Below are 171,672 nucleotides of genomic sequence, written 5' to 3'. Positions count from 1 at the left end.
CTGATCATGACACCTGCAACATGGCGCATTACGACGCCTGGGAGCGGGAGCCATCCACCCCATCTGCTTTGATGGTCGGCACCGCAGCATCCTGACGGAAGGTCGAAGGTCCGGAATGGGCCGAATTTCTGAACCCAGCGATACACAGTTGAGCGATCAACAATGATGCTGCGCTCGGCCAAGAGATCCACAACATCCTGGTAAGACAGCGGATAGCACAGGTACCAACGCACCGCGCAAAGGATGACGTCACGCGGGAAACGGTGATGTTTGAACGGCGATCTACGTGGCATCCGCGACCTCAAAGCGCCGAGATTGATCCGCGGAGCCTATTAATGCAACAGTCCCTCTCGAAACACCTAATGGTATTGCGCGCAGCAGATCTCGTGTCAGCGGCCCGAGAGGGTCGCCACCAATATTACCGCGTCAACGCGAAGGTTCTCGAAGAAAGTCTGGCACCGTGGCTCACCAAGTATGAGCGCTATTGGACGTCTGCCCTTGAACGGCTTCGTGATGCTTCGGAACGATCAGGCTAGCAACAAAGCCGACATTGGTGTGAAGCTAGGAAAAGACGGCTTTGGGCCGTCCTCACCAGAACGGGACGCGCCTGACCCAAGCATGCTGCGCCAGTTCTAAGGTCGGTTCCGAGCCCAAATTCACAAATGCCGCGCGACCGTCGAACGTCCGTTATCGCTGCGCCGACGATGCTTTTGCCATATCCACAAAAGCTCTTAGTCTACGAGCCATGTTGCGCTTACTGCGATAGTTCAGAGAGTAACGCGGCAATTGAGCAAGGTGATCGCTTAGCACTTCCGTTAAGCTATCTTCTCCGAGATGCGGCACGGCGATTTCTCGATAGAGGTAAGCCAACCCAAGCCCTTGTTTTGCATAGTTCACCAAAGACCGCATATCGTTTGCAACCATGCGAGGTTTCGGCTGCATCGTGTAGGCTCCGTCCGGCCCATCGAAGCACCATGGTGCGTGTTGCCCTCCCATACCGAAGGCGTAGCAAATCGCGTCATGATCCAAGATGTCCTTTGGAATTTCTGGCCTGCCGTTCTGTTCCAGATATTGCAGCGATGCCACGATGGTCATTGCCAACTCTGGCCCAACGGGTACGGCGTGGGTATCTGGCCCGAGTAGCGTATTCGACCGAATGGCCGCATCAATGCCAGACGTGAGAAGGTCCACCTTCTTGTCGTCGTAAATGAGCTCTACGTTGACGCCCGGATATTCAAGGGCATACCGCGCAACCAGATCATCCAGAAAGAACGGACCTGCACTATACGGGGCCGTCAGGCGAAGAGTGCCCGTGACCTCGTCCTTCTGTTCGTCCAAGTCGTTCATCGCCCCTTCAAGCTCGACAATGGCTGGCAGGCTTTTCGCATAGAACTGTTCGCCAATGGGCGTGAGTGCAACCGACCGGGACGATCGTTCGAGCAACCGGACGCCAAGGCGATCCTCAAACCGTTGCACAGCTTCACTCACCGATGCCGGAGCTTGTTGAAGATGTTCGGCTGCCGCGCGGAAACCTCCGCGCCGCGCGACTTCAACAAAGACGCGGATATCTCCAAAACTACCACGGGCCATTGTTCGTTTTTTCGATCAAAATGTCAGGAATAAGACGGTTTATCCTTACGGTAGCAGTATCCTAGGTTCTCAGCAAGACGCAAAACGAGGGAAGAACCAATGGCTGAGATCACCGAGATTTTCATTCTCAAGATGAAAGATGACCCAAAAGTCGATGCGATCCGCGAAGCTGCCCGCAAAGACTTTGTCACCCTCGATGGTGTGACATCATGGGAAACCTTAGTGACAACCGATCAATCTCGCCAAACGCTCTACGCAGACATTTTCACGTTTCCAGACCACGAGACCGCCAAACGGGTGACGCCAGAGTTCGCGAAGCGTCCTTCAACCCAGGCTTTCCTTGGTCAAATCGAAGAAATGGTCGTTGGCCAATTCTTCGAAGCCCATCAACCCAAAACATCGGAGTAAGACAATGACTGTACGTGACGAAATCCAAGCCGCAATTGACGAATGGAACAATGGCCTCGACAGCGGTGACATCGAGCGCATGGTGGCGTCCTGCCATCCGGATGTCATGACCATCAACGAGCGCCAGCCTGTCACGGTTGGCACGCAAGCCATTCGCGACAAGTACAACCCGCGCATTGCTGCCGCTGAAATCACTTCGGGCTACGACATCGAAGAGCTTCAGGATTATGGCGACACCGTTATCGTGTCCGGTCGCTTCTACGGCACCATGAAAATGCGCGATACCGGTGAGGTCAAAAGCCCCGAAGGTCGGTTGGTGCTTGGCTACAAGCGTGACGAGAGTGGCGCGTGGAGGATGTTCCTCGACATGGACAATAACGGGCCTGCTTAAGTCGTCTTTTGGTCGCGCCAAGGCGGCGCGGCCAAACCATCAACCAACTAACCGGAGCAGAGATGTGACACCCCTTGCAATCGTCAACAAAGAGATCGTCGATCTGCACAATTTCTTCACCGGATGGTTCAACGGCACCGTTGACCGCGATCAACTTGAACCGCGTTTCCTGTCGCGACTTCACAACGACGTACAGTTTATTCCGCCGGAAGGCTCAGTGATGACTACGGAAATCATCCGCGAAGGTTTTGGCCGTGGATATGGAACGAATTCCAACTTCCGCAGCCATATCCGGAATGTCGACCTCCGCTATTTCCGAGGGGAACTCGCGCTCGCGACATACACGGAATGGCAGACCGGTGCGACACTGTCGCCTGATGCCAACAACGCGCGTCGCACGTCGGTTCTAGTTGAAATGACCGACCCAATCACTTGGCTTCATATCCAAGAAACGTGGCTGCCCGCACACGAACGCGATGCCGGGTCTTTCGACTTCTGAACTTCCAAACTCTCACAAAACGCTCAGGAGCTTAACATGACCCAGCGTATTGCCCATCAACCCCGCGAAATCGCCGACTGCGTCAGCGCCTATCTCCAAGAGGGGGACCTTGAGGGAATTACCTCAATGTTCCACCCCGACGCTCAGATTTTCTTTCCACCGGATCAACCACCAGCAACAGGGACTGCGGGCGCGCGTGCAGCGTTCGAAGGCTTTTTGGAGCTGCGACCTCGGATCGAAAGCGAGGTGTTCAGCGAAATCATCGTTGGTGACATTGCCATGCTGCGAGCGAATTGGAGCGTCATCGCGCCTGACGGCACAGTGATGGCCGAAGGGCAATCCACCGAAGTTGCCAAAAGGCTGGAAAACGGCGGCTGGGGCTATCTGATCGACTGCCCCAACGGACCTCCAAGCCTCGCCTGATCGCACCTCCCCGGAGAGAGACACATGACCAAAGAGCATTTTCACAGAGGCGAATTGCGTCTGCAGGAACAGACCGGAATGCGGGCCAAGATCGACGTGCTGACGCAGCACATGATGCGGGACTTCATGCCGGACCAGCATCGTGAATTTTTCGAAGGTCTGGAATACATCTTTCTGGGAACGGTTGATAAAAGCGGCGCACCTCATGCGTCCATTGTCACGGGACCGGTCGGTTTCGCTTCCTCCCCCGATCCGACAAAACTCGTGATCACGACTGCCAACCGCGAGGGTATCATCGCATTTGATGCACTCGCGGTTGGCCAGCCTGCAGGCGTTGTGGGGCTGGACTTGTCCAACCGTCGCCGGAATCGGATGCACGGACGCATTTCCGCAATAGATGAAACATCGCTCACGATCACTGTCATCCAAAGTTACGGAAACTGCCCCAAATACATCAATTTGCGCGAAATCTCTGATCGCGGCGTTTCCACCGGCGCCATTGCTGTTGAGGAACGTTGGACGCTTCGGACGCGGCGGTCATTCAGGCGGCGGACACCTTTCTGATTGCATCCTATGTCAGCGATGGCTCGAACGCGCCCTACGAAGGCGTGGATGTAAACCATCGTGGCGGCCAGCCTGGCTTCGTCACCGTCGATGGACCGAACTCCATCACAATACCCGACTACAAGGGCAATTATCTTTTCAACACCCTTGGCAACCTGCTGCTCAACCCAGAAGCCGCCTTGCTGTTCTTGGATTTCGAGACCGGCGATCAGCTGCATTTGCATGGGCGCGCTACGCTGATCGAGACCCCCAAAGAAATCGCTTTGTACCCCGGTGCGCAGCGTCTCATGCGGATCGAGATCACCCGCGTCAGACGATACCCGGGCGCGACAGCCTTGCGCTGGAAATTCGTCGAAACATCACCGGTCAGCCCTGGTCTGACCCCTTTCAAGGAAAACTGACATGGCACTGAAATCTTGGCTTACGGCGCGAATGGCGCACAGATGGCGGCGGGAACGCGGGCGCTTGTGGACGCAGGACATGAAGTCCGTGCCTTCACACGCTCTGAAAGCGGGGCGCAGCGTTGGAAAGACACCGGTGTCGAGACAGTCGTTGGCGATATGTCCGACATTGACGCGCTGCGTCGGGCAAGTGAAGGGCAAGACGCCCTGTTTCTGCATGTTCCCCTGATCACAGGTGCGGATGATGACCGTAATGCCTTTGGCATGAACGCCCTTCAAGCGGCCAAGGATGCCGGGATAAACCGGATCGTCTGGAACACAGGTGGTCCGATCATGGACCCAAGCTCGCAGACCGATCCGGGCGCTATTCTTTTGCGCGCCCTACAGGACGGCGGTTTCTCTTTCCTCGGTTTGACGCCAATTACCTATATGGAAAACCTGCTGGGGCCGTGGACGACAGAGGGCTTGTCGAGGGGCCTGCTGCCTTATCCCACTCCCGCCACCTTTAAGATGCAATGGGGCGCGGCTGCCGACTTTGGACGTGTCGCGGACCGGGCCCTTCTCGGCGACCTTCCCAATGAGGTTGTCACCCTGGGTGGACCCGCAGCGCTTGACGGCGATGACCTCGCCAGGATCACCAGCGAAGTTCTTGGTCGCGCCGTGACCTTTGAAACGATGCCAGCCGCGGAATTTGAACGCCAGCTTGCGCAATTGGCGGGACCAACGGTAGCCGGGATGATTGCCGGAATGTACGGCGGCATCCAAGCCAACCCGGACCAGTTCCAGCCCGGTTTCGTGGCGGACGCTCAGCAAATCGAAGAACGCTTCGGTCTCAAGCTCACCTCCTATGCTGACTGGCTGACCCAAAACCTGCAGCACCTCACCCAGTAAGGATCACATCATGAAACTCTACGATCACCCTGTTTCCGGCCATGCCCACCGTGCAACCGCGATGCTCTCACTTTTGGGCATCGACTACGAAACCATCATTGTCGATCTCCAAAGCGGGGCGCATAAGCAGCCCGAATACATCAGGCTCAACCCGGTCGGTCAGGTGCCAACGCTTCAGGACGGGGAAGTCGTCCTACGGGATTCAACCGCCATTCTCACGTACCTTGCCCTGAAACATGACCCTGCCCGCACATGGTCGCCGACTGACCCGGCGCTCGCGGCAAAGGTTCAGGAATGGCTCGCGACAAGTGTCAAAGAGGTATTCGAAGGTCCCTGCGGCGCGCGGATCGCTAAGTTCTTCGGTGTGCCAATCGACTATGACGGAGCCGTCGAGAAGACCCATGTTTTGATGAAAACGCTCTTTGAGCCGCACTTGGCTCAGAATGATTGGCTGGTCGGAGCAGGACCAACAATCGCAGATGTCGCCAATTACGGTTACATCGCAGCCGTCGAAGAAGCCGGCGTGCCGCTGGACGCCTACCCAAATGTCCGCGCTTGGCTGGCCCGCTTGGAAGCCCTCGAAGGATTCCCAAAGATCAAACCCGTTTCGGAGATCATGGGCACTGCTTGATGCAAGCCCTAACCGGCAGAAACCTGTCAGGAGAAGAAGACATGAACAATTCGATTTCTCGCGCATGGCCCGGCACTCATCTTGAGACGATCCGCAAGGCTTTCACATTTATCGGGACGGTCGCACTGGCCTTTGCCCTTTCGCCTCAACACGCGCACGCCGACACGACGGCCACGCGGTATGGATATGAAGACGTAGAGGGCGTGAGCCTGTTTTTTCGCGAAGCGGGTGATCCATCAAACCCTGCCATTGTCATGTTACATGGCTTCCCAAGCTCTTCTCATCAGTATCGCAATCTTATCCGCGATCTGAGCGAGACCTATTATGTCTTTGCGCCAGACTATCCGGGCTTCGGGTCGAGTGCGTTTCCGTCGCCAGACAGTTTCGACTACACGTTCGATAACCTCGCGCATCACATCGACACACTGCTCGAACAGCGCGGTATTTCTGAGTATGCGTTGGTCATGCACGACTATGGCGCACCGGTTGGTTTCCGTGTGGCGCTGGAGCATCCGGAGCGCGTGACTGCCTTGCTCATCCAAAACGGCAACGCCTACTTGGAAGGTGTCAGTCCCGATGCCAGCGGTCCGCTTCAAGCGCTTTGGGAAAACAGGACGCCCGAAGTTGATGCGCAGGTTGCCGCAAGCATGTTTAACCCGCAGGCGATGCAATGGCAGTACACACATGGCACGCGTAACCCAGATGGCATTTTGCCTGACAACTGGTTGCTCGACCTGGAGCGTCTTCAACAGCCCGGTCAAACTAAGATGCACCTGGACCTGCTGACCGACTATACCAGCAACATTGCCGCGTATCCCGATTGGCAGGCATACATGCGCGAGCATCAACCGCCAGTTCTTGTGACCTGGGGCCAGAATGACGCATTCTTCACGCCTGCTGGCGCAGAAGCATTCGCAAACGACGCCAATGACGTTGAGATCCACCTTTTGGAGACCGGACACTGGCCACTTGAGGAGGAAGGTCCCTTCATCGCATCAGCGATTTCCAGCTTTCTGGCCGAACGCGGTATCAACTAAGAGGCTTGGGTCTGGGTAAAACTAGACCCAAGTCTACTCAGCAAGTGCGACAGAAGCAGCCATTCACTAGATGACCTTAGATGTCGGCTTCGTCCGCAGACTGTGGTTTCGCTTTCGCCGAGACTTTCCAGTCGTAGCGAATGGCAGGATCGACAGGCACCATCTCAGCGATGTGTACCTTGGTCAACGGTAAGCTAGAGGCGATTTCGCACTTGCTTGCTGTTGCCAGGTATTTCAGCCAGCCAACGCACTTAAACTGGCAAATAACTAAACTTAGCGACCATAATGACCAAAAACATGACCCGAGTGGTCAAACATCACGAGCCGTCACATTGCATTGAAAAATGGTGAGCCCGACAGGATTCGAACCTGTGACCAATTGATTAAAAGTCAACTGCTCTACCAACTGAGCTACGGGCCCACTCAGGGGCGCTTACCTATGGCCGTGCCCGTGCCCCGTCAAGCGAAAATCCGGACGAAGTGTTTGAACATTCAACGCCAGCGCGTATATGCGCGCTATGTCTGATCCGACCCCATACACCGGCCTGCCCTTCATGAAGATGCATGGCCTCGGCAATGATTTTGTCGTCATTGATGCGCGCGCGAGCGCCGTATCGGTCTCGGCAGATCTGGTGAGGGCCTTGGGCGACCGGCATCGCGGCGTGGGACTCGATCAGTTGGCCGTGATCGATGACGACCAACATACCGATATCGCGCTGACCTTTTGGAACTCGGATGGCAGTCAATCGGGCGCTTGCGGGAACGCCACCCGCTGTATCGCACGGCGCGAGATAACTCTGACGGGACGCGATGCGATCACGATTCGCACCGAACGCGGCATCCTGCACGCCGTCGATGCAGGCGATGGGCTGACCTCGGTGAATATGGGCAAACCCGGGCTGGATTGGGCCTCAATCCCATTAAGCGAGGCCTGCGACACACTGCACCTGCCGATTGATGGCACACCGGTTGCGACCGGCATGGGCAATCCACATTGCACCTTTTTCGTTGAGGATGCTGAGGCGGTCGATCTGCCCACGCTTGGCGCGCGTTTCGAACATCACCCGCTGTTTCCGGAACGCACCAATGTGCAATTCGCCCAAGTAGTCGGCCCCGATCACCTACGGATGCGCGTTTGGGAACGGGGCGTCGGTGTGACCCTGGCCTCGGGATCCTCCTCTTGCGCGGTTGCGGTTGCGGCGGCGCGGCGCGGGCTAACCGGGCGCAAGGTGCGCCTGACGCTGGATGGTGGCGAGATCGCAATTGATTGGCGCGAGGACGGCGTTTGGATGACCGGCCCCACAGCCCATGTGTTCGATGCGACGCTCACGGCGGAATTCCTGGAAACGCTGTTAAAATGACCAACACGCCGCCGATCTTTCACACCCATGGCTGCCGCCTCAACGCCTACGAGACTGAGGCGATGCGCGATATGACGGCGCAAGCAGGCCTGGGCGACGCGATCATTGTGAATACCTGCGCCGTCACAGCAGAGGCTGTGCGAAAAGCGCGGCAAGATATCCGCAGACTTCGTCGCGAAAACCCAAGCGCGAAGCTGATCGTGACGGGCTGTGCCGCGCAGACAGAACCCGCCACCTTCGATGCGATGGCAGAGGTGGACCTGGTCCTCGGCAACACAGAAAAAATGGACCCCAACACCTGGGCACGTCTGCCCAGGGACTTTATTGGCGACATGGAAAAAGTGCGCGTAGACGATATCATGTCTGTCCAAGAAACCGCCGCGCATCTGATCGACGGGTTTGGCACGCGGTCTCGCGCTTACGTGCAGGTTCAGAACGGCTGCGATCATCGGTGCACCTTCTGCATCATCCCCTATGGCCGCGGAAACAGCCGCTCGGTCCCGGCGGGCGTCGTCGTGGATCAGATCAAACGCCTCGTAGACCGCGAATTTAACGAGATTGTTCTGACCGGTGTCGATCTGACATCCTGGGGCGCCGACCTGCCGAACGAACCCAAGCTTGGCGATCTGGTCATGCGGATCTTAAAGCTTGTCCCTGACCTGCCGCGCCTGCGCATCAGTTCTATCGATTCGATCGAGGTCGACGACAATCTGATGCACGCAATTGCAACCGAGCCACGGTTGATGCCGCATTTGCATCTGAGCCTGCAACATGGCGACGATCTGATCCTAAAGCGCATGAAACGGCGCCATCTGCGCGACGATGCGATTGCCTTCTGCCAAGAGGCGCGCCGCCTTCGGCCCGATATGACCTTTGGGGCCGATATCATCGCAGGCTTTCCGACCGAGACCGCCGCGCATTTCGACAATTCCCTGAAGCTGGTCGAAGAATGCGATCTGACCTGGCTCCATGTGTTTCCCTATTCGCCACGGAAAGGCACACCGGCCGCTCGGATGCCGCAGGTCGACGGCCCCACAATCAAAGCCCGCGCAAAGCAATTACGTCACGCGGGAGAGGCCCAGATTTCCCGACACCTGTCGAAACAGATAGGGCAGAAACATCACATCCTGCTGGAAAACCCAAGAATGGGTCGCACCGAGCAATTCTCAGAGGTTGTGTTTGCTGACGATCAGCCAGAAGGCGAGATCATAGTTGCGCGTATTCAAGGTCATGACGGGCGGCAGCTTCACGCGTAAGCCGCTCGTACGGACCTCGCCCCGTTTTAGAGGTCAGTGATGCATCAGAACCCCGCTTTTCGCCAAGAACCCCGCTTTTCCAACATCGCTATGTGCCACAAGCGCGGCTTTGGGATGTTGTGTATGAATGGCGATCCGGTGCCGATGATCAGCCATGTGCCCTTCGCTTTGAACACGGAGGGGACGATGGCAGAATTGCATTTGATGCGTTCCAACCCGATTGCGCGGCAGGTAACCAACCCGGCCCCTGCGGTGATCGCCGTCAGCGGGCCGGATGCCTACATCTCGCCGGATTGGTATGACACCCCCGATCAAGTTCCGACATGGAACTACGTGGCTGTGCATTTGAAAGGCGTGCTCCATCGTATGAATGACGGCCAGCTGCGTGCGCATCTTGACCGTCTCTCGGCGCATTTCGAAGAACGCCTGGCGCCTAAAACACCTTGGACGACCCATAAAATGACCAAAGCCACCTTGGATCGCATGATGCGGCAGATCGTGCCGTTTCGGTTTGAGGTGCAAGATGTCGAGGCGACCTGGAAACTGAACCAGAATAAAACCGACGAAGCCCGCCAAGGAGCTGCCGATGCGGTGAAGTTCAGCCCCATCGGCCATGAGGTCGAAACCCTGGGCGCTTTGATGACCGGTGGTGTGCCGTCAATAGACAAGGGCGCCCCGCTTACCTACATCTAAAAGCAGGACATTCCTGATCTGGATGGAGGACGCGCTATGGCTATTCCCCTAACGCCTCTTGCAGGGCTCGCGTTGCGCTATGGCATGGTCGCGGCCGCTGGCTATGTCGCAGCACGGATGATCCCACGAGGTCGCCTTCCGCGCGAGGTCGAGCAACGGATGGACAGCGCCCCCCGCGGCCTTCGTCTACGCCGCGCGCGGGGCCAGGTCTCGGGCTCGGCCCGGATGGTACGGGATTGGCGTTTGGGTCAGTTAGGTCCTAAATTCCGTATCGACGGCACCGCCCTGGCACGCATCAAGATAAGGCGACTCACATGATCGAACTTCTGGGCTCTCCGGCCTCACCCTTCGTACGAAAAACGCGCGTTTTGCTGATGGAGGCTGAGATCACCGATATTCCTTTTGTCGAAGTGACCGCCTCGCCCATGGGTGGAGAAGACAAGATCAACGCTGCCAACCCACTTGGGAAGATCCCCGCATTGGTTCGCGATAGCGGGCCCACAATTTACGACAGCAATGTCGTGTGCCGGTTTCTGGATGACCGTGCCGAGGCAAACCTCTACCCGCACGCGCGCCTTTGGGAAACACTGACGCTGGAAGCTACCGGCGATGGGATCATGGAGGCCGCCGTCGGGATGATCTACGAAAAACGGTTCCGGCCCGAAGAAATACAATTCCAACCCTGGTTCGATGCGCAATGGGTCAAGATCAATCGCTCGCTTGACGTCTTGGAACGCCAATGGATGAGCCATCTGTATGGGCCTGTGGATATGGGTCAGATCAGCGTCGCCTGCGCGATGGGATATCTGGATTTCCGATTCCCGGACGTGGATTGGCGCAGCGGGCGCGAAGCTGCTGCAGCCTGGTACGCCAAGTTTGCCGAGCGTCCTTCGATGGTTGAAACGGCCCCTGCGTGAAGATTGCCTTGGCTGAAACCGACGCCTTAAAACAGGCCTGCTTTGCCATTCGACGCGCGGTGTTCATTGAAGAACAACGCATTCCTGAGCCTGAGGAATGGGACGATTACGATGCCATAGCGCTGCATTACCTGGCCGAAGATGCGTTCGGCCCCGCCGGAACGGCGCGGGTGATTTCCCGCGATGACAGCGCAAAGATCGGACGGGTTGCGGTGCTGCAGCGCCATCGCGGCACGGGCCTAGGGGCGCAAATCATGCGCGCCGTGATGGCCGACGCCAAAGCCCGCGGCTTTGCGCGCGCCGAATTGGAAAGCCAGGTCTATGCCATCCCGTTCTATGGGCGGCTCGGCTTTGTTGCGGAGGGGCCGGAATATGACGATGGGTCCGGAATCATGCACCGCCTGATGCGCGCCGATCTTTAGCTGTTCGAGACCTGAAACACCGCGGCATACTCGGCCCTCAGCGCGGCCTTCTGCACCTTGCCCATCGTGTTGCGCGGCAGGGCATCGACCACAAAGACCCGCTTGGGTTGTTTGAACTTCGCCAGCCGGTCCGACACCGCCGCTTGCACAGCCCTTTCGTCAATCGCAACGCTGCCATCGGCGACGATGACGGCCACGACACCCTCTCCGAAATCGGGGTGAGGCACGCCGATCACAGCACTTTCCAAGATGCCGGGCACGTCATCCAGCACCTCTTCCACCTCTTTCGGGTAGATATTGAACCCGCCCGAAATGATCAGATCCTTCAACCGCCCAACAATTGTGATATAGCCATCGGCATCGACCTGCCCCAGATCCCCGGTGATAAACCAGCCATCCGGGCGTAGCTCTTCGGCGGTCTTTTCGGGCATCCGCCAATACCCCGAGAACACGTTTGGTCCGCGCACCTCAATCCCACCGATACCCCCTTTTTCGACGGGGCCGCCCGGCCCCATGATCCGCAACTCCACATCCGGCAGCGGGAACCCAACCGTGCCCGCGCGCCGTTCACCCTTATACGGGTTGGATGTGTTCATATTCGTCTCAGTCATCCCGTAACGTTCCAGAATGCGATGACCCGTGCGCGCCTCCCATTGGCGATGGGTCCCGGCCAAAAGCGGGGCGGATCCGCTGACAAACAGCCGCATATTCGCCGCGCGGGCGCGATCGAGCCGGGGATCACCCAGAAGACGAGTGTAGAATGTCGGAACACCCATCAACGCCGTCGCGCGCGGCATTGCCTCTAGGATCGCATCCGTATCGAAGCCCGGCAAAAAGACCATCCGTGCGCCTGACAGCAGCGCGATGTTTGAGGCCACGAACAGCCCATGGGTGTGGAAGATCGGCAAAGCGTGGATCAGCGTGTCAGACGCGTTGAACTGCCAAAGCTCTGCCAATGTCCGGCTATTGGACAGAAGCGCGCTATGCGACAGCATCGCGCCTTTCGAGCGGCCCGTCGTACCGGATGTGTATAAGATCGCCGCCAGATCCTCGGGACCACGGGCGACGGGTTGAACGCGAGGGGCGTCTTCAACAATGCTGCCGGTACCATCCGGTCCAAGCGTTTCAACCCGACAGGCGGTGTGGCGGGCCGTCATCTCAGACGCGGCGGAAGGGTCGCAGACGATCACGCGCGGTTCCGCATTTTCAACCAAATACGCAACTTCGTCGAGCGTATAAGCTGTATTCAGTGGCAAGAACACTCCGCCGATCTGCACGGTCGCCAGATAGAGTTGTAACGCGGTGACGGATTTCGCGACCTGCACCGCAACTCGATCACCGGGAAGGACATCGCAGGCGGCCAAGCTCGCCGATAGCTGATCGACCCCGTGCCAAAAGGCCCCAAGGGTGACCCCTCCATCCATCAGAATCTCATCCAAGCGGGCTTGAGACGGGGCGCGCAGCGCGTCGATTAAATGGTTCGCCATGACTACGGAATCGCAAGCGGGCGCGCATTTGTCCATCGCCAGCATCACGAGAGGTGCCGCGATGCTTCTTGCGACAGGTGGCGACGCGACAGGTTGACGACCATCGATCGATTGACCAAAGCGACGCGCCCCATGACGGTAGGCGAAAAAAACTTTACGACATTGATGCATTTTCAATCTAGCTATCTGAGAAGGCGCGCGTGAAGAGTGGCGCGAAAGCACTTGTAAATCTGCGACAATTCAGCACCCGTGCGCGCGTTTGTCCGCTGGACGCCTATAACTTCACGCAGTAACAGCACGCCTAGCTTGGTGATGGGCGGATTCTATCGCCATCTTAGCAGTTTCCCAGGTCCAAAGACGTTTGGACCCAGAGAGAAAGGACGAGAAAGCTCGTGTCACAAGCAGAGGATCCGTCCGGCGATCGCCGGGACTTTCTGTACTACGCCACCGCCGGCACCGGCGCGGTCGTAGCAGGCGCGGCCGCATGGCCGCTTGTTAACTCCATGAACCCGTCGGCCGATACACGCGCCGCCAGTCAGATGCGCGTCGACGTATCGGGCGTCGGCGAGGGGACGCAATTGACGGTGCTATTCCTGGGTAAGCCCATCTTCATCCGGCGCCGTACGGCGGAGGAAATCGAAGCGGGCCGCGCGGTGGAGTTGAACGAACTGATCGACGATGATGCGCGGAACGCCAACAATGAAGGCGCCGAGGCAACCGACGAAAACCGCACGCTGACCACGCCAGATGGCGAAAACACCGGCGAATGGCTGGTGATGCAGGGCGTCTGTACGCACCTGGGCTGCGTTCCTATCGGCGAAGGCGCCGGTGATTTTGGTGGATGGTTCTGCCCCTGCCACGGCTCGCACTACGATACTGCAGGCCGCATTCGTCGCGGCCCTGCCCCTGAGAACCTGCCCGTTCCAGCGGCAGAGTTCCTTGACGACGCAACTATTTTACTCGGTTAAGGGAGGAACTACCGATGTCTGGAATTCCCCACGACCATTACGAGCCGAATTCACGCGGCGAAAAGTGGCTTCATCGCCGCCTGCCGATCGTCGGTTTGATGTACGACACCCTTATGATCCCCACACCCAAGAACCTGAATTGGATGTGGATCTTCGGGATTGTGTTGGTGTTTTGCCTGGTGATGCAGATCATCACCGGCGTTTTGTTGGTGATGCACTACACACCGCATGTCGACCTGGCCTTTGCCTCGGTTGAACACATCATGCGCAACGTGAACGGGGGCTGGGCGATCCGCTACATCCACCAAAACGGCGCATCGCTCTTCTTCATTGCGGTTTATCTGCACATTTTCCGCGGTCTTTACTACGGCTCCTACAAGGCGCCACGTGAAGTCACATGGATCATCGGTATGCTGATCTACGTGCTGATGATGGGAACGGCCTTCATGGGCTACGTTCTGCCTTGGGGTCAGATGTCCTTCTGGGGTGCGACCGTGATCACCGGCCTCTTTGGCGCGATCCCGTTTATCGGCGACGGCATCCAAACCTGGCTTTTGGGCGGACCTGCCGTGGACAACGCCACGCTGAACCGCTTCCTGTCGCTGCACTACCTTCTGCCCTTTATCATTCTGGGCCTGGTGATTGTCCATGTTTGGGCCTTCCACACCACGGGCAACAACAACCCGACCGGTGTTGAAGTGCGCCGCACCTCAAAGAAAGAAGCCGAGGCGGATACGCTTCCGTTCTGGCCCTATTTCGTGATCAAGGATCTGTTCGCACTGGCCGTGATCTTGGTGATCTTCTTCGCCATCGTTGGGTTCATGCCCAATTATTTGGGCCACCCCGATAACTATATCGAGGCAAACCCGCTGGCGACGCCTGCGCATATCGTGCCTGAATGGTACTTCCTGCCCTTCTACGCGATCCTGCGTGCCTTCGACACCGAGGTCTGGTTGGTGATTGCTGTCGATTTCCTCACTGGCGGCATTGTCGATGCGAAGTTCTTCGGCGTGATCGCAATGTTTGGGGCGATCTTGGTCATGGCGCTGGCGCCGTGGTTGGATACGTCCAGCGTGCGGTCGGGCCGGTATCGGCCGATGTTCAAGATGTGGTTCTGGGTCTTCGTGGTGAACTTTGTGGTTCTCACCTGGGTGGGTGCACGCCCGGCCGAAGGAATCTATCCCTACATCGCTCTCTTGGGGTCGACCTATTGGTTCGCCTACTTCCTGGTGATCCTGCCGCTGCTGGGCGTTATCGAGAAGCCCTTGCCGCAGCCTGAGACCATCGAAGAAGACTTCAACGCTCACTACGGTGGCGACCACGGCAAACCCGGTTCGGGTTCCGCCACGGCGCCAACCCCGGCAGAGTGATAGAAAGGAAACTGAGGATGCTCAGGAAACTTGCAATCAGCACCACCGCGGCGCTGGCCCTCTCTTCGGGGGCCGCGCTGGCCGCGGGTGGCTCTGGCTACGTGGAGAATTATGCATTCTCCTTCGAGGGGCCCTTCGGCACCTATGATCAGAACCAACTGCAACGCGGTCTGCAGGTCTTTACCGAGGTCTGTGCAGGCTGCCACGGGATCCAATACGTGCCCCTGCGGACCTTGGCGGACGAAGGCGGCATCGGCTGGACCGAAGATGAAGTGCGCGCCTATATCGATGCGAACTTCATCGAAGTCTACGATCCCGATCTGGAAGATTGGCGCGCTGCCACACCCAACGACAACTTCCCTGCCAACAACGGTGTCGGCGCACCGGATCTGAGCCTTATGGCTAAGGCTCGTGCTGGCTTCCACGGCCCGGAGGGCCTTGGGATCAACCAGTTGATCTACGGGATCGGCGGACCGGAATACATCGCCTCGCTTCTGACTCACTACACGGGCGAGGAAATCGAGCAATATGGCGCGGTCCTTTACGAAAACGAAACGATGGAGGGTGGTCTGATCTCGATGGCGCCACCACTTTGGGACGATGCGGTCGAATATGCCGATGGCACGCCTGCCACGGTAGATCAAATGGCCCAAGACGTCGCCGCCTTCCTGATGTGGACGGCTGAGCCGCACATGATGGCGCGCAAGCAGATGGGCTTGGTCGCCATTCTGATCCTGGGCGTCTTCTCGGTCCTGCTTTATCTGACCAACAAACAGCTTTGGGCACCGGTCAAAGCCCGGGCAAAGGGCACCGCTCCAGCGGAATAAAACGCCTTATCTGAATCATGAAACGCGCTCCGGTTTCGGGGCGCGTTTTTTTGGGCTACATCCAGGGACGTAGAGCATCGGGCGCACGGTCAATTGCATCGGCGAGCACCTCATTCAAAACGACACCGCCATCCTGCAACAGCAACAGGTGATCGCAGAGTTGCTCGGCATCGCGCAGATCGTGTGTCGCCATGATCAGGGTCAGACTGTTATCCTCGCATAGGGCGCGCATCAGCTCCAGCATCTCGCGTCGTAGCCCGGGGTCGAGCGCCGAAAATGGCTCATCCAACAAACATAGAGGCTTTCCGCGCAGCAGCATCCGCGCCAATGCTACGCGGCTGCGCTGTCCGCCTGACAGATCTGCTGGCTTGCGAGCACCGAACCCCGCCAGCCCGACACGCGTCAAAGCATCATCGACGCGTTCCTGATCTTCGGTGGAGAGCCTCAAACTGGGTGAGATCCCGAGCGCAACATTGTCAAACACAGACAAATGCGGAAACAAATTGCCGTCTTGGAACAGGATCGATAGGGGGCGCGACGCCACTTTCGCGCGGCTCACATTCTGATCATCGATCACAACCCGCCCCGCATCGGGCCAGATGAAACCAGAAATCACGTTCAGCAATGTCGATTTGCCTGAGCCCGATATGCCCATCAGTGCAACGCGTGCACCATCCGTAATCGCGAGATCGGTGTTCAAGGTGAAGGCGCCTTGCGTCACCTGTACGCCCTCAAGCTTCAGCATTCACGCGCCCTCCGCGGTCAAACAGCCAGAACAGACCCAGCGACAGCGCCATCAGTAAAACCGCTGCCCCCTGCGCATCATTGGTTCGGTAAGACCCGAACAGGCGGTACATCTCAAGCGGCAAGGTCTCTTGTCCTGGCGCACTGAACAACGCGATCACCCCCAGATCCCCCATTGAAAACGCCGCCGCCAAACCGGCGCCGAAACCCAGCGGGCGATGCAAACGCGGCAGGATCGCAAACCGAAGCCGCGCCAGCCCGGTGATCCCCAAGGCGTCAGCCAGCCGCCCCTGGGTCGCCTCCGCCTGTTCCACGGCGGGGATCAGAGCACGCAGTAGGAACGGCAGTGCCACCAGGGCGTTGACCAGCCCCGTGATAGGCAGGGACAGACTGACTGGATTGGCAATCGGGAAGACGATCAGAAACAGGCCCGTTCCGATCACAAGCGGCGACACCGCAATCGATAACAGCCCCACGCCTTCCAACCCCGCGCGAGCGGCGCGCGCCGCGATGAACAGCGCTATGGGCAAGGCCAAGGCCACTGACAAAGCGGTGGAGCCCAGCGCCACCGCAATCGAACGCACGGCCGCGACCCACGTGGAATTTGGCAGGCCCGCAATGGCGCCGACCCCCTCGGCGGTGACAGCCACAAGCGGCAAAAGCAGAAATGCCGCCGCTACGCCAAGCGCGCTTCGATCCACCAACCGGCTGCGAAATGTGTCGCCGGGCCACGCCATTGCGGGCCTGTCCAGTCCGCCACCAAACCCACCTCGCGCCGCAAAGATCCAAGCCAGCCCACCGGCGGCCAAGCAAATCGCCACTTGTACCATGCCCAGCATTGCCGCCCGCCCCAGATCGAATTCAAACCGAAACGCCTGATAAATCGCCAGTTCAATAGTCGTGGCACGCGGCCCACCGCCCAACGTCAGCGCCACCGCAAAGCTGGTCGTACAGATCAGGAAGATCACCATGAACGCGCCCGGCAGCGTGGCCGCCAGCAAGGGACGTTCAAAATGCCGGCGCATATCGGTATCGGTGAAGTTCAACGAATGGGCCAAGCGGATCCGCTCTGCCGGAAGGGAGAGCCAGGATTGCAGGATCAAACGTGTCGCCAGCGGCAAGTTCAGAAACACATGTGCCAGGACCACACCAAACAGGCCATAGATCTCAACCCCACCAAGGCCAATGGCCGCAAGACCGATATTCAACCAACCCGACCTCCCGAAGATCGCCAATAGGCCGAGAACGGCAACGATAACCGGCAGGATGAAGGGCGCGCCCATCAGCGCGACCAGCGCGCTGCGCCCCCAGAACCGACGACGCGCAAGTGCCCGCGCCACCGGAATAGCCGCTAGGCACGAGACCAGCGCAGATAGAGAAGCCTGAATGATCGTAAATTCGATCGCTGCCCAATCGGCGTCGCTTAATCGGCCGACCGTCTCGGCCCGCAGCATCACAGCGATCAGCGGGCCAAGGATGGCCAAGACGACCAGCAGGATGAACACCCCGCCGGTCGCTTGTATCAGTGTTACTGGCTGAGCGCGTCTTGCCATGTGGCCAATGCTGCATCACGGATAGCCGCCGCCTCTTCAGCCGAGAAGATCAGCGCATCCGTGGGCTGTGTCAGCGTGTCAAAGCCCTCGGGCAGATCCTCTGCAGGCATGGCCGCCGGGTACATCCAGTTCGTGGTCGGGATGACCTCCTGGAAACCCGCAGTCAGCATGAACTCCAGGAATGCGGCGGCAAGCTCCGGCTGATCGCTGCCCGCGAGAATGCCCGCGACCTCGATCTGCATGTAATGGCCTTCGTCGAAGGCGGCGGCGTCGAACCCGTCATCTTCCTCGGCAATCAGATGGTAGGCGGGCGATGTCGTATAGGACAGCACCATGTCGGCCTCCCCCTCCAAGAACAGCCCATAGGCTTCGGACCAGCCGGGGGTCACGGTGACGATATTGTCCGCCAGACCTTCCCAGATCTCCGCGGCACGCTCGCCATAGGCATTTTGTACCCACATCAGCAGGCCCAAACCGGGTGTGGAGGACCGCGGATCTTGGATCACAATCGACGTCTCCGACGCGGCGAGCGCCTCGAAATTAGTGGGCACATTCTCCAGATCGGCGCGGTGCACGAATGCGAAATAGCCCCAGTCGAAGGGCAGGAAATGTGGATCATCCCAGGTCACCGGCAACGTCAGCCCCTCGGGCGTTAGCCCGTGTTCGGCCATCAACCCGGCCTCGACGGCGGCGGCGGTCAGATTGGTGTCCAGGCCCAGAACAACATCCGCGTCGGACCGTTCGCCTTCAAGCCGCAAGCGCGACAGAACGGCGGCGCCATCGCCAGCGCCCACGAACTGCAAATCGCAATCGCACGTCGCCTCGAACGCCTCTTCAATGGCTGGTCCGGGGCCCCAATCGGCAACGAAACTGTCATAGGTATAGACCGATAAAACGGGGCTCTGCGCAAAAGCAGCCCCGGCCAAAAGGGTCAATCCCGCAGCAAGAATGGTGGGTTTCATGTCCTCACTCCTCCAATGGCTGTGGGCGAAGTGAAGTCGAGGCTCTGGCCGCTACCCTTCCCTCCGCCGGTTCTAACCGGTTCAGGTTCAACGGGTCAGCTTGCGCAATCTCAGGCCCAGATGTCGTCAGACACCAAGACCCCCCCGAGGTGCCGTAACACCTAGGATAAAGCGCGTGCCGCGGCAAGCGACTTGGCATTTCTGCCGCGCCCGGCTAACTGCAAACCCATGAGTATGAATTCCTACGGTCACCTGTTCCGCGTCACCACTTGGGGCGAAAGCCACGGGCCCGCCTTGGGCGCAACGGTCGATGGCTGCCCGCCTGGCGTACCGATTGACGCGGCCGATATCCAGCATTGGCTTGACCGTCGCAAACCCGGCCAGAACAAATACACCACCCAGCGCCGCGAACCTGATGAGGTCGAGATCCTGTCGGGCGTCTTCGAAGGGCAAAGCACCGGGACGCCGATTCAATTGATGATCCGTAACACCGATCAACGGTCCAAGGATTACGGCGACATCGCCGAGAAGTTCCGCCCGGGCCATGCCGATATCACCTATTGGCAGAAATACGGGATCCGCGACTATCGCGGCGGGGGGCGGTCGAGTGCGCGGGAAACCGCGGCACGGGTCGCCGCAGGTGGGGTAGCGCGTGCAGCCTTGGCACAGATGGCGCCTGATCTGCGGATCACCGGCTACATGGTTCAAATGGGGGCCCATGGGATCGACCGAGATCACTTTGATCTCGATCAGATCGAGAAAAATCCGTTTTGGGTGCCCGATGCCGCCGCCGCAGAAGATTGGGCAACGTATCTAGATGCCCTGCGTAAATCCGGTGACAGCGTCGGTGCGGTGATCGAATTGCGCGCCTCCGGCGTTCCCGCCGGGCTGGGTGCGCCGATTTACGGTAAACTCGATACTGATCTCGCAGCCGCGATGATGTCGATCAACGCCGTCAAAGGTGTCGAGATTGGCGATGGCATGGCCAGTGCGGCTCTGACCGGTAGCGCCAATGCGGACGAAATTCATATGGGCGAAACCGGCCCGGAATATTCCTCTAATCATGCCGGCGGTATTCTGGGCGGGATCTCGACCGGTCAAGACGTGGTGGTGCGATTTGCGGTCAAACCAACCTCCTCCATCCTGACACCGCGTGCCACAATTACCAAGTCCGGCGCGGCGACTGAGATCATCACCAAAGGACGCCATGATCCCTGCGTTGGCATCCGGGCTGTACCCGTTGGCGAGGCTATGATGGCCAGTACCCTACTGGACCATATGTTGTTGCATCGCGGCCAAATCGGCGACAACCGGGGCTATATCGGGTAATTGTATCTTAACCCCTTTCTGCGAAATATACTATTTCCGCAGCTATCCACAATTTGACGTTTACCACACGTCAATGTGGCGAATCTGCCCCTCAGATGCCCTTGTTTCGCCATAATTGGCTCCAAATAAGGCACACTTGCGTAGTTTTGGGTTTGGATTTTCTTATGGAGCAGTACGCTCAAACTCGGGGGCCTGTACGCGCCCTTATCTCGGTAGATTGGATAGTATTAGCGGTTGCCGCATTCGCATTGGCGTTGCTTATTCTGACCATGGTGCGCACCGGCGAGGGATCTATTAACTCATTGGGCGCCGGCGGATTGATCACATTGGAAGAGCGCGACACGTTGATCGCGTTCCAGGACTTTTCATTTGACACGGACGGATGGGATAGGGCGATACAGGAAAACAGCCTGCCGGGCCTCGGTCCGGTATTGGATGGATCGGTGGATACAGCTGTGGAACGGGTTTTTGCATTGCCCGAAGAAACAGCGCTTGCAACGATCCGGTTCGACATGTTTCTGAATGGGGGCTGGGGTCGTGAAGATACGATTCACATCATTCTGGGTGAAATTCAGACGCTTGCGCTCGGTTGGCCTTCCGACAATTCAGAGCTTGTCACCTTCGCGCGAGATGGATTGTCGGTCTTAGCGCAGTCGGCGCTTTTGGATCCGATACGGGACAATCACCGTGTCGCACGCTATTCGGTGGAACTTGCCGTCAGCTTTCCCGCCGATCGTCTTACGCTTCGCCTTGTGCCGGAGCTTGTCGATGGTGCCCAATCGAATTGGGCCATCGACAATGTGAGCGTCGTTGCGCGCGGACCAGAGGCTTAGAATCAAACTCTAAAGACCAGCATCTAACAGCGTGCGGTTGTCCGCTTCGCGCGTTCCGACGACGATGCGGGCGACCTCTTCTCCATTGCGAAACACCACCAACGTTGATCGATGTGGGATCCAAAGTTGCGACCTAAGATCGGATCGGCCGTACCCATCCCAATCGACGCGGTAAAACGTAATCGCTTCGCGACAGGCCAGGTTTTCGTCGAGCAAGGCGCCAATCATGCGGTATTGGCTCTGACAAGTCGAACACCAATCAGAAGCGAAATCCCAAAAAATAGACAAACGCAATGATGACACTGCCGATCCCACGCACGAAGGCTGTCATCATGATTGCACCTGCCTAGGATACCATCGCCTCGCGTAAATCGATCAAATGGTCGGCAAAGATCACGCCAAACCCTGACTTGATGAGGGCCAAGCCCATGCCGCTGGCCAGCGCTGGCGGGCCATAGTGAGGGATTGCAGTGACCCGGCCAAAACGATGGGCAGAACCGGCAAAACGCAGAGGTCAATCAGGGTCAGAAGCCTCGCATCATAGGCGAATAAAAAGTCCATAGCGCAGTGATGCCGCGTCGCCGCGGCAATGTTCATTAAACACTTTGTGAAACAGAGCTATGTAGCGATCCGCGCCCGTTGCACCGCCAAAATTCCACCCGCGATGATCGCGACGCCCACCGCATCCACCCAACTGAGTTGTTCCGACAACAGGACAAACGCGATGGCGACGCCGAAAACGGGATTGAGGAAGTGATAGGTCGCGGCACGAGTCGGTCCGATCCGACCAACCAACAAAAACCAGATCAAAGTTGCAGCCAGCCCTGGCATCAGGGTCGTATAGACGAAGGCAACCACAAACGGCATGGTCCAATCGACCTGCGGCACCTCTAGCAGCATCGCTGGCAACAACAGCGCCACCGATCCCACCAACATCTGCAGACCGACGATCATCAACAGATTTCCGCCGTCTGAAGACGCACTTCGCACGGTCAGCGTCGCAGCAGCCAAGGCGACGGCGCCGATCAAACACAACGCAATGCCCAAAGGGTCGGCCCCGCCCCCAAACCGTTGCGCCATGATTAGGGCCACACCGGCGAATCCAGCGATCAGGCCCAGCACCCCCATCGTCGGCAGCCGCTCGCGAAAGATCGTCCAATTGGCCAGCGCCACCAGCAGCGGCATAGTTGACGCGATGATTGCAGCGAGAGACGCTTCGATCCACTGCATGGCGACGAAGTTCAGCCCCAGATAAATCGCATTTTGGCAAAGGCCAAACACCACCACTGCACGCCATTGCCCACGGCTCAACCGGAAGGACTGCCCAAGCGCCAAGGCGATACCGATGCCGATCAGTCCCGAAATCGCAAAACGCGCCGACAACGAATAAAGCGGCGGGGCTGCGTCAACGATGATCCGCGCTGACGTGAAGGCCGATGACCAGATCAACGCAAAGGTCAGGCCCATGGCGACGGCGCGCAGATCCATGAAGGTCCCCGGTAGTCAGACAAAAGAAAAGGGCCGCGCCCCAACAGGCGCGACCCTTTCAGAATTCCAAGGCGTCGGCAATCAGCCGTTAACGCTGTCTTTCAGAGCCTTCGCAACGGTGACTTTCACCTGCTTGTCAGCCTCTTTCTTGATCTGCTCGCCGGTGGCAGGGTTGCGCACCATACGTTCAGGACGCTCACGGCAATAAACTTTGCCAATGCCCGGAAGGGTCACGGCACCGCCATTGGCGACTTCTTTGGTGATCACCGAGGTCACGGCGTCCAGCGCGGCGCCTGCAGTTTTCTTGTCTGCGCCCATTTCGTCGGCCAGGGCCGCAACGAGCTGCGTTTTGGTCATGGGTTTCGTTGCCATGTCATTATACTCCTGCTGTCTATCCCCCGAGCCCTTGGGCCGGTTGCAGGGAAACTAACCGAATATTGTGGCACCACACAACGGCTCGCAGGCGCTTTAATCAGAAAAATAGGGCTTTTGAGCGCTTTTCATCCTATCAAAGGAAGGCGGTTTCCTCAAATGAGCGTAATTTCCGGCTATGCAGGCGCTCCAGCGGCATATCCCGCAGCCCTTCCATCGCGCGAATACCGATCTGCAAATGCCGTGAAACCTGGGTTTTGTAGAAGTCCGAGGCCATGCCAGGCAGCTTCAATTCGCCATGGAGCGGTTTGTCAGATACGCAGAGCAACGTGCCGTAAGGCACCCTGAACCGGAACCCATTGGCCGCGATTGTGGCGCTTTCCATGTCCAGCGCAACGGCCCGCGACTGGCTTAGCCGCTGCACCGGCCCGGTTTGATCGCGCAATTCCCAATTGCGGTTGTCCAGGCTGGCGACGGTGCCGGTGCGCATGATCCGCTTCAACTCGAACCCTTCCAGTTCCGCCACATCCGCCACCGCCGTTTCCAGGGCCACTTGGATCTCGGCCAAGGCGGGCACGGGCACCCAGCCGGGCAGATCGTCATCCAGCACCTTATCTTCGCGGAGATAGGCGTGGGCGAGCACGAAATCCCCAAGACTCTGCGAATTCCGCAACCCGGCGCAATGGCCCACCATGATCCAGGCGTGGGGCCGCAACACGGCGATATGGTCCGTCGCGGTTTTTGCGTTCGAGGGCCCGACCCCGATATTGACCAGCGTAATCCCCGATCCATCCGCGCGTTTCAGATGATAGGTCGGCATTTGCGGCATCTTCGTCGGTAAGCTGATCACACCGTCCGGCGCCGTAATCTCGGCATTTCCGGTGGCAACAAAGCTGGTATAGCCGCTATCCGGATCAGCCATTTGCGCGCGGGCATAGGCCTCGAACTCATCGACATAGAATTGGTAATTGGTGAACAGAACGTGGTTCTGAAAATGCGCCGGATCGGTTGCCGTGTAGTGGCTCAGCCGAGCAAGCGAGTAGTCGATCCGCTGCGCAGTAAACGGCGCCAAAGCGTGCGCCCCGTCATCATAGGTAAAGCCCAAACCGTTCACGATATCATCGTTGGTCGTAGCCAGATCCGGCACGTCGAACACGTCGCGCAGCGTGAAATTTCCCGCGCCTTCTTGCGGCACGGTCACTCCAGCTTCGCCCGCCACGGCAAAATGCACCGGCATCGGCGTGCTGGACGGGCCGACGACGACGCCGACACCGTGGTTCTTCAGCAACAGGCCAATCTGCTGTTGGAGGTAGTTTTCGAACAGATCAGGCCGTGTGATCGTCGTGGCATAGGTGCCGGGCTCGGACACGTGGCCAAAGCTTAACCGGCTATCGACAGCGGCGAAGGTTGTCGTGGTCAGCCGCAATTCGGGATAAAACGCCCGGTACCGCGTTCCCGCGGGCACGCCATTGGTCAACGTGTCAGTGAATTTCGCGCTGAGGAATTGCGTCGCCTGCGCATAGAGCGTTTGAAGATGCTCCACCGCCTCGCCAGCATCGGTAAAGGTGGCGGTTCGCGCATTGTCTGGCGAATGGATGGCGGTGGTGGGATAGCTGTTCATTCTTCCTCGATCACAAATTCATAGGCCTCGCGAATGGCGGCAATGCCCTCATCTTCCAGCACTTCGCGCAATTCACTGGTGATTATATATGGGTTTTCGGCCGTCATTCCCGGAATGGCCCCTATCTCTGGCTCAGGCATCACCTGATCAAGCCAATGGCGGATGGGATCCTCCACCTCGTCTGGCGGGACCACGATCCCCAGATCCGAGGCTCGGGCCGGAATATGCACGCTGAATTGGCCTTCTAGGAATTCGCGGAAGGCCGTCGGCAGAGTCAGCGTATCGCCCCCAGCCTCCTCTTGCGGCGTGGCACGCGCATCGAAAAGGGCGCCGGGCTCGGGATAGCCCATCGCAAGGAATTGAAGCACTTTCAAAGGATCGTCGGTCAGGACATGGGGAGTGCCGTGGTTGAAGACCACAAACCATTGCTTGCCCGTATCATCCAGCCACAGCGACAGCGTGCCGCCATCCCCCGCGATCTGCGCGATCATGCTGATCCGCGCCATCGCCTCGGGCGGCGGGGCGTGCAATGGCGGCCCCGCTTCGAACGAAAACAGCACGTAACTACCCCCGGGTTGATCCATCTGCTCTGGCGGGTAGATCGAAAGATAGCGGGAAGAGAACGCGCCCGGGTCAGCCTGTCTGAACACACCGCCCCACCCTTGAGCCTCCAGCCAATCGAAGGTCACCGCAAACGCGTCGGGAAGATGCATCCCCTCCGGCAGATGGTCGCGAACACCTTCGGCGAAACTCATCGGATCACCTCGGTCAGCTCGAACGTCCGCACATCCACCAGCCCCAGATCCGAGATCCGCAATTCCGGGATCACCACCAGCGCCAGCAGAGAATGCTGCATATAGGCATTGTTCAAAGTGCAGCCCGCCGCCTCCATCGCAGCAACAAGACCGGTGACTTTCTCGGCCACCTCCGCCGCGGGCCGGTCGCTCATCAGACCCGCAATCGGCAACTCGACCAGCGCGCGTTCCGCGCCGTCTTGCCAAAGCGTCACGCCGCCGCCCACCTCACCCAGCCGCATCGCCGCGCGGGCCATCATCGCGCGGTCGGTGCCCACCACAATCATATGGTGGCTGTCATGGGCCACGGTCGACGCAATCGCCATGCCAGGGCCATAGCCAAAACCGCTGACAAACCCATTCGTCACGCCGCCCGTACCCCGATGCCGTTCGACCAGCGCGATTTGCGCGATCCCATCGGGTTCAACCACGCCATCGCGCACCGGCAAGGTCGCGGTCAGCGCCTTTGTTGGCGCCTGATTTTCCATCACACCGATGACATTCGCGGTGACCTCGTCCGCATCGGAACGGATCTCGAAATCCGCCGCGAGCAACACTTTCCCCAGATTGACCGAGGCCCTTGTATCTTCGGGCCAATCCAGATGCGGGCAATCCACCAGAACCTCGCCTGCCTCCGCAACCCGCTGGCCGCGCGCATAGACCGCCTCAATCGGAAGCGTCGCAAGGTCGCCCGTCACGATCATATCCGCTCGCCGCCCGGGGGCGATCTGGCCAATCTCCCGCTCCAGCCCAAAATGGCTTGCAGTGTTGATGGTCGCCATTTGCAGCGCGATCAAAGGGTCGCAGCCGCATTCAATCGCGTGACGCAAGGCGCGGTTCATATGGCCATCTTCCACCAACGTCTTGGCGAAACAATCGTCGGTGCAGATGATCATGTTGCGCGGGTCCAGGCCCCGTTCGGTGATCGCGGTGATCTGCGATTGAATGTCATACCAGGCCGAGCCCAGGCGGATCATCGACCGCATACCCTGCCGCATCCGCGCCATGGCATCACCTTCGCAGGTGCCTTCATGATCATCCGCCGGACCACCCGCCGCATAGGCATGAAACTCCGGCCCAAGATCGGGCGACGCATAATGACCACCCACGGTCTTGCCTGCCGCTTGCGTCGCAGCGATCTCGGCCAGCATCTGCTGGCTGCCATTCACGACACCGGGGAAATTCATCATCTCGCCCAACCCGATGATCCCGGGCCAAGCCATCGCCTCGGCGACATCGTCGGGGCCGATCTCATAGCCGGTCGTCTCCAGCCCCGGGGCGGAGGGCGCGCAACTTGGCATTTGCGTCCAGATATTCACCGGCTGCATCAGGGACTCGTCATGCATCAACCGCACGCCGCGCAAGCCGAACACATTCGCGATCTCGTGGGGGTCGGTGAACATGCTCGTCGTGCCATGGGGGATCACGGCGCGCGCAAATTCCGCGGGCGTCAGCATGCCGGATTCGATATGCATATGCCCATCGCAGAGGCCGGGGATCAGATACTTGCCATCAAGTTCGACCAATTCGGTCTCTGGCCCGATACAATGGTTTGCATCCGGCCCAACATAGGCGAAGCGGCCATGGCGCACGGCCACCTGCCAGCCCTCCATCACCTCGCGGGTCTGGACCAAAACCACCTTGCCACCGCGCAGCACCAAGTCGGCAGGCGCACGGCCCGCTGCACTGGCCACAAGGTCAGAGGCTACGTCTTGCCAAGCCGGAAAAATCGGGGGGGTCTGTTCCATGACACAGTTTCGCAAAGCCCGTTGGGGCCTGCAAGAGACGTTTCGATGACAAGCAACTAGACGCTGAGCCGCTTGGCATACATCGCCCGGTAAATCGGCATCGCCGTCTCGTAGATCGGCATCAGATCGTCAGGCACCTCGGGCAGCGGCCCCTCAGCAGCGGCAAAACCCGTGCTGCAATGGACCGCATCATACCAATGGCGCGCCCAGACGCCGTCGAAGGGTTTCGGACCGGCGGGCCAAGACAGCATCGCGGGATCAAACGCCAAACCGACCGTGTCACACAGTGCCCGCAGTGTTCCTTCGGGGTTCGCCCGTATATCCGCCGAGTCGATGATCGGACCCGGTAGCGCCTCAAAGATCCGCTCGACATCGGCGCAGCCGATATCCTGCATGGCGATCCTGTCGCGCTTATTGGTATAGCTGGCGATCACTCGGGCAGGATGGCGGATAAGATGAACATTTACAAAATCTTCCGCCCAATCCAACGGCATATTGTCGACCATGTGATGGCACATCATCTTAGCATAAAGATGCGGCTTTTCCGATGTTCGAAGAAGCCGTTCGACCACCGCATGTGGGACAATTGCCTGGTTCGCCAAAATCTCTTGGCGCATGGGATGATCGATGCCGGTCTGGGCCAGATACGCCGCATAGAACGGCTCGTCCACGGCCTCACAATCGGGGCGGTTTCCGAACGCATACATCAGGGCGGTCGATAGGTTCCGCGGCCCAGACCAAACTGCAATCTTCATCGGATAAAACCGATCTGTTTGCCGGATATCTGCGATATGCCTAGCATCATTTGCTTCCTTCACTGCATCTCAAACCCGCGTGAGATCACGCCGCCCGGCCTTGCATTGCAATCCCCGCTGAGGCCAGCATTGGCAGATCAATGCTGGAGGTTACCATGTCTCGCACGCCGATCCGCGAAGGGGTCAAGACCATTTTGCTATCCGCCGCAATTCTGGCGGCCCTGGCGCTGCAACACGGACAGGCCCATGCGCAAGATATCCGCACGACCATTGTCGCCGGAGGGTGTTTCTGGTGTGTCGAAAGCGATTTCGAGCGGGTCGAAGGTGTGATCGAAGTGGTCTCTGGCTTTTCGGGCGGAACAGTCGCCAATCCCAGCTATCGCGATGTGATCAGCGGCGGTACGGGGCATCTGGAGGTCGTCGAGATCACTTACGACGCTGATATTCTGCCCTATGACGGGCTTCTACGTTTGTTCCTGCGGTCGATTGATCCGCTGGATGCGGGTGGGCAATTCTGTGATCGCGGCGAAACCTATACCACCGCGATCTTTGTCGAGGATGCGCAGGAGCGCGACATCGCGCAGGTTGCCGTACGTGAGGCCGAGGGAACCCTGGGCGCGCCGCTTGCCACCACCATCCGCGACGCGGCGGCGTTTTATCCAGCCGAGGCCTATCACCAGGATTACTACCGCTCGAACGAAATCATCCTGACGCGGTTTGGTCCACGCCGGAAATCGGTGGCCTATGACCTCTACCGCGAAGCCTGCGGACGGGATCAACGGGTGTTGGATATCTGGGGCTCCGAAGCCGCATTCGCGGCAGATCACCTGAATTGATATAGGATTGATCTACCAGATCAGAGGAACAGCGCCATATTATTTCGCAGGATGATCTCTACGGCAATAACGCCAAGGAACACGACCAACGGCGCCAGATCCAGCCCACCCATATTCGGCAAGATGCGCCGGATCGGATCGTAAAGCGGCTGAAGCAGGCGATTCAGACCATCCCAGATTTGCCCCACAACGGGCTGATGCATGTTCAACACACCAAACGTTATCAACCAGCTCATGATGATATGAGCGATGATAATGAACTTCACCACGCCAATCAGCAGCATCAGAATTTCGAAAAGCGAGGTCATGGGCAGAGCATCCAGGCATCATGTCGGTTTCAGGGGACATAGGCGGGCGCCGCCGGTCCCGCAAGCAATCGGCGCGGATTTCCATGAAACGGTGAGAATTTGACGCCACGACGGGCTTTAGCTCGTCCGATGACTGGGGCATAGGCTGGCGCCATGTATCCTTTTGCACGCCTCACCGCCGTCACCTTCGCCGAACGTCGCAAACCGCGGCTCGGTCTGTTTGATACGCATCGCCTATCCATGACCTGTCTACCCTGGGATATCGACGGCTTCGTCGAGATGAACAACGGGCGCATCCTGACGCTGATGGATTTGGGGCGCTTTGCCTTGGCGATCCGTGTCGGGCTGTGGGATGTGCTGCGCCGCGAACGCTGGGGCTTGGTTGTTGCAGGGTCGACCGTTCGCTACCGGTCACGGATCACGCCGTTTCAGAGATTTCAATTGCGCACGCGCTTCGTGGGGTGGGATCACCGGTTCTTCTATCTGGAGCAAGGGATGTATCGCGGCGACACGTGCTGCAACCATGCTTTGTTGCGCACTGGTGTCACGAAAAATGGTCGTCTGGCACCTGTGGAGGATGTCGCGCGGGTCATGTCGGTTGAGGGCGATAGCCCACCCTTGCCCGCCTGGGTGCAAAATTGGGCTGAGGCCGACGGGACACGACCCTGGCCGCCGGAGATCTGACAGAGCCTTAACGATGGACAAATCCGGGCCTGGGCGAGATGTTACCGCCCATGAAAACCCTCGCCGCCAGACGCCCCTTACCGCCCTATGAGGCAACGTCGCCCGAGGGACGGCGCGCAATCTGGGGCTGGTGGGCGTTCGACTTTGCCAGTCAGCCTTATTTCACGCTTGGCCTGACATTTGTATTCGGTCCCTATTTCGCAGCGGTTGCAGCCGATTATTACCTTGCCCAGGGTCTGAGCGAGACAGCCGCTGATGCCGAGGCGCAAAGCCTTTGGTCGCTTGGGCAAACCATCTCGGGCATCTTCATCGCAATCTTGGCGCCAATCCTAGGCGCGCTTGCCGACAATGCAGGCAAGCGGATGCCGTGGATCATCGCCTTTTCGCTGTGCTACATCGCAGGCGCATTCGGCCTTTGGTGGCTGTTGCCCGATGGCGGCTTTTTGGTCGGCGCGCTGATCTGCTTTGGGATCGGCATGATCGGGGCGGAGTTCACGACCATTTTCACCAATTCTCTGCTGCCGGAATTGGGCAATCGGGATGAAATTGGGCGGATTTCCGGATCAGGCTTTGCCGTCGGATATGCCGGAGGCGTATTGGCCCTGTTCATCATGCTGCTGTTGTTTGTGGAACAAACGGACGGCCAAACCCTGATGGGCCTGGACCCTGCACTTGGCCTGGATGCGGAGGCCCGGGAAGGCACGCGCGCCGTTGGCCCCTTCATGGCGCTGTGGTTCGTCATCTTCATGATCCCCTTCGCACTCTGGGTGCGAGAGGCGCCGCGGACCGCCAAGCCCGGCGGTGTCAGCAGGGCCCTCGGCGATCTGGTGGCCCTTGTTAAGACATTGCCAGAGCGCGTCACGCTCAGCGCGTACCTCGCCTCCTCCATGTTCTACCGCGACGCCCTGAACGCGCTTTATGCGTTTGGCGGTACCTACGCCGTGTTGGTTCTTGATTGGGGTATTACCCAAGTCGGGATCTTCGGCGTAATCGCAGCCATCACCTCGGCCATTTCCACATGGGTCGGCGGGATGATCGACGAACGGAAAGGCCCCAAGCCCATCATAATTGCGACGATCCTGATGCTGATGGGCGTGTGCGTGTTTATCCTCGGCATGACACGAGAAAGCATTTGGGGCATCCAGTTAGATGAAGGGTCAACTGCGCCCGATGTGGCCTTTTTCCTCTGCGGAGCGATCATCGGTGGGGCCGGTGGCGTACTACAAGCATCCTCTCGCACATTGATGGTCCGCCATGCAGAGCCCGACAAACCGACCGAGGCCTTTGGGCTTTATGCCCTTTCGGGCAAAGCGACGGCTTTTCTCGGACCCGGTCTGATTTACTTGACGACGACGGCCCTGGGCGATGCCCGCCTGGGAATGCTGCCCCTTGTGGGGCTTTTTGGCCTCGGGTTGATCCTTTTGATATGGGTCAATCCAAACGGCACCTACGATATTAGGGATGACGCGCCATGAAACGGATTTTGCCATTTGCATTTGCTTTCCTCGCCGCCTGCAGCTCGGGCGGTCCGGTCCCACAATTGGACGCAACGCAATCCCGACAAGAGGCGCGGCAATTTTTCGGAGCGCAAACAAGCGCCAGCGTCGGAGATCCGGAATCCATCGGCTTTTATTCCAACGGATGCCTCGCAGGTGGGCAGCAACTGGCTGAAACAGGCCCGACCTGGCAGGCGATGCGGCTGTCGCGGAACCGCAATTGGGGCCATCCTGAGCTGTTGGACTACATTCAATCCCTGTCCGCCAACGTGGCCGCAAATACCTCGTGGGAGGGGCTCTATGTGGGCGATATGTCCCAGCCTCGAGGAGGCCCAATGCTGACCGGTCATGCCAGCCACCAAAGCGGTACAGATGTCGATATCTGGATGCTGCCCGCCCGAGACCTGTCATTGACCCGCGAGGAGCGTGAAAACCTCTCGTCGATCTCGGTTCGCAGCCGTGGCGGGGCCTGGATCAACGACAACTGGACGGCGGAACATGCCGAAGTCCTGCGCCTGGCCGCCAGCGACCCGCGTGTCGAACGTATCTTTGTCACAACCGGTGTGAAGGTCTGGCTCTGCCGCAACGTCGAAGGTGATCGCTCCTGGCTCAGCCATATTCGGCCCGCATCGGGACATCACTATCATTTCCACGTGCGCTTGAATTGCCCTTCGGGGGATCGAAACTGCCAGAACCAAGCCTCAACTGGCTCTGATGATGGTTGTGCGGAGGCTGAGGAACGCGCCGCACGCATCCTCGCCCCGACGCAACCCGGCCCGCCGAACCCAACACCCCCGCCGCCGCAACCGCCCCGCGGCATGCGCGTCGCATTGGGTGATGTGCCCCAACAATGCCTATCGCTGATTTCGAGCGGTTTGAATTAGGCCGCTTATTTATTGCTGTGGCTCTGCCGCAACAATAGAACTTGTATTGCATTTTCCAATCCTGCGCTCCGTCTCATTTTATATGCTAGTGCGAAGATCTTGAGGCACGTCGAGCATATAACGGAGTTCAAAATGAACCGCTATCTTTTGCCATTCATCGCGATGGCGTTCTCTAGCCCTGCAATCGCACAAGTTACAGGCCCTGCTCATTCGGATTGGGAGGGGTTTTATATCGGGGCTCAATTAGACTTCTTGCCAAGTACGGAAATCACATTTGACAATCTTCCGGGTTTGACCGGTGAGCTTGAAGGCGTTCATTTGGGCGGATTCATTGGCTACCGGCGCCAGTTCAACGCATTGGTTGTCGGTGGTGAACTGGATCTCAGCGGCGGTGATGTCGACAATACCATAACCTTTGGGGGCCTCTCGAGCGATGGGGAATCCCAGACCGCCTTAAACCGATTGGGCGTCGAAGCGGGCTATGACGCGGGACGCTTCTTACCTTACGGCACCGTGGGGCTAGCAAGCCTGACATTCCAAAACACGATCAATGGCGATAATCGGTCTTTTGGGACATTCGCTGGAATCGGACTGGACTATCAGACCGGTCAATATACGTCCGTTGGCGTCGAATTACTGCGCCACAGCTTCAGCAACTTCAGCGAATCCGATGATCTGAACGTCGACATCATAACGCTAGGCGTGAACTTCGCCGTCCGTTATTAGGCTGACCCGCCGGGGTGCGCCTGAAATGGCTTAGCGCCCCGGTATATCACCGCGCCGTCCTGACAATGTCCATGTGTCGATGACATGCAACGCATCTTCTGCAGTTTCCACAAATCGAAACAGGTTCAGATCGTCGGCTGAGATCGTGCCCGCGTGGACCAGAGCATTCCAGTTCACAACATCGCGCCAAAAGCTTTCGCCGAACAGCAGCACCGGCACCTGCTCCATCCGACCGGTCTGGATCAGCGTCAGCGCTTCGAATAGCTCATCCATCGTGCCGAACCCACCCGGGAACACCGCGATGGCTTTCGCTCGCATCAGAAAATGCATCTTACGGATGGCGAAATAGTGGAAGTTAAAGCAGAGGTCGGGCGTGACGTAGTGGTTCGGCTCTTGCTCATGCGGCAACACGATATTCAACCCGACGGAACAGCCACCCGCATCGGAAGCCCCGCGATTGCCTGCCTCCATCACGCCAGGCCCGCCACCTGTCACTACGACATTTTCGGTGCAGCCAGTTTCCACCGATCGCGCGGTGATGGCGCGAGCAAAGCTGCGCGCCTCTTCATAATATTGCGACATGTCCCTCAGCGCATCGCTGCGCGCGCCATCGCGGTCTTCGGGCCGCGGGATACGGGCGCCGCCGAACAGGACGATTGTCGAATTCACCCCGCGGGCATCCAAGCCCATTTCCGGCTTCAACAGCTCTAGCTGCAAACGCACCGGACGCAATTCCGGCGCGCACAGAAAATCAGGATCCGCGAAAGCCAACCTGTAGGAGGCGGATTGTGCCTGCGGCGTATTCGGCAGTCTTTGAACGGACTTAATGTCCTGTTGGGCATCGCGAAAAGGTTTGCGGTCGTCTTTCATCGGGGGCTCCGAGCATGTTTGCGCTGACCCTAGCCCGGCAGATGAAAAAGACCCACCCCCGCCAAGGGGATGGGTGAAAAAGAAACGCCTTTGCGTTTAACTTTGACGACGACGTAGCAACGCAAATCCACCGAGCCCAACCAGCAACAGCGGCAATCCCGCCGGCAACGGGACGGGGGCGATATCGGGATCGACCGGGTCGACGGGATCGCTGCTACCGTCATTCACGAAGAAACTGAACGCCAGGCTGTTGCGGACCGTCCCGGCCCCAAGCGATTGCGGCGAGCCAAACAGAAGCGCGTTCGTATCGGCGCCAACACCGCCAGACCTGCGGGTATCGTTCCCGGCAATGCTGATGGATTCGAGCGATTGTGTGCCGTGGCGCACGTAGAATTCTTCAGCGACAGCCGCTGTAATGCCAAAGCCCGATAAATCCCAGACGAGTTCATAAAACGTCTGATTGCGGAAATCGGCGCTGACCACTTGGCGGCCCATCAAAATCTCGGCTGTGGTGAATGTGGCTGTTGCCAAGATATCACTGGCGGACGGAAACGGTGTTGAATGACCGCCAAGAAGCTGAAGCTGCATCGTGGTGTTAAAGTCCTGAATCGGCGCGACCCAAATCCGGTAGCTATCAATTGTTCCGGCAACGTTGCTGACAACCGGATTGCTCAGAATCTGATTTGAGTTTGCGACGAACGACCAGTTGCCCGTCGCGTCCGGTGCAAAGCCGTCGGCCAAAACCGTATTTGCCTGTGCCGCCCCTGCCATCGCTAAGATGGTACAGGCAGAGGCTAAAATTCTCTTAAAGCTGTTCATAATGCGTCCTCTTGGAATGCGCTGGGGTCTTCCCAACCGCACAAATTCTGACAATTTCGCATTTTTGGGTCATACTGCATTTGCAGTACGACGCTGGATTTCTCAGGGTGCTAGTGTGATGGTGAGTGATGAAAACCCAAGTGGGCACCCTTAGATGTCCGACAAGTTAAACGCCGTTGTCGAAGCATCCGCCACCGATCCGTTCAAGTTTGAAGAGTTGGTAGATACCTGGAACCAGGTCTTCGAAAACGAAGCCATGGCCGCCGTTTCACCAGAATTGGATCGTGCTGTCGATTCTGCGTTGATCGCCATCTCCGCCGCCGATGAAAACGACGTAATCGGGCCGCGATTGCGATATCTGCTCAACGCTTTGCCGCATGCCAGCTTCGCGGTTCGCTCGGACGGCATCGTAACGGCGATGAATGAAACGGCCATCGGCCGGTTAACCATCGACCCAGGCGACCATGTGGATGCTATTGGCTATGGGCTCGATCGTGCCGAGTTGCTGTCCGATGTGATCCGGCGCAGCCTGGATCCCCGCGCGAACACGCGCGGCGAAGTGGCCCTGCACCACGCCGTCCATCTCGATACTGATCGCTCCGCGACCTTGGCCGTGATCCCGTCGCTCGACGGGGACAGCGCCGCGGGCACAGCTTTGGTCTTTGTCATCGATCCGGTCTGGCGTGCCGATGTGGCCGCCATCATGACCCGCGCTTATCAATTGACAGAAGCTGAGGGTGAGATCCTGGCTGCCTTTCTGGAGGGCCATGATCTGCGCGACATCTCGGCAATGCGCGACCGGTCTCACGCCACCGTGCGCACACAATTCCAGACCATCATGAACAAGGCAGGCGCGTCGTCCCAAGCGGAATTGATGCGCAACATGCTGGCGATTTCGCAATTCTTCAAAGATGTCGACCCAGTGGCGCAAACAGCGAGCCACCCCCATCGGAAACGGTTCGACTTGCTGGGCGCGGGTGGGCGCGGCATCGACGTGACCTTGGCCGGCGATCTGTCGGGGCGGCTGATCGTCTACATCCCGGATACCACCCAATGCCTGTTTCCAGCCTGGGTCGAGGCGCGCTTTCGCAGCGCGGGCTTATGTGTGGCCAGCCTGTGCCGCCCGGGATGTGGGCGCACCGATCCGCCACTGAAGGGTGCGGAGTATAATGCGACCTTGGCCCAAGACATCGTGACCTTGCAGGATCAGTTGGGCCGCGAGACCGCCGTATTGTGGGCGCACAATACCTCCTCCACCTTCGGCTATGCGGTTGGGACATTGATCCCCGATCGGCTCAGCCGGATTGTCCAACAATCCACATTGGTGCCAGCGCCGCTATTTGACCCAAACAAGGTGCGGTCCCCTTGGGTCGCGGCGCTGATGCGCGCCATCGTCAAATCGCCGGGCATGTATCGTCTGGTGATCCGGGCCGCGATCCGGGCTTGGAAAGCTATGGGCTCACGCAGGCTTTACGCCATGCAATTGCGGGGCCACGCACCCGATGTCGCGCTCCTGGCGCAGACAGAAACCGTGGCAGAGCTGGATCACGCCACGCGCACCGCTCTGGCCCAGAGTTTCGACTTTGCAGGCGTCGCTTTCGAATATGCCATGCGGGATTGGTCGGATTGGGTGCGCGACAGCGCCGTTCCCATCGAATTGATCCAAGGGCATCACGACGGAATATCAAACATCGATACAGCACGGCGTTTTGCGGCTGCCTTTCCCGACAAGATCAAGCTGACCGAGATCCCCGATGGGGGATTTCTGACAAGTCTGACCCATACCGATGTGTTGATCGATAGATTAAGCGCCTCCTAACCCGGTCCTCCTTGCCCGACACGACATTGCCTCACCCTTCGGCAAGCCCTATAGCCGGGCCAAATGCCAAAGAGGGGAAATCCAGATGTCCAACGCTGTACTTGAGAGTGCCATCGAAGCCGCCTGGGAAGCGCGTGATCAGATCACCCCCGCTACCACGGGCGAGACCCGCGAGGCGATCGAAGATACGCTGAATGCCTTGGATGCGGGCAGCTTGCGTGTCGCCGAGCCTCAGGAGAGCGGCGATTGGCATGTGAACCAATGGGCAAAGAAAGCCGTGCTTTTGGGCTTCCGTCTGAAAGACATGGAGATGCAGGGCGGCTCGGCCCAGGGCGGCAGCTGGTGGGACAAGGTTGATAGCAAATGGGCGACCTGGGGCGAAAACGAATGGGGCGCGGCGGGTTTCCGCGCAGTGCCCAACTGCGTTGTCCGCAAGAGCGCCTATATCGCGCCGGGCGTGGTGCTGATGCCATCCTTCGTAAATCTCGGCGCCTATGTCGATAGCGGCACAATGGTCGACACCTGGGCCACAGTTGGCAGCTGTGCCCAGATAGGCAAGAACGTGCACCTATCGGGCGGCGTCGGCATCGGCGGCGTGTTAGAGCCGATGCAGGCGGGCCCCACGATCATCGAGGATGACTGCTTCATCGGCGCCCGGTCCGAAGTCGTCGAAGGCTGCATTGTGCGCGAAGGATCGGTCCTAGGCATGGGCGTTTTCATCGGCAAATCCACCAAGATCGTGGATCGTGAAACCGGCGAGGTCATGTACGGCGAAGTGCCTGCAGGTTCGGTCGTCGTTGCGGGCTCCATGCCGTCGAAGAATGGTGTGAACCTCTATTGTGCGGTGATCGTGAAACGCGTCGACGCTCAAACCCGGTCGAAAACCTCGATCAACGAATTGCTGCGCGACTGATCCAACCACAGGTGTCAAAAGGGCGGAATGGGCGTGCGATAGCGACCAGCCGCCCTTTTCCTTAATGTGTCCGCACGCGCGCCAAACAACGAGGGCCATGGGTCTTGCACCGCCGCGCCGAATACCTCACCCTTTCGCCAATAAGCACGGAGCACGCTATGCAAGGTCTCGGGATTGTCGCCGCCATCATCGTGGGCGGGTTCGCTGGCTGGATCGCCTCAAGCATCATGAAGGCGAATACCGGCCTGATCACCAACATTATCCTGGGGATCGTCGGGGCCATCGTTGGTAACTTTACCCTGGGCCTTCTGGGCTTGGCCACATCCCCCACTTGGATCTCACAAGGTGTCGCAGGCCTGATCGGGGCCTGCATCTTGATCGCCTTGATCCGCCTGATTCGGGGCCGCTAGACGCGATGCCCAAGGACAAGTCCAGGCACGACGTCTACACGTTGCTCGTTCAGGTTGGTCGCAAGTCCGGCGACGGATTGCCCGAAAACGCCACGGGGGCGGGGATCCTCTGCTTTTCGTCTGGCGTTGACGAAGCTGAGGCGGTGCGTGAGGCTGTTGCGGTCCTGAAGCAAGCCGACCTCGCGCCGCTGGATGTCACAGGCTATGGCACCCGAACCGAACGGGAGGCACAGGGTGATACAATCGATCCGGAAGAGCGCGCCCTGATGGACCGCGCCAAAGCCGAAAACGCCGTGATTGTCGTTCAAATGACACCCTTCTTCGACCCCATAGACGAGAAGGCCAGCGAATGACACATACGCCCGTCGATCCTGTAACTTTAACGGCCGACCTGGTGCGCTGCAATTCCGTAACTCCGCGTGAAGGCGGTGCGATTCAACTTCTGGACAGACTACTGAGCGAGGCCGGGTTCGATTGCACCCGCGTGGATCGGAACGGCATTGCCAACCTCTATGCCCGTTGGGGCACGCGCGGAAATGGTAGGGCTTTCGGGTTCAACGGGCATACCGATGTCGTGCCGGTCGGCGATGAAAGCGCTTGGACTTACCCGCCCTTTGGCGCCGAGATCGATGGTGATTGGCTCTATGGTCGCGGTGCCACCGATATGAAATCCGGTGTAGCCGCGTTTGCGGCTGCCGCTGTTGATTTTGTGCGCACCACACCACCCGAGGGCGCTGTGATCCTGGCCATCACCGGTGATGAAGAAGGCGAAAGCACCGATGGAACCATCGCGTTGCTGGATTGGATGACCGAAACCGGCGAACGCATGGATGCCTGCATCGTTGGAGAGCCGACATGCCCCACAACCCTTGGCGATATGATGAAAATCGGTCGTCGAGGCGCTCTGACGGCCTTCTTCGAGATCATTGGCAAACAGGGGCATTCCGCCTACCCGCACAAGGCGCTGAACCCAATGCCGGTCGTTGCATTGCTGGGGCATCGGCTGGCAAGTCATAGGTTGGATGAGGGGACTGATCATTTTGACCCTTCGACCCTGGCCATCACGACCATCGATACTGGAAACGGCGCCAACAATGTGATCCCGGCGCGCACGCGGATGACCGTAAACCTCCGTTTTAACGATCTGCATTCCGGCGACAGCCTGACCGCGTGGCTTCGGGCAGAGGCCGACAAGGTGGCCACAGAGACCGGCACATCGATCGAGATGTCGACCAAGCTGAGTGGTGAATCGTTTCTAACCCCGCCTGGCGCCTTGTCGTCGCTTGTCGCAGGCGCCGTGTCGGCGGAAACAGGCGTGGCACCGGAAATGTCCACCACCGGCGGCACGTCCGACGCACGCTTTGTCAAAGATCATTGCGATGTGGTTGAATTCGGCCTGGTCGGCCATCGCATGCACGAGGTCGACGAACGGGTCAGCATCCGCGATATCGAGGGCTTGAAACGCATCTATACGCGGATACTGACGGACTACTTCCAAGGCTAACGCCTGTTCAAACACGCGGTCAAAAATCTGGCGCCGGACCAGATACCGCATGTCCGTCAGATCAGCGTTTGCGCTCGATTCTCATGCGTCATGAATTCCCCCATGACGGCTCGCCACCTCCGTGTTAGGCCGAACCTATGAGCAGCCTTCCGACAAAAACCCAACTTCTTGCCTGGATTGCCGACAATCCCGGCGCCCAGACCAAACGAGACATCGCAAAGGCCTTTGGGATCAAAGGCGCCGCGCGGATTGATCTGAAGCGCTTGCTGCGTGAGCTTCAAGATGACGGTCACCTCGAAAAGAAACGGCGCAATTACCGCGATCCGGACAAGCTGCCGCCGGTCACGATTCTGCGGATCGAGCCACCCAACGACGATGGGGATCTGTTCGCACGGCCCTTGGAATGGCATGGCGAGGGGCCGGAGCCGCGAGTTCTATTTGTCGCTCGCAACTCTGATCCAGCGGTTGGCGAAGGCGACCGGATCCTGGCCAAAGTGTTTGAGGTCACAGCAGAAGACTACGCCTATACCGCGAAGCTGATCCGCAAAATCGGGACCAACCCTCGCAAGATCCTTGGCATCTATCGCAAGGGCTCGAATGGTGGACGGATCGTGCCGATCTCAAAAGGATCGGATAAGGAATGGATGGTGCGCGCTTCCGATAGCCACGGTGCCCGCGATGGTGAATTGGTCGAGGGCGAGATGGCAGGCCCCAAAGCCCGAATGGGTCTGCCCCGGGCGCGCATTGTCACCCGGCTGGGTGATCCCGGCGCAGCGCAAGCCGTTTCGCTAATTGCGGTGCATGAACACGGCATCCCCGATGCCTTTCCTGATGCCGTCATCGCCGAAGCAGATGCCGCCAAACCCGCGGATCTTGGAAAGCGCGAAGACCTGCGCAAGATGCCCTTGGTAACCATCGATCCAGCCGATGCCCGTGACCATGACGATGCGTGCTATGCCCACGCCGATCAGGATGCAAGTAACAAAGGCGGTCATGTCATCTGGGTCGCCATCGCCGATGTCGCCCATTACGTGCGGCCCAGTACGGCCTTGGATCGCGAAGCACGTAAGCGCGGAAACTCCACGTATTTCCCTGACCGCGTGGTCCCGATGCTGCCCGATCGGCTATCGGGCGATCTGTGTTCGCTGCATGAAGGTGTCGACCGCCCGATCCTGGCCGTGCGCATGGTGATAGACGCCGAAGGCAACAAGATCAGCCACAGCTTTCACCGCGCATTGATGCGCTCCGCCGCGTCGTTGCATTACGAAGAGGTGCAAGCCGCGCAAGATGGCGTGTCGAATGAGCGCACCGCGCCCTTGCTGGAACCGGTTATCGCGCCCCTCTACGCGGCTTATGATGCGCTTTTGAAAGCCCGCACCCGGCGTCAGCCCTTAGAACTGGATCTTCCTGAACGCCAGATCGAGTTGAACGACGAGGGCAAGGTGACCTCGGTCGCCTTCAAGGACAGACTCGATGCGCATAAACTCATTGAGGAATTCATGGTGCTGGCGAATGTCGCAGCGGCGGAGACGCTGATCGCCAAGCGCACCCCGCTGCTGTTCCGGGTTCATGAGGAACCGGCGCCGGAAAAACTCGACGCGCTACGCGAGACCGCGCAGGCATCGGGCCTGGTGTTGGCAAAGGGGCAGGTGCTGAAAACCGCACATCTGAATGCGCTGCTGGCCAGCGCCGCGGATGGCGGACAATCGGAACTGATCTCGATCTCGACACTGCGGTCCATGCAACAGGCCTACTACAACCCCGAGAATTTCGGCCATTTCGGATTGGCATTGAAAGCCTATGCGCATTTCACTTCGCCGATCCGACGCTATGCCGATTTGATCGTCCATCGTGCCCTGATCTCGGCCCATCGCTGGGACGCCGATGGGCTGTCGCCAGACGATATCGAGCGGATAGAGGACACTGCCAAACAGATCTCCGACACCGAGCGTCGGTCCATGGTTGCAGAACGGGACACGTCGGACCGCTACCTAGCCGCCTATTTGTCAGACCGCGTGGGCGCAGAATTCACCGGACGTATTTCGGGGATTGCGCGATTTGGGGCATTCGTCAAGCTCGACGAAACCGGCGCCGATGGGTTGCTGCCGATGCGCGCCTTGGGACGTGAATACTTCGCCTATGACGGCGAAGCACAAACGCTTATGGGATCGGATACCGGCGTGATGATCGGTGTGGGTGACCGTGTTCTGGTGAAATTGGCCGAGGCTGTGCCTGTGACCGGTGGATTGACGCTGGAATTGCTGGAGCATGAGGGCCAAGCCCGCCCCAAAGGCGGTCGTCGATCCCATCGCAAAACGGCGACCCGACGCAAGCCCGGTCAAGGTAAGGCGCGAAAAGCCAAGTTGCGAAAGAAGGTGGTACGCCGTTGACACTTATCCTCGGTGAAGACCCGAGGCGACAAGATGGCGGCGTAACACCGCGCATTTGGGCGCAATCTCTGTCAATTTTGGCTGTTATCGCTATAGTGTCACGCCATCGAGCATAAGAAATACGGTGTAGCCCATGGTTGGACTGACCCGAATACTTTTTTCCGCCTTCGCCATCGTCGCGCTGCCTGCTCTGGCATCGCCACCGGACATATCACCGTTGCCAACGGTGCGGCCAAGCCCCGCCGCTGATGCGGGAACAGTCGAAACAATCGCGACACGGTCTCCGCGCGCGCCCAGTGCATTGGCTGTGGTCACTTCGATCCGTCCGCAGATGCGAGCGGATGTGCCCCCGAGCTTCGCGGCACGGGCAGCCGAGTTGCGTGCCCGTGCAGAAGAGGCAACGCGGACCCGCGACCCGGAATTCCGCGCCTGGATCGAAGATTTCAAAACCCGCGCCCTGGCAATGGGTATCCGCGAGCGGACATTGACCCGTGCCTTCGAAGGTGTGCAGCTTAACACGCGTGTTCTAGAGCGCGATGCCAACCAAGCCGAATTCTCGCGCGCTCTATGGGAGTATCTGGACAGCGCTGTGTCGGCGACGCGCGTGCGCAACGGGCGCACTCAGTTCGAAGAATACCGCGACACGCTCGCGCGGATTGAGCAGCAATATGAGGTCGAAGCCGAGGTTGTCGTTGCAATCTGGGGGCTTGAAAGCGCGTACGGTGCGTCGCGCGGCTCCACAGATATCATCGAAGCGATGGCCTCCCTTGCTTATGACGGGCGGCGGCAGGATTTCTTCGAGGAACAACTAATCGCCGCGCTCCGCATTCTGGATGCGGGTGACACGAACCCGCGCAACATGACCGGATCCTGGGCGGGCGCCATGGGACATACGCAATTCATGCCCACGAGCTATTTGCAGTACGCGCAGGATTTCAATGGCGACGGACGACGCAACATCTGGTCGGGTGACCCGACCGATGCGCTGGCCTCGACCGCGCATTATCTGGCGGAGCATGGTTGGACCTATGGACAACCCTGGGGCATGGAAGTGGAGCTTCCGAATGGGTTTGACTTTGCGCTTGCGGGCGAACAAGAGCGTCGCCCTGTCAGGTTCTGGAACGATCAGGGCGTGAGATTGGCCGAAGGGGGAGACATTCCCGACCATGGGCAAGCCTCGATCCTTCTGCCTGCTGGTGCGCAAGGGGTTGCCTTGGTGATCTTCGACAATTTCCGCGTCATCGAACGTTATAATCCGGCAGATGCCTATGTGATTGCCGTCGGGCATCTGGGAGACCGCATTGGCGGCGGCCCTGCATTTGAAGCCGACTGGCCGCGGCAGGACCGCGCGCTGACCTTCGCTGAACGCGAAGAACTGCAACGCAGATTGCAAACGGCGGGCCACTACGACGAGCGGATCGACGGAATTATCGGCCCGAACACCATCGCCGCGGTGCGCCGGTTCCAAGCTGCGATTGGCGTCACACCCGATGGATATGCGTCGCCATCCATCTTGGAGCGTCTGCGCCGGGGGTGAGGAACCTGGGGCAGGAACGCCTGACTGAGCACTCAGAAACCCTGCTTCGATCAGTGAACTTTGGCGGATATTAGAAGGGCGAAATCTCTAGACCGGTGCCACAGGATCACCCACAGAGATCTCACCGGTTTCCACAACCCTTGCACACCACCCGCCGTGACCGCGCATTGCGGTATACCCACCGTGGCCGAGCGCCTCTTCCATACGCGAGCACGGGGCGCAAATGCCGGTAACTTCGACAATCGCAGGCCCTATACGCAATTGACGGCCGCGCAGCGCATTCAGGTTCATTCCAGACACAACCAGATTGCGCCGCAAGGTTTCAGGCCCGAGATGAGGCAGGCCCACCAAGGCCGCGATGACCGGTAGATGTTCGGCTTGGATCAAAGTCAGCGCACGTTTACCTGCGCGTGAATGGTCGCCCTGAAGACCGGTTCCTGTCAAACTCGCACTGGCGACTGATTTCATGATGTGCAGCCTCAGCGGACGCAGGCCAATCCACTCAATGTGCCCAGGCTTCGCATGACGCGCGATAAGATCTGCCAATGTCTCCATAACCCGAGCATAGAGAGGCTGAGACGGAACCACTATGGCCAGACGCCGACAACAGGAGCCGCAGTTTTGATTTTTGACTATATACCGGTGCTGTATCTAGGGGCGCGCAAAGCCATGAATATGCAGACGGAGACCCGACTAGAATGCCTCCATTTAGAATCCGTGCACTGGGTGAGATCGCCATTCGCTGCGACGACCTCGGCAAAATGGCCAATTTCTATGAGGAGATCTTGGGGCTGCAACGAATGAGCGGAAGTGCCGCTGCGGGGATCGTGTTTTTCCGTATCGCAGACGGCTTCCAAGGCCACACGCAGATATTGGCTTTGTTTGACAAGGCGACGTCAGGTCGGCCCGGCTTGCATCCAACCGGGGCGGACGCACCGAAGACCGGAGCCAAATCGTCGCTTCATCATATTGCGCTAAACGTGCCTTACGATGAACAGGAGGCGGTTATGGACTGGTACGAACGGCACAATCTTCCATGCCGTGTCGAGCATTTCGGCTGGGTCGGATGGCGCGGTGTGTTTACCGAGGATCCCGAAGGCAACACTGTCGAACTGGTCGCATTCCGTGCGGATCTGAAGGACCCTACGACCTAAGAAACACCGTGCGGCTACTCACCACTGGTAGTAACCCGCCAAAGGATCATGCAGCGCGGTGAGAGGACAAACCACGATCCATGATGCGTCAGGCCTAGACCGCCGCCTTCCGCATCTCATCGAGATAGATCTCTCGCAGGCGCGCGGTGACGCTACCCGGCTGACCGGTGCCGACCGCCCGGCCATCGATTTCCACAACCGGCATGACGAAGGTTGAGGCTGAGGTGATAAACGCCTCATCCGCAGCTTTCGCTTCGTCCATGGTGAAGGGACGCTCTTCCACTTGCATCTGAGCCTCTTTCGCCATCCGCAACACGGCGGCACGGGTGATCCCGTGCAAGATCTCATTGCCCAGATGCCGCGTCACGATTGTGTTGCCCTTCACGATATAGGCGTTGTTCGAGGTTCCTTCCGTCACCACGCCATCTTCGATCATCCAGGCATCATGGGCGCCCGCAGCCTTCGCGGCCATCTTGCCCATCGACGGATACAGCAATTGAACAGTTTTGATATCGCGGCGGCCCCAACGTTGGTCTTCGATGGAGATTACTTTCATCCCCGTCTTGGCCATCGGGCTATCGGCAAGACCTGGCTTGGCCTGGGTGAACAGCACAATCGTGGGTGGGGTATCTTCGGGATAGGCAAAATCGCGATCCGCCGCACCGCGGGTGATCTGCAGGTAGATCAGGCCTTCGGTGATGTCGTTTGCGCGCACCAATTCGCGGTGGATTTCGAGCAACTGGTCTTCGGTAGTGGGATTGGCCATCTCCAACTCATCCAACGAACGCTGCAGGCGCTTCGCGTGCCCCGCGAAATCGATCAGCTTGCCGTCCAGAACACTCGTCACCTCATAGACACCGTCGGCAAACAGGAACCCGCGATCAAATATCGATACGGTCGCCTCATGCTCAGGCAGGTACTGGCCGTTGACATATACGGTGCGGGTCATTTCCGAAGCTCCTTTCACGGTCGTTCCCTTGGCTTAGAGCGCATTCTGACCTGTGGGAACTGATTTTCGGAAGACAATATGCGGAAAATGTCAGGCCAGGGCGCCGCAGCACCTGAACCGCCTATGGGCAAGGCAATGCAGCAGCCCTACAGCCGATCCAAGATCCGGTTGATCGCCCATTCGACGCGCGTGGCGGAGTAGGCATGGGTGCCGTCGAACAGGCAGAAATCCAACAGCAAGCCGTCCACATTCTCGCGCAGGAAACAGGAAAGCCCCTCGGGCATTTCGGCCAAAACCGCCTCGGGTTGCGCACCATGTTCAGCATACATCGCCAAGGCGTCATACACATTGCCTTGGCGGGTTGGCCCAATCGCACGGCCCTCCAGGGGTACAACCGTATCGGCATCGCCGTGGATATGGATCATATTGGTTGCGGGCGTCGGGCAGGTCGGCGGAATGCTGCGCCAGAACGTGCCGGAATAGGGCACGACACCAGCAAAAGTGTCGCCCATACCGCAGGCAAGCGTCCAGGTCATCATGCCACCGGCACTGAATCCGGTGGCAATCATGCGCTCACGGTCCAAATCGATCCGATCAGCGACATCTTCAATGACAGCGGTGACATAATCGTATTCGCGCGCCTCGGCCTGCTGCGGTTCGCGCGGGCGATAGGCCAGGTTCCAGTCATCGGCATCGGCATTTAAGGCGATAAGCGCCATACCCAACCGATCCGCCATGGCGCGCAGGCTTTGGTTGCGCATCGCGCCATCGGCACTGCCCCTATAGCCATGGGCGTGGAAAACCGCGCCAATTGGGCCCTCGACAGTGTCTGGCATGTAGTAGCGATAGGTGCGGTCGCCGTCCAAAACGGTGCAATCAGTGTCAGACCCACAGGCCAAAGCGGGACCAGCGACAAGTGTTAGCAGGGTAGCGATGATCAAACGCATTGAATCCTCCGGCGACATTCGACGGCAAGCTGGTTCAATTTCCGGCTCAATGCACCCCACATCAGCGTGAGGCCATTTCTAACCCCAGAGCGCCGCCTCCGGTGGATGCACGATTGATCCATCAAAGCGCAGCGGTGGCACCCGATCCTCAGCCAGCAAGAGCGGTCCATCTAGGTCGACCACTTCGGCCCCCTGTGCCAGAAGGACGGCAGGAGCCATCGCCAGAGATGAGCCGACCATGCAACCGATCATCACCGCATAACCTTCCGCCCGCGCCGCCTCGCGCAGCGCCAACGCTTCGGTCAAGCCGCCAGTCTTATCGAGCTTGATATTCACCATGTCGTACTTGCCCTTCAGCGCAGGTAAACTTGCACGGTCATGGCAGCTTTCATCGGCACAAACGGGCAGCGGCCGGTTAATCTCGGCCAGTATCTCGTCCTTATCCGCGGGCAGGGGCTGTTCCACCATCTGCACGCCGAGGCGCATCAGATGCGGTGCCAGATCGGAATAGACTTCGGCCGTCCATCCCTCATTCGCATCAACAATGATCGCCGAAGAAGGCGCACCGGCGCGCACGGCCTCTAGCCGTGCCATATCATCTGGCGTGCCCAGCTTGATCTTCAGAAGCGGTCGGGCGGCCTGCTTGGCCGCAGACGCTCGCATATTCTCGGGCGTATCGAGCGACAGCGTAAAGGCCGAGGTGACCGGCCCGGGCACAGGCAGGCCCGCCAAATCCCAGGCGCGCTTGCCCTGTTGTTTGCATTTCAGATCCCAGATCGCGCAATCCAATGCGTTTCGCGCCGCGCCTGCGGGCAAGCGCGACGGATCACCCTCGGCCCCTTCGATCTGTGCTGTCACGCTATCCAGCGTTTCACCGTAGCGGGCATAGGGCACACATTCGCCCTGTCCCCGAAGACCGTCCTCTTCGACGATAGCTGTCAGCACATGGGCTTCGGTCCGCGACCCACGGGAAATCGTAAAGACCTCTGCCAGGCGAAAACTGTCCCGCGTGACGCGGATCATATCGCCTCCAACGCGTCACAGAGTTTGCCCGCACCCTGCCGGAACGGGTCACATGTGGGCAGGCCCATGCGCTTTTCGACATCGTCCAGGTAGCTCAGCGCCTCGTCTTCGCCCATCGCCGCGGTGTTGACCGAAATGCCCACGACTTCTGCCTTGGGGTTGGCAATCCGCGCCAGCGGCAGCGCCATATCGCGCAGCGCCTCAAGCGACGGCAAATCGTAGGTCGGCAGGCCCCGCATATGCTCACGCGTCGGCTCATGGCTGAGGATCAGCGCATCGGGCTGGCCGCCATGGATCAGCGCCAATGTCACGCCGGAATAGCTGACATGGAACAGGCTGCCCTGCCCTTCGATCATGTCCCAATGATCATCGTCATTGTCGGGCGTGAGATACTCGATAGATCCGGCCATGAAATCCGCGATCACGGCGTCGAGCGGCACACCGTCCCCCGTGACCAGAATGCCGGTCTGGCCCGTCGCGCGGAAGCTGGATTTCAGGCCGCGGGCCTTCATCTCTTTATCCATCGCCAGCGAGGTGTACATTTTTCCGACCGAGCAATCGGTGCCCACAGCCAGGCACCGCTTGCCCGACCGTTTGACACCATTTGCAATCGGGTACTTCACAGACGGGATCCGCACATCGTGCAATTGACGGCCATATTCATGGGCCACCGCAACCAGATCGGCCTCGTCCCGCAGCAGGTTGTGCAAGCCGGATGCGATATCGAACCCCTCGGACAAAGCTTCGATCAGGATACGCTTCCACGCACTTGAGATAATGCCACCACGATTGGCGACACCAATCACCAGCGTCTTGGCACCCGAGGCTTTTGCCGCGTGCAGATCCATATCGGCAACCTTCACGTCGGCGCCACAGCCCTCCATGCGGAGCTGGCCGATCACATTGTCGGGGCGCCAGTCGCGGATCCCCTGTGCGACCTTAGCGGCCAGTTGATCGGGCGCATCGCCCAGAAACAGAAGATACGGAGTGTCGATCATCTTAGGCCCTTCCCCGGCTCAACTCGCGATTGATCGCCCATACTGCGGATTTTAACCCGTTGATAAGGCCACCTCTGGAAGAATTTCGCGCCAGACTTATGGCGGCCCGTCACTTGAGCAAATTGACTAAGCTTTGGACAGCAATCCGGCAACCTCTGGATGAGGACGTTCGAAATCCACCGGGGCCACACGCGCGGCGGCCGTGTTGCGTTTGAACTCATACCGCATCAGATCGCCATCCGTAGCAGCCGCAACGATCAGGGCCTGATAAAGATGGGTCGCGCCTTCGTAGATATCGATGAAACCGCGCAAGGGCGGCGTCTCAATCATGTCGACCGCGAACCCTGTGTCAGACATCTCGAGAATCGCAAAAGCGTCAGCCCCGATATGAACCGAGCGTTTAGCGCGCTTGCGCCGGGCGGCACGGTGGGCCTCGACCAATTGATCGCGGATCTCCTGCGGCAAATAATCAGACATCGGATCCTCCGACGGGTGATGGGGCCGTACGCAAGCGGTTAATGACCTAAAAACGTGTCAGGTCAATGACGTAACTCCGCCGATTAGGCGCGATTTTCCGCTGGTCTCTGGACAGCGTTGAACCTTTTCTCGATTTTCGCGTTGTGACCATGACTGTCGCCAAGAAATAATTAAACAATTGTTAACGGGACCTTATCGATGAACGACCTGTTGCGCCGCCCAGACACGCCGGTGGCCGATCATCCGTTCTTGGCCTTCGTCAACTCGGTAGCTGACGATGGTAAAACGCGTGAGTCCGACTTGTTCGACAACGGGGTCGAGCTGGTCGGGTTGCTGATCCAGGCGGGGTTGGGTCAGGCGCTGGATGTTCCGGAAAACAAAGACTTGGCGTCCTTAATCGCCTTTCGCGAGGCGGCATTCCGGGTGCTGTCCGCAGCCGCTGCCAAGCAGGCGCCCGAGAGGGATGATGTGCGCCATGTGGAGCGTGCCATGAAAACCGCGCTCAGCCGCGCCCATGTTAGTTTTGGAAGCGCGGGTCTGGCGATGCAGGCCGGTCAGGGCTGTGGCCTGCAAGACGTTTTGGCGCTGTCTTTCATGGATCTGACGACATCCCCCGAATTCCCGCGTCTGTCCGAATGCCGCCGTTGTACTCGCCTGTTCATCGACCGCGGACGCGGACGCGGGCGGCGCTGGTGCGATATGGCCCGTTGCGGGAATCGCGCGAAAGCCGAAAGTTTCCGCGCACGTCGCCGCGCTGCGAAGACCGACTAGCAACATCTCTCTGTGCAATCGTGCTGAGGTCGCCCTGCGCGGCTGGGCGTTTATGTGCATGGCCGCCGAAACTACCTCCAACACACCACACTCACGGAGGGAGTCCCATGGGCCTGCTGATTGACGGCGACTGGCATGACACTTGGTACGATACCAAATCATCCGGCGGCGCATTTAAGCGATCTGAAGCGCAATTTCGCAATTGGATCACAACGGATGGGTCAGCGGGTCCAAGCGGCACAGCTGGCTACAAAGCCGAAAGCGGTCGCTACCATCTCTATGTCAGCCATGCTTGTCCTTGGGCAAACCGGACCCTGATCTTCCGCGCTTTGAAGGGATTGGAGGATCATATCGACGTGTCCGTCGTCCATCCCGACATGATGTCGAACGGTTGGCATTTCGGCACCGATTTCGAAGGGGCGACAGGCGACAAGCTGTTCGGCTTCGATTTCGCGCATCAGATCTACACAAAGGCGCAACCGGGTGTGACCACCCGTGTCACGGTGCCGATCCTGTGGGACAAGCAGACCAATAACATCGTGTCCAACGAATCGTCTGAGATCATTCGCATGTTCAACAGCGCGTTCAACGACATCACCGGCAACTCCGAAGACTACTATCCGCAAAGACATCGCGCGCGGATCGATGAAATCAACGCGCGGATCTATTCCGATATCAACAACGGTGTCTACAAATCTGGCTTCGCCACGACCCAAACGGCTTATGACAAAGCGGTCTCCGCCCTGTTCCAATCACTCGATTGGATCGAGGATCTGCTTTCGCGAAACCGCTATCTGACCGGCGCGCAAGTGACCGAGGCCGATTGGCGCCTGTTCACGACGCTGGTGCGCTTCGATCCAGTCTATCACCTGCATTTCAAGTGCAATCGCAAGCGTCTGATCGACTATCCCAACCTCTGGGCTTACACCCGCGAATTGTATCAATGGCCTGGTGTCTCTGGGACGATAAACTTCGACCACATCGTGCGGCACTATCATTACAGCCACGAAAGCATTAACCCCCACCGGATCATTCCCATTAATCCTGAAATCGATTGGTCTGCGCCCCATGGTCGCGCGGCATTGCAGGCGGCCTGATTTTCCGCTTCAAACAAGGGCATGATAACAACAGGTCCTTTACAAAAACGCGATCACGGCGGTGGTTTGGATGCTGCAATGCAGCGCTATGGCGGTCTGCGGGAAGATTGGGTGGATCTGTCGACTGGGATCAATCCAGTCGCTTATCCATTCGGACAGGTGCCCCACACAGCTTGGACGGAATTGCCCGATACCGGAGCGATGGAGAACCTGATCGCTGCCGCACGCACCTTTTGGCAGGTGCCCGATACGACCGAAATCATTGCCGCACCCGGCGTATCGTCCTTGATCACGCGAATACCTGATCTTGTAGAAGAATATGGCGCTCATATTCCGAAGCCCACCTACAACGAACACGCCGCTGCCTTTGCAGCCCGTGGACGTTTGGGCAATGTGGCTGATCCTCATCAGCCCACCCATGTCTACGTGCATCCAAATAATCCCGATGGCCGCCTTTGGCCGCCGAGTATCGTTGGCGACCGGCAGTTGACTATCATCGATGAAAGTTTCTGCGACACATTGCAGGAATGCAGTCACATCGCCCTAACTGAACGTCCCGGTGTCATTGTATACAAAGGGATGGGTAAGTTTTGGGGTCTCGCTGGCCTACGCTTGGGATTTGCGATCGGCCAACCCGAAACGCTCGCGGGCCTGTCCGATCTACTAGGGCCCTGGCCGGTCTCGGGACCTGCATTGTGGATTGGTGCGCGCGCCTTGCGCGACTCAGATTGGGCAGAGGCAACGCGCGTACGATTGATCCGCGACACTGCCCGATTGGACGACCTTTTGCTAAGCCGCGGTGCTGAGATCGTTGGCGGTACCTCTCTGTTCCGCACCTATCATTGGCCGAAGGGATGCAAAGCGCTGCATGAGCATCTGGCGCAGCGCCATATCCTTACCCGCATCTTCCCCTATTCGCAGACCTGGATCCGGTTCGGCCTTCCAAGAAATGAGGTTGAGTGGGTCCGGCTTCGGACCGCCCTCTAATGGCAACGGCACCGCTGCTGTTGGTGGCACTGGTTCTGGACAGCGTGTTCGGCGAACCACGCTGGCTTTGGGCGAGAGTACCGCATCCCGCCGTGCTCATGGGGCGCATCATCTCAATCTGTGACAGTCGGCTCAACCGTGGCGCAAGCAGGCGGATCTCTGGCATCTTGGTGGTTCTGGGCCTGTCACTCGGCGCGCTTGGACTTGGATGGATCATATCCGAACTGCCGCTCGGCTGGCTTTGGCAGGTGCTTGGCGCTGCGATACTGCTGGCCCAGCGCAGCCTGGCCGACCATGTTGAGGCGGTTGCTGTCGCTTTGCGTCAATCGGTACCCAAGGGGCGTCAGGCGGTATCGACGATCGTCGGGCGAGATACCAGCGCACTCGATCAAGCTGCCATATCCCGCGCCGCGATCGAGAGCGCCGCAGAGAACATGTCGGACGGCGTCATCGCCCCTGCCTTCTGGTTTCTGATCGGGGGACTTCCCGGCATTCTCTTCTACAAAATCGTCAATACAGCCGATTCCATGATCGGACATCGAACTGATCGATATGAAGCATTCGGATGGGCTGCGGCACGGCTGGATGATGTGTTGAACTACGTGCCTGCGCGCCTGACGGCAGGTCTGATCGCGCTCACCCACGGATCGAAAGCGCTTACAGCCGCTATGCGGGATGGGCCGCACCATCGCTCAATCAATGCGGGCTGGCCGGAGGCCGCCATGGCAGCCGCCCTTGGTCTCGCTCTGTCGGGGCCACGCAGTTATGAAGGCCAAATGACATCCGACCCTGTATTGAATGCCGCGGGAACGCGCGAGGCCAGCGCAGGTGACATCTCGGCCAGCGTACGGGTGCTGTGGCGCGTTTGGGCAATGCTCTTTGCTGCAAGCTTCGTTCTTACGGTTGCGCACTAGCAGCGGCGCGTTAGTCTACCGGAAAACAGCCTTCAACTTGGTTTATTCATATGCGCATTCTCGCCCCGCTTCTTCTCTCTCTCACTCTCGGATCGACAGCGGTCGCGCAGCAATGCGGGGGTGATTTTAGCAGCTTTGTGCAGGGCCTCCGCGCCGAAGCCGCTGAGCGCGGTCATTCGCAAGACAACATCGACGCCTTCTTTCGCCATGCAAGCTATTCTCAGCGGGCCATTGATGCAGATCGGCGCCAGGGCATCTTCACTGTCCCGTTCACCGACTTCGCGCGCCGTCTGATCAGTCAGAACCGAATGGACAATGGCCGCCGTAATGCCGAGCGACAGAATGCAACCTTTGACGCCATCGAACAACGCTTTGGCGTTTCGCGCGGTATACTACTCTCGTTTTGGGCGTTTGAGACAGATTACGGCGCCTTCCAAGGCGACTACAACACGCTCGATGCCTTGGTGACGCTGGCCCATGATTGTCGGCGGCCCCATATCTTTCGGCCGCAGGTTTTCGCCGCACTTGAGATGTTCGAGGCGGGCGATTTCGATCCCGTAAACACGTTGGGGGCCTGGGCGGGCGAAATCGGAATGGTTCAGATGCTGCCCGAAGATATTATCGCCCACGGTGTGGACGGTGATGGTGACGGCCATGTGTATCTGCAGACCTCCGCACCGGACGCATTGATGAGCGGAGCGAATCTGCTGTCCTCTTTGGGATGGCGACCCAACGAGCCTTGGTTGGTCGAGGTCACGGTGCCGAGCGATCTGGATTGGTACCAAAGCGGCATTCATACAACACGCAGCGTGTCGGACTGGATGGCCGACGGTGTGCAAGGCCGCAGCGGCGCGCTGCCGATGCAGAATGCCCAAGCATCGCTGATCTTGCCCCAAGGCCGAAACGGACCGGCCTTTATGGCTTATCCAAATTTCAGCGTGCTGTTCGAATGGAATCAGAGCTTTACCTACGTCCTGACCGCCGCCTATTTCGCCACCCGCCTGGAAGGCGCGCCGGTCTTTGACGCGCGTAGTCCTGAGCCCGGCTTGGACGGCAACGCGATGCGCCAGCTTCAACAGGCGCTTGCGCAGCGCGGTCATAATGTTGGTGAAATCGACGGTATCTTGGGCGCCGGAACCCGTGCCGCCGTGCGCGAAGAACAGCGCCGTCTGGGCATGCCCGCCGACGCTTGGCCAACGCGCGCTTTGCTGAACGCGCTATAGTGGAAACCGCGCGAGCCGCTATATCTCAGTGGGAGCGGCCAAATTCGTGCGGTCCTCGCCTTTTGGACCATGCCCCTCTAGAAGATCGACCAACGTACGATCTTCATAGGTACAGCCCGCATTCGCCTTGTCGAAATACTCGGCGGTGCGGACGTGGTCATTCTGCTTGGAAAACGCAGAGCCCCGCGTGGCTTTGACCTTGAAGAAGAACTCGCGGCTTTGGGTGATGTAGTGGTTCAACTGAAACCGCGCATTGTCGGACACAACGTGGCGGCTTGAAACACCGGGCACCTTGTGAAGGCCGATATTGCGTCCGCCGTTCAACGCCGAGGTCCGAGCGATCCATTTGGTATCTCGATGGGATCCAAGCGATGGGCGCCGATGGGTCAATCTGCGCCTCAGACTGTCCGGATGATCATCTTGACCCGCTGCGCCGAAGTGCCGCCAGTTAAAATAGATCAGGCGCGTGCTTCCGAATTCCGTCAAGGCATCAGCAACGCGATCCCCGTTGGGGCAGAACAGAAACTCATCGAGATCCACGATCAGCAACCAGCGGTAGGTTTTTTGCAGAGCCAATTCGCGAAAGACCGATTTGTAATGTGGCACCTGCATTGATCTTTGCGATCGATGCATGATCGTAACGGGATGCCCATCCGCCGCCCAACGCTCTGCGCGTGCGACAGTGTCATCGGTCGAACCGTTGTCGATCAGCACGATCCGGTCCGCGCCTTGCCAGAGGTAGTGATCGATCCACTCGTCGATGTTCATGCCTTCATTCTTGGCAATCCCCATCACCACCAGATTTTTCGGATATAGGTCATTATTGCGGTTTCGGCGCCGTTTTCTGGCCAAGTTCCAGATCTGGAGGCGTGTCTTCAGGTCCATTGGCGTTCGTTACCTCTTTTGTCGCGCAGAGATAAACCTTGCCCATGACGCCTATGCAACCAGCGCCTCGGCCTTTTTCAGATCAACGCTGACCAACTGGCTGACACCTTGTTCGCCCATGGTTACTCCGAACAGGCGATCCATACGGGCCATGGTGACTGCGTGGTGCGTGATGGTCAGGAACCGCGTATTTGTCTGGCGTGTCATCTCGTCCAGCATGTCGCAGAACCGCGTGACATTTGCATCATCCAACGGCGCATCAACCTCGTCGAGCACACAGATCGGCGCAGGGTTGGCCAAGAACACACCGAAAATAAGTGCCAATGCGGTGAGCGTTTGTTCCCCACCTGATAACAGGCTGAGTGTGCTTAGCTTTTTGCCGGGCGGCTGGCACAGGATCTCAAGGCCCGCCTCAAGGGGATCATCGGATTCTACCAGGACCAAGCGCGCCTCCCCACCACCGAAAAGGTGCGTGAAAAGCCGAGAGAAATTAGTGTTCACCTCGTCAAACGCGGTCAACAAACGCTCGCGGCCTTCCTTGTTCAGGCTTGCGATCCCGGAACGCAGCTTGGCAATGGCGGCCTCCAAATCCTCTTTTTCCGAGGCCAGAGTATCGTGCTCCTCACGCACCTCTCTCGCATCTTCCTCGGCCCGTAGGTTCACCGCGCCAAGCGAGTCACGCTGACGGCGCAGGCGCATGACATCGGCCTCGACGCGATCCGCTGGGGGCATGGGATCCGGCAAGTCGCCAAGGCTTTCACGCAGGGCCTCGGGGGTCATCTCCTGTTCTTCGGAAATACGATCGGCGGCGGCTTGGACAGCCTCGTTGGCGGCATCGCGACGCGCCTCGGCAGCGGCACGACCCTCGCGCGCTTCAGATGCCTTGCGTTCTGCATCACGCTCCGCCGCCGTCGCGGCGCGCAGATTGGATTCGCCCACCGACAGCGCATCTGCCGAGGTCGCCTTGCGCCCTTCCGCCTCGGTGATTTTATCCGCCAGACCTAAGCGACGCTCTTCGAGCTCGCCAGGCTTCTGACGCGCATCAATCAATGAGGCTTCAGCCTCAGCGCGGCGCTTTTCCAGCTCAGCCAAGCGGCCGGCCGCGTTGTCCAAGCGACTTTGCCAACGGTCGATATCCTGGCCGATCTTCCCGATCCGCGCCACGCGGGCCTCGCCATCACGTTTGGCCTCGTCAAAGGCGGCGCGGCGGGCCAACATCGTCATGCGCGCGGCTTCGACCGTGGTTTTTATATCCGCCAGGCGCCCGCGAACCGCGTCCAGATCATCCAATTCAGCCAAGGCATCTTGGGCACGCACAAGCTCAGCGCGCGCCGTTTCGGCTTCCTCCGCGTGACGCGTGGCCGTCAGGCGCAGGGTCTCTAACTTGCCGTCCAGCACCGACTGATCGGCTTCGGCGCGCGATGCGGCACGAGAGGCCTGGCTTAGCTGTGTCTCGGCATCCCGACGCGCGGCGCGAGCGGCTTTGTCGGCATCGGTCAGTTCCACCAAGCGAGCCGCCAGTTGATCATGGGCTTCGATCGCCTGAACCGCCAAATCACGGGCAGTATCCCGCTCTTTCTCCAGTTCAATCAAACGGTTGGCTTGTTCCAACCGCCGCGCGGCGGTTGAGACCGCATCCGCAGCAGCCACGGCAAATCCATCCCATCGCCACAGATCTCCGCTGCGACTGACAAGCCGTTGTCCGGGCCACAGCAACGGCTGCAAGGCGGCGCCATCTGCGGCATCCACAATTCCGATCTGGCTAAGACGGCGAGCAAATAGATCCGGTCCGGTCGCGACATCGCTAGCGGATTGCGCGCCAGCGGGCAGAGGCTGGGCTTCAGCATAGGGGTCAAGCTCGGTCCAGCCCGTCGCACCAGCGGCTCCGGCTCGCGCCGCCTTGAGATCATCGGACAATGCCGCACCGATGGCAGCTTCGAACCCGGGATCAACCCGCAGCTCATCCAGAACCTGATCGCCGTCACCACGATCACGCTCTAGCACGCGGGTGAGCGCCGAAACCTCGGCCTCCAACGTGCCCGCGCGCCCTTCGGCCTCTGACCGAGATTGGCGGGCCTCAGCCTCGGTGGTTTGAACAGCGGCACGCGCGGCTTCCGTTTCAATCAGCGTCTCTTCCGCACGCGCCGCAAGGTCGGTGGCGGCAGTCAGTGCATCCGCGGCCGCCTCAGCTTCCCGCTTCAATGTAGCAAGCCGATCTGCGGCATCTTGGGTCGCCTTTTCAGCCGCTTCGGCTTCATGCGCATTGCGCGCCGCAGCTCTCTCTGCCTCGGAAATGCGACGCTCAATCGCTTGATGGCGCGCCGCAAGTGCCGCGGATTGCTCTGTCAGGTCAGACAATTCTGCCTCTTGCGCAGCGAGCACCTCACGTGCCTCAGTCACATCTGCCTCGGCCTTGATCAGGCGATCATCATGACCATCCTGTGCCTCGGTCAGTTCAGCGCGCTCGGCCTCTAGACGGGATACGCTCTCCCCTGCATCGGCATTCAGCGCACCTTCCCGCTCGCGATCTTTGTCAATTTGCGCGATCCGATTGGTCAGCGCTTCAACAGCTGCTTCGGCACGATCAGACTCCGCCTGCAAACTGTCACGCTCGACCAACAAACGCTGTAGAATTGCAGCAGCGACAGTGTCTTCCTCTCGCAGGGGAGGCAAAGCGGCCTCGGCGGCCTCTCGCGCTGTAACGGCATTCCGCGCAGCGCCCTCGGATGCCGCCGCGGCGCCCAATGCAGCGCGCAACGCCTCGTCCGCCGTCAATCGCGCGGCGTCCGCATCACGCCACCGCAGAAACAATAACAGCCCTTCGGCCAAGCGCAGATCCGACCCGATCTCGCGATACCGGGCGGCTTGTTTTGCCTGCCGTGCCAGAGAGTTCAGCTGTGACGACAGCTGATCCAGCACATCATCAATCCGTGCCAAATTTGTCTCGGCACCTTTGAGTTTCAACTCTGCCTCATGGCGCCGCTGATACAAGCCCGAGATCCCCGCGGCCTCTTCCAGCACACGCCGACGCGCTTTAGGACGCGCATTAATTAGCTCGGAAATCTGACCCTGGCGCACCAGAGCCGGGCTATGGGCACCGGTCGATGCGTCTGCAAACAGCATCGACACATCGCGGGCACGGACATCTTTTCCGTTTAGCTTATAGGCACTTCCGGCATCTCGCGTGATACGGCGGATGATGTCGATCTGGTCTTTTTCATTGAAACCGGCGGGCGCGAGCCGCTCGGCATTGTCGATCTGAAGCGAGACTTCGGCGAAGTTGCGGGCGGGCCGGGTTGCCGCGCCGCCGAAAATCACATCCTCCATCCCGGATCCACGCATTGCGGTAGGTCGGTTTTCGCCCATCACCCAGCGCAACGCTTCAAGAAGGTTAGATTTCCCGCACCCATTTGGCCCGACAACGCCGGTCAAACCGTCAGCGATAACCAAATCGGTGGGATCCACGAAGGACTTAAAGCCGTTGAGCCTGAGCCGCGTAAACTTCACTGATACCTGCTCGCGTTGTTGCGATTCTTCTAGGTGATCAGTTTTCCTAGCCGACCGGGCTGAGTCAACGGAAACGCGCCGCATATGGCGCTTTTGCGCGGGTTATCCCCAACATATGTGCCCAATAACGAGATCTATGTTTGTTCGAACACACGAGCACAAGCAGTCTAAGTTTCCTCCGTAGGCTCGGCCTCAAGCAGATCACCGGGTTGGCAGTCGAGCACCTCGCAGATCTTGGCGAGCGTCTCGAATCGGATGCCTTTCACCTTGCCGCTCTTCAACAGGCTGAGGTTCTGTTCCGATATCCCGATCAGGGCCGATAGCTCGCGGCTTTTCATCTTGCGGCGCGCCAACATGACATCAAGGCGGACAACGATCTGCATCAGACAAATCCGCGATTGTCTTCGGCGATGCGCGCGGCCTCCCCCATCACCCAGCCGATCACCACCATCAAACCGCCGCCTAGGAAAAAGCCCACATCGCCCTCTGAAAATGTCACGACCAGAGTTTGCGGCCCGGTTACATTGACCGTGGTCAGTAGCAGGACGATGAGAGTATTTGACAGGATGCCGAACGCTCCAATCGTCACCAAGCCTTGCCCGCAACGACGAATCCGATCCGCGCAACGCTGGCTGAGCGTCTCGCCGCCTGTGTAGAGCGCGAAAAGCTGCCGCATTTGCCACAACACATAAAGGATCAGCGCAAAGCCAAGCATCTGGATCAGGCGCACCACGATCACAGTCCAGGTGGGGATGACTTCGGGCAAAACGTAATCATCATATTCCCGCTGCAACGCCGTCTCACCGGCAAGTCCGATGAAAGCTGAATAGATCAGGAAGGCAGGCATCAGGATCATTGTCAACGTGCTGACCACATGCAGAACCCGGGCGAGGCGCGTGACTCGCCTAAGTTGATAGGCATTCATTTTTTGACTCCACAAAATGTTTTTTTAATGTTTTACATGAAAAACTTTTTCTGAAAAGAGGAATCATCTCTAATGACTAATATAGCTACCCAAGCGGCCTTTATCGGGGCCGCAATGGCCATGCTTTGTTTGCCCGCATGGGCCAATGACCCCGATCCAATCACGGCTGAGCCAGACGCCTTTGCAGCGCGCGTGGCCTTGCCGGACAGTGTGGCCTTGCCCGACGGCAGCGTCATGGCGACTCTGTCTGCTACGATGCCCGAAACGGGGCAACAGACGCACGAAACATACGTGATGACGCGCGCTGAGGAGGAGGAATACTATGTTTTGACCGAGGCGGATCGCACGCGGTTACGCCAGCAGCAAATGCTGATCCTTGGCTATCGCGAGGCAGGATTGGACGTAGATGGCACCTTTTCATTTGCCATCAATCCCTGCTTGACCGGTGAGGGAAACCTTAGAAATGCGCGCGTTTCCATTGAGTTGCGCGCCGATGAAACCGTTGGATTCTTCCCGGTCGTCGACGATATGCGCTTGCGGCGGCTGCTGGGACAACAACTGCGCACGCTGCCCCCCTGCAGCTAGGCCCAGTGTACACGGGGCCGGACCCAGGCTGGCCCCGTGACGTCACAACATCGACACGTTGAGATGCTGCGTTGGCACTGTTATATTGAAGATGCCCGGCGCCGGGGCAGTCAGGCGCGAAAACCAGGAGGACAGAGTCCTGACCGGACTGATCCATGCGGTGGCTGAGACCACCGCCGCACAGGCGCATAGCGCACCAACCCAGCCGAGCTACACGAGCGAGGAATTGTTGGAGCGCGTTCTCAAATCCCTCAGCGATGACAAAGCCGAAGACATCGTGCAAATCGATTTGCGCGGGCAATCTTCGATTGGTGACTACATGGTAATCGCTTCAGGTCGGTCGACCCGTCAGGTCGCGGCGATCTCGGAAAAGCTGGTTGAGCGGTTGAAAGTCGAGTTCGGGCTGATCTGCAAGGTTGAGGGTAAGGATGCGGGCGATTGGGTGCTGATCGACACGGCCGATATCATCGTGCATGTGTTTCGCCCCGAAGTGCGGGAATTCTACCAACTGGAGAAGATGTGGCAGCAAGCCGGGGACGCGTCGACCTGACGCGACCGGCCCATGCGTGTGCATCTTTGCGTCATCGGTCGCCTGCGGGGCGGGCCGGAAAAGACGCTGATTGACGACTACCTGACCCGTTTCGACAAAACCGGCCGCGGCCTTGGGTTGACACTTGGCCAAGTGATTGAGCTTGAGGACAAGCGCGGCGGCGGTATGGCGGCAGAAGCGGAGTTGATCCGCAAGGCGCTACCTTCGGGGGCGGTCTTATGGGTATTGGATGAACGGGGGCGTGTTGTGGCCTCACCTACCTTTGCGAGAAAGCTCGCGGATCAGCGTGATCGCGGCCAAGGCGATTTGGCCTTTGTTATTGGAGGTGCCGACGGGATTGACCCTGCGCTGCGCGACGACGCCAGTTTTGCGCTGTCTTTCGGACAGATGGTATGGCCGCATATGCTGGCACGCGTGATGCTGTCTGAACAACTCTACCGCGCTGCATCGATCCTTGCGGGCAGCCCATATCATCGGGTCTAGGTGGCAACGCTTGCCCCCTCGCTCTGGGCTGGTAGAACCGCCATCAAAGGAGCATCCTGATGACCCAGACCCCAAAGCCTGTTGTCCTTTGCATTCTCGATGGCTGGGGGATCGGCACCACGCAGGATGACAATGCGCCACTGCTCGCCAAAACGCCGGTTATCGACGAGCTAATGACGACTTGCCCAAACGCAACTCTGCTGACCCATGGACGCGATGTGGGGCTGCCGGATGGGCAAATGGGCAATTCCGAAGTGGGCCACACCAATATCGGCGCCGGTCGCGTGGTGAAGATGGATCTGGTCGAGATCAACGATGCGATTGCCGATGGGTCTTTTGCAGAGAATCGGGCTCTAACCCGCTTCGCAGAGACGCTTTTAGACACCGGCGGCACCGCGCATCTGATGGGACTTGTCAGCGATGGTGGCGTGCATTCGCAATTATCGCATCTGGAGACGGCGGTGAAGGTCCTGTGTGATGCGGGCGTGCCGGTTGCGATCCATGCGATCACCGATGGGCGCGACGTCGCTCCGAAAAGCGCTGCGGATTTCGTGGCGAGTTTGGAGCCACGACTGCCCGAGGGTGCAAAGATCGTCACGGTGCTGGGGCGATATTTTGCCATGGATCGCGACAATCGATGGGATCGGGTCGAACGCGCCTATCAGGCCATGGTCAACGGAGAAGGTGATGCCGCCAAGACGCCCGATGCGGCGATCAAAGCGGCGTACAATGCGGACACAACCGACGAGTTTATCCCGCCCAGCGTGATCGGGGGCTACGACGGGATGCGCGACGGCGACGGGATCTTCATGCTCAACTACCGCGCCGACCGTGCACGCGAAATTCTAGCGGCAATGGGTGACCCCAAATTCGAAGAGTTCGATGTTACCAACCGACCCGATTTCGCAGCCAAATTGGGCATGGTGGATTACTCAAAGGCTCACGACGCCTACATGACTACCGTCTTTCCCAAGCAAGAGATCGTGAACACGCTTGGCGCTTGGGTTGCCCGCGCGGGCCTGCGTCAGTTTCGCGTCGCCGAGACGGAAAAATATCCCCACGTGACCTTCTTCCTGAACGGCGGTGTCGAAGTGCCGGAAACGGGTGAGAATCGGAAGATGCCAAAATCGCCGTCTGTCGCGACCTACGATTTACAGCCGGAGATGAGTGCAAACGAAGTGACGGATGCATTGGTGACCGCGATCCGCGAGCGCTATGACCTGATCGTGGTGAACTACGCAAACCCGGACATGGTCGGCCATACCGGGGATCTCGCCGCCGCGATCGCCGCTTGCGAGGCGGTGGATAAAGGAGTTGGCGCGGCGTTGGAGGCGTTGCGTGAGGTCGATGGCGCTATGATCATCTGCGCTGATCACGGCAATTGCGAGACAATGATCGATCCCGCAACCGGAGGCCCCCACACGGCCCACACGACGAACCTCGTCCCGGTGATCCTGGTGAACGGGCCCAGAGATACAGGGCTGCGCGACGGACGATTGGCCGACCTGGCGCCGAGCCTTTTGGCGCTGATGGGTTTGGACCAGCCCGCCGAGATGACTGGGGAGAGCTTGCTGACATGATCCGGCTGGTCGCCGCACTTTGGCTTATCGCGGCACCTTTGGCCGCTCAGAGCACTGATCCGGTGACTGCCGCGCAAGAAGCCATCGATAGGCTCGAATCCGCCGCGCAGAGCCTGCTTGAGGCCGAGCGCGCCCGTGACCGGGTCGAAGCATTGACCGAAACGGTACGCGCCTATGAGCTGGGGCTGAATGCATTGCGCGCCGGCCTGCGCGACGCAACGACGCGCGAGCGCACGATCCTTCTGGTCTTTGAGGCCGAGCGCGACCGCCTGGGCAATCTACTGTCAGTCCTGCAACGGATCGAGGCGGCGCCTGCCCCGGCAACCCTTCTGCATCCCGAGGGCCCCTTGGGCACCGCGCGGCTGGGCATGATCGTCGCAGATCTGACACCCGCCGTCGCACGCGAGGCGCAGATCTTGCGCGGCCAGTTGCAGGAATTGTCTCTTATCCGCCAGGTTCAGGGGGTCGCGGTGACCGAGTTGGAAACTGCGCTCGACGGTGTACAAACCGCGCGAACGGCTTTGAGCCAAGCGATTGCCGACCGCGTGGAGCTGCCGCCGCGCTTCGCCCTGAACGAAGATGCGATGCGGCAAATCGCGATCAGTGCCGAAAGCCTGGGCTCACTCGCGGCGCTGCTGCAGGAAACACCCGTTAGCACCGCCAGCGATGCGCCCCGCTTCGAGACGGCGCGCGGCGTGTTGCCAATGCCGGTGCTGGGCACATTGCTGCGCCGATTTGGCGAGACCGACGCCGCTGGCGTCACCCGCCCCGGTCAGGTGCTCGCCGTGCCGCAACGCGGCCTGATCACCGCGCCTTGGGCCGCCTCGATCCGTTACGCGGGTCCTCTGACGGATTACGGAAATGTCATTATACTGGAACCGCAGGCCGATTATCTTCTCGTCATGGCAGGTGCGGGCGATATCTTTGTGACAGCCGGTGATCTGGTCCCCGCAGGGGCGCCATTGGGCCTGATGCCCGGTGGTGTGACGGAAAGTGGCACGGAATTGATCGTTTCTGGTGCGGACGGCGGTAGCGCCGGGCTGTCGGAAACGCTTTATATGGAGTTGAGACAGGGCGGGCGCCCGGTGGACCCGGCAGAGTGGTTCGCCCAACCCTAGGCAAAAGCGCCCCGCGCTATGATGCGCCGCCCTGGAACGAATTGAGGAAGGGAATGACGGATGAAAAGACTGATGGTGGCCGCCCTTGGCGGTCTAGCGGGCGGCATCCTGCTCAGCACACAGGTAGCCGGCCCATTGCTGGCACAGGAAGATGCACGCAACAGTTCGGTCTATGAACAGCTGGACCTCTTTGGCGATATCTTCGAGCGGATTCGGCAGAACTACGTGGAAGAGGTCGACGAAGCTGAATTGATCGAAGCAGCGATCAACGGGATGCTGATCTCGCTTGATCCGCATTCCAGCTACATCTCGGCACGTGACTACGAGGACATTCAGGTGCAGACCCGCGGCGAATTCGGCGGGCTTGGTATCGAGGTGACCCAGGAAGACGGCTTTGTCCGAGTGATCACGCCCATGGATGACACGCCGGCGATGGAAGCCGGTGTTGAAGCCGGTGACTATATCACCCATGTCGACGGTGAAGCGCTGCTGGGCCTGACCTTGGAAGAATCGGTGGATATGATGCGCGGTCCGGTGGGCAGCGATATCATCATCACAGTGGTGCGCGAGGGGGCTGATGAACCTTTCGATATCACCATCACACGCGATCGGATCCGTCTGACCGCCGTGCGGTCACGTCTCGAAGGCAATACCGCGATCCTGCGCGTGTCGACCTTCAGCGATCAGACCTACCCCAATCTTCGCGACGGGCTGCAAGGCCTGATTGATGAGCTGGGTGGATTGGAGAACCTCAACGGCGTGGTTCTGGATCTGCGGAATAATCCAGGCGGCTTGCTGAACCAGGCTATCCGGGTCAGTGACGCATTCCTGGATCAGGGTGAGATCGTATCGACCCGTGGACGCGAGCCGCAGGACGGTGAACGCTACAACGCCACGCCGGGCGATATGATTGAAGGGCTGCCGATGGTTGTGCTGATCAATGGCGGCTCGGCCTCGGCCTCTGAAATCGTGGCCGGTGCGTTGCAGGATCACCGCCGCGCGGTGGTGGTGGGCACCAACAGCTTCGGCAAGGGTTCGGTCCAGTCGGTGATGCCGCTGGCCGGGGATGGCGCAATGCGTTTGACCACATCGCTATATTACACGCCCTCGGGTCGGTCGATCCAAGCTTTGGGCGTAGCGCCCGACATCATCGTGGAACAGCGGCCCGTGGTAGAAGCGGAGGAAGAAGGCGAGGATGGTCGTCCCACCCGGACAGAGGCCAGCCTGCGTGGCGCGATCGAAAACTCTTCCCTGACCGAAGATGAACTCCGGCAACTGGAGGAAGAACGCGCCGCGGCCGAAGCCACCTCGAATCTGCGAAATCAGGATTATCAGCTGGCCTATGCCATCGATATCCTGACCGGCTTGAACGCGCTGGGACCGAATTAAGGCGCTGCCGGTATGACACCGGAGGCGGCTGAAATGCTACCTTATCGCCCTTGTGTGGGGGTCGTTCTGACCAACGCGCAGGGGCGTATTTTTGCGGGGCAACGGGCGGATATGGACATACCTGCCTGGCAGATGCCCCAGGGCGGCGTGGATCCAGGCGAAAGTCCATTGGACGCCGCCTACCGCGAGCTTGAAGAAGAAACCGGCGTGGGCCGGAACCATGTGCATCTCGTCGCGCAAACCGCCGATTGGTTGCGCTACGATCTGCCCATCGAGGTGATCCCCAATCGCTGGGGTGGAAAATTTCGCGGGCAAAAGCAAATGTGGGTGCAATTCAGACTGGATGCACCGGACGATGTGATCGACCTGACCTATAAAGACGTGGAGTTCAGCGATTGGGCCTGGATGAGCGCCGAACAGATCTTGGCGGCGATTGTCCCGTTCAAGCGAGATATCTATCGGGCCGTCTTCAAGGAGTTCGCGCTATGATCCGCATGATGGCTTTCACGTTTGCCTTGCTTGCAGCCGGACCCGCATCCGCCTTGTCCTGCCTGCGGCCATCGGTGACCAACACCTATGCGGCGGCTGCCGAAAGCCCGGAAGATTACGTGATTGGCACGGGCTCGCTGGCGCTGCTCGGCCCAAGCGACCCGCCCGAAGGTGCCGTCGCGCAGGATGGCGATCGCAATCAGATGGCGGGCTATACGCAACCAGCCTCTTTCAACGGTCAATTGTTCACCGGAAACGCGTTTGATCGCGATTGGATCGTGAATGTGACGATCCATGTAAACTGCGTCAGCGCATGGTGCGGGTCTGCGAATGAAATCGACAGCGGCTTGTTCTTCTTTCGACAGGTCGATGGCGCTTATGTTCTGGATGAAGGGCCCTGCCCCAGGGATGTCTTCATCGACCCAACACCCCAGATGCTGGAAGAGGTCGTCGCATGCTACAATAGTGGCACTTGCGAGATGGAATGGTAACGGGCGTTCAAAGCATCCGCATCAACCCTTCGCGCACCAATCTTCGTACCAGCACCAACTTGCCCGGATCATCCAAATCACCAGCCATCTCGGTTACCCGAAACGCTGGCGTTCTCAGGCAGTATTCCAGACTCTGACGCGCATGAGCGGGCAAGGTGATCTCGACGCCTTGCACCAACAGATGCATCTGATCAGTTTGAGCGTCGATCTCCAAGTGGTAGATCAGATCGGGCTGTGCACCGACCAAGCTCTCCGTGGACAAGTCAGCTAGCGCGGCAATCTGGGCCATCTGATCGTCGCTTCGCGGCACCCGGCTGGCCAGAAAATCCTCGCGAAATGCGCCAAGCACTTTGTCAGCGGGCGCGTGCCCAAGACGCTGAACCAGATCGCCAAAGATGTCATCATACTGCGCCAGATCCGCGCCCGGATTGGCAAAACCGGGCGGAAGGGCCCGGCGAAAGGCCAGATCGCGGCGGGCCATCATGGAAATCGCCTCAACCATGGCATCGGCCCATGATCGCACCATCAGACCTGTGGTAACATGCAATGACGGCCCAGCCCCCAAGGCGACGGCATCGTGGGCCAAGCCCCGCGGGATGTAAGCGGTGTCGCCGGGATGCAGCGTGAAGCGCGCCGTCTCGACCCCAAATTCGCCTCCCCTCTCAAACGCCTGATCGGCGAGTGGCAGTTCGATCGGCGTGCCAAATAGACGCCACTCTTTCGAACCGGCCACTTGCAACACCAACACATCATGACTGTCGTAATGCGGGTTGAACCCCTGATGGCCCGGCGGTGTCATATAGATATTCGTCTGCACCCGCGCCGACAAAACCGCCTCAAGCGCACGGCAATACCGCGCCAGCTTGGGCAGGCGATCTTGCAAACTCGACAGGATCAGCGTGGCGCCATCCGCGTAAAGCTGTGCGATACGCACAGGATCGATCCGGCCATCTTCAAAAGCGAAATCGGCCGCTTTGATCTGCGCACCAGCTTGCGTCGCGTTAACCTCAGGATGGGACAGGCCCATCGTCGAGATCACGCGATCAATCTCTGCAAAACTTAGCAGGTCAGCGAAATAGTCGGGCGCGTCGCGATTGACGACCATCGGCGCACGTTCGAAATGCTCGGCGAAAAAGCGATCCTGGGTCTTGGGTGAGATCGCCCAATCGAAACTGAAATCCTGCATCTCTATGCCCGTTTGCCCCTAAGTGGCGTCAAAGAACCACGCTGCAAGCCGCGTTGCAAAGCAGAAGATGTCCTGGCGTTGACCGTGGCGGGGCGATGCGACAGGGTCAATGCGTAGCCAAAGCGCCAAAAGGGTCGAATGATGTCTGATAATGCCAAAACCAAACCGACATTGACCGACAACGATATCGCCGTCGAGCGCGTGACAGGCCGTCGGGATGTGCTCGGCCTGATGGCAGCAGGGAGCGCGGCGGGCCTGGGGCTTGGCACGCAAGCGGCGCAAGCCCAAGCAACCGACAGTGACAATGGGGCTTGGAACGACCGCGCCGGATGCGGTCGCGGTAGTGGTGGGCAGCGCACCGGCTTGACCGACGCCGATACCGGATCGATCAGCGACAGCACCGGGTTTGGCCGCGGCGCGCCGCGCTGCTAGACCATCTTGATAACGTCTTTGTCGATCGACAAAACGTAGCCGCGCCGCGCAATGTTCTTGATCAGCAATTCTGAGACCATCTGATTGCCCAACGTATCGCGCAGGCGCTTGATACGGGTAGCCCCGGCTGCCTCATCCACATCCGTTTCCGATTTGCCTGACACCATGGATTCAATCTGTGCGCCCGTCAGAACATCGTCATCCAAACGCGCCTCGGCCAGCACGCTCAGTGTTTCCATCGCGGCCTCGGTCAATTTGAATTCCAGATTGTTGATCAACACCACACGTTCTTCGCGCGATAAGATCAGGGAGGACACCTGAATCCCCTGACGCTCAATCTCGCCAATACGGCGATTCAACGTGATGATCGTGATCAGGAACACCAGACATGCCACCAATAGGGCAGTCGCGAAAATCATCAGAACGAAAATCACCGTCCGGTAGCTGGCCAGAACCTTGGCAAAGGTGGTGCCGGATTGGGCCAATACCTCAAGCATCCGAATGGCGTCTGGGTTTCGGACATCGTTGGCCTCGAACACCTGAACCACCGCTTCGTTGAAGGCATCGGCATCCGGTAGGTTCAGAAAAAGTAAAACGGCGGACGTCACCAGAACAGCAACGACCGCCAAAATCCCGAGTTGAACGACACGCGTCGATGCAATCCGCGTATCAGAAACGGAGGTAGTATTGTCCGGCATCCGCTCTCCTTGAGGCGAGACCGGCATCGTCAAACACCGAAATCACCTGCACCAATTGCCAGCCCTGGGCGGCAAGGCGGCCAGCAACGACCGAGGAGGCAGCACCGACCGAACATGCGCTCTGGGGCAGTTCGACGACACCGTAGTGCAGACGCAAGGGGTTATCCATCCTTGCACGGTAATCCGCATAACATGCGGCGTGAAGAGGGCCTGCCAGGACCGCGAGCGCGGCGGCGGCGAGAAGAGGTTTAAAAAAGCGTTTCATCTATTTGCCTGTGTGAGTGCTGAAGGGGGAGCAGCAATTGGCAACGATATGCGCAAAGACCCGCCTGTCATTCAATGACACCAAAGTATTCTGGCCGATGTTATCGGATATCCGCCGGTATTTTCTTCGATTCGACAGGGTGTTAGCGCGGCGCTGCCATGCTTAGTGGCCGGGTGGCTAGTGGTGGAAATCCGGACCCCGTATGGCCCGAGTCATCGGGTGGGCAAAGCGCCGTTATTCGATAGCCCGGCGGCGTTATTGCGTGGCGGTCAAGCGCCGGGGAATCACTGGTCCTACAAGGCGCCGAATGAGCGCGCTGCCTCCAAGACGCACGACCTTTCAAGACCATTTCATATAGGGACCCCACCCCATGCTGACCCACCTTTCCAAGACCCTGACCGCTGGCGCGCTCGCTCTGACCCTGGCCATCACCGGTATAACTGCAACCGCTACCCCCGCAGCTGCGAACAACCATCGCAACCAAGGCGCCGAAGCGGCCGCAATCTTCGGCGGCCTGCTGTTGCTTTATGGATTGAGCCAAGCGAACCGGAATAACGGCAACCGTCACAATCCACCCGTGATCCACCAGCCGCGTCCACAGCCGCAGCCGCATTTTCAACGGATCGCACCGTCGCGCTGCTTTATCCAAGGACGCGACTATAACGGCAATTTCCGCGGGTACCGCTATCGCTGCATGCAAAACCATACCCATGCCGCCCATTTGCTGCCGCGGAATTGCCTGCGCCAGGTTTGGACTGATCGTGGTCAGCGCACGATCTATACCAGCCGCTGTTTGGCCAATAACGGCTGGAGCCGCGGATAACTCCAATTCACGCAAGTTGTCCGACGTATTTGGACACGCATCATAGATAATCGAGCAGAGAGCGGGCGGCGCGGCCTTCGGGTTGCGCCGCCCTTTTCCATGTCGCAAGACCAACTCCATGGAACCGGACTTCGAATTAGAGAGCGCCTTAGGTGGGCGTGTCGCAGGCGTTGATGAAGTGGGGCGCGGACCCTGGGCCGGGCCCGTCACGGCTTGCGCGGTGGTTTTGGACCCCGCCCATATCCCGGTCGGCCTGAACGATTCGAAGAAATTGTCGGAACCCCGCCGCCTCGCGCTGGAACCGCAGATCCTCGACACAGCCGAGGTGGCGATGGGCTGGGCAAGCGTCGAAGAGATCGACGCGCTCAACATCCGCAATGCCAGTCTGCTGGCCATGGCACGCGCTTTGGCCGGTTTGACCACACCCCCCGATCACGCGCTGATTGACGGCAATGCCCTGCCCAGGGATCTGCTTTGCCCCGCGACCGGCGTCGTGAAAGGGGACACTCGCAGCCTCAGCATCGCGGCGGCCTCAATTATGGCGAAATGCGCGCGCGACCGATTGATGAGAAAACTTGCACTGGTGCATCCCGGTTACGGTTGGGAGACGAATATGGGCTACGGCACAGCCAAACACGGGCGCGCCCTACACGATCTTGGGGTTACCCAACATCACCGGCGCAGCTTTGCTCCGATCCACAAGATATTGTGTGGATAAAAAACTAACCCACTGATTCAAAAGAAGTTTGACCATGATTCGTGGATAGGCGATTCTATCGCCATGGACCCAGAGCGCCCAAAAAGAGGCGCCCGCCAGAGGCAGAAGAATGACAACAAAAACCAAACCGCAGGCAGCGGTCCCGTTGCCGTTGAACAAAATCCTTCCCGGCGATTGCATCGATGTAATGCAAAGCCTGCCGGAGGCGTCGGTGGATCTGATTTTTGCTGATCCTCCCTACAATTTGCAGCTCAAAGGCGATCTGCATCGTCCCAACAATACCAAGGTCGACGCAGTCGATGATGCGTGGGACCAGTTCGACAGTTTCCGCGCCTATGATCAATTCACTCGCGATTGGCTGGCCGCCGCGAAGCGTCTGCTGAAACCCGGCGGGGCGATCTGGGTGATCGGCAGCTACCACAACATCTTCCGCGTCGGGGCAGAGCTTCAGACCCAGGGATTTTGGATCCTCAACGATGTGGTCTGGCGCAAATCGAACCCTATGCCGAATTTCCGCGGCAAGCGGTTCACCAACGCCCACGAAACGATGATCTGGGCCTCGAAAGAGGAAGGCGCGAAATACACCTTTAACTACGAAGCGCTGAAGGAATTGAATGAAGGCATCCAGATGCGCTCGGATTGGGTTCTACCGATTTGCAACGGCGGGGAACGGTTGAAGGATGACAACGGCGACAAAGCCCATCCGACGCAGAAGCCCGAAGCCTTGCTGCATCGCGTTTTGGTTGGCTCAACCAATCCGGGCGATGTGGTGTTGGACCCGTTCTTTGGCACCGGCACAACAGGTGCGGTCGCCAAAATGCTCGGCCGTGATTTCATCGGCATTGAACGCGAAGCAGCCTACCGCAAGGTCGCCGAAAAGCGTCTGTCAAAAGTGCGCAAATTCGACAAGTCGGCCCTTCAGGTCAGCCAAGGCAAACGGGCCGAACCCCGCGTACCATTCGGGCAATTGGTGGAACGCGGTATGTTGCGTCCAGGCGAGATGCTGCTGAATGCGCGCGGTCAACAGGCCAAAGTGCGGGCCGATGGCACGCTGATCGCCGATGACGTCAAGGGATCGATCCACAAGGTCGGTGCCGAGTTGGAAGGCGCACCTTCGTGCAACGGGTGGACCTATTGGCACTTCAAGCGCGACGGTAAGACCGTCTCGATTGATGTGCTGCGCCAACAGATCCGCGCTGAAATGACCCCATAAGAATTCCGGGGCCAGACCCCGGATACGATCCTTGCAGCCCGCTCCGGTTTCCGCCGTGGCGCGGGCCACCTTGACCCGCCGGTGCATTCCGGCGGGCTTTTTTGTGCTGAGACGCGACCTATTTATCGATGAAGGAGGGATTGCCCATGAAACTCGCCGTGATCGGAGCAAGCCGTGGAATTGGCCGAAAAACTGTGGACGAAGCGCTAGCCCGTGGCCACCAAGTCCGCGCCTTCGCGCGCTCGGCTAGCAAATTGGACATCGACGCCGAGGGATTTGAGGCATTGGATGGGGATGCGACACATCCCGTGGATGTCTTCAACGCAATCGACGGCTGCGATGCCGTGATCCTGACGCTGGGCGTTCCGCGCGATCTGCGTGTGCTGAGCGCGACGACACTGTTCTCCGACGCAACGCGCATCCTGATCGATCAAATGACCAAAGCGGGCATCAAACGATTACTGGCCGTGACCGGGTTCGGCGCGGGCGATTCAGCACCTAAGCTTTCTACGCCCGAGCGTTTGACCCAAAAGGCATTTCTGGGCCGCGCCTATGCGGACAAAGACGTGCAAGAACAGCTGATCCGTGACAGCGGCTTGGATTGGACAATCGCTCGCCCCGGCATCTTGACCGACAACCGAAAAAGCGGCGCCTATAAAATCCTGACCAACCACGACGATTGGCGCAACGGCATGATATCGCGTGCGGATGTGGCCGATTTTCTCGTAACGGCCGCCGAAGGCACCGACATGATCGGCAAAACACCTGCCCTTCAGCGTTAGTCCCTATTCTCTGTTTCAAAATATCCCGGGGAGCGCGAGGGGCTGGCCCCTCGCCCGAGCGACCGCAAAGCGGGCGCAATCCCTGAGCCGAACTAACGCGGCAGAGGGTGCAATGCCTTATTGTAGGCCTGCCAATCCGTGACCTCCGGATAGTACATCGCGCGCCATCGCCGCACCCGGGGGTTCATCACACGGCGCCAGAGGGGCGGAACCATCGCAACCGCGGTCATCACCGGATAGCCGTATGGAAATTGCGGCGCATCAGCCTCGGTATAGGTTTGCAAAAGTGGAAACCGGCGATCCGGTTTGTAGTGATGATCCGAGTGACGGGCGAGATTGATCAGCAGCCAATTCGACGCCTTCTGGGCGGAATTCCAGGAATGGCGCGGCTGCACGTGTTCGTACTTCCCGTCACCTAGATATTTCCGCGTAAGCCCATAATGCTCGATGTAGTTGGTCAACTCCAATTGCCAGATTGCCGTTGCCGCCTGGCCTAGAAACATCGCAACCCCGACCCAGCCGCCAATCAGAGCTGCCAAGCCCAAGAAGCCCGCTTGCAGCGCCCAATAGCGCCAAAAGGGATTTGACCTATCCCACCAAGGTAGGCTTTTGCGCGCCAGCATCGCCTTCTCCGCCGCAAAGGCCGACACCCAGCTGCCGCGCAACACGCGTAGAAAAAAGCGATGGAATCCTTCATTGTAGCGCGCGGTCACCGGGTCACGCGGCGTGCCGACATAGCGGTGATGGACCAACAAATGCTCGGACCGAAAATGCGAATACAGCACCATGGCCAGCAAGACATCCGCCAGCCACCGTTCCAGCTTCGGACGCTGGTGCATCAATTCGTGGGAATAGGTGATCCCAATCGTCCCGCTCATCACGCCCAACCCGAAAGCCAGGCCGGCCAGTTCCCAGCTGCCCAGATGCTCCGCCCGCGATGCATACCAGATCACACCGAACAGTGTGATGAATTGCAATGGCGGCCAGATGAGCGTGATCAGCCGGTACCAGAACAGCTGATCATCCGGTGTCGTCGGGTCGGCATTTTGGGTCTCCAACCCAGCGATCTGATCCAGAACGGAAAACAGCCACCACGTGCTGGCAGGAACCAGTAGCAGCCACCATCCCCCCAATGCGGCCGCGATCCAAACCACTGGGATCAGCATGAGGCACAGCCAAAACGGCAGCGCGCGGTGAAACTTCGCGAGCGTGTCTGCAGGGATCATGATGAGCCTCTCCTCCACTGAAATGCTCGCCCAACTCCCCGATAAGATCAATTGTGACCCAGCGTCCCACGACCCAGATCATAAGCTTTGCGCATGAGCGTCGGCAGGGCGGAGGGCTTGAATTGATCGCGCACCACGAAGACCCCCCGACTTGGCTGAACCTCGGCACCGACTTGTGCAACCCGCAACGCCAACCGCAGATGGAAATGCGTGAAGGTGTGCCGAACCTCTGCGCTTGGATCTTCCCACGCGGCCTCAAGCGGCGGCGCTTCAGTCGGGAACTCGGACCAATCGGAGGTCGGGAAGGCCAGCATGCCCCCCAGCAATCCCTTGTCGGGCCGGGTCTCCAGCAAGACCGCACCATCGGCTCGCTGCGCAAGATAGACGTAGCCCAATCGCGTAGGCTTGGCCTTTTTCGGCAGCTTCCGCGGTAAGTCCGCGGCGATCCCTTGGGCGCGAGCCGCGCAATTCCGCATCACCGGACAAATCCCACAAGCCGGGTTTTTCGGTGTGCAGATCGTGGCGCCCAGGTCCATCAAAGCCTGCGCGTGATCCCCCGGCCGTCCCTGCGGCGTGAGCCGTTCGGCGTGCGCCTTCAATACTGGCTTCGACGTCGGCAAAGGCTCTTCCACCGCAAAAAGACGCGACATGACCCGTTCAATATTGCCATCCATCACTGGGGCTGGCCGATCGAACGCAATCGAAGCGATTGCCGCAGCAGTATAGGGGCCGATCCCCGGTAGCGTGAGTAACTCTGCCTCCGTGGTAGGGAATCGCCCGCCATGCTCAGCCACCACCGCACGGGCACATTTCAGAAGGTTTCGCGCCCGCGCATAATAGCCCAGGCCCGCCCATTCGCCCATCACAGCGGCATCCTCGGCCGCCGCCAGATCCGTCACCGAAGGCCAAAGCGTCGTAAAGTGCAGAAAATACTCCTTTACCGCTGCAACAGTTGTCTGCTGAAGCATGATTTCGCTTAACCAAACGCGGTATGGATCAGGCGCGATGCCCGCCAAACGGTCACCCGGCGCGATGCGCCATGGCAAAATCCGCGCGTTCGCGTCATACCAATCCAAAATCTCAGCTCCGATTGCCTGTTCACGCACCCGTTATCATCCTCCGGCGGCTTGTTATTGGTTGACGCCTCAGGAACGCATAGAGTGCGGCGGACGAAAGGATCAAGTCATGGCGCCTAAAGGTGGCACATCGAAGGCCTATCCAACGCCCCGCCGGATGCGGGGATTTGAGCGTGCCGTGACGCTTGTCGGACGCGAGCTGCGCAGCCCGGCCGAAAAACGCGGTTTCGCAGAAACCAAGCTGCTAACCCATTGGGCCGAGATCGTCGGCCCCGAGATTGCAGAAGCCGCCGTTCCGGTGAAGGTGAAATACGGGCGCGGTATAGGCGGCACGCTGATCCTGCTGACAACCGGGGCACAAGCGCCTCTTCTTGCGATGCAGAAGGACGCGATCGTGACGCGGGTGAATGCCTGCTATGGCTATTCCGCAATCAAGGACGTGCAGGTGACACAGAGCGCTCCGACCGGTTTCGCCGACGGACAGGTCGCCTTCGCACGTGCAACACCCAAAGCCCCCGCCAAACCGGATCCAAAACGTCTGGCGAAGGCCACCGAAGGGCTGGATGGCATACAAGATCCTGCCCTGCGTGATGCTCTGGCCAAGCTGGCGGGCAACGTAATTTCAAAATCTGAGAGGTGAAGACATGACAATGCACCGCAGAGCGATGCTGATGGGAGGCGCCACAGGCATTCTCGGCGCGGGTGCCTATCTGCTGTGGGATGGGCGTCAGCCCGCCGCAACCGACACCGCGCAGTCGCAGCTGACCCCGTTTGGCGCCGCCAGCGCGCAGGAGGTGGCCGCAGAGGATTTGCCAGAAGTCGTTGAGATGACCAAAGGCAACCCCGACGCCGCCGTCACGCTCATCGAATATGCCAGCTTCACCTGCCCCCATTGCCGGACGTTCCACCAAAACGTGTTACCCCAGTTGGAAGCCGAGTTCATCGAGCCTGGTCTGATCAACTTTGTCTATCGTGAGGTCTACTTTGATCGCTATGGCCTGTGGGCCGGAATGATGGCGCGCTGCGCCGGGCCGTTGCGGTATTTCGGGATCGTTGATCTGATCTATGCGCAGCAATCGGAATGGACGCAGGGCTCTCCAGCGGACGTGGCCGAAAACCTGCGCCGGATCGGACGCACTGCCGGGTTGAGCAACGAAGAATTGGACGCGTGTATGACCGACGCTGCGATGGCTCAAGCGCTGATCGCGACTTATGAGGCGAATATCGAAGAACACGATATACCCGGCACTCCGGCTTTCGTGATCAATGGTGAACTGCACGGCAATATGAACTTTAGCGATATGAGCGCGCTTCTGACCGCCGCACTGGAAGCTGCCGGTTAAGCTCTGTCCTACCCCAAACACATGCTTGGCCAAGCGATCTTTTGGCCAAGCCTCCGCTCAGGGTCTAAGCCCGAACTTATTGCCGCTAAAGCCCGTATTTCAGGCGCTTTTCAACGACGCCTTTCATCACGCGCACAAGCTCTTGGCTGATCCCCGGTTCACTGAGCGCGTGGCCAGCGCTGCGCACCATGTGCAGGCGCCCGGCAGACCATTTTGCCGCGAGGGTACTGGCGGAAAGGGGTGGGCAGATCATATCATATCGGCCTTGCACGATGGTGCCGGGGATATGTGCAATCCGATGCACGTCGCGCAGGATCTGTCCGTCTTCCTCCAAGAAGCCCTTGTTCGCGAAGTAGTGGTTTTCCAACCGTGCAAAGGCACGCGCATAATCGGCAGGGCTTTCGCCGCCATGGCCGTCGCTTTCCATTGACGCCAGAGCATTTTCCCAAGCGGCCCATGCGCGCGCAAATCGCGTCTCTACCATAAGGTCGCCAGAAAACAGGCGGCGATTATATGCCGCGATCAGATCATCGCGTTCGTCATCCGGCACCAGGTTCACAAACCGGGCCCATTGATCGGGCCAGAACTGACCTGCGCCGCCGCCATAGAACCAATCCAGCTCGCGCTGCATCGATAGAAACACACCACGCAACGCCAGATAGGCGACCTGGTCTGGGTGCGTTTCGGCATAGATCAAGCCCAGCGTAGCGCCCCAAGACCCGCCGAAGACGGCCCAGCGGTCTATGCCCAAGGTCGCGCGGATCTTCTCGATATCCGAGACCAGATGCCAAGTCGTATTGGCCCGGGTCGAGGCATGGGGCCGCGACCGTCCGCACCCGCGCTGATCAAACAGAACGACGCGCCAAAGCTCGGGATCGAAGTAGCGCCGCATCGCAGGGCTGCACCCGCCGCCGGGACCGCCATGCAAAACCACCACAGGCGCGCCACGGGGATTGCCGCATTGCTCAACATAAATATTATGCCCGTCGCCCACATCTAACATGCGCTGATCGAACGGGTCGATCGGCGGAAACAAATGCGAAGCTGCGCGCTTTTGGCCGGAGAACTTATCCATACGCGTCCTATATAGAGCGTTGCGCCGGAAAAGGGCAGACGAACGATGGCAATAAGTTAGGGGCATGTCTATGAGCACCGCACCTCAGACCACAGTCGATGACACCGAAATCGAAAAATTCCAAGCGATGGCCGCCGAATGGTGGGATCCGAACGGCAAATTCAAGCCGTTGCATATGCTCAATCCGACACGGTTGGACTACATCACAAGCCAAATCGCCGCGGAATTTGGGCGTGATCTGAAGACCGAGGCCCCGTTTTCGGGATTGCGAATGCTGGATATCGGCTGTGGTGGCGGACTTTTGGCCGAACCGATGGCGCGATTGGGCGCAGAGGTTGTGGGCGCCGATGCCGCCGAACGCAACATTCCCGTGGCGCAAGTCCATGCAGAACAATCGGGCTTAGAGATCGACTATCGACACACCACGGCCGAAGCGATGGCCGCAGATGGTGAGCAATTCGACGTCGTGCTGAATATGGAGGTCGTGGAACACGTGGCCGATCCGTTGGCCTATCTGACCGCCTGCCAACAGCTGTTGAAATCCGGCGGGCTGATGGTGTGTTCAACGCTGAACCGAAACCCCAAAAGCTATTTGATGGCCATTATTGGTGCGGAGCACGTAATGCGGTGGCTGCCCAAAGGCACCCATGAATGGTCGAAATTCATCACGCCGGACGAGCTCTTCGATTTGCTTCGGAATGCGGGGCTCGACCCGGTCGACCGAAAGGGCTTTGTGTTCAATCCGGTTACGTGGACTTGGTGCCTGAGCGACCGGGACCTAAGCGTGAACTACGTGACGGCGTCGGTGAAACGCTAGCCTTCGCCTTCCAGCTTGCGGCGCATTTCGCGCAAAACGGGCAGGGTAGCGCGGACTTTGTCGGCGCCCACCTCACCCACCGTGTCGGACAGGATCGGCGCAATTGCAGAGATTGCAGCGTCGCGGGCGCGCCGCCCGGCCGGGCTGATCGAAATGAGCTTGCGACGCGCGTCGTCCCAGTCAGGCCGAACATGGATGTGGCCGGCCCATTCCAAACGGTTGAGCGTGTTGGTCATCGCCCCGCGCGTCAGATGAAACGCCCGCGCCAATTGCGCAGGCGTCTTTTCTTCGTTCACTCGGCTGAGATGATTCAGAACGCTGAAATGGCTCAACTCCATACCTTTCGGCAACGCCTTGGACAGGCGTGCACGGGCCAATTGATCAACCATGAAGACTTCGCTGAACAGGGCCACCGAAAGGGGATCATCAGTCTCGGACATGGGCCGCATAAAGCGCTGCGGCGCGGCATGACGCAAGGGTAAACAGGTATACGGGGTCAGTCTGCCGCGAGCATTGGGTCAAGCTTTCCGTCACGCTCCAGCCCGGCGAGATCATCGTAGCCACCCACATGACGATCACCGATGAAGATTTGCGGCACGGTATGACGTCCACCGGCACGGCCCATCATCTCCTGGCGTTTGGCCGGATCAGCCGCGACATCGATTTCTGCGTAACTCAGACCTTTTTGCTGCAACAAGCGTTTGGCCGCGTGGCAAAATCCGCAAAGCGGAGAGGTGTAGATCTCAATATTTGGCATGGTAGCGCCCCAATTATCTCACAAGCTCGCAATCTAGGTATCCATACCTACCCGCGCCAAGGCCAGAACGGACACTTTTTCGGCACCGGCCGCATAGCACGCTTCGGTCGCTGCGGCGAATGTGGCACCGGAGGTCATCACATCGTCGATCAAAATGATGCGGCGTCCCTGCAAGACGACACTGCGTTTCGGGTCTGCAGCAATGGCATCGGTGACATTGCGGTAGCGTGCGTCGCGATCGCGCCCCTCTTGGCTGGGAGTGGCCCGAATACGGCGCAACGGCATCGGATCCCAGTCGAGCCCAGCATGGCGTGCAAAGGATTGGGCGAGCAGTGCGGCCTGGTTGAACCGCCGCTTGGCCAGGCGCGACCAGTGTAGCGGGATCGGTACAAGCAATGGATCATCGTCGATCAGGTCCACAGCCGCCCGCGCCAACCAAGGTCCCGCGGCGCGGGCAATATCGGCGCGATCACCGTGTTTCATCGCCAGCACCATGGATCGGCCGATGTTGCTGTAGCCCATCACGGCGCGCCCACGATCCCAAGGGCGGGGCGTTTGCGTGCATTCGTCGCAGATCAGCACCTCGCCGGGGCGATCAGACGTCTGGCCGGGCAATCCGGTGCCGCAAATATCGCAGGCAGACCCAAGGATAAACGGCGTTTCGGCCCAACAGGCGCCGCATATCGCGAAGGCGTCTTCCACCCGGGCGCCGCATTGCAGGCACTCCGGCGGAAAGACGGCTTGAAGGACGGTTTGCAATCCCACGATCGCCTCCTAAGTTTTGTCGGGTCACGCAACTGGAACCCAGCCCCGATGCGCCTCCCGTCTGAGACCCCGCAATTAACGGACCCAACAGCGCTGAGTGCACATCGGCGTAGAGCCGATATCGGGGCCGCGCGGTTCCTCCACGATGAGGCCATGAGTGAGCTTCATGAGAGGCTCATCGACGTTAACAGAAGGTTTACGTCACCCGCGATTGTGACAGCTTTTCCGAAAATCTGGCGCGAATTCCTGCCAGATGCGCGGATTGTGGCAAGCGGAGAGGTGCTGGACCTGGAAGCTGGCGCGCATGATTTAGTGATCCACGCCATGGCGCTGCATTGGGCGGATGATCCGATCGGACAGATCGTGCAATGCCAGCGCGCCCTGCGGCCGGACGGGCTGTTTTTGGGCGTCAGCTTTGGGGGAGAGACGCTGCATGAACTGCGCGCCGCCCTTGGGCAAGCCGAAACTCAGATCATGGGCGGACTCAGCCCCCGGGTGGCGCCGATGGCTGAAATCCGAGACATGGGCGGGCTATTGCAACGCGCTGGCCTGTCTCTTCCTGTGGCGGATTCCCTCCGGAAAACAGTGACCTACCGCAATGCCATCGCTTTGATTCATGACCTGCGCGCGATGGGTGAAACCAATGCTCTGATCGCGCGACATCGCGCCATTCCGCCCCGCGCGCTGTTCTTGGAAATGGCGGCGATTTACGCCGAGGCCTACCCGGCTGAAGAAAATCGCATCCAAGCGACGTTTGAGCTCGTATTCCTTACAGGTTGGTCACCCCATGAAAGCCAGCAAAAACCGCTGCGCCCCGGCGCCGCAACAACCCGTTTGGCCGATGCGCTGAAGGTGACCGAATACATCGCGCCCACGGGCGCTTCGTTTGACGAGACTGCCAATCCGGTCCATGACCGATCCGATGACAAAGGCCAATAGCCCGATGAATATGATGCAAGCCACACCACAGCACGCCCTGGCCCATGCGCCCGCCGACCACCCGAAGGTGAAAATGGGCAAGGTGGGCATTCTGCTGGCCAATCTCGGTACGCCTGACCATTATGACTACTGGTCGATGCGGCGCTACCTGAATGAATTTCTCAGCGATCGGCGGGTGATCGATTATAGCCCATGGATTTGGCAGCCTCTGTTGCAGTTGATCATCCTGTCCAAACGGCCTTTCAGCTCAGGCGCCGCGTATAAGTCGATATGGAATGAAGAAGCGGGGGAGAGCCCGCTAATGACAATCACCAAGGATCAAACCGCAAAGATGAAGGCCATGATGGCCAAGCGGTATGGCGATGATGTGATCGTCGATTTCTGTATGCGATACGGCAACCCGTCGACGAAGTCCAAGGTGGACGAGTTGGTTGCGCAGGGCTGTACCAAAATCCTCTTCTTCCCGCTCTATCCGCAATATGCGGGCGCTACCTCAGCGACCGCCTGTGATCAGTTTTTTCGGTCACTTGAGAACATCAAGTGGCAGCCCCAGGTCCGCACGGTCGAACCGTATTACGAGCATCCGCTTTACATTGATGCGCTCGCCAAGTCAGTCGAGCGTGCCTATGGCGCATTGGAACAGAAGCCCGACGTATTGGTCGCCAGCTATCATGGCGTGCCAAAGCGCTACTTGATGGAAGGCGACCCCTACCATTGTCAGTGCCAGAAAACCTCTCGCCTGTTGAAAGAACGGCTTGGCTGGGGCGATAGCGATATTGTCACCACCTTCCAAAGCCGCTTTGGGCCTGAGGAATGGCTACAGCCTTACACGGTGGAAGAGGTCGCGCGCCTCGCGGAGCAAGGCAAAAAACGTATCGCGGTCTGTGCACCCGCCTTTTCAGCCGATTGCATTGAAACGCTCGAAGAGATCAACGAAGAGATCAAAGAGAGCTTCGAGGAGGCAGGGGGGGAGAGTTTTACCTATATCCCGTGCCTGAACGACGACGACGCGCACATGACTGCGTTGGCGACCGTCGTGGAAGAGAACCTGCGCGGCTGGCTAAGCTAGGAAACACAACCTCCAACTCTAAAAAGCCGCGCCGAGTTTACCCGGGCGCGGCCTGTCCATGAGTGTGGTCTTATTGGGATTGTTAGGCGGAGGCCGGTACGCTTACCGGACGCCCGGTAAATAACTTGTCACCCACGCGAACGGTGATGAACCCGTTTGCGAGCCGGCCCACGAAGTATCCCTGAACGGATACGCAAGTCCCAATGACTACAGTTGCCAACATGGCGAAGCCCCCCGATGTGTCTCCCTGCGAATAAGCTCGCGCGAACGCGTTAAGAAATCACTAAGAAAATTACACGCAATTGAAAAAATGTTACGGAATCATGCGTGCTGTTGGATTTATGTCATAATTAAAGCCAGTCCCGCAGGATCGGAATTAGCGGAATGTCCGCCTCTGGCATCGGATAGTCGCGTAATTGAGACGCAGCGACCCATTTTAGGGACTGTCCCTCTTTAGATTGCGGGATGCCGTCCCACTTTCGGCAAGCAAAGAGTGGCATTAGCAAATGAAATGATTCGTAGCTGTGGCTGGCAAATGTCAGCGGTGCGAGGCAGCTTGACCAGGTATCAATGCCCAGTTCTTCCTGCAGCTCGCGGATCAAAGCATGCTCGGGCGTTTCACCCGGCTCGACCTTGCCGCCGGGAAACTCCCAAAGGCCTGCCATGCTCTTGCCCTTGGGCCGTTGCGCCAACAGCACGCGATTGTCTCGGTCGATCAACGCCACCGCGGAAACCAGCACCACCTTCACGTCATTCATGATCGGTAATCGGCGTTGATATCGACATAGCCATGGGTCAAATCGCAGGTCCAAACCGTTGCGCGGCCATTGCCCAAGCCCATATCGACATCCACCAACAGCTCTTGGCCTTTCATGTAGGCGGCGGCATCGGCCTCGACATAATCAGGGCTGATCCAACCATTCTCCGCCACGATCAGATCTCCGAAGCGGATGGTCAGCCGGTCCCGATCTGCCACGGCACCGGATTTACCCACTGCCATAACGATGCGCCCCCAATTGGGATCTTCACCTGCGATGGCGGTTTTAACCAAGGGCGAATTTGCGATGGACCGCGCCACCTTATCGGCATCGCGCGCGGATTTGGCACCTGTCACGCGGACTTCGACAAACTTGGTTGCACCCTCGCCGTCACGGACGATCTGATGGGCGAGATCCATCATCACACTCTGCAAAGCCTCCATGAACGCGCGGCCTTCTGCAGCGCGGCCTGAGGCAAGCGGCACATTCCCCGCCCGGCCTGTCGCCGCCATCAGCACCGTGTCCGAAGTCGATGTGTCGCTGTCCACGGTCACCGCATTGAAGCTGGTCTTCGTCGCCGCGCTCAACATCATTTGCAGCCCGTCCGGCGTGACAGCCGCGTCGGTGAAGATATAGCCCAGCATGGTCGCCATATCTGGCGCGATCATGCCGGAACCCTTGGCAAATCCCATGATCGTCACCGGCACGTCGCCTATCTCACAGGTCGCAACAGCGCCCTTTGCAAAAGTATCTGTTGTCATGATCGCCCGAGCGGCGGCCTCGGCGCCCGCTACATTCAACGCCTCGACCATATCCGGTAGCGCATCGGTAATCTTGCTGGCATCCAACGGCTCACCAATGACCCCGGTGGCAGAGGTAAAGACCCGTTCAACCGGCAGATCCAGCGCATCTGCGGTCGCCTGGGCAATCGCTTGAACATCGGTCACACCGCGCTGACCAGTAAACGTGTTGGCATTGCCGGAATTCACCACGATCGCAAACCCGTCGCCGGGATCATCCCCCAGACGCGAAAGCTTATCCTGACAATCCAGCACATTCGCCGACCGGGTGGCAGAGGTGGTGAAGACACCCGCCAGCGATGCGCCAGGCGCAATTTCAGCCAGCATCACATCCGCACGGTTCTTGTAGCGCACACCTACGGCTTGCGAGGCAAAGCGTACGCCATCGATCATCGGAAGATCAGGGAAGCCTTCCGGCGCCAGAGGCGACACGGCATAGGATGCTCCGCCCGTGGCCACAGCCACTTTGGTCGCCTTCTTGGCCTTCGCGGCTTTTTTCGAGGCTTTGCCCGGCTTTCCGGATTTCTCAGGCTTGATGGCCTTTTCGGTCTTTGCAGACTTTTCAGCCTTCACCGCTTTGGTAGGCTTGGCGGATTTCTCCGCCTTGCCCTTTTTCTTGGCTTTGCCCGTTTTTTTCGACGTTTCTTTTTCTTTGGCCAAAGCCCCCTCCTGAGCTTACGGCGCCGATTACTCGGCGATCAGGTCCAAATTGCGGATCAGAGTAGGGTCGATGTCAACCTCGGGCCGCTCAATCTCAGCCGCTTGGGTCAATTCTTCCAAACGTGTGTCCACCCGTTCGCGGCGCAGCGCCTCTTCCAACTCGGCCCGGACGTCGTCCAGCGTTGGCGCGGGCTGTTCACGCGCATCGTTCAGCAAGATGATGTGCCACCCGAATTGCGTTTGAACAGGGGAGGAGACCTCACCGACCTCAAGTGCGAAAACGGCTTCTTCGAATTCAGGAACCATCATGCCGGCCGTAAACCAACCTAGCGCCCCACCATTCGGTCCCGACGGGCCAGTAGAATGCTCAGCGGCCAACTCGGCAAATTCGGCGCCTTCACCCAGTTCCTCGATCAGGGCCAGGGCCTCTTCCTCGGTCTCGACCAGAATGTGGGCTGCGTTCAATTCCCGCTCGGGCTCAACAGAACCATATTGTTCGTCATAAGCCGCCTGCACCTCTTCTTCGGGCAGTTCGGTCAAGGCGACCTCATCCATATACATAGCGGCCAGGAAGGCGCGACGCTCGTTTTCCAGACCCAGTTCGACTTGACGGCTGATATCGTCATCGGCGGCATCGGCCAGAACCTGCTGCTGCACCAATTGTTCCAACATGCCGTCAAACAAAACCTGATCGGGGAGCTGCTGATATTCCGCGGGCAGCATTTGCAGCATCGCGACCACATGGCCCAACGTGATGTCTTCGCCATTCACAGTCGCCAAAACCGTTTCACCGCTGGCGTGACCGTCGGCATAAACCGGCGCCGCAAGGCAGGCCGCCATCGCGACGGAGGCAAAAAGCGTCTTCATAGGGAAATTCCTTTACCTGGGGCGACATCGCCTTTGAGGGCAGGGTCGCCTTACGTTGACTATCCTCGGGCCGCCCCTTATCTCGCATACGGGTTTCACGTCGGGGCCTTGGCCGTTGGCGAAAGATGTAGACCGCCGCGAAGGGCCGAACAACCCGGATACCCACACGAATTGGTCAGAGACGGCAGGCGCAGGCGACCGCGCCCGAAATGAGGTATTACGAATGCTCGGATTGGGAAGTATTGCGAAAAAGGTCTTTGGCTCGCCCAATGACCGCAAGGTGAAAGCCGCCCGCCCAATCATCGCCAAGATCAACGCATTGGAGCCGGATTTCGAAAAGCTGAGCGACACCGAGATTGTCGCCAAGACGGCAGAGTTCCGCAACCGCGCCCAGAACGGCGAAGCGTTGGACGATTTGTTGCCAGAAGCCTTTGCCAATTGCCGCGAAGCCGCCAAGCGTGCCTTGGGTTTGCGGGCCTTTGACGTGCAGTTGATCGGCGGGATGTTTCTGCATCAGGGAAATATCGCCGAGATGAAAACGGGCGAAGGCAAAACGCTGGTCGCGACATTCCCCGCCTATTTGAATGCCCTGACCGGTGAAGGTGTGCATGTGGTGACGGTGAACGACTACCTCGCCAAACGCGACAGCGAATGGATGGGCAAGGTCTTCACCGCGCTCGGAATGACCACCGGAGTGGTATATCCTCGCCAACCGGATGACGAAAAACGGCAAGCTTATGCCTGCGACGTCACCTATGCGACGAATAACGAGCTTGGGTTCGATTACCTGCGCGACAACATGCGCGGGTCCATCGCCGAAATGGCCCAGCGCGGCCACAACTTCGCGATTGTGGATGAGGTCGACTCGATCTTGATCGATGAGGCGCGGACGCCTTTGATCATTTCCGGCCCCACGCAAGATCGGTCGGAATTGTATATCACCATCGACAAGGTGATCCCCTCTATCGAAGACCATCACTTCACGCTGGATGAAAAGACGCGGCAGGCGACCTTCACCGATGAAGGCAACGATTTCCTGGAAGAGGTGCTGCATCGCGAAGAGATTTTGCCCGAAGGCCAGTCGCTCTACGATCCGGAGAGCACCACGATTGTGCACCACGTCACAAACGCTCTGCGGGCACACAAGGTGTTCAACAAGGATAAAGAATACATCGTCCGCGATGGCGAGGTTGTGCTGGTCGATGAGTTTACCGGGCGTATGATGCCCGGGCGGCGTCTGTCCGAAGGTCTGCACCAGGCCATCGAGGCCAAGGAAGGCTGCAAGATCCAGCCCGAAAACGTGACGCTCGCCTCGGTCACCTTCCAAAACTACTTCCGGCTTTACAATAAATTGGGCGGCATGACCGGGACCGCCGCCACCGAGGCCGAGGAATTCGCGTCGATCTACGGTCTTGGCGTGGTCGAGATCCCGACCAATCGCGAAATCGCCCGGATCGATGAAGATGACGCCGTCTACCGCACCGCGCGGGAGAAATATGAAGCCATCGTCGAGGCGATTGCCGATGCACATAAGCGCGGCCAACCAGTTCTGGTCGGCACGACCTCGATCGAAAAGTCCGAGATGCTGGGTGATATGTTGAAGAAGGCCGGGCTGCCCTTCAACATCCTGAACGCCCGCCAACACGAACAAGAAGCGCAGATTGTCGCCGATGCGGGCAAGCTGGGCGCCGTGACCATCGCGACGAACATGGCCGGGCGCGGCACCGACATCAAACTTGGCGGCAACGTCGAGTTCAAGATCATGGAAGCCATCGCCGCCGATCCCGATGGGGACCCCGAGGCGATCCGCGAACGGATTGAGTCTGAACATGAGGCCGATGAACAGGCTGTTAAGGATGCAGGCGGACTCTATGTTCTGGCGACCGAACGCCACGAAAGTCGACGGATCGACAACCAGCTGCGCGGTCGCTCGGGCCGTCAGGGGGATCCCGGCAAATCCAGCTTCTTCCTCAGCCTCGAAGACGACCTGATGCGGATCTTCGGATCGGACCGGCTCGACAAGATGTTGAATACGCTGGGCATGCAGGAAGGCGAGGCCATCGTGCACCCTTGGGTGAACAAATCACTCGAACGCGCACAGGCCAAGGTCGAAGGACGCAACTTCGATATCCGTAAGCAGCTTTTGAAGTTCGACGATGTGATGAACGATCAGCGGAAGGTCGTGTTCGGACAGCGGCGTGACATCATGGGCGCCGAAGATATCGCCGAAGTGGCGCGCGATATGCGCCACCAGGTCATCGAGGATATGATCGACGCCCATATGCCGCCGAATTCCTATGCGGACCAGTGGGATGTCGAGGCGTTGAAGACAGACGCCCAAAAGATGCTGGGCATTGACCTGCCGATTGAGACATGGGCCGATGAAGACGGCGTTGACCAAGAGGTTGCGCAAGAGCGTCTGGAACGGGCGAGCGACGAATACATGGCCTCGAAAGCCGCGCAATTCGGGCCTGAGCAGATGCGCAACATTGAAAAGCAGCTTCTGCTTCAGACCATCGACCAGAAATGGCAGGAACATCTTCTGACCCTGGACCATCTGCGATCCGTCGTCGGTTTCCGCGGATATGCCCAGCGCGATCCACTGAACGAATACAAGACCGAAGCCTTCCAATTGTTCGAAGGAATGCTGGACGGGTTGCGGGCCGACGTGACGGAGAAGCTGAACCGCATCCAGCCGCTGACGCCAGAACAACAGGAACAATTGGTGCGCCAATTACAGCAACAGCAAGCTGCCGTGGCCGCGCAAGGACAACCTGCGAACCCGGCGGCTGGTGAGCCTGCGGGCGCACCGGCCGATGGATTTATCGAAGACGATCCAACGACCTGGGGCAACCCCGGCCGCAATGATTCGTGCCCATGCGGATCTGGCAAGAAGTTCAAGCATTGCCACGGGCGCTTGACCTGATCCCGGGCACTATTTTGGTACTGACGCAGCGTTAATCGGACGTTTATCCGCCAAAAGCCCCTGATTGTCTTAAATCCGGGCACATTCCCGCCCCATTTCCAGCGGAAGTTCGCCGGTATGAGATTGGGGAGTGTCTGTTATGACGCTGAATTCACTGGTGATCCGTATCATGGCATGCGGCACTGCAATTGCATCCGGGATGCTATACGCCGCCGAAGCGGGGTTGATTGAGGGCTGGGAACCCCCTGATCGACAGGCCGATATCGGTGAGGTTCGGGACCTGACCTTTTCGTCCGGATCCAGTCCCAACCCCACCAATGTTTTCGTCTTGCCGATTATCAGCGCCTCATCCGGTATAAATCTACCACGATCAATACGGCCCGTAGCCCCCGCGGCCCAAGTCGTTCCGGCAAGCTTCGAGCCCGCGCAGGGGCCGCAACCCACAACCGACGAGATTGATCGCAGCGCCTACGGGCTACCTTGCGAGGTTGCGCTGACGGCCCGCGCACAACCCGCGGCGATGGTCGCATTGGATATCATGGCACCATGCCGTGGCGACCAGAGCGTCACGATCAGCCATGCGGGTCTGCGCCTGACGGGCACAACCGATGCGCTGGGTCTGCTGACGCTGGACATGCCCGCTTTCCAGCACCCTGCATATTTCACCATTACATTCGGCGCGGACGGGCCGGAGCAAACGGCGTTGATCGATGTGCCGGATCTGGCCGAGTTTGATCGGATTGGGTTGTCTTGGCACGGCCAAGCGGGACTTGAATTACATGCGATGGAGTTTGGGGCAGCCTTTGGCGAGGTTGGACATGTCTGGCCGAGCGCGCCCTCGCAGGCCGAAATGGCTATCGCAGGCGTGGGCGGGTTTTTGTCCGTGATCGACACCGGCAGTAGCTATGCGCAGATCTATACCGTACCCCGCGCGCGTCTCATGGATGGCGACATTGTCGAAATGTTGGTCGATATTCCGATCACCGAGACGAATTGCGCTGCACCGATCCTGGCGCGCGCTCTCCGCAGCGAAGCCGCTGGTCCCGTGGACGTGACAGAATTATCGATGACGATGCCCGGTTGTGAGACGGTCGGTGACGTTCTGGTCTTGCAAAACATTCTGGCGGACCTGAGACTCGCATCCAACAACTGACGTCTCATCCTCCGGGAACGACCCATGGACTTTCGGATTGGGGCGGCCATCGGTGCCGCCCTTTTTGCATGGCAAGCAGCAGGTCCTGGATTGGCGCAGGATGTCGAATTGCGATCACTGGACGGCTCGGTCGAGTTGGAAGGCGATTTGCTGTCCTATGATGGAGCGTTTTATCGGCTTGAGACGATTTACGGCCCGCTGACGGTATCGGCTGAAAATGTCTCCTGCCTGGGGCCTGGCTGCCCCGATCTGGCGACCTTTGTGACGGAAGCACGCATTGCCGGGGCCGCGACCGTTGCAGAAGGATTGATCCCCGCGTTGCTTGCCGCCTTTGCCGATAGTCGCGGCATGACACTGGATGTCGATGGCGCGGCATATACGTTGCGCCGCCCAAACGGATCGCCCGCCGCGCGCTTTACGGTGCTGCCCGGAACAACCGACGACGGGTTGCTGGCGTTGTTGAATGATGAGGCCGATGTGGCGCTGGCCCGGCGCGAACCGACGCCGGGTGAAAGCCGCGCGGCAGAACTGCTCAGCCCGGATGATCCGCCACTCGACGATCGGGTACGTGTGCTAGCGCTCGACGCTTTGGTGCCAATTGTCTCGCCCGAAAACCCTATCGATGGGGTATCCTTGCCGGATCTGGCGCGCCTGTTTTCGGGTGAGTTGCGCAATTGGCAAGACCTTGGCGGGCCAGATGCGCCGATTGCGCTGCATCTGCTGTCACCTGGCCTCGGTCTGTCGCAAGACTTCACAGCCCGCGTTCTGCAGCCCTCCAGTGCAGTACTTAGCGACAGTGTCGCGCGCCATGACAGCGCGGCATCCCTGGCTGCAGCGGTCACCGGTGACGCCTATGCCATCGGTGTAACCACCCGCGCCGGGATCGGCGGCGCCCGGGCAGTGCCGTTGGTCGGCACATGTGGCTTTCCGCAAAGCGCCACGGCAGATGCGGTCAAGGCCGAGGATTACCCGCTGACGGCGCCAGTTCTGATGTATCTGGCCCCGCAGCGCCTTCCACTTCTGGTGCGAGAGTTCCTCGCCTTTACCGATACCGAAGAGGCCGAGCGGCAGGTTCGCTTGGCCGGTTTTGTAGATCAGACACTAACCCGCACACCCGTCGCGTTGCAGGGCGAGCGATTGGCCAATGCAATCCGTGCAGGCGGCGAAGATGTCGAGCTTGAAGATCTGCAGGACATGATTGAGGTATTGGGTCAGGCCGAGCGTTTGTCGACCACATTTCGCTTCACTGCGGGCGGCGCCGAATTGGACGTGCAATCGCGCAGTTCTGCGCTGCGACTCGCCGCGGCGGTAGAACGCGGCGCCTTTGATGGGAGACGGCTGATCTTCGCAGGTTTTTCGGACGGAATGGGCCCGTCGGCGGTGAACACACGATTGTCCTTGCGGCGGGCAGAAGCGGTGCGCGACGCAGTGTTTGCGGCGATGGACGCCGCCGCGCCCGACCGGGTGGAAATGGAAACACATGGCTTCGGGGAGGTGATGCCAATGGCTTGTGACGACACCGATTGGGGTCGCGCGGTGAACCGGCGCGTGGAAGTTTGGCTGGACTAGCCGCAAGACCAGCCCGGTGTTTCGCCCACTAACGCGGTCGACCTGGCGAGGGTGTTACCCCTCGCGCTTCCCCTTCATCATATCGCTGCAGGGTAGGGTTCAAAACTCACCGACTAGAGATAGCCCTCGGACCGAAAACTCAACTCGCGGGCTTTCCCAATGACGAGATGATCGTGGATCGTGATCCCCAGCGCCTCGGCGGCATCCCGGATCGCAAAGGTCATCTCGATATCCGATTGGCTGGGTGTCGGATCACCCGAGGGGTGGTTGTGCACCAGGATCAGCGCCGAGGCGTTCAACTCCAAAGCGCGTTTCACAACTTCGCGCGGGTAGACGGGCACATGATCAACCGTGCCATCGGCCTGCGCCTCATCGGCGATCAGCACGTTCTTTCGGTCCAGATAGAGAACCCGGAATTGCTCCAGATCCCGATGCGCCATGGCCGTCTGGCAATACTCCAGCAACGCGTCCCATGAGCTTAGAATAGGTCGCTTCATCACCTTGGCGCGGGCCATCCTATGACCGACAGCCTCCATCAACTTGAGCTGAAACACGACCTTGTCACCGACGCCTTCCACATCTTTCAAGCGCGCGGCGGGCGCGGCGAGAACATGATTTATATCTCCGAATTGCGCCAACAGCCGCTTGGCAAGGGGCTTGGTATCGCCGCGCAGGATCGCGCCATAGAGCACCATTTCCAGCAACTCATAATCGGGCACAGCATCGGCACCCCCATCGGTAAACCTTTGGCGCAGCCGGTCGCGATGTTTGTGACGATGCGCCTCCGCGCCTTTCGATGGACCGGCGGCCTTCTGAGCCGGAACGGCCCGCACGAACCGCGGAGAGACTTCTTCGAACGAAAAGGCAGGCTGGTCAGACATGGCCTGCAGCCTGCCGCGAAATGGTTAACAGACGGTTAGCCCATCAGCTCCAAGTCGGATGGAATTTGTTGCCGGGCGAAGGGGTAAAGACCTCGCACCCATCTGATGTGACACCTATCGAGTGCTCAAACTGCGCCGATAGGCTCTTGTCGCGGGTCACAGCCGTCCAATCATCCGACAGGACCTTGGTTTCAGGACGTCCTAGATTCACCATCGGTTCAATGGTGAAGAACATGCCTTCCTCCAGAACAGGACCTGTCCCAGGGCGCCCGTAATGCAGCACATTGGGCGGCGCGTGGAACACCTGCCCCAGTCCATGACCACAAAAATCGCGCACGACGCTCATCCGATGCCCTTCGACATAGGATTGGATCGCAGCCCCGATATCGCCAAACGTGTTGCCGGGCTTTACGGCCTCGATCCCTTTGAACAGGGCATCATGGGTCACCTGCACCAAACGCTCGGCTTTCCGCGACAACGTGCCGGCGGCATACATCCGCGACGTATCGCCAAACCAGCCATCCACGATGACGGTGACATCGATGTTCAGGATATCGCCGTCCTTCAGCTTTTTCTCGCCGGGGATACCGTGACAAACCACGTGATTGACCGAAATGCAGGAGGCGTGGCGATAGCCGCGGTAACCAATCGTGGCCGACGTCGCCCCGGCCTCATTCACCCAAGCCTCGATCTGCGCATCCAAGGCACCGGTGGTCGCGCCCGGGACAACCATCGGCGCAATCCGGTCCAGAATCTCAGCCGCAAGCGCCCCCGCGCTGCGCATCCCGGCGAAGTCATCTTGGCTATGAATGCGAATGCCGTCTTTGGTGAGGCGGCCCTTGAAATCGTCCACGTGGGATCTCCGCTGAAAACACGAATAATCTAGGCCTTTCGGTCCGGAATTGCCAGTGACGGCGCTGTGACACAACTAGCGGTTAGCTTGTGGGGATGGATCCACCGGCAGCGGACCGGATAGCACAATCCCCTCAGGGGTGATCTCCGTGCCGTGACACAGGATTTCGACACCTGCCGCACGCGCGATATCAAAGGCTTGCGCATAGGCTGGGTCCAGGTCGGGCGCCAATCGGAACCGCGCACAATCGGTGCGCTGCACAACATATAACATCACAGCGAGACCACCTTGCTGGGCAATGGCCGTTAGCTCCCGGAGATGTTTGGCGCCACGTTCGGTCACGCAATCGGGAAACTCCGCCCAATCCGCGTCGCGGCGCAGATGGCAATTCTTGACCTCGACATAGGCATCGGGTCGACCCGGCTCAGATAGCAGAAAGTCGATGCGGCTCTTCTCACTGCCATAGCGCTGTTCCGGCCTGATGATCCCATAACCGTCCAGCGCCTCAATCTGTTGTTCGGCCAAAGCGTCCTTCACCAACCGGTTCGGAAGGCCCGCATCGATCCCCGCGAAATGCCCGTCAGGCAACTCCACCAGCCGCCAGCCATATTTCAGTTTCTTTTTCGGGTCGTCGTTCGGCAGCAGCCAAATCCGCGCGTTTTCGTCCCTAAGCCCCATCATAGAGCCTGGATTGGGGCAATGAGCGGTGATCTCTTGCCCATCGTCCAGCACGCAATCGGCAAGGAAGCGTTTGTAGCGGCGGATCAGACGAGCGGGCACAAGGGGGGATGGAAAGCGCATGGGTGTCGACCTATACCCTTTCAAGTTGACGTCCAAGGAGCGACCTATGCCGACACCCACAGCCGCCATGCTTGTCATCGGGGATGAGATCCTGTCGGGCCGCACACGGGACAGCAACATGAACCACTTGGCCAAGGCGCTGACGGATCATGGCATTGCGCTGTGCGAGGCGCGGATGATCAGCGATGATCACGATGTAATTGTGCGGCAGGTGCGCGAGCTGTCGGGCAGCTACGATAACCTGTTCACCAGCGGCGGCATCGGCCCGACCCATGATGACATCACCGCCGAAGCCGTGGCCGAGGCGATGGGCGCCCAATGCGGCATTCGCGACGATGCGCGCACGATCCTGCAAGCCCATTATGACCGATCGGGTCAGGACTTGAACGAGGCGCGCCTGCGCATGGCGCGTATTCCCGACGGCGCAACACTGATCGACAACCCAATCTCGGCCGCGCCGGGTTTCATCTTGGGCAATGTCCATGTGATGGCCGGTGTTCCCCGCATTTTCGAGGCAATGTTAGCCAGCGTGGTACCTGCCTTGACGGGCGGCGCGCCAATGATCTCTCGTTCACTGCGCGTGGAGCGCGGCGAAGGCGATATTGCGGGGCCGTTGGGGGAGTTGGCCGCAGCGCATCCCGATGTGTCCATCGGCTCTTATCCGTTCCACCAAAACGGAATCCACGGATCAAATGTCGTGGTCCGGTCTCAGGACGGAAATGCTGTCGACACCGTCATGGGCGCACTTCAAACGCATTTCCCTGAGGCAACATGAAAATCGACGAGCTGATCCCTGTGATCGATGCGACATGGCCTGCGACCGAAACGCATGAGATCGGCGGCTTCGCCGTAAAGCGCCCCGATCCAGGCGGCAACCGGGTCAGTGCCACGCGACTGCGTGACCCCCTGGGTGAGGGATTCAAAATGTCGGATTTGGACCAAGCCGAAACGATGATGCGGCAACAGGACCGTGCCCCTCTTTTCATGGTGACCGACACCCAGACGGCGTTGAACGATGCGCTCGAGGCCCGTGGATATAACGCTCGCGATCACACAAACGCGCTTGTTATCCGATCTGCGGATATCGCAGCGGTGCCTCCGCCTGTAACCGCATTCGATATTTGGCCACCGCTCGCCATCCAGACAGAGATTTGGGAGGCTGGTGGCGTTGATCTTGCCCGGCGCACCATTATGGACCGCGCCCTATGTCCCAAGACCTCGATTTTCGGGCGGATCAATGATCAGCCCGCCGGAAGCGCCTACCTGGGCATCCACAACGACATCGCGATGCTGCACGCACTTGAGGTTGTTGCCCCGTGCCGTCGCATGGGCCTGGCCGCACATATGATGCGCAAAGCCGCCGATTGGGCGGTTCAGAGCGGCGCAACTTGGCTGTGTGTCCTGGTGACGCAACAAAATAAGGGGGCACAACGGCTTTATTCTTCCTTGGGAATGAAACCTGTGGGAACCTATCATTATCGTGAGCAACAAGAGGCGGCATAGCCTGGTGACATCCATCGGCCACAGGATCCCCTGTCGCACAGCTATCCTGTGCGTGACCTTCTATGGGCTCTTAAGCCCTGTGGTTGCGCTGGAATTGGATTTCGCCGAAGGCGCCTCTCTCGTTCTGAACACTCAGGCCACCGACAGTGCCCATCCGATTGCGACCGACCGTTTTGTGGATGGTGCCGTACCCACACGCCTGGCCGAAGGCGCGGTACGCGAGTTCGTCTGGCACACAAGCGGTGCGTCGACCAACGCCGCCAGTCTCGCCGAGAATCTGCGGCAGCAATTGATCGATCAAGGCTACGAGATTGCGTTTTCATGTAATGCGATCAATTGCGGCGGCTTTGACTTTCGCCATGCTTTGCCCGTCGGAAACGCGCCTGAAATGCATGTCGATCTTGGTAATTTCTTCTATCTGGCGGGCACGCGCGACGGCGAGGACGGCCCAGAAGACGTTGCATTGATGGTCAGTCAAGGCGGCAGCACTGGCTTTGTGCATATGGCCCTGGTGCAACCCAACACAGGGGGCGATGCTCCACCGACAATACATTCGACCCGCACGCCTGATGCCGCCCCGGACATTGAGCTGACGCTGACACCCGCTGGCGACGGGAACGTTATCAGTCGGTTGGTCGAAGATGGGGCCGCGCCCTTGGATGATTTGCAGTTTGGGACGGGCGCGTCCACGCTCAGCGGGCGGGCCTATGGCTCGCTAACGGCGCTGGCAGAATTTCTGGCCGAGGATCCCGAGCGGCGTGTGGTTTTGGTTGGCCATACCGATTTCACGGGCTCGCTAAACGCCAATATCGCCGTCTCTGAAGCGCGCGCCGCGGCAGTGCGCGACTATCTGACGGGCAGTCTCGGTGTAAATCCCGCCCAAATTCGCGCTGAAGGGATCGGCTTCTTGTCGCCACGGGCCAACAACACAACCGAAGCTGGGCGCGAGACCAATCGCCGGGTCGAAGTGGTGCTGGAAGATCCTGGTCAAAACACTCGATGAGTCAAAAAACCCCGGGGGATGGCAGCCATCTTCCCGGGGTGAGTTGAGCCTAGGTCACAATAGGACAATAGACCTAAGGCAGGGCAGACAGGTACTGCAGCGTCTCACCAATCGGTGGGACCTTTATCGCGAAAGTTTTCAACGAGATAGTCGATGAAGGCGCGCACCTTGGGCTGGATGTAGCGGCCCGGCGGATAGACCGCATAAACGCCTTGGGTTTCGACGGGCAGGTCGGGCATGGCGTCTTCCAACAGGCCAGCGCGCATCGGATCGGCGTAGAGGAAGCTGGGCAAATAGGCGATACCCAGACCGCCAATCGCTGCGTTCAACAGGCTTTGGCCATCGTTCACCGTCAGCCAACCGGCGGTGCGCACTTGTCGCTGCTCGCCCGATGGCGCGGTTAGTTTCCAGACATTGCCCGAAGACGAGTTCGAGTAGTGCAAAAGCTTATGTTCGTTCAAATCGTCGATGCGCAAAGGGCGACCGTATTCCTTGAAATAGGATGGCGCCGCAATCATCCGACGCTGCGTTTCACAAATCTTGCGCGCCATAAGTGAGCTGTCTTCCAACTCACCGACGCGAATGGCCATATCAAAGCCTTCCGAGATCAGCTCAACATACCGATTGTTCAAAACCATATTGACGGTGATGTCGGGATAACTCTTCAGAAACTCGCCCAGAATTGGTGAGACATGATTGACGCCGAAATCCGTCGCAATCGAAACGCGTAGTGTTCCGGACGGTGCCGATTGCATGGCCGTCACGAGGGCATCGGCCTCACCCGCATCGTTCAACACGCGCCGGGCACGGTCATAATAGGCCAGGCCGATCTCGGTTGGGCTAACGCGGCGCGTGGTGCGGTTTAACAACCGGGCGCCCAAACGCGCCTCGAGCGACGATACATGTTTAGACACGGCGGACTTGGAAATCCCCATCTTCTTGGCGGCATCTGTAAATCCGCCCTGGTCCACAACTGTGGCGAAGGCTTCCATTTCCGTCAGGCGATCCATGCGCACTTACCTCTTACAACGTGATGTACCTTGTCGCCGTCAATTGGGGCGCAATTGGGGGCGCGCGCGGGCCAAAGCAGGATTATTCCGCGGATCGTTCAAGGCATGGCAACTGTTGTTAATCCATTCTTAATGGTTGAGGCGAAAGCGGGGCGATTGTGCAAGGGCGATCCGGCGTGAAATCTGCTGATTCCTGGGGATATTTGGCTGTTTTGTTGCAGCGGCGCGCGCCGAAAAACGGTTACCCGGGAAAAGGAAACCGCTTACGGTCTTGGGGTGGTTTTCCAAGCTATTCCAAGCACACCTTGCCATGTGCGGGGCAAAATGTGCGGCGGATGGGTCGCGTCTGTGCTCCGATATTCCATATGGGGCTGGTGTCGCAGCCCGCAGCAGGGATACTTAACGCAGATACAGAGCAGGTTTCGCGAGATAAGGCGTGGCAAAGCGCAAGCGGAAAACACCGAAGCAAGAGCCGCGGATGCGGCGATGGGCGCGCAAGATCCGGCGATGGCTTTGGCGTGCGCTGTTCGGCGCAACGGCGTTGGTGCTGGTCTGGATCGCCGCCTATGCCGTACTGCCCGTGCCGACGACGCCCTACATCCTCAGCGAACGGGCGCGCCTGGGCTCGGTTGAACGGGATTGGGCACCGATGGATGAAATTTCGATCCACCTTGCGCGCGCGGCGGTCGCAGCGGAGGACGCAAACTTTTGCCGTCACTGGGGTTTCGATATGACCGCCATTCGCGATGCCATCGCGCAGGGTGCGGCGCGGGGCGGATCCACGATCAGCCAGCAAACCGTGAAAAACGCTTTCCTTTGGCACGGACGATCCTGGCTGCGGAAAGCGCTTGAAGCCACACTTACTCCGGTGGTTGAGCTGATCTGGCCAAAGCGCCGTGTTCTTGAAGTCTATCTGAACGTCGCCGAATTCGCGCCTGGTGTGTTCGGTGCCGAGGCTGCCGCACGCCACCACTTTGGCATCAGTGCCGCAGATCTCAATCCACGACAGGCCGCCCTGCTGGCCGCTGTCCTGCCCAACCCGCAACAACGCAATGCCAGCGCGCCGTCCAATGCGGTGTCCGCACGGGCGCGCGCGATCGCTGACGGCGCGGCAACGATTCGCGCTGATGGGCGGGATGTTTGCTTTGCGAATTGATTTTTCGTCCATCGCCTTGCAAAGACAACATGCACTGACGCGAGCCACCCAATGACCCGATTGTATCACTTCGCCCTGTCTCCATTCTGCCGGAAAGTCCGATTGGTCTTGGCCGAGAAGCGGATCGAGGTTGAGTTGGTGGATGAAACATATTGGGAACCGTCGACCGAGTTCTTGCGCCGGAACCCTGCGGGCAAGGTGCCCATCCTGAAGATCGACGGGCTGACGCTGTGCGATTCCACGGCAATTTGCGAATACTTGGAAGAGACGGTGCGCGAGCCGGCACTGATGCCCAGCGATCCTACATCGCGAGCCGAAGTTCGACGCCTGGTCGCCTGGTTCGACGATAAGTTCCACAGCGAAGTCACCGTGAACTTGGTCCATGAACGCGTACACAAAAAGCTGATGCGCGCGGGTTACCCTGATGGCCGCGCCATCAAGAACGGCGCACAAAACATCAAGTTCCACCTGCGCTACATGGATTGGCTGCTGGATCATCGCCGATGGCTGGCGGGGGATGCCATGACGATGGCCGATTTCGCTGCGGCCGCGCAGCTCAGCTGCCTCGACTATATCTCGGACGTGGATTGGAGCCTGAGCCAGCCGGTGAAGGATTGGTATGCCACGGTGAAATCCCGGCCCGCCTTCCGGTCAATCCTCGCCGACCAGGTCTTTGGCTTCCCGCAGCCGCCCCATTACGCGAATCTCGACTTTTGAGCGCCCTGCGCACCGCGCTTGAGGCTGAAGCCCGACAAGCCGGGTTTGCGAAGATCGGAATTTGCCGCCCCAATGCCGCGCCGGATTTGGCAACTCACCTAAGCGAGTTCGTGGAGGCTGGATATCACGGCCAGATGGGGTGGATGGCAGAGCGCATGCATTGGCGCGGCGATCCGCAAACCCTTTGGCCTGAGGCGCGGTCCATCATCATGCTGGCCGAACCCTACACGCCCGAAGATGACCCGCTGGACGCGCTGGCCCGCCGCAATCACGCGACGATCAGCGTGTATGCGCAAAACAAGGATTATCACGACCTGGTCAAAAAGCGGCTGAAACGGGTGGGGCGTTGGTTGCTTGATCAAGTACCGGGCGAACAGATCAAAGTCTTCGTCGACACGGCACCGGTGATGGAAAAACCCTTGGCCCAAGCCGCCGGTCTGGGGTGGCAGGGTAAGCACACCAACCTTCTGGCGCGCGATTTAGGCAATTGGTTCTTCTTGGGCGCGATCTTCACAACAATCGAATTACCGGATGACGCGCCAGAAGCAGAACATTGCGGCAGTTGCACCGCCTGTTTGGACATTTGCCCAACCGATGCCTTTCCCGCACCGTTCAAGCTGGATGCAAGACGCTGTATTTCTTACCTGACCATTGAGCATAAAGGTCCTATAGATCTTGAGTTGCGGGCCAAGATGGGCAACCGGATCTATGGCTGCGATGATTGCCTGGCGATCTGCCCCTGGAACAAATTCGCTCAAGCCTCCCGAGATATTCGCTATGCACCCAGGCTCGAATTGCAATCGCCTGCCTTGGCGGATCTGGCCAAACTGGACGATCTAGGGTTTCGGGCAATGTTCTCAGGATCTCCGATCAAACGGATCGGACGGGACCGATTTGTGCGGAACGTGCTTTACGCCATCGGGAATTCCGGGAACCCTGGGCTGATCCCAGCGGCGCAAGATCTGGTTGACGACCCAGATCCCGCCGTAGCAGATGCGGCTCGTTGGGCCGTGGAAAGGTTGCAATGAAGCTGTTGATCTTCGGCTATGGATTCTCTGCGAAGGCGCTGGTCCGCACCTTGGAGCCCAAGCAGGTAGAGTCCATTGTCGTAACGACCCGCAGTACCGAAAAGCTGCAATCTCTGGCGGGCACAGAGGTGACTCCGTGCCTGTTTCCCGGTTCGGATATGCGCGACGAGATCGCCCAAGCGACGCATGTTTTGATCTCCGCGGGGCCAGAGGATGGGCGCGACCCGGTTCTGGCGGAGTTAAGCGATACCTTCGCGGATGCAGTCCATTTGGAATGGGTCGGTTACCTCAGCACAACGGGCGTTTACGGCGACCATGGCGGCGATTGGGTGACCGAAGATACCGCCCTCACACCGTCAACCGAACGTGGACAAGCGCGCGTCGATGCCGAAACCAAATGGATGGACCTCTATCGTGACAGCGGTTTGCCGGTACATCTGTTCCGCCTGGCCGGAATCTATGGCCCCGGGCGCGGACCCTTTGCAAAGGTGCGCAAGGGGACTGCGCGGCGAATTATCAAGGAGGGCCAGGTTTTCAGCCGTATCCATGTGGATGACATCGCGCAGGTACTGCTCGCCTCGATGGATCGGCCTAATCCGGGTGCGGCCTACAATGTCTGCGATGATGATCCCGCCCCGCCGCAAGACGTCATCGCCCATGCCGCTGAACTGCTGGGTTTGCCTATCCCGCCGGGCATTCCCATCGCCGAGGCTGAGATGAGCCCGATGGCGCGCAGCTTCTATGCCGAATCGAAGCGGGTTGATAACACGCGGATCAAGTCCGAGCTGGGCGTGACGCTGCGCTACGCCAACTATCGCGAAGGTTTGGCACAGCTACTGGCGATCGAACGCAAATTGGCCGATGATGCCGCAAAACCATAAATCGAGCAGTTCACATCATGCGCTTTATCCTGATCGCCCTTCTCACCGTGTTGGCCCTGACCGGCTGTTCGCGGTTCGTCGACTACAACGGTCCTGAAGTCACACGGATTGTCGTCCACAAATCCGAACGTCAGATGGTTTTATACCATTACGATCAACTGCTTGAGACCTATGAGATCGAGTTGGGCTTCGCACCGACCGGCCACAAGAACGAAGAAGGTGACGGACGCACCCCCGAAGGCGAATACATTATTGATCGCCGTAACCCGAACAGCGAATGGTATCTGTCCATCGGCATCAACTACCCCAATGCCGAGGATATCGCCCGCGCCGAGGAGGCTGGCGTTGATCCGGGAGGTGATATTTTCATCCACGGGACCCCAAGGCCCTTCCGTCGGATTGAGGATTGGACGGTCGGATGTATCGCAGTCACCAATGCAGAAATGCGCCAGATCTACGCAATGGTCGAGATCGGGACGCCGATTTCGATTTATCCCTGATCACCTCGAAAGACCGACCGCGGCACTGATTCTATCGCTGCGGGCAACGCTATTTCGACATAAATTTGCGTGGTTTTGGTAAGGATTTAACCATCTTTCTGCCACGACCCGCGGCCGGAACAGCGAAGGTCACGAGAAGTGTTGCTTATTTGACGCCACTCGCTGTTTCCTCTGGGGTGCGCAATTTCCGAGCCATTGCAATCAGCGGACAACGCAGGTTACACAACATCACGAGGTACAGTCTTGGGTGCCCCAACCTGCGCATTGTGCGTGAAAGGGGCGTATCTTGGAGGATATTATGAAGAAACTTGCTCTCGCTGCTGCACTGTCGGTTGTCGCCACTGGCGCATTTGCCGGCGGCTACGTTGAGCCGGTCATCGAACCGGTTGTCATCGTGGAAGAAACAAGCAGCTCGGCAGGCGGCATCCTGGTGCCCGCCATCGCCGTGCTTCTGCTGGTTCTGGCACTGCATCACGATTGATCCTCGGATCAATTGACGACATTGAATTGGCGCTGCCTTCGGGTGGCGCCTTTTCTTTTGTAAGATTGGGTTGAGATCAGGCGCCTAGCTTAAGCCAGCCTCAGCCGCAATTTGCTTGCGCGATTTCCGCGCCCGCTCCGTCGCCGATTTCAACTGACCGCAGGCCGCCATGATATCTTCGCCGCGCGGGGTTCGAATGGGGGAGGCATAGCCCGCCTTATAGATGATATCGGCGAATGTCTCGATCCGGTCCCAATCCGACCGCTCGTAGGGCGCGCCGGGCCATTCGTTAAACGGGATAAGGTTAATCTTCGCCGGAATCCCCTGGATCAGCTTCACGAGACGGCACGCGTCCTCATCACTGTCATTCACATCCTTCAGCATCACATATTCAAACGTGATCCGCTCGGAATTCGATGCTTTGGGATAAGCACGCAGGGCGTCCAGCAATTCGGTAATCGGCCAGCGCTTGTTGATCGGCACCAGCTTGTCCCGCACCTCATCGGTTGTGGCATGGAACGAGACCGCGAGCATGCATCCGATCTCTTCCGCAGTTTTGGCGATCTCGGGCACCACACCACTGGTCGACAACGTGATCCGGCGGCGCGACAGGGAAATCCCCTCGCCATCCATCGCGATCTTCATCGCGTCGCGCACATTGTCGAAATTATACAGCGGCTCCCCCATGCCCATCAGCACGATATTCGACACAAGTCGGGGCTTTTCACCCATCCCTTCGCCGGAACGCACCCAATCGTCGAGATCATCGCGGGCCAGCATGACCTGGCCAATGATCTCACCGGCCGTCAAATTGCGCACCAGCTTTTGCGTGCCGGTATGGCAAAACGAACAGGTCAGCGTGCAGCCGACTTGGCTGGAAATGCAGAGCGTGCCTCGGTCGGTTTCAGGGATATAGACCACCTCAACCTCATGGCCGCCCGCGATCCGAACCAGATATTTCCGCGTGCCATCGGCGCTGACCTGTTTGCTGACCACTTCGGGCAGATCGGCCACAAACGTGGCCTTCAGCATCGCGCGATAGTCTTTCGACAGGTTCGTCATCGCATCGAAATCGCGAATGCCCTTGTGGTACAGCCATTGCCAGATCTGGCCGGTGCGCATCTTAGCCTGCTTCTCTGGTGTCCCAGCGGCGATCAAGGCGTCCCGCAAAGCAGGGCGCGTCAGACCGATCAGATTGACCGGCCCGTCGGGCAGTTTGCGTTTGATCGTGGCGACGTCTTGCGTAATCGGCGCGGAGGCGGTCATGGCGGCAATCCTAAAGGGGCTGCCGTCACATATAGGAGCATCCGCGCTGGCGCAAACCCACCTTTAGCTTCCGCACCGCGCCTCGGCATCTTCGATGGCCGCGCTGAAACCCAAAAGACTGAACGTATCGGCGGTTTGCGTGCCGCGCGAGGATTGCGCTGTCAGCAATGCCTCGGACCCGCTGCGCATCGCTCTGATGATTTGGTTGTCATCCTCCGGCGATTGCGCCCAAGCCATTTCGCCTTCGGTGAACAACTCAAATGAATCCGAGCCAATCTCGACCGATACGGTGGAGCCATCGGCAAACGGATATCCACCCGTGAAGCTGACCTCACCCAAACGTTCATCGCTTGGCCAATAGGTCACGAACATCATGATCTCGCCGCGGTTGACCTCAACCTCCTGCCCGTCCCGCGTATTCACGGTGTTGGCAGGTGTCGAGACCACCCAACATTGCGCCGGATCGGTTTCGACGAAGACCGACCAGTCGGTTTCCGATCCGACAATGTTGGTAGACACTTCCTCATCCTGCGCGAAGGCAGTGCCAGTGACCAGGATCAAGCTCAACAGCAAAGCGAGAGAGCGGGGCGCATCGCGCATCGGCGCCGTCAATTGCCGCACCGTGTCTCAGCATCCTCAACGGCTGCCGTGAACCCGAGTAAGCTGAACGTATCTTGCGTTTGCGTGCCGCGCGATGACCGCGCCGTTAGCTGTGCCTCCGCCCCGCGCTTCATCGCAGTGATGATCCTATCATCATCCTGCGGAGATGCGGCCCAAGCCATTTCACCTTCGGTGAACAATTCAAAGGTCGATGATCCGATTTCAACGGTCACGGTCGATCCGTCCGCAAACGGATATCCACCCGTAAAGCTCACCTCGCCCAGACGCTCTTGGCCGGGCCAAAACGACACAAACATCAGGATTTCGCCGCGACGTACCGACACTTCGCGCCCTTCGCGCGTGTTTACGGTTTCCGATGGCGTGGACACGACCCAGCATTGCGTCGGATCATCTTCAACGAACACCGACCAATCAGTCTCGGCGTTCACACGGTTGGTGGATTCTTCTCCGTCCTGGGCAAATGCAGCGGTCGCCAAAATGGCCAACCCGCCCGCAAGGACCCCAGCAAGATGTGTTTTCATGCGCTTCAGAGCCTCCAGACCCTTCTCTGCCTCTGGCCAGCACCCCTTTATGGGGGTAACGAAATAGGTGGAATGTCTGACCATTAATGCACGGTAACTTATCGTAATCGGTTCGCTGAAAAAAGCCCCACTGGCGGATAATCGCCGGGTTTTGAAGGCATCTGGAAGGATTTAAGTATGGTTGCAGAAGCAGAAGTGCTGGTGGAGGTTCACCGCAAGCCGGTTCTGGAAAGCCGACATCGCGGCCATGTCGCCATTTGGCACCACGATCATGGGCTGATTGCGGCTTGGGGGAACGTCGAGGCACGGTATCTTCCGCGATCCTCGGCGAAGATGATCCAGGCGCTGCCGCTGGTGGAAAGCGGGGCCGCCGACAGCTTTGGATTGCACACTGATCACCTTGCACTTGCCTGTGCATCGCATAACGGCGCGGCGATCCACACGGATCGGGTCACACGTTGGTTGGCCGATCTGGATCTGACAGAAGCAGATTTGCGATGTGGTGCGCAATGGCCCAACGATGATGCCGCCAGCGCAGCACTGATTTGCGCCGATGCGCAATCGGGGCAGCGGCACAACAATTGCTCCGGCAAGCACAGCGGGTTTTTGACGCTCAACAAGCATCTGGGCGGTGGCGCTGAATACATAGATCCGACTCATCCAGTTCAGCGCGCAGTTAAACAAGCCTGGGGCGAAGTAACGGGCGAGGACCAGCTCGACCATGCCATCGACGGCTGCTCCGCCCCGAATTTCGTCACCCGCCTGACCGGGTTGGCCAAAGCCATGGCAACGTTTGCGGCGGCATCTGAAACCGATGGCACGCGCGGCGCCGCAATGGTGAGGCTGCGCAACGCGATGATGCAGCATCCCGATCTTGTCGCTGGCGAAGGCCGCGCCTGCACGCGTTTGATGCGAGCAATGGGGCATCGCGCCACGATCAAGACCGGCGCCGAGGGCGTGTTTATCGCAATCGTTCCAGAACATCGCCTTGGCATCGCATTGAAAATAGAAGACGGCGCGACCCGTGCAGCGGAGGCGGTGGTTGCGACATTATTAGGCAATCTTGGCGTATTGAACCCGCAGCACGCTGATGCTTTGGCCTTCACGCATGGACCTATCTTGAACCGGTGCGAGAGAGAGACCGGCCATTATCGCGTTGCGGGCACGATCCAAAACTGGCGGCTATAGGGCCTACTTCGCAGTATCGAATTCCGCCTGCACCTCTGCAATCTTTTCGTGCAACAAGGCTTTTTTGAGTGGTTTGGTTACATAATCGTCGAGGCCAGCCGCCAAGATCCGCTCTTTGTCACCTTCAAGCGCATGCGCCGTCATGGCGATGATCGGGATACGGGGATGCCCGTTTTCCGCCTCGATGGACCGGATCGCGCGCGCGGCATCTAGCCCGTCCATTTCAGGCATGGAGATATCCGTCATAATCAGATCGGGCACATCGCTGCGGTAGGCGTCCACCAATTCAACGCCATTGTTGACCACCTCAAGATCGATATCCAATGCCTTCAACATGGTCTTGAAGACCAATTGGTTGGTCTTGTTGTCTTCGGCGGCCAATACACGCAACCTATCCCGGTTTGGCGCGTTTGTGGCTGGGGGCGCGTCCTGCGATGGATCTGCCAAAGCGCTCGCTACGCTGGCAGTTGATGACGTCTCAGCGTTCGGCGCGCTTTCTACAGGCGTCGATATGTCAGAGACCGGTTCCGGTATGGGCTCGGCAACCATGTTGCCAGACGGGTCCATCGACGTTGCTGGCTGGTCAACGTCTGACGCTTCGTGTTCCTCCACACGCCGAAGTTCGGATGATACCTGTAGATCGGCGGGATGGTCGACAATCGGCGCTGAGACCCCGTTGGAGACCAAAGCATCGGCCGGAACGGACCGATCAACGGCTGGATCTTCAACGATAGCGGTTTGTTCACGCTCATCGACGCTTGGCGGCGTGGACTCTGGCGTTGGCATCTGCGGCTCGCTCTTTACCGGTGATAGGTTCACATCACCACTGGAAGGTGACGCTGGCGCACCAGTTCCCAGAACAGCGGCGCGCAGATCGGCCAACCCGTTTTCCCCCGGATCGATAGCGATGAACCCGTCCACTTTCGGCCCTTTCAGATGCGTCAGACGAGCACCGGCGAAGCCGTTTTCATCAAGCGCGGCCGCGACCTCCGACACCGAGACGGTTTCGCCGCATAAGACAACGGCCTGCGTGCCTTCTAAATCGCGCGCGCAGGGCGCTCGACGAACCAGCGACGGCTCCGCATGAAGTCGGCTCAGCGCATTCAGGAACTGCTCTTCCAACGTGCTATCGCCGCCTACCAGCAAAACCCGCGCCTGATCATGGGGCAGACCTGCGACGGGGCCTGCGCCACCGTCGGGATCTTTGGCAACCGGCAGCGTGAACCCAAAGGCGGAGCCTTTGCCTTCCTCGGATTCCAGCCACATCTCACCGCCCATCATCTGTACCAAGCGGCGTGAAATCGCCAGGCCAAGGCCGGTTCCGTCATGGCGGCGGTTTCGCTCGTCTTCAACCTGATTGAATTCGCCAAACACATGGGCCTGCTTGTCTTCGGCGATACCGACACCGGTATCCTGAACCACGATCCGAAGCGTCAGACCCTTGTCTTCAGGCACATTCGGATCGGCCATGACATGGACGCTCACATGGCCCTCTGCGGTGAACTTCACGGCATTGCCGATCAGATTGGTGAGCACCTGACGGATTCGGCCGCGATCGCCAATCAGCGCCTCGGGCAGGAAAATGTCGTAGTCCAAACGCAGATCCAGGTCCTTGTCCTTCAGGACCGGCTTCATCAGGCGAAAAATCTCATGAACCATGCCATTCAGATCGAAGCTTTCGGAATGCAGTTCCATCTTTCCGGCTTCGATCTTCGAAAAGTCGAGCACATCATTGATAATGACCAGCAGCGCTTCGCCGGAATTCTTGATCGTATCGGCGTAGAGCATCTGTTCCTCGGTCAACGGCGTGTCACGCAGCAATTCCGCCATCGACACGACGCCGTTCATCGGGGTTCGGATCTCATGGCTCATATTCGCGAGGAAGTTTGACTTGGCGCGGCTGGCGGCCAAGGCGGCGTCGCGGGCAGCGCGCAATTGGCGCTCACGCCGAATATTGGGGGTGATATCCACGGCAAGCGACACGAAATCGCCCTGCGGGGTCAGTTTGTCATTCAGCCGGATATAGGCGCCGTTCCACAGCTTGACGTCTGCTTTGGGGATCGGGTTCTGATCCCAACGCGCCAACATGCGGGCGATCCAATCCTCCGGTGGAGTGCCCTGCAAATCGACGATTCCTTCTTCGACCGCAATATGGAGAATCGCCTCGTAGGAGGCGCCCTCGGCAACATCCGCCGCACCATCAAACATGTCGAAGAAGGCGGGATTCGCGGCAACCAGACGACGATCCTGATCAAAGATCACAAAGCCATCTTCAGTCGCCGTCAACGCATCCCACATCCGGCGCTGCGCCATATTCAGGCGCTGATTTGCATCCTCCAGCTTGGCTTTGGTATCGGTTGTGACATCGCGCAAAATCTCGTTTTGTTCACGTGTTTCAATGACTTGAAACGAAAGCTCATTGGCATGATCAGCGAGATTTCGGTTCGCGGCATAAAGCTCTTCGGATCGAAGTGCCAACAAACGCTCGGCTTGCAGCCGGGCGCGCCGTTCCTGTGCCAATCGATCATCGAAGCTTGTCGCGGTCATGCCCCAACCCTTTTTGGGCGTTCACAAAATGTTCCAGCAAACTGTCGATTGTTTCGTTGAACATTACGTTAATCCTCCGTTGCCTCGCAGGAATCATGGACAGCCATACAGGGCGCGTGTCACCCTGAGGATGTTTGATTTTGAAATTTAAAATTGAGATGCCCATGCGCCGCGCCCTTAGGCTTCTGGCAGTTTTTTTCTGTGTGCTCCCCAATCTTGCAACGATCAGTGCCGCTCAAAGCCCGGTTCCGGATCGGGTGAGCAGCCTAATCAGAGACGTGGATTTGCCGGGAAATGATCTGCGGCCGATTTTCGACACAACGCTATCGGCCTGTGACGCCGCTTGCCGGGCCGATCCAGATTGTATGGCCTTCACATTCAACACCGCGAACAACACCTGCTTTCCGAAGACCGCCGCGGGTGAGGCTATAACCTATTCCGGTGCGATTTCCGGCGTGATCCGCAACACGGCGGCAGAGGTTTTGACCCATGCGGAAGCGCAGCGTGGCAATCTGCAATTCCTGAATTCTGCCGATTTTGACACAGCCCAGTCACAGGCCAGTGGTCTGGACCTGGTCCATTTCGGGGGGCAATTTGATCCTGAACAATGGCGCGAGGGCGCCGCGCGCTTGGCCGATGACGGGAACCATTTGGGCGCCATGCGGATGCTGGGGGCTGCTGTCACCCTGACCCATGCGGCGTCGGATTGGACAGCCTACGCGCAATCGTTGCTTTCGATCGAAGCCGAAAACAATGCCGCTGGGCGCGAATTCGAACGGCAGGCGGTCGAGGCCGCGACCAATGCCGCTCTCCGCGCCGAGGACGGTGCTGAATTTGCCGCAGCGCTCGACCAGCTCGCCCTAGCATTGGAACGTCGCGGGCGGGGCCGCGCGGCACTAGATGCTGCGGTTTTGGCGTTTGAGCAAGATCCGACAGACATCCGAAATACGGCTCTAACGCGCTTGCGGGGTCTGTTTGGCTTTCGCGTGACGGAAACGCGTGTCGATAACGAAGCCGACTTTCCACGGATCTGTGCGACATTCTCGGAACCGTTGGCCGCTGGGGGCGTGATCTACGACGATTTTCTGCAATCGCGCCATCCCGGTCTAACCGTCGAAGCAGACGGCAGGTCGCTTTGCCTGTCCGGTGTCGAACATGGCGCGCGTTACGAGGTCACCCTGCGCGCCGGTTTGCCCGCAGCATCGGGCGAGGTACTGCATAGTCCGATCACGCTGCGCCAATATGTACGGGATCGGTCGCCCTCCGTCCGATTTGCCGGTCGTGCTTATATTCTGCCTGCCAGCGCGGGCAGTTCGATCCCCGTGGTCGGCGTGAACACGGATCTGATAGATTTGCGGCTCTTTCACGTCGCAGACCGCAATATCCTCCGCACGCTGCAGCAAGACTATTTCGGGCGTCCACTGGCAGAGTGGCAAGTGGACCAGTTTGGGGACGAAATCGGGGAAGAGGTCTGGCAAGGTGCGGTGGATGTCGCCACAGAACCAAATCGCAGCGTAACCACCCGCATCCCAATCGGAGAGGTGCTGCAAGGCCGTGCGCCGGGGCTCTACGCATTGGAGGCACGCGTTGGCGGCGCGGGTACAAGCGATGGCGGCGCGACCCAATGGTTCCTGGTCAGCGACCTGGGTCTGACCGCGATGAGCGGCGCAGATGGCGTCCATGTTCTGGTGCGGTCATTAGCGACAACCCAGGCCCATGCCGATGTTACACTTGATCTGATCTCGGATTCGAACCGCGTTTTGGGGTCGGCACAGACCAACGCCGAGGGCTATGCCCATTTCCCGACTGGTCTGACCGCAGGCCAGGATGGTGCGGCACCGGCCTTGCTGACGGCGCGGATGGGCGACACCGACCTTGCCTTCTTGTCGTTGCGCGATGCCGAGTTTGACCTGTCTGATCGTGGCGTTGACGGGCGAGAGCCCGCACAAGCCATCGATGTATTCCTGACAACAGATCGCGGTGCCTATCGCGCCGGCGAAACGATCCACGCCACCGCTCTAGCCCGCGATCCCTCGGTCGCTGCGATCACAGGGCTACCACTGACCGCGATCCTGACCCGCGCAGATGGCGTCGAATATACCCGCCAAGTGCTGACGGAAATCGGCGCTGGCGGCTATGTCTTTTCCCTGGCGCTTGATCAGGATGTGCCGCGCGGCACGTGGCGCCTTGCAATCCACGCCGATCCAGACGCGCCGCCGCTGACCCAGACACGGCTTCTGGTAGAAGATTTCCTACCAGAACGGCTCGACCTTTCGATTGATCTGCCGGAGCAGATCCGCTCAGCCGACGCACCGCCCACCGTCACGTTTGATGCGCAATATCTCTTCGGGGCATCTGCTGCGGAATTGCCGATTTCAGGCCGATTGGCTTTGCGCCCAACCTTTGAATTATTTGAGTATCCCAACTATCGCTTTGGTCGCCATGACGCAGCGCCGGATCCTGTCTTTGCGTCACTTGCACCGCAGCTAACCAATAGCGAAGGTCAATTGTCGCGCAATCTCGACCTGCCGGAATTCGAGGGCGTCACCCATCCCGGCGTTCTGACTCTGACCGCGCAGATCACCGAAGGCTCAGGTCGTCCGCTAGAACGGAGTGCAACTGCCACGATCTTGCCCGACGCGCCGATGATTGGAATACGGCCGCTATTTGACAGCACTCTGCAGCGCGACACGGACGCGGCGTTCGATGTGCTTGCCACCGGAACAGAGACATTGCCAGCTCGTTGGACGCTGAACCGCGTCGAGCGGCGCTACCAATGGTATCGCCAAGGCGGCAATTGGACCTGGGAACCAGTGACAACGCGCACACAGATCGCCAATGGCGAGATCACTTTGGGCGCCGACCCGGCGCGCATATCCGCCCCGGTCGACCGAGGAAATTACGAACTGCGGGTTGAAAGTGCTACCGGCGGGTTCGCAGTGTCTTCTGTTGGTTTCAGTGCGGGGTGGTACAATGCGCAGGATGGCTCCGACACGCCCGATACGTTGGACGTGTCCTTGGATGCCCAAACCTATGCGCCAGGCGACACCGCGACGCTCCGCATCGTCCCGCGGCAAGGTGGGCTGGCCGTGATCCAGGTTCTGTCGGATCGGGTGATTGATCGGCAATTGATAGAGATTGGTGACGATCCCGTAGATATCCCACTGCCCGTGACCGAGGATTGGGGCAGCGGCGCCTATGTCACAGCATCTCTCATCCGCCCGTTAGAGACGGTATCAGGCCCCGCTCCGACGCGCGCACTTGGACTGGCTCATGCCACGCTCGTACCCGGTGATCGTCGTTTGGAAACCCGCATCGACGCGCCTGAGACGACCCGCCCCCGCGGGCCGCTAGCAGTCACATTGCATGTGGCCGATGCAGAGCCGGGCGAGGTGGTCCACGCCACGATTGCCGCCGTAGATGTCGGCATCCTGAACCTGACAGGGTTCGAGGCACCCGATCCCGAGGGGCATTACTTCGGTCAGCGGCGCTTGGGCGTTGCGTTCCGCGATGTCTATGGGCGGCTTATCGATAGCCGCGACGGGGCCGAAGGGCGTATTCGTCAGGGCGGTGATGCCGGAGCTGGCCTGCGCGCCCAAAGCCCACCGCCTGGCGATGATCTTGTCGCGCTATTCTCCGGGCCACTGATTGTTGGCGCGGATGGCCGTGTGACAACCGAATTCGACATTCCTGCCTTCAACGGCACTCTCCGACTCATGGCGACAACCTGGTCGGACACCGGTATCGGTCAGGCCAGTGCCGAGGTGATCATCCGCGACCCGATTGTGGTCACCGCATCTGCCCCGCGGTTCCTTGCACCTGGTGATCAGGGCCGTATCCTCTTGGAATTCACCCATACTGAAGGCCCGACTGGGACTTTTCCATTGTCGATCAGCGCGTCACCGCTGATTGATCAATGGGGCGAGCTGCCAGAAAACGTGACCCTGACCGAAGGGACCACAACCCGTCTGAGCTTGCCGTTCCGTGTCGCCGACAATCGGACAGGCACGCTTTCCGCCAGCTTTGACCTAACCCTGCCCAATGACGAGCTCCTCGATCAAACCGTCTCAATCCCCGTTGTCGCCAATGATCCCAGTATCGCCGAAACCACCCGCCTGACCCTCGAGCCGGGGCAAAGCTTCACGCTGGATGCCACCGCATTTACCGGGTTTCAGCCCGGCACCGCGCGCGTCACGTTGTCGGGTGGCCCATTGGCCCAATTCGATGTCGCGGGCTTGTTGCAGCGGTTGGATCGACATCCTGGCGGCTCAACAGAGCAGATCACCAGCCACGCTTTGCCCCTGCTGTATCTGGCTCAGGTGGCGGAGTTAATGGATCTCGGCACTGCCGACGATCTAAGCGAGAGGATCGATGATGCCATCCGTGGCGTGCTAACCAACCAGGCGGCAAACGGCGGCTTTGGTCAGTGGCGTGCGCAATCCGGGGACCTGTGGCTTGATGCCTATGTCACCGATTTCCTGTCCCGCGCGCGGGCGGAGGGCCATGAGGTGCCCGCAATTCCGTTCCAATCCGCGCTCGACAACCTTGCCAACCGCGTTGCCGGACATCCGGACTTCGAAAACGCGGGCGAAGGCCTTGCCTATGCGCTGATGGTCTTGGCTCGCGAGGGGCAGGCCAGCATGGGGGATCTGCGCTACTACGCCGATGTGAAGGCGTCTGAATTTGCAACGCCGCTGGCTCTGGGGCAATTGGGGGCGGCGCTGGCGATGTATGGCGATCAGGTCCGCGCCGATGCGATGTTTACCGCTGGATTTGCGCGGCTGACCCTGATCGCCACTGATGAGGAAAACGCAAGCTGGCGCGACGATTATGGCAGTCGTGCGCGCGACGCGGTCGGTCTGGTTGCCTTGGCCGCCTTCGCTGGATCCGAAACGGCGAATGCAATCGATCTAACCGCCGATATCCTTCCGGATCTCGACACCGCCTCGACGCAAGAGGCGGTCTGGTCCTTGCTGGCAGCCCAGGCTCTGATGGAAAGCCCTGATGCTACCGGTCTCGCTTTGGATGGCGCGCCCGTGTCGGGACCTTTGGTGCAGGTTCTCGGCCCAGATCCGACCCAAACCCGCATTATCGAGAATATCGGTAACCGCGATGAGATGCTAACGCTCACCCGGTTCGGCGTGCCTGACGGACTGACCGAGGCATTCGGGAACGGCTACCGGATCACACGGCGCTACCAAGATTTCGACGGGGCGCCGGTCGATCCCAGTACTGTGCCGCAAGGCACGCGCCTGGTAGCGATCCTGTCCGTCGAACGCTTTGGCGCGCCAGACGGGCGGCTTCTGATCACTGATCCACTGCCAGCCGGGTTCGAGATCGATAATCCGAACCTGTTGCGTGCAACCGATCTTCCAAATCTGGGCCGAACCACGGCCTATACGCCGCGCATGTCGCAATTCCTGTCCGACCGGTTCCAGGCTGCGATCCATATGCGCCGCGATGACCCGATAGAACTTGCTTACACGATCCGCGCCGTCACACCGGGCGAATTTCACCAGCCCGCGGCGTCCATCGTCGATATGTACCGCCCAACCTTCCGCGCCCAAACCGCATCGGGTCAGGTCACTATCACGGTGCCCGAATGATCCGACGGATCGCGGCCACGCTCAGCGCTCTCGCTCTGACATTGTGCCTCGGCGTGGCGCTTTGGCTGAATGATTGGATCGATGAGACCGAGATCCCACCGCTTGTCCTGGAAACGGGCGTCGAGGTGCTGGATCGCGACGGCGCCTTGTTGCGTGCGTATACGGTCGAAAATGGGCGCTGGCGCCTACCTGTCAGCTATGACGCGGTGGATCCGAGTTTCATCGAGATGCTGGTTGCCTATGAAGACCGGCGGTTCTGGTCGCATCCCGGCATCGATCTGCGCGCCTTTGCGCGTGCGGTATGGCAGCGTCTGACATCGGGGCGGATTGTATCGGGCGGATCGACCCTGACCATGCAGGTCGCACGCCTGCTGGAGGATTCCGGGACAGGCGCGTGGGGTGGAAAGATCCGCCAGATCCGCCTGGCGCTCGCCTTGGAACGGCAGATGACCAAGGAAGAGATCCTTACGCTCTACTTTCACCTCGCGCCCTATGGCGGGAACATCGAAGGCATTCGCGCCGCGTCACTGACCTGGTTCGGGGTGGAACCGAGGCGACTGACCGCCGCGCAATCCGCGCTGCTGGTCGCCATCCCGCAAGCCCCGAATTCCAGGCGCCCCGACCGATTTGCCGAAGCCGCCGAGATCGCGCGCAATCGTGTGCTAAGCCGCGCCGTCACCTTCACCGATCTGACCGAGCAAGATGTGGATTGGGCGCGAAACGAACCGATCCCGACCGAGCGTCGCGACTTTCCGGCCCTCGCGGCCCATCTCTCGGACCGCGCCTTGGCGGATCGACCGACCCAAGCCACCCATTTCTTGACCATCGACGTCGTGTTGCAGGCTCGGATGGAGCATCTGGCCCGTCGCGCGACAACTGGCCTTGGCCCGCAAATCAGCGCCGCGATCATGGTCATGGATCACCAAACCGGTGAGATCCTGGCATCGGTCGGATCGCCCGACTACACCGATCACCCACGCACCGGGTTTGTCGATATGACCCAGGCGGTGCGGTCTCCAGGGTCCACGCTGAAGCCGTTGATCTACGGGTTGGCCTTCGATGCGGGCCTGATCCATCCGCAGACATTGGTGGCCGATCGCCCGATCTCGATCGCAGGCTATGCGCCCCAGAATTTCGACGAAGTCTTCCGTGGAGAAGTGACAGCCGCCGAGGCGCTGCAAGCGTCGCTAAATATCCCGGCTGTCAACTTGCTGAGCGCCTTGGGCCCACATCGGATGCTCAGCGCGATGGGACGTGCGGATATGGAGGTCAGTCTTCCCATGGACGAAGCACCCGGCCTGGCCATCGCGTTGGGCGGGCTTGGGACGCGGATGGACGATCTGATGCGGCTTTACGGTGGGCTCGCTCGGGGCGGCATAGCGCCTCCAATGCATTGGCGAGCGGGCGAGGCACCGGGTGACGGACAGCGCATCTTATCTCCCGTGGCCGCATGGTACGTCGCGGATATTCTGGGGGATGTCACGCCACCGCCAAATGCGCCGCGGATCGGTCTCGCCTTCAAAACCGGCACCAGCTACGGTCACCGCGACGCTTGGGCATTCGGGTTCGATGGGCGCCATGTCGTCGGTATTTGGATGGGTCGTGCCGATGGCGCTTCGGTACCCGGTGCGTTTGGTGCCGACCTGTCCGCACCGCTTCTGTTCGAAGCATTTTCGCGGATCGGTGATCGACCGACATTGCGTCCTGGTCCACCTCCGGGCGCCTTGACCCTGCTGAATGCGGACCTGCCAGACCCATTGCGGCGCTTCGATCCACAAGGCGGATCAAACGGACCGCCACAGCCCAGTATCACATTCCCGCCCGAAGGCGCCGTCTTGGCTTACCAACCAGACCTGCCGGTGATCGCCCGGGTCGCCGAAGGGACGCCACCCTTCACCTGGCTCTGGAACGGCGCGCCCATCGCCATCGGAGACCGGGATCGCGAGGTGATCCTGGGCGATATTGGGCTCGGTTTTGGCGAATTGACCGTGATAGATGCGACCGGGCAAGCGGGAACGCGCCAGATCGAAATTGCAGACTAAGCAGCGTATCAGGCTCTATTCGCTGTGATGTGAGAGGCTATACCCGTTCGATCGCCAACGCGATACCTTGGCCACCACCGATGCACATGGTGATCAGCGCCTTAGATCCGCCGATCCGCTCCAATTCATAGAGTGCCTTTACGGTGATGATCGCGCCCGTCGCACCGACCGGATGGCCTAGCGCGATGGCCCCACCATTTGAGTTCACCTTGGCGGCATCCAAACCTAGACCTGCATTCACTGCCAACGCTTGCGCGGCAAACGCTTCGTTGGCTTCGATCACATCGAAATCGCCGATAGTCAGGCCAGTCTTCGCCAGCAGGTTTTCCACCGCCGGCACCGGACCGATGCCCATCACCTCGGGCCGCACACCGGCATGCGCATAGCCCAAAACACGTGCGCGCGGTTTCAGGCCCGCATTTTCTGCCGCCTCCGCACGGGCCAGCACCAAGGCCGCCGCCCCATCGTTGATCCCGCTCGCATTGCCAGCCGTCACACGCCCATCTTTCTTAAAGACGGCGCGCAGACCCGCCAGCGCCTCGGGCGTGGTCTCCTTAGGGTGTTCATCCACCTCGAACGGCACAGTCTCACGGCGTTTCTTCACCTCTATTGGCACGATCTGATCCGCAAACCGGCCCTCTGAAATGGCGAGAGCTGCCCGCTCTTGCGACGCCATGGCAAACGCGTCCATCTGCTCGCGCGTCACATTGTGTTCGTCAGCGACATTCTCGGCTGTGACACCCATATGACCAGTGCCAAAGGGGCAATTCAGCGCGCCTAGCATCATGTCGAGGGTTCGCACATCGCCCATCTTCTGTCCCCAGCGGGCATCCGGGATGATGTAGGGTGAGCGGCTCATCGCTTCGGCCCCGCCCGCCAGACCAAAGTCGGCATCACCCAGCGCGAGGGACTGGATCACCGACACAATGGCCTGGGCCCCAGAACCGCAAAGACGGTTCACATTCATTGCTGGTACAGTCTCGGGAATGCCCGCCTGCATCGCAGCCACACGGCTGAGATACATGTCGCGCGGTTCGGTATTGATCACGTGGCCGAATGTGATATGGCCGATCTGTGCCCCATCGACCCCGGCCCGGTCCAAAGCAGATTTCGCCGCCGCGCTTGCCGTATCAATTGGAGCGACGCCCGCGAGGCTGCCGCCAAAGGTGCCAATCGCCGTGCGGGCCCCCGATAGAATTACGATCTCGTCCATGTTTCAAACTCCTCCCGCTGCGGCGACCCGCGCCATTACCCATTCAGGCGGCGCCATGAACCGCACCGGCGGGCCGCTATAGCCCAATCCCGCCGAGACAATCAGGCGCCGATCTCCTTCAGCATGCAGACCATGGGCGAGCCGTCCACCGTAACGTGACGGCGTGGCGGGGCGCCATCCGAACAAGTTGATCTGCCCAGCATGGGTGTGGCCGCTGACTTGCAACGCCGCGGGACAATCATGATCAAGGAAGATATCCGGCTCATGGGCCATCAGGATCACACTCGCACCGTCCGGCACATCGGCAAAGGCGCTGCCCAAATCATGTCGCGGATCTGGATCTTTGGCGCGACCGATCCCTTGCTGGGAATCGAGCCCAACCAGCCATGTAGAGCCAGTCAATGACACGCCGCGATTGGACAGAACCGGGATACCCGCCGCTTCCAAAGCGGGTTGCACGCCGTTAAACCGATAATCATTGGCGCGCGCAATCGGGCAATCGCGCCAATCATGGTTGCCCAGGCTCGCATAGACCCCCAACGGCGCCTGCAAACGAGACAGCACCTCGGCAATGGGTTCAATCGGCACAAACCGCGACGGGATCACATTCCGAGCCAGAAAGTCACCCGGCAGCAAGATCAGATCCGGCGCTTCCACCAAGATCTGATCCACGAGGTGATCCAGGGCGGATAGCGGGCTCCATGGATCACAAATGTGCAGATCCGTCAGGACGGCCAAGGTTAGGGGATCGGTCCGCCACAATGCCGTATCAACATTGTAGCGAACCGGTCTCGGGCGCCCGCCAAAGCCCCGCATTGCAGCTCAGGCCGCGTCGAATTGCAACGGCTTGACGCTTTGGAACAGGCCGGTGGCCATCAGCTTTTCCAGCACAGCCGCGGGCGGCTGCGCATCCAGATAGAGCAGCGCAATCGCCTCCCCTTTCGGGCCGGACCGACCGAGGGTGAAGTTGGCGATGTTCACGTTGTTCTCGCCCATCGTCTGACCCAGCGCACCGATAATCCCTGGCACATCTTCGTTGGTGGTGTACAGCATATGCTCCCCGATCTCGGCATCGATATTGATGCCTTTGATCTGGATGAAGCGCGGCTTGCCATCGCTGAAGACCGTACCGGCAATCGAGCGTTCGCGCGTCGGCGTTTTGACCACCAACCGAATGTAACCATCAAACACACCCGATTTGTCCTGAGTCGTCTGGCTCAGCTCAATGCCGCGTTCTTTCGCGATCACGGGGGCCGAGACCATGTTCACATCCGGATTCGTCGCCTTCATCACACCTGCAATCGCGGCGCAATCCAATGCTTTCAGGTTCATGCCTGTGACGACACCGTTATAGACCACGTCGATGCTTTCGATGGGCTCCTCGGTCAATTGCCCGACAAATGCGCCGAGGTGTTCGGCGAGCTTCACCCAAGGGCCCATCACGGCAGCTTCCTCAGCGGTGACCGAGGGCATATTCAGCGCATTCGAGACGGCCCCTGTCAGAAGGTAATCCGACATCTGCTCAGCCACCTGCAGAGCCACATTTTCCTGCGCCTCGGTCGTCGCCGCACCCAGATGCGGCGTCACAACCACATTGGGCAGATGGAATAACGGGTTTTCCGTAGCTGGTTCCTGGGCGAACACGTCAAAGGCCGCGCCTGCGACATGGCCGGATTTCAGCAGCTCGGCCAAGGCGGCCTCATCGACCAGACCACCACGCGCGCAATTGACAATCCGCACGCCCTTTTTGGTCTTGGCCAGGTTCTCAGCCGACAGAATGTTCGCCGTCTTCTCGGTGAAAGGCACATGTAGCGTAATGAAATCGGCGCGCTGCAACAACTCATCCAGCTCAACCTTCGTGCAACCAATCTCTTTAGCACGCTCCTCGCTCAGGAACGGGTCATAGGCGACCACTTTCATCTTCAGCCCCAAGGCGCGGGAAATCACAATCGACCCGATATTCCCGGCGCCGATCACACCCAGGGTCTTGCCTGTCAGCTCAACCCCCATAAAGCGCGATTTCTCCCATTTGCCGTCATGGGTGGAGGTGCTGGCCTCGGGGATCTGACGCGCAACAGCGAACATCATCGCAATCGCGTGTTCCGCCGTGGTGATCGAATTGCCGAAGGGCGTGTTCATCACGATCACACCCTTTTTGGAGGCCACCGGAATATCGACGTTGTCCACACCGATCCCGGCGCGTCCCACAACTTTAAGGTTAGTCGCTTGCGCAATGATCTTTTCGGTCACCTTCGTAGCAGACCGGATCGCAAGACCATCATATTGGCCAACCACCTCCAGCAGGCGATCTTTATCCTTACCGAGATCCGGCTCGAAGGTGACGTCGATTCCCCGGTCGCGGAAAATCTGAACGGCGGTTTCTGACAGCTTATCGGAGACGAGAACTTTGGGGGCCATCTTAGGCACTCCTAATCGAGAATTTCGTAGAATGGGGTTGGGTCAGGCGGCCTGCGCCTGAGCCTCGATTTCCGCGTGGAAGGCCCAATCAAGCCAGGGCAGCATCGCTTCGATATCCGCCGTCTCCACGGTGGCACCGCACCAGATCCGCAGACCGGCAGGCGCGTCGCGATAGGCGCCGACATCCAATGCGACACCTTCCGCCTCCAAACGTTTGGCAACGGCCTTGGCAAAGGCAGCGCCGTCCAGAATGCGCGAAGCAGTGAACTTCACACACACGCTGGTATTGGAGCGAGTGGCAGGATTCACCGCCAGGTTCTCGATCCAATCGCGGGTGTCGCAGAACTCCCAGATGGCCTGCGCATTCGCGTCTGCGCGGGCAATTAGACCCTGCAAACCGCCAACGCTTTCGGCCCAGTTCAGGGCAAAGGCATAATCTTCGACACACAGCATGGACGGCGTGTTGATCGTAGCGCCGGTAAAGATCCCATCGATCAGTTTACCGCCTTTGGTCAGGCGGAAGATCTTGGGCAAGGGCCATGCCGGTGTGTAGTTTTCCAGGCGCTCAACAGCGCGCGGGCTCAGGATCAGCATGCCATGCGCTGCTTCTCCGCCCATGACTTTCTGCCAAGAGAATGTCACCACATCGAGCTTATCCCACGGCAAATCTTGCGCGAATGCCGCGCTTGTCGCGTCACAAATCGTCAGGCCCGCACGGTCCGCCGGGATCACATCGCCATCGGGAACCCGCACGCCGCTTGTCGTGCCATTCCAGGTGAACACAACGTCGGTGTCCCAGTCCACAGCGCCCAAATCGGGCAGTTTGCCATACTCCGCGGTCGTCACCGTCGCATCCAGCTTCAGTTGCTTGACCACATCGGTCACCCAGCCCGCGCCAAAGCTTTCCCAGGCCAGCATCGTGCAAGGCCGCGCGCCGAGCATAGACCACATCGCCATCTCGACGGCGCCGGTATCCGACGCGGGAACGATACCGACCTTGTAACCTTCGGGCACGCCTAGAATGCTGGCGGTCCGGTCGATGACATCCTTCAACAGGGTCTTACCAACAGCCGCGCGGTGCGACCGGCCCAGCGGGGCCTGCGCAAGCGCATCGATTGTCCATGTGGGGGGTTTGGCACAGGGGCCAGAGGAAAAACGCGGATTATCCGGCCGCGTGGCCGGTTTTTCAATGTTCATTTCTGAATATCCTCGCAGATATGCGCCCTTCGTTGGGGAAGGGTGTCCCACCGCCGGGAATACGCATAGCGTTCACAAGGAGCAACCGGGAATATCGCCTCGAATCACGATTTCTGGACAAACCAGCGCCGCGATGTAGCCGATCGGAAACCTGCGACAAATTCGGCAGCGAACTGAAATTATCAAGCACCGCCCGAGGTGTAGGGCGACTCAACCGTCTAATTGAGTTGACAATATACTTGATATGACACCCCAAACCAGACTACCGTTTAGGTTGAGTTGAGCGTGGACATATTCCACCGGTGGCATGAGGTCCTCCATGAAAGACCAATCCAAATCCCTAACATTCGATCTGTCGGAATATTTGCCATTTCAGATGTCCGTCATTTCTTCGCGCCTGTTTCAGCACGTGATCGAAGATGCGGGATTTCAGATGCCGGAATGGCGGATCATGATGGCATTGCCATCGAACCAACCTTGTTCATCCCATGATCTGTGTATTCTGACGGCGATGGATGCCGCCCGGGTCAGCCGTGCGCAAAGGCGGCTGGAAGATCTGGATATGATCTCCGTCATCCGTGACAAATCCGACCGTCGTCGCCTGGTGGTGCGCCTGTCATCGCGGGGCACTGAGGAGGTCTCGCGGATGAAATCCGCCGCTCAAGCCGCCGAAAGCAAGATGCTGGATGCTCTGGGGCCGGAAGATCGCGCGCAGTTGAAGACCGCGATCAACAGCCTGTTCGAACGGGTCTAGTCAAACCGCCGCATCGAAAGGGGTTTTTCCCAGCCGAGAGGCTGCTACATCCCCGTGCATGATAGACAGTGACCTTCCCCTGCTGAACCTGCGCGATATCTGCAAATCCTACGGCAGCACGCCCGTTCTGAATGGCGTATCGCTGGCTTTGAACGGTGGTCAGACACTTGCCCTGACGGGTGAAAGCGGTTCGGGCAAGTCAACGCTGCTGCATCTTGCGGCGGGCCTGGATCAACCCTCTGACGGATCGGTGCATTTGGACGGCGAAGATATCGGCCGCTTAGATGATGCGGGCCGTGCTCAAATTCGACGGGATCGCATTGGTCTGATTTTCCAGCAATTCAACTTGGTCCCATCGCTGAATGTCGCGGCCAATGTTGCGCTGCAGGCACAGATGGCCAATCGGTTTGATGCCGCATTTACCGCCGAAATATCCGATCGGCTGGGCCTGTCCGATCTTGGTGCGCGCTATCCCGAACAATTATCGGGTGGACAGCAGCAACGCGTCGCGATCGCGCGCGCCTTGGCGCCTCGACCCGAGCTGATCCTGGCCGATGAACCCACCGGCAACCTTGACGAGGAGACTGGCGACATTGTCCTCACGCTTCTGCTGGAACTTGTGGCAGAGACTGGCGCAGCCCTGATGATGGTCACCCATTCCCCGCGTCTGGCGCAGCGTCTATCGCGCGAAGTGCATCTGTCACGCGGTCAATTGGCGGTCCAGTAGATGCTCTACACCGCTATCTCGACCCTATTTTCCCATTGGCACCGCAGACCGGGTCAATTGGCGATGTTGATGCTGGGTCTCGCCTTGGCCACAGCCCTATGGTCAGGGGTTCAAGCGATCAATGCCGAGGCGCGCGGCGCATATGACCGGGCCGCCGCGACCCTTGGGCAGGATCAACTTGCCCGACTGGAAACGCCCGATGGACGGCCTTTGCCATTGACTGACTATATCGCGCTGCGGCGCGCGGGTTATTTGGTTTCCCCCGTTGTTTCTGGTGAGCTGCGGGATGGGGAGGCGCGGTTGCGTCTGTTGGGCATCGACCCACTGACTGCCCCCGCGGCTGCCCAAGGCCCCGCCTTGGACGGCGATTTGGATCTGGCGCGTTTCTTCACCGCACCCGGCCTGATCTTGATGAGCGACGAAACGGCAGAGCGCCCCTTACCCGATGGCCTGCCGGACATCGCGCTGACAGACGGCGTCCCGCCGGGTGCGGCAATCACCGATATCTCCACCGCCGCACACCTATTGGGGCAGAGTGATCCCTCGTATCTGTTGATCGACCCGAACCAGCCGTTCGGACTTGCGCCTCTGGCTGAGGCGACCGATCTGGTGCTCCGCCCGCCCGAAACGGCCAATGACATCGCACGGCTGACCGACAGTTTCCACCTGAACCTCACCGCGTTCGGTTTGCTGAGCTTTGCGGTCGGTTTGTTTATCGTTCATGCCGCTATCGGCCTGGCGTTTGAGCAACGGCGCGCGACGGTGCGCACGCTCCGCGCCTTGGGTACCCCTCTGCGCAGCGTTCTGACCGCGCTATCACTGGAACTGACCGCTATCGCATTGGTATCCGGCGCCGTCGGGGTGATGCTGGGCTACGTCATCGCCGCATCGCTCATGCCGGGCGTCGCGGGGACACTGCGCGGGCTCTACGGCGCCGAGGTCGAAGGCGTGTTGCGCTTCGATCCACTCTGGGCCGCTTCGGCATTGGCCATCACTTTGCTGGGCGCAAGCATTGCGGCGATCCAAGCGTTGATCGGCACAGCGCGTATGCCACTGCTCGCCCCGGCCATGCCACGCGCCTGGGCACAGGCATCGGGCCGGATAATGCGGTTGCAGGCCCTCGCAGCCTTGGGGTTGATGTGCATTGCTGCGGGGCTTGCTCTGTTTGGCTCTGGCCTGATCGCCGCCTTTGTCTGTCTAGCCGCCTTGCTGATCGGCTCGGCCCTGGCGCTTCCTGCGCTCTTCACTGGATTTCTAGGGTTGATCCGTCCTCGAAATGCGTTCGCAGAATGGGTTGTCGCCGATACACGTCAGCAGGTCCCCGGGCTGTCGCTGGCGCTTATGGCGCTTTTGCTGGCGCTCGCGGCCAATATTGGTGTCTCCACCATGGTCGGATCCTTCCGGCACACCTTCACGGGCTGGCTCGATCAACGGATTTCATCCGAGCTTTACGTCACTGGCCGGTCGGTCGATGACACGTCCACATTAATGGCCACCCTGGAAAACGAGCCTGAAGTCGATGCAATCCTGCCCATCATTTCAGCGGAAACGCGGCTCTACGGCCTGCCAGCTGACGTCTTTGGGATTGTCGATCACCCCACCTACAGCGCCGCTTGGCCCCTGCTGAGTGCTGTCGACAACCCCTGGGCGCAAATCGCCAATGGCACCGGCGTGCTGGTGAATGAGCAGCTTTATCGGCGCGAAGGTCTTGCGTTGGGCGATATCGTCGCCATCGGTTCGGGCCTGCCAATCGTTGGCGTATATTCCGATTATGGGAACCCAAACGGCCAGGCAATTGTATCTCTAAATCGCCTGACAGACACATTCCCGAATGCCCGGCCAATCCGCTTTGCGATCCGTATCAATCCCGCCGACGTACCCGCGATGGCCACCCGCTTGCGCGAGGAATTCGGCCTGCCCCCGGATAACGTGATCAACCAGGTGGAGGTCAAACGCTTCTCGCTTCAGGTGTTCGAACAGACCTTCCTTGTGACTGGCGCGCTTAATGTGCTGACCCTCGGCGTTGCGGCCTTGGCGCTTCTGACCAGCCTGCTGACCCTGGCCAACCTACGTCTTCCGCAATTGGCGCCTGTCTGGGCCATCGGCACCTCGCGCAACAGGCTGGCCTGGGTTGAGATGGGTCGCAGCCTGGCCCTGGCCGCGCTGACTTTCGCGCTTGCGCTGCCCGTCGGATTGGCACTGGCCTGGGTTCTGCTCGCCCTGGTCAATGTCGAAGCCTTTGGATGGCGCCTGCCCATGCGCCTGTTCCCCACCGATTGGCTCATGCTATTCGCGTTGGCGCTGATTGCCGCCACTTTGGCAGCGCTTGGTCCAACGCTGCGCCTCGCGCGGATCGCCCCCGCACGCCTGGCCCAAGTCTTCGCGCAGGAAAGATAGCCGCCATGATGATGCGCCTGATTTTTGCCCTTCTCATGATGCTCTCTCAAGCAAATGCCCAAGGGTTCGCAGGGCTCGGCACGGCGGCGGACGGCTTTGCGGTGCCAGAGCGAAACCCAGCTTTTACCTTCCCTGACGACCATGGCCCTCACCCCGCCTACCGCATCGAATGGTGGTATCTGACGGCCACGCTAGAAGGCGCGGATGGGCGCGATTACGGTGTCCAATGGACCCTGTTCCGCAGCGCGCTGGCCCCTGAGACCTCGCGGGATTGGACCGCACCGCAACTTTTTATGGGCCATGCCGGGGTCACCACGCCCGATGCGCATTTCAGCGCCGAGCGTCTAGCCCGCGGCGGGATTGGTCAGGCCGGGGTCACCGCACACCCGTTTATGGCCAGGATCGACGATTGGCAGATGATCTCCACCACCACGGACGGCGATGCCTATGATGCGCTGCATCTCACCGCCCGGGGCGCGGATTTCGCCTATGATCTTGCCCTGAGCGCCGAGGGCCCGCTGATCTTTCATGGTGAGTCCGGCTATTCCGTCAAAAGCGCCGAAGGCCAGGCGAGCTACTATTATTCTCAGCCCTTCTACAGCGTTGCCGGTACACTCGACCTTCCCGAGGGGCGTGTCGCAGTAACAGGGACCGCCTGGCTGGACCGCGAATGGTCATCCCAACCGCTCAGCGCCAATCAACGCGGCTGGGATTGGTTTTCGCTGCAATTCGAAGATGGTTCCCGGATGATGGCCTTTGGCCTGCGCGATACGGCGGGTGATTGGTTCACCTCCGCCACCTGGATCGCGCCGGACGGCACCACGGAAAGCTACGGCGATGGGTATGTCACCCTGACACCCCGCACCTGGACCGAGGTTGCCGGGCGCGAGGTGCCCACCGCATGGCGGCTTAGCTTTCCCGAGCGGGGGATCGAGATCGAAACGATCCCGCTGAACCCGCAGGCTTGGATGAATACCAGTTTTGCCTATTGGGAAGGTCCGATCACCTTCACCGGCAGCCATACCGGACGCGGATATTTGGAGATGACGGGTTATGAGTGAAGAGAGCCTGTCAGGCTTCCTAGAGCGTGCTTGGAGCCATCTGTTGCGCGGCAAGGCCGACCGCCATCACCCGGCCCGTCATCCAACGCTCGCCACGATCGGACCCGACGGGCCCGAGGCTCGCACGCTTGTCCTGCGCGCTGTGTCGCAGTCAGCGTCTACTCTGGAATTCCACACTGACGGCGCGTCGCCAAAAACCGATCACATCGCAACGGATCCTCGCGTGGCAATCCATGTCTGGATCCCCAAATCACAGCTTCAGATCCGGGCCCAAGCCCGGGTTGAATTTCGGCCAGGCGATCCGGACCTCTTCGCGCAATTGCCCGCGCATGCCCAAGAAAACTATCGCGGCGCGGTTCCTGGCACACCAATCTCGACAGACATACAGAAAACAAAGCCGCGCTTTAGTCGCCTTATCTGCCATCTGACCAAGTTCGATCTTCTTCTTCTCAGCGATCCGCATCAGCGCGCCATCTACACCTCTGAAACGGATTGGTCCGGTACTTGGATCACAGCTTAAGCTGCACCGATGATTGGGATTGAAGACCGCTATATCAGCCTTCCGCCACATACATCGGGAAACTCACGCCCAGCGCCCAGCCCAGCAACAGGCCGAGTCCAAGCCCAACAGCCAGCGTCGATCCGGTGCGCCGTCCGACCCACCGCCCCATCATCCCGAAGGTCCCGTAAAACAGAAGCACAACCGGGAAGATCAGCACCAGGAAGAACAGCCGCTCGAAATCAAGAGCGACCGCAAATCCAAGCGACCCCAGAAACGCACCGCGCACCACAATTCTTTGCCACAAGCTCGCTGCTGTGGCCCTTGTCAGAACGGCGTCGCCCCACATGGCCAGAACAGCGCCCGGTACAATCGCGGCGATGATGGCGACACGTCCCATATGCGGAAAGAAAGACGCCACATACCGGTCCATCAACAGACCAAACAGACCCAAACCAAATACAGCCAGCGCAAGCCCCCAGAACCACCCGCGCAGATCGGGCCGCCAACCCGCCAAAAAGGCGCCAAACAGCACGAATCCGCCATACAAAGCCAGGTGGACGGTTAGATAGTCAGCCACCAAAACCGGAAGCGCACCGACCTCGACCTGCACGGCGATGGGCGGCACAATCAGGGCGGGGATCACACTCAGTGCCCAAAACATGCGGCGCGGCAACGGCGCCGGCGGGGCGCCTTGAGGAAGCCACGCGGCCGAGGGCCGGGCCAACATGACAGCGCCCGCCAGCATCAGCAGTATCCCAAGGCCTAGTCGCGCGACCCCAGCCTCGCTTTCGCGCATCAATGTGTCATCAACCCATGCGACCGCTTCCCGCAAGCCACCGGGCGCCCACAAGATCCCGACATGTTCGGCATAGGGCACGGCAACGGCCCGCCGCGCGAAACCATCACCAGGCGTCCCGACCGTCTCGCCCTCCACGGCGTCCAATTCTGCCATCACCCGTTGCGCCTCGGTCCGCAAAGCGCCCTCCCAGACGCCATTCACCATCAAGAGGTTTTCCGGCGCTTCCATCGTGATGGCTTGCGAAAACACGGATATCCCAACGATCGAGGCGACACGCGCGTCGGAGATGCCCGCCCGCACCACCAGATCAGATGACATGGAATGCCCCACCAAGGCCACGCGCGCATCGGCACCGGGCAGATCCACCGCCCAATCGGTCACGCGCGCAATTTCCGCCATCAAAAGGCGTGTCGTCCCATCAATCGCCGTGACATCACCGGACATCGGCTGTGGATTGCGTCCGTGACCCTCCAGATCCAGCGCCACGGCGATGTATCCAGCGCGCGCAAAGCTCTGCGACCAGGCCGACATCATCTGGCTTGACCCTGCAAAACCGTGCACGATGATAATCACAGGCCCCGTGGCGCCTGGCTGTTGCGTCACCGTCACCGGTGTCGAGCCCACGATATCCTGGCGGATCTCCAACCCGAACCGGGCGCGTTCCAAAAGCACAATGCCCGCGATCAGTGCGCTCAACGCCAGTACCGAAAAGGCCCAATTCCAAGCATACCGTCCCATCGCTGGGCATGTAGCGCAGCGCGCGCTCCGCGCCAATGCTCTGGTCCCTGATCGCGCCGCAGACTAAGCTCATCCAACAGCCAATGAAAAGCGACGGCATTCTATGTTCACTGTGACCCTAATGACCAACTCGGCCATGTTCCTCGACCGGGAGCTTGTCGCGAATCTGCGTAATGCCATGGGCGGCAGCGATGCGATATGGCTCGACCCGAACCACGCCGCCGAGTTTGACATTCCCAAAGTGCCGAAAAGCATCGAAACGGTCTATGAAAGCCTCAGTGCGGAGGGCGTGGATCTGGCTGTGCAGCCGAAGGGCGACCGCAAGCGCAAGATGCTCCTGGCCGATATGGACAGCACGATGATCCAGCAGGAATGCATCGACGAGTTGGCCGCCGAGGCCGGGGTCGGTGAACAGGTCGCCGCAATCACGGCCCGCGCGATGAATGGCGAGTTGGATTTCGAAGCCGCCCTGCTCGAACGGGTCGCGCTTCTGAAAGGCCTGCCCGAGGCGACGATCCAAACCGTGCTGACCAACCGCATCACGCTGATGCCCGGCGGCGACATCCTATTGGCGACGATGAAAGCCAACGGCGCCCATTGTGCGCTCGTTTCCGGGGGCTTCACCGCCTTCACCGGCGCCATCGCCGTAAAGCTCGGTTTCGATGAACACCACGCCAATACGCTTCTGGCCGAGGATGGAGAGCTGACCGGCGATGTCGCCCGCCCGATCCTGGGCCGCGATGCGAAAGTCGCCGCGCTCGACCGGATCACCGCCGAACAGGGTCTAACGCCCGCCGATGTCATCGCCGTGGGCGATGGCGCCAATGATCTGGGCATGCTGCAAAAGGCGGGCACCGGCGTCGCGCTACACGCCAAACCAATTGTCCAGGAACAGGCCCAGATCCGCATCAACCACGGTGACTTGCGCGCTTTGCTCTACGTGCAAGGCTATGTGAAGTCGGAATTCGTCACACCCTAGACCGGCGCCTTACCGCCCCAACGCTTGCATAGTGCGATGGGCGCGCGGACGTGGCCGAAGGCCGCCCCGCGCGCCGGGCCCAAAGTGACGGGCCATGCCAACAGGCATGACCCTAACACGGGAGAGCCTGCCTCCTACTCCGCCGGAACCGCGATCTCTTCGGTGCCGAGTGGCGCGGGCAGTTTGTCCAGCATCTCTTTCGGGCAGACCTGCAGGAAGTTTCCGCGCTCGACGTCCCAATGCTGTAGGATATCGCGGGCTTTCACGCTCCCGGTTTCCGCGGCATGCCGCTCCACCAGACCGCGCAACTGCTCTTCCCAATGATCCACCGTCACCGCACAGGTCACCAGCGTCTCCAGGTTCATATTCACCTGCGCCTCGCCCTCTGGATCATAAAGATAAGCCATGCCACCGGTCATACCAGCCCCGAAATTCGCCCCGATCCCGCCAAGGATCACCGCAACCCCGCCGGTCATGTACTCACACCCGTTCGAGCCACAGCCCTCGATCACCACCTTGGCGCCCGAGTTCCGCACGGCGAACCGCTCACCTGCCCGGCCCGCGGCAAACAGATACCCGTCCGTCGCGCCATAAAGCACCGTGTTGCCGATGATGACATTCTCCGACGCGACAAGGGGCGAGGCCATCGGCGGGCGAACCACTACTGTTCCGCCACTTAGACCCTTTCCGACGTAATCGTTGGCATCGCCCGAGACCTCCAGCTTCAGCCCCGGCGCCGCAAACGCGCCCAGCGATTGCCCGGCCGAGCCTTTCAGCTTCACGGTCAGATGGTCGTCCTGCAAATCGTTCCGCATCCCAAACCGCTGCACGATATGGCTCGACGTGCGGGTCCCGATGGTGCGCAAGGTGTTCTGCACCGCATAGGACAGTTGCATCTTCTCGCCATCCTTCAGGAACCGATCCGCATCGGCCACAATCTGCGCGTCCAGCGTGTCCGGCACGGCATTGCGGGGGCGATCACGGTTGTACTCGATCCGATCCGCACCATCGACGGTGATCAACAGCGGGTTCAAATCCAGATCGTCCAGATGTGCTGCGCCCCGGCTGACCTGGGTCAGCAGATCCGCACGCCCGATCACCTCTTCCAAGGACCGCGCGCCGATGCTGGCCAGCGTCTCGCGCACCTCTTCGGCGTAGAAGGTGATCAGATTCACGACCTTGTCCGCGTTGCCGGTGAATTTCTCGCGCAGGCTCTCATCCTGGGTGCAGACACCGACCGGGCAGGTATTCGACTGGCATTGCCGCACCATGATGCAGCCCATCGCGATTAGCGCCGCGGTGCCGATGCCGTATTCCTCGGCCCCCAGCATCGCCGCCATGACGATATCGCGCCCGGTGCGCAGTCCGCCATCGGTCCTCAGCGTCACCCGATCCCGCAGATGGTTCATGCTCAGCACCTGATGTGCCTCGGTTAGGCCCATCTCCCAGGGCAGACCGGCATATTTGATCGAGGTCGCAGGCGAGGCGCCAGTCCCACCGTTGTGACCGGAAATCAGAATCACGTCGGCCTTGGCCTTCGCCACACCGGCGGCGATAGTTCCAACGCCAGACGACGCCACCAGCTTCACCGTCACCTTACAGCGCGGGTTGATCTGTTTCAGGTCGTAGATCAGCTGCGCCAGATCCTCGATCGAGTAGATGTCGTGGTGCGGCGGGGGTGAGATCAGCGTCACACCCTTGGTCGAATGCCGCAGCCGCGCGATCAGGTCGGTGACCTTCATGCCGGGCAGTTGCCCACCCTCACCGGGCTTGGCACCCTGCGCGACCTTGATTTCAAGCTCTTCGCATTGGTTCAGATATTCGGCGGTCACGCCAAAGCGCCCGGAGGCCACCTGCTTGATCTTCGCAGACGGGTTGTCGCCGTTCGGTTCCGGCACAAAATGCGCCGGGTCTTCGCCGCCCTCACCGCTATCGCTCCGCGCGCCAATCCGATTCATCGCCACATTGAGGGTCTTGTGCGCCTCAGGGCTCAGCGCACCCAGCGACATGCCCGGCGTCACAAAGCGTTTCCGGATCGAAGTCACGCTTTCGACCTCATCAATCGATATCGGCTTGCCCAAGGGCTTCATGTCCAGCAAATCGCGCAGATGGATCGGCGGGTTGCTCCGCATCTTCTCCGAATACTGCTTCCACAACGCGTAAGAGGACCTGTCGCACGCCGCCTGCATCATATGCATGGTCGTCGCCTGCCAGGCATGGGTCTCTCCCGACCGGCGCGCCTTGTAGAACCCACCAATCGGCAGCACATCGCGGCCACCCAGGAAGCCTTTCGCGTGGACGTCCTCAACCGCCTTTTGCAGACCGCTGACACCGATGCCGCTGATCCGGCTAAGCATACCGGGGAAGTAATCAGCCACCATCGCGCGACTGAGGCCCACGGCCTCGAAGTTCAAACCACCGCGATAGCTGGAAATCACACTGATCCCCATCTTCGCCATGATTTTCAGAAGGCCCGCATCAATCGCCGCACGATACCGCGCCATCGCCTCGGTCAGGCTGACGTTCAAAAGGCCCCGTTCGATCCGGTCGGCGATGGAATCCTGCGCCAGATAGGCATTCACCGTGGTCGCACCGCAGCCCACCAGAACCGCAAAGTAATGCGGATCGATACATTCCGCCGACCGCACATTCAGCGAACAGAAGGTCCGCAGACCTTTCTGCGTCAGGCCTGAATGCACCGCCGAGGTCGCCAGGATCATCGGCATCGCCACGCGCGCCTCGCCCTGACCCTGATCGGTCAACACCAGATGCCCGGCACCTGAGCGCACGGCATCTTCGGCCTCGCCCCGGATCCGCGCCAGCCCGTCACGCAGCGCACCCGGCCCAGCGTTGGCGGCAAAGGTACAATCGATCTCAACGACAGAGCTTTGGAAATGCTCCACCATCTTGTCGAACTGCGCGTTTCCCACAAAGGGGCTGTCCAGCATCAGGATCTCGGTCTGGCTGGAATCCTCATCCAAGACGTTTTTGAGGTTCCCGAAACGGGTCTTTAGGCTCATGACGCGGAATTCGCGCAAGCTGTCGATGGGCGGGTTCGTCACCTGGCTGAAATTCTGCCGGAAATAGTGACTAAGCGGCCGGTAGACCGAACTCAGAACGGCGCTTGGCGTGTCATCACCCATGCTGGCCAGCGCTTCTTTGGCGTCCTCGGCCATAGGGGCGAGGATCTGTTCCAGCTCTTCCACCGAATAGCCTGCCGCGATCTGCCGTTTCCGCAGATCACCGCCATTGAACAGCGCCTTTTCGGTCAGGCCGTCCATCTCCTCCTCGAGGTTGGTGATCTTGCCAACCCATTCGCCGAAGGGCCGCGCACCGGCCAAAGCGTCTTTGATTTCCATGTCGTGGAACAGGGCCTGTTCCTGCATATCGACGGCAATCATCTGTCCAGGACCAAGCGCGCCTTTTTCGACAACCGTCGCCTCGTTGATCGGCACCATCCCGGTCTCGGACCCCGCTATCAGCAAGCCATCGCCCGTCACCACATAACGCATCGGGCGCAACCCATTCCGGTCGAGCCCGGCGCAAACCCAACGCCCATCGGTCATCGCCAGGGCAGCCGGGCCGTCCCAGGGCTCCATCACCGAATTGCAGTACGAATACATATCCTGCCAGGCCTGCGGCAATTCGGTCGCCTGTTTCGACCAGCTTTCGGGCACCAGCATCGTCTTGGCCATCGGCGCGCTGCGCCCGGCCCGCACCAGCACCTCGAACACCGCATCCAACGCCGCGGAATCCGACGCGCCCGATGCGATGATCGGTTTGATGTCTTCCGCCATATCCCCGAACGTGGCCGAGGCCATGCGGATCTCGTGGCTCTTCATCCAGTTCACATTGCCCTTCAGCGTGTTGATCTCGCCGTTATGGGCCAACATGCGGAAGGGCTGCGCCAACCACCATTGCGGGAACGTGTTCGTCGAATAGCGCTGATGGTAAATCGCGAACGCGCTTTCGAACCGCTCATCCATCAGGTCCGGATAGAACTCGGCCACCTGCTCGGCCAGCATCATACCCTTATAAATGATACTCCGGCAGGACAGGCTGCACAGATACAATTCGCGCACACCTGCCGTCGCAGCAGCCTTTTCGATCTTGCGGCGGATCACATACAATTCCCGCTCGAACGTCTCTTCATCGACGCCCTTCGCGTTCGAGATGATGATCTGCTCGATCTCGGGCCGGGTCGCATTCGCCTTTTCGCCCAGGCACGACACTTCGACCGGCACATGGCGCCAGCCATAGATCGAATAGCCCATCCGTAGCACTTCGGATTCCACGATGGTCCGGCAGACCTCTTGCGCGCCGAAGTCGCTGCGCGGCAGGAAGACCTGACCCACCGCCATCATCTCGTCCATCTTGGGCTCATGCCCGGTGCGCCGCACCTGGTCGTAGAAGAACTCCACGGGGATCTGCACATGGATACCCGCACCATCGCCAGTCTTGCCGTCCGCATCCACGGCGCCCCGATGCCAGATCGCCTTAAGCGCATCAATCCCGGCCTCAACGACCGAGCGGCGCGGCTGACCATCAATGGCCACAACCAAGCCAACCCCGCAGGAGGAATGCTCATGTTCCTCACGGAACAACGTGTTCTCTTCCATCCATGCGCGCTTTTCGGCCTCGGCAACGGCCCAGATCTGGTCAAATTTGGTCATGGCATATCTCCCTCGACATGGGGGTTCTTGGCTTCGTATTCGGCGCGCGTGACGCGGCGATGATCGCCCGCAAAGGACGCATAGGCAGGCGCCCGGTCGCTATAGACCTCAGAGATCAGAGGAAAATCCGCGGCCTCCGGAAACAAGGCGGGCATGAATTCGTAGGGCGCGTCTTTGGCGTCTGTATCACGCAGCCATAGGTTGCTGCCGCAGACGGGGCAGAACACGCGCTCGGCAAACGGTGCCGATGCATAGCGCGCAACATTACCGGTGATCCGCACCGCATCGGGCGAGGCCTGAAACGCCCCCCAGGCGGTACCGTTGGAACGCTGACAGTTGGAACAATGGCAGACCCCGATCGCAGCGACATAGTCGCCATCAATATGCAAGCCGACACTGCCACATAGGCACTTTCCATCAAGCTGTCCGCTTCTGCGATATGGATCAGCAATGCTCATGCGAACACCTCATCCATCTTCTGCGCTTCGGCGCTGACGCGGGTCAGCGTTACGATCAGATGCCGAAACAGCAACGCAGCACCGATCGATAGGACAGAGGATACCAGATCAAGGCTGGATCCGGTTCGGTAGTCATTTAACGTCACAGCATCCAGGTTGATCCGATTGGCGAGGATTGACACCATGTTGCCCAACAGCCAAAAACCCCACCAGGCGCGCATCCAGACCGGTACTGGTCCGTCGAGATCGGGATTGCCATGCAATCCGTTCCAGGTCTGGCGCATCGCTTTGAACGGCATCCACAAATTCGCGAAGGGCACGGCGAACCACCCCACCGCCCAACCAGGCGTGATGGCTTCGGGATTGGGTCGCACCGCCAAGGAATTGGCGCAGGCGCGATAGATCCACATCCCACCTGAAACAAAGCTTGCAACCACAGCGAAAATGAAAAACCCGCCAACAAAAATGGCAATGCCGTCGATCCGTTCGGCCTGGGCATCAATCGCCGCCTGATCGCTCGACGTCTCCACCAAATTCAAGAAACTCAACATCTGGAGTGAATTCCAAATGAATGCCACCTCCGCCGCGCAATAGACAAAAAGCATGATCGACGCGATCCGCGCAGTATGGATCAATCTATAGGGCATGGTCAGCCGTGCTCCGTCGGAAGGTGATCGCGAGGTCCGGGCAGACCAGACAGAATACCACCGCAATCATATTCCGGCGTGGTACTCAGGAAGCCAGGCTCGCCCGGTTCGGCAAATTCTACGGGGCTGTAATTGACCTCGACGGACTCGCCACTCGGCAGCGTGATTGTCTCAACACCACCGAAAAACAATCGCCAGTTGCGGCTCACAAATTGGGTCCCTTCGGTCGCGCGAGGCCCGCCCCCGGTTTCCCATTGATAGGCGAATTGCGTGACCTCCAGCGGTTCGCCATCAATGACGACCTGCTCGCCGGTCAATTGATCGAACCCGGTATAGTCGCGTTGAAACGTACCAAGACCCGATTCTTCGCGGATCGAGAACACCATCGTATCGCTGCCGGTCTCCAGCAACTCGGTCAAACTGGCCGGATCATCTTCGGGCTCAATCAAAGTGTCCTGGCTGCCGCTGCGCAAGTTGACCGAGTAGAGCCAGCGGAATTCCGCATCCGTGTAATTGAGATAGAATGCGCCATCCTGATCGAGCGTCGCCCGCCAGTGGGATCCGTCAGGCTCCCCCGCGCAGCGCCACATATGCGAGACGAGACAAGACCGGCTTTGGACCGTCAGGAAGGCGCTGCAGCCGTCAGGCACCTGGAATTCGCTACCGCCCGGCAAAATTTGCGCGTGTAGAAGGGTCGGCGCCATGCACAGCACCGCACATCCCAGAGCGGTGTTAAGAAACTGTCTACGAATGGCAGGCATCATATCAGCCCTTCTGTCCTATTAACCACGATCGCACATCGAAATTGATATAAATCACCATGTCTTCCGATCGAAATTGAGGATCGAAAACCGGCGATTGATATACCTTATTTGTCGCTTTGCCCTTATTCCGCTGCCATCACCGACCCGGTTCTCACCCGCTCCAGGATCGCTTCGGCGGCCTCGCGCCCGTCGCGGATCGCCCAGACGACCAATGACGCGCCGCGCACGATATCCCCGACGGCAAAGACGTTTTCCAAGGCGGTTTCGTGGGTCGCAAAGTTCGTCTTGATCGTGCCCCAGCGGGTCACCTCAAGCTCGGGCGTGTCCCACAAGACCGGCAGATCCTCGGGCTCGAATCCAAGAGCCTTGATCACCATATCGGCGCCTTCGACATAATCGGCGCCTTCAATCACCTCGGGGGATTGGCGGCCCGTCACATCCGGCGCTCCCAGCCGCATCTTTTGCACCATCACGCCATCGACCTTGTCACCGGTGAAGCCCTTCGGTGCGGACAGCCAGACGAAGTCTACGCCCTCTTCCTCGGCATTCTGAACCTCACGCTGCGATCCTGGCATATTCGCTTTGTCGCGACGATACAGGCATTTCACGCTGGTGGCGCCTTGCCGGGTGGCAGTGCGGACGCAATCCATGGCGGTATCGCCGCCGCCGATAACGACGACGCGCTTGCCTTCTGCATTCAACTCGCCGGAATCGAACTCTGGCACGGCGTCGCCAAAGCCCTTGCGGTTCGAGGCGGTCAGGAAGTCGATCGCGCGGACAATCCCATCGGCGCCTGCACCGGGCCCCGGCAGTTCGCGCGATTTGTAAACACCCGTGGCGACGACCACGAAGTCATGCTTTTCGCGGATCTCGGCAAAGGTGATGTCTTGGCCCACATCGCAATTCAATACGAACTCGACGCCGCCCTGTTCCAATTGTTCATTGCGACGCACGACCACGTCTTTTTCCAGCTTGAAGCCGGGAATACCGTAGACCATCAGGCCGCCCGACCGATCATAGCGGTCATAGACGGTCACCTGCAGACCTGCACGGCGCAGCATATCGGCTGCGGCCAGGCCGCCGGGCCCGGCGCCGATGATCCCGACGGATTCAGCACGCTCCACCGATGGCGCGATGGGCTGCACCCAGCCTTCCTCCCAGGCGGTATCGGTGATGTATTTTTCGACCGAACCAATGGTGACGGTGCCGTGACCCGATTGTTCAATCACGCAATTGCCTTCGCAAAGGCGATCTTGCGGGCAGATACGACCACAAATCTCGGGGAAGGTATTCGTCGCCTGACTGACCTCATACGCCTCGCGCAGCCGACCCTCGGCGGTCAATTTCAACCAATCGGGGATGTTGTTGTGCAAGGGACAATGCGACTGGCAATAGGGCACGCCGCACTGACTGCAGCGTCCTGCCTGTTCTTCCGCCTTTTCACGCGCATATTCGCCGTAGATTTCGGCAAAATCTTCTTTGCGCTGGTCCGCTTGCCGCTTTTGCGGCATTTCCTTGCCAACCGTGACAAATTTCAACATGGGTTGCTTAGCCAAAACCGATGCTCCCTCTGCTCCGGAGCGCCCGTATACTAGGTGTTCTCGGAGAGATAAAGACAGTTATGCTGACCTTTTATCCGTCATATCCCAGAAATGAGACCTGAAGTGTCGTATCCGACAAGGTTAATATGGCAGTATGTGTTACCTTTAATGAAAAATGTATTTGATAACAGAGCGCTGAAACAGTCCGAGGTCTCGTTCCCTTGACCTTCTTGCATTTGTTTTTGCTGGCTATGATCCAGGGCATCACTGAGTTTTTGCCGGTTTCATCCTCTGGTCACCTGATTCTCTTGCCCGGATTGACGGGACTTGAGGACCAAGGGCAGGTCATCGACGTCGCCGCCCATGTCGGGACATTGGGCGCTGTCGTCCTCTATTTCTGGACGGATGTTAAAACTGCTCTGATCGGGACGCCCAGAATGCTGATGGGTCGCTTGGATACGCCTGGCGCCAAATTAGCCTTCCTTTTGCTGATCTCCACCATTCCTGTCATTTTGTTCGGCATCGTTCTTGAAATGACCGGCCTGTATGAGCACCTGCGCTCGATTGCCGTTATTGGCTGGACCATGCTGATTTTCGGCGTGGTCTTGTACTGGGCGGACCAGAACGGCCCCCTGACCAAAGTCGCCGCGGATTGGAATCGGCGTGACGCCATCATCATTGGTCTGTGCCAAGCGATATCGCTTATCCCCGGCACGTCACGGTCCGGCATCACCATCACGGCAGGTCGCTATCTGGGCTACGACCGTGAAGGTGCTGCGCGAATCGCCATGCTGATGTCGATTCCAACGATCTTGGCGTCGGGTATCTTTTCAGGGGCCAAGGTGATCAGCCAAGCCGATGCTACCGCTGCTTGGGACGGCGCGATTGCTGCCGCGCTGTCATTTGTTGCAGCGCTTCTGGCGCTCATCCTGATGTTCCGCCTGCTGAAAAGCGTAAGCTTCACGCCCTATGTGATCTACCGCGTTGTATTGGGCGTGATCTTGCTGTGGATTGCCTATTCCTAACCGAAAGCCACTATTCCTGGCGCAGGTTCCGGGCGTTTTCGGTGATTTCCGCATATTGCCCAGCTGGTCGGAAGGGCCATAGGTAATCGTCCAGCACCACATCCATCGACGTCGCGGAAATGCCAAGATCCGTAAGTGTCTTTGCACCGTCTTGCACGACGTTGTCAGACCGCAAGCTGCGCACCTGATCGCGCGTCAAAATACCGTTGTGGAAGAGACCAAAGGTCAGGGTCTGTAGCAGATCAAACACCGCTCCCATAATCCCCGCGACAAAGAACGGGATGTTCAGGATCAGGCGACGACGCCGAATGACACCCAACATGCGTTGCATCAACACACGGAAGCTTTCGACATCGGGCCCGCCCAGCTCGTAGATACCGCCTTCGGCTTCACCAAGCGCGCCCAGCATCGCGGCATGGGCGACATCATCCACATAAACGGGCTGAAATTTCGTCTCCGCTCCGGCGACGGGCAAAATTGGGCCCATCCGCGTCATAGCCGCAAACCGGTTAAAGAACTGATCCTCAGGCCCGAACACGACAGAGGGGCGCAAGATCATGGCATCGGGAAAGGCCTCTCGCACGGCCTCTTCGCCCTGGCCTTTGCTGCGCGCATACAGGCTGTTGCCATCGACATCAGCCCCGATGGCCGAGATATGCACCATACGCGCCGCGCCTTCTTCAGCCGCAATGCGTGCGATCCGCGCGGCACCTTCGTTCTGAACCGCTTGAAAGTTGTTTTTGCCACCTGCATCAAACGTTCCGACACAGTTGACGACCGCATCCGCGCCGTGGATCGCAGCCCTGACCGAGGTATCGTCACGGATGTTCGCCAAGATCGGCTCGACCTGTCCGACGACACCATAGGGCTTTACGAACAGCGCCTCGTTCGGGCGACGAACCGCTACGCGGACACGCCATCCCTGTTTGGCCATGCGCCGCGCGATATAGCGGCCCACAAAGCCTGAACCGCCAAAAATGGTGACGAGTTTTGCCATGGTCAGATCCTTCGGTCGCGTCTTAGGGCGGTGATACGCAGGGGCTCACGGCGCGGCAAGGCGCAAAAGGTCTCAATTTCACGCGGCATACGGGAACCACAGGTATATCGCTGGCGTTATGCCATGGATCAAACTAATTACATCTCATGCATATTCGATACATTTTACCTATCGCGATTGCCTTTTTCCTGACTGCAGGCAGCGCTTCAGCCCAGGATGTGGATTTCCGTGTCGCGGGCGATGATGAAGATCTGAGCGATCGGCTTCGCGCCGCATCGGTCCTTCTGCAAGACACAGAAGAGCCGCGAACTGCCCAGGATTGGGTGGCCGCAGCCCGCGCGGACTATGCGCGTTTGGTGGCGGCCTTGTACGATGCAGGACATTTCGCGCCGGTGGTGCGCATCGGGATCGACGGACGCGAAGCGGCCCGCATCTCGGCCTTCGACGCACCGCGGACCGTGTCGCAAATCACCGTGCAAGTGGAACCGGGTCCGACCTTCGCGTTGGGCACCGCGGAAATCGGGCCGCTCGCCCCGGAAACCGACCTACCAGAGGATTTCCGACCCAGCGGACCTGCAACAACCGGCCTGCTGCGTGACACAACCGGTGTGGCCATCGATGCGTGGCGACAGATCGGCCACGCGACAGCGGATGTCGGCGGTCAAAACGTAACCGCCCGGAACCCTGAAGCGATCCTTGATATCTCTGTTCGGATCGAACCCGGCCCCGTCGTGCGGTTTGGTCAGTTGCGGCCAGAGGGCCACGATAGGATGCGGCAAGACCGTATTCTGGCCATCGCGGGCCTGCCCCAAGGCGATGTGTTTTCGCCCGAGACGCTCGACCGGGTCGAAGGCCGCCTTCAAGATACGGGCGTCTTCTCGGCCATTGCCTTGCAAGAAGGTGAGGTCGGGCCGGACGGCACTATGGATATTACGGCAACCTTGGTGGAAAGCCCCCCGCGCCGCTTTGGCTTCGGCGCTGAACTGTCCACAGCGGATGGCGCAACGATCAGCGCGTTCTGGCTGCACCGCAATCTGTTTGGCGGTGCTGAGCGATTACGCATCGAAGGTGAGATCAGCGGGATCGGGAGCGAGGAATTCTCGGATACCGATCTGGCCGGGGCAGATGCGTCGATCACGCTGCGCTATTCGCGCCCGGCGACATTCACGCCAGACACCACATTCTATACCGAATTGGGTGCCGAATATCTGAATGAGCCTCTGTTTAATCTGGGCACGGTCGGGATCGAGGCAGGCGTCAGCCACAATTTCAGCCGCACATTGACCGGCAGCCTTGGGGCAAGTCTGCAATATTTCGACATCGATGACGATTTCGGCGATCGCCAGATCACATTGTTCAGCCTGCCGGCCAGCCTCACCTGGGATCGGCGCGATGACCCTCTGGATGCCCGCGAACTGTTCTATATTCAGGCAGATGCCACACCCTTCGTGACCAGCGAAGGCTCCGGCGGTGGTCGCGTCTTCATCGATGGCCGGGCCTATCTTGGCTTTGGCGAAGACAATGCCAGTCGTGTGGCCGGGCGCGTGCAAGTCGGCAGCGTTGTGGGTGGTGAGATCACGGATATCCCACCAAGCTTCCTGTTTTTCTCGGGCGGGTCCGGCACGGTGCGCGGTGTCGAATATCAATCGCTCGGCGCCACGCAATTGGGTGTCGAAAGCGGTGGACGCAGCTTCTTGGGCCTGTCCGGCGAATTCCGGCAGGATATCGGCGATACGAATTTCGGCCTCGTGGCCTTTGCGGATGCCGGTTACGTTGGCGCAGATGCCTCGGGCAGCGACGGGGATTGGCATGCAGGCGCCGGGCTTGGCGTGCGCTACGCGACCCCATTCGGCCCGATCCGTGTAGACCTTGCGACACCGGTCGAAGGCCCGGACGTCGGCGAAAGCTTGTTTATCTATATCGGAATTGGACACGCGTTTTGATGCGTTGGATTTGGATCGTCATCGGGCTGTTGCTGCTTCCGTCACTTGCACTCGCGCAGGAGGAAGACGGCGGCACAATTCTCAGCCGCCTGCTGGAAGATCAATTGTCGGACGGCGCAGCGCGGCAGGTCTCGATCCAAGGATTTGAAGGCGCGCTATCATCCCAGGCCACGTTGGATCGGCTGACGATTTCCGATGTCGATGGCGCCTGGTTGATCCTTGAAGGGGCCACCTTGGATTGGAACCGCAGCGCATTGCTGCGTGGCGCGTTGCAAGTCAACGCCCTGACGGCAGAGCGACTTGAGGTCATACGGCCACCACTGACCGAAGACAGCGTCGATGTGCCCAGCGCCGAGGCGCAGCCATTTTCACTGCCGAACCTGCCGGTGAGTGTCGAAATCGGCGAATTTGCGATCAACGAGGTTGTGTTGGGTGAGGCGCTGTTCGGCATTGCCGCACAGCTTTCAATCGATGGGACGGCCTCGCTGTTGGGCGGGTCTGGTGCCGCAGATATCCACCTGAATCGGCTTGATGGCCCCCGCGGCCAGTTCGACCTGAACGCCGCATTCGAAAACGACACTCGCGAATTGAGCCTATCGCTCATCCTGGACGAGGAACCCGGCGGTTTGGCGGCAGAGCTTCTGGGCCTGCCCGGTCGTCCGGACCTGAACCTGAGCGTACAGGGAAACGGTCCGCTTGACGCATTTACCGCCGATATCGCCCTGGCCACCGATGGCCAAGACCGCATCACGGGGCAAGTGATCTCGACCGAAAGCGACGATGGGACACAAACGCTGACTGCGGATATCGGTGGTGACATAACGCCTCTGCTTCTGCCGGAATATCAGGAGTTTTTCGGCGATGACACGCGCCTTCGGGCCGAAGTTGCACAAAGCGAAAGCGGTGGAACAACGCTGGATGAGCTGTCGCTGCAATCCGCCGCCTTGGATCTACAAGGTGATCTGGCACTTGGACCGAATGGGTTGCCGACACGCCTCAACCTGACGGGTGCCATTACGCCACCCGATGGCGATACGGTACGGCTGCCATCGACGGGGGCCGATGTGCGACTGCGTGCAGCAACGCTTGCGCTGACCTATGATCGCGAGGCTGGGGAAAACTACGCGCTGACCGCAGATATCGACGGGCTCACCGCCGATGATTTTGCGCTGGAAACCACAGCCCTACGGCTCGAAGGGATCGCGGCGATCACCGATACCGGGGTTGAGGCCGCAACCGCCGTATTACAAGCGCAACTCGATGGCGCAACCCACACCGATCCAGCTCTGGCCGAAGCCATCGGTGAAGCATTGAGCGTCGCAGCCGATCTTTCCTGGGTTAACGGCGCCCCCGTGATCCTGTCCGATCTGACGGTCGCTTCGGGTGACATGCAACTTGCCGGGAATGCGACCGCGATGTCGGGCGAAGGGGTTGTAGACGTTGCCCTGGATCTTGCTGCTGAGATCGGAGCCCTGGATCGCTTCGCCGCCATTGCAGGTCAACCCCTGACCGGCAGCGTGACAACCAACATATCGGGCCAAGTCGAGGCACTGTCAGGCGCGTTCGACCTGTCCCTGTCCGGCACCGGGCAAGACCTGGTATTTGTCGACAATGTGCCGCCTGAACTATTCGCCGGGCAGACCGATTTGAACTTGCGCGCGATCCGCGATGGTTCGGGTACGCGGATCGAGGATTTGACGCTCGAAAACGCTGAATTGGCTCTGACAGGCGATGTCAGCGTGTCGTCCGGCGATACCAGCCTGCAGGCCGATTTCGATCTGGCCGATGTGGGTCTGTTCACCGATATGTTGTCTGGTCCCGCTTCGATCCGCGCCGATATCGCGCGCAGCGGCACCGAGCCGTTCAATGTCGATGTGTCTTTGCGCGGGCCCAGCGATATTCTGGCCGATATCACCGGTGCTCTGGATGCCGAAACGCAGGACTTTAGCCTGGTGCTTGTTGCCAGCGCGCAGGATCTGAGCCTGGGCGATGCCGTGCCGCCTGAGCTGTTGTCCGGGCGCACCGATCTGACAGCGCAACTGATCAAGGCCGGGGAAACCTTCAGCCTCAGCAACTTCGAACTGGAAAATACCGCAATCCAGGCCTCGGGTGATGCGCGCTTGGGTCCAAGCGACAGTGACGTAAGCCTTGAGGCGCGTTTGGCTGATATCGGTGTTTTCACCGACATGATGTCAGGCCCTGTCACTATCAATGGTGACGTCGCGCGGACGGGTACCGATCCATTCAATGTCAATCTCGCGCTGCGCGGGTCAAGCGAGATTGCAGCGGATGTCACCGGCGCATTCGATGCCGAAACACAGGATTTTAATCTGGCCCTCGTCGCCAGCGCGCAAGATCTGAGCCTGGGCAACGCTGTCCCACGTGGATTGCTGGCGGGGCGCACGGATCTGTCGGTGACGGCCGTTCGCGCCGATGAGGTTCTGACGCTAAGTGATCTGTCTTTGCAGGGCAACGCGCTTCGGGCCAGTGGCGCGGCACGCATCGGGCCCGAAGATAGCGAAATCGACATCACCGCCCGGCTGGCAAATGTCGGACTTTTCACCGATGCGCTTTCGGGCGCAGCGACCGCCGATGCCACGATCACCCGCACAGGCACAGAGCCCTGGCGCGTGGTCGCGGATCTGGGCGGACCTGGCGGCATGAACGCAAATGTTGCGGGGCAGGTCGGGCTACCCGATGGCTCCGTCGATCTGACCGCAAATGGCACTGCGCCGCTTGCGCTTGCCAATCAATTCATTCGACCACGCTCCATTACCGGAACGCTCGCCTTCGACCTCGCCATGCGCGGGCAACCCGGGCTGGGTGCATTATCGGGGACATTGCGCACAAGCGACGCCCGGCTTTCGGCACCGACGCTGTCCTTTGCGGTCCAGAACATCGACCTGACCGGGCAGCTATCGTCGGGCCAATTGAACCTGTCTGGCAACGGCGCGATTTCTACCGGTGGACAAGTGACCATCGGCGGGGGGCTGAACCTCGGATCACCGGGTCTGGACGGGCAGGTCGATCTGTCACTTTCCAACGCGCGCCTGATCGATCCAACGCTCTACAATGCGCTGATCGAGCGGGCCGAGCTCAGCATTTCTGGGCGCTTGGCCGTCGCACCGCAGATCAGCGGAGATGTCACGCTTGGCGAATCCGAAATCCGGGTGCCCGAAGCCAGTTTGGCGGGCAGCGCGGCGATCCCCGATATCCGCCATGTCGGTGAGACGCGGGAACAGCGTTTGACCCGCAATTTTGCAGGCCTTTTGGCACAACAAGGGGCAGGCAATGGCGGTGGCAGCGGCGGAAGCAACGCCACAGGTTTGGACATCAACATCAACGCGCCAAGCCGCATTTTCGTGCGCGGGCGTGGCCTGGATGCGGAATTTGGCGGCTCAATCCGGATTTTCGGAACAACGGCCAACGTGATCCCGACCGGACGTTTTGATCTGATCCGGGGGCGTCTGTCGGTTCTGGGCACGCGCCTGGACCTGACCGAGGGGCAAGCGACCCTGCAAGGCAGTTTCGACCCGTTTTTGCGCATCGCGGCGACCAGCCGCGCCAACGGCTACCAAATTACCATCAGCATGGAAGGCCCGGTATCGGATCCGGATATCACCTTCGCCTCCGACCCCTCCCTGCCCGAAGACGAGGTTCTGGCGCGGTTGCTGTTTGGGCGCTCCGTTTCGGGTCTGTCACCGCTGCAATTGCTCCAATTGGCCGACGCCGCTACGTCACTGGCGGGCGGGTCAACCAATGCCGGATTTGTCGCTGGATTGCGAGATGGGCTGGGTCTGGACGATCTGGACCTGTCCACAGACGAAGAAGGCAACGCAGCCGTCACTGCCGGGCGCTATCTATCGGACAATATTTACACCGACGTAACGGTGAATGCCGACGGAGAGGCCGATCTATCCCTCAACATTGATCTGACCCCCAATATCACCGCGCGCGGGTCGGTTGGATCGGATGGTGGGTCAAGCCTGGGCATCTTCTTTGAGCAGGACTATTGACGCGCCCTTGGGGTGGATATATCAGCCGCTCTCACGACACCTGCCCAGGTGGCGGAATTGGTAGACGCGCCAGCTTCAGGTGCTGGTGTCTGTATGGACGTGGAGGTTCGAGTCCTCTCCTGGGCACCAAGTCGTTCCGGCGATGTGCAGCAGCACTTCCTTAACCGGAACAGCGCATCATTTCCGCACGGACCATACGACCAATTCCCGACGGAAGGGACAGCGCAATATGACGATCCATCTTTACCAAAATGATTTGCCAGATGACCTAGAACTGGGCCCGGTCGTCGCCATTGATTGCGAGACCATGGGCTTACACCCGCACCGGGATCGTCTGTGTGTGGTGCAATTGTCCGATGGTGATGGGAACGCGCATTTGGTGCAGGTCGCCAAGGGGCAGACCGACGCACCCAATCTTGCCCGTCTGTTGGAAGATCCCGATACGCTCAAACTGTTCCATTTCGGGCGCTTTGACATCGCAGCAATGTATCACGCCTTCGGTGCGCTGACGGCGCCGGTCTATTGCACCAAAATCGCCTCCAAGCTGGTGCGCACCTATACTGACCGGCATGGGCTGAAAAACCTGCTGCAGGAATTGCTGGACGTCGACATTTCCAAACAACAGCAAAGCTCCGATTGGGGCGCCGAGACGTTGAGCGATGCGCAACAAGCCTATGCGGCCTCTGACGTTCTCTATCTGCATCGGCTGCGCGATGCGCTGAACGACATGTTGGTACGCGAAGGGCGGATGGATATCGCACAGGCGTGTTTTGAGTTTCTGCCGATGCGTGCGAAACTGGATCTCGCCGGTTGGCCGGAGATTGATATCTTCGCCCATTGATCCGCCCCGGCGAAAGGGCCCGCCATGGCACGCAACAATCTGTACTCTTCAATCGTGGTTTGGGTGAAAATCACCTTGCCGCTCATGGCGCTTGCCCTGATGTCGACCTTGTTTCTGTTCGCCTCCAATCCCGATCCCGATGCTGCCCTGCCCTATGCCGAAGTCGACATCGATCAGATCGTGCGTGAACAACGCGTCGCGCAGCCGCGATTTGCCGGTGTTTTGGACCAAGGACGCGAATTGATCATGATCGCGGATGTCGCGACAATCGATGGGACGGAAACCGACCGCATCCGGGCCCAAAACATCGAAGGGCAGATGGACCTGTCGGGCGATGCCTATCTGACGCTTGATTCGGTTTTTGGCGATTTCGATATGGCCGCGCAGCAGGCCAGTCTGACCGACGGCGTGATCGTCACCTCATCGCTTGGCTACCAATTGGAAAGTGAGCGCTTGAACCTCGCCCTGGATGCCGTTGACGTGCATGCGCCGACGCCTGTGCATGTAACCGGTCCAGGCCTCGACTTGACGGCGGACACAATGGATCTCAGCGGCCCCGATGGCGCCACAATCCTGCGTTTCAACGGCTCCGTCCGGGTGCTATATGAGCCTCAGAATTAACGAAGGTCTTTCATCCATGCACCGCCTCCTTGCCCTTTGCCTTGCCCTGACGCTGCTGCCCGGTCTGGCCATGGCGCAGGTTGATATCGGCTTTGGGGGCGTTGTTTATGACAATAGCCAACCGGTTGAGATCACATCAGATACGCTGACTGTGGATCAAACCTCGGGCGAAGCCATTTTTACCGGCAATGTCATTGTCATACAGGGCGATCTGCGCATGGCTGCGGCCCGTGTGCGCGTCATCGACGAGCCCGGCGGCACCTCGGCCAATGATGTCCGCGAAGTAATCGCGACAGGCGGCGTCTTGATCACCCGCGGCACGGATGCGGCCGAAGGCGCCCGAGCCGTTTATAGCGTCGCCTCATCCTTGCTGACCCTGACTGGAAACGTCTTGGTGACCCAAGGCACGACGGCAATCGCAGGCGACAGCATGGTGGTGAACATGGAAACCGGCAATGGATCGGTCGATGGCCGCGTGCGCACCGTTTTGGGCGGTGAGTAATGGCATTGGACGTCACCGAAGGCTCCGCCGGTCTGCGCGTTGAAAAGCTGCGCAAAAGCTATCGCCGCCGCCCCGTTATCCGCGACGTCACGTTGGAACTGAATCGCGGCGAAGTGGTGGCTCTGCTCGGCCCCAACGGCTCAGGAAAGACAACCTCATTTTACTGCATCGCAGGGCTCATCACCCCTGATGGCGGCCGCGTCTCCATCGATGGGCAGGATGTGACGCTGTTCCCGATGTATCGTCGCGCCCGCGCCGGCGTGGGCTATCTGCCCCAGGAAATGTCGATTTTTCGCGGTCTCAGCGTCGAAGACAACATCATGTCGATCCTGGAGATCGTCGAAAAGAACCGCAAACGACGGCGCGACCGGCTGGAGGAATTGCTGAGCGAGTTTAGCATCGAACATCTGCGTCGCGCGCCGGCCTTGTCGTTGTCGGGGGGCGAACGCCGCCGGGCCGAGATTGCACGATGCCTTGCCTCTGATCCGCGATATGTGCTGCTGGATGAACCCTTTGCGGGTGTCGATCCCATCGCTGTCGGCGACATCCGCGCTCTGGTTGGGGAGCTGAAGACCCGCGGCATCGGCGTTCTGATTACCGACCATAACGTCCAGGAAACATTGGCAATTGTCGATCGGGCCTACATCTTGCATGACGGCGCCATCATCATGTCAGGCACAGCGGAAGAGGTGGTTCGCGATGAAAATGTGCGGCGTGTCTATCTGGGCCAATCGTTCCGCATCACGTGACTTCCTATCACGCTTTGCGTTGACAGCACGGGGCGACTCGTCGCCAAATACGTGGGATGGTTGCGTTCGCTTCATCCCCGACCGGCTTGCCCCATGTCCGACATTTTGGACCTCCCCGGCAAACGGTCACCCACATCCAAACCCAATTCCTTAACCACCGGAAACGGGTTTGGTGTCACTTCAAATAATATCGGAGGCTTCATGCGGTATCAGATCAGCGGAAAACAGATCGAAATCGGACAGGCCCTGCAAACCCATGTGCAGGACAGTCTCAGCACCATTGCCGAAAAATATGCTGGGCGGCCAACCGACGCGACGGTGATTTTCTCTAAATCCGGCTCTGAATTTGTTTGTGAAACCGCTGTGCATCTCTCCACCGGGCTGACCGCCTCGGCCAAGGGGCACGCCCATGAGATCTATGCCTCGTTCGAGGCAACAGCCGATAAGCTGGAAAAGCAGTTGCGCCGCTACAAGCGCCGCCTAAAGGATCACCACCGCGAACGGACCACACCCATTGATGTCTTTGGCGCAGCCTCGTATATCCTGGCGTCATCTGAAGCGACCAACGACGACCCCGAACCCGACAGCCTACAGCCCATCATCGTGGCTGAGATGGAAACACGTATTCCATCCTTGTCGGTCGGAGAAGCCGTAATGCAGATGGAGATTGCAGGAGCGCCTTTGCTGGTGTTCCGAAATGAGGGACAGGATCGGGTGAATGTGGTCTACCGCCGCGACGATGGGAACGTCGGGTGGATTGATCCGCGCACCGATTAACCGAACGGCTGCACCGGGGGACGGTCAGCGTGCTGGCCGTTCAAAAGGGATAAGGCACGGACATGGATCTACCTACTTTGCTTGCACCGCAGGCCATTAAAGTCGTTAGCGATGTCACCAGCAAAAAGCGCCTGATGCAGGCGCTGTCTGACACGGCTGAACAGCTGACAGGCGTTGACGCTCAACGGATCTTCGAAGCGCTGCAAGAGCGTGAGGGGCTTGGTCCGACGGGTGTGGGACATGGCGTGGCCCTGCCCCATGCGCGGCTGGATGAGTTGACCGAGGTGCGCGGTGTCTTTTTCCGGCTGGAGCGTGGCATCGATTTCGATGCCGCCGACCGTCAACCGGTCGATCTGGTTTTCACGCTCCTGGCGCCCTCGGCGTCGGGGGTGGAGCATCTAAAGGCGCTGGCCCTGGTCTCTCGCACGCTCCGCAATTCGGCACTGTGCGCCAAACTGCGGGCCAATAGCGATCCCGCGGCGCTCTATGCGCTGTTGACCGACGCGCAATCCCACCGCGCGGCCTAGCCCGCCTGCGCCCATCGTTGGAAGCCGAACATATGATAGTCGCGCCGATAGGCGGCGATGATGGTTCGTTCGATTTTGCCATCATAGATTGCAGATAGGTCGAACGGACCCGTGGGCTGTTCCATCTCGACCGCTGGGATGTCGGCAACACCGACATCCTGCGCCAATAGCGGCAATGCACTCGGCAGATGCGCCTCATGCAATACGGATTGCGGGACAACAACCTTGCAAAACCCTTGCAAAATCGCTGCTTGGCTGGCCCAGGCCTGATCCACCCGCAGATTTGTCTGCCCGGCAAGATTGCCTTTCATCACCTCGGCAAAGGCGGCGAAGGCAGCCCCGTGATCCGTAAGCGACCAATCCGGTCCGGGCGTGCCATCGTGGATCGGAACGTTGTAGCGCTTCCGCAGCATCCGACGTGGACCAGCATAAGCGGGGTCCGTATCGGGCAGGATAAACTGGTTGAACACCGTGAACAGACGTTCGACCGGATGTCGCAAAACGCTAAAGCTGCGAAACCCCGGATGGGCCTTCATCCAAACACGCAGATCCTTTTGGGTCATCTGCGTCAGCAATGCATCATGTCCGACCTCGCCGATCTGCGCCAACCAATCGGTGACGTTGTCCGTGGCCGCACCTTTGATGGGGCAAAACAGCAGGCCATATAACGGATGCGCCACAAATTGGCGGACCTGGGCGGTACGCTCGGGTTCAAAATCGGGAGCACGATCTAGGCCGAAGCGATCCAGGTCTGCCAAGCTGGCGACCATCTCATCGTAGTTCTCGACCTTGTCGCGCAAGGGGATCGGGTTCTGCCGTTTCAGCCTCGATGACGCGGAATCGATCCGTTCGGTTGATCCAAGGAACCCAGCAAGACCGTTCAACACATCGACGTCGTTGATATCATCATACGCAATCTGAAACGCGCTTTGCCCGGTGACTTGCAATGCGCGCTTCAAACGGGCTTGGAACCCGTTCAGATCATCTAGAAGAGTTGAAAACTCACGGGCGACGAACCGGACTTTTGCGGTTTTTGCGTGCTTCACATCCGTTAATCGCCATTGGTCGGTGGCTACAGCAATCTTGCGGCTGACATAGCTATCAAGCGGGTTCCGGGTCAGGATGATCTTTGCAATCCGCGGGTCCGGCAAGACGCGTTCGATAATCCGCGGATCGTGATCGTGGAACAGACGAAATCCTGACAACGGACCGTTCTGCGCCAAAATCTTATCCAGCAATCCAATCGGGTCAGCCTCGCGCCGATCCATGTCATAGCCGAGCAAGTCATGGCAATCGTGATGACCCATGAAAACGGGATTGAAGACCTCACCCAAGCAGTTCAGATCGGCGAAGGCATTCAAGCTTTCTTCGAGAGAGTTTGAACCGGTCCGCATCTCGGCGAATAGGACAAATCCGTCGAACCGCCGCCCCATGATCTAGCGCACCAAATAAGGTCGGTTTTCCGATGTCGGCCGGAGCGGTCTGACCCCTTCGGAGGGAAAGTCACCCACTGAAAACGGATCCATGCCCTGGTTCTTCAGATTCTGAAGAAATTTGGGGAATCCATCGAAGTTTGTCATGCGCGGCGCCTCGGTCAGACGGCTGGCATGGGCGCCTTCCATCGAATCCAGGATACGTTGCAGGTTTTCCATCGGTTCTTCTATAAATTCCGCCAACGACCAGATGCGGATTTCGGCGCGGGCGCGCACATCGCGCAGGGCATTCACAAAATCGATTTCAGTCTTTTGAAGGCGGGCCGCTTCGGCGCGAATATCAGTGAAGTCGCGGTTGGCGGTGAACAAACGCACCGCCCAGGCGCCGGTGATGATCGACAATTGCGCGTTGGAATCGGATGCCATGAAGGCCCCGTGGCGTTGGTTGTCATCCGGGCCGAACATGAACACCTGACGCTCGCCCCTGGTGTTCCAGATCAGGTTGGTCAGAAACCGTTCCGGGTTGTAGTCGCGCAACTTGGCATTGTCCGACAAGCAGCCTGCATAGGTGTCGGCCCCGCCCGCAAACTGCGCACGGGACGGCGCGAACAGGTTGCCATGCACATTGGTGCCCAAGCGGCGCGACAGCCAAGGCTCAAAATCCAAAAACAGCTCGTTGAAGCCATGAAACACGGAATAGGGTGCCGCGGATTTTCCGTTTTCCCAATCGGGGTTCGGAAAACGGCTTTGCATATACAGACCCGGACGGCCGCGAACGCGACGCTCCAACGCTTTTGCAAAGACGCGGTCGATCTTGCCGGGCGTCGGCTCCGCCATCCTTCTGTCGTCATCTGCCTGGGTCAGAAACGTGCGATACAATCGGTCTGCCTTGGGCCAGATCTTACGCGCCACAAAACAATCCGACCGGCGCAAGAGATGCAGATGATCATCGTAGAAGACATGCGGCTTGCCCTGAAAATCGAACTTCGACAGGGTCAGTGACCGGCTTTCGATGTCACGGGAATAGTTACGGACCAGGGTCTGATAATAGCTTTCGTCGGGGATCCAAACGAGTTTGAAGTAACCGTCATATTGGCGCCGCTTCGGGTCCTGCAAAATTGCGCTTAGCGTTTGGCGCGACAGACACCACCATTGACTACCCAGATGCGGCAGCAAACCCTCGGGCGTTTTGCGGCGCAGGCCCAAGCGCCGCTGAAGCTCCACAAATCGATCAAAGAGCCACCGTTGACGTTTCCATGAAAACGGAAACCGCAGTTGAAACCGTTCCGTGTTCAACCCGTCAATTGTCCAATCCACATCCCGCAATGTCACGCTTTCGATAAAATCCGTCGTCGGCCGCGCGGCCAGATAAGCGCGCAGCTCATCGATCGAGCGCAGCGGCAAACACGACCCCGAGGCAAGGTAGACATGCCGCACACCCGGGAAGTCCGACAACATCATCTCGGATGCGTCCTGAGTGGCCGAGACCAAGCTCCAGGTGCCCCATTCACACCGACGCCGCTTGCAGAACTTCACATTGTCCAGATCGGCGAGCATTTGGCGAAATCTGTCGAACTCCGCCCGCGCCACGCGACGATCCAAATGGATCACAACCGGGCAATCGCGTTCCGCCCAATGGCGCGCAACCTGCGCCGCACGGTCCAGCGCCGTGTGGCAGATCATGATGAAGCCCAGCGTACTCATCTTACGCCCAATTTCCTTTTGACATCAGCCCCAGGATCTCAAGCTGGCGCCAATTGATGTATTTCTCGGACCATTTCGTCCAAAAATCGGTGTTCTCCTCAAGACCTGCGACGTAGGCCTTGTATTCAGCCGAAGCCCCATAATGCTGTTTGCGAACCAGCTCTTCGCGGGCCTTTTTGTTGAACGTATCCAAAAGCTTGGCATGTAGCAGAACGCCAGAGGCCTTTTCGCCGCCCCATTCGTCATAAACCAGGTTCAACCCCCGCGGGAGCAGCATATGCGTCGATGAGGCATAGGCGTAATGCCGTTTCCAACGCACCAGAGGGATCTTGTTCAGCGCAGGCGCCCGTTCAGGACCGTCGGTAAAGAACATCCGGGCTCGGGGGCCGCCCTGGATCCAGAGGTTCCCATAACTCCAATTGCGCTCAATCGTGTAGTTGCCGGGATCGAACCAGCAAGCAATGTCGATTGGGTTCTGACCCTCTTGATAGGGCTGCGCGCTCAGCGGGCCCTTGGGATACATATCCAGCAGCATCGCGCCAAAGGACTTGATGGAGGACGCTTCCAGCCAGTCGGTCAGCGCCGGGATCGGTCGCGTATCGGAGAACGGATAGACCAGAAATTCATCAAGATCGACGGTCAGACACCAATGATCATGCCCGTAAAGGCGCAGAAGACGGTTCAACCAATCCATCCCAAACCGGGCGCGCTTATAGCTTTCATCGGTCCACCAGGTGGAACAATCCGGTTGCTCGGCCAGAAACTCTCGGCTCCCATCGGTGCTGTCATTGTCGACGAACACGAAATGCGCAACGCCACGATCACGGTAGTAATCCAGGAAGTATTTCAGGCGGACCCGCTCGTTGCGCAGCGTGCAGAAACACAGGATATCGCCCTCGCGAATGGCATCGGTGCGATCGGCAACCTCTTCCAGGCCACGCGATTTGCGCCAGGCACGCGCAAGGAAACGCTTGCGTTCAAGGCGCAATCCGTATCGCTGGATCGCCTGCATTGGCGGCCTCTCCCCTTCGGCGGTCAAGTTCTGCGACCACCGCTCCAAAGTGTTCGTCCCAAGTCGGGACGGATAGCCGCCCCAGATCAGGTTTCACCTGTATACAGCGAATTTGTTGCTTAATCGTTTCTTTCCATGAAGTAGCGTCATCGGCTGTCACGTAAATGACGCAATCGCTTAAGGTTTCGCGGAACACCGGCAGATCCGAACAGATTGGCATGGCTCCGGCCAGTGCTGCTTCCAACGGGGGATACCCGTATCCTTCGGCCAAGGACGGGAACAGCAACGCGTTTGCGCGGGCCAGATGGTTCTGCACCTGATCGTCGGATAGCCCGCCTTCCAGGTGGATCATATGCCCAAGCTGCGGGTGAGCCTGAAGTCGCGCCTTCAGCGCATCCGATTTCCAGCCCCAGCTTCCGATAATGTGTAGCTGCGGCATCTCGGCGGCAGACAGCTCTTTGGCCAACATCTCCCACACATCGATCATCAGCGCGTGGTTCTTGCGCGGTTCAATCGTGCCCAACATGATGAAATGGCGCGGATCGCGGTCCAGGTCGTCCAACAGCGGCGCCCGACGCACCCCCAGAGGAACCGAAATGGAAGGCGGCGCCTGGGAAGTTTGCGCCCAAACCCCCTCCAAATCAGACAATGTCGCACGGGAATTGCAGATCACAAGATCCGCATGGCGTCGCACAGCATCGACGCGTCCGGCAAATGCCTCAGCCATGCCATCAGCTACAAGATCGGGATGAAGTATCGGGATTAGATCATGGATCAAAACGGTGACAAACGTGCCGGGGCGGTCATGAAACGCTCCCAATGTCGCTTGGGACAGGTTCGAATGCCCAACATTCAGATAGGTCATCCCCTCTGCGCCGTGCCGATCGATCAGATGCGACAGCCTGTGGGGCAGACATCGGTCCATGGCATGAGGGCGTAGGGTGGCCTCCACCCGGTGACGCATCTCATCTGATTTCAGCAACAGTGCGGACAGGGCATCCGCCGACACGGGCGCGCGGGTTTGCTCGGCCAATTCGGCCAAAACAGTGGCGCCGCGATCATCCAATAGCAGATATCCACGTGTGGTCCGGCATAAGAACCGCGCATTCGCCCCAAGTGCCGCACGCAGATATGCCAGTTCGACCCGGTCAATCCCCGTCAACGGAAAACGGCTCGCGCGGGACGCGAGCCGTGTGACATCTAGCCAAAGCCCAGATATCGCCCGCAGCCCAGTCGCGCGGACCATGGGGCGTTATTGCGCCGCGCTGCGGACGGGCATCATGTCCGACAGGTAATTCTGGAATTCTTCCCGCAGATCATCGCGGGCCAGACCAAAGGCGACCGTCGCCTGCAAGAATCCGGCCTTCGATCCACAATCGAAGCGCTGACCCTTGAACCGGTAGCCATAAACATTCTCGCTGCGGTTGATTTCGGCAGCGATGGCGTCAGTCAGTTGGATCTCTCCGCCCGCACCGGTCTTCATCTGATCCAGATGCGACATGGTTTCGGGCGTCAGGATATAACGGCCAATGACCGCCAGGTTCGACGGCGCTTGATCCAGAGGGGGCTTTTCGACCATGCCTTTGACCGACACAACCGATCCCATATCGTCTTTGATATCCAACACACCATAAGAAGACACTTTGTCGTCGGGTACTTCCATCGCAGCCACCATATTGCCGCCGGTCTCGGCATGGGCTTCGACCATCTGCTGCAAGCACGGCGTATCGGATGCAATCACGTCATCCGGCAACATCACCGCAAAGGGCTCATCAGACGCCAACAGACGCCGCGCGCACCAAACGGCGTGGCCAAGGCCAAGCGCCTTGTGCTGCCGCACATAGGCGATCGCGCCGGAATCCATGTTGGTGTCCAGCAATTTACCCAAAAGCTCATCTTTGCCCTTTTGGCGTAAGGTGTCTTCAAGCTGCGGCGAATGGTCGAAATAATCTTCCAATGCGCCTTTGCCGCGGCTGGTCACGAAGATGAATTCGGTGATGCCGGCGGCCCGCGCCTCGTCGATGGCATATTGGATCAACGGGCGATCCACCAAGGTCATGATCTCTTTCGGGATCGATTTCGTCGCTGGCAGGAACCGTGTGCCCAAACCTGCAACGGGAAAAATCGCCGTCGTTACTTTTTTTCTCATACCTAGCCTCGTCTTCGCGCGTCCAGTTATGTGGTCTTTCGTCTGTGCATATTTCTATCACGAAACACGCCTTGCCACATGGGGAAGCTAAATCACCTGCTCCCCACGATGGCTAGAGACCGCGTATGTCAGAAATACGGCGGATTTCTTCGCATCGACGGCTTTTGAATGTCGAAAACCGCAATCGCGGGCCATCGCGATTCGCGGCGCCATACAGCCCGCCCATCTGTTCCCACCAACCGGTGTCGGTATAGAAAACCTTATGCTTTCGGGGTGTTAGATCGAAGAGCAGCAAAGTCACACCGAACCCATCCGCAACCAAGTCTGCGGCCCGTTTTCGTAGTCCAGAGGCTTTTATCGACCACCCGGACAGGACCCGATGACCGGGCGGATCACCGCTTACAAGGCGCAAAAACCCGCACAGTGCTTCTTTGACAGGCGGCGTAAAATTTTCGGATGCTGCACCTGCAGCAAGACCGTCTCGCAGCGACTCCATCAAACCACGCATCGCCGAATCATTCAGCTTGCGGGTCCGCGCCAATTGCAGAAGCCGTGTGCTCTGCGCCGCCTCCAGGTCGCGAATGACGCGCGCATGATCCTCAACCGGCGCATGTTTTCGCAGAAACAAAGCGGTCGAGGCGCCAATATCCTCAAGGCTCAATGGCACGCGCTGTCCGGTTCTGCGGGCGCTTGCAGCAAAGCTGTGATGCACGACGGCATTCGGCACCCACATGCTCTGCAAACCTGCGCGGCCAAGGCGCAGCGCGATATCCGTGTCGTCCAGATAGAAGGCAAAGCCTTCGTCAAACCCACCAAGATCCTCGAATACTGCCCGACGGAACGCCATGTTTGTGCCCTGCAGCTTGCGGACATAACCATCGGGAACCCGTCCATCGGCCTCCATCGGGGTATCTTGGGCACATGCGTTCACCGCAAGCGGCCCCCATTGCAGAGAAGTCCCGTTTCGGCCCAAAACGGGTCCGGTAAGTGCGGCAATGCCGGGATTGTCAAATGCGGCGCAGATGGCCGCGACCCATGTCGGCTCAGCGATGGCATCATCATCGATGAAGGCCACCACCTGACCCGCGGCCTGCGAAAGCCCAGCATTCCGCGCGCGCGAAACATTGGGGCCGTCCTGGTCAACCAGCTTCAAACGATCCGCAAAGGGCAGCGACCGCGCCGACGCCAAACCCGCCGGATCCGCAACGACAATGACCTCACATCCGGACCGGCATTGTTGCGATAGGCTCAGAAGACAGCGCCGCAATGCATCGGGGCGACCCCAGCTCACGACGATGACGCTCAGTTCGTCCGGCGCCATTACGGCGCGCCCATCTCGCGCAGCATTGCCTCGATCCGCGGGATGTCTTCGGGGTTGTTCAATTCCCAGAACTTGGCGCCCCGCGCCTCGACCTCGACGCATAAAACCGGGTGGCCCGCCTCCAGAAAGCGCAGCTGCTCCAGGCCCTCAAGCGTCTCTAACGGGCCAATAGACCAATGTGGATAGGCCCTGAGCGCCCAGGGCCGATAGGCATAGACCCCGACATGATGAAAAACCGGCGTCTCAGCCTCATCCGCATAGGTCTCAGCGGTGAACGGCACCACCTCTTTCGAGAAATAGAGCGCCCGCATCTTGCTATCCGCCACCGCGGTGGTCCCGCCCACGCGCCCAGCGGCGCGGTCAGCCTTAAACGCCGTCAGCGTCTCGCCATCGCAGCGCAAAATCGGCGTGGCCAAAGCCGCCTGCGCATCGCCGCGCAAACCGTCAATCAATTGTTCCAGAAACCAGGGCGGCGTCAGCGGCGCGTCCCCTTGCAGGTTCACCACAATCTCGACATCGTCGCCCAGGATCTCCAACGCCTCGGCACAGCGTTCTGTCCCATTGCGGGCCTCCGATGACGTCATCAGAACGTCAGCGCCAAATCCCCGCGCCGCCTCGGCAATCCGGTCATCATCGGTGGCGACATAGATGGCATCCAAGCCGGTCACATCCTGCGCAGCGCGCCAGGATCGTTCGATCAGGCTGGTGGATTGACCGGTCGCGCCGGTCAACATCGCCAAGGGTTTTCCCGGGTAGCGGGTCGAGGCATAGCGCGCCGGAATGACGCAAACGACGCTCACGGCGCTTTCAGATCCACATTCGGTGATGCGGCAATGAAAAACCCGTTGGCAAATCCGGCTTTTCCATAGTCGAACGGCGCATGATCCTCGAACCGCACCATGCGCCCGCCCGCACCGCGCAACACGGCATCGCCCGCGGCAGTATCCCATTCCATCGTGCGCCCAAGCCGCGGATACAGATCCGCCTCTCCCGTCGCCACAAGACAGAATTTCAGCGACGATCCGGCGCTTTTCGTGTCAGCACAGGCGTATTTTCCAATGTAATCATCCGTCGCCTGGTCCCGATGCGATTTTGAGGCGACAACCCGTAACGCGGCATTGTCCGCCTTAGCCACACTCAGCTGTGTCAGGGCGCCGGGTACCTCCGGGTCAAACGGCCCCGCCTCTTCCACACTCTGACCGGTGGCATCGGTATAGAACAAACGGCCCTTTGCGGGCGCATAGACGATCCCACGGGTCGGGACGCCGTTCTCGACCAAGGCAATATTCACCGTGAAATCGCCCCGCCGCTTGATGAACTCCTTGGTTCCGTCCAATGGATCGACGATCAAGAACCGATCGGCCGAGACATCGTGGCTGCCCGCCTGTTCTTCGGTGACCAGGGCGATATCGGGGAATGCGGCGCGCAGATGATCCGAGATCACGGCATCGGCACGTTCATCGGCTTCGGTCACCGGGCTGTCGTCGGATTTGACTTTCACGTCAAAATCCGCAGCGCCATAGACCTCCATAATCACATCACCGGCGGCCAAAGCCGCCTTTCGCATCACCGTTAGAAGTATCTCGTGATCCATGGGGGCCGCCGCTGAATTGAAAATTAACCGTGTGCGGGTTATCAACCGACCAACGCGTGATGGCAAGATGTCGCCTTATTTGGGGTGTACCACACCGGAAATCAGCGCAGTTCAAACCCGCGCGGGCGGACATAAGGCAGGCTCATGTTTCAACAACACCAGTCCAGATCGACCCTTGGTCTGATGTTCTCGATGGCAGAGGTGACCTTTCATGCGACGGTCCGCAAGGTTCGCAAGGCCCATGGCAACGCCGTGCTGTCGATCATCCTGTCGATCGTACAGAGCATTCTGTTTATCGCCTTCTTCTATCTGATGTTCGCCTTCACCGGCATGCAAGGCGCCGCGATCCGCGGCAACTTCATGCTGTATCTGATGACCGGCATTTTTCTGTACCTGACCCATATCCAAACCCTGCGTGCCGTCATGACATCGGATGGACCAACCAGCCAGATGATGCAGCACGCGCCGATGAATACCTATGTGTCGATCATATCGGCGGCCTTGTCGGTGCTTTACACGCAGACAATCGCGGTCATGTGCATCTTGTTGTTGATCCACACGGTGATCGAGCCGATTTCGATCCATTACTGGCCCGGCGCGCTGAAAATGTATCTGCTGGTCTGGCTTCTCGGGCTCGCCTTGGGGATCATCTTCATGGCGCTCAAGCCGTGGTCACCCGAAGCGGTGAACCTGATTTCAATGATCTATATGCGCGCCAACATGATCTTTTCCGGCAAGATGTTCGTTGCCAACATGCTGCCATCCGTCATGCTGCCGATCTTTACGTGGAACCCGCTGTTCCACATCATCGATCAAATCCGCGGCGACGTCTTCGTCAACTACTTCCCGCATGTCACGAATGAGGTCTTTCCGATCAGCATGACGCTGATTTTGCTTCTGATCGGCCTGATGCTGGAATTCTACACCCGTAAGCACGCCTCGGCATCTTGGGATGCGCGGCGCTGATCCAACGAAGGACATCGATATGATTGCCCGGTTTTTGTTTGTGATGATCTTCAGCTTCTTTGCGCTGAGCGCCCAAGCACAAGGGGTGTTTCCCGCGCGCTACGATGTCCAGGGTGTGGCATCCGACGACGTTCTGAACCTTCGCGCCGGGCCCGGCGCCGACACCGAGATTGTCGGCAGTCTTGCGCCCGATGCCACCTCGGTCGAAATACTGGGTCTGAATGATACAGGGACTTGGGCGCTGGTCGCTCAACCGGAACTGACGGCCTGGGCCAGCACATCGTTTCTGGACAGGCAACCGGGTCAGGATCAATTTCAGCCCCTCTCTCAAATGCCGCTGCGCTGTATCGGCACCGAACCGTTTTGGAGCGTGACGCTCGATACACCCGGCATCGCAACGCTCGACACGCCGGAACAAGAGGCGGAGGATATCGATCTGTCGAACTACGCGACCTCGGCAAATGATCTGCGCGTGCAAAGCTTCAACGGCATCGGCAGCGTCGGGCCGATTCTGGGCGTCATCCGACGCGCCTATTGCTCCGACGGGATGTCGGACCGGGATTATGGCTTTACCCTGGATTTCTTCTCCGACACGACCGGCCAGATCTCGCATCTCACAGGATGCTGTCGCCTGAACTAGCTGACGACGCGCAGGGTTAGATTGATTCGCCCGCCTTTCGGCAACAAGGTCGATGACCCGGGCCGGATGCGATCCACCCCGTGGTAATTCAGCCGCGCAGCACCGCCCATCACCGCGACATCGCCGGAACCCAGCCAGATCGATTGCGTCTTGCCGCCGCGTTCTGATCCGCCAACGCGGAACAACGCCGCGTCGCCCAGCGAAATCGACACAACCGGCATATCGAAATTCGCCTCGTCCCGATCCTGATGCATCCCCATTTTGGCGTCGGCATCGTAGAAATTGACCAGGCAGCTCTCCGGATCGCGCGTCACACCGGATACGTCGCGCCATACGCGCAGCGCCAATGGCGGGATTTGCGGCCACTTATGACCGTCCGGATGCGTCCGCTCGTACCGATACCCCTTCCGGTCCGAGATCCAGCCGAACGTCCCGGCAGATGTCATTCGCACCGACATTTTCTGCCCGCGTTTCGTCTCGGGCCGAAACAGCGGCGCCGCCTGAACAACGTGCCGCACCTCCTCAACCAAAGCGGCCTGATCCCCGGCCCCCAAGTGGCCCTGATGCACCGCAATCCCACCAACATCGACAATCAACGCAATTTCCCCGCGATTCCTTTGCCCGCAAGCGCTTGCAGGGGCAAAACGTGCTTCTTATATACGCCCGGACCCTGGAACGGCACTCCGATCCGGGACTATCACATTGCCAAAGGCGGCACGGGGGCCGCAATCGGACCCGCCTCCGCCTGTTCGCTTGAAGAAAGGGACCTGACCAAGATGGCTAAAGTAATTGGAATTGACCTGGGAACCACCAACTCCTGCGTGGCGATCATGGATGGCTCGCAGCCGCGCGTGATCGAAAACTCAGAAGGCGCGCGCACGACCCCGTCGATTGTCGCCTTCACCGATGATGAACGTCTGGCGGGCCAAGCCGCCAAGCGCCAGGCCGTCACCAACCCCGAAAACACGATCTTTGGCGTCAAGCGCCTGATCGGTCGGCGGTTCGATGACGAACATCTGGACAAAGACAAAAAGAACCTGCCGTTCAACGTGATCGATGGCGGCAATGGCGACGCCTGGGTCGAGGCCAAGGGTGAGAAATATTCGTCCAGCCAGATCTCGGCCTTCATCCTGCAAAAGATGAAGGAAACCGCGGAAAGCTACCTGGGCGAAGATGTCGACCAGGCCGTGATCACGGTGCCCGCTTACTTCAACGATGCCCAGCGCCAGGCCACCAAAGATGCCGGTAAGATCGCGGGCCTCGAAGTGCTGCGCATCATCAACGAGCCAACGGCGGCCGCCCTTGCCTACGGCCTCGACAAGCAGGAAACGCGCACCATCGCGGTCTATGACCTGGGCGGTGGTACATTCGACGTGACCATCCTGGAAATCGATGACGGCCTGTTTGAAGTGAAATCCACCAATGGCGACACGTTCCTGGGTGGTGAAGATTTCGACATGCGGATCGTGAACTACCTGGCTGAGGAGTTCAAAAAGGAAAACCAGGTCGATCTGACCGCTGACAAGATGGCGTTGCAGCGCCTGAAAGAAGCCGCCGAAAAAGCCAAGATCGAACTGTCCTCCTCTAGCCAGACCGAAATCAACCAGCCCTTCATCTCGATGGGTGCCAACGGTCAGCCGCTGCACATGGTCATGAAGCTGACCCGTGCCAAGCTGGAAAGCCTGGTCTCGGATCTGATCAAAGCCTCAATGAAGCCCTGCGCCGCCGCGTTGAAAGATGCCGGCCTCAGCAAGACCGATATCGATGAGGTTGTGCTGGTCGGCGGGATGACCCGCATGCCCAAGGTGATCGAGGAAGTGACCAACTTCTTCGGGAAAGAGCCCCATAAAGGCGTGAACCCCGACGAGGTCGTCGCCATGGGCGCCGCCATTCAGGCCGGTGTTCTGCAGGGCGACGTGAAAGACGTGGTTCTGCTCGACGTCACGCCGCTGTCGCTCGGCATCGAAACGCTGGGCGGTGTCTTCACCCGCCTGATCGACCGCAACACGACGATCCCGACGAAAAAGTCGCAGATCTTCTCGACCGCGGAAGACAACCAGAACGCCGTGACGATCCGTGTGTTCCAGGGTGAGCGTGAAATGGCCGCCGACAACAAGATGCTCGGCCAGTTTAACCTTGAAAACATCCCGCCCGCGCCGCGCGGCGTGCCGCAGATCGAGGTGACGTTCGACATCGACGCCAACGGCATCGTGTCCGTCGGCGCCAAGGACAAAGGCACCGGCAAGGAACAGCAGATCACGATCCAGGCCTCCGGCGGTCTCAGCGATGACGATATCGACCGCATGGTCCGCGAAGCCGAGGAAAATGCCGAGGCCGATAAGGATCGCAAGGATCTGGTGGAAACCAAGAACCAGGCTGAAAGCCTGATCCACGGCACTGAAAAGTCGATGGAAGAGCACGGCGATAAAGTCGATCCGTCGACCATCGAAGCGATCGAGTTGGCCTTGAACGCGCTGAAAGAAACGCTCGACAGCGAAGATGCGGCCAAAATCAAAGGCGGCATTCAGAACGTGACCGAGGCGGCGATGCGTCTGGGTGAAGCGATCTACAAGGCCGAGCAAGAGAAAGCCGAAGGCGCCGGTGGCGATGAAAGCGATCTGGATGACGGTGATGAACAACGCGGTGTCGATGAAGACATCGTGGATGCCGATTTCGAAGATCTCGACGACGACCGCAAGCGCGGCTGATCGCTTTTTAGACCCTTGTGACCGGCCCGTGGGAAACCTGGGCCGGTTCATGCTTTTCCGAAGGGGAACCCCATGGCAAAACGCGACTATTACGAGGTGCTCGGCGTCTCGAAGGGGGCGTCGGCGGACGAGATCAAGAAGGCCTATCGCAAGAAGGCCAAGGAACTGCACCCCGACCGCAATGCCGACAATCCGAATGCCGAAGCGCAATTCAAAGAAGCCAACGAGGCTTATGACGTCCTAAAAGATGGCGACAAGAAAGCTGCCTATGATCGGTTTGGGCATGCGGCCTTCGACGGTGGCATGGCGGGCGGTGCGCGCGCCGGTGGCGCCCAGGGCCAAGGTGATTTCGCAAGCGCCTTCTCTGACGTGTTCGAAGATCTGTTTGGCGATTTCATGGGCGGTCAACGGGGTGGACGCCCCGGCGGCGGACGCAACCGCGCGACCCGTGGATCCGATCTGCGCTACAACCTGAAAATCTCGCTCGAAGAGGCGTTTTCGGGCCTGAACAAGCAGATCACTGTCCCGTCCTCGGTGGCGTGTGGTTCCTGTGACGGTACCGGCTCCGAAGGTGGCGCCGAACCGACAACCTGCCCCACCTGTTCCGGGATGGGGAAGGTGCGCGCGCAGCAGGGTTTTTTCACCGTCGAACGCACCTGCCCCACCTGTTCCGGGATCGGTCAGATTGTCAAAAACCCTTGCCGCACCTGTGGCGGCGCCGGCCGGACCGAGAAAGAGCGCGCGCTTAGCGTGAATATTCCCGCGGGCGTCGAAACCGGGACACGCATCCGTCTGTCTGGCGAAGGTGAGGCCGGTCTACGCGGTGGCCCGACCGGTGATCTCTACATCTTCATCGAAGTGGCCGATCACGCGCTGTTCCAACGTGAAGGCATGGATCTGTTCTGCCGCGTTCCCGTTTCAATGGTCTCCGCCGCGCTTGGCGGCGAGATCGAGGTTCCGACAATCGATGGCGGACGCTCCCGTGTGCGTGTGCCCGAAGGCTCCCAAGCTGGGCGGCAAATGCGGCTGCGCGGCAAGGGCATGCCTGCGCTGCGTGGTCCCGGTGAAGGCGACATGTATATCGAGCTTCAGGTCGAAACGCCGGTCAAGCTGAACAGCGAGCAGAAAGAGCTGCTGCGCCAGTTCGAAGAAAGCTGCGCCAAGTCGAACAATCCAAATGCCAGCGGATTCTTCGATAAGGTCAAAAGCTTCTGGGACTCGATCAAAGACTAACCCGACAGGTTCGTGAGAATTCAAAAACCCCTGGCCCATCGGTCGGGGGCTTTTTTTGTGCGGATTACTTGTGAGTGCAAAGATATACCGGAGATATCCGTCAGATATACCAGGTCTATCGCCCGATTTGCGGCCTCAAACCTGCCCAATCTCGCACGCGGCCATGACCGCCATATTGAGAATGTCGTTCGAGGTTGAGATCGTGGAGGCGATCTGAACCGGGCGATCAAGGCCCGTCAAAATTGGCCCCAAAACCGTCGCGCCCGCCATTTCCTGCATCAGTTTTACTGAGATCGACGCCGAATGCCGCGCCGGAACAACCAGGATATTCGCAGGCCCCGACAGGCGGTTGAACGGATACAGCTCGCGCAGCGCCGGGTTCAGCGCCACATCCACCGTCATCTCGCCATCATATTCAAAATCAACGCCTTTTTGGTCCAGCACCCGCGGCGCCTGATGCATCTTTTCAGCCCGTTCGCTGACCGGATAGCCAAAGGTCGAGAAGCTGACAAAAGCCACCCGCGGCTCCAGCCCAAGGCCCCGCGCCACCTGCGCCCCCCGCTCGGCAATCAACGCCAGATCCTGATCCGACGGCCATTCATGCACCAGCGTGTCGCCGATCAACACGATCCGCCCGCTATGCAGCAATGCCGTTACACCAACCGCACCATCCTCGGCCTTTGCGTCAAACACATTCCCAATCATTTCAAGGATTTGCGCCGATTTCCGCGTCGCACCAGTTACCAGCCCATCGCCATGCCCATGCGCCAGCATTGAGGCCGCAAAGACGTGGCGATCCCGCGCAGCAAGGCGGTGGATATCCTGCCGGTCGTACCCCTTCCGCTGCAATCGCGTATAGAGAAACTCCTTATAAGTCTCCAAATGCCGGGTATTGGCCGCGTTCACGATCTCAAGTTCACGCGCAGCATCGGCCAGCCCAGCGGCCTCAAGCTTTTCCGCCACATCCGCGTCACGACCGACCACCAAGGCGCGGCCAAGACCTTGCCGCTGATACGCCACCGCAGCACGCAGCACACGCGGATCGTCACCCTCGGCAAAGATCATCCGCGCCTGAGCGTTCCGCGCCCGCGCATAAAGACCTTGCATAATCGATGAGGTTGGGTCCATCCGCGCCTGCAAATCCTTGGCATATGTATCCAAATCAATGATCGGTCGCCGTGCAGCACCGGTATCCATACCCGCCTGCGCGACGGCCGGCGGGATCGTATAGATCAGCCGCGGATCGAACGGCGTCGGAATAATGTAGTCCCGCCCAAAGCTCAGCTTTCGCCCATAAGCCATAGCCACTTCATCGGGCACATCTTCCCGCGCCAATTCGGCCAAGGCGCGCGCGCAAGCGATTTTCATCTCATCATTGATGGCGCGGGCATGCACATCCAAGGCACCGCGAAACAGGTAAGGGAATCCGAGTACGTTATTGACTTGATTAGGATAATCCGACCGACCCGTGGCGACGATTGCATCGGCGCGCACCGCTTGCGCCTCTTCCGGCGTGATCTCGGGATCGGGGTTCGCCATGGCAAAAATGACGGGATTGTCGGCCATGCTTTTGACCATCTCAGGCGTAACAGCCCCTTTGACGGACACGCCTAGAAATACGTCGGCACCGTCCATCGCCTCTTCCAGGGTCCGCAGATCAGTGGCGACCGCATGACCCGATTTCCACTGGTTCATGCCTTCGGTGCGACCCTGGTAGATCACGCCTTTCGTATCGCAAACGATGCAATTCTCGTGCCGGGCGCCCATTGCCTTCAGCAGCTCGATACAGGCGATTCCAGCCGCGCCGGCCCCATTCAGAACGATCCGACAATCCTCGATCTTCTTTCCCGACAGATGCAGCGCATTGATCAAGCCAGCCGCGCAAATCACCGCGGTGCCGTGCTGATCGTCATGGAAAACGGGGATATCCATGACCTCTTTCAGGCGCTGCTCGATCATGAAGCATTCCGGCGCCTTGATGTCTTCCAGATTGATGCCACCAAACGAAGGACCCATCAGACGGACCGCATTCACAAACTCATCGACATCTTCGGTGTCCAGCTCGATATCGATGGAGTTCACGTCGGCGAACCGTTTGAAGAGAACCGCCTTTCCCTCCATGACCGGCTTTGAGGCGAGCGCACCCAGATTGCCGAGGCCCAGCACCGCCGTCCCGTTTGAGATCACGGCAACCATATTGCCTTTGGTGGTGTAATCGTAAGCCGTTTCAGGCGTTTCAGCGATCACCTCACAAGGAACGGCAACACCCGGCGAATAGGCCAGCGACAGATCGCGCTGGGTCGCCATTGGGGTGGATGCGTTTATATCGATCTTCCCGGGTCGCGGGTCCAAATGATAGGCCAGCGCCTCTTCACGGGTGATCTTCTGCTTGTCTGCCATGCTGCCCCTCCTCCGGTTCTTGAGGCTTAGACAAGCAATAGGTTCGGGGCAACCGATTGCGCTTCAAACCCATCGCCTGCCCGCGTAGTTTCGCGGTGCAAGGGGGATGAGTATGGCCGGTCAAGTCACGCCAATGATGGCGCAATATCTTGAGATCAAGGGGCAATATCGGGATGCCCTGTTGTTCTATCGCATGGGCGATTTCTACGAGATGTTCTTTGAGGATGCGGTCGCAGCAGCCGAGGCGCTGGACATCGCGCTGACGAAACGTGGCAAGCATGACGGTGATGATATCCCGATGTGCGGCGTGCCTGCCCATTCCGCCGAAGGCTATCTGCTGACCCTGATCCGCAAGGGATTTCGGGTCGCCATTTGCGAGCAGATGGAAAGCCCCGACGAGGCGAAGAAGCGCGGCTATAAGTCGGTGGTGAAGCGCGACGTCGTGCGTTTGGTGACGCCCGGCACGCTAACAGAGGACACGCTGCTTGAGGCCCGGCGACACAATTACCTGGCCGCCTTTGCCGATATCCGGGGTGACGCAGCGCTGGCCTGGTGTGATATCTCGACAGGCGATTTCAGTGTCATGCCCTGTGCACCCGTGCGTCTGGGCCCTGAATTGGCGCGCCTTTTACCGAAAGAGGTTCTGGTGTCCGACGGGCTGGACGTAAGCCAGCAGGACGCCATCGCCGAATTTGGATCCGCCGTCACCCCGCTATCGCCCGGTAGCTTTGACAGCGCATCGGCCACCGCGCGTCTGACGGCATTGTTTGACGTGGCCACACTAGATGCGTTTGGTGACTTCAGCCGCGTCGAGCTTTCCGCCATGGGCGCGATCATCGACTATCTGGAGCTGACCCAGAAAGGCGCTTTACCATTGCTGCGGCCGCCGCGGCGCCATTCAGCGGAGCGGTTGCTGCAATTGGATGCCGCCACTCGCCGGAACCTGGAGCTGACCCATGCGCTGTCGGGCGGGCGGGCGAATTCGCTTTTGTCTGTTTTGGACCGCACGTTGACAGCCGGCGGCGCACGGCTGTTGGAGCGACGCCTTACCGGGCCGTCGACCCATCTGACTACGATCCGCGAGCGGCATGATTCTGTTGCTTTTTTTGTCTCTGACACTCTGGTTCGGGACGGTTTAGAAGGTGATCTTCGCCAGATCCCGGACCTTGATCGAGCGCTGTCGCGATTATCCCTGGATCGTGGCGGTCCACGTGATCTCGCCGCGATCCGTGACGGATTATCTGGCGCCGCGCGACTGGCCGAAATGCTGGATGATATCGATCTGCCGACCTTGCTAGCTGACGCCGCCGAAGATCTGACGGGCCATGATGAGCTGGTTGACCTGCTTAACGCGGCGCTGGTGGCGGAACCACCTCTGCAACTGCGCGATGGCGGGGTGATCGCAGCCGGGCAAAACACGGAGCTGGATGAGGTGCGCAAACTGCGCGACGAAGGGCGCGGCGTAATTGCTGAAATGCAATCCTCTTTTACAGAGATCACCGGCATTCAAAGCCTGAAAATCAAGCATAACAACGTGCTGGGTTACTTCATCGAAACCACCGCAACCCATGCGGAGAAGATGCTGAACCCGCCCCTGAGTGAGCGATTCATCCATCGCCAAACGACAGCAAATGCCGTTCGGTTCACGACCGTTGAACTGTCGGAGCTGGAAACCAAAATCCTCAACGCCGGGAACCGCGCGTTGGAGATTGAGCGGCAAGAATTCGAGGGCTTGCGGACGGCGATTCTGGAAAGACAAGATCAGGTCGGCAAGACCGCCCGTGCCCTGGCTGAATTCGATGTCGCATCTGGCTTGGCGCGCCGGGCACGTGAAGGGGATTGGTGCCGTCCCAATATGAGCGATGACCGGCAATTTCATGTCATTGGAGGGCGGCATCCCGTGGTCGAGGCCGCTTTGGCGAAGGACGGCGCGAGTTTTGTCGCCAATGATTGCGACCTCACCGCAGATACCGGTGCATCAATCACATTGCTGACCGGACCGAACATGGCCGGTAAGTCGACCTATCTGCGCCAAAACGCATTGATCGCCATCCTGGCTCAAACCGGCAGTTTCGTGCCCGCCCAAAGTGCAGATATCGGTGTTGTCAGCCAAGTTTTCAGCCGTGTCGGAGCGTCAGATGATTTGGCGCGCGGACGATCGACTTTCATGGTCGAAATGGTTGAGACGGCGACAATCCTTAATCAGGCGGACAGCCGCGCGCTTGTGATCTTGGACGAGATCGGCCGCGGGACGGCAACTTATGACGGCCTATCCATTGCCTGGGCGACGCTTGAGCACTTGCATGATGCAAATGGTTGCCGGGCCTTGTTCGCGACCCACTACCACGAGATGACATCGCTCGCCGCGAAACTCGACGGGCTCAGCAACGCGACGGTGGCGGTTAAAGAATGGGAAGGTGATGTCATCTTCCTACATGAAGTACGCGAAGGTGCCGCCGACCGATCCTATGGTGTGCAGGTCGCGAAATTGGCGGGTTTGCCCGACGCCGTCATCTCACGTGCACAGATTGTGCTGGATGCGTTGGAAAAAGGGGAGCGAGAAGGTGGCGACCGCAAAGCGGTGATCGACGATCTGCCCCTGTTCTCCATCACACCTCAACCCGCACCCAATCCCGCCAAGCCATCGGCTATCGAAGATTCGTTACGCGCCGTGCATCCTGATGAGATGACGGCGCGCGATGCTCTGAATTTGATCTATGAGCTGAAGGCGAAGCTTACCCCGCCGGAGTAGACGACACGCCAACCTGGGCCGGGCGCAGCAAACGGTCATGCAGCATGAAGCCTTCGGCCATCACTTGGATGATATCACCCGCCTTGGTGTCGGGCACCGGTGCTTCGAACATCGCCTGATGCTGTTGCGGATCGAATGTATCTCCGATCTCAGGCACAATCGGTGTGACCCCGTGCTTGCCAAAAACATTCAGCAATTCCTTCAAGGTCAGTTCGACACCTTCGATCAAACCACCTGCGGTCTCTTTCGACACATCATCGGCGGCATCGAGCGCGCGCCGCAGATTGTCGTAGACTGGCAGCAAGTCACGCGCCAGTTTCGACCCGCCGTAATGCTCGGCCTCACGCCGATCGCGATCCGCCCGTTTGCGCATATTTTCGGCATCGGCCAAGGCACGCAACATGCGGTCGCGGATCTCATCACGTTCAGCTTCCAAAGCGGCAATCACGGCATCGGCGCCAGAGCTGCTTTCAGCTTCCAAACCATCTTCGGCCAAAGACACTTTTGGCTCGGCATGTTCATCATCGTAAAACGGGTCTTCGTTTGGTTCGCCCATGTCATCCTCTCACGACCGGTCGGAGATCAACCGTCCGACCAGCTGCGCTGTATAATCAACGATCGGGACGATGCGTCCGTAATTCAGGCGCGTGGGCCCGATCACCCCCACTGCACCGACAATCTTTCGATCAGCGTTCATATAGGGAGAGACCACCAGAGAGGAACCCGAAAGTGAGAACAACTTGTTCTCAGAGCCGATGAAAATGCGCACACCATCGCCTTCCTCGGTCAGTTCCAGAAATTCAGTGATATCGCGCTTGCGTTCAAGGTCATCAAATAGCTGGCGAATGCGATCAAGATCCTCGGCCTCTTGGCTGTCGGACAACAGATTCGACCGGCCTCGCACGATCAATCGGGCCGCCTGGTCATTATCGTCCCACATCGCAAATCCCGATTCGATAAGACCAGATGCCAAATCGTCGATCTCGCGCCGTCGGGTTTCGATATCAACTTCGAGTTGTTGCCGGATCGACGTGACGGTCTGACCCTGGATCCGCGCATTCACAAAATTCGCAGCTTCCCGCATCGCCGATGCGGTTGTGCCCGGCGGCGGCGTGAATAAGCGATTTTCGACATGACCATCAGTAAACACTAACACAACTAAGGCTTGGCTCTGCGACAGCGAAACAAACTCGATATGCTGGATCGGCGCCTCATGTTTCGGAGATAGGACCAGGCTGGCGCCCTGCGTGGCCGAGGACAGTGCGGATCCGACCCTATCGAGCAATGCAGACACATCGGAGGCGTTGTTGTTCACCGTGCTATCGAGCGCCTGCTTGTCGCCTTGGGACAGATCGCCCACCTCAAGGAAACCGTCGACAAACATTCGCAGACCCAATTGCGTGGGCATGCGACCCGCGGAAATGTGTGGGCTATCCAGCAAGCCAAGATATTCGAGATCCTGCATAACGTTGCGGATCGTCGCGGCTGAGACCTTTTCCGTCATTGCGCGCGTCAATGTCCGCGAGCCCACCGGCGCGCCGCTTTCAAGGTAACCTTCGACCACCCTGCGAAACACCTCTCGCGAACGGTCATTCAGCTCATCTAAGATTTTACCCTGTTCGGTCATGTCGCCGCACGATTGCTTCCGGTCATTCGGGGTTGCGGCGGCGCTTGATGTCGGACTATCCCGGCACGGCGCAACCACTCACCATCAGGAGATATTTATGCGTCCTTCCGGCCGAAACCTAGACGAAATGCGCCCGATTTCCATTGAGACGGGTGTCACGCGCCACGCGGAAGGGTCATGCATGATCCGGTGCGGCGAAACGCATGTGCTGTGCACCGCTACCTTGGAGGAACGTGTGCCGCCATTCCTGAAGAATTCTGGGCTGGGCTGGGTGACCGCGGAATACGGTATGCTGCCTCGCGCCACACACACGCGGATGCGCCGTGAGGCTTCGGCCGGCAAGCAATCGGGCCGCACACAAGAGATCCAGCGCCTGATCGGGCGATCTTTGCGGGCAGGCGTTGACCGCTCTGCCCTGGGCGAGCGGCAGATCACCGTCGATTGTGACGTCATCCAGGCTGATGGCGGGACACGCTGCGCCTCCATCACCGGCGGGTGGGTCGCCCTGCGTCTGGCGGTGAACAAGCTGCTGAAAGCCGGCGATCTGATCAGCGACCCGATCACCGATAACATCGCTGCGGTATCCTGTGGGATCTATGCCGGTCAGCCGGTGCTCGATCTGGATTATCTGGAGGATTCCGAGGCCGGGACCGACAGCAACTTCGTCATGACCGGATCCGCCCGGGTCGTCGAATTGCAGGCCAGCGCCGAGGGCGCCACATTTTCGCGGGATGAATTCGACGCGCTTTACGGTTTGGCAGACAAAGGCATTGCCGAATTGGTCGCGGCCCAAAACGCGGCTGTCGCGGGATGAGACGGTTTACCGAAAAGGCTCTGCTGGTTGCGACGCACAATCAGGGCAAGCTGGACGAAATGCGTCATTTGCTTGAGCCTTTCGGGATCAGCGTAACGGGCGCCAAAGACCACAATCTGCCGGAACCCGAAGAAACCGGCACAACCTTTGTGGAAAATGCACGGCTCAAGGCCCATGCCGCCGCGCAGGCGACTGGGCTACCGGCGTTAAGCGATGATAGTGGCATTGAAATCGATGCTTTGGATGGTGCGCCGGGCGTCTACACGGCAGATTGGGCGGAAACACCTGACGGCCGCGATTTCACGATGGCCATGCGCGTCACCCACGAGAAACTCGAAAAGGCAAACGCGCCCTATCCCCGTAAGGCGCGCTTTTGTTGCACATTGGTACTGGCTTGGCCCGATGGTCATGACGAAGTCTTTCCCGGCGTGATGGCTGGACAGGTCGTCTGGCCAATACGCGGCGATCAGGGCCATGGATATGATCCAATCTTTCAACCCGATGGCTATGATCAAACCTTCGGTGAGATGGATCGTTGGGAAAAGAATAAGATCAGCCACCGCGCCGATGCCGTTCGGCAATTGGTAAAGATTTTTGGCGATGGCTGATTGGGAGACTGGCGGATTCGGTCTGTATATCCACTGGCCATTCTGCGAAGCGAAATGCCCGTATTGCGACTTCAACTCTCATGTCGCTGCGAAGATCGATCAATCAGCGTGGCGACAGGCCTATCTAAGTGAAATCCAACGGATCGCCTCCGAAACTCCGGATCGTGTCGTTCAATCGGTCTTCTTTGGTGGCGGAACGCCTTCTTTGATGGCTCCCGAGACGGTTGCCGAAATCCTGGAGAGCGTCCAAACGCATTGGCCCGTCGCCAACGATATCGAAGTGACACTGGAGGCCAACCCGTCCTCGGTCGAGAAAGATCGGTTTGCGGCCTATCGCGCTGCTGGCGTCACCCGTGTGTCAATTGGCGTACAGGCGTTAAACGACGCGGACCTGAAGCGCTTGGGTCGCCTTCATTCGGGCGCCGAAGCCCGAGAAGCGATCGAAACCGCGCAAACGACATTCGATCGCATGAGTTTTGACCTGATTTATGCGAGACAGGGTCAATCTCTGTCGGATTGGCGTGCGGAGCTGACAGATGCTCTCTGTCTCGGCGCCGACCACCTTTCGCTTTATCAACTGACAATTGAGCCTGGAACCGCATTCGGCGCGCGCCACGCCAAAGGCATGTTGCGCGACCTACCTAACGAGGATCTCAGCGCGGACATGTATGAGCTGACGCAGGAATTATGCGAAGCGGCTGGCAAACCTGCCTACGAGACCTCAAATCATGCGGGTGATATGGGCGCGAGCAGGCATAACCTCATCTACTGGCGCAGCGGCGACTGGGCTGGCATTGGACCCGGCGCCCACGGGCGGCTGACCATCGATGGCTCACGCTATGCGACGGAAACGCCCCCCAGTCCTTCAGCATGGCTTACGCAAGTACACCAAGTTGGACACGGGGAAGCGCCGCGGCATGCCCTAACACCCATCGAACATGGGGAGGAAATGCTGATGATGGGTTTGCGCCTAACTGAAGGCGTTTCTATCTCGCGTTTTCGAAACGTCTCTGGGGTGGATCTAAGCGCCGCTGCTATATCCGAACTCAGCGACCTTGGCCTGATTTCACTGAACGGCGATCGCTTGGCAACCACCGCAAAAGGCAGACCGGTTCTAAACGGGATATTGAGACAGATCTTAGCTTGAGCTCAGCACACGCATGAGATCATCTAATTGACCTAAGTCTTTGTAATTTATAGTTAATTTACCACTTCCAGAGCCTTGATCGTGATCGATCGAGACCTTCATC

At 59.3% G+C, this 171,672-nt stretch carries 164 protein-coding genes, 2 tRNA genes and 1 pseudogene (1 of these 167 only partly in view); 95 read left to right on the top strand and 72 right to left on the bottom strand.

Annotation, left to right across the window (positions count from 1 at the left end):
• Positions 1 to 116 precede the first annotated feature (116 nt).
• Together V8J82_RS09405 and V8J82_RS09400 are read right to left on the bottom strand one after the other, a co-directional pair.
• Positions 117 to 293, bottom strand: a pseudogene (locus V8J82_RS09405) (IS6 family transposase); the annotation flags it as partial.
• 394 nt (positions 294 to 687) lie between these two features.
• Complete coding sequence (locus tag V8J82_RS09400; RefSeq protein ID WP_339974475.1) at positions 688 to 1,590, bottom strand: LysR family transcriptional regulator; 903 nt, start codon at positions 1,588 to 1,590, stop codon at positions 688 to 690.
• A gap of 99 nt (positions 1,591 to 1,689) precedes the next feature.
• On the opposite strand from V8J82_RS09400, the gene V8J82_RS09395 reads away from it, so the two are divergent.
• The 9 genes from V8J82_RS09395 to V8J82_RS09355 all read left to right on the top strand — a co-directional run bounded on the left by V8J82_RS09395 (position 1,690) and on the right by V8J82_RS09355 (position 6,835).
• Positions 1,690 to 1,998 (top strand): hypothetical protein, encoded by a 309-nt coding sequence (locus tag V8J82_RS09395; RefSeq protein ID WP_339974473.1) that lies wholly within the window; start codon positions 1,690 to 1,692, stop codon positions 1,996 to 1,998.
• A 4-nt stretch (positions 1,999 to 2,002) separates the two neighbouring features.
• Positions 2,003 to 2,389 carry a YybH family protein gene (locus tag V8J82_RS09390; protein WP_339974471.1) on the top strand — a complete coding sequence of 129 codons (387 nt, stop codon included), beginning with the start codon at positions 2,003 to 2,005 and terminating at the stop codon, positions 2,387 to 2,389.
• Between the two features lie 64 nt (positions 2,390 to 2,453).
• The gene (locus V8J82_RS09385; RefSeq protein ID WP_339974468.1) at positions 2,454 to 2,888 is read left to right on the top strand and encodes a hypothetical protein; all 435 of its coding nucleotides are present in this window, start codon (positions 2,454 to 2,456) and stop codon (positions 2,886 to 2,888) included.
• A 36-nt stretch (positions 2,889 to 2,924) separates the two neighbouring features.
• Positions 2,925 to 3,311 (top strand): YybH family protein, encoded by a 387-nt coding sequence (locus V8J82_RS09380; protein WP_339974466.1) that lies wholly within the window; start codon positions 2,925 to 2,927, stop codon positions 3,309 to 3,311.
• A 24-nt stretch (positions 3,312 to 3,335) separates the two neighbouring features.
• Positions 3,336 to 3,875, top strand: coding sequence for a pyridoxamine 5'-phosphate oxidase family protein (locus V8J82_RS09375; RefSeq protein ID WP_339974464.1), 540 nt, complete (start codon positions 3,336 to 3,338; stop codon positions 3,873 to 3,875).
• Positions 3,827 to 4,276, top strand: coding sequence for a pyridoxamine 5'-phosphate oxidase family protein (locus V8J82_RS09370; RefSeq protein WP_339974462.1), 450 nt, complete (start codon positions 3,827 to 3,829; stop codon positions 4,274 to 4,276). The genes V8J82_RS09375 and V8J82_RS09370 overlap by 49 nt, the downstream gene beginning before the upstream one ends.
• A gap of 15 nt (positions 4,277 to 4,291) precedes the next feature.
• A complete protein-coding gene (locus tag V8J82_RS09365) occupies positions 4,292 to 5,167 on the top strand; it encodes an SDR family oxidoreductase (protein ID WP_339974460.1) in 876 nt (291 codons plus the stop codon).
• A gap of 10 nt (positions 5,168 to 5,177) precedes the next feature.
• Entirely contained in the window at positions 5,178 to 5,798 is a 621-nt protein-coding gene (locus V8J82_RS09360) for a glutathione S-transferase family protein (protein ID WP_339974458.1), read from the top strand.
• Between the two features lie 41 nt (positions 5,799 to 5,839).
• Positions 5,840 to 6,835 carry an alpha/beta fold hydrolase gene (locus V8J82_RS09355; protein ID WP_339974456.1) on the top strand — a complete coding sequence of 332 codons (996 nt, stop codon included), beginning with the start codon at positions 5,840 to 5,842 and terminating at the stop codon, positions 6,833 to 6,835.
• Positions 6,836 to 7,180: 345 nt separating this feature from the next.
• Here the strand turns inward: V8J82_RS09355 and V8J82_RS09350 are convergent.
• Positions 7,181 to 7,256: transfer RNA gene (locus V8J82_RS09350), tRNA-Lys, on the bottom strand.
• 88 nt (positions 7,257 to 7,344) lie between these two features.
• Between V8J82_RS09350 and dapF the strand changes: the two genes are divergently transcribed.
• From dapF to V8J82_RS09320, 6 genes are read left to right on the top strand one after another with little or no spacing between them, the layout of a single operon-like run.
• Positions 7,345 to 8,196 carry a diaminopimelate epimerase gene (gene dapF / locus V8J82_RS09345; protein ID WP_339974454.1) on the top strand — a complete coding sequence of 284 codons (852 nt, stop codon included), beginning with the start codon at positions 7,345 to 7,347 and terminating at the stop codon, positions 8,194 to 8,196.
• Positions 8,193 to 9,452, top strand: a complete 1,260-nt coding sequence (mtaB, locus tag V8J82_RS09340) for a tRNA (N(6)-L-threonylcarbamoyladenosine(37)-C(2))-methylthiotransferase MtaB (protein ID WP_339974452.1) — start codon at positions 8,193 to 8,195, stop codon at positions 9,450 to 9,452. The genes dapF and mtaB overlap by 4 nt, the downstream gene beginning before the upstream one ends.
• Positions 9,453 to 9,491: 39 nt before the next feature.
• The gene (locus tag V8J82_RS09335; RefSeq protein WP_339974450.1) at positions 9,492 to 10,145 is read left to right on the top strand and encodes an FMN-binding negative transcriptional regulator; all 654 of its coding nucleotides are present in this window, start codon (positions 9,492 to 9,494) and stop codon (positions 10,143 to 10,145) included.
• A gap of 36 nt (positions 10,146 to 10,181) precedes the next feature.
• Positions 10,182 to 10,463, top strand: a complete 282-nt coding sequence (locus V8J82_RS09330) for a hypothetical protein (protein WP_339974448.1) — start codon at positions 10,182 to 10,184, stop codon at positions 10,461 to 10,463.
• Positions 10,463 to 11,062, top strand: a complete 600-nt coding sequence (locus V8J82_RS09325) for a glutathione S-transferase family protein (RefSeq protein WP_339974577.1) — start codon at positions 10,463 to 10,465, stop codon at positions 11,060 to 11,062. Before V8J82_RS09330 ends, V8J82_RS09325 begins: the two co-directional genes overlap by 1 nt.
• Positions 11,059 to 11,484 (top strand): GNAT family N-acetyltransferase, encoded by a 426-nt coding sequence (locus V8J82_RS09320; RefSeq protein ID WP_339974445.1) that lies wholly within the window; start codon positions 11,059 to 11,061, stop codon positions 11,482 to 11,484. The genes V8J82_RS09325 and V8J82_RS09320 overlap by 4 nt, the downstream gene beginning before the upstream one ends.
• Here the strand turns inward: V8J82_RS09320 and V8J82_RS09315 are convergent.
• Positions 11,481 to 12,971, bottom strand: a complete 1,491-nt coding sequence (locus V8J82_RS09315) for a malonate--CoA ligase (protein WP_339974443.1) — start codon at positions 12,969 to 12,971, stop codon at positions 11,481 to 11,483. The genes V8J82_RS09320 and V8J82_RS09315 overlap by 4 nt on opposite strands.
• Positions 12,972 to 13,363: 392 nt before the next feature.
• Here V8J82_RS09315 and petA point away from each other — a divergent pair, with 392 nt between their 5' ends.
• From petA to V8J82_RS09300, 3 genes are read left to right on the top strand one after another with little or no spacing between them, the layout of a single operon-like run.
• Complete coding sequence (gene petA, locus V8J82_RS09310) at positions 13,364 to 13,939, top strand: ubiquinol-cytochrome c reductase iron-sulfur subunit (RefSeq protein ID WP_339974441.1); 576 nt, start codon at positions 13,364 to 13,366, stop codon at positions 13,937 to 13,939.
• Between the two features lie 14 nt (positions 13,940 to 13,953).
• Positions 13,954 to 15,309, top strand: coding sequence for a cytochrome b (locus tag V8J82_RS09305; RefSeq protein WP_339974439.1), 1,356 nt, complete (start codon positions 13,954 to 13,956; stop codon positions 15,307 to 15,309).
• A gap of 17 nt (positions 15,310 to 15,326) precedes the next feature.
• Positions 15,327 to 16,136: a cytochrome c1 gene (locus V8J82_RS09300; protein WP_339974437.1), complete on the top strand. Its 810-nt coding sequence runs from the start codon at positions 15,327 to 15,329 to the stop codon at positions 16,134 to 16,136.
• A gap of 55 nt (positions 16,137 to 16,191) precedes the next feature.
• Here the strand turns inward: V8J82_RS09300 and V8J82_RS09295 are convergent, their stop codons facing one another.
• The 3 genes from V8J82_RS09295 to thiB are packed head-to-tail and all read right to left on the bottom strand — an operon-like array spanning position 16,192 to position 19,395.
• Entirely contained in the window at positions 16,192 to 16,881 is a 690-nt protein-coding gene (locus V8J82_RS09295; protein WP_339974435.1) for a thiamine ABC transporter ATP-binding protein, read from the bottom strand.
• Positions 16,868 to 18,433 (bottom strand): thiamine/thiamine pyrophosphate ABC transporter permease ThiP, encoded by a 1,566-nt coding sequence (locus V8J82_RS09290; RefSeq protein ID WP_339974433.1) that lies wholly within the window; start codon positions 18,431 to 18,433, stop codon positions 16,868 to 16,870. Before V8J82_RS09290 ends, V8J82_RS09295 begins: the two co-directional genes overlap by 14 nt.
• Positions 18,409 to 19,395 (bottom strand): thiamine ABC transporter substrate binding subunit, encoded by a 987-nt coding sequence (thiB, locus tag V8J82_RS09285; RefSeq protein ID WP_339974431.1) that lies wholly within the window; start codon positions 19,393 to 19,395, stop codon positions 18,409 to 18,411. The genes V8J82_RS09290 and thiB overlap by 25 nt, the downstream gene beginning before the upstream one ends.
• Before the next feature lie 228 nt (positions 19,396 to 19,623).
• Between thiB and aroC the strand changes: the two genes are divergently transcribed.
• Together aroC and V8J82_RS09275 are read left to right on the top strand one after the other, a co-directional pair.
• Positions 19,624 to 20,724, top strand: a complete 1,101-nt coding sequence (aroC, locus tag V8J82_RS09280) for a chorismate synthase (RefSeq protein ID WP_339974429.1) — start codon at positions 19,624 to 19,626, stop codon at positions 20,722 to 20,724.
• A gap of 248 nt (positions 20,725 to 20,972) precedes the next feature.
• Positions 20,973 to 21,557, top strand: coding sequence for a hypothetical protein (locus V8J82_RS09275; RefSeq protein ID WP_339974427.1), 585 nt, complete (start codon positions 20,973 to 20,975; stop codon positions 21,555 to 21,557).
• A gap of 9 nt (positions 21,558 to 21,566) precedes the next feature.
• On the opposite strand, the gene V8J82_RS09270 is transcribed toward V8J82_RS09275, so the two are convergent.
• The 8 genes from V8J82_RS09270 to V8J82_RS09235 all read right to left on the bottom strand — a co-directional run bounded on the left by V8J82_RS09270 (position 21,567) and on the right by V8J82_RS09235 (position 28,335).
• A complete protein-coding gene (locus V8J82_RS09270; RefSeq protein WP_339974425.1) occupies positions 21,567 to 21,860 on the bottom strand; it encodes a thioredoxin family protein in 294 nt (97 codons plus the stop codon).
• 90 nt (positions 21,861 to 21,950) lie between these two features.
• The gene (locus V8J82_RS09265) at positions 21,951 to 22,118 is read right to left on the bottom strand and encodes a hypothetical protein (protein ID WP_339974423.1); all 168 of its coding nucleotides are present in this window, start codon (positions 22,116 to 22,118) and stop codon (positions 21,951 to 21,953) included.
• 57 nt (positions 22,119 to 22,175) lie between these two features.
• On the bottom strand, positions 22,176 to 23,045 hold the full coding sequence (locus tag V8J82_RS09260; protein WP_339974421.1) for a DMT family transporter: 870 nt from the start codon (positions 23,043 to 23,045) through the stop codon (positions 22,176 to 22,178).
• Positions 23,046 to 23,126: 81 nt separating this feature from the next.
• A complete protein-coding gene (locus tag V8J82_RS09255) occupies positions 23,127 to 23,417 on the bottom strand; it encodes an HU family DNA-binding protein (RefSeq protein ID WP_339974419.1) in 291 nt (96 codons plus the stop codon).
• A gap of 136 nt (positions 23,418 to 23,553) precedes the next feature.
• Entirely contained in the window at positions 23,554 to 25,038 is a 1,485-nt protein-coding gene (locus tag V8J82_RS09250) for an AMP nucleosidase (protein WP_339974417.1), read from the bottom strand.
• Positions 25,035 to 25,793, bottom strand: a complete 759-nt coding sequence (locus tag V8J82_RS09245; RefSeq protein ID WP_339974415.1) for a cupin domain-containing protein — start codon at positions 25,791 to 25,793, stop codon at positions 25,035 to 25,037. The genes V8J82_RS09250 and V8J82_RS09245 overlap by 4 nt, the downstream gene beginning before the upstream one ends.
• Positions 25,790 to 27,580, bottom strand: a complete 1,791-nt coding sequence (locus V8J82_RS09240) for an adenine deaminase (protein WP_339974413.1) — start codon at positions 27,578 to 27,580, stop codon at positions 25,790 to 25,792. The genes V8J82_RS09245 and V8J82_RS09240 overlap by 4 nt, the downstream gene beginning before the upstream one ends.
• A 56-nt stretch (positions 27,581 to 27,636) precedes the next feature.
• Entirely contained in the window at positions 27,637 to 28,335 is a 699-nt protein-coding gene (locus V8J82_RS09235) for a sulfotransferase-like domain-containing protein (protein ID WP_339974411.1), read from the bottom strand.
• A 140-nt stretch (positions 28,336 to 28,475) separates the two neighbouring features.
• On the opposite strand from V8J82_RS09235, the gene msrA reads away from it, so the two are divergent.
• Positions 28,476 to 29,171, top strand: coding sequence for a peptide-methionine (S)-S-oxide reductase MsrA (msrA, locus tag V8J82_RS09230; protein ID WP_339974409.1), 696 nt, complete (start codon positions 28,476 to 28,478; stop codon positions 29,169 to 29,171).
• Between the two features lie 20 nt (positions 29,172 to 29,191).
• Here msrA and V8J82_RS09225 read toward each other — a convergent pair whose 3' ends face one another.
• The gene (locus V8J82_RS09225) at positions 29,192 to 29,479 is read right to left on the bottom strand and encodes a YggT family protein (RefSeq protein WP_339974407.1); all 288 of its coding nucleotides are present in this window, start codon (positions 29,477 to 29,479) and stop codon (positions 29,192 to 29,194) included.
• A 153-nt stretch (positions 29,480 to 29,632) separates the two neighbouring features.
• On the opposite strand from V8J82_RS09225, the gene V8J82_RS09220 reads away from it, so the two are divergent.
• From V8J82_RS09220 to V8J82_RS09205, 4 genes are all read left to right on the top strand, one after another.
• Positions 29,633 to 30,163, top strand: a complete 531-nt coding sequence (locus V8J82_RS09220; protein ID WP_339974405.1) for an acyl-CoA thioesterase — start codon at positions 29,633 to 29,635, stop codon at positions 30,161 to 30,163.
• A gap of 50 nt (positions 30,164 to 30,213) precedes the next feature.
• Positions 30,214 to 31,638 carry an MFS transporter gene (locus V8J82_RS09215; RefSeq protein ID WP_339974403.1) on the top strand — a complete coding sequence of 475 codons (1,425 nt, stop codon included), beginning with the start codon at positions 30,214 to 30,216 and terminating at the stop codon, positions 31,636 to 31,638.
• Complete coding sequence (mepA, locus tag V8J82_RS09210; protein ID WP_339974401.1) at positions 31,635 to 32,543, top strand: penicillin-insensitive murein endopeptidase; 909 nt, start codon at positions 31,635 to 31,637, stop codon at positions 32,541 to 32,543. Before V8J82_RS09215 ends, mepA begins: the two co-directional genes overlap by 4 nt.
• Positions 32,544 to 32,675: 132 nt before the next feature.
• Positions 32,676 to 33,269 carry an outer membrane protein gene (locus tag V8J82_RS09205; RefSeq protein WP_339974399.1) on the top strand — a complete coding sequence of 198 codons (594 nt, stop codon included), beginning with the start codon at positions 32,676 to 32,678 and terminating at the stop codon, positions 33,267 to 33,269.
• A gap of 30 nt (positions 33,270 to 33,299) precedes the next feature.
• On the opposite strand, the gene V8J82_RS09200 is transcribed toward V8J82_RS09205, so the two are convergent.
• Together V8J82_RS09200 and V8J82_RS09195 are read right to left on the bottom strand one after the other, a co-directional pair.
• Positions 33,300 to 34,139 (bottom strand): LOG family protein, encoded by an 840-nt coding sequence (locus V8J82_RS09200; RefSeq protein WP_339974397.1) that lies wholly within the window; start codon positions 34,137 to 34,139, stop codon positions 33,300 to 33,302.
• Positions 34,140 to 34,235: 96 nt separating this feature from the next.
• Positions 34,236 to 35,012 (bottom strand): VPLPA-CTERM sorting domain-containing protein, encoded by a 777-nt coding sequence (locus V8J82_RS09195; RefSeq protein WP_339974395.1) that lies wholly within the window; start codon positions 35,010 to 35,012, stop codon positions 34,236 to 34,238.
• Positions 35,013 to 35,112: 100 nt separating this feature from the next.
• Here V8J82_RS09195 and V8J82_RS09190 point away from each other — a divergent pair, with 100 nt between their 5' ends.
• The 7 genes from V8J82_RS09190 (at position 35,113) to V8J82_RS09160 (ending at position 43,531) form a co-directional block, all read left to right on the top strand.
• A complete protein-coding gene (locus V8J82_RS09190) occupies positions 35,113 to 36,777 on the top strand; it encodes a bifunctional helix-turn-helix transcriptional regulator/alpha/beta hydrolase (protein ID WP_339974393.1) in 1,665 nt (554 codons plus the stop codon).
• 85 nt (positions 36,778 to 36,862) lie between these two features.
• The gene (gene dapD / locus V8J82_RS09185) at positions 36,863 to 37,690 is read left to right on the top strand and encodes a 2,3,4,5-tetrahydropyridine-2,6-dicarboxylate N-succinyltransferase (protein WP_339974391.1); all 828 of its coding nucleotides are present in this window, start codon (positions 36,863 to 36,865) and stop codon (positions 37,688 to 37,690) included.
• A gap of 158 nt (positions 37,691 to 37,848) precedes the next feature.
• Positions 37,849 to 38,100, top strand: coding sequence for a GlsB/YeaQ/YmgE family stress response membrane protein (locus V8J82_RS09180; protein ID WP_339974389.1), 252 nt, complete (start codon positions 37,849 to 37,851; stop codon positions 38,098 to 38,100).
• Positions 38,101 to 38,105: 5 nt separating this feature from the next.
• Positions 38,106 to 38,453 (top strand): DUF8846 family protein, encoded by a 348-nt coding sequence (locus tag V8J82_RS09175; protein ID WP_339974387.1) that lies wholly within the window; start codon positions 38,106 to 38,108, stop codon positions 38,451 to 38,453.
• Positions 38,450 to 39,604 (top strand): succinyl-diaminopimelate desuccinylase, encoded by a 1,155-nt coding sequence (gene dapE, locus V8J82_RS09170; RefSeq protein ID WP_339974385.1) that lies wholly within the window; start codon positions 38,450 to 38,452, stop codon positions 39,602 to 39,604. Before V8J82_RS09175 ends, dapE begins: the two co-directional genes overlap by 4 nt.
• A 137-nt stretch (positions 39,605 to 39,741) precedes the next feature.
• Positions 39,742 to 41,994: a ribonuclease R gene (gene rnr, locus V8J82_RS09165; protein WP_339974383.1), complete on the top strand. Its 2,253-nt coding sequence runs from the start codon at positions 39,742 to 39,744 to the stop codon at positions 41,992 to 41,994.
• 133 nt (positions 41,995 to 42,127) lie between these two features.
• A complete protein-coding gene (locus tag V8J82_RS09160; protein WP_339974381.1) occupies positions 42,128 to 43,531 on the top strand; it encodes a lytic murein transglycosylase in 1,404 nt (467 codons plus the stop codon).
• A gap of 87 nt (positions 43,532 to 43,618) precedes the next feature.
• Here the strand turns inward: V8J82_RS09160 and V8J82_RS09155 are convergent, their stop codons facing one another.
• Complete coding sequence (locus V8J82_RS09155; RefSeq protein ID WP_339974380.1) at positions 43,619 to 44,086, bottom strand: MOSC domain-containing protein; 468 nt, start codon at positions 44,084 to 44,086, stop codon at positions 43,619 to 43,621.
• 143 nt (positions 44,087 to 44,229) lie between these two features.
• Here V8J82_RS09155 and V8J82_RS09150 point away from each other — a divergent pair, with 143 nt between their 5' ends.
• Positions 44,230 to 44,685 carry a VOC family protein gene (locus tag V8J82_RS09150; protein ID WP_339974379.1) on the top strand — a complete coding sequence of 152 codons (456 nt, stop codon included), beginning with the start codon at positions 44,230 to 44,232 and terminating at the stop codon, positions 44,683 to 44,685.
• 94 nt (positions 44,686 to 44,779) lie between these two features.
• Here V8J82_RS09150 and V8J82_RS09145 read toward each other — a convergent pair whose 3' ends face one another.
• The 5 genes from V8J82_RS09145 to V8J82_RS09125 form a co-directional block, all read right to left on the bottom strand.
• Entirely contained in the window at positions 44,780 to 45,634 is an 855-nt protein-coding gene (locus tag V8J82_RS09145; protein ID WP_339974378.1) for a D-amino-acid transaminase, read from the bottom strand.
• A gap of 146 nt (positions 45,635 to 45,780) precedes the next feature.
• The gene (locus tag V8J82_RS09140; RefSeq protein WP_339974377.1) at positions 45,781 to 46,581 is read right to left on the bottom strand and encodes a CE1 family esterase; all 801 of its coding nucleotides are present in this window, start codon (positions 46,579 to 46,581) and stop codon (positions 45,781 to 45,783) included.
• A gap of 78 nt (positions 46,582 to 46,659) precedes the next feature.
• Positions 46,660 to 47,604, bottom strand: a complete 945-nt coding sequence (gene dgcA, locus V8J82_RS09135; protein ID WP_339974376.1) for an N-acetyl-D-Glu racemase DgcA — start codon at positions 47,602 to 47,604, stop codon at positions 46,660 to 46,662.
• Positions 47,601 to 48,602 (bottom strand): N-acetyltransferase DgcN, encoded by a 1,002-nt coding sequence (gene dgcN / locus V8J82_RS09130; RefSeq protein ID WP_339974375.1) that lies wholly within the window; start codon positions 48,600 to 48,602, stop codon positions 47,601 to 47,603. The genes dgcA and dgcN overlap by 4 nt, the downstream gene beginning before the upstream one ends.
• A 126-nt stretch (positions 48,603 to 48,728) precedes the next feature.
• The gene (locus tag V8J82_RS09125; protein WP_339974374.1) at positions 48,729 to 49,079 is read right to left on the bottom strand and encodes a hypothetical protein; all 351 of its coding nucleotides are present in this window, start codon (positions 49,077 to 49,079) and stop codon (positions 48,729 to 48,731) included.
• A 198-nt stretch (positions 49,080 to 49,277) separates the two neighbouring features.
• Here V8J82_RS09125 and V8J82_RS09120 point away from each other — a divergent pair, with 198 nt between their 5' ends.
• From V8J82_RS09120 to V8J82_RS09100, 5 genes are all read left to right on the top strand, one after another.
• The gene (locus tag V8J82_RS09120; protein WP_339974373.1) at positions 49,278 to 49,850 is read left to right on the top strand and encodes a CGNR zinc finger domain-containing protein; all 573 of its coding nucleotides are present in this window, start codon (positions 49,278 to 49,280) and stop codon (positions 49,848 to 49,850) included.
• Positions 49,851 to 49,957: 107 nt separating this feature from the next.
• Positions 49,958 to 50,947, top strand: a complete 990-nt coding sequence (locus V8J82_RS09115) for a glutathione S-transferase family protein (protein ID WP_339974372.1) — start codon at positions 49,958 to 49,960, stop codon at positions 50,945 to 50,947.
• A gap of 21 nt (positions 50,948 to 50,968) precedes the next feature.
• A complete protein-coding gene (locus V8J82_RS09110; protein ID WP_339974371.1) occupies positions 50,969 to 51,934 on the top strand; it encodes a threonine-phosphate decarboxylase in 966 nt (321 codons plus the stop codon).
• Positions 51,934 to 52,848 carry an adenosylcobinamide-phosphate synthase CbiB gene (gene cbiB / locus V8J82_RS09105; protein WP_339974370.1) on the top strand — a complete coding sequence of 305 codons (915 nt, stop codon included), beginning with the start codon at positions 51,934 to 51,936 and terminating at the stop codon, positions 52,846 to 52,848. The genes V8J82_RS09110 and cbiB overlap by 1 nt, the downstream gene beginning before the upstream one ends.
• Before the next feature lie 50 nt (positions 52,849 to 52,898).
• Positions 52,899 to 54,071, top strand: a complete 1,173-nt coding sequence (locus V8J82_RS09100) for a lytic murein transglycosylase (RefSeq protein ID WP_339974369.1) — start codon at positions 52,899 to 52,901, stop codon at positions 54,069 to 54,071.
• An 18-nt stretch (positions 54,072 to 54,089) separates the two neighbouring features.
• On the opposite strand, the gene V8J82_RS09095 is transcribed toward V8J82_RS09100, so the two are convergent.
• The 4 genes from V8J82_RS09095 to V8J82_RS09080 form a co-directional block, all read right to left on the bottom strand.
• Positions 54,090 to 54,863: a glycosyltransferase family 2 protein gene (locus tag V8J82_RS09095; RefSeq protein WP_339974367.1), complete on the bottom strand. Its 774-nt coding sequence runs from the start codon at positions 54,861 to 54,863 to the stop codon at positions 54,090 to 54,092.
• A gap of 144 nt (positions 54,864 to 55,007) precedes the next feature.
• Positions 55,008 to 58,463 (bottom strand): chromosome segregation protein SMC, encoded by a 3,456-nt coding sequence (gene smc / locus V8J82_RS09090; protein ID WP_339974365.1) that lies wholly within the window; start codon positions 58,461 to 58,463, stop codon positions 55,008 to 55,010.
• A gap of 167 nt (positions 58,464 to 58,630) precedes the next feature.
• On the bottom strand, positions 58,631 to 58,846 hold the full coding sequence (locus tag V8J82_RS09085) for a helix-turn-helix domain-containing protein (protein ID WP_339974362.1): 216 nt from the start codon (positions 58,844 to 58,846) through the stop codon (positions 58,631 to 58,633).
• The gene (locus V8J82_RS09080) at positions 58,846 to 59,388 is read right to left on the bottom strand and encodes a DUF2975 domain-containing protein (protein WP_339974360.1); all 543 of its coding nucleotides are present in this window, start codon (positions 59,386 to 59,388) and stop codon (positions 58,846 to 58,848) included. The genes V8J82_RS09085 and V8J82_RS09080 overlap by 1 nt, the downstream gene beginning before the upstream one ends.
• A gap of 72 nt (positions 59,389 to 59,460) precedes the next feature.
• Between V8J82_RS09080 and V8J82_RS09075 the strand changes: the two genes are divergently transcribed.
• From V8J82_RS09075 to V8J82_RS09040, 8 genes are all read left to right on the top strand, one after another.
• Positions 59,461 to 59,973, top strand: a complete 513-nt coding sequence (locus V8J82_RS09075; RefSeq protein ID WP_339974358.1) for a hypothetical protein — start codon at positions 59,461 to 59,463, stop codon at positions 59,971 to 59,973.
• Positions 59,974 to 60,064: 91 nt separating this feature from the next.
• Positions 60,065 to 60,523, top strand: a complete 459-nt coding sequence (gene rsfS, locus V8J82_RS09070) for a ribosome silencing factor (protein WP_339974575.1) — start codon at positions 60,065 to 60,067, stop codon at positions 60,521 to 60,523.
• 12 nt (positions 60,524 to 60,535) lie between these two features.
• Entirely contained in the window at positions 60,536 to 61,006 is a 471-nt protein-coding gene (rlmH, locus tag V8J82_RS09065) for a 23S rRNA (pseudouridine(1915)-N(3))-methyltransferase RlmH (RefSeq protein ID WP_339974356.1), read from the top strand.
• A gap of 59 nt (positions 61,007 to 61,065) precedes the next feature.
• Positions 61,066 to 62,586, top strand: a complete 1,521-nt coding sequence (gpmI, locus tag V8J82_RS09060; protein ID WP_339974355.1) for a 2,3-bisphosphoglycerate-independent phosphoglycerate mutase — start codon at positions 61,066 to 61,068, stop codon at positions 62,584 to 62,586.
• The gene (locus V8J82_RS09055) at positions 62,583 to 63,704 is read left to right on the top strand and encodes a murein hydrolase activator EnvC family protein (RefSeq protein ID WP_339974353.1); all 1,122 of its coding nucleotides are present in this window, start codon (positions 62,583 to 62,585) and stop codon (positions 63,702 to 63,704) included. The genes gpmI and V8J82_RS09055 overlap by 4 nt, the downstream gene beginning before the upstream one ends.
• Before the next feature lie 60 nt (positions 63,705 to 63,764).
• Positions 63,765 to 65,093, top strand: a complete 1,329-nt coding sequence (locus V8J82_RS09050; RefSeq protein WP_339974351.1) for a S41 family peptidase — start codon at positions 63,765 to 63,767, stop codon at positions 65,091 to 65,093.
• 12 nt (positions 65,094 to 65,105) lie between these two features.
• A complete protein-coding gene (locus V8J82_RS09045; protein WP_339974349.1) occupies positions 65,106 to 65,582 on the top strand; it encodes an RNA pyrophosphohydrolase in 477 nt (158 codons plus the stop codon).
• On the top strand, positions 65,579 to 66,073 hold the full coding sequence (locus V8J82_RS09040; protein WP_339974348.1) for a hypothetical protein: 495 nt from the start codon (positions 65,579 to 65,581) through the stop codon (positions 66,071 to 66,073). Before V8J82_RS09045 ends, V8J82_RS09040 begins: the two co-directional genes overlap by 4 nt.
• A 7-nt stretch (positions 66,074 to 66,080) precedes the next feature.
• On the opposite strand, the gene V8J82_RS09035 is transcribed toward V8J82_RS09040, so the two are convergent.
• Positions 66,081 to 67,259: a cupin domain-containing protein gene (locus V8J82_RS09035; RefSeq protein ID WP_339974346.1), complete on the bottom strand. Its 1,179-nt coding sequence runs from the start codon at positions 67,257 to 67,259 to the stop codon at positions 66,081 to 66,083.
• 141 nt (positions 67,260 to 67,400) lie between these two features.
• Here V8J82_RS09035 and V8J82_RS09030 point away from each other — a divergent pair, with 141 nt between their 5' ends.
• A complete protein-coding gene (locus tag V8J82_RS09030) occupies positions 67,401 to 67,691 on the top strand; it encodes a hypothetical protein (RefSeq protein WP_339974345.1) in 291 nt (96 codons plus the stop codon).
• Here the strand turns inward: V8J82_RS09030 and V8J82_RS09025 are convergent.
• The gene (locus tag V8J82_RS09025) at positions 67,688 to 68,389 is read right to left on the bottom strand and encodes a winged helix-turn-helix domain-containing protein (RefSeq protein ID WP_339974344.1); all 702 of its coding nucleotides are present in this window, start codon (positions 68,387 to 68,389) and stop codon (positions 67,688 to 67,690) included. The two genes, V8J82_RS09030 and V8J82_RS09025, sit on opposite strands and share 4 nt — an antisense overlap.
• On the bottom strand, positions 68,361 to 68,654 hold the full coding sequence (locus V8J82_RS09020) for a hypothetical protein (RefSeq protein ID WP_339974342.1): 294 nt from the start codon (positions 68,652 to 68,654) through the stop codon (positions 68,361 to 68,363). Before V8J82_RS09020 ends, V8J82_RS09025 begins: the two co-directional genes overlap by 29 nt.
• A gap of 370 nt (positions 68,655 to 69,024) precedes the next feature.
• On the opposite strand from V8J82_RS09020, the gene V8J82_RS09015 reads away from it, so the two are divergent.
• The 4 genes from V8J82_RS09015 to V8J82_RS09000 all read left to right on the top strand — a co-directional run bounded on the left by V8J82_RS09015 (position 69,025) and on the right by V8J82_RS09000 (position 72,190).
• Positions 69,025 to 69,477 (top strand): hypothetical protein, encoded by a 453-nt coding sequence (locus V8J82_RS09015; RefSeq protein ID WP_339974340.1) that lies wholly within the window; start codon positions 69,025 to 69,027, stop codon positions 69,475 to 69,477.
• 118 nt (positions 69,478 to 69,595) lie between these two features.
• On the top strand, positions 69,596 to 70,195 hold the full coding sequence (rnhB, locus tag V8J82_RS09010) for a ribonuclease HII (protein WP_339974338.1): 600 nt from the start codon (positions 69,596 to 69,598) through the stop codon (positions 70,193 to 70,195).
• Positions 70,196 to 70,304: 109 nt separating this feature from the next.
• Positions 70,305 to 71,408: a site-specific DNA-methyltransferase gene (locus tag V8J82_RS09005; RefSeq protein WP_339974336.1), complete on the top strand. Its 1,104-nt coding sequence runs from the start codon at positions 70,305 to 70,307 to the stop codon at positions 71,406 to 71,408.
• Positions 71,409 to 71,554: 146 nt separating this feature from the next.
• On the top strand, positions 71,555 to 72,190 hold the full coding sequence (locus V8J82_RS09000) for an NAD(P)-dependent oxidoreductase (RefSeq protein WP_339974334.1): 636 nt from the start codon (positions 71,555 to 71,557) through the stop codon (positions 72,188 to 72,190).
• A gap of 92 nt (positions 72,191 to 72,282) precedes the next feature.
• Here the strand turns inward: V8J82_RS09000 and V8J82_RS08995 are convergent, their stop codons facing one another.
• Both V8J82_RS08995 and mutY read right to left on the bottom strand, forming a co-directional pair.
• Positions 72,283 to 73,416: an alkane 1-monooxygenase gene (locus V8J82_RS08995; RefSeq protein WP_339974332.1), complete on the bottom strand. Its 1,134-nt coding sequence runs from the start codon at positions 73,414 to 73,416 to the stop codon at positions 72,283 to 72,285.
• 47 nt (positions 73,417 to 73,463) lie between these two features.
• Positions 73,464 to 74,522, bottom strand: coding sequence for an A/G-specific adenine glycosylase (gene mutY / locus V8J82_RS08990; RefSeq protein ID WP_339974330.1), 1,059 nt, complete (start codon positions 74,520 to 74,522; stop codon positions 73,464 to 73,466).
• A 79-nt stretch (positions 74,523 to 74,601) separates the two neighbouring features.
• Between mutY and V8J82_RS08985 the strand changes: the two genes are divergently transcribed.
• Both V8J82_RS08985 and V8J82_RS08980 read left to right on the top strand, forming a co-directional pair.
• Entirely contained in the window at positions 74,602 to 75,132 is a 531-nt protein-coding gene (locus V8J82_RS08985) for a DUF721 domain-containing protein (RefSeq protein WP_339974328.1), read from the top strand.
• A 4-nt stretch (positions 75,133 to 75,136) separates the two neighbouring features.
• Positions 75,137 to 75,835, top strand: coding sequence for a DsbA family protein (locus V8J82_RS08980; protein ID WP_339974327.1), 699 nt, complete (start codon positions 75,137 to 75,139; stop codon positions 75,833 to 75,835).
• An 85-nt stretch (positions 75,836 to 75,920) separates the two neighbouring features.
• On the opposite strand, the gene pip is transcribed toward V8J82_RS08980, so the two are convergent.
• The gene (gene pip / locus V8J82_RS08975) at positions 75,921 to 76,910 is read right to left on the bottom strand and encodes a prolyl aminopeptidase (protein WP_339974324.1); all 990 of its coding nucleotides are present in this window, start codon (positions 76,908 to 76,910) and stop codon (positions 75,921 to 75,923) included.
• Between the two features lie 70 nt (positions 76,911 to 76,980).
• On the opposite strand from pip, the gene ubiG reads away from it, so the two are divergent.
• Positions 76,981 to 77,727, top strand: a complete 747-nt coding sequence (gene ubiG, locus V8J82_RS08970) for a bifunctional 2-polyprenyl-6-hydroxyphenol methylase/3-demethylubiquinol 3-O-methyltransferase UbiG (protein ID WP_339974323.1) — start codon at positions 76,981 to 76,983, stop codon at positions 77,725 to 77,727.
• Here ubiG and V8J82_RS08965 read toward each other — a convergent pair.
• From V8J82_RS08965 to V8J82_RS08955, 3 genes are read right to left on the bottom strand one after another with little or no spacing between them, the layout of a single operon-like run.
• Complete coding sequence (locus tag V8J82_RS08965) at positions 77,724 to 78,167, bottom strand: MarR family winged helix-turn-helix transcriptional regulator (RefSeq protein WP_339974321.1); 444 nt, start codon at positions 78,165 to 78,167, stop codon at positions 77,724 to 77,726. The two genes, ubiG and V8J82_RS08965, sit on opposite strands and share 4 nt — an antisense overlap.
• Before the next feature lie 56 nt (positions 78,168 to 78,223).
• On the bottom strand, positions 78,224 to 78,484 hold the full coding sequence (gene grxC / locus V8J82_RS08960; protein WP_339974319.1) for a glutaredoxin 3: 261 nt from the start codon (positions 78,482 to 78,484) through the stop codon (positions 78,224 to 78,226).
• A gap of 33 nt (positions 78,485 to 78,517) precedes the next feature.
• Positions 78,518 to 79,249 carry a ComF family protein gene (locus V8J82_RS08955; protein WP_339974317.1) on the bottom strand — a complete coding sequence of 244 codons (732 nt, stop codon included), beginning with the start codon at positions 79,247 to 79,249 and terminating at the stop codon, positions 78,518 to 78,520.
• 48 nt (positions 79,250 to 79,297) lie between these two features.
• Between V8J82_RS08955 and V8J82_RS08950 the strand changes: the two genes are divergently transcribed.
• On the top strand, positions 79,298 to 80,188 hold the full coding sequence (locus V8J82_RS08950; protein WP_339974315.1) for a methyltransferase domain-containing protein: 891 nt from the start codon (positions 79,298 to 79,300) through the stop codon (positions 80,186 to 80,188).
• Positions 80,172 to 81,257, top strand: coding sequence for a ferrochelatase (hemH, locus tag V8J82_RS08945; RefSeq protein WP_339974314.1), 1,086 nt, complete (start codon positions 80,172 to 80,174; stop codon positions 81,255 to 81,257). Before V8J82_RS08950 ends, hemH begins: the two co-directional genes overlap by 17 nt.
• A 350-nt stretch (positions 81,258 to 81,607) precedes the next feature.
• On the opposite strand, the gene mutT is transcribed toward hemH, so the two are convergent.
• The 3 genes from mutT to V8J82_RS08930 all read right to left on the bottom strand — a co-directional run bounded on the left by mutT (position 81,608) and on the right by V8J82_RS08930 (position 84,342).
• Complete coding sequence (mutT, locus tag V8J82_RS08940) at positions 81,608 to 82,006, bottom strand: 8-oxo-dGTP diphosphatase MutT (protein ID WP_339974573.1); 399 nt, start codon at positions 82,004 to 82,006, stop codon at positions 81,608 to 81,610.
• A gap of 5 nt (positions 82,007 to 82,011) precedes the next feature.
• Positions 82,012 to 83,208 (bottom strand): bifunctional glutamate N-acetyltransferase/amino-acid acetyltransferase ArgJ, encoded by a 1,197-nt coding sequence (argJ, locus tag V8J82_RS08935; protein WP_339974571.1) that lies wholly within the window; start codon positions 83,206 to 83,208, stop codon positions 82,012 to 82,014.
• A 294-nt stretch (positions 83,209 to 83,502) separates the two neighbouring features.
• On the bottom strand, positions 83,503 to 84,342 hold the full coding sequence (locus V8J82_RS08930; protein ID WP_339974313.1) for a peptidylprolyl isomerase: 840 nt from the start codon (positions 84,340 to 84,342) through the stop codon (positions 83,503 to 83,505).
• A 223-nt stretch (positions 84,343 to 84,565) separates the two neighbouring features.
• Here V8J82_RS08930 and secA point away from each other — a divergent pair, with 223 nt between their 5' ends.
• The 3 genes from secA (at position 84,566) to V8J82_RS08915 (ending at position 89,990) form a co-directional block, all read left to right on the top strand.
• Positions 84,566 to 87,268 carry a preprotein translocase subunit SecA gene (secA, locus tag V8J82_RS08925; protein WP_339974312.1) on the top strand — a complete coding sequence of 901 codons (2,703 nt, stop codon included), beginning with the start codon at positions 84,566 to 84,568 and terminating at the stop codon, positions 87,266 to 87,268.
• Between the two features lie 139 nt (positions 87,269 to 87,407).
• On the top strand, positions 87,408 to 88,421 hold the full coding sequence (locus tag V8J82_RS08920; protein ID WP_339974311.1) for a hypothetical protein: 1,014 nt from the start codon (positions 87,408 to 87,410) through the stop codon (positions 88,419 to 88,421).
• Positions 88,422 to 88,445: 24 nt separating this feature from the next.
• Positions 88,446 to 89,990, top strand: a complete 1,545-nt coding sequence (locus V8J82_RS08915) for a substrate-binding domain-containing protein (RefSeq protein ID WP_339974309.1) — start codon at positions 88,446 to 88,448, stop codon at positions 89,988 to 89,990.
• Positions 89,991 to 90,103: 113 nt separating this feature from the next.
• Here the strand turns inward: V8J82_RS08915 and radC are convergent, their stop codons facing one another.
• The 3 genes from radC to sfsA all read right to left on the bottom strand — a co-directional run bounded on the left by radC (position 90,104) and on the right by sfsA (position 92,525).
• Positions 90,104 to 90,871: a RadC family protein gene (gene radC, locus V8J82_RS08910; protein WP_339974308.1), complete on the bottom strand. Its 768-nt coding sequence runs from the start codon at positions 90,869 to 90,871 to the stop codon at positions 90,104 to 90,106.
• A 43-nt stretch (positions 90,872 to 90,914) separates the two neighbouring features.
• Positions 90,915 to 91,724: a type I methionyl aminopeptidase gene (gene map / locus V8J82_RS08905; RefSeq protein WP_339974307.1), complete on the bottom strand. Its 810-nt coding sequence runs from the start codon at positions 91,722 to 91,724 to the stop codon at positions 90,915 to 90,917.
• Between the two features lie 75 nt (positions 91,725 to 91,799).
• Positions 91,800 to 92,525, bottom strand: a complete 726-nt coding sequence (gene sfsA / locus V8J82_RS08900) for a DNA/RNA nuclease SfsA (RefSeq protein WP_339974305.1) — start codon at positions 92,523 to 92,525, stop codon at positions 91,800 to 91,802.
• 46 nt (positions 92,526 to 92,571) lie between these two features.
• Here sfsA and V8J82_RS08895 point away from each other — a divergent pair, with 46 nt between their 5' ends.
• From V8J82_RS08895 to V8J82_RS08885, 3 genes are read left to right on the top strand one after another with little or no spacing between them, the layout of a single operon-like run.
• Positions 92,572 to 93,300: a competence/damage-inducible protein A gene (locus tag V8J82_RS08895; RefSeq protein WP_339974304.1), complete on the top strand. Its 729-nt coding sequence runs from the start codon at positions 92,572 to 92,574 to the stop codon at positions 93,298 to 93,300.
• Positions 93,297 to 94,028, top strand: a complete 732-nt coding sequence (locus tag V8J82_RS08890) for a GNAT family N-acetyltransferase (RefSeq protein ID WP_339974303.1) — start codon at positions 93,297 to 93,299, stop codon at positions 94,026 to 94,028. The genes V8J82_RS08895 and V8J82_RS08890 overlap by 4 nt, the downstream gene beginning before the upstream one ends.
• Positions 94,029 to 94,032: 4 nt before the next feature.
• Positions 94,033 to 95,031, top strand: coding sequence for an OmpA family protein (locus V8J82_RS08885; RefSeq protein ID WP_339974302.1), 999 nt, complete (start codon positions 94,033 to 94,035; stop codon positions 95,029 to 95,031).
• 104 nt (positions 95,032 to 95,135) lie between these two features.
• On the opposite strand, the gene V8J82_RS08880 is transcribed toward V8J82_RS08885, so the two are convergent.
• Positions 95,136 to 96,041 (bottom strand): LysR family transcriptional regulator, encoded by a 906-nt coding sequence (locus V8J82_RS08880; RefSeq protein WP_339974301.1) that lies wholly within the window; start codon positions 96,039 to 96,041, stop codon positions 95,136 to 95,138.
• A gap of 478 nt (positions 96,042 to 96,519) precedes the next feature.
• Here V8J82_RS08880 and mtgA point away from each other — a divergent pair, with 478 nt between their 5' ends.
• The 6 genes from mtgA to V8J82_RS08850 all read left to right on the top strand — a co-directional run bounded on the left by mtgA (position 96,520) and on the right by V8J82_RS08850 (position 100,804).
• Positions 96,520 to 97,197 carry a monofunctional biosynthetic peptidoglycan transglycosylase gene (gene mtgA / locus V8J82_RS08875; RefSeq protein ID WP_339974299.1) on the top strand — a complete coding sequence of 226 codons (678 nt, stop codon included), beginning with the start codon at positions 96,520 to 96,522 and terminating at the stop codon, positions 97,195 to 97,197.
• A gap of 51 nt (positions 97,198 to 97,248) precedes the next feature.
• Positions 97,249 to 97,914, top strand: coding sequence for an FtsZ-binding protein FzlA (gene fzlA, locus V8J82_RS08870; protein WP_339974298.1), 666 nt, complete (start codon positions 97,249 to 97,251; stop codon positions 97,912 to 97,914).
• Complete coding sequence (queG, locus tag V8J82_RS08865; RefSeq protein WP_339974297.1) at positions 97,911 to 98,942, top strand: tRNA epoxyqueuosine(34) reductase QueG; 1,032 nt, start codon at positions 97,911 to 97,913, stop codon at positions 98,940 to 98,942. Before fzlA ends, queG begins: the two co-directional genes overlap by 4 nt.
• Positions 98,939 to 99,823 (top strand): SDR family oxidoreductase, encoded by an 885-nt coding sequence (locus V8J82_RS08860; RefSeq protein ID WP_339974296.1) that lies wholly within the window; start codon positions 98,939 to 98,941, stop codon positions 99,821 to 99,823. Before queG ends, V8J82_RS08860 begins: the two co-directional genes overlap by 4 nt.
• Positions 99,824 to 99,840: 17 nt before the next feature.
• Positions 99,841 to 100,323 carry a L,D-transpeptidase family protein gene (locus V8J82_RS08855; protein ID WP_339974294.1) on the top strand — a complete coding sequence of 161 codons (483 nt, stop codon included), beginning with the start codon at positions 99,841 to 99,843 and terminating at the stop codon, positions 100,321 to 100,323.
• A 298-nt stretch (positions 100,324 to 100,621) separates the two neighbouring features.
• Positions 100,622 to 100,804, top strand: coding sequence for a hypothetical protein (locus V8J82_RS08850; RefSeq protein ID WP_339974292.1), 183 nt, complete (start codon positions 100,622 to 100,624; stop codon positions 100,802 to 100,804).
• A gap of 84 nt (positions 100,805 to 100,888) precedes the next feature.
• Here V8J82_RS08850 and rlmN read toward each other — a convergent pair whose 3' ends face one another.
• The 3 genes from rlmN to V8J82_RS08835 form a co-directional block, all read right to left on the bottom strand.
• Complete coding sequence (gene rlmN, locus V8J82_RS08845; RefSeq protein WP_339974291.1) at positions 100,889 to 102,070, bottom strand: dual-specificity RNA methyltransferase RlmN; 1,182 nt, start codon at positions 102,068 to 102,070, stop codon at positions 100,889 to 100,891.
• A gap of 63 nt (positions 102,071 to 102,133) precedes the next feature.
• Entirely contained in the window at positions 102,134 to 102,670 is a 537-nt protein-coding gene (locus V8J82_RS08840; RefSeq protein WP_339974290.1) for an invasion associated locus B family protein, read from the bottom strand.
• Between the two features lie 8 nt (positions 102,671 to 102,678).
• The gene (locus V8J82_RS08835) at positions 102,679 to 103,212 is read right to left on the bottom strand and encodes an invasion associated locus B family protein (RefSeq protein ID WP_339974289.1); all 534 of its coding nucleotides are present in this window, start codon (positions 103,210 to 103,212) and stop codon (positions 102,679 to 102,681) included.
• A gap of 177 nt (positions 103,213 to 103,389) precedes the next feature.
• On the opposite strand from V8J82_RS08835, the gene V8J82_RS08830 reads away from it, so the two are divergent.
• A complete protein-coding gene (locus V8J82_RS08830) occupies positions 103,390 to 104,400 on the top strand; it encodes an asparaginase (RefSeq protein ID WP_339974287.1) in 1,011 nt (336 codons plus the stop codon).
• 3 nt (positions 104,401 to 104,403) lie between these two features.
• Here the strand turns inward: V8J82_RS08830 and V8J82_RS08825 are convergent, their stop codons facing one another.
• A complete protein-coding gene (locus V8J82_RS08825; protein ID WP_339974284.1) occupies positions 104,404 to 106,947 on the bottom strand; it encodes an ATP-binding protein in 2,544 nt (847 codons plus the stop codon).
• A 164-nt stretch (positions 106,948 to 107,111) separates the two neighbouring features.
• On the opposite strand from V8J82_RS08825, the gene V8J82_RS08820 reads away from it, so the two are divergent.
• Both V8J82_RS08820 and pbpC read left to right on the top strand, forming a co-directional pair.
• Positions 107,112 to 112,553, top strand: a complete 5,442-nt coding sequence (locus tag V8J82_RS08820; protein ID WP_500796448.1) for an alpha-2-macroglobulin family protein — start codon at positions 107,112 to 107,114, stop codon at positions 112,551 to 112,553.
• Positions 112,550 to 114,595, top strand: coding sequence for a penicillin-binding protein 1C (gene pbpC, locus V8J82_RS08815; RefSeq protein ID WP_339974282.1), 2,046 nt, complete (start codon positions 112,550 to 112,552; stop codon positions 114,593 to 114,595). Before V8J82_RS08820 ends, pbpC begins: the two co-directional genes overlap by 4 nt.
• Positions 114,596 to 114,632: 37 nt before the next feature.
• On the opposite strand, the gene V8J82_RS08810 is transcribed toward pbpC, so the two are convergent.
• From V8J82_RS08810 to V8J82_RS08795, 4 genes are all read right to left on the bottom strand, one after another.
• Entirely contained in the window at positions 114,633 to 115,808 is a 1,176-nt protein-coding gene (locus tag V8J82_RS08810; RefSeq protein ID WP_339974281.1) for an acetyl-CoA C-acyltransferase family protein, read from the bottom strand.
• A gap of 3 nt (positions 115,809 to 115,811) precedes the next feature.
• Complete coding sequence (locus tag V8J82_RS08805) at positions 115,812 to 116,546, bottom strand: metallophosphoesterase (RefSeq protein ID WP_339974280.1); 735 nt, start codon at positions 116,544 to 116,546, stop codon at positions 115,812 to 115,814.
• Positions 116,547 to 116,630: 84 nt separating this feature from the next.
• A complete protein-coding gene (serA, locus tag V8J82_RS08800; protein WP_339974279.1) occupies positions 116,631 to 118,226 on the bottom strand; it encodes a phosphoglycerate dehydrogenase in 1,596 nt (531 codons plus the stop codon).
• Between the two features lie 42 nt (positions 118,227 to 118,268).
• Complete coding sequence (locus tag V8J82_RS08795; RefSeq protein ID WP_339974278.1) at positions 118,269 to 119,423, bottom strand: phosphoserine transaminase; 1,155 nt, start codon at positions 119,421 to 119,423, stop codon at positions 118,269 to 118,271.
• 319 nt (positions 119,424 to 119,742) lie between these two features.
• On the opposite strand from V8J82_RS08795, the gene V8J82_RS08790 reads away from it, so the two are divergent.
• From V8J82_RS08790 to V8J82_RS08770, 5 genes are read left to right on the top strand one after another with little or no spacing between them, the layout of a single operon-like run.
• Positions 119,743 to 120,177 carry a MarR family winged helix-turn-helix transcriptional regulator gene (locus tag V8J82_RS08790; RefSeq protein WP_339974277.1) on the top strand — a complete coding sequence of 145 codons (435 nt, stop codon included), beginning with the start codon at positions 119,743 to 119,745 and terminating at the stop codon, positions 120,175 to 120,177.
• A 58-nt stretch (positions 120,178 to 120,235) separates the two neighbouring features.
• On the top strand, positions 120,236 to 120,904 hold the full coding sequence (locus V8J82_RS08785; protein WP_339974276.1) for an ABC transporter ATP-binding protein: 669 nt from the start codon (positions 120,236 to 120,238) through the stop codon (positions 120,902 to 120,904).
• Positions 120,905 to 123,301 carry an ABC transporter permease gene (locus V8J82_RS08780; protein WP_339974275.1) on the top strand — a complete coding sequence of 799 codons (2,397 nt, stop codon included), beginning with the start codon at positions 120,905 to 120,907 and terminating at the stop codon, positions 123,299 to 123,301. It abuts the gene before it with no gap.
• Positions 123,302 to 123,306: 5 nt separating this feature from the next.
• Positions 123,307 to 124,362 carry a lipocalin-like domain-containing protein gene (locus V8J82_RS08775; RefSeq protein ID WP_339974274.1) on the top strand — a complete coding sequence of 352 codons (1,056 nt, stop codon included), beginning with the start codon at positions 123,307 to 123,309 and terminating at the stop codon, positions 124,360 to 124,362.
• A complete protein-coding gene (locus V8J82_RS08770; RefSeq protein WP_339974273.1) occupies positions 124,355 to 124,882 on the top strand; it encodes a pyridoxamine 5'-phosphate oxidase family protein in 528 nt (175 codons plus the stop codon). Before V8J82_RS08775 ends, V8J82_RS08770 begins: the two co-directional genes overlap by 8 nt.
• Before the next feature lie 34 nt (positions 124,883 to 124,916).
• Here the strand turns inward: V8J82_RS08770 and V8J82_RS08765 are convergent, their stop codons facing one another.
• Complete coding sequence (locus tag V8J82_RS08765) at positions 124,917 to 126,401, bottom strand: alpha/beta fold hydrolase (protein ID WP_339974272.1); 1,485 nt, start codon at positions 126,399 to 126,401, stop codon at positions 124,917 to 124,919.
• A 103-nt stretch (positions 126,402 to 126,504) separates the two neighbouring features.
• On the opposite strand from V8J82_RS08765, the gene serB reads away from it, so the two are divergent.
• Entirely contained in the window at positions 126,505 to 127,380 is an 876-nt protein-coding gene (gene serB, locus V8J82_RS08760) for a phosphoserine phosphatase SerB (RefSeq protein ID WP_339974271.1), read from the top strand.
• Between the two features lie 134 nt (positions 127,381 to 127,514).
• Here serB and gltB read toward each other — a convergent pair whose 3' ends face one another.
• From gltB to V8J82_RS08735, 5 genes are all read right to left on the bottom strand, one after another.
• A complete protein-coding gene (gene gltB / locus V8J82_RS08755; protein ID WP_339974269.1) occupies positions 127,515 to 132,053 on the bottom strand; it encodes a glutamate synthase large subunit in 4,539 nt (1,512 codons plus the stop codon).
• Positions 132,050 to 132,511, bottom strand: coding sequence for a GFA family protein (locus V8J82_RS08750; RefSeq protein ID WP_339974267.1), 462 nt, complete (start codon positions 132,509 to 132,511; stop codon positions 132,050 to 132,052). The genes gltB and V8J82_RS08750 overlap by 4 nt, the downstream gene beginning before the upstream one ends.
• Positions 132,508 to 133,158 (bottom strand): DUF4328 domain-containing protein, encoded by a 651-nt coding sequence (locus tag V8J82_RS08745; protein ID WP_339974264.1) that lies wholly within the window; start codon positions 133,156 to 133,158, stop codon positions 132,508 to 132,510. The genes V8J82_RS08750 and V8J82_RS08745 overlap by 4 nt, the downstream gene beginning before the upstream one ends.
• 2 nt (positions 133,159 to 133,160) lie before the next feature.
• A complete protein-coding gene (locus tag V8J82_RS08740) occupies positions 133,161 to 133,862 on the bottom strand; it encodes a hypothetical protein (RefSeq protein WP_339974262.1) in 702 nt (233 codons plus the stop codon).
• A gap of 182 nt (positions 133,863 to 134,044) precedes the next feature.
• A complete protein-coding gene (locus V8J82_RS08735) occupies positions 134,045 to 135,478 on the bottom strand; it encodes an NAD(P)-dependent oxidoreductase (RefSeq protein WP_339974260.1) in 1,434 nt (477 codons plus the stop codon).
• A gap of 206 nt (positions 135,479 to 135,684) precedes the next feature.
• Between V8J82_RS08735 and V8J82_RS08730 the strand changes: the two genes are divergently transcribed.
• Positions 135,685 to 136,488 carry an undecaprenyl-diphosphate phosphatase gene (locus V8J82_RS08730; RefSeq protein WP_339974258.1) on the top strand — a complete coding sequence of 268 codons (804 nt, stop codon included), beginning with the start codon at positions 135,685 to 135,687 and terminating at the stop codon, positions 136,486 to 136,488.
• A 10-nt stretch (positions 136,489 to 136,498) separates the two neighbouring features.
• Here the strand turns inward: V8J82_RS08730 and V8J82_RS08725 are convergent, their stop codons facing one another.
• On the bottom strand, positions 136,499 to 137,485 hold the full coding sequence (locus V8J82_RS08725; protein WP_339974256.1) for a complex I NDUFA9 subunit family protein: 987 nt from the start codon (positions 137,483 to 137,485) through the stop codon (positions 136,499 to 136,501).
• Between the two features lie 146 nt (positions 137,486 to 137,631).
• On the opposite strand from V8J82_RS08725, the gene V8J82_RS08720 reads away from it, so the two are divergent.
• The 9 genes from V8J82_RS08720 (at position 137,632) to V8J82_RS08680 (ending at position 147,461) form a co-directional block, all read left to right on the top strand.
• A complete protein-coding gene (locus V8J82_RS08720) occupies positions 137,632 to 139,428 on the top strand; it encodes an autotransporter assembly complex protein TamA (RefSeq protein ID WP_339974255.1) in 1,797 nt (598 codons plus the stop codon).
• The gene (locus tag V8J82_RS08715) at positions 139,428 to 143,444 is read left to right on the top strand and encodes a translocation/assembly module TamB domain-containing protein (RefSeq protein WP_339974253.1); all 4,017 of its coding nucleotides are present in this window, start codon (positions 139,428 to 139,430) and stop codon (positions 143,442 to 143,444) included. Before V8J82_RS08720 ends, V8J82_RS08715 begins: the two co-directional genes overlap by 1 nt.
• A gap of 42 nt (positions 143,445 to 143,486) precedes the next feature.
• Positions 143,487 to 143,573 (top strand) — tRNA-Leu (locus V8J82_RS08710).
• 100 nt (positions 143,574 to 143,673) lie between these two features.
• The gene (locus tag V8J82_RS08705; RefSeq protein ID WP_339974251.1) at positions 143,674 to 144,285 is read left to right on the top strand and encodes a ribonuclease D; all 612 of its coding nucleotides are present in this window, start codon (positions 143,674 to 143,676) and stop codon (positions 144,283 to 144,285) included.
• A gap of 24 nt (positions 144,286 to 144,309) precedes the next feature.
• The gene (locus V8J82_RS08700; RefSeq protein ID WP_339974249.1) at positions 144,310 to 144,906 is read left to right on the top strand and encodes a hypothetical protein; all 597 of its coding nucleotides are present in this window, start codon (positions 144,310 to 144,312) and stop codon (positions 144,904 to 144,906) included.
• A 16-nt stretch (positions 144,907 to 144,922) separates the two neighbouring features.
• Positions 144,923 to 145,408: an LptA/OstA family protein gene (locus tag V8J82_RS08695; RefSeq protein ID WP_339974247.1), complete on the top strand. Its 486-nt coding sequence runs from the start codon at positions 144,923 to 144,925 to the stop codon at positions 145,406 to 145,408.
• Positions 145,408 to 146,157, top strand: a complete 750-nt coding sequence (lptB, locus tag V8J82_RS08690) for an LPS export ABC transporter ATP-binding protein (protein ID WP_339974245.1) — start codon at positions 145,408 to 145,410, stop codon at positions 146,155 to 146,157. The genes V8J82_RS08695 and lptB overlap by 1 nt, the downstream gene beginning before the upstream one ends.
• 201 nt (positions 146,158 to 146,358) lie before the next feature.
• Positions 146,359 to 146,934: a ribosome hibernation-promoting factor, HPF/YfiA family gene (gene hpf, locus V8J82_RS08685; protein WP_339974243.1), complete on the top strand. Its 576-nt coding sequence runs from the start codon at positions 146,359 to 146,361 to the stop codon at positions 146,932 to 146,934.
• Between the two features lie 62 nt (positions 146,935 to 146,996).
• Positions 146,997 to 147,461, top strand: coding sequence for a PTS sugar transporter subunit IIA (locus tag V8J82_RS08680; RefSeq protein WP_339974241.1), 465 nt, complete (start codon positions 146,997 to 146,999; stop codon positions 147,459 to 147,461).
• On the opposite strand, the gene V8J82_RS08675 is transcribed toward V8J82_RS08680, so the two are convergent.
• From V8J82_RS08675 to cysQ, 8 genes are all read right to left on the bottom strand, one after another.
• Positions 147,458 to 148,894, bottom strand: a complete 1,437-nt coding sequence (locus tag V8J82_RS08675; RefSeq protein WP_339974239.1) for a nodulation protein NodH — start codon at positions 148,892 to 148,894, stop codon at positions 147,458 to 147,460. The two genes, V8J82_RS08680 and V8J82_RS08675, sit on opposite strands and share 4 nt — an antisense overlap.
• 3 nt (positions 148,895 to 148,897) lie before the next feature.
• Positions 148,898 to 150,598 carry a DUF5927 domain-containing protein gene (locus tag V8J82_RS08670; protein WP_339974237.1) on the bottom strand — a complete coding sequence of 567 codons (1,701 nt, stop codon included), beginning with the start codon at positions 150,596 to 150,598 and terminating at the stop codon, positions 148,898 to 148,900.
• 1 nt (position 150,599) lies between these two features.
• Entirely contained in the window at positions 150,600 to 151,610 is a 1,011-nt protein-coding gene (locus tag V8J82_RS08665) for a glycosyltransferase family 2 protein (protein ID WP_339974235.1), read from the bottom strand.
• Positions 151,576 to 152,856, bottom strand: a complete 1,281-nt coding sequence (locus tag V8J82_RS08660) for a glycosyltransferase (protein ID WP_339974233.1) — start codon at positions 152,854 to 152,856, stop codon at positions 151,576 to 151,578. Before V8J82_RS08660 ends, V8J82_RS08665 begins: the two co-directional genes overlap by 35 nt.
• A 6-nt stretch (positions 152,857 to 152,862) precedes the next feature.
• Positions 152,863 to 153,759 carry a UTP--glucose-1-phosphate uridylyltransferase GalU gene (galU, locus tag V8J82_RS08655; RefSeq protein WP_339974231.1) on the bottom strand — a complete coding sequence of 299 codons (897 nt, stop codon included), beginning with the start codon at positions 153,757 to 153,759 and terminating at the stop codon, positions 152,863 to 152,865.
• Positions 153,760 to 153,871: 112 nt separating this feature from the next.
• The gene (locus tag V8J82_RS08650; RefSeq protein ID WP_339974229.1) at positions 153,872 to 155,080 is read right to left on the bottom strand and encodes a glycosyltransferase family 2 protein; all 1,209 of its coding nucleotides are present in this window, start codon (positions 155,078 to 155,080) and stop codon (positions 153,872 to 153,874) included.
• A complete protein-coding gene (locus V8J82_RS08645; RefSeq protein WP_339974227.1) occupies positions 155,080 to 155,880 on the bottom strand; it encodes a 3-deoxy-manno-octulosonate cytidylyltransferase in 801 nt (266 codons plus the stop codon). The genes V8J82_RS08650 and V8J82_RS08645 overlap by 1 nt, the downstream gene beginning before the upstream one ends.
• Entirely contained in the window at positions 155,877 to 156,674 is a 798-nt protein-coding gene (gene cysQ / locus V8J82_RS08640; RefSeq protein WP_339974225.1) for a 3'(2'),5'-bisphosphate nucleotidase CysQ, read from the bottom strand. Before cysQ ends, V8J82_RS08645 begins: the two co-directional genes overlap by 4 nt.
• Positions 156,675 to 156,818: 144 nt before the next feature.
• Here cysQ and V8J82_RS08635 point away from each other — a divergent pair, with 144 nt between their 5' ends.
• Both V8J82_RS08635 and V8J82_RS08630 read left to right on the top strand, forming a co-directional pair.
• A complete protein-coding gene (locus V8J82_RS08635) occupies positions 156,819 to 157,640 on the top strand; it encodes an ABC transporter permease (RefSeq protein WP_339974223.1) in 822 nt (273 codons plus the stop codon).
• A gap of 19 nt (positions 157,641 to 157,659) precedes the next feature.
• A complete protein-coding gene (locus tag V8J82_RS08630; protein ID WP_339974221.1) occupies positions 157,660 to 158,280 on the top strand; it encodes a COG3650 family protein in 621 nt (206 codons plus the stop codon).
• On the opposite strand, the gene V8J82_RS08625 is transcribed toward V8J82_RS08630, so the two are convergent.
• The gene (locus V8J82_RS08625; protein ID WP_339974218.1) at positions 158,277 to 158,876 is read right to left on the bottom strand and encodes an alpha-ketoglutarate-dependent dioxygenase AlkB family protein; all 600 of its coding nucleotides are present in this window, start codon (positions 158,874 to 158,876) and stop codon (positions 158,277 to 158,279) included. The genes V8J82_RS08630 and V8J82_RS08625 overlap by 4 nt on opposite strands.
• Positions 158,877 to 159,056: 180 nt before the next feature.
• Here V8J82_RS08625 and dnaK point away from each other — a divergent pair, with 180 nt between their 5' ends.
• Both dnaK and dnaJ read left to right on the top strand, forming a co-directional pair.
• On the top strand, positions 159,057 to 160,988 hold the full coding sequence (gene dnaK, locus V8J82_RS08620; protein ID WP_339974216.1) for a molecular chaperone DnaK: 1,932 nt from the start codon (positions 159,057 to 159,059) through the stop codon (positions 160,986 to 160,988).
• A gap of 72 nt (positions 160,989 to 161,060) precedes the next feature.
• Positions 161,061 to 162,221, top strand: a complete 1,161-nt coding sequence (gene dnaJ, locus V8J82_RS08615; protein WP_339974214.1) for a molecular chaperone DnaJ — start codon at positions 161,061 to 161,063, stop codon at positions 162,219 to 162,221.
• Positions 162,222 to 162,356: 135 nt separating this feature from the next.
• On the opposite strand, the gene V8J82_RS08610 is transcribed toward dnaJ, so the two are convergent.
• Positions 162,357 to 164,621, bottom strand: coding sequence for an NADP-dependent malic enzyme (locus V8J82_RS08610; protein ID WP_339974212.1), 2,265 nt, complete (start codon positions 164,619 to 164,621; stop codon positions 162,357 to 162,359).
• 112 nt (positions 164,622 to 164,733) lie between these two features.
• Here V8J82_RS08610 and mutS point away from each other — a divergent pair, with 112 nt between their 5' ends.
• The gene (gene mutS / locus V8J82_RS08605) at positions 164,734 to 167,373 is read left to right on the top strand and encodes a DNA mismatch repair protein MutS (protein WP_339974210.1); all 2,640 of its coding nucleotides are present in this window, start codon (positions 164,734 to 164,736) and stop codon (positions 167,371 to 167,373) included.
• Here mutS and V8J82_RS08600 read toward each other — a convergent pair.
• Together V8J82_RS08600 and hrcA are read right to left on the bottom strand one after the other, a co-directional pair.
• On the bottom strand, positions 167,357 to 167,929 hold the full coding sequence (locus V8J82_RS08600) for a nucleotide exchange factor GrpE (protein WP_339974208.1): 573 nt from the start codon (positions 167,927 to 167,929) through the stop codon (positions 167,357 to 167,359). The two genes, mutS and V8J82_RS08600, sit on opposite strands and share 17 nt — an antisense overlap.
• Positions 167,930 to 167,938: 9 nt before the next feature.
• Positions 167,939 to 169,000, bottom strand: coding sequence for a heat-inducible transcriptional repressor HrcA (gene hrcA / locus V8J82_RS08595; RefSeq protein ID WP_339974206.1), 1,062 nt, complete (start codon positions 168,998 to 169,000; stop codon positions 167,939 to 167,941).
• Between the two features lie 97 nt (positions 169,001 to 169,097).
• On the opposite strand from hrcA, the gene rph reads away from it, so the two are divergent.
• From rph to hemW, 3 genes are read left to right on the top strand one after another with little or no spacing between them, the layout of a single operon-like run.
• Entirely contained in the window at positions 169,098 to 169,814 is a 717-nt protein-coding gene (rph, locus tag V8J82_RS08590; RefSeq protein ID WP_339974204.1) for a ribonuclease PH, read from the top strand.
• Positions 169,811 to 170,422 (top strand): RdgB/HAM1 family non-canonical purine NTP pyrophosphatase, encoded by a 612-nt coding sequence (gene rdgB, locus V8J82_RS08585; RefSeq protein WP_339974202.1) that lies wholly within the window; start codon positions 169,811 to 169,813, stop codon positions 170,420 to 170,422. Before rph ends, rdgB begins: the two co-directional genes overlap by 4 nt.
• A complete protein-coding gene (gene hemW, locus V8J82_RS08580; protein WP_339974200.1) occupies positions 170,415 to 171,569 on the top strand; it encodes a radical SAM family heme chaperone HemW in 1,155 nt (384 codons plus the stop codon). Before rdgB ends, hemW begins: the two co-directional genes overlap by 8 nt.
• On the opposite strand, the gene V8J82_RS08575 is transcribed toward hemW, so the two are convergent.
• A protein-coding gene (locus V8J82_RS08575; protein ID WP_339974198.1) for a ParB/RepB/Spo0J family partition protein crosses the window boundary here: on the bottom strand, positions 171,561 to 171,672 show its final stretch. It continues 794 nt past the right edge of the window; the window shows 112 of its 906 coding nt (coding positions 795–906); the start codon falls outside the window, past its right edge; the stop codon is at positions 171,561 to 171,563. The genes hemW and V8J82_RS08575 overlap by 9 nt on opposite strands.

Source organism: Gymnodinialimonas mytili (assembly GCF_037544085.1).
GTDB classification, from domain to species: domain Bacteria; phylum Pseudomonadota; class Alphaproteobacteria; order Rhodobacterales; family Rhodobacteraceae; genus Gymnodinialimonas; species Gymnodinialimonas mytili.
Note: the sequence above shows the minus strand (reverse complement) of the source record. Positions and strands in the feature narration are given on the sequence as shown.

Bases quoted from the DNA above. Each gene is read 5' to 3' on its own strand.
- V8J82_RS09400 (WP_339974475.1), bottom strand. From the start codon at position 1,590: ATGGCCCGTGGTAGTTTTGGAGATATCCGCGTCTTTGTTGAAGTCGCG.
- V8J82_RS09395 (WP_339974473.1), top strand. From the start codon at position 1,690: ATGGCTGAGATCACCGAGATTTTCATTCTCAAGATGAAAGATGACCCA.
- V8J82_RS09390 (WP_339974471.1), top strand. From the start codon at position 2,003: ATGACTGTACGTGACGAAATCCAAGCCGCAATTGACGAATGGAACAAT.
- V8J82_RS09380 (WP_339974466.1), top strand. From the start codon at position 2,925: ATGACCCAGCGTATTGCCCATCAACCCCGCGAAATCGCCGACTGCGTC.
- V8J82_RS09375 (WP_339974464.1), top strand. From the start codon at position 3,336: ATGACCAAAGAGCATTTTCACAGAGGCGAATTGCGTCTGCAGGAACAG.
- V8J82_RS09360 (WP_339974458.1), top strand. From the start codon at position 5,178: ATGAAACTCTACGATCACCCTGTTTCCGGCCATGCCCACCGTGCAACC.
- V8J82_RS09355 (WP_339974456.1), top strand. From the start codon at position 5,840: ATGAACAATTCGATTTCTCGCGCATGGCCCGGCACTCATCTTGAGACG.
- dapF (WP_339974454.1), top strand. From the start codon at position 7,345: ATGCGCGCTATGTCTGATCCGACCCCATACACCGGCCTGCCCTTCATG.
- mtaB (WP_339974452.1), top strand. From the start codon at position 8,193: ATGACCAACACGCCGCCGATCTTTCACACCCATGGCTGCCGCCTCAAC.
- V8J82_RS09335 (WP_339974450.1), top strand. From the start codon at position 9,492: ATGCATCAGAACCCCGCTTTTCGCCAAGAACCCCGCTTTTCCAACATC.
- V8J82_RS09330 (WP_339974448.1), top strand. From the start codon at position 10,182: ATGGCTATTCCCCTAACGCCTCTTGCAGGGCTCGCGTTGCGCTATGGC.
- V8J82_RS09315 (WP_339974443.1), bottom strand. From the start codon at position 12,971: ATGGCGAACCATTTAATCGACGCGCTGCGCGCCCCGTCTCAAGCCCGC.
- V8J82_RS09305 (WP_339974439.1), top strand. From the start codon at position 13,954: ATGTCTGGAATTCCCCACGACCATTACGAGCCGAATTCACGCGGCGAA.
- V8J82_RS09300 (WP_339974437.1), top strand. From the start codon at position 15,327: ATGCTCAGGAAACTTGCAATCAGCACCACCGCGGCGCTGGCCCTCTCT.
- V8J82_RS09295 (WP_339974435.1), bottom strand. From the start codon at position 16,881: ATGCTGAAGCTTGAGGGCGTACAGGTGACGCAAGGCGCCTTCACCTTG.
- V8J82_RS09290 (WP_339974433.1), bottom strand. From the start codon at position 18,433: ATGGCAAGACGCGCTCAGCCAGTAACACTGATACAAGCGACCGGCGGG.
- thiB (WP_339974431.1), bottom strand. From the start codon at position 19,395: ATGAAACCCACCATTCTTGCTGCGGGATTGACCCTTTTGGCCGGGGCT.
- aroC (WP_339974429.1), top strand. From the start codon at position 19,624: ATGAGTATGAATTCCTACGGTCACCTGTTCCGCGTCACCACTTGGGGC.
- V8J82_RS09265 (WP_339974423.1), bottom strand. From the start codon at position 22,118: ATGGACTTTTTATTCGCCTATGATGCGAGGCTTCTGACCCTGATTGAC.
- V8J82_RS09260 (WP_339974421.1), bottom strand. From the start codon at position 23,045: ATGGATCTGCGCGCCGTCGCCATGGGCCTGACCTTTGCGTTGATCTGG.
- V8J82_RS09255 (WP_339974419.1), bottom strand. From the start codon at position 23,417: ATGGCAACGAAACCCATGACCAAAACGCAGCTCGTTGCGGCCCTGGCC.
- V8J82_RS09250 (WP_339974417.1), bottom strand. From the start codon at position 25,038: ATGAACAGCTATCCCACCACCGCCATCCATTCGCCAGACAATGCGCGA.
- V8J82_RS09245 (WP_339974415.1), bottom strand. From the start codon at position 25,793: ATGAGTTTCGCCGAAGGTGTTCGCGACCATCTGCCGGAGGGGATGCAT.
- V8J82_RS09240 (WP_339974413.1), bottom strand. From the start codon at position 27,580: ATGGAACAGACCCCCCCGATTTTTCCGGCTTGGCAAGACGTAGCCTCT.
- V8J82_RS09235 (WP_339974411.1), bottom strand. From the start codon at position 28,335: ATGAAGATTGCAGTTTGGTCTGGGCCGCGGAACCTATCGACCGCCCTG.
- msrA (WP_339974409.1), top strand. From the start codon at position 28,476: ATGCTGGAGGTTACCATGTCTCGCACGCCGATCCGCGAAGGGGTCAAG.
- V8J82_RS09225 (WP_339974407.1), bottom strand. From the start codon at position 29,479: ATGACCTCGCTTTTCGAAATTCTGATGCTGCTGATTGGCGTGGTGAAG.
- V8J82_RS09220 (WP_339974405.1), top strand. From the start codon at position 29,633: ATGTATCCTTTTGCACGCCTCACCGCCGTCACCTTCGCCGAACGTCGC.
- V8J82_RS09215 (WP_339974403.1), top strand. From the start codon at position 30,214: ATGAAAACCCTCGCCGCCAGACGCCCCTTACCGCCCTATGAGGCAACG.
- mepA (WP_339974401.1), top strand. From the start codon at position 31,635: ATGAAACGGATTTTGCCATTTGCATTTGCTTTCCTCGCCGCCTGCAGC.
- V8J82_RS09205 (WP_339974399.1), top strand. From the start codon at position 32,676: ATGAACCGCTATCTTTTGCCATTCATCGCGATGGCGTTCTCTAGCCCT.
- V8J82_RS09200 (WP_339974397.1), bottom strand. From the start codon at position 34,139: ATGAAAGACGACCGCAAACCTTTTCGCGATGCCCAACAGGACATTAAG.
- V8J82_RS09190 (WP_339974393.1), top strand. From the start codon at position 35,113: ATGTCCGACAAGTTAAACGCCGTTGTCGAAGCATCCGCCACCGATCCG.
- dapD (WP_339974391.1), top strand. From the start codon at position 36,863: ATGTCCAACGCTGTACTTGAGAGTGCCATCGAAGCCGCCTGGGAAGCG.
- V8J82_RS09180 (WP_339974389.1), top strand. From the start codon at position 37,849: ATGCAAGGTCTCGGGATTGTCGCCGCCATCATCGTGGGCGGGTTCGCT.
- V8J82_RS09175 (WP_339974387.1), top strand. From the start codon at position 38,106: ATGCCCAAGGACAAGTCCAGGCACGACGTCTACACGTTGCTCGTTCAG.
- dapE (WP_339974385.1), top strand. From the start codon at position 38,450: ATGACACATACGCCCGTCGATCCTGTAACTTTAACGGCCGACCTGGTG.
- rnr (WP_339974383.1), top strand. From the start codon at position 39,742: ATGAGCAGCCTTCCGACAAAAACCCAACTTCTTGCCTGGATTGCCGAC.
- V8J82_RS09160 (WP_339974381.1), top strand. From the start codon at position 42,128: ATGGTTGGACTGACCCGAATACTTTTTTCCGCCTTCGCCATCGTCGCG.
- V8J82_RS09155 (WP_339974380.1), bottom strand. From the start codon at position 44,086: ATGGAGACATTGGCAGATCTTATCGCGCGTCATGCGAAGCCTGGGCAC.
- V8J82_RS09150 (WP_339974379.1), top strand. From the start codon at position 44,230: ATGCCTCCATTTAGAATCCGTGCACTGGGTGAGATCGCCATTCGCTGC.
- V8J82_RS09145 (WP_339974378.1), bottom strand. From the start codon at position 45,634: ATGACCCGCACCGTATATGTCAACGGCCAGTACCTGCCTGAGCATGAG.
- V8J82_RS09140 (WP_339974377.1), bottom strand. From the start codon at position 46,581: ATGCGTTTGATCATCGCTACCCTGCTAACACTTGTCGCTGGTCCCGCT.
- dgcA (WP_339974376.1), bottom strand. From the start codon at position 47,604: ATGATCCGCGTCACGCGGGACAGTTTTCGCCTGGCAGAGGTCTTTACG.
- dgcN (WP_339974375.1), bottom strand. From the start codon at position 48,602: ATGATCGACACTCCGTATCTTCTGTTTCTGGGCGATGCGCCCGATCAA.
- V8J82_RS09125 (WP_339974374.1), bottom strand. From the start codon at position 49,079: ATGTCTGATTATTTGCCGCAGGAGATCCGCGATCAATTGGTCGAGGCC.
- V8J82_RS09120 (WP_339974373.1), top strand. From the start codon at position 49,278: ATGAACGACCTGTTGCGCCGCCCAGACACGCCGGTGGCCGATCATCCG.
- V8J82_RS09115 (WP_339974372.1), top strand. From the start codon at position 49,958: ATGGGCCTGCTGATTGACGGCGACTGGCATGACACTTGGTACGATACC.
- V8J82_RS09110 (WP_339974371.1), top strand. From the start codon at position 50,969: ATGATAACAACAGGTCCTTTACAAAAACGCGATCACGGCGGTGGTTTG.
- cbiB (WP_339974370.1), top strand. From the start codon at position 51,934: ATGGCAACGGCACCGCTGCTGTTGGTGGCACTGGTTCTGGACAGCGTG.
- V8J82_RS09100 (WP_339974369.1), top strand. From the start codon at position 52,899: ATGCGCATTCTCGCCCCGCTTCTTCTCTCTCTCACTCTCGGATCGACA.
- V8J82_RS09095 (WP_339974367.1), bottom strand. From the start codon at position 54,863: ATGGGGATTGCCAAGAATGAAGGCATGAACATCGACGAGTGGATCGAT.
- V8J82_RS09085 (WP_339974362.1), bottom strand. From the start codon at position 58,846: ATGCAGATCGTTGTCCGCCTTGATGTCATGTTGGCGCGCCGCAAGATG.
- V8J82_RS09080 (WP_339974360.1), bottom strand. From the start codon at position 59,388: ATGAATGCCTATCAACTTAGGCGAGTCACGCGCCTCGCCCGGGTTCTG.
- V8J82_RS09075 (WP_339974358.1), top strand. From the start codon at position 59,461: ATGACTAATATAGCTACCCAAGCGGCCTTTATCGGGGCCGCAATGGCC.
- rsfS (WP_339974575.1), top strand. From the start codon at position 60,065: ATGCCCGGCGCCGGGGCAGTCAGGCGCGAAAACCAGGAGGACAGAGTC.
- rlmH (WP_339974356.1), top strand. From the start codon at position 60,536: ATGCGTGTGCATCTTTGCGTCATCGGTCGCCTGCGGGGCGGGCCGGAA.
- gpmI (WP_339974355.1), top strand. From the start codon at position 61,066: ATGACCCAGACCCCAAAGCCTGTTGTCCTTTGCATTCTCGATGGCTGG.
- V8J82_RS09055 (WP_339974353.1), top strand. From the start codon at position 62,583: ATGATCCGGCTGGTCGCCGCACTTTGGCTTATCGCGGCACCTTTGGCC.
- V8J82_RS09050 (WP_339974351.1), top strand. From the start codon at position 63,765: ATGAAAAGACTGATGGTGGCCGCCCTTGGCGGTCTAGCGGGCGGCATC.
- V8J82_RS09045 (WP_339974349.1), top strand. From the start codon at position 65,106: ATGACACCGGAGGCGGCTGAAATGCTACCTTATCGCCCTTGTGTGGGG.
- V8J82_RS09040 (WP_339974348.1), top strand. From the start codon at position 65,579: ATGATCCGCATGATGGCTTTCACGTTTGCCTTGCTTGCAGCCGGACCC.
- V8J82_RS09035 (WP_339974346.1), bottom strand. From the start codon at position 67,259: ATGCAGGATTTCAGTTTCGATTGGGCGATCTCACCCAAGACCCAGGAT.
- V8J82_RS09030 (WP_339974345.1), top strand. From the start codon at position 67,401: ATGTCTGATAATGCCAAAACCAAACCGACATTGACCGACAACGATATC.
- V8J82_RS09025 (WP_339974344.1), bottom strand. From the start codon at position 68,389: ATGCCGGACAATACTACCTCCGTTTCTGATACGCGGATTGCATCGACG.
- V8J82_RS09020 (WP_339974342.1), bottom strand. From the start codon at position 68,654: ATGAAACGCTTTTTTAAACCTCTTCTCGCCGCCGCCGCGCTCGCGGTC.
- V8J82_RS09015 (WP_339974340.1), top strand. From the start codon at position 69,025: ATGCTGACCCACCTTTCCAAGACCCTGACCGCTGGCGCGCTCGCTCTG.
- rnhB (WP_339974338.1), top strand. From the start codon at position 69,596: ATGGAACCGGACTTCGAATTAGAGAGCGCCTTAGGTGGGCGTGTCGCA.
- V8J82_RS09005 (WP_339974336.1), top strand. From the start codon at position 70,305: ATGACAACAAAAACCAAACCGCAGGCAGCGGTCCCGTTGCCGTTGAAC.
- V8J82_RS09000 (WP_339974334.1), top strand. From the start codon at position 71,555: ATGAAACTCGCCGTGATCGGAGCAAGCCGTGGAATTGGCCGAAAAACT.
- V8J82_RS08995 (WP_339974332.1), bottom strand. From the start codon at position 73,416: ATGATCCCTGCAGACACGCTCGCGAAGTTTCACCGCGCGCTGCCGTTT.
- V8J82_RS08985 (WP_339974328.1), top strand. From the start codon at position 74,602: ATGGCGCCTAAAGGTGGCACATCGAAGGCCTATCCAACGCCCCGCCGG.
- V8J82_RS08980 (WP_339974327.1), top strand. From the start codon at position 75,137: ATGACAATGCACCGCAGAGCGATGCTGATGGGAGGCGCCACAGGCATT.
- pip (WP_339974324.1), bottom strand. From the start codon at position 76,910: ATGGATAAGTTCTCCGGCCAAAAGCGCGCAGCTTCGCATTTGTTTCCG.
- ubiG (WP_339974323.1), top strand. From the start codon at position 76,981: ATGAGCACCGCACCTCAGACCACAGTCGATGACACCGAAATCGAAAAA.
- V8J82_RS08965 (WP_339974321.1), bottom strand. From the start codon at position 78,167: ATGTCCGAGACTGATGATCCCCTTTCGGTGGCCCTGTTCAGCGAAGTC.
- grxC (WP_339974319.1), bottom strand. From the start codon at position 78,484: ATGCCAAATATTGAGATCTACACCTCTCCGCTTTGCGGATTTTGCCAC.
- V8J82_RS08950 (WP_339974315.1), top strand. From the start codon at position 79,298: ATGCGCCTCCCGTCTGAGACCCCGCAATTAACGGACCCAACAGCGCTG.
- hemH (WP_339974314.1), top strand. From the start codon at position 80,172: ATGACAAAGGCCAATAGCCCGATGAATATGATGCAAGCCACACCACAG.
- argJ (WP_339974571.1), bottom strand. From the start codon at position 83,208: ATGATCGATGGCGTACGCTTTGCCTCGCAAGCCGTAGGTGTGCGCTAC.
- V8J82_RS08930 (WP_339974313.1), bottom strand. From the start codon at position 84,342: ATGAAGACGCTTTTTGCCTCCGTCGCGATGGCGGCCTGCCTTGCGGCG.
- secA (WP_339974312.1), top strand. From the start codon at position 84,566: ATGCTCGGATTGGGAAGTATTGCGAAAAAGGTCTTTGGCTCGCCCAAT.
- V8J82_RS08920 (WP_339974311.1), top strand. From the start codon at position 87,408: ATGACGCTGAATTCACTGGTGATCCGTATCATGGCATGCGGCACTGCA.
- V8J82_RS08915 (WP_339974309.1), top strand. From the start codon at position 88,446: ATGGACTTTCGGATTGGGGCGGCCATCGGTGCCGCCCTTTTTGCATGG.
- radC (WP_339974308.1), bottom strand. From the start codon at position 90,871: ATGTCTGACCAGCCTGCCTTTTCGTTCGAAGAAGTCTCTCCGCGGTTC.
- sfsA (WP_339974305.1), bottom strand. From the start codon at position 92,525: ATGCGCTTTCCATCCCCCCTTGTGCCCGCTCGTCTGATCCGCCGCTAC.
- V8J82_RS08895 (WP_339974304.1), top strand. From the start codon at position 92,572: ATGCCGACACCCACAGCCGCCATGCTTGTCATCGGGGATGAGATCCTG.
- V8J82_RS08890 (WP_339974303.1), top strand. From the start codon at position 93,297: ATGAAAATCGACGAGCTGATCCCTGTGATCGATGCGACATGGCCTGCG.
- V8J82_RS08880 (WP_339974301.1), bottom strand. From the start codon at position 96,041: ATGGATCGCCTGACGGAAATGGAAGCCTTCGCCACAGTTGTGGACCAG.
- mtgA (WP_339974299.1), top strand. From the start codon at position 96,520: ATGCGGCGATGGGCGCGCAAGATCCGGCGATGGCTTTGGCGTGCGCTG.
- fzlA (WP_339974298.1), top strand. From the start codon at position 97,249: ATGACCCGATTGTATCACTTCGCCCTGTCTCCATTCTGCCGGAAAGTC.
- V8J82_RS08860 (WP_339974296.1), top strand. From the start codon at position 98,939: ATGAAGCTGTTGATCTTCGGCTATGGATTCTCTGCGAAGGCGCTGGTC.
- V8J82_RS08855 (WP_339974294.1), top strand. From the start codon at position 99,841: ATGCGCTTTATCCTGATCGCCCTTCTCACCGTGTTGGCCCTGACCGGC.
- V8J82_RS08850 (WP_339974292.1), top strand. From the start codon at position 100,622: ATGAAGAAACTTGCTCTCGCTGCTGCACTGTCGGTTGTCGCCACTGGC.
- rlmN (WP_339974291.1), bottom strand. From the start codon at position 102,070: ATGACCGCCTCCGCGCCGATTACGCAAGACGTCGCCACGATCAAACGC.
- V8J82_RS08840 (WP_339974290.1), bottom strand. From the start codon at position 102,670: ATGCGCGATGCGCCCCGCTCTCTCGCTTTGCTGTTGAGCTTGATCCTG.
- V8J82_RS08835 (WP_339974289.1), bottom strand. From the start codon at position 103,212: ATGAAAACACATCTTGCTGGGGTCCTTGCGGGCGGGTTGGCCATTTTG.
- V8J82_RS08830 (WP_339974287.1), top strand. From the start codon at position 103,390: ATGGTTGCAGAAGCAGAAGTGCTGGTGGAGGTTCACCGCAAGCCGGTT.
- V8J82_RS08825 (WP_339974284.1), bottom strand. From the start codon at position 106,947: ATGACCGCGACAAGCTTCGATGATCGATTGGCACAGGAACGGCGCGCC.
- V8J82_RS08820 (WP_500796448.1), top strand. From the start codon at position 107,112: ATGCGCCGCGCCCTTAGGCTTCTGGCAGTTTTTTTCTGTGTGCTCCCC.
- pbpC (WP_339974282.1), top strand. From the start codon at position 112,550: ATGATCCGACGGATCGCGGCCACGCTCAGCGCTCTCGCTCTGACATTG.
- V8J82_RS08810 (WP_339974281.1), bottom strand. From the start codon at position 115,808: ATGGACGAGATCGTAATTCTATCGGGGGCCCGCACGGCGATTGGCACC.
- serA (WP_339974279.1), bottom strand. From the start codon at position 118,226: ATGGCCCCCAAAGTTCTCGTCTCCGATAAGCTGTCAGAAACCGCCGTT.
- V8J82_RS08795 (WP_339974278.1), bottom strand. From the start codon at position 119,423: ATGAACATTGAAAAACCGGCCACGCGGCCGGATAATCCGCGTTTTTCC.
- V8J82_RS08790 (WP_339974277.1), top strand. From the start codon at position 119,743: ATGAAAGACCAATCCAAATCCCTAACATTCGATCTGTCGGAATATTTG.
- V8J82_RS08785 (WP_339974276.1), top strand. From the start codon at position 120,236: ATGATAGACAGTGACCTTCCCCTGCTGAACCTGCGCGATATCTGCAAA.
- V8J82_RS08780 (WP_339974275.1), top strand. From the start codon at position 120,905: ATGCTCTACACCGCTATCTCGACCCTATTTTCCCATTGGCACCGCAGA.
- V8J82_RS08775 (WP_339974274.1), top strand. From the start codon at position 123,307: ATGATGATGCGCCTGATTTTTGCCCTTCTCATGATGCTCTCTCAAGCA.
- V8J82_RS08770 (WP_339974273.1), top strand. From the start codon at position 124,355: ATGAGTGAAGAGAGCCTGTCAGGCTTCCTAGAGCGTGCTTGGAGCCAT.
- V8J82_RS08765 (WP_339974272.1), bottom strand. From the start codon at position 126,401: ATGGGACGGTATGCTTGGAATTGGGCCTTTTCGGTACTGGCGTTGAGC.
- serB (WP_339974271.1), top strand. From the start codon at position 126,505: ATGTTCACTGTGACCCTAATGACCAACTCGGCCATGTTCCTCGACCGG.
- gltB (WP_339974269.1), bottom strand. From the start codon at position 132,053: ATGACCAAATTTGACCAGATCTGGGCCGTTGCCGAGGCCGAAAAGCGC.
- V8J82_RS08750 (WP_339974267.1), bottom strand. From the start codon at position 132,511: ATGAGCATTGCTGATCCATATCGCAGAAGCGGACAGCTTGATGGAAAG.
- V8J82_RS08745 (WP_339974264.1), bottom strand. From the start codon at position 133,158: ATGCCCTATAGATTGATCCATACTGCGCGGATCGCGTCGATCATGCTT.
- V8J82_RS08740 (WP_339974262.1), bottom strand. From the start codon at position 133,862: ATGGCGCCGACCCTTCTACACGCGCAAATTTTGCCGGGCGGTAGCGAA.
- V8J82_RS08725 (WP_339974256.1), bottom strand. From the start codon at position 137,485: ATGGCAAAACTCGTCACCATTTTTGGCGGTTCAGGCTTTGTGGGCCGC.
- V8J82_RS08720 (WP_339974255.1), top strand. From the start codon at position 137,632: ATGCATATTCGATACATTTTACCTATCGCGATTGCCTTTTTCCTGACT.
- V8J82_RS08715 (WP_339974253.1), top strand. From the start codon at position 139,428: ATGCGTTGGATTTGGATCGTCATCGGGCTGTTGCTGCTTCCGTCACTT.
- V8J82_RS08705 (WP_339974251.1), top strand. From the start codon at position 143,674: ATGACGATCCATCTTTACCAAAATGATTTGCCAGATGACCTAGAACTG.
- V8J82_RS08700 (WP_339974249.1), top strand. From the start codon at position 144,310: ATGGCACGCAACAATCTGTACTCTTCAATCGTGGTTTGGGTGAAAATC.
- V8J82_RS08695 (WP_339974247.1), top strand. From the start codon at position 144,923: ATGCACCGCCTCCTTGCCCTTTGCCTTGCCCTGACGCTGCTGCCCGGT.
- lptB (WP_339974245.1), top strand. From the start codon at position 145,408: ATGGCATTGGACGTCACCGAAGGCTCCGCCGGTCTGCGCGTTGAAAAG.
- hpf (WP_339974243.1), top strand. From the start codon at position 146,359: ATGCGGTATCAGATCAGCGGAAAACAGATCGAAATCGGACAGGCCCTG.
- V8J82_RS08680 (WP_339974241.1), top strand. From the start codon at position 146,997: ATGGATCTACCTACTTTGCTTGCACCGCAGGCCATTAAAGTCGTTAGC.
- V8J82_RS08675 (WP_339974239.1), bottom strand. From the start codon at position 148,894: ATGGGGCGGCGGTTCGACGGATTTGTCCTATTCGCCGAGATGCGGACC.
- V8J82_RS08670 (WP_339974237.1), bottom strand. From the start codon at position 150,598: ATGAGTACGCTGGGCTTCATCATGATCTGCCACACGGCGCTGGACCGT.
- V8J82_RS08665 (WP_339974235.1), bottom strand. From the start codon at position 151,610: ATGCAGGCGATCCAGCGATACGGATTGCGCCTTGAACGCAAGCGTTTC.
- V8J82_RS08660 (WP_339974233.1), bottom strand. From the start codon at position 152,856: ATGGTCCGCGCGACTGGGCTGCGGGCGATATCTGGGCTTTGGCTAGAT.
- galU (WP_339974231.1), bottom strand. From the start codon at position 153,759: ATGAGAAAAAAAGTAACGACGGCGATTTTTCCCGTTGCAGGTTTGGGC.
- V8J82_RS08650 (WP_339974229.1), bottom strand. From the start codon at position 155,080: ATGGCGCCGGACGAACTGAGCGTCATCGTCGTGAGCTGGGGTCGCCCC.
- cysQ (WP_339974225.1), bottom strand. From the start codon at position 156,674: ATGGATCACGAGATACTTCTAACGGTGATGCGAAAGGCGGCTTTGGCC.
- V8J82_RS08635 (WP_339974223.1), top strand. From the start codon at position 156,819: ATGTTTCAACAACACCAGTCCAGATCGACCCTTGGTCTGATGTTCTCG.
- V8J82_RS08630 (WP_339974221.1), top strand. From the start codon at position 157,660: ATGATTGCCCGGTTTTTGTTTGTGATGATCTTCAGCTTCTTTGCGCTG.
- dnaK (WP_339974216.1), top strand. From the start codon at position 159,057: ATGGCTAAAGTAATTGGAATTGACCTGGGAACCACCAACTCCTGCGTG.
- dnaJ (WP_339974214.1), top strand. From the start codon at position 161,061: ATGGCAAAACGCGACTATTACGAGGTGCTCGGCGTCTCGAAGGGGGCG.
- V8J82_RS08610 (WP_339974212.1), bottom strand. From the start codon at position 164,621: ATGGCAGACAAGCAGAAGATCACCCGTGAAGAGGCGCTGGCCTATCAT.
- mutS (WP_339974210.1), top strand. From the start codon at position 164,734: ATGGCCGGTCAAGTCACGCCAATGATGGCGCAATATCTTGAGATCAAG.
- V8J82_RS08600 (WP_339974208.1), bottom strand. From the start codon at position 167,929: ATGGGCGAACCAAACGAAGACCCGTTTTACGATGATGAACATGCCGAG.
- hrcA (WP_339974206.1), bottom strand. From the start codon at position 169,000: ATGACCGAACAGGGTAAAATCTTAGATGAGCTGAATGACCGTTCGCGA.
- rph (WP_339974204.1), top strand. From the start codon at position 169,098: ATGCGTCCTTCCGGCCGAAACCTAGACGAAATGCGCCCGATTTCCATT.
- rdgB (WP_339974202.1), top strand. From the start codon at position 169,811: ATGAGACGGTTTACCGAAAAGGCTCTGCTGGTTGCGACGCACAATCAG.
- hemW (WP_339974200.1), top strand. From the start codon at position 170,415: ATGGCTGATTGGGAGACTGGCGGATTCGGTCTGTATATCCACTGGCCA.